The organism is Pseudomonas sp. KU43P, assembly GCF_033095865.1.
Classification (GTDB): Bacteria; Pseudomonadota; Gammaproteobacteria; order Pseudomonadales; family Pseudomonadaceae; genus Aquipseudomonas.
On sequence record NZ_AP019365.1, the window covers coordinates 717,501 to 943,876 of the forward strand.

At 61.0% G+C, this 226,376-nt stretch carries 202 protein-coding genes, 6 tRNA genes, 3 rRNA genes, 8 pseudogenes and 1 riboswitch (2 of these 220 cut by a window edge); of the genes and pseudogenes, 122 read left to right on the plus strand and 97 right to left on the minus strand.

Annotation, left to right across the window (positions count from 1 at the left end; all coding sequences use genetic code 11):
- The 6 genes from KU43P_RS03205 to KU43P_RS03230 form a co-directional block, all read left to right on the plus strand.
- A 16S ribosomal RNA gene (locus tag KU43P_RS03205) occupies positions 1 to 27 on the plus strand; it begins 1,510 nt to the left of the window's first position.
- Between the two features lie 298 nt (positions 28 to 325).
- Positions 326 to 3,217, plus strand: a 23S ribosomal RNA gene (locus tag KU43P_RS03210).
- Positions 3,218 to 3,353: 136 nt separating this feature from the next.
- Positions 3,354 to 3,469, plus strand: a 5S ribosomal RNA gene (rrf, locus tag KU43P_RS03215).
- The 16S, 23S and 5S rRNA genes sit together here, the layout of an rRNA operon.
- Before the next feature lie 137 nt (positions 3,470 to 3,606).
- The gene (locus tag KU43P_RS03220) at positions 3,607 to 4,257 is read left to right on the plus strand and encodes a paraquat-inducible protein A (protein WP_317661049.1); all 651 of its coding nucleotides are present in this window, start codon (positions 3,607 to 3,609) and stop codon (positions 4,255 to 4,257) included.
- The gene (locus KU43P_RS03225; protein WP_317661050.1) at positions 4,244 to 4,867 is read left to right on the plus strand and encodes a paraquat-inducible protein A; all 624 of its coding nucleotides are present in this window, start codon (positions 4,244 to 4,246) and stop codon (positions 4,865 to 4,867) included. Before KU43P_RS03220 ends, KU43P_RS03225 begins: the two co-directional genes overlap by 14 nt.
- Complete coding sequence (locus KU43P_RS03230) at positions 4,860 to 7,160, plus strand: PqiB family protein (RefSeq protein ID WP_317661051.1); 2,301 nt, start codon at positions 4,860 to 4,862, stop codon at positions 7,158 to 7,160. The genes KU43P_RS03225 and KU43P_RS03230 overlap by 8 nt, the downstream gene beginning before the upstream one ends.
- Before the next feature lie 166 nt (positions 7,161 to 7,326).
- Here the strand turns inward: KU43P_RS03230 and rpsT are convergent, their stop codons facing one another.
- Complete coding sequence (gene rpsT / locus KU43P_RS03235) at positions 7,327 to 7,605, minus strand: 30S ribosomal protein S20 (RefSeq protein ID WP_003247625.1); 279 nt, start codon at positions 7,603 to 7,605, stop codon at positions 7,327 to 7,329.
- A gap of 251 nt (positions 7,606 to 7,856) precedes the next feature.
- Here rpsT and murJ point away from each other — a divergent pair, with 251 nt between their 5' ends.
- From murJ to ispH, 6 genes are all read left to right on the plus strand, one after another.
- Positions 7,857 to 9,395: a murein biosynthesis integral membrane protein MurJ gene (gene murJ / locus KU43P_RS03240; protein ID WP_317661052.1), complete on the plus strand. Its 1,539-nt coding sequence runs from the start codon at positions 7,857 to 7,859 to the stop codon at positions 9,393 to 9,395.
- 118 nt (positions 9,396 to 9,513) lie between these two features.
- Complete coding sequence (ribF, locus tag KU43P_RS03245; RefSeq protein WP_317661053.1) at positions 9,514 to 10,464, plus strand: bifunctional riboflavin kinase/FAD synthetase; 951 nt, start codon at positions 9,514 to 9,516, stop codon at positions 10,462 to 10,464.
- Positions 10,461 to 13,292: an isoleucine--tRNA ligase gene (gene ileS / locus KU43P_RS03250; RefSeq protein WP_317661054.1), complete on the plus strand. Its 2,832-nt coding sequence runs from the start codon at positions 10,461 to 10,463 to the stop codon at positions 13,290 to 13,292. Before ribF ends, ileS begins: the two co-directional genes overlap by 4 nt.
- Positions 13,285 to 13,800 (plus strand): signal peptidase II, encoded by a 516-nt coding sequence (lspA, locus tag KU43P_RS03255; protein WP_317661055.1) that lies wholly within the window; start codon positions 13,285 to 13,287, stop codon positions 13,798 to 13,800. The genes ileS and lspA overlap by 8 nt, the downstream gene beginning before the upstream one ends.
- On the plus strand, positions 13,793 to 14,230 hold the full coding sequence (gene fkpB / locus KU43P_RS03260) for an FKBP-type peptidyl-prolyl cis-trans isomerase (RefSeq protein ID WP_317661056.1): 438 nt from the start codon (positions 13,793 to 13,795) through the stop codon (positions 14,228 to 14,230). The genes lspA and fkpB overlap by 8 nt, the downstream gene beginning before the upstream one ends.
- Before the next feature lie 14 nt (positions 14,231 to 14,244).
- A complete protein-coding gene (gene ispH / locus KU43P_RS03265) occupies positions 14,245 to 15,192 on the plus strand; it encodes a 4-hydroxy-3-methylbut-2-enyl diphosphate reductase (RefSeq protein WP_317661057.1) in 948 nt (315 codons plus the stop codon).
- Here ispH and KU43P_RS03270 read toward each other — a convergent pair whose 3' ends face one another.
- Positions 15,193 to 15,669 (minus strand): GspH/FimT family protein, encoded by a 477-nt coding sequence (locus tag KU43P_RS03270; protein WP_317661058.1) that lies wholly within the window; start codon positions 15,667 to 15,669, stop codon positions 15,193 to 15,195. It lies immediately after the preceding gene.
- Positions 15,670 to 15,778: 109 nt separating this feature from the next.
- On the opposite strand from KU43P_RS03270, the gene KU43P_RS03275 reads away from it, so the two are divergent.
- The 5 genes from KU43P_RS03275 to thiO are packed head-to-tail and all read left to right on the plus strand — an operon-like array spanning position 15,779 to position 18,617.
- The gene (locus tag KU43P_RS03275; RefSeq protein WP_317661059.1) at positions 15,779 to 15,961 is read left to right on the plus strand and encodes a prepilin-type N-terminal cleavage/methylation domain-containing protein; all 183 of its coding nucleotides are present in this window, start codon (positions 15,779 to 15,781) and stop codon (positions 15,959 to 15,961) included.
- Entirely contained in the window at positions 15,958 to 16,605 is a 648-nt protein-coding gene (locus tag KU43P_RS03280) for a PilW family protein (RefSeq protein ID WP_317661060.1), read from the plus strand. Before KU43P_RS03275 ends, KU43P_RS03280 begins: the two co-directional genes overlap by 4 nt.
- Entirely contained in the window at positions 16,602 to 17,075 is a 474-nt protein-coding gene (locus KU43P_RS03285) for a hypothetical protein (protein WP_317661061.1), read from the plus strand. Before KU43P_RS03280 ends, KU43P_RS03285 begins: the two co-directional genes overlap by 4 nt.
- A gap of 1 nt (position 17,076) precedes the next feature.
- Entirely contained in the window at positions 17,077 to 17,466 is a 390-nt protein-coding gene (locus tag KU43P_RS03290) for a type IV pilin protein (RefSeq protein WP_317661062.1), read from the plus strand.
- A gap of 53 nt (positions 17,467 to 17,519) precedes the next feature.
- Positions 17,520 to 18,617 carry a glycine oxidase ThiO gene (gene thiO, locus KU43P_RS03295; protein ID WP_317661063.1) on the plus strand — a complete coding sequence of 366 codons (1,098 nt, stop codon included), beginning with the start codon at positions 17,520 to 17,522 and terminating at the stop codon, positions 18,615 to 18,617.
- 496 nt (positions 18,618 to 19,113) lie between these two features.
- Here the strand turns inward: thiO and KU43P_RS03300 are convergent, their stop codons facing one another.
- From KU43P_RS03300 to KU43P_RS03345, 10 genes are all read right to left on the minus strand, one after another.
- Positions 19,114 to 20,523 (minus strand): amidase, encoded by a 1,410-nt coding sequence (locus tag KU43P_RS03300; RefSeq protein ID WP_317661064.1) that lies wholly within the window; start codon positions 20,521 to 20,523, stop codon positions 19,114 to 19,116.
- 1 nt (position 20,524) lies between these two features.
- Positions 20,525 to 21,802: a Zn-dependent hydrolase gene (locus tag KU43P_RS03305; protein WP_317661065.1), complete on the minus strand. Its 1,278-nt coding sequence runs from the start codon at positions 21,800 to 21,802 to the stop codon at positions 20,525 to 20,527.
- Positions 21,803 to 21,956: 154 nt separating this feature from the next.
- Positions 21,957 to 22,652: an ABC transporter ATP-binding protein gene (locus tag KU43P_RS03310; protein ID WP_317661066.1), complete on the minus strand. Its 696-nt coding sequence runs from the start codon at positions 22,650 to 22,652 to the stop codon at positions 21,957 to 21,959.
- Positions 22,652 to 23,404, minus strand: a complete 753-nt coding sequence (locus tag KU43P_RS03315; RefSeq protein ID WP_317661067.1) for an ABC transporter ATP-binding protein — start codon at positions 23,402 to 23,404, stop codon at positions 22,652 to 22,654. Before KU43P_RS03315 ends, KU43P_RS03310 begins: the two co-directional genes overlap by 1 nt.
- Entirely contained in the window at positions 23,404 to 24,423 is a 1,020-nt protein-coding gene (locus KU43P_RS03320) for a branched-chain amino acid ABC transporter permease (protein ID WP_317661068.1), read from the minus strand. The genes KU43P_RS03315 and KU43P_RS03320 overlap by 1 nt, the downstream gene beginning before the upstream one ends.
- Before the next feature lie 2 nt (positions 24,424 to 24,425).
- Entirely contained in the window at positions 24,426 to 25,286 is an 861-nt protein-coding gene (locus KU43P_RS03325) for a branched-chain amino acid ABC transporter permease (protein WP_317661069.1), read from the minus strand.
- Between the two features lie 65 nt (positions 25,287 to 25,351).
- Positions 25,352 to 26,554 (minus strand): ABC transporter substrate-binding protein, encoded by a 1,203-nt coding sequence (locus tag KU43P_RS03330; RefSeq protein WP_317661070.1) that lies wholly within the window; start codon positions 26,552 to 26,554, stop codon positions 25,352 to 25,354.
- Positions 26,555 to 26,644: 90 nt separating this feature from the next.
- Positions 26,645 to 27,409: a FadR/GntR family transcriptional regulator gene (locus KU43P_RS03335; RefSeq protein ID WP_317661071.1), complete on the minus strand. Its 765-nt coding sequence runs from the start codon at positions 27,407 to 27,409 to the stop codon at positions 26,645 to 26,647.
- A 164-nt stretch (positions 27,410 to 27,573) separates the two neighbouring features.
- Positions 27,574 to 27,801 (minus strand): PP0621 family protein, encoded by a 228-nt coding sequence (locus tag KU43P_RS03340; protein WP_317661072.1) that lies wholly within the window; start codon positions 27,799 to 27,801, stop codon positions 27,574 to 27,576.
- A 93-nt stretch (positions 27,802 to 27,894) separates the two neighbouring features.
- Positions 27,895 to 28,914, minus strand: coding sequence for an outer membrane protein assembly factor BamD (locus KU43P_RS03345; RefSeq protein ID WP_317661073.1), 1,020 nt, complete (start codon positions 28,912 to 28,914; stop codon positions 27,895 to 27,897).
- Between the two features lie 147 nt (positions 28,915 to 29,061).
- On the opposite strand from KU43P_RS03345, the gene rluD reads away from it, so the two are divergent.
- The 6 genes from rluD to KU43P_RS03375 all read left to right on the plus strand — a co-directional run bounded on the left by rluD (position 29,062) and on the right by KU43P_RS03375 (position 34,277).
- Positions 29,062 to 30,024, plus strand: a complete 963-nt coding sequence (gene rluD / locus KU43P_RS03350) for a 23S rRNA pseudouridine(1911/1915/1917) synthase RluD (RefSeq protein ID WP_317661074.1) — start codon at positions 29,062 to 29,064, stop codon at positions 30,022 to 30,024.
- Positions 30,021 to 30,761, plus strand: coding sequence for a peptidoglycan editing factor PgeF (gene pgeF / locus KU43P_RS03355; protein ID WP_317661075.1), 741 nt, complete (start codon positions 30,021 to 30,023; stop codon positions 30,759 to 30,761). Before rluD ends, pgeF begins: the two co-directional genes overlap by 4 nt.
- 249 nt (positions 30,762 to 31,010) lie before the next feature.
- Entirely contained in the window at positions 31,011 to 33,575 is a 2,565-nt protein-coding gene (clpB, locus tag KU43P_RS03360; RefSeq protein WP_317661076.1) for an ATP-dependent chaperone ClpB, read from the plus strand.
- 463 nt (positions 33,576 to 34,038) lie between these two features.
- Positions 34,039 to 34,114, plus strand: a tRNA-Asn gene (locus tag KU43P_RS03365).
- A gap of 4 nt (positions 34,115 to 34,118) precedes the next feature.
- Positions 34,119 to 34,195 (plus strand) — tRNA-Pro (locus KU43P_RS03370).
- A gap of 6 nt (positions 34,196 to 34,201) precedes the next feature.
- A tRNA-Lys gene (locus KU43P_RS03375) sits at positions 34,202 to 34,277 on the plus strand.
- A gap of 268 nt (positions 34,278 to 34,545) precedes the next feature.
- Here the strand turns inward: KU43P_RS03375 and KU43P_RS03380 are convergent.
- From KU43P_RS03380 to KU43P_RS03390, 3 genes are all read right to left on the minus strand, one after another.
- Positions 34,546 to 35,841, minus strand: coding sequence for an NAD(P)/FAD-dependent oxidoreductase (locus KU43P_RS03380; RefSeq protein ID WP_317661077.1), 1,296 nt, complete (start codon positions 35,839 to 35,841; stop codon positions 34,546 to 34,548).
- Positions 35,842 to 35,925: 84 nt separating this feature from the next.
- Positions 35,926 to 36,099 carry a DUF3094 domain-containing protein gene (locus KU43P_RS03385; RefSeq protein ID WP_008091951.1) on the minus strand — a complete coding sequence of 58 codons (174 nt, stop codon included), beginning with the start codon at positions 36,097 to 36,099 and terminating at the stop codon, positions 35,926 to 35,928.
- Between the two features lie 132 nt (positions 36,100 to 36,231).
- Positions 36,232 to 36,861 carry a DUF1780 domain-containing protein gene (locus KU43P_RS03390; protein WP_008091953.1) on the minus strand — a complete coding sequence of 210 codons (630 nt, stop codon included), beginning with the start codon at positions 36,859 to 36,861 and terminating at the stop codon, positions 36,232 to 36,234.
- Between the two features lie 87 nt (positions 36,862 to 36,948).
- Between KU43P_RS03390 and KU43P_RS03395 the strand changes: the two genes are divergently transcribed.
- Entirely contained in the window at positions 36,949 to 37,641 is a 693-nt protein-coding gene (locus KU43P_RS03395) for an energy-coupling factor ABC transporter permease (RefSeq protein ID WP_317661078.1), read from the plus strand.
- Between the two features lie 45 nt (positions 37,642 to 37,686).
- Here the strand turns inward: KU43P_RS03395 and yacG are convergent, their stop codons facing one another.
- From yacG to KU43P_RS03415, 4 genes are read right to left on the minus strand one after another with little or no spacing between them, the layout of a single operon-like run.
- Positions 37,687 to 37,887 (minus strand): DNA gyrase inhibitor YacG, encoded by a 201-nt coding sequence (yacG, locus tag KU43P_RS03400; protein ID WP_176513869.1) that lies wholly within the window; start codon positions 37,885 to 37,887, stop codon positions 37,687 to 37,689.
- The gene (gene coaE / locus KU43P_RS03405) at positions 37,884 to 38,507 is read right to left on the minus strand and encodes a dephospho-CoA kinase (RefSeq protein WP_317661079.1); all 624 of its coding nucleotides are present in this window, start codon (positions 38,505 to 38,507) and stop codon (positions 37,884 to 37,886) included. Before coaE ends, yacG begins: the two co-directional genes overlap by 4 nt.
- A complete protein-coding gene (locus KU43P_RS03410) occupies positions 38,507 to 39,373 on the minus strand; it encodes a prepilin peptidase (protein ID WP_317661080.1) in 867 nt (288 codons plus the stop codon). The genes coaE and KU43P_RS03410 overlap by 1 nt, the downstream gene beginning before the upstream one ends.
- Positions 39,374 to 39,375: 2 nt before the next feature.
- Positions 39,376 to 40,584, minus strand: a complete 1,209-nt coding sequence (locus KU43P_RS03415) for a type II secretion system F family protein (protein WP_317661081.1) — start codon at positions 40,582 to 40,584, stop codon at positions 39,376 to 39,378.
- Between the two features lie 218 nt (positions 40,585 to 40,802).
- On the opposite strand from KU43P_RS03415, the gene KU43P_RS03420 reads away from it, so the two are divergent.
- The 10 genes from KU43P_RS03420 (at position 40,803) to KU43P_RS03465 (ending at position 49,464) form a co-directional block, all read left to right on the plus strand.
- Positions 40,803 to 41,213 (plus strand): pilin, encoded by a 411-nt coding sequence (locus KU43P_RS03420; RefSeq protein ID WP_317661082.1) that lies wholly within the window; start codon positions 40,803 to 40,805, stop codon positions 41,211 to 41,213.
- A gap of 70 nt (positions 41,214 to 41,283) precedes the next feature.
- A tRNA-Thr gene (locus KU43P_RS03425) sits at positions 41,284 to 41,359 on the plus strand.
- A 161-nt stretch (positions 41,360 to 41,520) separates the two neighbouring features.
- A complete protein-coding gene (locus KU43P_RS03430; RefSeq protein WP_083567633.1) occupies positions 41,521 to 42,810 on the plus strand; it encodes a tyrosine-type recombinase/integrase in 1,290 nt (429 codons plus the stop codon).
- Positions 42,811 to 43,080: 270 nt separating this feature from the next.
- Positions 43,081 to 43,830, plus strand: a complete 750-nt coding sequence (locus KU43P_RS03435) for a hypothetical protein (RefSeq protein ID WP_317661083.1) — start codon at positions 43,081 to 43,083, stop codon at positions 43,828 to 43,830.
- Between the two features lie 98 nt (positions 43,831 to 43,928).
- Positions 43,929 to 44,189 carry a helix-turn-helix transcriptional regulator gene (locus KU43P_RS03440; RefSeq protein WP_154211779.1) on the plus strand — a complete coding sequence of 87 codons (261 nt, stop codon included), beginning with the start codon at positions 43,929 to 43,931 and terminating at the stop codon, positions 44,187 to 44,189.
- The gene (locus tag KU43P_RS03445) at positions 44,186 to 44,518 is read left to right on the plus strand and encodes a hypothetical protein (RefSeq protein ID WP_154211778.1); all 333 of its coding nucleotides are present in this window, start codon (positions 44,186 to 44,188) and stop codon (positions 44,516 to 44,518) included. The genes KU43P_RS03440 and KU43P_RS03445 overlap by 4 nt, the downstream gene beginning before the upstream one ends.
- Positions 44,519 to 45,058: 540 nt before the next feature.
- The gene (locus KU43P_RS03450) at positions 45,059 to 45,346 is read left to right on the plus strand and encodes a hypothetical protein (protein ID WP_317661084.1); all 288 of its coding nucleotides are present in this window, start codon (positions 45,059 to 45,061) and stop codon (positions 45,344 to 45,346) included.
- Entirely contained in the window at positions 45,343 to 45,630 is a 288-nt protein-coding gene (locus KU43P_RS03455; protein WP_317661085.1) for a DUF3077 domain-containing protein, read from the plus strand. The genes KU43P_RS03450 and KU43P_RS03455 overlap by 4 nt, the downstream gene beginning before the upstream one ends.
- Positions 45,623 to 48,517: a DUF927 domain-containing protein gene (locus tag KU43P_RS03460; RefSeq protein WP_317661086.1), complete on the plus strand. Its 2,895-nt coding sequence runs from the start codon at positions 45,623 to 45,625 to the stop codon at positions 48,515 to 48,517. The genes KU43P_RS03455 and KU43P_RS03460 overlap by 8 nt, the downstream gene beginning before the upstream one ends.
- An 89-nt stretch (positions 48,518 to 48,606) precedes the next feature.
- Complete coding sequence (locus KU43P_RS03465; RefSeq protein WP_317661087.1) at positions 48,607 to 49,464, plus strand: hypothetical protein; 858 nt, start codon at positions 48,607 to 48,609, stop codon at positions 49,462 to 49,464.
- 284 nt (positions 49,465 to 49,748) lie between these two features.
- On the opposite strand, the gene KU43P_RS03470 is transcribed toward KU43P_RS03465, so the two are convergent.
- Positions 49,749 to 50,579, minus strand: a complete 831-nt coding sequence (locus tag KU43P_RS03470) for an alpha/beta fold hydrolase (RefSeq protein ID WP_028625055.1) — start codon at positions 50,577 to 50,579, stop codon at positions 49,749 to 49,751.
- A gap of 237 nt (positions 50,580 to 50,816) precedes the next feature.
- Here KU43P_RS03470 and KU43P_RS03475 point away from each other — a divergent pair, with 237 nt between their 5' ends.
- Positions 50,817 to 51,296 carry a MerR family transcriptional regulator gene (locus KU43P_RS03475; protein WP_317663715.1) on the plus strand — a complete coding sequence of 160 codons (480 nt, stop codon included), beginning with the start codon at positions 50,817 to 50,819 and terminating at the stop codon, positions 51,294 to 51,296.
- Positions 51,297 to 51,311: 15 nt separating this feature from the next.
- Here KU43P_RS03475 and KU43P_RS03480 read toward each other — a convergent pair whose 3' ends face one another.
- Both KU43P_RS03480 and KU43P_RS03485 read right to left on the minus strand, forming a co-directional pair.
- On the minus strand, positions 51,312 to 52,238 hold the full coding sequence (locus KU43P_RS03480) for an acetoacetate decarboxylase (ADC) (protein ID WP_317663717.1): 927 nt from the start codon (positions 52,236 to 52,238) through the stop codon (positions 51,312 to 51,314).
- A 115-nt stretch (positions 52,239 to 52,353) separates the two neighbouring features.
- Complete coding sequence (locus tag KU43P_RS03485) at positions 52,354 to 53,157, minus strand: type 1 glutamine amidotransferase domain-containing protein (RefSeq protein ID WP_317661088.1); 804 nt, start codon at positions 53,155 to 53,157, stop codon at positions 52,354 to 52,356.
- Between the two features lie 195 nt (positions 53,158 to 53,352).
- Here KU43P_RS03485 and KU43P_RS03490 point away from each other — a divergent pair, with 195 nt between their 5' ends.
- The 5 genes and pseudogenes from KU43P_RS03490 to KU43P_RS03510 all read left to right on the plus strand — a co-directional run bounded on the left by KU43P_RS03490 (position 53,353) and on the right by KU43P_RS03510 (position 60,117).
- On the plus strand, positions 53,353 to 54,429 hold the full coding sequence (locus tag KU43P_RS03490; RefSeq protein ID WP_317661089.1) for a saccharopine dehydrogenase family protein: 1,077 nt from the start codon (positions 53,353 to 53,355) through the stop codon (positions 54,427 to 54,429).
- A gap of 73 nt (positions 54,430 to 54,502) precedes the next feature.
- Positions 54,503 to 55,759 carry an NADH:flavin oxidoreductase/NADH oxidase family protein gene (locus KU43P_RS03495; protein ID WP_213601760.1) on the plus strand — a complete coding sequence of 419 codons (1,257 nt, stop codon included), beginning with the start codon at positions 54,503 to 54,505 and terminating at the stop codon, positions 55,757 to 55,759.
- Positions 55,756 to 57,192: a coniferyl aldehyde dehydrogenase gene (locus KU43P_RS03500; protein WP_317661090.1), complete on the plus strand. Its 1,437-nt coding sequence runs from the start codon at positions 55,756 to 55,758 to the stop codon at positions 57,190 to 57,192. Before KU43P_RS03495 ends, KU43P_RS03500 begins: the two co-directional genes overlap by 4 nt.
- Positions 57,193 to 58,428: 1,236 nt before the next feature.
- Positions 58,429 to 58,902 (plus strand): annotated as a pseudogene (locus KU43P_RS03505) (tyrosine-type recombinase/integrase); the annotation flags it as partial.
- 64 nt (positions 58,903 to 58,966) lie between these two features.
- Positions 58,967 to 60,117, plus strand: a protein-coding gene (locus tag KU43P_RS03510; protein ID WP_317661091.1) for an IS3 family transposase whose coding sequence is annotated in 2 segments (ribosomal slippage) — positions 58,967 to 59,201 and positions 59,201 to 60,117 — 1,152 coding nt in all. Because the reading frame shifts where the segments join, the coding sequence is not laid out codon by codon here.
- A gap of 430 nt (positions 60,118 to 60,547) precedes the next feature.
- Here the strand turns inward: KU43P_RS03510 and KU43P_RS03515 are convergent.
- Positions 60,548 to 61,525, minus strand: a complete 978-nt coding sequence (locus tag KU43P_RS03515) for a hypothetical protein (protein WP_317661092.1) — start codon at positions 61,523 to 61,525, stop codon at positions 60,548 to 60,550.
- Positions 61,526 to 61,535: 10 nt separating this feature from the next.
- Entirely contained in the window at positions 61,536 to 62,024 is a 489-nt protein-coding gene (locus KU43P_RS03520; protein ID WP_317661093.1) for an Hcp family type VI secretion system effector, read from the minus strand.
- Positions 62,025 to 62,379: 355 nt separating this feature from the next.
- On the opposite strand from KU43P_RS03520, the pseudogene KU43P_RS03525 reads away from it, so the two are divergent.
- Positions 62,380 to 62,614 (plus strand): annotated as a pseudogene (locus KU43P_RS03525) (IS5/IS1182 family transposase); the annotation flags it as partial.
- Positions 62,615 to 62,808: 194 nt separating this feature from the next.
- Here the strand turns inward: KU43P_RS03525 and KU43P_RS03530 are convergent.
- Positions 62,809 to 63,552, minus strand: a complete 744-nt coding sequence (locus tag KU43P_RS03530) for a hypothetical protein (protein ID WP_317661094.1) — start codon at positions 63,550 to 63,552, stop codon at positions 62,809 to 62,811.
- Positions 63,553 to 63,585: 33 nt separating this feature from the next.
- Between KU43P_RS03530 and KU43P_RS03535 the strand changes: the two genes are divergently transcribed.
- Positions 63,586 to 63,945 carry a transposase gene (locus KU43P_RS03535; RefSeq protein WP_317658071.1) on the plus strand — a complete coding sequence of 120 codons (360 nt, stop codon included), beginning with the start codon at positions 63,586 to 63,588 and terminating at the stop codon, positions 63,943 to 63,945.
- A gap of 8 nt (positions 63,946 to 63,953) precedes the next feature.
- Positions 63,954 to 64,787 carry an IS3 family transposase gene (locus KU43P_RS03540; protein ID WP_317663719.1) on the plus strand — a complete coding sequence of 278 codons (834 nt, stop codon included), beginning with the start codon at positions 63,954 to 63,956 and terminating at the stop codon, positions 64,785 to 64,787.
- Between the two features lie 34 nt (positions 64,788 to 64,821).
- Here the strand turns inward: KU43P_RS03540 and KU43P_RS03545 are convergent, their stop codons facing one another.
- The 3 genes from KU43P_RS03545 to KU43P_RS03555 are packed head-to-tail and all read right to left on the minus strand — an operon-like array spanning position 64,822 to position 67,212.
- On the minus strand, positions 64,822 to 65,424 hold the full coding sequence (locus KU43P_RS03545) for a M48 family metalloprotease (protein ID WP_317661095.1): 603 nt from the start codon (positions 65,422 to 65,424) through the stop codon (positions 64,822 to 64,824).
- The gene (locus KU43P_RS03550) at positions 65,415 to 65,780 is read right to left on the minus strand and encodes a hypothetical protein (protein ID WP_317663929.1); all 366 of its coding nucleotides are present in this window, start codon (positions 65,778 to 65,780) and stop codon (positions 65,415 to 65,417) included. Before KU43P_RS03550 ends, KU43P_RS03545 begins: the two co-directional genes overlap by 10 nt.
- Entirely contained in the window at positions 65,680 to 67,212 is a 1,533-nt protein-coding gene (locus KU43P_RS03555) for a CHASE2 domain-containing protein (RefSeq protein WP_317661096.1), read from the minus strand. Before KU43P_RS03555 ends, KU43P_RS03550 begins: the two co-directional genes overlap by 101 nt.
- A 583-nt stretch (positions 67,213 to 67,795) precedes the next feature.
- Between KU43P_RS03555 and KU43P_RS03560 the strand changes: the two genes are divergently transcribed.
- Entirely contained in the window at positions 67,796 to 68,023 is a 228-nt protein-coding gene (locus KU43P_RS03560) for a hypothetical protein (protein WP_317661097.1), read from the plus strand.
- A 121-nt stretch (positions 68,024 to 68,144) separates the two neighbouring features.
- Here KU43P_RS03560 and KU43P_RS03565 read toward each other — a convergent pair whose 3' ends face one another.
- The 4 genes from KU43P_RS03565 to KU43P_RS03580 all read right to left on the minus strand — a co-directional run bounded on the left by KU43P_RS03565 (position 68,145) and on the right by KU43P_RS03580 (position 75,313).
- Entirely contained in the window at positions 68,145 to 68,738 is a 594-nt protein-coding gene (locus KU43P_RS03565; protein WP_317661098.1) for a hypothetical protein, read from the minus strand.
- Positions 68,739 to 68,885: 147 nt separating this feature from the next.
- On the minus strand, positions 68,886 to 69,839 hold the full coding sequence (locus tag KU43P_RS03570) for a bile acid:sodium symporter (protein WP_317661099.1): 954 nt from the start codon (positions 69,837 to 69,839) through the stop codon (positions 68,886 to 68,888).
- Between the two features lie 110 nt (positions 69,840 to 69,949).
- Positions 69,950 to 71,203 carry a serine hydroxymethyltransferase gene (gene glyA, locus KU43P_RS03575; protein ID WP_028625282.1) on the minus strand — a complete coding sequence of 418 codons (1,254 nt, stop codon included), beginning with the start codon at positions 71,201 to 71,203 and terminating at the stop codon, positions 69,950 to 69,952.
- Between the two features lie 279 nt (positions 71,204 to 71,482).
- Positions 71,483 to 75,313: an EAL domain-containing protein gene (locus KU43P_RS03580; protein WP_317661100.1), complete on the minus strand. Its 3,831-nt coding sequence runs from the start codon at positions 75,311 to 75,313 to the stop codon at positions 71,483 to 71,485.
- Positions 75,314 to 75,573: 260 nt separating this feature from the next.
- Here KU43P_RS03580 and KU43P_RS03585 point away from each other — a divergent pair, with 260 nt between their 5' ends.
- From KU43P_RS03585 to KU43P_RS03605, 5 genes are all read left to right on the plus strand, one after another.
- Positions 75,574 to 75,969: a hypothetical protein gene (locus KU43P_RS03585; protein WP_317661101.1), complete on the plus strand. Its 396-nt coding sequence runs from the start codon at positions 75,574 to 75,576 to the stop codon at positions 75,967 to 75,969.
- Between the two features lie 1,016 nt (positions 75,970 to 76,985).
- Positions 76,986 to 77,969, plus strand: coding sequence for an AAA family ATPase (locus KU43P_RS03590; protein ID WP_176513906.1), 984 nt, complete (start codon positions 76,986 to 76,988; stop codon positions 77,967 to 77,969).
- 23 nt (positions 77,970 to 77,992) lie between these two features.
- Positions 77,993 to 80,407 (plus strand): S8 family peptidase, encoded by a 2,415-nt coding sequence (locus KU43P_RS03595; RefSeq protein WP_176513908.1) that lies wholly within the window; start codon positions 77,993 to 77,995, stop codon positions 80,405 to 80,407.
- Positions 80,408 to 80,636: 229 nt separating this feature from the next.
- On the plus strand, positions 80,637 to 81,596 hold the full coding sequence (locus KU43P_RS03600) for a hypothetical protein (RefSeq protein WP_176513911.1): 960 nt from the start codon (positions 80,637 to 80,639) through the stop codon (positions 81,594 to 81,596).
- Positions 81,597 to 81,678: 82 nt separating this feature from the next.
- Positions 81,679 to 82,191 carry a hypothetical protein gene (locus KU43P_RS03605; RefSeq protein WP_176513912.1) on the plus strand — a complete coding sequence of 171 codons (513 nt, stop codon included), beginning with the start codon at positions 81,679 to 81,681 and terminating at the stop codon, positions 82,189 to 82,191.
- A 131-nt stretch (positions 82,192 to 82,322) separates the two neighbouring features.
- Here KU43P_RS03605 and KU43P_RS03610 read toward each other — a convergent pair whose 3' ends face one another.
- Positions 82,323 to 82,739, minus strand: a complete 417-nt coding sequence (locus KU43P_RS03610; RefSeq protein WP_176513914.1) for a hypothetical protein — start codon at positions 82,737 to 82,739, stop codon at positions 82,323 to 82,325.
- A gap of 90 nt (positions 82,740 to 82,829) precedes the next feature.
- On the opposite strand from KU43P_RS03610, the gene KU43P_RS03615 reads away from it, so the two are divergent.
- On the plus strand, positions 82,830 to 83,105 hold the full coding sequence (locus KU43P_RS03615) for a helix-turn-helix domain-containing protein (RefSeq protein WP_176513916.1): 276 nt from the start codon (positions 82,830 to 82,832) through the stop codon (positions 83,103 to 83,105).
- 588 nt (positions 83,106 to 83,693) lie between these two features.
- On the opposite strand, the gene KU43P_RS03620 is transcribed toward KU43P_RS03615, so the two are convergent.
- From KU43P_RS03620 to KU43P_RS03635, 4 genes are all read right to left on the minus strand, one after another.
- Complete coding sequence (locus KU43P_RS03620) at positions 83,694 to 84,224, minus strand: hypothetical protein (RefSeq protein WP_176513918.1); 531 nt, start codon at positions 84,222 to 84,224, stop codon at positions 83,694 to 83,696.
- 95 nt (positions 84,225 to 84,319) lie between these two features.
- A complete protein-coding gene (locus tag KU43P_RS03625; RefSeq protein ID WP_176513919.1) occupies positions 84,320 to 84,988 on the minus strand; it encodes a DUF3313 domain-containing protein in 669 nt (222 codons plus the stop codon).
- Positions 84,989 to 85,031: 43 nt separating this feature from the next.
- The gene (locus tag KU43P_RS03630) at positions 85,032 to 86,333 is read right to left on the minus strand and encodes an OmpP1/FadL family transporter (RefSeq protein ID WP_176513921.1); all 1,302 of its coding nucleotides are present in this window, start codon (positions 86,331 to 86,333) and stop codon (positions 85,032 to 85,034) included.
- Between the two features lie 83 nt (positions 86,334 to 86,416).
- Positions 86,417 to 88,441, minus strand: a complete 2,025-nt coding sequence (locus KU43P_RS03635; RefSeq protein ID WP_176513922.1) for an alkyl/aryl-sulfatase — start codon at positions 88,439 to 88,441, stop codon at positions 86,417 to 86,419.
- A 317-nt stretch (positions 88,442 to 88,758) separates the two neighbouring features.
- Between KU43P_RS03635 and KU43P_RS03640 the strand changes: the two genes are divergently transcribed.
- Entirely contained in the window at positions 88,759 to 89,163 is a 405-nt protein-coding gene (locus KU43P_RS03640) for a glycine zipper domain-containing protein (protein ID WP_176513923.1), read from the plus strand.
- Positions 89,164 to 89,527: 364 nt separating this feature from the next.
- Here KU43P_RS03640 and KU43P_RS03645 read toward each other — a convergent pair whose 3' ends face one another.
- Genes KU43P_RS03645 through KU43P_RS03655 form a run of 3 tightly spaced genes read right to left on the minus strand, consistent with a single transcriptional unit; the run spans position 89,528 to position 92,518 of the window.
- On the minus strand, positions 89,528 to 90,166 hold the full coding sequence (locus KU43P_RS03645) for an RraA family protein (RefSeq protein ID WP_176513924.1): 639 nt from the start codon (positions 90,164 to 90,166) through the stop codon (positions 89,528 to 89,530).
- Positions 90,167 to 90,192: 26 nt separating this feature from the next.
- On the minus strand, positions 90,193 to 91,167 hold the full coding sequence (locus KU43P_RS03650) for a hydroxyacid dehydrogenase (protein ID WP_176513925.1): 975 nt from the start codon (positions 91,165 to 91,167) through the stop codon (positions 90,193 to 90,195).
- A gap of 10 nt (positions 91,168 to 91,177) precedes the next feature.
- Positions 91,178 to 92,518 carry an MFS transporter gene (locus KU43P_RS03655; protein ID WP_176513926.1) on the minus strand — a complete coding sequence of 447 codons (1,341 nt, stop codon included), beginning with the start codon at positions 92,516 to 92,518 and terminating at the stop codon, positions 91,178 to 91,180.
- Positions 92,519 to 92,622: 104 nt separating this feature from the next.
- Here KU43P_RS03655 and KU43P_RS03660 point away from each other — a divergent pair, with 104 nt between their 5' ends.
- On the plus strand, positions 92,623 to 94,212 hold the full coding sequence (locus KU43P_RS03660) for an IclR family transcriptional regulator C-terminal domain-containing protein (protein ID WP_176513928.1): 1,590 nt from the start codon (positions 92,623 to 92,625) through the stop codon (positions 94,210 to 94,212).
- A gap of 882 nt (positions 94,213 to 95,094) precedes the next feature.
- Here KU43P_RS03660 and KU43P_RS03665 read toward each other — a convergent pair.
- Genes KU43P_RS03665 through KU43P_RS03680 form a run of 4 tightly spaced genes read right to left on the minus strand, consistent with a single transcriptional unit; the run spans position 95,095 to position 100,550 of the window.
- The gene (locus tag KU43P_RS03665; RefSeq protein WP_176512214.1) at positions 95,095 to 95,487 is read right to left on the minus strand and encodes a hypothetical protein; all 393 of its coding nucleotides are present in this window, start codon (positions 95,485 to 95,487) and stop codon (positions 95,095 to 95,097) included.
- Between the two features lie 2 nt (positions 95,488 to 95,489).
- Positions 95,490 to 97,700 (minus strand): hypothetical protein, encoded by a 2,211-nt coding sequence (locus KU43P_RS03670; RefSeq protein ID WP_176512213.1) that lies wholly within the window; start codon positions 97,698 to 97,700, stop codon positions 95,490 to 95,492.
- Positions 97,697 to 99,286, minus strand: a complete 1,590-nt coding sequence (locus KU43P_RS03675; protein WP_176512212.1) for a site-specific integrase — start codon at positions 99,284 to 99,286, stop codon at positions 97,697 to 97,699. Before KU43P_RS03675 ends, KU43P_RS03670 begins: the two co-directional genes overlap by 4 nt.
- Complete coding sequence (locus KU43P_RS03680) at positions 99,261 to 100,550, minus strand: site-specific integrase (protein WP_176512211.1); 1,290 nt, start codon at positions 100,548 to 100,550, stop codon at positions 99,261 to 99,263. Before KU43P_RS03680 ends, KU43P_RS03675 begins: the two co-directional genes overlap by 26 nt.
- A gap of 145 nt (positions 100,551 to 100,695) precedes the next feature.
- Between KU43P_RS03680 and ettA the strand changes: the two genes are divergently transcribed.
- Positions 100,696 to 102,390 (plus strand): energy-dependent translational throttle protein EttA, encoded by a 1,695-nt coding sequence (ettA, locus tag KU43P_RS03685; protein ID WP_176512210.1) that lies wholly within the window; start codon positions 100,696 to 100,698, stop codon positions 102,388 to 102,390.
- 299 nt (positions 102,391 to 102,689) lie between these two features.
- Entirely contained in the window at positions 102,690 to 104,030 is a 1,341-nt protein-coding gene (gene gdhA / locus KU43P_RS03690; RefSeq protein ID WP_317661102.1) for an NADP-specific glutamate dehydrogenase, read from the plus strand.
- 123 nt (positions 104,031 to 104,153) lie between these two features.
- Here the strand turns inward: gdhA and KU43P_RS03695 are convergent, their stop codons facing one another.
- From KU43P_RS03695 to KU43P_RS03710, 4 genes are all read right to left on the minus strand, one after another.
- Entirely contained in the window at positions 104,154 to 104,651 is a 498-nt protein-coding gene (locus tag KU43P_RS03695; RefSeq protein ID WP_317661103.1) for a GreA/GreB family elongation factor, read from the minus strand.
- 68 nt (positions 104,652 to 104,719) lie between these two features.
- Positions 104,720 to 105,076, minus strand: a complete 357-nt coding sequence (locus KU43P_RS03700; protein WP_317661104.1) for a hypothetical protein — start codon at positions 105,074 to 105,076, stop codon at positions 104,720 to 104,722.
- A 219-nt stretch (positions 105,077 to 105,295) separates the two neighbouring features.
- The gene (locus KU43P_RS03705; protein WP_317661105.1) at positions 105,296 to 107,149 is read right to left on the minus strand and encodes a DUF4105 domain-containing protein; all 1,854 of its coding nucleotides are present in this window, start codon (positions 107,147 to 107,149) and stop codon (positions 105,296 to 105,298) included.
- 73 nt (positions 107,150 to 107,222) lie between these two features.
- Positions 107,223 to 107,711, minus strand: coding sequence for a DUF3015 domain-containing protein (locus KU43P_RS03710; RefSeq protein WP_317661106.1), 489 nt, complete (start codon positions 107,709 to 107,711; stop codon positions 107,223 to 107,225).
- Between the two features lie 254 nt (positions 107,712 to 107,965).
- Here KU43P_RS03710 and KU43P_RS03715 point away from each other — a divergent pair, with 254 nt between their 5' ends.
- The 5 genes from KU43P_RS03715 (at position 107,966) to KU43P_RS03735 (ending at position 112,682) form a co-directional block, all read left to right on the plus strand.
- Complete coding sequence (locus KU43P_RS03715; RefSeq protein WP_317661107.1) at positions 107,966 to 110,404, plus strand: Lon protease family protein; 2,439 nt, start codon at positions 107,966 to 107,968, stop codon at positions 110,402 to 110,404.
- Between the two features lie 163 nt (positions 110,405 to 110,567).
- Positions 110,568 to 110,906 carry a hypothetical protein gene (locus tag KU43P_RS03720; RefSeq protein ID WP_317661108.1) on the plus strand — a complete coding sequence of 113 codons (339 nt, stop codon included), beginning with the start codon at positions 110,568 to 110,570 and terminating at the stop codon, positions 110,904 to 110,906.
- A gap of 109 nt (positions 110,907 to 111,015) precedes the next feature.
- Positions 111,016 to 111,504, plus strand: coding sequence for a TIGR00645 family protein (locus tag KU43P_RS03725; protein ID WP_170028202.1), 489 nt, complete (start codon positions 111,016 to 111,018; stop codon positions 111,502 to 111,504).
- 169 nt (positions 111,505 to 111,673) lie between these two features.
- On the plus strand, positions 111,674 to 111,979 hold the full coding sequence (locus KU43P_RS03730; RefSeq protein ID WP_317661109.1) for a DUF6482 family protein: 306 nt from the start codon (positions 111,674 to 111,676) through the stop codon (positions 111,977 to 111,979).
- A gap of 85 nt (positions 111,980 to 112,064) precedes the next feature.
- Positions 112,065 to 112,682 carry an FKBP-type peptidyl-prolyl cis-trans isomerase gene (locus KU43P_RS03735; RefSeq protein ID WP_317661110.1) on the plus strand — a complete coding sequence of 206 codons (618 nt, stop codon included), beginning with the start codon at positions 112,065 to 112,067 and terminating at the stop codon, positions 112,680 to 112,682.
- A gap of 91 nt (positions 112,683 to 112,773) precedes the next feature.
- On the opposite strand, the gene KU43P_RS03740 is transcribed toward KU43P_RS03735, so the two are convergent.
- The 3 genes from KU43P_RS03740 to KU43P_RS03750 all read right to left on the minus strand — a co-directional run bounded on the left by KU43P_RS03740 (position 112,774) and on the right by KU43P_RS03750 (position 114,564).
- The gene (locus tag KU43P_RS03740) at positions 112,774 to 113,019 is read right to left on the minus strand and encodes a hypothetical protein (RefSeq protein ID WP_317661111.1); all 246 of its coding nucleotides are present in this window, start codon (positions 113,017 to 113,019) and stop codon (positions 112,774 to 112,776) included.
- A gap of 82 nt (positions 113,020 to 113,101) precedes the next feature.
- The gene (locus KU43P_RS03745; RefSeq protein ID WP_317661112.1) at positions 113,102 to 113,443 is read right to left on the minus strand and encodes a zinc ribbon domain-containing protein YjdM; all 342 of its coding nucleotides are present in this window, start codon (positions 113,441 to 113,443) and stop codon (positions 113,102 to 113,104) included.
- A gap of 152 nt (positions 113,444 to 113,595) precedes the next feature.
- Entirely contained in the window at positions 113,596 to 114,564 is a 969-nt protein-coding gene (locus KU43P_RS03750; RefSeq protein ID WP_317661113.1) for a polyprenyl synthetase family protein, read from the minus strand.
- Between the two features lie 245 nt (positions 114,565 to 114,809).
- Here KU43P_RS03750 and rplU point away from each other — a divergent pair, with 245 nt between their 5' ends.
- From rplU to KU43P_RS03775, 5 genes are all read left to right on the plus strand, one after another.
- Positions 114,810 to 115,124, plus strand: coding sequence for a 50S ribosomal protein L21 (gene rplU / locus KU43P_RS03755; protein WP_003247466.1), 315 nt, complete (start codon positions 114,810 to 114,812; stop codon positions 115,122 to 115,124).
- A 38-nt stretch (positions 115,125 to 115,162) separates the two neighbouring features.
- Positions 115,163 to 115,420 (plus strand): 50S ribosomal protein L27, encoded by a 258-nt coding sequence (rpmA, locus tag KU43P_RS03760; protein WP_008092023.1) that lies wholly within the window; start codon positions 115,163 to 115,165, stop codon positions 115,418 to 115,420.
- A gap of 190 nt (positions 115,421 to 115,610) precedes the next feature.
- Positions 115,611 to 116,837 carry an Obg family GTPase CgtA gene (gene cgtA / locus KU43P_RS03765; protein ID WP_016392849.1) on the plus strand — a complete coding sequence of 409 codons (1,227 nt, stop codon included), beginning with the start codon at positions 115,611 to 115,613 and terminating at the stop codon, positions 116,835 to 116,837.
- Between the two features lie 87 nt (positions 116,838 to 116,924).
- Positions 116,925 to 118,043 (plus strand): glutamate 5-kinase, encoded by a 1,119-nt coding sequence (gene proB, locus KU43P_RS03770; RefSeq protein ID WP_317661114.1) that lies wholly within the window; start codon positions 116,925 to 116,927, stop codon positions 118,041 to 118,043.
- Positions 118,040 to 118,501, plus strand: coding sequence for a CreA family protein (locus KU43P_RS03775; protein ID WP_317661115.1), 462 nt, complete (start codon positions 118,040 to 118,042; stop codon positions 118,499 to 118,501). Before proB ends, KU43P_RS03775 begins: the two co-directional genes overlap by 4 nt.
- A 309-nt stretch (positions 118,502 to 118,810) precedes the next feature.
- Here KU43P_RS03775 and mksF read toward each other — a convergent pair whose 3' ends face one another.
- From mksF to mksB, 3 genes are read right to left on the minus strand one after another with little or no spacing between them, the layout of a single operon-like run.
- Entirely contained in the window at positions 118,811 to 121,642 is a 2,832-nt protein-coding gene (mksF, locus tag KU43P_RS03780; RefSeq protein ID WP_317661116.1) for an Mks condensin complex protein MksF, read from the minus strand.
- A complete protein-coding gene (gene mksE / locus KU43P_RS03785) occupies positions 121,639 to 122,346 on the minus strand; it encodes an Mks condensin complex protein MksE (RefSeq protein WP_317661117.1) in 708 nt (235 codons plus the stop codon). The genes mksF and mksE overlap by 4 nt, the downstream gene beginning before the upstream one ends.
- Complete coding sequence (mksB, locus tag KU43P_RS03790) at positions 122,336 to 123,613, minus strand: Mks condensin complex protein MksB (RefSeq protein WP_317661118.1); 1,278 nt, start codon at positions 123,611 to 123,613, stop codon at positions 122,336 to 122,338. The genes mksE and mksB overlap by 11 nt, the downstream gene beginning before the upstream one ends.
- A 286-nt stretch (positions 123,614 to 123,899) precedes the next feature.
- Between mksB and KU43P_RS03795 the strand changes: the two genes are divergently transcribed.
- Together KU43P_RS03795 and rimI are read left to right on the plus strand one after the other, a co-directional pair.
- The gene (locus tag KU43P_RS03795) at positions 123,900 to 124,688 is read left to right on the plus strand and encodes an energy transducer TonB (RefSeq protein WP_317663722.1); all 789 of its coding nucleotides are present in this window, start codon (positions 123,900 to 123,902) and stop codon (positions 124,686 to 124,688) included.
- Entirely contained in the window at positions 124,685 to 125,140 is a 456-nt protein-coding gene (rimI, locus tag KU43P_RS03800; protein WP_317661119.1) for a ribosomal protein S18-alanine N-acetyltransferase, read from the plus strand. The genes KU43P_RS03795 and rimI overlap by 4 nt, the downstream gene beginning before the upstream one ends.
- A 102-nt stretch (positions 125,141 to 125,242) precedes the next feature.
- Here rimI and KU43P_RS03805 read toward each other — a convergent pair whose 3' ends face one another.
- Positions 125,243 to 126,397, minus strand: coding sequence for a hypothetical protein (locus KU43P_RS03805; RefSeq protein WP_317661120.1), 1,155 nt, complete (start codon positions 126,395 to 126,397; stop codon positions 125,243 to 125,245).
- A 67-nt stretch (positions 126,398 to 126,464) separates the two neighbouring features.
- On the opposite strand from KU43P_RS03805, the gene KU43P_RS03810 reads away from it, so the two are divergent.
- Positions 126,465 to 127,046 (plus strand): D-Ala-D-Ala carboxypeptidase family metallohydrolase, encoded by a 582-nt coding sequence (locus KU43P_RS03810; protein WP_317661121.1) that lies wholly within the window; start codon positions 126,465 to 126,467, stop codon positions 127,044 to 127,046.
- 133 nt (positions 127,047 to 127,179) lie between these two features.
- On the opposite strand, the gene KU43P_RS03815 is transcribed toward KU43P_RS03810, so the two are convergent.
- Together KU43P_RS03815 and KU43P_RS03820 are read right to left on the minus strand one after the other, a co-directional pair.
- Positions 127,180 to 127,256 (minus strand) — tRNA-Met (locus KU43P_RS03815).
- Positions 127,257 to 127,351: 95 nt separating this feature from the next.
- Positions 127,352 to 128,284 (minus strand): FecR family protein, encoded by a 933-nt coding sequence (locus KU43P_RS03820; protein WP_317661122.1) that lies wholly within the window; start codon positions 128,282 to 128,284, stop codon positions 127,352 to 127,354.
- A gap of 180 nt (positions 128,285 to 128,464) precedes the next feature.
- On the opposite strand from KU43P_RS03820, the gene KU43P_RS03825 reads away from it, so the two are divergent.
- From KU43P_RS03825 to KU43P_RS03845, 5 genes and pseudogenes are all read left to right on the plus strand, one after another.
- Positions 128,465 to 129,676, plus strand: a complete 1,212-nt coding sequence (locus KU43P_RS03825; RefSeq protein ID WP_317661123.1) for an MFS transporter — start codon at positions 128,465 to 128,467, stop codon at positions 129,674 to 129,676.
- 306 nt (positions 129,677 to 129,982) lie between these two features.
- Positions 129,983 to 130,126, plus strand: a complete 144-nt coding sequence (locus tag KU43P_RS03830) for a hypothetical protein (protein WP_176512188.1) — start codon at positions 129,983 to 129,985, stop codon at positions 130,124 to 130,126.
- Positions 130,127 to 130,210: 84 nt separating this feature from the next.
- A complete protein-coding gene (locus KU43P_RS03835) occupies positions 130,211 to 131,371 on the plus strand; it encodes an MFS transporter (RefSeq protein ID WP_317661124.1) in 1,161 nt (386 codons plus the stop codon).
- A gap of 126 nt (positions 131,372 to 131,497) precedes the next feature.
- A complete protein-coding gene (locus KU43P_RS03840) occupies positions 131,498 to 133,900 on the plus strand; it encodes a DUF3772 domain-containing protein (RefSeq protein ID WP_317661125.1) in 2,403 nt (800 codons plus the stop codon).
- Between the two features lie 537 nt (positions 133,901 to 134,437).
- Positions 134,438 to 134,685, plus strand: a pseudogene (locus KU43P_RS03845) (IS110 family transposase); the annotation flags it as partial.
- Positions 134,686 to 135,000: 315 nt separating this feature from the next.
- On the opposite strand, the gene KU43P_RS03850 reads toward KU43P_RS03845, so the two are convergent.
- From KU43P_RS03850 to ehuB, 7 genes are all read right to left on the minus strand, one after another.
- Positions 135,001 to 136,431 (minus strand): aldehyde dehydrogenase family protein, encoded by a 1,431-nt coding sequence (locus KU43P_RS03850; protein WP_317661126.1) that lies wholly within the window; start codon positions 136,429 to 136,431, stop codon positions 135,001 to 135,003.
- A 13-nt stretch (positions 136,432 to 136,444) separates the two neighbouring features.
- Positions 136,445 to 137,944, minus strand: coding sequence for a purine-cytosine permease family protein (locus KU43P_RS03855; protein WP_317661127.1), 1,500 nt, complete (start codon positions 137,942 to 137,944; stop codon positions 136,445 to 136,447).
- A gap of 94 nt (positions 137,945 to 138,038) precedes the next feature.
- Positions 138,039 to 138,428, minus strand: coding sequence for a YybH family protein (locus KU43P_RS03860; protein ID WP_317661128.1), 390 nt, complete (start codon positions 138,426 to 138,428; stop codon positions 138,039 to 138,041).
- Between the two features lie 197 nt (positions 138,429 to 138,625).
- Positions 138,626 to 139,420, minus strand: a complete 795-nt coding sequence (gene ehuA / locus KU43P_RS03865; RefSeq protein ID WP_317663724.1) for an ectoine/hydroxyectoine ABC transporter ATP-binding protein EhuA — start codon at positions 139,418 to 139,420, stop codon at positions 138,626 to 138,628.
- 59 nt (positions 139,421 to 139,479) lie between these two features.
- Positions 139,480 to 140,136 (minus strand): ectoine/hydroxyectoine ABC transporter permease subunit EhuD, encoded by a 657-nt coding sequence (gene ehuD, locus KU43P_RS03870; RefSeq protein WP_317661129.1) that lies wholly within the window; start codon positions 140,134 to 140,136, stop codon positions 139,480 to 139,482.
- Positions 140,133 to 140,792, minus strand: a complete 660-nt coding sequence (gene ehuC, locus KU43P_RS03875) for an ectoine/hydroxyectoine ABC transporter permease subunit EhuC (RefSeq protein WP_317661130.1) — start codon at positions 140,790 to 140,792, stop codon at positions 140,133 to 140,135. Before ehuC ends, ehuD begins: the two co-directional genes overlap by 4 nt.
- Positions 140,793 to 140,854: 62 nt before the next feature.
- Entirely contained in the window at positions 140,855 to 141,709 is an 855-nt protein-coding gene (ehuB, locus tag KU43P_RS03880; protein WP_317661131.1) for an ectoine/hydroxyectoine ABC transporter substrate-binding protein EhuB, read from the minus strand.
- Between the two features lie 239 nt (positions 141,710 to 141,948).
- Here ehuB and KU43P_RS03885 point away from each other — a divergent pair, with 239 nt between their 5' ends.
- The 13 genes from KU43P_RS03885 to KU43P_RS03945 all read left to right on the plus strand — a co-directional run bounded on the left by KU43P_RS03885 (position 141,949) and on the right by KU43P_RS03945 (position 157,629).
- Positions 141,949 to 143,343, plus strand: coding sequence for a PLP-dependent aminotransferase family protein (locus tag KU43P_RS03885; RefSeq protein ID WP_317661132.1), 1,395 nt, complete (start codon positions 141,949 to 141,951; stop codon positions 143,341 to 143,343).
- Positions 143,344 to 143,451: 108 nt separating this feature from the next.
- Complete coding sequence (eutB, locus tag KU43P_RS03890; protein WP_317661133.1) at positions 143,452 to 144,423, plus strand: hydroxyectoine utilization dehydratase EutB; 972 nt, start codon at positions 143,452 to 143,454, stop codon at positions 144,421 to 144,423.
- Between the two features lie 33 nt (positions 144,424 to 144,456).
- Positions 144,457 to 145,449: an ectoine utilization protein EutC gene (gene eutC / locus KU43P_RS03895; protein WP_317661134.1), complete on the plus strand. Its 993-nt coding sequence runs from the start codon at positions 144,457 to 144,459 to the stop codon at positions 145,447 to 145,449.
- Between the two features lie 36 nt (positions 145,450 to 145,485).
- Positions 145,486 to 146,676, plus strand: a complete 1,191-nt coding sequence (doeA, locus tag KU43P_RS03900) for an ectoine hydrolase DoeA (protein WP_317661135.1) — start codon at positions 145,486 to 145,488, stop codon at positions 146,674 to 146,676.
- A gap of 3 nt (positions 146,677 to 146,679) precedes the next feature.
- Positions 146,680 to 147,699 (plus strand): N(2)-acetyl-L-2,4-diaminobutanoate deacetylase DoeB, encoded by a 1,020-nt coding sequence (gene doeB, locus KU43P_RS03905; protein WP_317661136.1) that lies wholly within the window; start codon positions 146,680 to 146,682, stop codon positions 147,697 to 147,699.
- Between the two features lie 36 nt (positions 147,700 to 147,735).
- Positions 147,736 to 149,202 carry an NAD-dependent succinate-semialdehyde dehydrogenase gene (locus KU43P_RS03910; RefSeq protein WP_317661137.1) on the plus strand — a complete coding sequence of 489 codons (1,467 nt, stop codon included), beginning with the start codon at positions 147,736 to 147,738 and terminating at the stop codon, positions 149,200 to 149,202.
- Between the two features lie 12 nt (positions 149,203 to 149,214).
- Positions 149,215 to 150,600, plus strand: coding sequence for an aspartate aminotransferase family protein (locus KU43P_RS03915; protein WP_317661138.1), 1,386 nt, complete (start codon positions 149,215 to 149,217; stop codon positions 150,598 to 150,600).
- 226 nt (positions 150,601 to 150,826) lie between these two features.
- On the plus strand, positions 150,827 to 151,645 hold the full coding sequence (gene ppk2, locus KU43P_RS03920) for a polyphosphate kinase 2 (RefSeq protein WP_317661139.1): 819 nt from the start codon (positions 150,827 to 150,829) through the stop codon (positions 151,643 to 151,645).
- A 35-nt stretch (positions 151,646 to 151,680) separates the two neighbouring features.
- Complete coding sequence (locus KU43P_RS03925) at positions 151,681 to 152,877, plus strand: monovalent cation:proton antiporter-2 (CPA2) family protein (protein WP_317661140.1); 1,197 nt, start codon at positions 151,681 to 151,683, stop codon at positions 152,875 to 152,877.
- A gap of 40 nt (positions 152,878 to 152,917) precedes the next feature.
- Complete coding sequence (locus tag KU43P_RS03930) at positions 152,918 to 154,015, plus strand: AI-2E family transporter (protein ID WP_317661141.1); 1,098 nt, start codon at positions 152,918 to 152,920, stop codon at positions 154,013 to 154,015.
- Positions 154,012 to 155,529, plus strand: a complete 1,518-nt coding sequence (locus tag KU43P_RS03935) for a TolC family protein (protein ID WP_317661142.1) — start codon at positions 154,012 to 154,014, stop codon at positions 155,527 to 155,529. The genes KU43P_RS03930 and KU43P_RS03935 overlap by 4 nt, the downstream gene beginning before the upstream one ends.
- The gene (locus KU43P_RS03940) at positions 155,526 to 156,629 is read left to right on the plus strand and encodes an HlyD family secretion protein (RefSeq protein ID WP_317661143.1); all 1,104 of its coding nucleotides are present in this window, start codon (positions 155,526 to 155,528) and stop codon (positions 156,627 to 156,629) included. The genes KU43P_RS03935 and KU43P_RS03940 overlap by 4 nt, the downstream gene beginning before the upstream one ends.
- Positions 156,619 to 157,629: a DUF2955 domain-containing protein gene (locus KU43P_RS03945; protein ID WP_317661144.1), complete on the plus strand. Its 1,011-nt coding sequence runs from the start codon at positions 156,619 to 156,621 to the stop codon at positions 157,627 to 157,629. The genes KU43P_RS03940 and KU43P_RS03945 overlap by 11 nt, the downstream gene beginning before the upstream one ends.
- A 217-nt stretch (positions 157,630 to 157,846) precedes the next feature.
- On the opposite strand, the gene ychF is transcribed toward KU43P_RS03945, so the two are convergent.
- The 11 genes and pseudogenes from ychF to KU43P_RS04000 form a co-directional block, all read right to left on the minus strand.
- Positions 157,847 to 158,947 (minus strand): redox-regulated ATPase YchF, encoded by a 1,101-nt coding sequence (gene ychF, locus KU43P_RS03950; protein ID WP_008099042.1) that lies wholly within the window; start codon positions 158,945 to 158,947, stop codon positions 157,847 to 157,849.
- A gap of 22 nt (positions 158,948 to 158,969) precedes the next feature.
- Positions 158,970 to 159,554 carry an aminoacyl-tRNA hydrolase gene (gene pth, locus KU43P_RS03955; RefSeq protein WP_008099045.1) on the minus strand — a complete coding sequence of 195 codons (585 nt, stop codon included), beginning with the start codon at positions 159,552 to 159,554 and terminating at the stop codon, positions 158,970 to 158,972.
- Between the two features lie 76 nt (positions 159,555 to 159,630).
- A complete protein-coding gene (locus KU43P_RS03960) occupies positions 159,631 to 160,227 on the minus strand; it encodes a 50S ribosomal protein L25/general stress protein Ctc (RefSeq protein WP_317661145.1) in 597 nt (198 codons plus the stop codon).
- A 118-nt stretch (positions 160,228 to 160,345) separates the two neighbouring features.
- A complete protein-coding gene (locus tag KU43P_RS03965) occupies positions 160,346 to 161,287 on the minus strand; it encodes a ribose-phosphate pyrophosphokinase (protein ID WP_016391678.1) in 942 nt (313 codons plus the stop codon).
- 48 nt (positions 161,288 to 161,335) lie between these two features.
- A tRNA-Gln gene (locus tag KU43P_RS03970) sits at positions 161,336 to 161,410 on the minus strand.
- 19 nt (positions 161,411 to 161,429) lie between these two features.
- Positions 161,430 to 162,290 (minus strand): 4-(cytidine 5'-diphospho)-2-C-methyl-D-erythritol kinase, encoded by an 861-nt coding sequence (gene ispE, locus KU43P_RS03975; RefSeq protein ID WP_317661146.1) that lies wholly within the window; start codon positions 162,288 to 162,290, stop codon positions 161,430 to 161,432.
- A gap of 3 nt (positions 162,291 to 162,293) precedes the next feature.
- Positions 162,294 to 162,911: a lipoprotein insertase outer membrane protein LolB gene (gene lolB, locus KU43P_RS03980; protein ID WP_176512172.1), complete on the minus strand. Its 618-nt coding sequence runs from the start codon at positions 162,909 to 162,911 to the stop codon at positions 162,294 to 162,296.
- Between the two features lie 4 nt (positions 162,912 to 162,915).
- Positions 162,916 to 164,637 (minus strand): tetratricopeptide repeat protein, encoded by a 1,722-nt coding sequence (locus tag KU43P_RS03985; RefSeq protein ID WP_317661147.1) that lies wholly within the window; start codon positions 164,635 to 164,637, stop codon positions 162,916 to 162,918.
- Positions 164,638 to 165,115: 478 nt separating this feature from the next.
- Positions 165,116 to 165,499: a hypothetical protein gene (locus KU43P_RS03990; protein ID WP_317661148.1), complete on the minus strand. Its 384-nt coding sequence runs from the start codon at positions 165,497 to 165,499 to the stop codon at positions 165,116 to 165,118.
- Positions 165,496 to 166,474, minus strand: a pseudogene (locus tag KU43P_RS03995) (hypothetical protein). Before KU43P_RS03995 ends, KU43P_RS03990 begins: the two are co-directional and overlap by 4 nt.
- 9 nt (positions 166,475 to 166,483) lie before the next feature.
- Positions 166,484 to 166,693 (minus strand): annotated as a pseudogene (locus KU43P_RS04000) (type VI secretion system tube protein Hcp); the annotation flags it as partial.
- 422 nt (positions 166,694 to 167,115) lie between these two features.
- Here KU43P_RS04000 and hemA point away from each other — a divergent pair.
- From hemA to murI, 5 genes are read left to right on the plus strand one after another with little or no spacing between them, the layout of a single operon-like run.
- Complete coding sequence (gene hemA, locus KU43P_RS04005) at positions 167,116 to 168,393, plus strand: glutamyl-tRNA reductase (protein WP_317661149.1); 1,278 nt, start codon at positions 167,116 to 167,118, stop codon at positions 168,391 to 168,393.
- Complete coding sequence (gene prfA, locus KU43P_RS04010; RefSeq protein ID WP_317661150.1) at positions 168,390 to 169,472, plus strand: peptide chain release factor 1; 1,083 nt, start codon at positions 168,390 to 168,392, stop codon at positions 169,470 to 169,472. The genes hemA and prfA overlap by 4 nt, the downstream gene beginning before the upstream one ends.
- Complete coding sequence (gene prmC / locus KU43P_RS04015) at positions 169,472 to 170,302, plus strand: peptide chain release factor N(5)-glutamine methyltransferase (RefSeq protein WP_317661151.1); 831 nt, start codon at positions 169,472 to 169,474, stop codon at positions 170,300 to 170,302. The genes prfA and prmC overlap by 1 nt, the downstream gene beginning before the upstream one ends.
- Entirely contained in the window at positions 170,296 to 171,051 is a 756-nt protein-coding gene (locus tag KU43P_RS04020) for a molybdopterin-synthase adenylyltransferase MoeB (RefSeq protein WP_317661152.1), read from the plus strand. The genes prmC and KU43P_RS04020 overlap by 7 nt, the downstream gene beginning before the upstream one ends.
- Positions 171,044 to 171,841, plus strand: coding sequence for a glutamate racemase (murI, locus tag KU43P_RS04025; RefSeq protein ID WP_317661153.1), 798 nt, complete (start codon positions 171,044 to 171,046; stop codon positions 171,839 to 171,841). The genes KU43P_RS04020 and murI overlap by 8 nt, the downstream gene beginning before the upstream one ends.
- A gap of 37 nt (positions 171,842 to 171,878) precedes the next feature.
- Here the strand turns inward: murI and KU43P_RS04030 are convergent, their stop codons facing one another.
- The 5 genes from KU43P_RS04030 to KU43P_RS04050 form a co-directional block, all read right to left on the minus strand.
- Complete coding sequence (locus tag KU43P_RS04030) at positions 171,879 to 172,577, minus strand: SDR family oxidoreductase (protein WP_317661154.1); 699 nt, start codon at positions 172,575 to 172,577, stop codon at positions 171,879 to 171,881.
- Positions 172,574 to 174,016 carry a deoxyribodipyrimidine photo-lyase gene (gene phrB / locus KU43P_RS04035; protein ID WP_317661155.1) on the minus strand — a complete coding sequence of 481 codons (1,443 nt, stop codon included), beginning with the start codon at positions 174,014 to 174,016 and terminating at the stop codon, positions 172,574 to 172,576. The genes KU43P_RS04030 and phrB overlap by 4 nt, the downstream gene beginning before the upstream one ends.
- Positions 174,007 to 174,906, minus strand: coding sequence for a MerR family transcriptional regulator (locus tag KU43P_RS04040; RefSeq protein WP_317661156.1), 900 nt, complete (start codon positions 174,904 to 174,906; stop codon positions 174,007 to 174,009). Before KU43P_RS04040 ends, phrB begins: the two co-directional genes overlap by 10 nt.
- Positions 174,896 to 175,864, minus strand: coding sequence for a YbgA family protein (locus KU43P_RS04045; protein WP_317661157.1), 969 nt, complete (start codon positions 175,862 to 175,864; stop codon positions 174,896 to 174,898). The genes KU43P_RS04040 and KU43P_RS04045 overlap by 11 nt, the downstream gene beginning before the upstream one ends.
- A gap of 108 nt (positions 175,865 to 175,972) precedes the next feature.
- Positions 175,973 to 176,959 (minus strand): NAD(P)/FAD-dependent oxidoreductase, encoded by a 987-nt coding sequence (locus tag KU43P_RS04050; RefSeq protein WP_317661158.1) that lies wholly within the window; start codon positions 176,957 to 176,959, stop codon positions 175,973 to 175,975.
- Between the two features lie 186 nt (positions 176,960 to 177,145).
- Between KU43P_RS04050 and KU43P_RS04055 the strand changes: the two genes are divergently transcribed.
- Positions 177,146 to 178,051, plus strand: coding sequence for a TIGR01777 family oxidoreductase (locus tag KU43P_RS04055; RefSeq protein WP_317661159.1), 906 nt, complete (start codon positions 177,146 to 177,148; stop codon positions 178,049 to 178,051).
- Positions 178,052 to 178,064: 13 nt separating this feature from the next.
- Complete coding sequence (gene hemH, locus KU43P_RS04060) at positions 178,065 to 179,078, plus strand: ferrochelatase (RefSeq protein ID WP_317661160.1); 1,014 nt, start codon at positions 178,065 to 178,067, stop codon at positions 179,076 to 179,078.
- Positions 179,079 to 179,202: 124 nt separating this feature from the next.
- On the opposite strand, the gene KU43P_RS04065 is transcribed toward hemH, so the two are convergent.
- Positions 179,203 to 180,477: a uracil-xanthine permease family protein gene (locus tag KU43P_RS04065; protein WP_317661161.1), complete on the minus strand. Its 1,275-nt coding sequence runs from the start codon at positions 180,475 to 180,477 to the stop codon at positions 179,203 to 179,205.
- A gap of 2 nt (positions 180,478 to 180,479) precedes the next feature.
- Positions 180,480 to 181,118, minus strand: coding sequence for a uracil phosphoribosyltransferase (upp, locus tag KU43P_RS04070; RefSeq protein ID WP_317661162.1), 639 nt, complete (start codon positions 181,116 to 181,118; stop codon positions 180,480 to 180,482).
- Positions 181,119 to 181,279: 161 nt separating this feature from the next.
- Here upp and KU43P_RS04075 point away from each other — a divergent pair, with 161 nt between their 5' ends.
- From KU43P_RS04075 to KU43P_RS04090, 4 genes are all read left to right on the plus strand, one after another.
- The gene (locus KU43P_RS04075) at positions 181,280 to 181,837 is read left to right on the plus strand and encodes a hypoxanthine-guanine phosphoribosyltransferase (protein WP_217886500.1); all 558 of its coding nucleotides are present in this window, start codon (positions 181,280 to 181,282) and stop codon (positions 181,835 to 181,837) included.
- A 2-nt stretch (positions 181,838 to 181,839) separates the two neighbouring features.
- Positions 181,840 to 182,313 carry a WbuC family cupin fold metalloprotein gene (locus tag KU43P_RS04080; RefSeq protein ID WP_317661163.1) on the plus strand — a complete coding sequence of 158 codons (474 nt, stop codon included), beginning with the start codon at positions 181,840 to 181,842 and terminating at the stop codon, positions 182,311 to 182,313.
- A 52-nt stretch (positions 182,314 to 182,365) separates the two neighbouring features.
- Positions 182,366 to 182,836, plus strand: a complete 471-nt coding sequence (locus KU43P_RS04085) for a hypothetical protein (protein ID WP_317661164.1) — start codon at positions 182,366 to 182,368, stop codon at positions 182,834 to 182,836.
- 69 nt (positions 182,837 to 182,905) lie between these two features.
- A complete protein-coding gene (locus KU43P_RS04090; RefSeq protein WP_317661165.1) occupies positions 182,906 to 183,196 on the plus strand; it encodes a PA4642 family protein in 291 nt (96 codons plus the stop codon).
- A gap of 161 nt (positions 183,197 to 183,357) precedes the next feature.
- On the opposite strand, the gene mqo is transcribed toward KU43P_RS04090, so the two are convergent.
- Positions 183,358 to 184,863: a malate dehydrogenase (quinone) gene (gene mqo / locus KU43P_RS04095; protein ID WP_317661166.1), complete on the minus strand. Its 1,506-nt coding sequence runs from the start codon at positions 184,861 to 184,863 to the stop codon at positions 183,358 to 183,360.
- A 600-nt stretch (positions 184,864 to 185,463) separates the two neighbouring features.
- A pseudogene (locus KU43P_RS04100) lies at positions 185,464 to 185,687 on the minus strand (hypothetical protein).
- A 144-nt stretch (positions 185,688 to 185,831) separates the two neighbouring features.
- Between KU43P_RS04100 and KU43P_RS04105 the strand changes: the two are divergent.
- Entirely contained in the window at positions 185,832 to 186,416 is a 585-nt protein-coding gene (locus KU43P_RS04105; RefSeq protein WP_317661167.1) for a YajG family lipoprotein, read from the plus strand.
- Positions 186,417 to 186,516: 100 nt separating this feature from the next.
- On the opposite strand, the gene KU43P_RS04110 is transcribed toward KU43P_RS04105, so the two are convergent.
- A complete protein-coding gene (locus tag KU43P_RS04110; protein WP_317661168.1) occupies positions 186,517 to 186,723 on the minus strand; it encodes a hypothetical protein in 207 nt (68 codons plus the stop codon).
- Positions 186,724 to 186,883: 160 nt separating this feature from the next.
- Here KU43P_RS04110 and KU43P_RS04115 point away from each other — a divergent pair, with 160 nt between their 5' ends.
- On the plus strand, positions 186,884 to 187,144 hold the full coding sequence (locus KU43P_RS04115; protein WP_317661169.1) for a hypothetical protein: 261 nt from the start codon (positions 186,884 to 186,886) through the stop codon (positions 187,142 to 187,144).
- 73 nt (positions 187,145 to 187,217) lie between these two features.
- Here KU43P_RS04115 and KU43P_RS04120 read toward each other — a convergent pair whose 3' ends face one another.
- Positions 187,218 to 188,384: a 1-acyl-sn-glycerol-3-phosphate acyltransferase gene (locus KU43P_RS04120; protein ID WP_317661170.1), complete on the minus strand. Its 1,167-nt coding sequence runs from the start codon at positions 188,382 to 188,384 to the stop codon at positions 187,218 to 187,220.
- A gap of 125 nt (positions 188,385 to 188,509) precedes the next feature.
- Here KU43P_RS04120 and KU43P_RS04125 point away from each other — a divergent pair, with 125 nt between their 5' ends.
- The 4 genes from KU43P_RS04125 to KU43P_RS04140 all read left to right on the plus strand — a co-directional run bounded on the left by KU43P_RS04125 (position 188,510) and on the right by KU43P_RS04140 (position 190,527).
- A complete protein-coding gene (locus KU43P_RS04125) occupies positions 188,510 to 188,695 on the plus strand; it encodes a CPXCG motif-containing cysteine-rich protein (RefSeq protein ID WP_317661171.1) in 186 nt (61 codons plus the stop codon).
- A complete protein-coding gene (locus tag KU43P_RS04130; RefSeq protein ID WP_317661172.1) occupies positions 188,695 to 188,955 on the plus strand; it encodes a putative signal transducing protein in 261 nt (86 codons plus the stop codon). Before KU43P_RS04125 ends, KU43P_RS04130 begins: the two co-directional genes overlap by 1 nt.
- Before the next feature lie 15 nt (positions 188,956 to 188,970).
- Positions 188,971 to 189,591, plus strand: coding sequence for an SOS response-associated peptidase (locus tag KU43P_RS04135; RefSeq protein WP_317661173.1), 621 nt, complete (start codon positions 188,971 to 188,973; stop codon positions 189,589 to 189,591).
- Positions 189,592 to 189,711: 120 nt separating this feature from the next.
- On the plus strand, positions 189,712 to 190,527 hold the full coding sequence (locus tag KU43P_RS04140; RefSeq protein WP_317661174.1) for a M48 family metallopeptidase: 816 nt from the start codon (positions 189,712 to 189,714) through the stop codon (positions 190,525 to 190,527).
- Positions 190,528 to 190,652: 125 nt separating this feature from the next.
- Here KU43P_RS04140 and KU43P_RS04145 read toward each other — a convergent pair whose 3' ends face one another.
- The 3 genes from KU43P_RS04145 to KU43P_RS04155 form a co-directional block, all read right to left on the minus strand.
- The gene (locus tag KU43P_RS04145; protein ID WP_176516900.1) at positions 190,653 to 191,234 is read right to left on the minus strand and encodes a TMEM165/GDT1 family protein; all 582 of its coding nucleotides are present in this window, start codon (positions 191,232 to 191,234) and stop codon (positions 190,653 to 190,655) included.
- Between the two features lie 91 nt (positions 191,235 to 191,325).
- Positions 191,326 to 191,445: riboswitch (yybP-ykoY riboswitch) on the minus strand.
- A gap of 39 nt (positions 191,446 to 191,484) precedes the next feature.
- Positions 191,485 to 192,483: a class I SAM-dependent methyltransferase gene (locus tag KU43P_RS04150; protein WP_317661175.1), complete on the minus strand. Its 999-nt coding sequence runs from the start codon at positions 192,481 to 192,483 to the stop codon at positions 191,485 to 191,487.
- 53 nt (positions 192,484 to 192,536) lie between these two features.
- The gene (locus KU43P_RS04155) at positions 192,537 to 193,502 is read right to left on the minus strand and encodes a 2-hydroxyacid dehydrogenase (protein ID WP_317661176.1); all 966 of its coding nucleotides are present in this window, start codon (positions 193,500 to 193,502) and stop codon (positions 192,537 to 192,539) included.
- A 158-nt stretch (positions 193,503 to 193,660) separates the two neighbouring features.
- Between KU43P_RS04155 and KU43P_RS04160 the strand changes: the two genes are divergently transcribed.
- From KU43P_RS04160 to KU43P_RS04195, 8 genes are all read left to right on the plus strand, one after another.
- The gene (locus tag KU43P_RS04160; RefSeq protein ID WP_317661177.1) at positions 193,661 to 195,343 is read left to right on the plus strand and encodes a fatty acid--CoA ligase; all 1,683 of its coding nucleotides are present in this window, start codon (positions 193,661 to 193,663) and stop codon (positions 195,341 to 195,343) included.
- Between the two features lie 331 nt (positions 195,344 to 195,674).
- Complete coding sequence (locus tag KU43P_RS04165; RefSeq protein ID WP_317661178.1) at positions 195,675 to 197,594, plus strand: DUF1302 domain-containing protein; 1,920 nt, start codon at positions 195,675 to 195,677, stop codon at positions 197,592 to 197,594.
- Between the two features lie 25 nt (positions 197,595 to 197,619).
- Positions 197,620 to 198,984, plus strand: a complete 1,365-nt coding sequence (locus KU43P_RS04170) for a DUF1329 domain-containing protein (RefSeq protein ID WP_317661179.1) — start codon at positions 197,620 to 197,622, stop codon at positions 198,982 to 198,984.
- Positions 198,985 to 199,236: 252 nt separating this feature from the next.
- The gene (locus tag KU43P_RS04175) at positions 199,237 to 201,954 is read left to right on the plus strand and encodes a LuxR C-terminal-related transcriptional regulator (RefSeq protein WP_317661180.1); all 2,718 of its coding nucleotides are present in this window, start codon (positions 199,237 to 199,239) and stop codon (positions 201,952 to 201,954) included.
- A 161-nt stretch (positions 201,955 to 202,115) separates the two neighbouring features.
- Entirely contained in the window at positions 202,116 to 203,723 is a 1,608-nt protein-coding gene (locus KU43P_RS04180) for a tetratricopeptide repeat-containing response regulator (protein ID WP_317661181.1), read from the plus strand.
- On the plus strand, positions 203,720 to 204,412 hold the full coding sequence (locus tag KU43P_RS04185; protein ID WP_317661182.1) for a sensor histidine kinase: 693 nt from the start codon (positions 203,720 to 203,722) through the stop codon (positions 204,410 to 204,412). The genes KU43P_RS04180 and KU43P_RS04185 overlap by 4 nt, the downstream gene beginning before the upstream one ends.
- A gap of 86 nt (positions 204,413 to 204,498) precedes the next feature.
- Positions 204,499 to 205,143, plus strand: coding sequence for an MBL fold metallo-hydrolase (locus KU43P_RS04190; RefSeq protein WP_317661183.1), 645 nt, complete (start codon positions 204,499 to 204,501; stop codon positions 205,141 to 205,143).
- 110 nt (positions 205,144 to 205,253) lie between these two features.
- Positions 205,254 to 205,976, plus strand: coding sequence for an OmpA family protein (locus KU43P_RS04195; RefSeq protein ID WP_317661184.1), 723 nt, complete (start codon positions 205,254 to 205,256; stop codon positions 205,974 to 205,976).
- A gap of 72 nt (positions 205,977 to 206,048) precedes the next feature.
- Here the strand turns inward: KU43P_RS04195 and pta are convergent, their stop codons facing one another.
- Entirely contained in the window at positions 206,049 to 208,136 is a 2,088-nt protein-coding gene (pta, locus tag KU43P_RS04200) for a phosphate acetyltransferase (RefSeq protein WP_317661185.1), read from the minus strand.
- A gap of 29 nt (positions 208,137 to 208,165) precedes the next feature.
- Positions 208,166 to 208,453, minus strand: coding sequence for a DUF3565 domain-containing protein (locus KU43P_RS04205; protein ID WP_317661186.1), 288 nt, complete (start codon positions 208,451 to 208,453; stop codon positions 208,166 to 208,168).
- 13 nt (positions 208,454 to 208,466) lie between these two features.
- Here KU43P_RS04205 and KU43P_RS04210 point away from each other — a divergent pair, with 13 nt between their 5' ends.
- From KU43P_RS04210 to KU43P_RS04220, 3 genes are all read left to right on the plus strand, one after another.
- A complete protein-coding gene (locus KU43P_RS04210) occupies positions 208,467 to 208,952 on the plus strand; it encodes a peptidylprolyl isomerase (protein WP_317661187.1) in 486 nt (161 codons plus the stop codon).
- Between the two features lie 144 nt (positions 208,953 to 209,096).
- On the plus strand, positions 209,097 to 209,579 hold the full coding sequence (locus KU43P_RS04215; protein WP_317661188.1) for a glutathione peroxidase: 483 nt from the start codon (positions 209,097 to 209,099) through the stop codon (positions 209,577 to 209,579).
- Between the two features lie 129 nt (positions 209,580 to 209,708).
- Entirely contained in the window at positions 209,709 to 210,812 is a 1,104-nt protein-coding gene (locus tag KU43P_RS04220; RefSeq protein WP_317661189.1) for an NADH:flavin oxidoreductase, read from the plus strand.
- Here KU43P_RS04220 and KU43P_RS04225 read toward each other — a convergent pair.
- Entirely contained in the window at positions 210,781 to 211,995 is a 1,215-nt protein-coding gene (locus tag KU43P_RS04225) for a glycosyltransferase family 4 protein (protein WP_317661190.1), read from the minus strand. The two genes, KU43P_RS04220 and KU43P_RS04225, sit on opposite strands and share 32 nt — an antisense overlap.
- 178 nt (positions 211,996 to 212,173) lie before the next feature.
- On the opposite strand from KU43P_RS04225, the gene KU43P_RS04230 reads away from it, so the two are divergent.
- On the plus strand, positions 212,174 to 213,490 hold the full coding sequence (locus KU43P_RS04230) for a methyl-accepting chemotaxis protein (RefSeq protein ID WP_317661191.1): 1,317 nt from the start codon (positions 212,174 to 212,176) through the stop codon (positions 213,488 to 213,490).
- Positions 213,491 to 213,532: 42 nt separating this feature from the next.
- Here the strand turns inward: KU43P_RS04230 and KU43P_RS04235 are convergent, their stop codons facing one another.
- Positions 213,533 to 213,919: a hypothetical protein gene (locus KU43P_RS04235; RefSeq protein ID WP_317661192.1), complete on the minus strand. Its 387-nt coding sequence runs from the start codon at positions 213,917 to 213,919 to the stop codon at positions 213,533 to 213,535.
- Between the two features lie 307 nt (positions 213,920 to 214,226).
- Between KU43P_RS04235 and KU43P_RS04240 the strand changes: the two are divergent.
- Positions 214,227 to 215,573 (plus strand): annotated as a pseudogene (locus tag KU43P_RS04240) (DUF6861 domain-containing protein).
- 15 nt (positions 215,574 to 215,588) lie between these two features.
- The gene (locus tag KU43P_RS04245; protein WP_317661193.1) at positions 215,589 to 216,206 is read left to right on the plus strand and encodes a GAD-like domain-containing protein; all 618 of its coding nucleotides are present in this window, start codon (positions 215,589 to 215,591) and stop codon (positions 216,204 to 216,206) included.
- A gap of 44 nt (positions 216,207 to 216,250) precedes the next feature.
- Here the strand turns inward: KU43P_RS04245 and cysZ are convergent, their stop codons facing one another.
- Positions 216,251 to 216,979: a sulfate transporter CysZ gene (gene cysZ, locus KU43P_RS04250; RefSeq protein WP_317661194.1), complete on the minus strand. Its 729-nt coding sequence runs from the start codon at positions 216,977 to 216,979 to the stop codon at positions 216,251 to 216,253.
- A gap of 331 nt (positions 216,980 to 217,310) precedes the next feature.
- Here cysZ and trxB point away from each other — a divergent pair, with 331 nt between their 5' ends.
- On the plus strand, positions 217,311 to 218,273 hold the full coding sequence (trxB, locus tag KU43P_RS04255) for a thioredoxin-disulfide reductase (RefSeq protein ID WP_008097075.1): 963 nt from the start codon (positions 217,311 to 217,313) through the stop codon (positions 218,271 to 218,273).
- A gap of 158 nt (positions 218,274 to 218,431) precedes the next feature.
- On the opposite strand, the gene nadC is transcribed toward trxB, so the two are convergent.
- On the minus strand, positions 218,432 to 219,280 hold the full coding sequence (gene nadC, locus KU43P_RS04260) for a carboxylating nicotinate-nucleotide diphosphorylase (protein WP_317661195.1): 849 nt from the start codon (positions 219,278 to 219,280) through the stop codon (positions 218,432 to 218,434).
- 240 nt (positions 219,281 to 219,520) lie between these two features.
- Between nadC and KU43P_RS04265 the strand changes: the two genes are divergently transcribed.
- From KU43P_RS04265 to KU43P_RS26965, 5 genes and pseudogenes are all read left to right on the plus strand, one after another.
- Complete coding sequence (locus tag KU43P_RS04265; RefSeq protein ID WP_317661196.1) at positions 219,521 to 221,677, plus strand: DUF1631 domain-containing protein; 2,157 nt, start codon at positions 219,521 to 219,523, stop codon at positions 221,675 to 221,677.
- 99 nt (positions 221,678 to 221,776) lie between these two features.
- On the plus strand, positions 221,777 to 222,349 hold the full coding sequence (ampD, locus tag KU43P_RS04270; protein ID WP_317661197.1) for a 1,6-anhydro-N-acetylmuramyl-L-alanine amidase AmpD: 573 nt from the start codon (positions 221,777 to 221,779) through the stop codon (positions 222,347 to 222,349).
- Positions 222,346 to 223,176 carry a regulatory signaling modulator protein AmpE gene (gene ampE, locus KU43P_RS04275; protein ID WP_317661198.1) on the plus strand — a complete coding sequence of 277 codons (831 nt, stop codon included), beginning with the start codon at positions 222,346 to 222,348 and terminating at the stop codon, positions 223,174 to 223,176. The genes ampD and ampE overlap by 4 nt, the downstream gene beginning before the upstream one ends.
- A gap of 1,066 nt (positions 223,177 to 224,242) precedes the next feature.
- Positions 224,243 to 224,446, plus strand: a pseudogene (locus KU43P_RS26960) (HAMP domain-containing protein); the annotation flags it as partial.
- 153 nt (positions 224,447 to 224,599) lie between these two features.
- Positions 224,600 to 225,304, plus strand: coding sequence for a methyl-accepting chemotaxis protein (locus KU43P_RS26965; RefSeq protein WP_411567246.1), 705 nt, complete (start codon positions 224,600 to 224,602; stop codon positions 225,302 to 225,304).
- A gap of 114 nt (positions 225,305 to 225,418) precedes the next feature.
- On the opposite strand, the gene KU43P_RS04285 is transcribed toward KU43P_RS26965, so the two are convergent.
- Positions 225,419 to 226,195: a TatD family hydrolase gene (locus tag KU43P_RS04285; protein ID WP_317661200.1), complete on the minus strand. Its 777-nt coding sequence runs from the start codon at positions 226,193 to 226,195 to the stop codon at positions 225,419 to 225,421.
- A gap of 2 nt (positions 226,196 to 226,197) precedes the next feature.
- Positions 226,198 to 226,376: the 3' end of a catabolite repressor/activator gene (gene cra, locus KU43P_RS04290; protein WP_317661201.1), read on the minus strand. 817 nt of this gene lie beyond the right edge of the window; 179 of the gene's 996 nt are visible here — the last part of the coding sequence; its start codon lies off the right edge, out of view — the gene reads right to left on this strand; the stop codon is at positions 226,198 to 226,200.

Below are 226,376 nucleotides of genomic sequence, written 5' to 3' on the forward strand. Positions count from 1 at the left end.
GGAACCTGCGGCTGGATCACCTCCTTAATCGACGACATCAGCCTGCTGATGAGCTCCCACACGAATTGCTTGATTCATTGTCGAAGGCGATAACGCTGTTCCTGATCAGAACTCAGAAATGAGCATTCTGCTTGAATGCTGATTTCTGGCTTTTGTCAGATCGTTCTTTAAAAATTCGGATATGTGATAGATATAGACTGACACGCACTTTCACTGGTGTGTGATCAGGCTAAGGTAAAATTTGTGAGTTCTGCGCGAAAGCGCAACATGCGAATTTTCGGCGAATGTCGTCTTCACAGTATAACCAGATTGCTTGGGGTTATATGGTCAAGTGAAGAAGCGCATACGGTGGATGCCTTGGCAGTCAGAGGCGATGAAAGACGTGGTAGCCTGCGATAAGCTTTGGGGAGTCGGCAAACAGACTGTGATCCAGAGATCTCTGAATGGGGGAACCCAGCCAGCATAAGCTGGTTATCTTGTACTGAATACATAGGTGCAAGAGGCGAACCAGGGGAACTGAAACATCTAAGTACCCTGAGGAAAAGAAATCAACCGAGATTCCCTTAGTAGTGGCGAGCGAACGGGGACCAGCCCTTAAGTTGGTTTGAGATTAGTGGAACACTCTGGAAAGTGTGGCCATAGTGGGTGATAGCCCCGTACACGAAAATCTCTTATCAATGAAATCGAGTAGGACGGAGCACGAGAAACTTTGTCTGAATATGGGGGGACCATCCTCCAAGGCTAAATACTACTGACTGACCGATAGTGAACCAGTACCGTGAGGGAAAGGCGAAAAGAACCCCGGAGAGGGGAGTGAAATAGAACCTGAAACCGTATGCGTACAAGCAGTGGGAGCCTACTTTGTTAGGTGACTGCGTACCTTTTGTATAATGGGTCAGCGACTTATATTCAGTGGCGAGCTTAACCGAATAGGGGAGGCGTAGCGAAAGCGAGTCTTAATAGGGCGTTTAGTCGCTGGGTATAGACCCGAAACCGGGCGATCTATCCATGGGCAGGTTGAAGGTTAGGTAACACTGACTGGAGGACCGAACCGACTACCGTTGAAAAGTTAGCGGATGACCTGTGGATCGGAGTGAAAGGCTAATCAAGCTCGGAGATAGCTGGTTCTCCTCGAAAGCTATTTAGGTAGCGCCTCATGTATCACTGTAGGGGGTAGAGCACTGTTTCGGCTAGGGGGTCATCCCGACTTACCAAACCGATGCAAACTCCGAATACCTACAAGTGCCGAGCATGGGAGACACACGGCGGGTGCTAACGTCCGTCGTGAAAAGGGAAACAACCCAGACCGTCAGCTAAGGTCCCAAAGTCATGGTTAAGTGGGAAACGATGTGGGAAGGCTTAGACAGCTAGGAGGTTGGCTTAGAAGCAGCCACCCTTTAAAGAAAGCGTAATAGCTCACTAGTCGAGTCGGCCTGCGCGGAAGATGTAACGGGGCTCAAACCATGCACCGAAGCTACGGGTGTCATCTTTGATGACGCGGTAGAGGAGCGTTCTGTAAGCCTGTGAAGGTGAGTTGAGAAGCTTGCTGGAGGTATCAGAAGTGCGAATGCTGACATGAGTAACGACAATGCGAGTGAAAAACTCGCACGCCGAAAGACCAAGGTTTCCTGCGCAACGTTAATCGACGCAGGGTTAGTCGGTCCCTAAGGCGAGGCTGAAAAGCGTAGTCGATGGAAAACAGGTTAATATTCCTGTACTTCCAGTTATTGCGATGGAGGGACGGAGAAGGCTAGGCCAGCTTGGCGTTGGTTGTCCAAGTTTAAGGTGGTAGGCTGAAATCTTAGGCAAATCCGGGATTTCAAGGCCGAGAGCTGATGACGAGTTGCCATTAGGCGACGAAGTGGTTGATGCCATGCTTCCAAGAAAAGCTCCTAAGCTTCAGATAACTGGGAACCGTACCCCAAACCGACACAGGTGGTTAGGTAGAGAATACCAAGGCGCTTGAGAGAACTCGGGTGAAGGAACTAGGCAAAATGGCACCGTAACTTCGGGAGAAGGTGCGCCGGTGAGGGTGAAGCACTTGCTGCGTAAGCCCACGCCGGTCGAAGATACCAGGCCGCTGCGACTGTTTATTAAAAACACAGCACTCTGCAAACACGAAAGTGGACGTATAGGGTGTGACGCCTGCCCGGTGCCGGAAGGTTAATTGATGGGGTTAGCGCAAGCGAAGCTCTTGATCGAAGCCCCGGTAAACGGCGGCCGTAACTATAACGGTCCTAAGGTAGCGAAATTCCTTGTCGGGTAAGTTCCGACCTGCACGAATGGCGTAACGATGGCGGCGCTGTCTCCACCCGAGACTCAGTGAAATTGAAATCGCTGTGAAGATGCAGTGTATCCGCGGCTAGACGGAAAGACCCCGTGAACCTTTACTATAGCTTTGCACTGGACTTTGAATTTGCTTGTGTAGGATAGGTGGGAGGCTTTGAAGTGGGGACGCCAGTTCTCATGGAGCCATCCTTGAAATACCACCCTGGCAACTTTGAGGTTCTAACTCAGGTCCGTTATCCGGATCGAGGACAGTGTATGGTGGGTAGTTTGACTGGGGCGGTCTCCTCCCAAAGAGTAACGGAGGAGTACGAAGGTGCGCTCAGACCGGTCGGAAATCGGTCGTAGAGTATAAAGGCAAAAGCGCGCTTGACTGCGAGACAAACACGTCGAGCAGGTACGAAAGTAGGTCTTAGTGATCCGGTGGTTCTGTATGGAAGGGCCATCGCTCAACGGATAAAAGGTACTCCGGGGATAACAGGCTGATACCGCCCAAGAGTTCATATCGACGGCGGTGTTTGGCACCTCGATGTCGGCTCATCACATCCTGGGGCTGAAGCCGGTCCCAAGGGTATGGCTGTTCGCCATTTAAAGTGGTACGCGAGCTGGGTTTAGAACGTCGTGAGACAGTTCGGTCCCTATCTGCCGTGGACGTTTGAGATTTGAGAGGGGCTGCTCCTAGTACGAGAGGACCGGAGTGGACGAACCTCTGGTGTTCCGGTTGTCACGCCAGTGGCATTGCCGGGTAGCTATGTTCGGAAGAGATAACCGCTGAAAGCATCTAAGCGGGAAACTTGCCTCAAGATGAGATCTCACTGGGATCTTGAATCCCCTAAAGGGCCGTCGAAGACTACGACGTTGATAGGTTGGGTGTGTAAGCGCTGTGAGGCGTTGAGCTAACCAATACTAATTGCCCGTGAGGCTTGACCATATAACACCCAAGCAATTTGCTGACGCAGATTGCGGTGGTGAAGACGAAACGAACCGAAAGTTCGCAAGCAACATCACAAATATCGCATATCCGAATTCGCTGGGCTGTCCATCTGGACATTCTGGCAACAGAATTTCTTGACGACCATAGAGCATTGGAACCACCTGATCCCATCCCGAACTCAGCAGTGAAACGATGCATCGCCGATGGTAGTGTGGGGTTTCCCCATGTGAGAGTAGGTCATCGTCAAGATTAATTTCGCAAAACCCCTATCTGCGCGAGCAGGTAGGGGTTTTGTCTTTCTACCTTGGAAAGTCGGGCCTTCGTCGTCTCCCACATTTCGAGCTGGGCCACTAGAATAGTCCGACGTACCTATTCAGAATCCCAAGATGCCTGAAACCGAAGCCCTAGAGCAGTTGCCGCTGGATGAACTGGTCGCCTGTCATGAGTGCGACCTGCTGATGCGCAAGCCAGTCCTGCAGCATGACGAAAAAGCCCAATGCCCCCGTTGTGGCTACGAGCTGTACGCCCATCGCCACAATGTGGTCAACCGTAGCCTGGCTCTGGTGCTGACAGCACTGCTGCTTTTCGTGCCAGCCAATTTTCTGCCGATCATGCAATTGCACCTGCTTGGCCAGACTTCAGACGACACGGTCTGGAGTGGTGTGGTGGGGTTGTACAATTCCGAGATGCGCGGCGTCGCCATCGTGGTATTCCTGTGCAGCATGGCCATTCCCTTGCTCAAACTGCTCTGCCAGCTAGCGGTGCTGCTGAGCATTCGCCTGAACATCGGGCGCAGCTACGGCCTGCTCTGTTATCGCATCTATCACCATCTACGTGACTGGGGCATGCTCGAGGTCTATTTCATGGGCGTGCTGGTCGCGATCGTCAAATTGGTGGATCTGGCCGAGCTGAACGTGGGGCTGGGTCTTTTCTGTTTCATCAGCCTGCTGCTGGTTCAGGTCTGGCTCGAAGTGGTGATGTCGCCACACCAGATCTGGAGTGCGTTGTCGGGGGAGGATCTGCATGCGGGCGATTGATGCGGGCATTCGGGTGTGCAACGAGTGCCATGAACTGAACCGGCAAGACAACGAACAAGGCACGCAGACCTGCACGCGCTGTGGCGCCATCGTGCATGCGCGGCGGCCCAACAGCATCGTGCGCACATGGGCACTGCTCATCGCTGCGTCGATTCTGTACATTCCGGCCAACGTGTTGCCGATCATGACCGTCAGCTCCTTGGGGCAGGGGAGCCCGGACACCATCATGTCCGGCGTCATTACCCTGCTCAAGCACGGTATGGTGCCGATTGCCGCGGTGGTGTTCATCGCCAGTATCCTGGTGCCGACCTTCAAGTTGATCGGCATTGGCCTGTTGCTGTACTCCGTGCAGCGTCGCCAACCGTTATCGGCGCGGCAACGGATATTGATGTACCGCTTCATCGAGTTCATAGGGCGCTGGTCCATGCTGGACATCTTCGTCATTGCCATTCTGGTGGCGGTGGTGAATTTCGGCCGCATTGCCAGTGTCGAAGCCAACCTGGGCGCTGTCGCCTTCGCAACTGTGGTGATTCTCACGATGCTTGCTGCTTTAACTTTCGATCCCCGACTGATTTGGGATAACACGGAGTCGGATGACGACCATGAGTGACTTGCCTACGGCCAAAACCCGCCCCGCCTCCAATTGGTCGGCAATCTGGATTCTGCCGCTGATCGCGCTGATGATCGGCGGTTGGCTGGCCTGGCAGGCGTATCGCGATGCAGGCGTGGAAATCGAGGTGCGTTTCGAAAGCGGCGAAGGCATCGTCGCGAACAAGACCGAAGTGATCTACAAAGGCATGCCGGTCGGCAAGGTCAAGAGTCTGGTGCTCGACGCCAAAGGCGAAAAGCAGGGTGTGATAGCCACCATCGAGATGAACAAGGCCGCAGAACCGCACCTGACCAAGGGCACGCGTTTCTGGCTGGTGAAGCCCAGTGTGAGCCTGGCCGGTATTTCCGGCCTGGAGACGCTGATGTCTGGTAACTACATTGCCGTCAGCCCCGGTGAGGGTGAGCGGACCAAGCGTTTCACCGCGCTGAAAGTGGCACCGCCATTGTCGGATAGTGAGCCGGGCCTGCACCTGACGCTCAAGGCCGATCGCCTGGGGTCGCTCAACCGCGACAGCCCGGTTTTCTATAAGCAGATCCAGGTCGGCCGGGTGAAGAGCTACCGCCTCTCCGATGACCAGAGCACGGTCGAGGTCAAGGTATTCATCGAGCCGGCCTACGCCAGCCTGGTGCGCAAGCACACGCGTTTCTGGAACGCCAGCGGCATCAGCATCGACGCCGACCTGTCGGGGGTGAAGGTGCGCAGCGAATCGTTGTCCAGCATTGTCGCCGGGGGTATCGCCTTTGCCACACCGGAATACCGCAAGGACAGCCCGCCCACCGACCCCAATCTTCCGTTCCGCCTGTATGAAGACTTCGATGCGGCTCAGGCAGGCATTCGGGTCAAGGTCAAGCTGAACGACTACGAAGGCCTGCAGGCTGGCCGTACGCCGGTGATGTACAAGGGCATCCAGGTCGGTTCGCTGAAAGCGCTGAAAATGGAAGATAACCTGGCCAGTGCGATGGCCGAGCTGACTCTGGATCCACTCACCGAAGACTACCTGGTCGACGGTACGCAGTTTTGGGTGGTCAAGCCGTCCATCTCGCTGGCGGGTATCACTGGCCTGGAAGCCTTGGTAAAGGGCAACTACATCGCCATCCGCCCAGGTGAGAAGGGGGCTACGCCGCAGCGCGAGTTCGAAGCGAGGCCCAAGGCACCGCCGCTCGACCTCAAGGCGCCAGGCCTGCACATGGTGCTATTCGCAGATACCCTCGGCTCGCTGGAAGTCGGCAGCCCGGTGATGTACCGCCAAGTGAAGGTCGGTAGCGTGCAGAGCTACCAGTTCGCCCGCAACAGCAATCGCATCCTGATCGGCGTACATATCGAGAAAGAGTACGAGAACCTGGTCAACGGCTCGTCGCGCTTCTGGAATGTCAGTGGCATTACCCTCACGGGCGGCCTGTCGGGCATCAAGATCAAGAGCGAATCGCTGCAGACCCTGATGGCCGGTGGTATTGCCTTCGACACGCCAACCCCGAACGTTGCGCTCAAGCGCCGCATTCCGCGTTTCCGCCTGCTGGAAAGCCAGGAAGCGGTGAACCGCACGGGCACCCTGGTCACCATTCGTGTCGACCGTGCGGACGGTCTCAAGGCGGGCACGCCAATCCGCTTCCGCGGCCTGGATGTGGGCAGTGTCGAGAGTGTCGACCTGACCAAGGACCTGCAAGCAGTGCTGCTGCGTGCGCGCATCACCGAGGCAGCTGACCGTATTGCGCGGGTGGGGACGCAGTTCTGGGTGGTCAAGCCGGCGCTCGGCCTGGTGCGTACCGAGAACCTCGACACCTTGATTGGCGGGCAGTACCTGGAGGTGCAGCCGTCGGCCAAGGATAAAGGCCCGCAGCGTGACTTCATTGCGTTGGCCGAAGCTCCCGAGGTGGTAGGCCAGGAGGTTGGTTTACCGCTCACCCTGAGCGCGCCTCGACGTGGCTCGATCAAGCCTGGGGTGCCAGTGACCTATCGTGAGGTCGCGGTGGGCAAGGTTACCGGTTTCGAGCTGGGCCAGAGTGCTGACCGGGTGTTGATCCATATCCTGATCGAGCCGCGCTATGCCGCTCTGGTGCGCAGTGGCAGCCGATTCTGGAACAGCAGCGGGTTTGGCTTCGATTGGGGGCTGCTCAAAGGGGCTACGGTGCGGACCGAGTCGCTGGAGACGCTCATAGACGGCGGCATTGCCTTCGCCACGCCTGATGGTGAACAGATGGGCAATCCGGCCCGGCCGCAGCAGACTTTCGCCCTGTTCGACCAGGCGGAAGATGAATGGCTGCAGTGGGCACCGAAGATTCAGATCGCCAAGTAGTACGGGAGAGGGCTGCGATGCGGCCCAATCGCCGGCAAGCCGGCTCCCACAGGTATCGCACCGGCCTCTGTGGGGGCCGGTGCGATGAGGCCAGTACTGGCAAGATCATCAAATCGCAGGCAATAAAAAACCGACCCTAGGGTCGGTTTTTCGACAAGAACGTCGCTTAGGCAGCTGCAGCTTCTTTCAGCGCCTTGATGTGGCCATTCAGACGGCCTTTGTGGCGAGCAGCTTTGTTCTTGTGGATGATGCCCTTGTCGGCCATACGGTCGATTACAGGCACAGCCAGAACGTAAGCGGCTTGCGCTTTTTCGGCGTCTTTTGCGTCGATGGCTTTAACTACATTCTTGATGTAGGTGCGGACCATGGAACGCAGGCTGGCGTTGTGGCTGCGACGCTTCTCAGCCTGTTTTGCACGTTTCTTGGCGGAAGGTGTGTTGGCCACCGTCGAGCTCCTCGAAAGACTTTAGGTAAATAGCAAACAAAATAGGCCGCGAATCATGCCGATCAGTCGAACGGATGTCAAGGCCACCTGCAGGGTTCCGCCGAGCGGTGCACCAACGGAAGGGAAAGAATTCCTTTCTGCTGCACGACCTGTAAACTCGGGAATTTTTGGCTCCCCTGCGAAGGCGCGGGAGTATCGCACATTCGGACGCTGTCTGGCAGCGTCCTCTGTCATTGGCGTGAATCTTTTCGATGAATCTGCTCAAATCCCTGGCTGCAGTCAGCTCCATCACCATGATTTCCAGGGTGTTGGGCTTCGTGCGCGATACGATTCTGGCCCGTGTATTCGGCGCCGGCATTGCCACCGACGCCTTTTTCATCGCCTTCAAGCTGCCCAACCTGTTGCGGCGGATCTTCGCAGAAGGGGCCTTCTCTCAGGCCTTCGTGCCCATTCTGGCCGAATACAAGACCCAGCAGGGCGAGGAGGCTACGCGCACCTTCATTGCCTATGTCAGCGGCCTGCTGACGCTGGTCCTGGCCCTGGTCACGGCCGTCGGCATCCTTGCCGCACCCTGGGTGGTGTGGGCTACCGCCCCCGGCTTTGTCGACAGCACCGAAAAATACGAGCTGACCACCGCCCTGTTGCGGGTGACCTTTCCTTATATATTGCTGATCTCGCTGTCGTCCCTGGCTGGCGCGATCCTCAATACCTGGAACCGCTTCTCGGTACCGGCCTTCACGCCGACGCTGCTGAACGTGGCGATGATCGCCTTCGCCGTGCTGCTCACACCGTATTTCGATCCGCCGATCATGGCCTTGGCCTGGGGCGTGCTGGCCGGCGGCCTGGCCCAGCTGCTGTACCAACTGCCGGCATTGAAAAAGATCGGCATGCTCGTGCTGCCACGCCTGAACCTGCGCGACACTGGCGTGTGGCGGGTACTCAAGCAGATGCTGCCGGCGATTCTCGGGGTCTCGGTCAGCCAGATCTCGCTGATCATCAACACCATCTTCGCCTCCTTCCTGGTGGCCGGATCGGTATCGTGGATGTATTACGCCGACCGCCTGATGGAACTGCCTTCGGGCGTTCTCGGTGTGGCGCTGGGCACCATTCTGCTGCCAACCCTGGCCAAGACCTACGCCAACAAGGACCGTGAAGAATATTCGCGGATCATGGACTGGGGCCTGCGCCTGTGCTTCCTGCTGGTACTGCCTTGCACCCTGGCCCTGGCGATCCTGGCCGAGCCGCTGACCGTGGCGCTGTTCCAGTACGGCAAGTTCAGCGCGTACGACGCGGCCATGACCCAGCGCGCGCTGATTGCCTATTCGGTGGGCCTGCTGGCGATCATTCTGGTCAAGGTACTGGCACCGGGCTTCTATGCGCAGCAGAATATCCGCACGCCGGTGAAGATCGCGATCTTCACCCTGGTCTGCACCCAGCTGTTCAACCTGGCGCTGATCGGCCCGCTCAAGCACGCAGGCCTCGCCCTGGCGATCAGCCTCGGTGCCTGCCTGAACGCCAGCCTGCTGTTCTGGAAGCTGCGCAGCCAGCAGTTGTTTCAGCCGCAACCGGGCTGGATGCTGTTCCTGCTCAAGCTGATATTGGCCGTGTCGCTGATGGCAGCTGTTCTGCTGCTGGGCATGCACTACCTGCCAGCCTGGGAGCAAGGCAACATGCTGGCCCGCTTCATGCGCCTTGGGGCGTTGATCGCGGCGGGTGTGGTGACCTATTTCGGTTGCCTCTACCTGTGCGGCTTCAGGCCCCGGCATTTCGCCCGCAAGGCCTTGCACTGAGGCACGAGGCGGGTCAGGCGTCGGTTTTTCGTATTCCACGCCGCCCCCGGGCGCTGCTGCCTGTCACCAGCGCCCGGGTGTGGTTATAATCGGCCACTTTATGAGCAAGAAGCGCGTTATGCAGCTGGTTCGAGGTCTTCACAACCTGCGCCCCGAGCATCGGGGCTGTGTCGCCACCATTGGCAACTTCGACGGGGTTCACCGTGGCCACCAGGCTATCCTGGCGCGCCTGCGCGAGCGCGGTCAGGCCTTGGGCCTGCCGACCTGCGTGGTGATCTTCGAGCCACAGCCACGCGAGTATTTTGCGCCCGATACCGCCCCGGCTCGCCTGGCGCGCCTGCGCGACAAGGTCGAGCTGCTGGCCGCCGAAGGCATTGATCGGGTGCTGTGCCTGGCCTTCAACCAGCGCCTGAGCAAACTCAGCGCCGATGAGTTCGTCAAGGCGATCCTGGTCGACGGCCTGGGCGTACGCCACCTTGAAGTGGGCGACGACTTCCGCTTCGGTTGCGACCGCGCTGGCGATTTCGCCTTCCTGGTCGAGGCCGGCAAGCAATACGGTTTCACCGTCGAGGCCGCCAACACGGTGATCCAGGATGGCCTGCGGGTCAGCAGCACCGAGGTGCGCAAGGCACTGTCCGAGGGCAACTTCGAGCTGGCCGAGCACCTGCTGGGCCGCCCTTATCGCATTACCGGGCGCGTGTTGCACGGCCAGAAGCTGGCTCGCCAGCTCGGCACGCCCACCGCCAACATCCAGCTCAAGCGCCGCCGCGTGCCGTTGTCCGGGGTATACCTGGCCAGCATCGAGATCGACGGCAAGGCCTGGGCGGGTGTCGGCAACATCGGGGTACGCCCCACCGTGGCCGGTGACGGCCGCCCGCACCTCGAAATTCATCTACTGGATTATGCCGGCGATCTGTATGGCCGGCGCCTGACGGTGGAATTCCACCACAAGCTGCGTGAAGAGCAGCGATTCGCCTCCCTGGAGGCGCTGAAGTCGGCGATCGATGCGGATATCGCCGCCGCACGTGCACATTGGCACGCTCAACCGCTAACGAAGAGCCTGAAATGACCGACTACAAAGCCACGCTTAACCTTCCGGACACCGCCTTCCCCATGAAGGCCGGCCTGCCTCAGCGCGAACCGCAGATCCTGCAGCGCTGGGACAGCATTGGCCTGTACCAGAAGCTGCGCGAAATTGGCAAGGATCGTCCCAAGTTCGTCCTGCACGACGGCCCGCCCTATGCCAACGGCAAGATTCACATCGGTCATGCGCTGAACAAGATTCTCAAGGACATGATCGTCCGCTCCAAGACCCTGTCGGGCTTCGACGCGCCCTACGTACCGGGCTGGGACTGCCACGGCCTGCCGATCGAGCACAAAGTCGAAGTCACCCATGGCAAGCACCTGAGCGCCGACCGCACCCGCGAGCTGTGCCGCGAGTACGCTGCAGAGCAGATCGAAGGGCAGAAGACCGAATTCATCCGCTTGGGTGTGCTGGGTGACTGGGACAACCCCTACAAGACCATGAACTTCGCCAACGAGGCCGGTGAAATCCGCGCCCTGGCCGAAATGGTCAAGCAAGGTTTCGTGTTCAAGGGCCTCAAGCCCGTGAACTGGTGCTTCGATTGCGGTTCGGCTTTGGCCGAGGCCGAAGTCGAATACGCCGACAAGAAATCCCAGACCATCGACGTAGCCTTCCCGGTCGCCGACGCCGACAAGCTGGCCGCTGCCTTCGGCCTGCCGGCGCTGGCCAAGCCTGCCGCCATCGTGATCTGGACCACCACCCCGTGGACCATCCCTGCCAACCAGGCCCTGAACATCCACCCGGAGTTCAAGTACGCCCTGGTCGATACCGGCGAGCGTCTGCTGGTGCTGGCCGAAGAGCTGGTGGAGTCGTGCCTCAAGCGCTACAACCTGGAAGGCACGGTCATCGCTACCGCCCAAGGTTCGGCCCTGGAGCTGGTCAACTTCCGCCACCCGTTCTATGACCGCTTGTCGCCGATCTACCTCGCCGACTACGTCGAGCTGGGAGCCGGTACTGGCGTTGTCCACTCCGCACCTGCCTACGGTGAAGACGACTTCGTCACCTGCAAGCGCTACGGCATGGTCAACGACGACATCCTTACCCCGGTGCAAAGCAACGGCGTGTACGTGGAGTCGCTGGAGTTCTTCGGCGGCCAGTTCATCTGGAAGGCCAACCCGGCCATCGTCGAGAAGCTGAGCGAAGTCGGTGCGCTGATGCACACCGAAACCATCAGCCACAGCTACATGCACTGCTGGCGCCACAAGACCCCGCTGATCTACCGCGCCACCGCGCAGTGGTTCGTCGGCATGGACAAGCAGCCCAACAGCGGCGACAACCTGCGCGAGCGCGCCCTCAAGGCCATCGAAGACACCCAGTTCGTGCCCGCTTGGGGCCAAGCGCGCCTGCATTCGATGATCGCCAACCGCCCTGACTGGTGCATCTCGCGTCAGCGCAACTGGGGTGTGCCGATCCCGTTCTTCCTGCACAAGCAGACCGGCGAGCTGCACCCGCGCACTGTCGAGCTGATGGAAGCGGTGGCCAAGCGCGTCGAACAGGAAGGCATCGAGGCCTGGTTCAAGCTGGACGCCTGCGAACTGCTCGGTGACGAAGCCGCCCAGTACGACAAGATCACCGACACCCTGGACGTGTGGTTCGACTCCGGCACCACCCACTGGCACGTGCTGCGTGGCTCGCACGACATCGGCCATGCCACCGGCCCGGTCGCCGACCTGTACCTGGAAGGTTCCGACCAGCACCGCGGCTGGTTCCACTCGTCCTTGCTGACCGGCTGCGCCATCGATGGCCACGCGCCATACCGCGAGCTGCTGACCCATGGCTTCACCGTGGACGAGAGCGGCCGCAAGATGTCCAAGTCGCTGGGCAACACCATCGAACCGGAGAAGGTCAACAACACCCTGGGTGCCGACATCCTGCGCCTGTGGGTTTCGGCCACCGACTACTCCGGTGAAATGGCTGTTTCCGAGCAGATCCTGCAGCGCAGCGCCGACGCCTACCGCCGTATCCGCAACACTGCGCGCTTCCTGCTCTCCAACCTGTCCGGCTTCGACCCGGCCCGCGACCTGCTGGCCCCGGAAGACATGCTGGCCCTGGACCGCTGGGCGGTGGACCGTACCCTGCTGCTGCAGCGCGAGCTGGAAGAGCACTACGGCGAATACCGTTTCTGGAACGTCTACTCGAAGATCCACAACTTCTGCGTGCAGGAGCTGGGCGGCTTCTACCTCGACATCATCAAGGACCGCCAGTACACCACCGGCGCCAACAGTGTCGCCCGCCGTTCCTGCCAGACCGCGCTGTACCACATCAGCGAGGCGCTGGTGCGCTGGATCGCGCCGATCCTGGCCTTCACCGCCGACGAGATCTGGCAGTACCTGCCGGGCGAGCGCAACGAGTCGGTGATGCTCAACGGCTGGTACCAGGGCCTGAGCGAGCTGCCGGAAGGCACCGAGCTGGACCGCGCCTACTGGGACCGCGTGATGGCCGTCAAGGCTGCGGTGAACAAGGAGCTGGAAAACCAGCGTACCGCCAAGGTCATCGGCGGCAACCTGCAGGCCGAAGTCACCCTGTTCGCCGAAGAAGGCCTGAGCGCCGACCTGGGCAAGCTGGGCGACGAGCTGCGCTTCGTGCTGATCACCTCCGCTGCCAGCGTGGTGCCGTTCGTCCAGGCCCCGGCCGATGCCGTGGCCACCGAAGTCGAAGGCCTCAAGCTGAAAGTGGTCAAGTCCGGCCACGCCAAGTGCGGCCGTTGCTGGCACTTCCGCGCCGACGTCGGCAGCCACCCGGAGCATCCGGAAATCTGCAGCCGTTGCGTCGACAACCTGAGCGGTTCGGGCGAGGTGCGCCACTATGCCTAATCCTGCAGCGGGGCGCTTCGGGCGCCTCGCCTGGCTCTGGCTCAGCCTGCTGGTCCTGGTCCTTGACCAGGCCACCAAGCTGTATTTCAACAACGCCCTGAGCATGTACCAGCAGATCGTGGTCATCCCTGACTACTTCAGCTGGACCCTGGCCTACAACACCGGCGCGGCGTTCAGCTTCCTGGCCGACAGCTCCGGCTGGCAGCGCTGGCTGTTCGCCCTGATCGCGGTGGTGGTCAGTGGCGTGCTAGTGGTCTGGCTCAAGCGCCTGGGGCGCGGCGAGACCTGGCTGGCAGTGGCGCTGGCGCTGGTGCTGGGCGGTGCACTGGGCAACCTGTACGACCGCATCGTGCTGGGCCATGTGGTCGATTTCATCCTGGTGCACTGGAAGAATATTCATCACTTCCCGGCCTTCAACCTGGCCGACAGCGCCATCACCGTTGGTGCGGTGATGCTGGCGCTGGATATGTTCAAGAGCAAGAAGTCCGAGGAACCGGCCCATGACTGACACCCGTATCGGCCAGAACACCGAAGTCACCCTGCACTTCGCGCTGCACCTGGAAAACGGCGATACCGTCGACAGCACGTTCGACAAGGCCCCGGCCACCTTCAAGGTCGGTGACGGCAACCTGCTGCCCGGTTTCGAGACCGCGCTGTTCGGCTTCAAGGCCGGTGACAAGCGCACCGTGGTGGTGGCTCCGGAGAATGCCTTCGGCCAGCCAAACCCGCAGAACGTGCAAGTCATGCCGCGGTCCAACTTCGAAGGCATGGAGTTGTCCGAAGGGCTGCTGATCATCTTCAACGATGCCGCCAACACCGAGCTGCCGGGTGTGGTCAAAGCGTTCGATGACGATCAGGTGACCATCGACTTCAATCACCCACTGGCTGGCAAGACCCTGACCTTCGAGGTAGAGATCCTCGAGGTGAAGGCCCTGTAAGCCTGGAGCCGAGCATGCAAATCAAACTCGCCAACCCACGCGGCTTCTGCGCAGGGGTCGACCGGGCGATCGAGATCGTCAACCGGGCGCTGGAAGTCTTCGGCCCACCGATCTATGTGCGCCACGAAGTGGTGCACAACAAGTTCGTGGTGGAAGACCTGCGTAACCGTGGCGCCATCTTCGTCGAAGAGCTGGACCAGGTGCCGGACGATGTCATCGTCATCTTCAGCGCTCACGGTGTGTCCCAAGCCGTGCGCCAGGAGGCCGCCGGCCGTGGCCTGAAGGTGTTCGACGCGACCTGCCCGTTGGTCACCAAGGTGCACATCGAAGTGGCCAAGTACAGCCGGGATGGTCGCGAAACCATCCTGATCGGCCATGAAGGGCACCCGGAAGTCGAAGGCACCATGGGCCAGTACGACGCCAGCAACGGCGGCGCCATCTACCTCGTCGAAGACGAAGACGATGTCGCCAAGCTGCAGGTGAACGACCCGGACCACCTGGCCTTCGTTACCCAGACCACGTTGTCGATGGACGACACCAGCCGTGTCATCGACGCTCTGCGTTCGCGCTTCCCGAACATTGGTGGCCCGCGCAAGGACGACATCTGCTACGCCACCCAGAACCGCCAAGATGCGGTCAAGCAACTGGCTGACGAGTGCGATGTGGTGCTGGTGGTGGGCAGCCCGAACAGTTCCAACTCCAACCGACTGCGCGAGCTGGCCGAGCGCATGGGTACTCCGGCGTATCTGATCGATGGTGCCGAAGACATGCAGCGCAGCTGGTTCGACCAGGCAGCACGGATCGGCATCACTGCCGGTGCTTCGGCCCCCGAAGTGCTGGTACGTGGTGTGATCGATCAGCTGAAGGCCTGGGGCGCCACGGGCGCCGAAGAGCTGGATGGGCGCCCGGAGAACATCACGTTCTCCATGCCCAAAGAGCTGCGGGTTCGCTCGCTGATCTGATCATTGGCCTGCGCACAGCGGATTTTTTCGTTCCCCCGTGCGCAGGCTTATCCTGCCGGTTTTCGCCAGTACGACGTGATAGTGGCTGTCACAGATTTCCAGCGTCCCACTCTGGAAGGTGTTGGCGTAGGTGAGCGGAATGCCCAGCGCACTGAACCTCACCTGCTCACCGATATTGCTCGCGATTTTCATGGGGCGTGCAAGGCGGTGTTCGCGCAATAACTGGTGATTGCTTTCAAGCATGACTCGCCAGCCTTTCCCCCAATCATTTTCCAAAGGCTGCACCAGCACGGGCTGGCTCTGCAGCATGGCATGGCTCCGTGCGCTGCGCAGTGCATGAGCCAGATCCCGTGCCGCTGCCGATCTGTGCAGGTTATCGCTTAACTTGGCGTAGGCCGGCATGCCGAGTTGCGTCAGCAAAGCAGCCAACCCCAGGGTAAACATCATTTGAATCAGTGTTACGCCCTGTTGCTTCACCGTGCAGTCCTCCCTGGAAGTGCTTCGCTGTAGCTTCAAGGTCACTGGACATGAGGTCCAGTCGAGCAAGTTCTAGGCAATTGCAGGAAAAGTCGCGGGAGGAGCAGGGATGCACGAAAAGCAGCAGGGCATGACGCTTCTGGAAGTGCTGTTGGCAGTATTGGTGGTGGCTGTGGGTATTTTTTCTGCAGCAGCCTTGCAGCTGAAGGCATTGCAGGCCGTCGACAGTGCACGACGCGATGGGCAGGCGGCAATGGCGGAGCACAGTGAGCAAGAGAGGCATCGCCAATGAGGCGTCGTCAGAGCGGTTTCGGGTTGCTCGAAGCCACGCTGGCGCTGGCCATCGGGCTGATGGTGCTGGCGGCGACCAGTCAACTGTTCGCCTCCGCTCACCAGAGCTGGCGTCTGCAAGGTGCTGCATTGCGCTTGCAGGACGATGCTCGCCTGGCGCTGTTGCGCATGGCCCAGGATATCCGCCTGGCGGGGATGTTCGGTTGCCTGCGTCTGAAGCCAGGCGACTTTGAAAGCCCGGCTGCCCGGCAAGTTTTTACCCGCCCGCTGGATATCGGCCCATCCAGCCTGAGCCTGGTCGCCGCCGAACTGCCCGGGCATACCGGCCCTGCGGACTGGACTCTGCTGACAGACTGCACCTGCAAGGCCCAGGTAAAAAACGGCCGTTATCCAGCCACAGACGAACTCATGGCAATCCCCATCAGCCGCATTCGCTACGAGTTGTCAGGCACCACGCTCATGTTTACGAGGCGTAATCAGAGGCAGTCTCTGGTCGATCATGTTCGTGAATTGCAAGTGGCGCTTGTACAAAGCCCGCAAGGGCAGAGGGTGGACCTGCAACTGACGATGTACGAACCAACGTTTGAGATCGAGCAGCGCCATGCGCTGAGCGTAGCGCTGCGCAACCCGGTACCAGGGCCATGAACGGTCAGCGTGGCATGGTCTTGCTGCTGGCACTGGTGCTGAGCGTGTTCCTGAGCTTGTTGGCTGCTTCAGCCTTGCGCGATGCACTGGTTGATACACGAATGACCGGCGCCATGCGTGATGGCCTGTTTGCATTCGAGCAAGCTGAAGTCGCGCTGCTGGCCGGGGCAGAGGTATTGCAACGGGCGCCACCTGGACCTTGCCAGAGTTGTCTGCCGCCGCCGAGACCGCACGCGCTGCAAGGCCCATGGCAAAGCACCCAGGGCGGCTACTACCAGCTACAGAACCTGGGCGTCACCGACAAGGCCGCGCACATGCCAGAAGGTGAGCAGGTCACGCTTTACCGCGTCACGGCAGTCAGCAAGCAACTGGCTGCCCGGCAGGTGCTGGAGGCGGTATACGCGATGCCAACCGCTCAAGCCCGAGCCCCCCAGCGCATCCTCTGGCGCCAGAGACTGAGAGAAGACTGACATGCAGCAAGGCCTGAGCCTGATCGAGTTGTTGATTGTCATGGCCGTCATCGGCATTCTGGCAGCCATTGCCTACCCCAGTTACAGCGACCAGCTTCGGCGAGCCGCGCGCAGCGAAGTGGTCGGCCTGCTGCATGACGCTGCCCTGCGCCTGGAACAGCATCGTGTGCGCACCGGCCAGTACGCCGAAGGCGACCCTGCATTGCCCGTCGCCAACCGCCATTACAGCCTGCAGGCCATTCGCGACAGCGACACCTTCACGCTGCTCGCCCGGCGCCTGCCGGGTGGCCTGATGGCCGATGACCGCTGTGGCGATTTCCGGCTCGACCAGGCGCTCGTACGCAGCAATCCGGGCGGTGTCGAGGCCGCAGAGCGCTGCTGGGGAAGCTGAAGGTTGAATGATGCCCGTGCATCGCGGTTTTACTTCAGGTGTTGGATCGACAGATGAGCAAGCAAGTAGTGGTGGTGGGCGGCGGGGTGATCGGCCTGCTGACGGCATACAACCTGGCGGCGAAGGTCGGGCAGGTGGTGGTGTGTGACCAGGGCGAGGTCGGCCGTGAGTCGTCCTGGGCCGGTGGCGGTATCGTTTCGCCCCTGTATCCCTGGCGCTACAGCCCGGCAGTGACTGCCTTGGCGCATTGGTCGCAGGACTTTTATCCACAGCTGGGCGAGCGCCTGTTCGCCAGCACCGGCCTGGACCCTGAGGTGCACACCACTGGCCTTTACTGGCTCGACCTGGACGACGAGGCCCAAGCATTGGCCTGGGCCGAGCGCGAGGGGCGACCACTGAGTGCCGTGGACATCTCGGCGGCCTACGATGCCGTGCCGGTACTAGGCCCGGGCTTCAAGCGGGCGATCTTCATGGCGGGCGTTGCCAACGTGCGCAACCCACGGCTGGTGAAGTCGCTCAAGGCAGCGCTGCTGGCGCTGCCCAACGTGACCTTGCGCGAACACTGCCAGATCACCGGCTTTGTGCACGAACAAGGGCGCGTCGTCGGCGTGCAGACGGCAGAGGGCGTGTTGCGGGCCGATGATGTGGTGCTCAGCGCAGGCGCCTGGAGTGGTGACTTGTTGCGCACGCTTGGCCTCGATCTGCCGGTGGAGCCGGTGAAGGGGCAGATGATTCTGTTCAAGTGCGCCGCGGACTTCTTGCCGAGCATGGTACTGGCCAAGGGGCGTTATGCGATCCCGCGCCGGGATGGGCATATTCTGGTGGGCAGCACCTTGGAGCATGCCGGGTATGACAAGACCCCGACCGAGGAGGCATTGGCCAGCCTGAAGGCTTCGGCAATCGAATTGCTGCCCGAGCTTCAGGGGGCTGAAGTAGTGGGGCACTGGGCTGGATTGCGGCCTGGCTCGCCCGAAGGTGTTCCGTATATCGGGCGAGTGCCGGGGCATGAGGGGTTGTGGCTGAACTGCGGGCACTACCGTAATGGGTTGGTACTGGCGCCGGCTTCGTGCCAGTTGTTTGCTGACCTGTTGACCGGGGCCGAGCCGATTATCGACCCGGCGCCGTATGCGCCGGAAGGGCGTCTGGGTTGAGATCGCCGGGCCCGCTTTGCGGGCCTTTCGCCGGCAAGCCAGCTCCCACAGGTACAGCGCAGGCCATGAGGGCGGTGCTATCGCTGTAGGAGCCGGCAAGCCAGCTCCCACAGGTACATCGCAGGCCATGAGGGCGGTGCTATCGCTGTAGGAGCCGGCAAGCCAGCTCCCACAGGTACAGCGCAGGCCATGAGGGCGGTGCTATCGCTGTAGGAGCCGGCAAGCCAGCTCCCACAGGTACAGCGCAGGCCATGAGGGCGGTGCTATCGCTGTGGGAGCCGGCAAGCCAGCTCCCACAGGTACAACGCAGGCCATGAGGGCGGTGCTATCGCTGTAGGAGCCGGCAAGCCAGCTCCCACAGGTACAGCGCAGGCCATGAGGGCGGTGCTATCGCTGTGGGAGCCGGCAAGCCAGCTTCCACAGGTACAGCGCAGGCCATGAGGGCGGTGCTATCGCTGTAGGAGCCGGCTTGCCGGCGATGAGGCCAACCAACCCCTCAGCCAGTAACCGGCGCCTGCAGATGCCGGCTCGGATAATGCTGCTCATACACCTTGCACACCCGCAGCACCTGCTCATCGGCAAACCGCCCAGCCACCACCTGCAAGCCCACCGGCAAGCCTTCGCGGGTGAACCCGCACGGCACCGAAGCCGCTGGCTGCTGGGTCAGGTTGAACGGGTAGCTGAACGGCGTCCACTCCATCCATTGCGCCATCCCCGACCCCGGCGGCACGTTGTGCCCAGCCTCGAACGCCACCAACGGCAGCATCGGTGAGACCAGCACATCGTAATGCTGGTGAAAGGCGTTCATCTTCGCAATCAGTTCGGCCCGCGCTTCCAGCGCCAGGGTGTATTCGCTCAGGCTGATGCGCGCCCCTTGTTCGGCAATCCAGCGCAGCCCGGGGTCGAGTAGTGCCCGTTGTTGCTCGCTGAAGCTGCTGGCCAGCCGCGCCGCGCCGGCGAACCACAGGGTATTGAATACCTCCAGCGGGTCGTTGAAGCCGGGGTCCACTTCTTCCACCTGTGCACCAAGCCGCGCCAGGCGCTGCACCGCTTGCGCCACCAACGCCTGGATTTGCGGGTCGACCTGCACGTAGCCGAAGTCGGCGCTGTAGGCGATGCGCAGGCCGCTGAGGTCTTGCTCCTGGCCCAGCCAAGGCCCCTGCCTGGGCGCCCCGGCCAAGCCATCACGGGCATCGGGGCGGGCTACGCAATCGAGCATCAGTACCGAGTCCTCGACGGTGCGGGTCATCGGCCCCAGGTGCGAAAGCACGGTCATGGCGCTGGCCGGCCATTGCGGCACGTAGCCGAAGGTGGGCTTGATGCCGAAGGTGCCGGTAAAGGCACAGGGGATGCGAATGGAGCCGCCGGCATCACTGCCCTGGTGCAGCACGCCGAGGTTCAGCGCGGCAGCAGCGGCAGCGCCGCCGGACGACCCGCCAGCGGTCAGGCGCGTGTCCCAGGGGTTGCGGGTAATGCCGTACAGCGGGTTGTCGGTCACCCCTTTCCAGCCGAACTCGGGCGTGGTGGTCTTGCCCACCAGTACCGCGCCCGCTTCACGCATGAACGCGCTGAATGGTGCATCCACGTCCCACGGGCCGGCGGCCGACGTGGTGCGTGAACCCTTGCGCGTGGGCATGCCACAGGTCAGGGTCAGGTCCTTGATCGAGGCCGGTATCCCATCCAGCCGGCCACAGGGCTCGCCGCGCTGCCAGCGCTGCTCGCTGGCGCGGGCGGCGGCGCGGGCGCCTTCGGCGTCCACATGGCAGTAGGCGTTGACCGCCGGGTTGTGCTGGTCGATACGCGCCAGTACATCGTCGACCACCTCCACCGGTGACAGTTGCCGGCGCTGATAGAGATCGAGCAGTTCGACGGCGGTGAATTCTCCAATGGCAGTCTTGCTGGGCATCTCAATGGGCTCCCTGGTTGGCGGCCTGGAACATGGCGCGCAACAGCACATCACAGCCGTCGGCGAGGTCCTGTGGCGCGGCGTTTTCGATTTCGTTGTGGCTGATGCCGCCTTCGCACGGTACGAAGATCATCCCGGCCGGGCCCAGCTCGGCGAGGAAGATCGCGTCGTGGCCGGCACCGCTGACGATGTCCATATGGCTCAGGCCCAGTTCGCGTGCTCCCTGACGCACGGCATCGACGCACTGCTCGGCGAAGTACAGCGGCGGGAAGTCGGCGGTGGGAGTCAGCTCGACGTGCAGGCCGTGCCTGGCGGCGCTGCTTTCGATGGCTGCGCGCACCTCGTCGACCATGGTTTGCAGATGACCGGGGTCGAGGTGGCGCAGGTCGATCGTCATGTTCACCTGGCCGGGGATGACGTTGCGCGAGCCCGGGTGCAGGTTCAGGCAGCCAACCGTGCCACAGGCATGCGGCTGGTGGGCATGGGCCACGCGGTTGATCGCTGCCACCACTTCGGCGGCGCCGACCAGTGCGTCCTTGCGCAGGTGCATCGGTGTTGGGCCGGCGTGCGCTTCGACACCGGTGAGCACCAGGTCGAACCACTTCTGCCCAAGGCAACCCTGGACCACGCCGATGGTGGTGCACTGGTCTTCCAGTACTGGGCCCTGTTCGATATGCGCCTCGAAGTAGGCGCCGACCGGGTGACCGGTAGGCACGCGCGGGCCGGCGTAGCCGATACGTGAGAGTTCGGCACCGACCGACAGGCCCTGGTCATCGACCTTGTCGAGGGTTTCCTGCAGGCCGAACTTACCGGCGAACACGCCCGAACCCATCATACATGGCGGGAAGCGCGAGCCCTCTTCGTTGGTCCATACCACCACTTCCAGCGGCGCTTCGGTGGTCAGTTGCAGGTCGTTGAGGGTGCGCATCACCTCCAGCCCGGCCATCACGCCGTAGCAACCATCGAACTTGCCACCAGTGGGCTGGGTGTCGATATGGCTGCCGGTCATCACCGGTGGCAAAGCCGGGTTACGTCCCGGGCGGCGGGCGAAGATGTTGCCGATGGCGTCGACGCTGACCGTGCAGCCGGCCTCGGTGCACCAGCGCACGAACAGGTCCCGGGCCTGGCGGTCGAGGTCGGTCAACGCCAGGCGGCACACACCGCCCTTGGCGGTGGCGCCGAGTTCGGCCAGGTCCATCAGCGACTGCCACAGGCGTTCACGGTTGACCAGTGCGCCCTGGCCGAGCAGGTGTTGCGAGGGATCGATGCGGGTATTCATGTGGCGTCTCTCCAATGGCGAGGATCTGTGTTGTCAGGGCTGGCCCTATCGCCGGCAAGCCGGCTCTCACAGGTACAGCGCAGGCCTTGAGGGCGATGCTGCCCTCTGTGGGAGCCGGCTTGCCGGCGATAGGGCCGGTGCCGGCACCACAAGGTCAGGCACTCAGGGCCAGGTAGCGGTTCTTGATGCTCGGGTCTTCGCGGAACTGGGCGGCGCTGCCCTGGTAGGCGACGCGGCCCTGTTCGAGCACGTAGTGCCGGTCGGCGAGGGCGTCGCAGACCATCAGGTTCTGCTCCACCAGCAGAATCGACAGGCCTTCGTCCTTGATCCGCCGCAGGATCTTCACCAGCTCGTCGACAATCACCGGCGCCAGGCCTTCGGTCGGCTCGTCGAGGATCAGCAGCTTGGGGTCGTTGAGCAGGGCGCGGGCGATGGCCAGCATCTGCTGCTCGCCACCGGAGAGGGCGAAGCCACCGTTGCGCCGGCGCTCTTTCAGGCGCGGGAACATGGTGTACACATCCTCCAGCTGCCAACGGCTGTCTTTGCGCACGGCAATCTTCAGGTTCTCCTCGACACTGAGCTGGCGGAAGATGCCGCGGTGTTCGGGCACCAGGGCGATGCCTTGGCGGGCAATATCGAAGATTTCGCGACCGACCAGTTGCTGGCCGTCGAAGGTGATCTGCCCCTGGCGCGGCCGCACGATGCCGAGAATGCTGCGCAGCGTGGTGGTCTTGCCTGCGCCGTTGCGCCCCAGCAGGGTCACCAGTTCGCCCGCGCCGACCTGCAGCGAGACGCCCTCGAGCACGTGGCTCTTGTCGTAGTAGGAATGGATCGATTCGACGTTGAGCATCAGGCGGCCTCTCCAAGGTAAGCAGTGCGCACGCGTTCGTCGTTACGCACCTGTTCCGGGGTACCCTCGACCAGGATTTGGCCGTGGCTCATGACGGTGATGCGCTGGCTGATCGACATGACGATGCTCATGTTGTGTTCGATCAGCAGCACGGTGTGGTCGCGGCCCAGGTCGCTGATCAGCTCGGTCATCACCGGGATGTCGTCGATGCCCATGCCCGAGGTGGGCTCGTCGAGCATCAGCAAGGTGGGCTTGGCGCAGATCGACATGCCCACTTCCAGCACCCGTTGCTGGCCGTGGGACAACTCGCCGGCCAGGGTGTCGGCGCGGGTGGTCAGCTTCAGGCGCTCCAGTACCTGGTCGGCGGTGTTCCAGTGGCTGCGCTTGTGCTCCACGCTGCGCCAGAAGTTCAGCGCGCCCAGGCCGTCGCGGCCCTGGGCGGCCAGGCGCAGGTTCTCGCGCACCGAGAGGTTCTGGAACAGGCTGGTGAGCTGGAACGAACGAGCCATGCCCAGCGCCACCCGGCCGTGGGACGGCTTGCGGATGATGTCCTGGCCGTTGAGCAGGATCTTGCCGGCGGTGGCCTGGCGTTCACCGGTCAAGCAGTGGAACAGGCTGGTCTTGCCGGCACCGTTGGGGCCGATGACCGTGTGGATGGTGCCGGCGCGCACCTTCAGGTCGACGCCGGCAACGGCCTTGAACGGCCCATAGGCCAGCTCGAGGTTGCGGGTTTCCAGGAGGTAGTCGCTCATCACAGGGTCTCCTTGGTCTTGGCGGGCGCCTTGGCCTCAGCCCGGCGCGACGGATACAGGCGTTTGCCCAGTTCGGCCAGGCCGCCCCACAGGCCGCCCCGCATGAACACCACCACCAGGATCAGGATCAGCCCCAGCAGCATCAGCCAGCGCGGCCACAGCTCCGACAGCACATCGCCCAGCACCACGATGGCGCCGGCCCCGAGCAAGGAGCCGAACAGCGAGCCGGTGCCGCCGACGATGGTCATGATCAGGATGTTCTCGCTCATCATCAGGTCGATGTTCGACAGCGGCGCGAAGTGCAGCAGCATCGCGTAGAGCGCACCGGCGATGCCGGTGATGGCGCCGGACAGCATGAACACCAGGATCTTGAAGTGACGGGTGTCGTAGCCGATGGCGGCGGCGCGGGTTTCGTTCTCGCGGATCGCCAGCAGAGTACTGCCGAACGGCGAGCGGATTACCCGCAGGGCACCGGCGAAGATCAGCAGGAACAGCACTGCGACGAACACGTAGAAGTGCCGAGGGTCGGCCAGGTCGACCAGTACATGGCCGGCAATCTCGATGTTCGGCCGTGGCACGTCGAGCAGGCCGTTGTCACCGCCGGTCCAGCCACTCAGGGTGTAGGCCAGGAAGTAGGCCATCTGGCTGAAAGCCAGGGTCAGCATGACGAAGTAGATACCTTTGCGGCGGATGGCCAGGGCACCGACCAGCAGCGCCAGAAAGGCGCCGAACACCGCCGCGCCGAGCAGCGCACTGAACATCCCCCATTTCAGATGGATCATCAGCAGCGCAGCGCCATAAGCACCCACACCGAAAAAGATGCCCTGGCCGAACGACAGCAGGCCGGTGTAGCCGAGCAGCAGGTTGCAGGCCAGCGCCGCCAAGGCAAAGATCAGGATTTCGGTGGCCAGGGTGGCCGACGGCAGTATCAGCGGCAACGCCACCAGGCTGGCGACCACCAGCAACAGCAGGGCCGGGGCGCGGCCTTTGGCGACGGGCAATGGATTTTTCTCGCTCATTGTCATGCTCTCCCGAACAGGCCGTAGGGACGTACCAGGATCACCGCCGCCATGGCGCCGTAGATCATCAGGCTGGCGCCTTGCGGCCAGAGGCTGGTCATCATGCTTTGCACCACGCCCACCAGCAGGCCGCCGACCAGGGCGCCGCCGAACGAGCCCATGCCGCCGATTACCACCACCACGAAGGCGATGCCGAGAATTTCCGGGCCGACGAACGGCTGGGCGCCACGCAGCGGGGCGAACAGCACCCCGGCGACACCGGCCAGGCCCACGCCCAGGGCGAAGGTGAGGGAAAACAGGCGGAAGATGTTGGTGCCCAGCAGCGACACGGTTTCGGTGCTTTCACTGCCGGCACGCACCAGGGCGCCGAAACGGGTGCGCTCCAGCAGCAGCCACAGGCCCAGGCCGATCAAGGCAGCGAAACCGATCAGGAACAGGCGGTAGTAGGGGTAGATGAAGTCGCCGATGATCAGCACCCCGCGCAGCTCGGGCGGCACGGCAATGTTCTTGCCGACCGGGCCCCAGATCAGCACCGAGGCTTCCTGGATGATCAGCGCTATTCCCAGCGTGACGAGGATCTGGAAGGTGTGCGGCAGGTGGTAGATCCGCTTGATCAACAGGCGCTCCACTCCCCAGGCCAGTGCCGCCACGGCCAGTGGCGCGATCAGCAGCGCCAGCCAGAAGTTGCCAGTGATCGCCACGGCGGTGTAGCAGAGGTAGGCGCCGAGCAAGAAGAACGCGCCATGGGCAAAGTTGACGAAGTTCAGCAGGCCGAAAATGATCGTCAGGCCCACGGCGATGAGGAAGTAGATCATCCCCAGGCCCAGGCCGTTTAGCAGTTGGAACAGGTACAAATCGAGCATGAGTGTGCCCTCGACAGCACGCAATGTGGCTGCCTGTACGAATGTTTTTGACTAACGCCGCGGCTTCAGGCCAGGGCGCAACCGGTGTGGTCGACCTCGACGAACGAGCGGCCGGCGCTGATGACTTCGGCCAGGTCGTCCTCGTCGCGCATCTGCCCCTGGGGCTTGCCGCGCAGCAGGTAGTAATCCTTCATGACCTGATGGTCGCCGGGGCGGATCAGCTCGTCGCCGGTCGGGCCCTGGAAGCGCATGCCTTGCAAGGCAGCAGATACGGCGGCGCCGTCGAAGGTGCCGGCCTTGCTGATGGCATCGAGCATCACCTTGGTGCCGATGTAGTCGGCCGCCAGCGGGTAGTTGGGGTTGATGCCGTAGGCCTTGCGCGTGGCCGCGACCAATTGCTTGTTGAGCGGGGTATCGACCTGGTGCCAGTACTGCGCGCCCAAGTACACGCCTTCGAGCACGTCGCTGCCCAGTTCCTGGAACTGGTCGAGCCCGGCCGACCACACCAGCAGCACTTTCATGCGGTCCTTGATGCCGAAGTTCACCGCCTGACGCAGGGCGTTGGACGATTGGCTGCCGAAGTTGAGCAGTACCAGCACGTCGGGCTTGGCGGCGATGGCGTTGGTCAGGTAGCCGGAGAATTCCTGCTCCTGCAGGGAGTGGTAGCTGTTGCCGATGTGTTCCACGCCGAACTCGGCGAACACCTTGCGGGCGTTGTCCAGCAGTGCATCGCCGAACACGTACTGCGGGGTGATTGTGTACCAGCGCTTGGCCTGGGGCAGTTGGCGAATCATCGGCACCAGCGTTTCGCGAATGGCGCCGTAGGTGGGCACCGACCAACGGAAGGTCGAGGCGTTGCAGTCCTTGCCGGTGATTTCGTCGGCGCCGACCGGGGTCATGAATACGCCGCCGGCCTTGTGGATTTCCTTCGACACCGCCAGTGCCGAGGACGACAGGGTGCAACCCTGGAAGAAGCGCGCGCCATCCTGGCCGATGGCTTCCTGTACCTTGCGCACCGCCTTGCCGGCATTGCCTTCGGTGTCGATGACTTTGTACTTGAGCGGGCGGCCGAGCAGCTCTGGGTGCTCGGCGATGGCCAGGCGCGACCCCATGTCGGCGTACTTGCCATAGCTGGCGAAGGCACCGGACATGGACTTGAGCCCGTAGAAGGTCAGCGGTTCGTTGGCGAATGCCCGGTGCGCTCCGAAGGGGAGGCTACCTAAGGCACCCAGGGCAAGGCCTGCCTTGAGCAGGGTACGTCTTTGCATGGGTAACTCCTTGGTTGTGGTTATTAGGCAGGAGTGGCAATGACAAAGCGGGTACGGCCGGGCCTGTGTGCAGGCCTCTGTACAGGCGGATCAGTGGTTGTGTTCGAACTCCAGCAGGAAGTGGCGGGCGACCTCGCCTTCGAGCGCGGTCATGTGGTGCTCGGCGTCGCACATGTGTTCGTGCATCAGCCGGCGTACAGCGGGCTCATCGCTGGCGCGCAGGGCGAGCATCAATTGCTTGTGGTAGTCGATGTTGGCCGCGGCGAACTGCTGGCGCTTGGGCAGGTAGGCTTTTTTCAGTACCACCAGGTCGCGTAGCAGGTCGTTGAGGAACACCGCCATGAAGCGCAGCAGCGGGTTGGGGCAGCGATGCGCCAACAGGGTGTGGAACTCCAGCTCTGCCAGGCGCTGTTCGCGCTGGCCTTGTTCGCTGTCTTCCGGGGTGCTGCAGAAATCGATATTGGCCTGCAGGGCGGCGTAGTCCGCGTCGCTGAGCTGGCCCATCACCGACACCGCCAGCTCGACTTCGATGACCTTGCGCAGCTGATACACCTGCTCGCCGTCGAGGTGCTGGAAGTGCAGGTAATTACGCAGTGCGCGGCTGGCGGGTTCGGTGCCGACCTCGTTCAGGTAGGCGCCGCCACTTGGGCCGGTGCGAGTGCTGACCAGGCCCTCGACTTCCAGGGCCTTGAGCGCCTCGCGGGCGGTGCCCTTGGAGCATTCGAAGTGCTCCATCAGCTCGCGCTCGGTGGGCAGACGGTCGCCGGGGTGCAAGGAATCGGTCACGATCGAGCGCTTGACCGATTCGACGATCACGTCGGACAGCTTCTGGCGCTTGCGTTTGGGTTTGAGCATTTCGCTATTTTTCATATTTATGCGGATAAATAGGATTTAGCGAATTTTGCCGGGGTGGGTCAATGCTGGCAGTGGGGAGAGGTCGTAAATGGAACGATTAGGTCGCAAACGTGTTAGTAGCGGCCTTGTAGAGAAAGGCCGCTCTTACAGCTACTGCGCAGGGGTTACTGGCGCCCTGGCCCTTGTTCCAGGTGCGCCGGGCTGCAATACCACTCGTTACCACGGTGCAGCGCCCGGTCATTGGGCAGGTGCACGCCGCAATGGGCGCAGCGCACCATCTTCAGCGGGGCATCGAGTTTGGGCTCGGAGGGCGATTGCTGGCTGGTCTTGAATTTGCGCCACAGCCAGAACGCGGCGGCGATCAGGGCGATCCAGAAAAGTAGGCGAACCATGGTGTCCAGCTTGTCGAGTGATGAAGGCGACAGTCTAGGATGCCGCCAATAAAAAAGGGAGGCCCTAGGCCTCCCTTTCTAGCAGCGCATGGCTCAGTCGAACAGGCCGAAGGTCATGTAGCTGAACCACGAACGGTCCTTCTCGGCTTCTTTCGGGCCTTCCGGCAGGATCGGGTCGCCATTCTCGTCCTTCGGCAGCAGCTCTTGCGGCATCTCCGAACGGGCGTCCTGGAACTGCTTGACCACGTCCTGGTTGGCGCGGGTCTCACCCGGTGGCAGCGGCGCGTCGGTCTCGATCAGGCCCAGGGTGGCCTTGGACAGCCAGCTGCGGCCATCGGACTCGGTCTGCTTCGGCTCGAACTGGCCATCGACCAGGCTCGGGTGGTCTGGGTAGTTGAGCTTGAGTGTTTCCAGGCTGGTGGCGGCCAGCTCGTCCAGGTGCATCTTCTGGTAGGCCTCGACCATCACCGCCAGGCCGTCGCCGACCGATGGGGTTTCCTGGAAGTTCTCCACCACGTAACGGCCACGGTTGGCGGCGGCGACGTAAGCCTGACGGCTCAGGTAGTAGTCGGCCACGTGGATTTCGTAGGCGGCCAGCAGGTTGCGCAGGTAGATCATGCGCTGCTTGGCGTCCGGCGCGTAGCGGCTGTTGGGGAAGCGGCTGGTGAGCTGGGCGAATTCGTTGTACGAGTCGCGTGCGGCACCTGGGTCACGCTTGGTCATGTCCAGCGGCAGGAAGCGCGCCAGCAGGCCACGGTCCTGGTCGAACGAAGTCAGGCCCTTGAGGTAGTAGGCGTAGTCGACGTTCGGGTGCTGCGGGTGCAGGCGGATGAAGCGCTCGGCAGCCGACTTGGCGGCCTCTGGCTCGGAGTTCTTGTAGTTGGCGTAGATCAGCTCGAGCTGTGCCTGGTCGGCGTAACGGCCGAACGGGTAGCGCGACTCCAGGGCCTTGAGCTTGTTCACGGCACTGTTGTAGCTGGAATTGTCCAGGTCAGCCTGGGCCTGCTGGTACAGCTCGGCCTCGCTGAGGTTCTCGTCGATGACTTCCTTATTGGAGGAACAGGCCGCGGTGAGCCCGAGGATGGCGATCAGCAGCAGGTGTTTCACTTGCATGGCGGCTTGCGTCCCTTTGACGGCCGCTGTCTTGGGCGGTGCCGTCCTGTTATGATGAGCGCCCCGGCCAACCCCGGGACAAAAGAAGCCGTATTTAACCACAAGCGTGCAGCTGAAACCAAAGGCTGTACGCCCGTCGAATCGAGCATGTCCGAGATCATTCAACTTAGCGCAGAGGTACCGTCCGAACTGGGCGGTCAACGCCTCGACCAGGTCGCCGCCCAATTGTTCGCCGAGTACTCGCGTTCGCGGCTTACTTCGTGGATCAAAGAGGGCCGCCTGACGGTCGACGGCGCGGTCGTGCGCCCTCGAGATACCGTCCATGGTGGCTCGCTGCTTGTCCTGGAGGCCGAGCAAGAGGCCCAGGGCGAGTGGGTGGCCGAAGACATCGAGCTGAACATCGTCTATGAAGACGACCAGATCCTGGTGATCAACAAGCCGGCCGGCCTGGTCGTGCACCCGGCTGCCGGGCATGCCAGTGGCACCCTGCTGAATGCTTTGCTGCACCATGTGCCGGATATCATCAACGTGCCGCGTGCCGGCATTGTCCACCGCCTGGACAAAGACACCACCGGTCTGATGGTCGTCGCCAAGACCCTGCAAGCGCAGACCAAGCTGGTCGAGCAGCTGCAAAGCCGTACGGTCAGCCGGATCTACGAGTGCATCGTGGTGGGTGTGGTGATCGCCGGGGGCAAGATCGACGCCCCAATCGGCCGGCACGGTGGCGTGCGCCAGCGCATGGCGGTAACCGAAGGCGGCAAGCCTGCGGTCAGTCACTACCGGGTGCTCAAGCGCTTCCGTTCGCACACCCATGTGCGGGTGAAGCTGGAAACCGGTCGTACCCACCAGATTCGTGTGCACATGGCGCATGTGGGTTACCCGCTGGTCGGCGACCAGACTTACGGTGTGCGTTTCCGCATTCCGCCAGCGGCCAGCGTGGCCATGGTCGAGGCGGTCAAGAACTTCCCGCGCCAGGCGTTGCACGCCCGCTTCCTGGCACTGGACCACCCGACCACCGGTGAACGGATGGAATGGGCTTCGCCGCTGCCGGACGACTTCACCTGGCTGTTGTCGCTGCTGAACCAGGACCGCGAGGCCTTTATCGGATGAGTGGCCTGACGCAGTCGCTGCTGTTCCCCGACTGGCCGGCCCCGGCCTCGGTACGCGCCTGTGTCACCACGCGTCAGGGCGGCATCAGTCTGCCGCCATACGAAACCTTCAATCTTGGCGACCACGTGGGCGACGACCCCGCGGCGGTTGCCGAGAACCGCCGCCGCCTGAGCGATGAGTTCGCCATCCAGCCGGCCTGGCTCAAGCAGGTGCATGGGCAGGTGGTGGCGGATGCCGACCCGGCCGTTGTGGCCGAGGCCGATGCCAGCTGGACCGACCAGCCGGGTATTGCCTGCACCGTGATGACTGCCGATTGCCTGCCTGCGCTGTTCTGCGACCGAGCGGGTACCCGCGTGGCTGCCGCTCATGCCGGCTGGCGTGGGTTGGCCGGTGGCGTGCTGGAAGCCACCCTTGACCGCCTGGCCGTGCCGCCTGAAGAGGTGCTGGTGTGGCTGGGCCCGGCTATTGGCCCGCAGGCGTTCGAAGTGGGGCTGGAAGTGCGCGACGCCTTCACGGCGGTGCATCCTGAGGCGGCCCGGGCGTTCGTCGAGGGTGAGCGGCCGGGCAAGTTGATTGCCGACATCTATGAGCTGGCGCGTATTCGCCTGGCGGCGCGTGGGGTGGCTGCCGTTTATGGGGGGGGTTACTGCACGGTCAGTGATGAGCGGTTCTTCTCCTATCGCCGTACCCCACAGGGTGGGCGTTTTGCCTCGCTCGTCTGGCTGGAGCCTCGTTAGTCAGTAGTGGCCTCATCGCCGGCAAGCCGGCTCCCACAGGCACCCCATAGCTTCTGAAAGCTGCGCATTACCTGTGGGAGCCGGCTTGCCGGCGATTGGGCCCCCGCTAATCCATCAAGCTGACCCCAGTCAACCCCGCTACGCTTGAATCTTCCAGAATCAGCCTTATCTATAAGGTCATCTCAGGCAGGTTTCTTCATTAAAGGCGCTGTCCATCGCTCCGACCTGCCCCTACAGGAAGGTATCCCCATGCGAATAGACCGTTTGACCAGCAAGCTGCAACTTGCAATATCCGATGCCCAATCCCTGGCCGTTGGCATGGATCACCCTGCCATCGAACCTGTGCACCTGCTGCAGGCGCTGATCGAGCAGCAGGGCGGCTCCATCAAGCCCCTGTTGATGCAAGTCGGTTTCGACATCAACAGCCTGCGCCAGGCATTGGTCAAGGAACTCGACCAACTACCGAAAATCCAGAACCCCACCGGTGACGTGAACATGTCGCAGGACCTGGCGCGCCTGCTCAACCAGGCCGACCGCCTGGCCCAGCAGAAGGGCGACCAGTTCATCTCCAGCGAGCTGGTGGTGCTCGCTGCCATGGATGAAAACAGCAAGCTCGGCAAACTGCTGCTGAGCCAGGGCGTCAGCAAGAAGGCCCTGGAAAACGCCATCAACAACCTGCGCGGCGGTGCGGCGGTGAATGACGCCAATGCCGAAGAGTCGCGCCAGGCGCTGGACAAGTACACCGTCGACCTGACCAAGCGTGCCGAAGAAGGCAAGCTCGACCCGGTGATCGGCCGTGACGATGAAATCCGTCGCACCGTGCAGGTGCTGCAGCGCCGTACCAAGAACAACCCGGTGCTGATCGGTGAGCCCGGCGTGGGCAAGACTGCCATCGCCGAGGGCCTGGCCCAGCGCATCATCAACGGCGAAGTGCCCGACGGCCTCAAAGGCAAGCGCCTGCTGGCGCTGGACATGGGCGCGCTGATTGCCGGTGCCAAGTACCGCGGCGAGTTCGAAGAGCGCCTCAAAGGCCTGCTCAACGAGCTGTCCAAGCAGGAAGGCCAGATCATCCTGTTCATCGACGAGCTGCACACCATGGTCGGCGCCGGTAAAGGCGAAGGCGCCATGGACGCTGGCAACATGCTCAAGCCTGCGCTGGCTCGTGGCGAGCTGCACTGTGTCGGTGCCACCACGCTCAACGAGTACCGTCAGTTCATCGAGAAGGACGCGGCGCTGGAGCGGCGCTTCCAGAAGGTGCTGGTGGAGGAGCCGAGCGAGGAAGACACCATCGCCATCCTGCGCGGCCTTAAAGAACGCTATGAAGTGCACCACAAGGTGGCGATCACCGACGGTGCGATCATTGCGGCGGCCAAGCTGAGCCACCGCTATATCACTGACCGTCAGTTGCCGGACAAGGCGATCGACCTGATTGACGAAGCGGCCAGCCGCATCCGCATGGAGATCGACTCCAAGCCGGAAGTGCTCGACCGCCTCGACCGTCGCCTCATTCAGCTGAAGGTGGAATCCCAGGCGCTGAAAAAGGAAGAAGACGAAGCGGCGAAAAAACGCCTCGAGAAGCTGACCGAAGAAATCGAGCGGCTTGAGCGCGAGTATTCCGACCTGGAAGAAATCTGGGCCTCGGAAAAAGCCGAAGTGCAGGGCTCGGCGCAGATCCAGCAAAAGATCGAGCAGGCCCGCCAGGAACTGGACGCCGCCCGTCGCAAAGGCGACCTGAACCGCATGGCCGAGCTGCAGTACGGAGTGATTCCGGACCTGGAGCGCAGCCTGCAGATGGTCGACCAGCACGGCAAAACGGAAAACCAGCTGCTGCGCAACAAGGTGACCGAGGAAGAAATCGCCGAAGTGGTCAGCAAGTGGACCGGCATCCCGGTGGCCAAGATGCTCGAAGGCGAGCGCGAGAAGCTGTTGAAGATGGAAGACCTGTTGCACCAGCGCGTGATCGGCCAGAACGAAGCAGTGACTGCCGTGGCCAATGCCGTACGCCGTTCGCGTGCCGGCCTGTCCGACCCGAACCGGCCGAGTGGTTCGTTCCTGTTCCTCGGCCCGACCGGTGTGGGCAAGACCGAGCTGTGCAAGGCGCTGGCCGAGTTCCTGTTCGACACCGAAGAGGCCATGGTGCGCATCGACATGTCCGAGTTCATGGAGAAGCACTCCGTGGCTCGCCTGATCGGCGCCCCACCAGGCTATGTAGGTTATGAAGAGGGCGGTTACCTGACCGAAGCGGTACGGCGCAAGCCTTACTCGGTGGTGCTGCTGGACGAGGTGGAGAAGGCCCACCCGGATGTGTTCAACGTGCTGCTGCAGGTGCTGGAAGACGGCCGCCTGACCGACAGCCACGGGCGCACCGTGGACTTCCGCAACACGGTGATCGTGATGACCTCCAACCTGGGTTCGGCGCAGATCCAGGAACTGGCCGGTGACCGCGAGGCGCAGCGTGCGGCAGTAATGGATGCCGTGGGTGCGCACTTCCGTCCGGAGTTCATCAACCGGATCGACGAAGTGGTGGTGTTCGAGCCACTGGGCCGCGAGCAGATCGCCGGTATCACCGAGATTCAGCTGGGCCGCTTGCGCAGTCGCCTGCTGGAACGCGAGCTGTCGCTGAGCCTGAGCCCGCAAGCGTTGGACAAGCTGATTGCCGTGGGTTACGACCCGGTGTACGGCGCACGGCCGCTGAAGCGGGCGATCCAGCGCTGGATCGAGAACCCGCTGGCGCAACTGATCCTGGCCGGCAAGTTCCTGCCGGGTTCGGCGATCACGGCCAAGGTGGAAGGCGACGATATCGTATTTGCCTGATTGCTCTGCTTGAAAAAACTGGCCCCGCATCTGCGGGGCTTTTTTTGCCTGAATGAGTGGTGTCCCCATCGCTGGCAAGCCAGCGCCTACAGGTACGGCGGTGTTTTCGAAGCCCAGCTGCGGTCAGTGTGGGAGCCGGCTTGCCGGCGATAGGGCCCGCCCAAACCCCGCAAAACCAGGCCCTCCCAACCTTTTTTGATAACTTGCTGAAAATTTTGAAATTTTTGCTTGCATCTAAAATCGAGTGCCCCTAATATACGCCGCGTTGTCAGCCACTAAGCGAATCACCAGCAACAACGGTGACCGCAAAACAACTTACAAATCAGTAAGTTGAATGAAAAAAAGGGGTTGACAAGCAAAACGAAGAATGTAGAATAGCCGGCCTCAGCAGCGACAACGCGAAAGCGAAGAAGCTGAAGGGTTCGAAGCTAACACAGCCTTCGAAGTTGTACCGAAGTTCAGTTCCGCGATAGCTCAGTCGGTAGAGCAAATGACTGTTAATCATTGGGTCCCTGGTTCGAGTCCAGGTCGCGGAGCCAATCTCGGGGTGTAGCGCAGTCCGGTAGCGCGCCTGCTTTGGGAGCAGGATGTCAGGAGTTCGAATCCCCTCACCCCGACCATTTTCCGGGTCGTTAGCTCAGTTGGTAGAGCAGTTGGCTTTTAACCAATTGGTCGTAGGTTCGAATCCTACACGACCCACCATGTAAAGAGGGCATCTCGAAAGAGATGCCCTTTTTCTTTTGCCTGAAATTTATCCCGCGCATAAAAAATGCACCTTTCGGTGCAGATCTTCTGTAGTCATTCAGCCATGGCACGGGCTGCTGTTGGTAGGCGGGCTGCTGGCCCTATCGCCGGCAAGCCGGCTCCCACAGGTGTTTCACAAGCCTTGAATGCTGTGCGTACCCTATGGGAGCCGGCTTGCCGGCGATGAGGCCAGTGCAAACAACCTGACCTCCAGCCACTTCCAAAATCAGTGCAGCTTCAACCGCGGCTCAGTGCCCCGCCCAATCTTGCTCCCCAGCATCATCAATGCCGTGCGGAAGAACCCATACAGCGCCATCTGGTGCATCCGGTACAGCGACACATAGAACATCCGCGCCAACCAGCCCTCCAGCTTCACGCTGCCCATCAGGTTACCCATCAAGTTGCCCACCGCCGAGAAGCGCGACAGCGAGACCAGCGAGCCGTAGTCCTTGTACTCGTAAGTCGGCAGCACGTTGTTCTCCAGCCGCGCCTTCAAGCTCTGCGCCAGCATCGAAGCCTGCTGGTGTGCCGCCTGGGCCCGTGGCGGCACATTGCGGTCGCTGCCCGGTTGCGGGCACGCGGCGCAGTCACCGAAGGCGAAGATGTTGTCGTCGCGGGTGGTCTGCAGGGTAGGGCGCACCACCAGCTGGTTGATGCGGTTGGTTTCCAGCCCGTCGATGTCCTTGAGGAAGCCCGGCGCACGGATACCCGCCGCCCACACCTTCAGGCTGGCCTGGATCACTTCACCGTCTTTGGTTTTCAGCCCGTCCTCGGTCACTTCGCTGACCGCGGCATTGGTCATTACCTTCACCCCGAGTTTTTCCAGGGTCTTGTGCACCGGCACGCTGATGCGCTCGGGCAGGGCAGGCAGCACCCGTGGGCCGGCCTCGATCAGGGTGATGTGCATGTCCTTGGGCTGGATGCGGTCCAGGCCATAGGCTGCCAGCTCGTGGGCCGCGTGGTGCAGCTCGGCCGCCAGTTCGACACCGGTGGCACCCGCGCCGACGATCGCCACGCTGATCTGCTCACTGGCCACGTCACCGGCGTGGGCACGCAGGTAGTGGTTGAGCAGTTGCTGGTGGAAGCGTTCGGCCTGCTTGCGGGTGTCCAGGAACAGGCAGTGCTGCGCTGCGCCCAGGGTGCCGAAATCGTTGGTGTTGCTGCCCACGGCGATCACCAGGGTGTCATAAGCCAGGGTGCGCGCAGGCAGCAGCTCGCGGCCCTCTTCATCGAGGGTGGCGGCCAGTTGGATCTGCTTGCCTTCACGATCAAGGCCGCTCATGCGCCCCAGCTGGAAGCTGAAGTGGTTCCACTTGGCCTGGGCCACGTAGTTCAGTTCGTCTTCCGAGGAGTTCAGCGAGCCAGCGGCCACTTCGTGTAGCAGCGGCTTCCAGATGTGCGTGAGGTTGGCGTCGACCAGGGTGATCTCGGCCTGCTTGCGCTTGCCCAGGCTTTTACCCAGGCGGGTCGCCAGTTCCAGGCCGCCGGCGCCGCCGCCGACAATCACGATGCGATGAGTCATGGGAATATCTCATAAGGTTTACGGAATTCGTGGCCATGCCGGCCGGCCGCAAACTGCACGAGGGGAGGGCGAGCGCGAAGCAGCTCATAGCACCAGTCCACTCAGCAGGCGGCTGATGAGGCCCAACCCGATGGTCACCGCCAGCACCAGCACAAGGAGCAACCAAGGCCGGAAAGGCCTGCGCTCGACTTGGTGCTGGGGGGCTCGCAGATACTCATCGACACGACGCTGATCTTCTGGATTCAGGCGGCTGGTCATGGTGGGCCTCGTCAGGTAGACGTTTGAGACTGCATGTACGCTACAGCGTTCATGCAAGCGCTTGAAACAAATGATAATGCTTTCTATCCCTGGCGCCGAGTGTACGCCATCGCAAAGACTCTCGGCACTGGATCAAAGACTGATGCCCACGTCGAACACGATGCTGCGCCCCAGGTTGCCACGCAGAAAATCCGGCGCGTCGGGATGGGCGAACAGCACCCGGGCGAAGGTCGGACCCACCAGTGACAGCGACCGCCAGCCCTGGCGCAGGTATTCGGTGGGCGGCGGGAAGTGGGTATTGAGGTCGAGCACTTCACGCTTGAGGCTGGCGAAGGCGATGATGTCTAGCTCGTTCAGGTCCAGCCCGCGCTCGCGGTAGTTGTGCGCCTTCTTGCGCAAGGTCGGGGCCAGGCGTGCCAGCAGCTCGCTTGCAGCAATGCGCCGGGGCCGCGCTTCGCGGCGCACCAGCTGGGCCAGGGAAAAGGCGCTGCGCCGGCGCTGAAGCTCTTCGCGCCATTCGTCATTGAGCCGGCGCCCTTCATCCAGTACGAAAAACACCTCGAACGCCGCGTCACGAAACAGCACGTCCGGTGGCTCCTGCCCGGCCGGGGTGAAATCCTCGCTGCGATAGGGGATGTTCAGCCCCTGCAGCAAGCGCTGGCATACCCAACGTTCCCGCTCCCACTTGCGTGCATTGGAGAGGAAGGCATTGGCTTGTTCGGCCTGGATGGTGAGCAGGCGCAGGTAGTCTGAGTCATCCATGCCACAAGCTTAGTCGCTAATTCATGACGATAAGATGCTGTTTTCAATGGGTGTAGACTCAGGCTTATCCACAGGGCAGCAAGGGGTATGCCTCAGGTGATCAGCGCACAGGTATTGTCCGATACCAGCCTCGGCCTCGGCTGGTTGGGTTACGTGCCTTTATTGGTGTGGGCGGCCAGCCGTACCCGCTGGGTGGAGCTGTTCGCCGACCGGCGCCGGCAACATCTGCTGTTCGGCACGGTGTTCTGCCTGTTTGCCTTGTGGTTGGTGCGGCGCGACTTCGATACGGGGGTGTCGTACCACTTCATCGGCATGACCGCGGTGACCCTGCTGCTGGACTGGCCGTTGGCGATTCTGGGGGGCTTCTTCGCCCAGCTCGGGTTGCTGGCGCTCGGGCGCCAGGACCTGGCCGCGCTGGGTGTGAATGGGCTGTTGCTGGTGGGCCTGCCGGTGCTGATCACCGAAGTGTGCGCCATCCTGGTCGAGCGGGCGCAGCCGCGTAACCTGTTCGTCTACATCTTTTGTTCGGGGTTTTTCCCTGCCGCGCTCACGGTGCTGGTCTGCCTGTCGGCGGCGCTGGGTTTGCTGTGGCTGGACGGGCGCTTCGCCATGCCGGAATGGCTGAGCGACTTCGTCGGCTACCTGTGGTTGATGATGTTCCCGGAGGCGTTCATCAACGGCATGGTGATCAGTGCCCTGGTGGTGTTCTGCCCGGAATGGCTGGAGACGTTCAACCGTACCCGGTATCTGCAGGCGCCGTGGAAGGAGGATGAGCGGTAATTCTGTGCCGGCGAGGGCCTGCAAAGCAGGCCCTGTGCACTCAGCTCAGTGCCGCGGCTCCAGATCCCCTGAATAAAGCTCATCCTCAGACTCTTCAGCCCCCGGAATCTTATGCTCCTCGGCCGCCCAAGCCCCCAGATCGATCAACTTGCAACGATCAGAACAGAACGGCCGGAACGCGCTCTTCTCGTTCCATTCCACAGGTGCGCCACAGGTCGGGCAATCGACGGTCAATGGCTTGCTCATGGCTGGCCTCCTCGTAAAGTCAGGTAAAAGTGGTGCAAACGGTCGATCTGCTGGTGCAGCGCAGTCAGGTCGCTGTCGTTCACCACCACATCATCGGCATGGCGCAGACGTTCCTCTCGCGCCAGTTGGGCGCTGAGAATCGCCTGCACCTGCTCGGCGCTGGTATTGTCACGCTGCAAGGTACGCGCCACCTGCAGCGCCTGCGGCGCATCGATCACCAGCACGCGCTGGGTCTTCAGGTGCTGGCCAGACTCGATCAGCAGCGGCGACACATACACCGCATAAGGCGACTCGGCCTTGGCCAGATAACTGAAAATCTCCTGCCCGATCAGCGGGTGCAGCAGCTGCTCCAGCCATTTGCGCTGGGCGGGGTCGGCGAAAATAAGCTGGCGCAAGGCCGCGCGATCGAGCTGGCCGTCTTCCAGCAGCACGCCCGGGCCGAAGCGCTCGACGATGCTGGCCAGGGCCGGGCGGCCACGCTCGACGACCCAGCGCGCCGCCTGGTCGGCATCGACCAGGTGCACGCCAAGCTCGACGAAGCGTTCGGCGGCAGCGCTCTTGCCGCTGCCGATGCCGCCGGTAAGGCCGAGAATCCAGGGTGTAAAGGCCGCAGTGGTCATCAGAGTCCAAGCAGTTGCAGGTAGGAGGCGTATATTTCATCACCCCAGAGCACGGCAATCCACCCCGCAATGGCCAGATAAGGCCCAAAGGGTATCGCCACGTTCACCGGGTGGTGGCGCAGACGCAGCAGGCTTAGGCCGATTACCGCACCCAGCAGCGACGATAACAGCAAGGTCAGCGGCAATACATGCCACCCAGCCCAGGCTCCGATCAACGCCAGCAGCTTGAAGTCGCCATAACCCATGCCCTCCTTGCCGGTCACCAGCTTGAACAGCCAGTACACCGTCCACAGGCTGAGGTACCCGGCCACCGCGCCCCACAAGGCATTGGTCAGCGGCACGAAGACGGCAAAGGCATTCACGATCAGGCCCAGCCACAGCGTCGGCAGCACCAGCACGTCCGGCAACAGGCTGTGGTCGGCATCGATCAGGCTCAGGGCCAGCAAGCACCAGGTCAAAGGCAATGCCAGCAGGGCTTCGAGCGTGGGGCCGAAATGCCAGGCCACCACCAGTGACAGCACCGCGCAGGCAGCCTCCACCAGCGGATAGCGTGGGCTGATGGCGCTTTTACAGGCCGAGCAGCGCCCCCGCAGCAGCAGATAGCTCAACAGGGGAATGTTCTCCCACGCACGGATACGGTGCCCACAATGGGGGCAGTGGGATGCCGGCAGGCACAGGTCGAAGCGCTCGTGCGCATGGTGCTCGAGCCCCAGCACCTCCTGGGCCTCGTGTTGCCATTGGCGCTCCAGCATGATCGGCAGGCGATACACCACCACATTGACGAAGCTGCCCACCAACAGGCCGAGCAAGGTCGCCAGGGTGATGAAGTAGGCCGGCTGCTCAGCCAGGAAAGTCCATAAAGTCATGTTCAGATCAAACTACCCAACTGGAAGATCGGCAGGTACATCGCCACCACCAGGCCGCCCACCAGCACGCCCAGGACCGCCACGATGGCCGGCTCCAGCAGGCTGGTCAACTGGTCCAGCGCCTGGCTGACCTGTTCCTCGTAATGGCTGGCGGCTTTATCCAGCATCTGGTCCAGGGTACCGCTGGATTCGCCGATGTCCGTGAGTTGTATCAACAGGGGCGGAAACAGGGGCTCGCTGGCCATCGCCTGGTGCAGCCCCTGCCCATTGGCCATGCCTTGGCGCAGGCGCAGTATCGCCTGCTGCTGCAGATCGCCACCGCAGGCCCCGGCCACCGTGCCCAGCGCATCCAGCAACGGCACCCCAGCGGCATACGCCGTACCCAGGCTGCGGGCAAAGCGCGCCAGTGCGGCATGGCCGAGCAACCGGCCAAATACCGGTATACGCAGCGCCTGCCGAGATATCCACAGCCGTGTGGGCGCATGCTTGCGATACAGCTCACGCCCACCGAAACAAAGCACGACAGCAGTTATCAACAGCAGCGGCGCCACGCGTCCCAGCCCCGTGGACAAGTCGATGACCCATTGAGTGAACGCCGGCAGTGCGGCATCGAAGCCAGCGAACAGGCTCTCGAAGCGCGGGATCACTTCCAGCAACAAGATCGCCGATACACCCAGGCCCGTCAGCAAAAGCAGGAGTGGGTAGAGCATGGCTTTGCGCAATTTCTTGCGCAGGGCCTGCCGCTGCTCCAGCATCCCGGCCAGTTGTTCCAGCTGCCGGTCGAGCGTGCCAGACTGCTCACCCACGCGCACCAGGTTGCAGAACAACCCATCGAACCAGTCTGGGTGACGCTGCAGCGCATCCGCCAGCCCCAACCCGGCGCCTACATCTTGTTGCAAACGTTGCAGCAACGTCGCCTGCCCTGCATCGCAACCGCTGCGGCTCATCACCTCGAACGCTTGCAGCAGCGGCACGCCAGCCCTGAGCAGCGTCGCCAATTGCCGGCTGAAGCCCGCCGGGTCTCGTTTCTCCCGCGCCGCCGGCCAGCGCCAGGCCAACCCACTTGCCTGGCGTACTTTCGCCACCTGAATACCCTGGCGCTGCAGCCCGGCGCGCACATACGCCGGGCTGCGTCCGGTCACCTGGCCACTGACAGCTGCGCCACTGGCATCGGTGCCATGCCAGGCGTATCGCTGAGTCGAATGTTTCATGCAAAGGTCCTTTTCTGCCCCGTGCGACAAGCCTGGAAACAGCTTGCCGCGTCCCTGGAAGGGCGCGTTTGCTTGATGCTCACTAGAGTAGTTCAGCGAAGGTGACGCCCAGACGGGCAGGGGTGACAAAAGGTGTCTGTTCAGGCCTACTGCGCCGCTGCGGATCCGAGGTCGAGCCTGACCTCACCGAGTATGCGAATCAAAAAGGAAAAGTGTTCATGAAAGGGCAACGCGGTATCACCCTGATCGAACTGATGATCGTCGTGGCGATCATCGGCATTCTGGCGACCATCGCCATCCCGATGTACACCAACCACCAGGCCCGCGCCAAAGCGGCTGCCGGCCTGCTGGAAATCTCCGCGCTGAAAACCGCCATGGACCTGCGCCTGAACGAAGGCAAGGACGTGCCCGACGTCACCGCCCTCGGCGGCCAGGCCGCCACTTCCCATTGCGCCATTACCGCGCAAGGTAGCGCCGCCAATGGCAGCGCCAAAATCGACTGCACCCTGGCTGACGCTCCCGCCATCGTGCTCGGCAAGACCCTCACCCTGACCCGCTCGGCCACGGGCTGGAGCTGCACTACCAACATTGAAGAAGACCTGGCGCCGAGTGGCTGCAAGGGCGCTTGAGGGCAGGTGAATTAGCGAGGGGAAACAGGGGTTTGCGTAACGGCTGCGGCAGTGGTACGTTGCGCTACACGCCGGTGTAGCTCAGTCGGTAGAGCAGCGCACTCGTAACGCGAAGGTCGCAGGTTCGATTCCTGTCTCCGGCACCAGAGACCAGTTTCCAGAAGTCTATGACTGTCTACGAAACACCCCGCAAAGCCCGCCTAGTGCGGGCTTTGTTGTTTCTGTCTGTCTCGTTTTGTCTCTGGGCATCTACGCGATTTAGGGATATGGTTGGGGATATCTCGGTTCGACAAGGAAACGTATCCCTATGGCGCGCACAGTGGTGCCTCTCACCGATCCTAAATGTGATGCGGCCAAGCCTCGGGAGAAGGATTACAAGCTGTTCGATGGCAAAGGCCTCTACCTGCTGGTGAAGCCGTCAGGGGTCAAGACTTGGCGTATGAAGTACACCAAACCTGATGGCCGTGATGGTTTAGCTACGTTTGGCAACTATCCGGCGCTCGGCTTGAAAGCGGCCCGGGAGCGACGCGCTCAAGCGCTTGAGCTTCTTGCTGCTGGGAAAGACCCCATCGAGCAGGCGCGCTTGGACAAACAGGAAGCGGCTAACGCCCGGGCGAACACATTCCGTTTGCTTGCTCAGGAATGGCACGCGGCCTGCGCTCGTAAGTGGACACCTGGTCATGCCTCCACCGTGTGGCGACGCATTGAATCCCACCTGTTGCCCACTCTCGGTGATCGTCCGGTCGCGGAGCTCAAAACACGGGATCTGCTAGTTCCGCTGAAAGCGGCGGAAAAGCGGGATACCTTGGATACGGCTGCACGCCTACGCCAGTACATGACGGGCATCCTCCGCATGGCGGTTCAGCATGGCCATCTGGATTTCAACCCTGCGATCGATCTGCAAGGCGCCACGGCCACCCGCAAAACAGCACACCGGCCTGCTTTGCCATTCGAACGCTTACCTGAGCTTCTTCAGCGGATAGATGCCGACAGCGGGCGCGGCCTGACGAAGCTGGCGGTGCAACTGACCATGTTGGTGTTCATCCGCTCTAGCGAGCTCCGCTTCGCTCGCTGGGGAGAGATAGACATGGGGAGGTTGATGTGGGAAATCCCTGGCGAAAGGGTGGCTATTGAGGGTGTGAAGAACTCCCATCGAGGCTCCAAGATGAGCACGCCACACTTGGTGCCGCTCAGTCGACAGGCTGTAGAGGTGCTGGAGAAAGTTCGTAACCTCACTGGTCGTTTCGATCTGGTGTTTGCGGGTGACCACAATCACTGGAAGCCCATGAGCGAGAACACTGTGAACAAAGCGCTGCGGCGAATGGGGTATGACACCAAAGCAGAGGTATGCGGCCATGGTTTTCGGACAATGGCCTGTTCTGCACTGGTTGAGTCTGGGCTTTGGAGTAAAGACGCGGTCGAGCGGCAAATGAGCCACCAAGAGAGAAACACGGTGCGTGCCGCCTACATACACAAGGCTGAGCACTTACAAGAGCGGAGACTTATGGTGCAGTGGTGGGCCGACTATTTGGATGCTAATCGCAGGGATGCAATTACTCCCTATGATTTTGCCCATGGGAGGTCCCTCCATCCATGAAGCAGACTGAGATGATGGTGGGGGGCATGACGATGCTGGTCCCATCAAAAGCCGGTGTACCAGGTGTAACCCGTGTAACGGATCAGGCCAAGCCGCTGAAATCATTGGGGATTAGGCACGTAACACCGACCAAAATACTTTCGTACACTCGGTGTAACCTGGCCATCCTGTGTAACGCGAAAAGCCCATCGCCCGCCTGCCGGCTTATGTGCATGCTCTCTCAGGCAAATCGCGGGCTCGGCGCAAACTGCCGGGGCGTGGGGGAATGCGATGCAGCCTGACTCGTTGTCCATTGATGGCCTGGCCATCCACCCGACCCGGACTGAATCCAGCGCGATAAGGGAGCATCTGAAGAAGCTCCCAGTTTTCAGCGATTACGCTTCAGAGGTAGATGCCGTACTGAACATCATGGATCACTGTCGCCAGTGGCTCCCGGAGGAAGTCGGCGCAGAGCTGAGCAACGCTGCCTTGCAATACAATGATGCTATCTATCAGGTGATTTCTCACTATGGGGCTAGGCAGCTTGTAGCTCAGTTCCGCAGCTACACCGGTCTAGAAACAGCGGCAGACGTACAAGTTATTGCTGCTTTCGCACTGGCAAATGCTGTCCATGCCTTATGCGGCCTGGCCGAGCACCTGATTGCTCAAGGTCAAGAAATACCTGCCCTTGAGTACTACCAGATGCACCTTTGCTGCATTGAGGACTACGTGCCTGGTGCTAGTGTTTGGCTAGATCCTGAAGCAAGCGCAGCATGCTGCGAGATAGGTGACTTGGCCAGCGCAGCGTCGAGACATGCAGACAGAAAAATCGACGGTGTGTTGAGTGGTATTGCTCGTCGTACGGAGCTCGCCAGCCGTGATCGGGCTATAGAGGGAAAGGCCCTGGAGCTCGTCCGTGCAGGTACAGCTAGGCACAATCTGAACAGCAAGCTGCGTGCCTGGCAGGAGCGCGAAACAGGGGCGTCGCTATCGAAGGTTCAGATGGGTGAAGTCCTCAAACGCATTCCCTGGCTCATGTAAACCAATCCAGTTCACCACCAAAAAAGTAAAGTGAACGTTCGCGACTAAGTAGCTTGTCCATAGTCTGGGCCCTGTAAAACCAATACAGGGATACAGCTATGACACTCCAACCCGCATTGCTGAGCGGCTCGGCAATCGACCAGTCGTCCAGGCTCATTCGCATGAAAGAAGTTGTAGAGCTCGTGGGGCTTGCACGCCCAACGATCTACAAGCTGATGAGTCAACCTGAAAGCACCTTCCCTCAGCCTGTGAAACTCACTGACAGCACCGCCCGCGGCGCTCCCGTGGCTTGGGTTCTTTCTGAAGTTCAGGCCTGGACGCGCGCTCGCATCGCTGCGCGTGACAAGGTGGCCGCATGACGCCAATTTTCCTCCCTCACGCAGCGCTCGATGCAATCGACGAACTGGGCCAAAAGGCTCCAACACATGGGCGGTTGGCGCGCTTGCAAAAACTGCGGGACGAAGCGCTGGCCAAAGGGGCGCACGTTCTGCTGCTGATTTGGCCGACTCTCGATTGGGGGCTACTGGCTATCGAGACGCCTGGCGACGTGACGATTCGAGATGCGGCGCAGTTGGTTCCCAACGTGCTCGCCAATCCCGATGCACTAGGGCAGATGTACGAGAAGGCGCGGCATGGCCGCAATCTCACCTGGCTCAAGCTTGAGCGCCGCCCGGGCGCTGCTCACTAACGAGAACGCCCCCGGCTGCAACCGAGGGCGTCTGAGGATATTCACTTTGCCCGCCTACTCTATGCCATGGCCCAGAGCCATGCAACCCGCCCGCACCTATCAGCTTGCGCCTCGTCGGTTCACACGTTACTCTTCGCAGGTCGCTGCAAATTCAGCGGCCGGGTTTGGCGACCCGACGAAATCAAGGCGCACAAGCGCCCCTATCACGAATGCTGGCGCTTTTTTTGTGCCTGCATTCCTGTGTTATGGCGGCTGTGCGTGGGAGACCTTCGGGTCTGCCGGGTTCCTTGATTCCCGGTTCGCCAACCTGCGCACAGCTGCCACCCTAAATCGTTTGGCGACGATTAGTGGCAGCTCCTCAAATCAAGGAGCTCCGCCCATGCACGCCCTCAATCCGTCTGCCCTCCAGAACCACATTGCTGCCCTGAAGGCCCGTGCCATTGCGGCACTGCACGCCGATTCGTCCCTCTCCGTCCGCTTGGCGCGTTACAACGCTGCTATGGCCCGTGCTCGCGCCCTGGAAGCAAACGGGGGTGCCCAATGACCAATCTAACACAGCACTTTTCTCAGCCAGAAGACCTGCTATGCATCACAGCAAATGCGCCGGTAGGCGTCCCGATTGATGCGCTCACCTGCGCCATTGAGCGAGCCCAAGCAGTGCTGTGCTTGGTAGAGGATCAGTTTGAAAGTGAGCACGGGCAACGCCTGGCTAATAGTGTGATCCTCGGCGCCCTGTGGGATGTGCGCGGAACGCTGGAGCAGATTCGTACCCTGGTCGTGCATGCCGATTACTCGACCTCCCATGTCGCGGAAGGGGGCCGGAAATGAACGGGCACTTTCAGGTCAATACCGTAGGTGGGGTCACCTTCTCTAAGCACAACTCGTTGAATCAACCGCTCTTCAAGGTGTGCCCGGGTGTTTCCGGTGAGGAAGCATTGGAGCAGGCATCGGTGCTCATGAACTGCGTAAACAAACTGACCCAGCTGGCTGGCGTGAGCGAAGACAACGATGCACTGGTGTGGGCGGCACATTATCTGGGCGAGCAGGCAAAGGCGCTTGTCGATGATGTAACCACTGGGATTCAGATTGCCGAGGGAGCCCAGCATGAGTAGGACCACCCCCAACTCCCGGCATCCGACCTTTGCCCAGGTCAAAGCGGCCTCCCTGGCGGCGATTGATCGCGTGTTAGCCCACTGGCTTCCCAATGGCAAGCGTGTAGACGGCGGCAAGGAGTACACCGCCCCCAACCCAACCCGAGCTGACAAGCATTCAGGATCGCTCAAGGTGAACCTGGCCAAAGCTACCTGGTGCGACTTCGCCACCGGTGACAAAGGCGGCGATTTGATCGACCTGGTGCGCTACCTTGATCGCGGCACCGATGTGGAAGCTTGCAACAAGCTGGCGGCTTTCCTCGGTGTCGAGGCAACGAATAGCACCAATGTCACCCCACCCACTGGCCAGGCCAAAAAGCCAGAGTGGGTGCCCGTGTTGCCCATTCCTGAGCAGGCAATGCAGAAGGTGCTGCAAGCGCACCGGCAGCACGGTAAACCTTCCAAGGTTTGGATTTACCGTGATGCCAACGGTCAGCCACTTATGGTGCTTTACCGCTTTGACCTCGGGCCGGATGAGAGCGGCACGGCGCGCAAAGTCTTCGCGCCTCTCACCTGGTGTAAACACTCTGCTAACGGTTCGCTGGCCTGGCGTTGGCAGGGCTTATCGGAGCCACGCCCGCTCCTGCGCCTTGATGACCTGGCTAAACGTCCTTCGGCACCAGTCGTATTGTGCGAGGGTGAAAAGGCCGCCGATGCCGCTGCCGAGCTGTTGCCCGAGCATGTTGCCACCTGCTGGCCTAACGGGACGAACTCTTGGCAGAAGGCTGATTTCGCGGCGCTAGTCGGGCGTGAAGTATTGCTGTGGCCAGATAACGACGCTCCAGGCTTGAAGTGCATGGATGCCTTGGCCGATCACCTTCGGAAGCTTGGAGCTGCCTCGGTTCAGACGGTAGCTTTGACTGTATTCACGCAACTCCCTGGTATGGACGGTGAGCGCCCCATTTTCGCGCCAGGCGGTGAGTGGCGCGAAGGTGACGATGCGGCGGATGCCCAATCCAAAGGCTGGACAGCCCAACACTTGTCGGAGCTGCAACGCACTGGGGAGCTGTCTGCCCTCGCACCTGCCGCCACGCTCAACCCCACCAAGCAGAGCAAAGCCACTGACCAGGCCAAGCCCCAATCCGAGAAGAAAACCGCCCCGGCCCCGAGCGGCTTTCGTGTCACAAAGGATGGGGTGTTCTATGCCGGTGAGGATGGCGAAGCACGACCGGTTTGTTCACGGCTAGAGATCTTGGCGCGCACCCGTGACGAAAAGGGCCACGGCTGGGGCCTGCTGGTAGAGTTCGATGATCCCGACGGGGCCAGCAAGCGCCTTAATATTCCGGCCAGGGCAATGGCGGGCGACTTTGGCAAGGAAGTGCTTGCGCCACTGGTTGATATGGGGCTGCGCCTGGCACCCGTGCGCACTGCTCGCAATTCGCGCAACGACCTACAGAGCTACCTGCAAGGTTATGACGGTTCCGAGCGCGCCCGCTTGGTCACTCGCTTGGGCTGGCATGGGGACGCCTATCTGGTGCCGGATCGGCAGATAGGGGCCAGTACTGAATATCTCCATTTCTACGAGGCCGGCGCCCAGCTCCCGCCCGTCACTCAATCGGGCACGCTGGAGCAGTGGCAACAGCAAATCGGTGCATTGTGTGTGGGCAATAACCGCCTGGCATTCGTTGTGTGCGTCGCTTTTGCTGGGGCAGTGCTGCATTTGCTTGGGCATGAATCGGGCGGTTTCCATCTGTACGGCGACAGCTCGGGCGGAAAGACCACCCACTTGCAAGTCGCGGCCTCAGTTTGGGGTGGGCCGCGCCTGGTGCGCTCCTGGCGCTCTACTGATAACGCCCTGGAAAGTATCGCGGCAGCGCACTCGGACGGATTGCTGGTGCTCGATGAGATCGGGATGTGTGACCCGAGAATCATCGGGGAAACGGTCTATATGTTGGGCAACGGTACCGGCAAAGCCCGGGCTAACGACCGTGGGCTGAGCGGTCGCCAGATACAAGAATGGCGATTGCTGTTCCTTTCCACGGGAGAGAAGACCCTTGCGCAGCACATGGCCGAAGCAAACAAGGATTTGAAAGCGGGTATGGAAGTGCGGCTATTAGCCGTGCCGGCTGACGCCGGAAAAGGACTGGGGTTGTTCGAGGCGCTGCATGGTTTTGAAGATGCCGCTGCGCTTTCGGATGCGCTGAAAGCCCGTGTGGCCAAATCCTATGGATCACCTGCCCTGGCATTCCTGTCGGCCCTGTGCGACCCGACCAAGTTGCGCGCCTATACAGCCATGGTCCGCAGCACAATGGAGCGTTTCACTGCTGAAGCGCTCCCTGCCAGTGCTAGCGGCCAGGCCCAGCGAGCCGCAAGCCGCTTCGGTTTGGCAGCGGCTGCGGGAGAGCTGGCCACCGCCCTGGGCGTTACGGGATGGCCGGACGGTTTGGCACTCGACTCCGCCCGCGTATGCCTGAATGCCTGGCTTGCTGAGCGGGGTGGGGCTGGAAACATGGAAGGTGATGCGATTCTCGCACGCCTGCGCCAGGTGATTGAGCGTTTTGGAGAGAGCCGCTTTACACGCTGGGAATCGACGGCTGCCAAAGTAGATGAACACGGCCCCCGCACTATTGACCGGCTCGGCTTTCGGAAGTCGATGGAGCACGGCATGGGTGATACGTCGCACACGACGACAACCTATTACGTACTTCCCGAAGCTTGGCGCTCTGAAATCTTCCGAGGCATGAACCTCAATGCAGTGAACAAAGAGCTGCTGAGGCGCCGAGTATTAGAGCCTGGCAAAGATGGCAAAGCCTCCACCTCAGTGCGCCTGCCCGGCCTCGGACTACAGCGCTGCTATGTCGTCGTGACGATCCCTGAACCGGCTGAGAACGAAGCACAGGCCGCTTGAACCACTATCTCTAAACCCACGAGGTAGTGTCGGCAACATATGGCCTTGCCAGCCTCGCACAAACCACTTCCAATCATTAGGTGTTGATCATGAAAGAACTGAAAAAGCAGCGTGACGAATTGATTGCAGAGCGGGATTCTCTCGAAGATAGCATTCCGGGCCTGAGAGCTGCGTGGGAGGCAACACCGAGTAACTGGGACCGTCATGGGAATTGTATTGGCAGCCCTGAAAGTACGGCGGCTATGAATAAGCTTTCCAGCGCAGAGGGTCGCTTGCGCAGTATTCCTGGTGCTATTGAGCGAATTGAACGCGAGATCAGCTATCAGGAAAGTTTGGCGAATGCGAAGCAGGCCAAGACAAAGGCTCGTCAAGTCATGTCAGATTCAGTTAACGCGGTAACTTCACTGGAGAGCACTCGCACGCTTATTCTTGAGCGCCTACAAGCGATCCAAAAAGAATCAAATCTAGCCATCGAGAGGGCGCAGCAAGCTGAGATTGAGGCTGCGAACCTCTACGCACGCAACGTAGCAACCGGTAATAGTGAGGGTGAAAAGACTGCAAGCACCGCGATGGAGAGAGCTAGCACCTTGCTCATTGAGGCTGATGAACATGCTAGGCGCCAAGAACTGATTGTCGCTGCATTGCAGGCGGAAATTGAGGCGCTCGATGCTCAGATCTCCAAGGCTAAGCAGGAGTCTAGCCAAGCTCAGGACAGCGCCCTATGCGCAGCCGCTTTGGCCCTCGGCGATGAATGGAATCGCTTGGCCAAGCAACTTGTCGCTGTGGGCTCTCGAATTCTCGCAGCAGACCATCATCGAGGTAGCGGGGGCATGATGTTGTCAGACCTGTCGATCCCGCTCTTCGGCCCCTCAGCCAGAGGGCTCGACCGCGACTACGTGCTAGAGGGAGCTAAAGGCATCACCCTAATAGACCTGATCGAAGCGTAACTCTGAAACAGCCCGCAGATGCGGGCTGTTTGTTATTGCTATGGTTACGTTGATCCCGTCATAAGGCAGCTTGGCCAAGCTCGCGGATGTCCAATAGGGTTCGAGAACAGCTAGCCACGACGGACCGCTATCGACCCAAAGGAGACGCTCGCCAACCACCGCTTTCGGCTAAAAAAGCAGTTATCCATATTGCACAGTTTTGACGGCATCTCGCTGAATTTAAAAGCGCCAATTTGGTGGCGTTGAAAAATATAGGGCGGGGTTACCCACCGCCCTATAATTGATTAGCTCCTTACGAATGCGAGCAGATCGGCGTTAATCGTATCGGCATTGGTTGTAGGCATTCCGTGCGGGAAGCCCGGGTAGATTTTCAGCGTACTGTTTTGCAGAAGTTTGGCTGACAGAACACCGGCATTCTCATAAGGAACGATCTGGTCATCATCACCATGCATCACCAAGACAGGAATCTTGATGCTCTTCAAATCTTCGGTGAAGTCGGTCTGAGAAAACGCCACGATCCCGTCATAGTGTGCCTTTGCACAGCCCATCATGCCTTGTCGCCACCAGTTCCAGACGATGCCCTCGGACGGTTTTGAACCCGGGCGGTTATAGCCGTAAAAAGGCCCTGCTGGAACGTCGTGATAGAACTGTGCGCGATTCGCCTGTAGTTGAGCCTGCAAGTCGTCGAAAACTGATTTAGGCAGGCCGCCAGGATTGCTCGGGGTCTGAACCATCAGCGGCGGCACAGCGCTGATGATGGCTGCTTTCGACACGCGGTCTTCGCCGTGGCGTGCGATGTAATGGATGACTTCACCTCCGCCGGTGGAATGACCGACATGGACAGCGCCTTGCACGCCGAGATGATTAACCACTGCCGCGACGTCATCGGCATAGTGATCCATGTCGTGTCCATCCCAGACCTGGCTGGATCGCCCATGACCACGCCGGTCGTGTGCTACAACCCGGAAACCGTTAGCCAGGAAAAAGAGCATTTGCGCGTCCCAATCGTCCGCGCTAAGCGGCCATCCGTGGTGGAAAAAGACTACCTGGGCATCGCGTGGCCCCCAGTCTTTGTAAAATATTTCAACACCGTCTTGCGTAGTGACATACCCCATGTTCGTATCTCCAGAATGAAGTGAGGGCCTATACCGAATCGCGTTCGGAGCATGGCCTTGAATGAACAAAGTGCAGCCCATCCGATAGGCGGTTCAGAGGGCGCGATTGTGGATTGTTGCGCCTGCTCCATGACTTCCATAACGGCTGAGCAACACGTTGCATTTGTGCTGCTTGGCCGCCCGATGACTTTAGGTTTAAAGTCAACTTCAAGGTCAATAGATTTTTCAGGGTGGGTTATGAGAATAGGCGAACTGTCGAAAATCAGCGGGTTGGCGCCGTCACGCATCCGGTTCTATGAGGCAAGCGGCCTGATCAGGTCCGTCGAACGCAAAGCAAATGGCTACAGGGACTATGCGCCTGATACCGAATGGGTTCTGAAGATCATCACCGGAGCGCAGGCGGCTGGTTTTTCATTGGAAGAAATCCGGCAATTGATGCCGATGAATGCCAGCGGCTGGCAGCACGATGAGTTGCTCAGTGGGCTCAAGCAAAAGGTTGAGGAAATCGGTGTTCTACAGGAACGGCTAGCCCAGAACAAAGCGCAACTTCTGCTCGTCATCAAGGGCATCGAGGGTAAGCCCGAAGGCATGGCGTGTGCGGACAATGCGCAAATGCTGATAAATCGTTTGCGTGAAGAAGGGGGTGGCCAAGCTTCCGGCAAGCGTGCGGTAACGTCTTCCACGAGAAAAAACGCCCGCCAGGCTTCCCGGGCCTGACAGGCGTAACAGGTTTCAGCGCTCGCCAACCAGAGTGGCAAGCGGTTTAGGCGCGTAGAGCGCACTCTGGAACTCAGGCACGTATTCGTACTTCATCATTTTCCCGAGTTTCAGGGCACGGAGGTAATTCGACAGGCTGCCGTCACCCAGGGTAAGGGTGGCCGAATCCGCATCGCGGCTGGAGCCGTGGCTGAGCTGGCGGGAAATAGCGTACCCATAGGCCAGTCGGCCCTGATGATCGAGGTTGGTGAAGCTGCTGGTGACGATATCGACATCATGCGAGAGGCCATTGAGCTTCTTCGCTTTGAAGGACACATCGACCTTGCCGGTCTGGCTGTCGGTGATGTCATAGACTACCGATTGCTCACCTTCTTTGCGGTCAATCCTGGTCAGCCATTTCGGCAGGTTATAGCCGACGACACCACGAACCCGCGCAAGCTCTGTATTGACCGGCAGCTTGAGCACATAGCCCCAGAAATCGCCAGACATCGACTGGCCAATCAGCGTGAACGGCCCCAGATTCGATTTGCCGGGCTTGTTGGTGATAATCGACACGGCCACTTCGTTGTAGGCGTCGTTATCGCAATGTTCATAGGTGTACGCGGTGAATGCTATCAAACCCCGGCCCGGCCAGATTTGTAGGGGTTGCACGGTGGCCATTACTTCCGGAGGCATCAGGGCCCGCAGTGCGTCCAGATCGGCTGTATAGACCGCCGTAACGCGACTGTTCTGGTAGTAAAAGTTCGGGGAGTATGACTCGAAGCCAATGTCGACCTTGTGCTTTTCCAATCCTTTGAACCAGCTCAAATCAACATCCGGCAGTTCTGCTGCAATCACTGACAAGGGCGGGTTCGAGCGATAACGGTCGTACAGGCCGCCCTTGACGACCGGCACTGTGTGGCCTGCGATATCGATTGTGTTGGTTTCAGTCGGGCTGAGCATTTCAGACGTCCCCGCCAACACAGAGTTGGCAATTGAGCTGAACAGCAATCCTGTTAATACGGCGCTTGCGAGTTTCAATCGGTCTTTCTCCGCGAGGTGGGAACTACTTTAGGGTTCAGCGAGTTACGTTTTCGCCAGAGAGCAACGCCATCACGGCTTCAGCTACGGCTTTGGGCGATTGAGGGTTTTGGCCGGTGACAAGCCTTCCATCCGTGATGGCAAATGACGTGAATGGCAGCCAGCCCTTGCGGTATCGCGCACCCTGGCTCACCAACTTATCCTCAAGGAAGAAGGGAACCTGGCTTTTCATGCCGGAGAACAGCTCTTCGCGATCAGAGAAGCCGGTGATGTTCTTGCCCTTGATGATCAACTGGCCTTGTTCATCCTTCAGATCCAACAGACCCGCTACGCCATGGCAGACGGCCGAGACGATGCCACCTTGGTTGTAGATGGTTTCGGCGACACGCCGCAGGTCGGGATTATTGGGGAAGTCCCACATCACTCCATGGCCCCCGGTGAAGTAGATGACGCCGAACTGGGACGGATCGATATCGGCGATCGGCAGCGTGCTTTGCAGGCGAGCGCGAAAGGCAGGGGACTGCAAATGCTCTCGGGCGGCCTTGTCCATGTACAGCCAACCTAGGCTGCGCTCATCCAGTGGCACCGCTCCGCCTTTGGGACTGGCAAAAACTGTGCTGTAGCCAGCCGCCTCCACTACATCGGTGAAATGCGTTAGCTCAGTCAGCCACAACCCCGTGGTATCGGTTCGCGATGGATAGCTGGCGTGATTGGTCAGAATCACCAAAATTTGGCGATTCTTGGCAGTCATTGTGGAAGGGGCGGTATCAGCATTTGCAAATGTCATCAAAGCGCTACCTATCAATACCAACGCATAAGAAACAAAGGTCTTGAGCATCATCCGGGTTCCATCAATCAAGCAGGTCAGCGCATGCTCACCTTAAACCTCGCTTTAAGGTCAATCCCCATCACTGCAAATAATTTCCACCGGCAGTTGCTCACTTCCGCTTGACCCTCAACCTGACTTTAACGCTAGCGTCTGACACTGATTGGGCAAGGCAATAACGCACGTCATCAATACCGTCAGGAGCAATGCATGGGTCAGCAAGACAACCTGGATATGTTCAAATGGATGATCTATGGCGCCAATGGCTATACCGGCGAGTTGATCGCTCGTGATGCTGTAAAGCGTGGACTTAAACCTGTGCTGGCGGGACGCAACCGTGACAAGGTCGAAGCCCTGGGTCGGGAGCTGGGCGTTGAAACCCGAGTGTTCGGACTGGACGATGAAGTGCGGTTGCTGGCTCAGATCAAAGGCCATGGCTTGGTTCTGAATTGCGCAGGGCCGTTTTCAGCGACCGCCACCCCTATGATGGAAGCCTGCTTGCGCGCCAATGCGCACTACCTGGACATCACCGGCGAAATTGCCGTATTTGAGCACGCCCAGTCCTTGAGTGAACGGGCGAGCGCGGCGGGTGTGGTCATTTGCCCCGGCGTCGGCTTTGATGTGGTGCCGACTGACTGTGTCGCCGCTGCATTGAAAAACGCACTGCCGGATGCAACGCATCTGGCGCTGGGGTTTGATTCGCGCTCGAGCTTTTCACCCGGTACTGCCAAAACTTCGATTGAAGGCATGGCGCAGGGCGGCAAGGTTCGTCGTGACGGCAAAATCGTCTCAGTACCGCTGGCGTATCGGGTACGGCGTATCGACTTTGGAGCCGGAGAGAAATTGGCCATGACCATTCCTTGGGGCGACGTTTCCACAGCTTGGCATACCACTGGTATTGCCAATATCGAAGTGTTTATTCCAGGCTCTGCGGGGATGATTCGCGGCGCCAGATTCGCCAATTTCATTCGTCCACTGTTGGGTTTGTCCTTCGTGCAGAGCCTGCTGAAGGCGCGCATCGGCAAGACAGTAGTCGGCCCGGATCAGGAAAAGCGTGCCGATCAAGGCACCTATGTATGGGGTGAGGCTAGAAACGCTCGCGGCGAATGCAAAGTCGCACGCGTGCACACCGCAAACGTCTACAGTCTGACGGTCGACGCAGCCTTGGCTGTGGTCGACTACCTGCTACAGATGCGCCCAGCTGGCGGCGCCTACACACCCGCTCGGTTGTTGGGCGCCCATATGGTGACGCGCTTGCCAGGGTCTGGCGCGTTGAACATCGACTGACCTTGAAAAAGGTATTGACCTTAAAGTTTACTTCAAGCTTAAGGTGGCCTCATCTCCAGTTGAGGACTGCTCGATGAATGTGTTCAACACCCTGATGCTTCCCAACGGTTCGACCATCAAGAACCGAATCGCCAAAGCCGCCATGGAAGAGAACATGGCGGATGCTGACCAGGCACCCTCCGAAGAACTCATGCGTCTCTATCAAGCATGGGCCGACGGTGGTGCAGGCCTGATTATCACCGGCAACGTGATGGTCGACGGCCGCGCCATGACCGGGCCGGGTGGCGTGGTGTTGCAGGACGATCAGCAACTGGACAAGTTCAAGCGCTGGGCGCGTATTGGGCGATCTAGCGGTGCGCAGTTCTGGTTGCAGATCAATCACCCAGGTCGGCAGATGCAGTCCAATCTTGGGCAAAAAACCTGGGCACCGTCAGCCGTGCCGCTGGAACTGGGTAAAATGTCCAAGCGTTTTGCCACGCCTCACGCGATGACCGCTGGCGTGATCGAAGAAGTCATTCAGCGCTTTGCGAACACCGCACGTCTGGGCGAACAAGCCGGATTCACCGGCGTGGAAATCCACGCTGCCCATGGCTATTTGTTGAGCCAGTTCCTTTCGCCGTTGACCAACCAAAGGACGGACGAGTGGGGTGGCTCTCTAGAAAACCGGGCACGCCTGTTGCTCGAAATCGTCAAGGCCGTCAGGGCTGTTGTTTCTGCGGATTTTGCAGTGGCGGTCAAACTCAACTCCGCCGATTTCCAGCGCGGAGGATTCACCGCCGATGATGCGAAAAAGGTAGTTGAGTTGCTCAACGACCTGGGCGTGGACATGGTGGAGTTGTCGGGAGGCAGCTACGAAGTACCCGCCATGCAGGGTGACGCGCGCGATGGTCGCACCCTCGCTCGCGAAGCTTATTTCCTTGAGTTCGCCCGTGATCTCCAAACCGTCGCCCAAATGCCGGTGATGGTCACCGGCGGTATACGTCGCCGGCCGGTGGCCGAAAGCGTCGTGCAGAGTGGTGTGGACATGGTGGGCATCGGAACGGCGTTAGCCATCGATCCGCACTTGCCTCGTGATTGGTTGCAGGGCAAAGAGAATGCCCCTCAATTGCCGCCGATCACCTGGAAAAACAAAGCCATCGCATCCTTGGCGAACATGGCAGTAGTGAAGTTTCAATTGCGCAAACTCAGCCGGGCTAAAAAGCCCGATCCGAGCGTTTCACCGTTGCGCGCGCTGATCCTGCAACAGCTCTTCATGGCCTTTCGCACTCGCCAGTACCGGAAATGGATTGAAACGTCTGCGCATTACAACGGCCTGGGAGACGCAAGATGACCGTCGCTGTAGAAGACTCCCCAGTTATCGACATCGCCAATACGCTCGATCAACAAAGAAGGGCATTTCTTAACGACGGGCCACCCAGCCTCAAACGACGCAGGGCCAACCTGATCAAATTGCGCGCGGTGGTGCTCGCTCACAGGCGTGAAGTAGAGGATGCGATCAGTACTGATTTCGGCAATCGCTCCAGGCATGAAACCGACATCATGGAACTGCTTGGCGTGGTTCAGTCCATTGACTACTTGTTACGACACCTGCGCCGTTTCATAAAGCCCGAACGTCGTCATGTCGCGGCGTTTCATCGCGCCGGCCGCGCCTATGTGGAGTACCAGCCTAAAGGTGTGATTGGAGTCATGGCGCCTTGGAACTACCCGTTCTCCCTAACCTTCATCCCATTGGCAACTGCGCTCGCGGCTGGCAACCGGGTGATGATCAAACCCTCCGAGCTTACGCCACGCACCAGCGAATTGATTCAGCGCATGCTGGCGAGTTGCTTTTCTCCCGATGAGGTAGCAGTGGTACTCGGCGGCCCTGAGACAGGCGCCTATTTCAGCAGCCTTCCGTTCGATCACCTGCTGTTCACCGGCAGCACTCAGGTAGGTCGAATGGTAATGCGCGCCGCCAGTGACAATCTGGTACCGCTGACCCTTGAACTGGGCGGCAAGAGCCCCGTGGTCTTGGCGCCAGGCCATACAGGGCATAGCGCATTGGAAAGCATCGTCTTCGGCAAATTATCCAATGCTGGTCAGACCTGCGTTGCACCGGACTACGCCCTGGTTCATGAAGACGACCTGGGCGAGTTCATCACCCAATACCGCGACGCTGTTGCCCGTACTTATCCGCAAGGCCCAGCCAGTCCCGATTACACCTCGATCATCAGCGACAGGCATTACATGCGGTTGCATACGCTCATCGAAGACGCACGCGCAAAGGGAGCAGACGTGATCGAGGTAGGAGTGACCCCAGAGCGTGCGACAGAGCGACCGCGGACATTGGCTCCGGTGTTGATCGTGGGAGCCGAAGACGATGCATTGGTCATGCAGGAAGAAATCTTCGGCCCACTGCTACCGGTTCGCACCTACCGCTCTCTCGACGAAGTAATCGACTACATCAACGCCAGGCCGCGTCCACTAGCGCTTTACTATTTCGGCAATATGGATGCCGACAGCGAGGCTGTGCTCAAGCGCACCACATCCGGGAATGTCGGCATCAACAACACTCTGCTGCACGTTGCTGTGGATGATCTACCATTCGGCGGCGTAGGGCCGAGCGGTATGGGGGCCTACCACGGTATCGAGGGGTTTCGCTCCATGAGCCATGCCAAGGGAGTATTCGTCCAGGGTCGCTGGAGCCTACCTAGCCTGCTCAGAGCACCTTTCGGCAAACTGGCTAAATTCACCATAGCAATCACGCTTCGGGCGCGGCCATAACTCCGAGTCGAGCGGTAGAGGAAGTACACCAGCGCCAAGCTGTTTCAGTCCGTTGGCAGGCAAGCTCCGCGACGAGGCATCTGGGGCATCGTGGGCAACAACACGCCAGTGTGCTTCATTCGTGATCAGATAAAGCGCACTTTTGGCTGATTTTTGCCTGTCACGAAGGGCCGCTTCTGGCCGATTGCTGCCCTGCACGAAGGGCCGCTATGGGTTGATAGCGGTCTACCATGGTTACACCGGATCTGTTGTTACACTGCTAGGGCAAAGCGAAGACTTGAACGTGTAACGCTATTTTTGCCTTTAAGAACAATGGTTTGCGCTTCTTCGTTACACCCATTACACCTGTTACACCACTTTGGATTCGTAGTCATCTAGCGACCCCATGCCCCCTATCTGGTCGTGCCTTCAGCGGCTGAGGCATTCCCCACCTCCCGGATCCTAGGAGCCGCCGGGGACCCTGAGAGATGTGGCCAGATACGGGGCAGGAAACCCGCGGCTCTTTGTTAGCGGACGGTTCACCAGCTTAGTGAACTAGTAAACTGAGTGAACCGGTTCGGTGCAGGCTGCCCTGATGTCCTGCTTGTAAGCATTATCACGGGGAGTGTCTACACTTCGTCGCTAGGTCCTGATGGCCATCATTAAGCCATTAGGCCATAGCGGCCAACGTCACGACACAGGGAGTAAGAGCTTGCCTTCTTTCATCATCAACAAAAACCAGCAGCAGAACGGGGATTATGAGGTCCACAACACCACGACCGGGTGTAGCTTCATGCCTCAGGTCGCCAACCAGATTGCGTTGGGTATCCACACCGACTGCGCAAGCGCTGTTCGTCAGGCTAAGCAGAACTGGCCCAATGCAAGGATCAATGGGTGCTACTACTGCTGCCGTCCGTGCCACACAAGCTAAATCCTCATGAGATAGCCGAAGGCAGCGCTGATGCGCTGCCTTCGGTACGAGAGCGGTGGTTTTAGTTTTAGGGGTACGTTTAGGGATACGTTTCGAAATTCTCTCGCCATATTTCCCAAGTTCATTGGCTAATAGTGCTGCTGTTTGGTTCCTGTCTCCGCACCAGTTCAGGTAACAGTGAAGGCTTCCCAAATCTCTGTAACCCCCGTAAAACCCGCCTTCTGGCGGGTTTTTTCGTTATGGCGTTACGTCGGATTCCGACAGCTGCCAGCCGATTTAGGGGTAACGTTTGGGATAAAGTCGATTCGATAAAGGGGTTTACCCTTATGGCTCGTACTACTGCTCCCCTGACCGACACCGCCTGCCGCTCGGCCAAGCCTACTGACCGCCCATACAAGCTTTTTGACGGTGACGGTCTTTACTTCCTCGTTTACCCCAATGGCCGCAAAGGCTGGCGCTTCCGGTATGTGAAACCGGATGGGCGCGAGGGGCTGACCTCGTTTGGCAACTATCCCGTCATCGGTCTCGCAGATGCTCGGCAGAAGCGTCTGGAGACTAAGCGGATGCTGGCTGAAGGCATTGATCCGATTGCGTCCAAGCAGCAGGCCAAGGCCGAGGCGGTTGTCAGAGGGCACACGTTCGAGCGCGTTGCCTTGGACTGGCATAAGGAAATGTCCGTGAAGTGGGCGCCTGGCCATTCGCGGACTGTGCTCAGTCGTTTGAAGCCTCACGTATTCCCGCTGCTCGGCGCACGCGCCATTGTTGATCTGGATACCTTCGACCTCATGCAGCCGCTTGAGGTGAATCGCCCCTGGTTTCGTAGACACCTCCAAGCCTCATAATGATGCCCAAATAGGAGGTGCCATGAGTCGTCAGCGTTACCCCGAAGAATTCAAGATCGAAGCGGTCAAGCAAGTGACCGAGAAAGGCAAGCCTGTCGCCGATGTTGCCCAGCGTCTGGGGATGTCCGTTCACAGCCTTTACGCCTGGATCAAGCTCTACAGCAAACCCCAAGAGCAGCGTCGGCAAGACGATGAGCAGCAAGCCGAACTGCGCAAGCTTCGCGCAGAACTCAAGCGCGTGACTGAAGAGCGAGACATCTTAAAAAAGGCCGCCGCGTACTTTGCCAAGGAGTGCAACTGAAGTACGCCTTCATCAAGAAGCACTCGACGGATCACCCGGTGCGGCGCCTTTGCCAAACCCTCAAGGTGCATCCCAGCGGCTACTACGCCTGGCTGACCGAGCCTCAATCTGCTCGAGCTAAAGAAGATCATAGTCTGCTTGGTTTGATCAAACATGCTTGGCTCGAAAGCGGAGGTGTGTACGGCTATCGCAAAATTCACGATGACCTGCGTGAGCTGGGAGAAACCTGCGGGCGAAATCGGGTGGGGCGCTTGATGCAGGCAGAGGGGCTGCGTTCGCAAACTGGCTATCGGCGGCGTCCAGGGTTTTACGGTGGAAAGCCAACAGTGGCCTCGCCCAACCACCTCGCGCGGCAGTTCAAGGTCAGTGAGCCGAATAAGGTCTGGGTGACCGATATCACCTACATCCGTACCTATGAAGGTTGGCTGTACCTGGCGGTTGTGCTGGATCTCCTCTCACGCCAAGTCATTGGTTGGTCAATGAAGCCCAGGATGTGCAGCGACCTGGCCATCGACGCCATGCTGATGGCCGTGTGGCGACGCAAGCCACAGCAGCAAGTGATGATTCACTCAGACCAAGGCAGCCAGTTCAGTAGCTCAGATTGGCAAAGTTTCCTGAAGGCCAACAACGTGATTAGCAGCATGAGTCGCCGAGGAAACTGCCATGACAACGCCGTGGCCGAGAGCTTTTTCCAGCTTTTGAAGCGGGAGCGAATCCGACGAAAGATCTACGCAACGCGTGACGAAGCCCGAAGTGACATTTTCGATTACATCGAGATGTTTTATAACCCTAAACGCCGACACAGCAGTGCTATGCAGCTGTCGCCAGTAGAGTATGAGAAACGCTATTTTCTGAGCTTGGAGAGTGTCTAGGAAACCAGGGGCGATTCATGCCTGAAGTTGAGTGCTGGTCAAAGAATTTTTCAGTGTTCAGTAAAATATAGGCATGCCCTAAATAATAGAAGTGCAAGGAAGAGTGCTAGGCATACAATTACGAGTCTGCCAAGTAATTTCTTTGTATGGTTGGGTAGTTGGTCTATTTCACTAATGTCCACAAGCCCTTTGCGTGCATAGGGTTTAGGGCAGGCAATTATTAGGGATATTGTCCCGAATCGAAAAACCTTTCCGATAAAACCAAGGTTGTCGTATATTTTTTTGTTGTCATTGATCAGTTTGCAATGGGTTAGCTGTGCTTCCAGTTTTTCAGTCAGGCGATGAGTTAAATAAAACGTCATCGACATGGATATGAAGATCGCGGTGATGAGTATGATGAATGCTGCACCCAGAACTTCATGAGCTGTGGTCACTTTATCACCCGCTCGTAAAGTAGATCGCCCATGAATTCTCCCCCATTGCTTCCGATCTCCCCGCCTAGCATCCCTCCAAAGGCGCCGCCCGCTACACCACAAACGATGGCGCCAGGTCCACCCGATGCGATTCCCAAAACCACGCCGCAGGCTGCTACGCCAAGTATGTTGCCAGCATAGGCACCGACAATGCCTCCTCCTACGCTGCCTGTCAGTGAGCTAACCTCTACAACTTTGGTTCTTCTGCACTCTTCTTCCCTCCCTTCTGTGCATGCTTTATTGATTGATAAACTTGTGCTCGCTACCTCCAGCGCAATGCCGAGGTATGTGCCATTTTTTATCAGGTTGGCTGCCTTGCTTACCCCCGCAACCTTATCTGCATATCCTGCAATCTCCCCTGTGTGCAGGTAGCTCTTCGTAGAAATCGCCAGTGTCCTTTTGATCGACCCTCTATTGCGCAGACCTGCCCCGAATGCCGCTATTCTGTCCAATTGTTCATCCAGCCTCATGAACAGCGCAGCGCGCCTTGCATAAAACTGGTCACGTGCCTTCAGCGTGCCTGAGCCAAGGTATTCCTTATGCAGCTTTTCAATTTCCAGCAGTGTGTCCTGAATAGCCTTCAGGTGCCTGCTCCAGCCATCACTGACCACGCCTGCGCCTATGGAGGCATGAGCAAGCAAGCTCTTGAGCAGTTCGAAATTCTCCAGGAAGAATTCGTCAGCGCCCTGCCCGCTGCGCATCAAGCCCATGTGCGTGATGGCGGCCTTGGACATCAGGAAGGCCTCGTGGCTGGTGCAGGAGGGGGTGGACCAATCCCCCATGATGACCAATTCGCCGTTTTTGACCACGGTGTTGTAGATATGCGAGTTCAACACATCGAACTTGCTGGCAGCATGCCCGGTCAGGGCGAGGCCGGCCTTGAGCGTGTGATAGTTCTGCATCCTAGGATTGATAAACGCGCGGGCTTCAGACATGGCGATTACCTCACGCGTACTTCTTGTTGCCGATCCGGTCCCAGCCGCCGGTGATATTGCCGCCGCCGGAGCCGTCGATGCGCTTCTGCTGGGTATAGGTGGTCTTGATCCTGCCGTAATCGAGTTGGACCACTTCGATCGGCACACCGTTGGCGGCGCTTTGGGTGTAGTCGGCAATGATCACTTCTTCGAGGGCGATCTCGTAATACTTGAGCTTGTCACCACTCGCGCGGCAGAGCGCGAGTCTGACTTGCTTGAGGTGCTGGCCTGCGCAACTGGCTTCCATCAGTTTGCAACTGGCACTGTCGAGGAACTTGGTGAAAGTGAAGTTGCTTACGGCGGTACGACCTGAAGTCGCACCACCGGCTGAACTTGCAGTGGCAGAAGTACTTTGGCTGACACCGAAGTCATAGCCTGTGACTTCGATCCATTTGGTGTATTTCTCATCCAGGGCTTCGCCGGGGATTTCGTCGATTTTTATATAAGCGTCAAATGCCATGCTTACCGCTCCTTGGCAATCATTGGGTCTGAAGGTTTTATGTGCTGGCGGGTGACTTGGCCCGGTCAGTGAGGGGCAAGGCTAGGCATCGAATTGAGAGAGGGCAATAGCTGGGACTGTATTTCGGAAAAGGACTACAAGTTAGCGGGTTTAAGCCCAGTGGATGTGTCGAAATAAGTCGTTGATATCCAATTTATGTAGGAGAAGTTTAGATTCTTTGTTTAATCATTAAACGGTTTTCGACAGGGAGCCCAGCGTTGCCTGATGCATGCAACGCTCGATAGATCAAACCGACCCTGGTTGGAGCCAGCTCCCACAAAGTCTGTGCCGGACGAGGGAGTACATCCTGCAAAGCAAGGAATGCATCGGCGCGGATGCTGACTCGGGTCTGGTGCATCACGTTCACGGCACCGTCGCGAACGTGGCCGATGTAACGGAAGTTGCACGGCTGCATGGCGCAGAGAGCGTCGCCTGTGCCGGCGCAGGCTACACCGGCGTTGAGAAAAGGCCAGAGCATGAAGGGCGGCCAGCGATCTGGCAGATTGATGCGACGCAGCACCTACAAGCACTTGAGCAAACACAGTGTGCTCACAACTGACCACGCTGTGTGTGTTGTCAAATCTATGGATGGTGCGCCGGTAGTGTGTAAGAACCAGGGCAAAGCCCTGGTTCTGAGCCGAGATTAAGGGCTGAAAATTGGTCTGGCAGCGTCAAAACGCTGCTTATTGCTGTTGGTGAACTTTTACTGGCGTTGATTCTAACTACCTGCGGGGTGATTTAATATTCACCAACTCGCAGCACCCCCCTGTTGTGCCAACTTCTCGAATTTGGAACAGGCGTTGTAGGTGGCCACATCATCGACCACGTTGGACACACAGCGGCCATAAGCTACCAACTCGTACACCTGCAAACCGTGACGCTTGGTCAAGTAATACTCCACAGGTAAAAGCTGTGCCATATAGCCCACCTCCAGGTGCGAATCTTCGATGGCCTTCATCACCTGCTTCCGATCACCGTTACGATCGACTTCCTTGAAAAGCATGTTGAATGTCCAGGCCGTACGCCCGGTGCTGAGCAAGCTGGTGCGCATATAGGATTTTGCACGTTCCGCGTCGCCGGCTATTGCGTAGGCCATCGCCAGTTTGTTGGTAACGGCGACGTTGCCTTGCAGTGTCGTGGGCACGGGCTGCGCTTCAATTTTTGCCAGGGTGGCCTTGAGTTGTTCTCGATTGCTCGAAACCAAATCATTCAAGCGGAACATGTAGCCAGTCGACGTGAATACGGGAAGCGGCCCGCCTTGGCGGCGTCGACGCTGCTCGGGTGGGAGGCTGACGGCAAGTTTCGCGATCGGCTCCAGCCGCCCTTCGGACGATTGATAGATGCTCTCGTTCGTACCGCTCAGCACCTTGCCGCAGCCCTTCAGGCTGAATTGATAGTTGCCGTTCTTTCCGGTAACGCATTGGGGCGTTTGCGGGGCTTGTGCCAGTTGTACACCTTTGCCGTACTGCCCAAGGCGGCGTACAGCCATTTTCAGCCCATCGAGCGAGTATGAACTGGCCTAATGATTTTGGACACCTTCTTAGGGCGCTATGATGGCGCCCAATTGGAGGCAAAATCAGTGCGAAAGTCATACTCGAAAGAACAGAAAGTCCGGGCTGCCGAGATGGTGCTGGACGGTGGCCAGTCAGTCCCCGAAGTCTGCGAAATGCTTGAGATTGGGCCTACAGCCCTGCGGCGTTGGGTCGAACAGGTGCGCAAGGAGCGGGAGGGCCAGGTGCCAGCTGGAGCCAAGGCCATTACCCCGGATCAACATCGAATCCAAGAGCTTGAGGCACTGGTTCGGCAGAAAGATCGAGATATCGAAATCCTAAAAAAGGCCAGTGCTCTCCTGCTTCGGGACTCCAAAGATCGTTCTCGCTGATCAACGAACTGAGTGAGCAATATGGTGTTGTCGAATGCTGTCGCGTGCTTGGGGTCAAGCGCAGCAGTTTCTATGCGTGGCGCCAGCGCCAAGCCCGAAAAAATCCTGAACGGGATCAGTTACGCTCGGCTGTGGAAGGCCACTTCAAAGCCTCTCGCGATTCGGCCGGGTCGCGGACGCTAACCCAGGAGTTACGACGCGACGGCCATAAGATTGGGCGTTACAAAGTACGTGCGCTGATGCGTGAAGCTAACCTTAAGTGCAGGCAGCGTAGGCCGCACCGGTACCGCTCATCAGGCGTGGAAGCATTGATTGCTGAGAATCAGCTGAAGCGAAATTTCAAAGTTTCGACGATCAACGAGGTTTGGTGTGGAGACGTGACGTACATCCAGGTTGGCAAGCGCTGGCTGTACTTGGCCGCTGTGATCGACCTTTATGCGCGCCGTGTAGTCGGCTGGGCATTTTCGATGATTGCGGACGCCAGGCTGGCCTGTAACGCACTGCACATGGCGGCCGAGTCCCGTGGCAAACCGACAGGCGTGATGTTTCATTCCGACCAGGGATGTCAGTACACCAGCCACAAATTCAGGGCTGCACTTGAAGAGTACAGCCTGAACCAGAGCATGAGTCATCGCGGACAGTGCTGGGACAACGCCGCCATGGAGCGTTTCTTCGGGGCCCTGAAATCAGAGTGGATCCCTGCTAAGGGCTATGAAACCGAAGAGCAAGCTCGGGCGGACATCCAGGCTTACTTGGTGCGCTACAACCTGAAGCGCCTCCACAGCTACAACGGTTACGAAACCCCGGTAGCCATGGAGAAAAAGCTGAAGGCAGCGGCATAAAACCTAAACCGGTGTCCAAAATTAGTTGACCAGTTCAGTATCCGGCCTTCAACAACAACTGTGCCGAGAAACGGTCAGCGGCTATTTCCTGCTCTTTGCTCCAGCGCTTGTAGATGAGGCCTTTGGTCATATCATCCACCGTCTCGCCGAACAGCAGCGTGTAGCCGCCAGCCCCGGTGGCCCAACCCGCCAGCTTGACCATGTCCAAGGCGGCCTGCTGCTGGCTTCCCTTGGTGGTATCGCCCTGGTAAACGTGCCCGAGTTCGTGTGCGATGACTGCAGCCACTTCGTCTTCGGAGCTTGCCTGGGCGATGAGGCCGGCCGACAACACAATGGTTGTCGTCGAAAGAGAGTAGGCCTCGTAGCCGCTGAAAGAGTCCACAACCACTACACAATCACAGGGCTTGCCCCAGGCATCTTCCAGTCGTTGGCGGACGCGTTGCACGAACGCGATCAAGTTCGCGTCCAGGATGGGTGTGCGGTCCATTTGCCGCAATTGTCGGATGTCGTTGATGTTGACCTTCCGATCGGCACCTTCCAGTGGTTTTAACGCGCTGTACTTCGGGTCAACAGCACAACCGGTGAGCACTACAAGTGCGAACGCGAGCAAATAGCCGCCCAGCTTGGTTATTTGCATCCGTCACCCGCTCCTTTGACGCTTGCCGATTTCGCATCGCCGGCCAGGGTCACGGGTATGGTGCTGCAGGAGTCGACCACAAGCTTTTCATTGACCAATTCCACGTCCGCACGCGAAACCCTCCACGCCCCCGTGCCTTGGCGAAACTCCAGGCGATTGCCATCCACGGTCTTGGCCGGTATTGGGTAAGACAAATTCCCCAACTCCGATATCAACCGATATTCACCTCCCTTGGCCGACTCGGCCTCAACCAGTTCAGGGTTGAGAATTCTCTGGATCCGCAGTGTATCGGCCGAGACCGGAACGATGCTCAGGCTGGCAAGAAGCAGGAGATAGATCGGGTTGCGCTTTTTCACGTGGCGCATCCTTGTTGTAATTCGACTCGGTCGCTGCGATTGCTTCCCTCAGCAGCGGGAGGAAGGCTGCCAGCGCCATCCATCCTTCAGGTGCGGCATGGAGCTCGTAGCACAGATAGAAAGTTAACGAGACCAGCAGTGCGGTGATCAGAGATAACCACAGTGCACTCATTGCATTTGATAGAAACGAACTGCTCTTGGCGCCAACACACTTGTGATGCTGGAACTTGTAATCAAGAGTGCCGGAGCGCCACATCCAGAACAGAATCGCCACCAACAAACAGAAGAAGATCAGCAACTGAGTGCTGCTTTGCCGGACGTAGCTCTGGCCCATTTCACATAAGTTCGCCAATGCATTGGCATGCAGGTATACGCCAGCCACCTGCCCATAAAGCGGGGAGGCGACATAGTCGTTCAGGCTAGGCATTACGTTCCCCACCAGCACCACGAACGGTTCACCGGGCTTGAGATGCGGCGGCCTGAGGCTGACCGGGTGCTCTCCATACAACTGTGACAAGCGCACCTGATGGACGGGCATACATTCGGCAGGCGGGTTTTGCACCGTTGTTCCGAGGCCAATGAAACGAAAGAAAATTGCGACGGCATCCTGCTTGATGCTGATTGGCCCAGCCCGGCAGTCGTCCCTGGCCGTGATACTCCACTGAATGGACATATCAGGCTGGTCGCTCGCGTCGACCCAGCGGCAATCATCACCGCGCGCTTTGCACAGGTCTTGGTAGAGTGCATTGGCTGCCGTGGCTACAGGTTTGGCCTCTGCAGTTGATCCCAGAGGCGCCTGAAGTGGGTAAAGGTCACCACTGCCTTCCCAAGCTGAGACGACCAACGAGGCAGGTTGCAACTGTTCCTGGGACAGTGGAGAGATTGGAACAAACTTTCCCCCGCCGGCCAGATGAATTCTCGCCGCAGAAGTATCCGCGTCCAGTCGTTTCAAAATTCGACCGAGCTGCCCCAGATCTCCGCTGGTCGCACGTGGGCGCTCGAAGAAGATGTCGTAGAAAATGGCTGCAGGGGCAGCCTCGCCGCCTTTAGGCAGAGCAAGATCACGCAAGATTCGCCCATGATCTGCGTATGTCAAAGGCCAGTCGTTGGCCTCCATCCAGCCGTTTCCACCATTGTTCAACCCTGCGATGCTTGGGTAATCAATGGCGACGACTGTTACGGGGGCAGGCGCGACGGGGTAAGCAAACGCCCGGAATCGACCGAGTTGATCCGACAAAGCCTTGTCGGCAGCAGAGGACAGGCCGAAAGGGTCACTTAACATGGCCCACGAGGCAAGACCTAGATACAGCCCTATACGAACCAGGGGAAATCGACGCAACTGCTCAATTTTCTGATCCGCCACGTTGAAGTAGCGCTTTGCACACGTGCGCAAAGATGACCGCCAAGACATCAACGTACAAAAAACGCTCACTCCATCGCTCCATGATGTCATTTGGCCACTTGCGGCAAAGAATATCCAAATGTTTCGCACCTTGTAAATTCAAATAGGTAATCACGGCTCGATGGATCAGATTCGTGGGGCGAATCCGATATATCGCCCTTTTCATTCATGGAATAAGAGACGTTTCCTACAGCTTTAAACCTTGCCCTGCCTGAGTCGCGGGGATAAATTTCCTAAGTCGCGGCAAATTCCGCGACCGGGCGTAGGAACCCGTTGGTAAACTTGGCGCACGCATTAGGCGCCCCTGCACCACAGCTGGCGCTTTTTTTGTGCCTGCCGTGTTGTGTCATGGCGGCTGTGTGTGGGCAGGCTTCGGCCTGGCCGGGTTTCCAAGTTTCCCGGTATTCCTACCCCATGCACAGCTGCCACCCAATCCCGTAGGAAGGATCGTGGCAGCTCCAACTAAAACTTGGAGTCTCATGCATGCCCATCTCAAATCTATCCAGGATCCTCGCATTCGTTCTCCGCCGCCGCACCCCTCCGGCGCCTCCTAAACCCCACCGTTTCTACCCCATCTGCACCCCGTCGCACCCAAGCCCAAGGCAGGTGCCCCATGACTGACCTCGAACGCCTATCCACAATCCAGAGCTATGCCTGGACACTCGAACTGCTCGGCGAAGCCTTGGTGCAGCACGACGAGATGCTCGAGTGCGAACACAACCCGCATCTGAGTTTTCGCAACACCGCTGGCATTCACCAGGCGATCCGGATCATCAGCCGGTTGGCCAGTGAGCAGTGCGGGAAAATAAGTTTGTTGGAGGAGGCGTCGAGCGAGGGCTGAACAGGCCGGCTTTCAGGCGGCCGAACTGCAATTTGAGGAGCCTGCGGCAGCGCAATTGTGTCCAGTGAAGCGCTGCTTCAAAAAGGGAGCAAGGCGTTGCCACAGGGCAGGTGTTGCAGGATTACCCGCGGGCCCAGTCCACACCGCGCTCTTGGATGTTCAGGCGCAAGCTGGTGGCTGGTCTGGAGCGGTGGGTGATGAGATAGGCCCCTTCACCCTCGGCAATCAGTTCCGTGGCCAGAGTTTTAGCGCTTGCCGAGCATTCGAGGCAGATCACGGAAAAATCGATCTCCATGTCGGCAAGTGTCACGGGTTGATTGTTGTGGCTATAGCGAATCTGCCATGGGGTTGGGTCTACGTCTTCGATAGGGCTGACCGTGGCAACGCCATATTTGCTTTTGAATACGCCTTGGCCAGCGTGAGCCCCGCCCCTGATGTAGAGGCGGTAGCCTTCGTCGGTGTGGCGGAAGTAGAACAGGGTGGGCATTACATCGCCCGTCAGGTGGAAGTCGACATGGGCTGCTTCGCGGGCATCGTTCCAGGCCTCGTCCGGGGTAGTCAGTACGCCCAGTGCCTGGGTGACGTCTATGGTCTCCAGGCTAGGGTCGGGATGGCGAACGTTGATGGCGCCTTCGGTGGCTTCGCCGAGGATGGTCAGGGGGTAGCCGTTGACCAGCAGGGTGGCGGTGAAGGACAGGGATTGATTGTCAGGCATGGGTGTCTCCGGTTGCAGCTTTGAAGGAACAGCAGGCTATGCCGGCTTGAATGGGAGACGCATTTGGACCTTCTTCCGATGAGCCTGTGTACGAAAAAGCCCGGTACCGAGGCCGGGCTTTCTTCTTAGCGGGTAAGTAGCCCATAGTCATCTGACCCAGGCGGGAACTACCCGCACGTACACCAGCTCACTGACCAACTCCACCAGCGTTTGGGTAATCACTGCCGCTGCAGCCAGGCCGCGCAGGTCTTCCGGCAGGGCCAAGGCCAGTGGCAACACCACCAGCGAGTTGCGGGTGGAAGCGCTGAAGGTGACTGACCGCGCTTCGGCCACAGGCAAGCGGAACAACCGTGCGCTGATGAAGCCAATCACCGGTGCCATCAGCATGAAGCCCACATACACCGGAATCACCGGCAGCAACCGGTCGAAATCACGCCATACCACGGCGATCTGCGAGCCGATCACTACCACCAGCACCAGGGCCATCGCGGGTACCGGCATCCACGCCCAGGCGTCGTTCCACACGGCCACCGCTCGCGATCGGCGAGCGCCGGCGCTGGTGAGCACGGCGAGGACCATCGGCAATACGATCAGCAACACGAAGGCTTCCACGAACGGTGCGACGGCGATGGTCACCTCGCTGCTGCCGCCGAGCATCAATGTCAGGTACACCGGCAGCAGTACCAACTGCACCAACAGCAGCACGGGCGTTGCAGCAAGCGTGAGGCGTGAGTCGCCGTTGCCGATGTGGGTGAACACCACCACGTAGTCGATGCACGGCGTCAGCAGCACCAGCAGGGCGCCGATGAGGATCGCCGGGTGCGCGACCAGGCCGCGGGTAATGGCCCATACCATCAGCGGCACGAGGATAAAGTTGGCAAGCAGCAGGGCGGCCATGAAACGGCGGTTGCCCAGGCCCTGGCGCAGGTCGAGGAATGGGATCTGCAGAAACATCGCATACATCAGCAGTGCGATGGAAGGGGTGGCCAGGGCGTCGAGGTGCTGTGCTGCGCCGGGGGCCAGCAGGCCGAAGGCGATGGCGACGATCACTGCGGCGAAGTAGATCGGAATCTGCCGGGTTTCGAGTTGCGCTCTGGTCAAGGCGGGGCCTGTGCGTGGCGGGCTGAAGCGGCACAGGGTAATACGTCGAGACACATTGAACAAAAAAGCCCGGCACGAGGCCGGGCTTTTTCACATCAGGCGATTGCCGATCAGTTGCCGTAAACCGGCAGCTTCTTGCAGATGGCCTTGACCTTTTCACGCACGGCGTCGATCACCGCTTCGTTGTTCAGGTCGGCGAGGATGTCGCAGATCCAGCCCGCCAGTTCCTTGCACTCGGCTTCCTTGAAACCACGGGTGGTGACGGCTGGAGTGCCGAAACGCAGGCCCGAGGTGACGAACGGCGAACGTGGGTCGTTCGGTACCGAGTTCTTGTTGACGGTGATGAAAGCTTTGCCCAGAGCGGCGTCAGCGTCCTTACCGGAGATTTCCTGCTTGATCAGCGACAGCAGGAACAGGTGGTTCTGAGTACCACCGGAAACCACATCGAAGCCGCGTTCGATGAACACGCTGGCCATGGCCTGGGCGTTCTTCACCACTTGCTGCTGGTAAGCCTTGAACTCAGGCTGCAGGGCCTCTTTGAAGCAGATGGCCTTGGCGGCGATCACGTGCTCCAGCGGGCCACCCTGGGCGCCTGGGAAGACGGCGGAGTTCAGCTTCTTCTCGATGTCGGCGTTGGCACGGGCCAGGATCAGGCCGCCACGCGGGCCGCGCAGGGTCTTGTGGGTGGTGGTGGTGACCACGTCGGCGAACGGCACCGGGTTCGGGTACACGCCAGCGGCAACCAGGCCGGCTACGTGGGCCATGTCGACGAACAGGTAGGCACCCACTTTGTCGGCGATGGCGCGGAAGCGCGGGAAGTCCAGAACCTGCGAGTAGGCCGAGAAGCCAGCAACGATCATCTTCGGCTTGTGCTCGACAGCCAGGCGCTCGACTTCGTCGTAGTCGATCAGGCCGTTGGCGTCGATGCCGTACTGGATGGCGTTGTACAGCTTGCCCGAGGAGCTGACGGAAGCGCCGTGGGTCAGGTGGCCACCGTGGGCCAGGCTCATGCCCAGGATGGTGTCACCGGCCGACAGCAGGGCCAGGTAGACGGCAGCGTTGGCCTGGGAGCCGGCGTGCGGCTGGACGTTGGCGTAGTCGGCGCCGAACAGCTCTTTGGCACGGTCGATGGCCAGTTGCTCGACCACGTCGACGTACTCGCAACCACCGTAGTAACGCTTGCCTGGGTAGCCTTCAGCGTACTTGTTGGTCAGCACCGAACCCTGGGCTTCCATGACGGCGGGGCTGGTGTAGTTTTCCGAAGCGATCAGCTCGATATGCTCTTCCTGGCGCAGAGCTTCTTGCTGCATGGCTTCGAAGAGCTCGGCGTCGTACTTGGCAATGGTCAAATCACGGCTGAACATAACGGTCCTCAAGGATCGGGCGGGATTGGGGGGGCATTCTAACCGATTGATTCGCGCCTGGCATATGAAGTGGCATCAAGTCGCGGACCAATGGGCTTCATGTTGAATCCCGCGCCGTGTCTGGGCTGGCGTGGGGCGGGAGTTGACTTTGAGGTCCGGTTTTGGGGGCTTTGCCCCCATCGCCGGCAAGCCAGCTCCCACAGGGTAGGAGGGGGCTTTGAGGGCTGCGCTGTACTTGTGGAAGCCGGCTTGCCGGCGATGAGGCCGATACAGGCCCCATCAATGGAACATGAATAGCGTCTCGTTGGAAAACTGCGCCTCGAACTGATTCGCCGGCATCGGCCGCCCGAACAGGTAGCCCTGCACCTCGTCACAGCCATGCTCGCGCAGGAATTCCAGCTGCTCGTGGGTCTCCACCCCCTCGGCGATCACCGCCAGGTTGAGGCTGTGGGCCATGGCGATGATCGCCCGGGCAATCTGCGCATCCTGTTCGCCTTCGGGCAGGCCGTCGACGAACGTGCGGTCGATCTTCAGCACATCGATGGGGAACTGCTTGAGGTAGTTGAGCGACGAGTAACCGGTACCGAAGTCGTCGACCGCGATGCTCAGGCCCAGCACCTTCAGGCTGTCGAGTATCTGCATCGCCTCGTTCACATCGCGCATCAGGATACTTTCGGTCAGCTCCAGCTCCAGGCAGGCCGGCGGCAGGCCGGTTTCTTCGAGGATGGTGGCGATGCGGTTGCCGAGCTGGCCGTCGGAGAACTGCCGCGCCGAGATGTTCACCGACACCTTCGGTACGCGCACCTTTTCCTTGTGCCAGGCCTTGAGCTGACGGCTGGCTTCGCGCAGCACCCAGTCGCCGACGTCCACCACCAGCCCTAGCTCCTCGATCACCGGGATGAAGTCGCCTGGCGGCACCAGGCCGCGGGTCGGGTGGCGCCAGCGCAGCAGGGCTTCGGCACCGGTCAGGCGCTTGCCGTCACCGCTGAACTGCGGCTGGTAGTAAAGGATGAACTCGTTCTGCTCGAGGGCGTGGCGCAGGTCGCTTTCCAGCTCCAGGCGCTCCAGGGCGCTGGCGTTCATCTCGGCCTGGTAGAACTGGAAGTTGTTCTTGCCGCGCTCCTTGGCGTGGTACATGGCGGTGTCGGCGTTCTTCATCAGCTGGCTCAGCTCGTTGCCATCCTGCGGGCTGAGGGCGATGCCGATACTGGCGGTGACGAAGAACTCGCGGTTCTCCAGCACGAACGGCCGCACCAGGCTGCCAAGGATGTTCTCTGCCACATGGATGGCGCGGTTCAGCGCCATCTCACGGGTGGCACGCGGCTGCAGCAGCAGGGTGAACTCGTCGCCACCCATGCGCGCCACGGTGTCGTCGTCGTCGACGCAGGCCAGCAGGCGCAGGGCCATGTCCTTGAGCATGCGGTCGCCAGCGGCGTGGCCGAGGGAATCGTTGATCGGCTTGAAGCGGTCGAGGTCGAGGAACATCAGCACCACCCACGACTTTTGCCGTTCGGCCTGCTGCAGCGCGGTATGCAGGCGGTCCTGGAACAGTGTGCGGTTGGGCAGGTGGGTGAGGGCGTCGTAGTAGGCCAGCCGGTGGATGCGCTGTTCGCTGGCCTTGCGCTCGCTGATGTCGGTGAAGAAGCACACGTAGCTGGCCAGGTCGCCTTCGTCATCCAGCACTGCGGTAATGCCCACCCAGGCCGGGTAGCGGTCGCCGTCGCGGCGCTTGAGCCACACTTCGCCTTCCCAGCTACCGCGCTGGTGCAGTTGCTTGATCACGTAGCGTAGGTGGCCTTCCTGCTGCTCGTCGACCGTGAGCATGCCGGGCAGTTGGTCGAGCACGTCGCTCACCGCATAGCCGCTGACCCGGCTGAATGCCTCGTTGGCCTGCACGATGTAGCCGGCCGGGTCGGTGATGAGGATCGCCGAGGTCGAGTGCTCGAACACGGTCGCGGCCATGCGCAGGTCTTTTTCCGCACGGCGCTGTTGGCTGATGTCGCGGCCTACGCCGAGCACGCCTTCGAAGCGTTCGTGGTCATCCCAGATCAGCACCAGGCGCAGCTCGATGGGGATCTTGCGGCCATCGGCGCGCAGGCAATCGAACAGGAACAGTTGAGTGGGCAGACGCTGGCGCAGTTGCGCCAGTTGCTCGCTGTCGTCCATGGCCCGGCTGACCCGTTCCATCAGGCTGTAGATGCCGGTGAGCTGGGCGGGGTTGGCAATGATCGACTGCCAGCCGTTGTCGAAGATCCACTCGGCCGGGTAGCCCAGCACCGCTTGCACCGAGGGGCTGACGTAGTTGAGCTGCAACTGGCTGTCGGTGGAGAAGATCACGTCGCTGATGCTCTCGGCGAGCATGCGGTAGCGCTGTTCGCTGTCGCGCAGCGACTGGCTGGCCTCGATCTGTACGGTGACGTCCTTGCCCACACCGATGATGCGGGTGACCAGGCCGTCGCTGTTGCGGGTCAGCACTTGTTCGCGAATGTCGTAGCAGCGCCAACTGCCGTCGCGGTGGCGGAAGCGCAGCTGGGTATGCAGCGACTGGCTGTGGCCGGTGTCGCGCTGCTGCTGGCGCATGGCCTGGTAGCTGGCGGCGTCCTCGGGGTGCAGCAGCAGCTCCCAGAAGCGCTCGCCCATCTGCGCCAGCTCGTTGCGGTCGTAACCCAAGGTCTGGCCGAGGTGGCGGTTGCTGAAGATCATCCGCTGGTTGAGCACGTCCTGCACATACAGTTGGTCGGGGACGGTACGCACCACGTCCGACCAGAAACTTTCGCGCTCCAGCAGCGACAGCTCCACCTGCTTGCGGCTGGTGATGTCGCTGATGCTCAGGATCACCGCCTGGTAGTCGCGGCGCTGCTGCGGCAGGCGTGCCATCAGCCATAGGTGCAGCTCGCCGCCCAGCGGTGCCGGCAGGCGCACCTCCAGTTCGAGCGAGGGGCGTTGTTCGATCAACGCATCGATCAGCTGGATGCCGACGCTCTCGCGGCCATCGCCGCTGCCGTCGATCAGCCGTTGCCAGGCGCCTTCGTTGCAGTCGACGTTGAGCAACTGGCGCGCCACCTGGTTGATTTCGGTGATCTTCAGTTCCTGCAGCAGCGTGCGGCGCAGGTTGCTGTCCAGGGCCAGGCTCTGCTTGAGCGCGGCGAGGTTGCGCAGGTGGTAGCGGTCGAGCTGGCCGGGCAGGCTGGAAAGGTCGAGCACGCACAAGGCCACGCCGGTGCCCTCGAAGATTTCCTGGTAGCGGCGGCGGTCTTCCTGCAGCGCGCGCTGGCGGCGGCGCATGTTGATCAGTGCCAGCACCGGCAGCAACGCGCAGAACAATGCCAGCAGGCATTTGCCGAGCAACGCCGGCAGCAGCTTCTGGCGGGCAAGGCCGGCATCGAACAGGCCGCGCAGCTGCCAGGTGCTGTTGTCGATGAAGGCCAGCATCACGCTTTGCAGCGGCTCTTCGCTGGTCGGCGTCGGCCCATGGCGCTCCAGTACCTCGCCGCTGCGGCTGTTTTCCAGCAACCACAGGGGGTGGTTGGGGCCGTCCAGGTGCACGGTCAGGGCCTGGTAGTAGTCGCTGGACAGGCGCAGCAGCCAGTAGCCGCGGTCCTGTTCGCTGGCTTGGCGCAGCAGCAGGTAGAGGGTGCGGTTGTCCGGTGAATTGGAAAAGAAGAACGCGTGGCCCTGGTTCAGCGTCAGCAGCTCGTCAATCAGTTGGCGGTCAGGGCTGCCGGCCAGGCTGTCGCCGCTCAGTTGCCCGCTGTGGTCGATCCAGGCCAGGTCGCGCAGGCTGGGCAGGCGCTCGCGCAGGGTGACCAGCAGGCTGGGCAGGGCGGCCGGCGTCGGAGCCTTGACGTAGGGCTGTACCACATTCAGCGCTTGCTGGGCCTTGAGCGCCATGTTCAGGCTCAGGTGGTCGGCAAGCTCGGCGCTGGCCTCCAGGTTCTGCTGGCGCTGGTCGGCCTGGGTATGGCTGAACTGGGCGAACAGCTGCCACAGCAGCAAACCCAGCAAAACCAGTGCAAGCAGGGCCAACGCACCCTTTATGGACCCGCGCAGGGACGCGACCGGAGCCGAGGTTGCAGGGCACAGCGACGACGGATGATTGAGATTGGTCAAGCGTTGGTCCTGCGATTGGGCTGGCGATGGCAGGTTTTGTTATGCACGGTGTGTGCCGGTGCCTTCAGGCGCCGGGGCCGTGGTGGCGCACTATAAGGCCGCACACCCGAAACGGGCTAGCATGCCTGGCATTATGGCAAAGTGCCAGCCCGCTTATCTGTTGCCGGATGTCGCGGCGCAGGCGGTGGGTTCGGCAAGACCCTGCTTCCTGTGCGAGAATGCCGGCCGCTTCAATGACAACGCTTCGGAGATGTTCGGTTTTGGTTACTCACTTTTCCACCAATGGCCTCGATTCCGCCTGTGGGCGCAGCAGTCAGACCCTTGTCAGCACTGCCGTGACCGAGGATGTATCGTGCAAGTCGTGCCAGCGCTCGCTGGTCAAACCTGAGGCGGCGTCTGCCGCGAAAAACAAGACGCCGTCGCTGGCCGAACTGCGCAAGACCGCCAAGGCGGCTGCAGAGCCGGCTGAGGTCGTGGCTGCGGCGAAACCGGCAGCCAAGGTTGCCAGTGCACCTGCCGTCAAGCCGGCCAAGGCTGCTGAACAGCCAGCCCGCAGTGGCGGCTTCAGCGTGAAGGCCGCCTACGCCGCGCGCCTGGCTGAGCAGGGCGACCGTTGCCGGTTGCCGCGGGGCAAGGCCAAGCAGCGTCACGTCTGAATCATGTGAGGCCTGTTCTGGCCTCATCGCCGGCAAGCCGGCTCCCACGGCTTCGCGACAGGCGTTCTGTGGGAGCCGGCTTGCCGGCGAATGGGCCGCAAAGCGGCCCCAATCCGCCCCACCATCCGACCACCCTGTGAAACGCCGCGCGTTGGCGTAGAATGGTCGCCTTTGTTCAATCACACCCCGTAAACACATCGCCCTGGCCGCTTGCCGGGGCGATCGTCGATGTCTTTATCTATCTATTTAGAGGGCTTGGTTTTGGCTCAATACCCCAATCTGCGCTATTAGTTTTTGGTTGCGTTTTGTGATTGAGAATTTTCCCCCCTAGAATTCTGGGCTCCAGCCTGTCGGCAACGGCAAGAAATGTAAAAACGTTGCTTTGTATAATTTTTTAGTAAACTTTTGGCGCTTTTCGGGCCAGATGTAGCCTCGAAACTTAACTTTTTCATCTGGCACCAAGCCCGCTTCGCCGGTCATCGCATGTGTAGCGCAACTCCAATCTCTTCAATTACAGGTCTTAAGCACCCTGCAGGCTGAACAAACAGCTGAGAAGTTTGATAACGGTATAAGATTGCAGAATTTTTAGGTGTTGTGGTGCACGCATGGATCATGCTTAGTGTTCGACGTTCTAGTTTTAGCGAGAAAGTTATCTAGTTGCAGATGCTTGCAGGTTCTCCCGGCCAGCATGCTGGGTGTGCGGGTATCTGACTATCCTTGGAGTGGCGTTTTTACAGAGGGCGGCTCATCGTCCTCGCAAGCAAAGCCGCTCGTCGACTGTCATTGAAAATCCGAGCTGAGGCTTTGGAAATACTGGACAAATAGCCACCCTAGGCGATACTCTTGCAGTAGGCTTAGTGTAAGAGTTTTTAGAGTTTGCACTATAGTGATTATTGGAAAGGAGTCCGTTCATGTTAGCTCTCATTGATTCAGCCTGTTAGTTGTACTGCTTAGGGCAAGAATTGGTTTCATGAGTTGACGACTCTGAGAAACAACCTAATTGCAGGACCTATCAAATGGCTAACGGAAAAATACTACGGCAGCTCTTCAAGGCCGGAACACTCGGGGATCAGGCGGCCTTCCGTCGTGCTTCGGAAGCTATTATCGAAGAAGAGCGGCAAAAACAGCACCACCTTCTGGCCAATGATCTGGAACAGATTCTTTACGGCGGCGACATGCATGTTCAGTCTGCACGTAAACCGCAATTTACCGCTGACATTCCTGTAGATAAGGAGCGTGGACTTCCGCTTCTCGATATTAGGCCGCCCAAGCGATCGCTCGAAGAGATCATCCTACCTGAAAGCAGTGCCGTCATGATCGAGGAGATGCTTGAGGAGCATCGCCGCTCTGAGGTCCTTCGCAGCTACGGTATGAAGCCCTCAGGCAAGGTCATTTTCTTCGGTCCACCAGGTTGCGGTAAGACTCTTGCGGCCGAAGTGATCGCCTTCGAGCTGGACCGGCCATTGGCTATCGTGCGGCTCGACGCACTGGTGTCGTCGTTCCTCGGAGAAACTGCCGCCAACCTGCGAAAGGTGTTTGAGTTCATTTCGAAGCATCAGTTGGTTGTTTTGTTTGACGAGTTTGATGCGATTGGCAAAGAGCGTGGTGATAGTTCTGATCACGGTGAGCTCCGCCGTGTGGTCAATGCTGTATTGCAGATGATGGATGCTTACGATGGCCAGAGCCTCATTTTGGCAGCGACCAACCACGAAAGTATTCTTGACTCAGCAATTTGGCGCCGGTTTGATGACGCCATTGAATTTCCACTTCCTGATAGAAAACAGCTTACCGCATTGTTGCAGCTAAAGTTGCGGGGTATTCGCCGACAATTTGAGCTAGATGACGGCGAGTTGCTGGCAGAGCTTGAAGGGAAAAGTGGTGCCGATGTCGAACGAGTTGTTCGGCGTGCCATTAAGCGTATGATATTGCGAAACCAAGAGTTCCTCACCATCAAAGAGCTTCGTAGTGCATTGGTGCGAGAGGGGCTTCGAAAACACTGATCCGCTGCAGTCAAGGATGATGAATGGCAACGTACAAGCACCTGAGCTTTGAGCGCGAAAATCTCGACAATGCCCGCCGGACAAAAAATCCGCCAAAGTTCGCCAAACGAGGTGACTTGCGCGGGCATGGTCAAAAGCTGAACGGCTACTTCGCCACTGCCGCAGGCATTGCGCGCCAGCAAATTAAGTCCGCAGAAAACTCCCCTTTCGTGCTTAAGTTGCAGTATGACGGCGCGATGACCTTCGAAAATCTCCAAAAGCATGGCTTGGAGTTCATCAGTCAGGAAGGCAAGCAGGTGTGCGTCGTGTTCGCCACCGAGCAGGGCTTAGCGGTTTTCCAAGACCACCTGAACAAGCTCGGCGTCCTGGGTCAAACCGTAAGCTATAAGCAGATTCTCGAAGCCATCGAGGGTATTGATGCCTGGTCTGCAGAGGATAGGAAGAGCTGGGCGCTGCGCAATCTTGGCCTCCCAGATGGCGAGAACTTTAAGCTGGATGTTGAGCTATGGCCTCACTACGTCATGAATCATCCAGCGCGGATTCGCCTCGTCACGGGTTTTGAGAAATGGTTGGAAGAGTCTGGTATCCAGACTGTGCACAAGCTGAATTACGACAGCTTGGTCATGTATCGCGTTGAAACTACTCAGGCGCAGGCTGACCTGCTTTTGAATCACAGCGATGTGCGTCTGGTCGATCGGATACCGCAGACCGGCATCACTTATGCCCAGCTGAACCGAGATATATCTGAGCTTCCAGGCAACATTCCGCAACCTGCCCTCGAAGCAGCACGAGTATGCATTCTCGACAGTGGGATCAACACCAACCATCCACTTCTTAGATCCGCAATTGCCGAGAGTGAATCATTCGTTGAAGGCCAAGACGAATTCGATGAAGTGGGGCACGGTACCGCTGTAGCCGGCATCGCTCTGTATGGTGACGTTGAAGCTTGTGACCGCAGTAACTACTGGCGGCCGGAGTTTTGGCTCTATAACGGCAAGGTCATGCGGAAATGCCCAGATACCGAGAATCCTATTTACGACGAGCACACCGTTGAGGCCACTCTGACGGAGGCTGTTGAGCACTTCGTAGGTTTAGGGTGCAGAATTTTCAACCTTTCATTGGGGAACAGTAATGCTCCCTATGACGGCAGCCACGTTCGCGGGTTGGCTTACATCCTGGATGTGCTTGCGCGTAAGCACAACGTCCTGTTCGTAGTCTCGACCGGTAATTTCATGGGGTCATCTGACCCTGCTGTACCTATCAATAGCTGGCGCGAAGAGTACCCCGAGTACCTGTTGCACGAGACCAGCGTCATCATTGATCCAGCACCGGCAATGAACGTGCTAACGGTCGGGAGTATTGCTCGACACGATGCTACCGTGGACAGTCAGCGTTATCCTGAAATTCATCAGCTATCTCCTTCCTGTGAGAATCAGCCATCGCCATTCACGCGTCATGGCCCGTCGGTTAAAGGCGCGTTGAAGCCGGAGCTGGTGGCTCATGGAGGAAACCTGGCGTGCCCGGTGCATTTCAGGAATAGCCAGTGGAAGACGGAAATGCGCGGCCTGGGTGTTCTGACCTTGAACTACCAGTTTCAGGGCAATACGCTGTTCAAAGAAATCTGCGGTACGAGCTTCTCTGCCCCCTACATCACCTACCTTTCCGGCCGTTTACTCAATGAATATCCGGACGCCTCGGCTAACTTGCTTCGAGCGATGCTGGTGAATCATGCCTCGCTGCCGAGCGAGATTGAGACCACTTTCTCTGACGAAATGAGGAAGGGATACAAGGTCAACAAAGCCACCTATAACCGTGAGATTTCTCGCGACGTTGCCGGCTATGGGCAGGTGAACGAAAGCGATTTGTTCCGATCCTCGGATCACTGCGTCGTGCTAATGTGCGAGGAGACGATTGAAAAAGACGCCTGTCAGTTCTTCGAGTTGCCACTGCCAGCGTCTTATCTGCGCAAAGCGAGAGGGCTGAGGGAATTGAGCGTGACTCTCGCTTATTCGCCAGCTGTGAGAACCACGCGGTTGGATTATCTTGCCACGCAGATTAGCTACAGGTTGGTCAAAGGTAAGTCGCTTGATGAAGTGCAGGCTCACTTCAACAAGGAAAACCAGGACGAAGCAGAGACACGAAATGACGATGCAGCGACCAATCGGGATATCTCTGCGCAGCTGAGAAGCAGAGGCACTGTGCAGTCCTCAAAATGGACCTTTAAGCAGCGCAATCCGGACGAGAAGTGGTTCGTGGTGGTAATTCGCCAGGATCGGGAGTGGAATCATCCGGATGTGCTGGTTGAAGAGCCCTACGCGCTTGTAGTGACGGTGTCAGACCGCGATAACGAGCAGGCACAATTATACACCGAGATTCAAGCCACCCTGGCTCTGCAGTTGCAGACAAGAGAGGAGGCACGTCAGCGGGCCGCGATATAGTTTGCAAAGCGAGAGCGTCTAGCCAGAGCTCTGTTGTTTACGCTTAGTTGACGGGGCCACCACACCAACTGAAGTACGCATTATGGTGGCTCCTCCTAGTTGCTATTTTGAGAGTAAAGGTTGCCCAATGCCGGTAGGGCACCCGCTTGTTCTCACCAGCTCTATCACATTTAATGGGCTACTACTATGATTGTTGGCTATATGTCGCGAATAGCATGAGGGAGTTTCAATGGCGGGGTTGTGGGAACCAGTCAACGGTGTGTTTACAGCCTCTGCATCGTGGGGAACGAAATCGGATTTTTGGGATAAATTCGAATGGTTCCCGTTCATTATGACAGCTACGGCAGCCCTCATTACAGCGTTGATCGGTGCGTGGCTTGGTGCTTGGGCAGCTCAGCGAATTGCGGGTAGGAGCAAACTTCGCGACGAATTACAGAAAGAGCTGCGGAGCACCAATACTGGTATTATGCTGGCGCATACGATTGCTAATCTTGCTTACGCACTCAAGAAGCAGCATATCAAGGCAATGAAAGAATCGTACGATGAAGACTGCAAAGCCTTCGAGCTTTACAAGCAAAAAGTGGCTATGGGCAACGGACCAACTGCTTTTCAGATGGCGCCTAATCTTAATCGGCTGGATGAGATCACGCCACCCATCTCAGCCCTTCAAGATATCGTAATGGGAAAAATATCCACTACAGGACGAGCTATCGCGTCGGTTACAGCATTAGCTGATGCTGTGAAAAATTTGAATGACGCCCTAAAGGGGCGGAACGAGCTTATCTTAATAATCAAAGAGGATAGGCTGCCAGCGGGAGCAGAAATACATCACTTTTACTTTGGCATTCCTTATGCGAAAGGTAAGGCTAATCTAGAGTATGGATGCTATGTTCAGGCGCTATCATTGTATACAAATGATGCAATTTTTTTCAGCATGAAGCTTTGTGACGACCTTCGAAAACACGGCATTCACGTAGCCAAGAAATACAAGAAAGAGTTTCGGGAAGAGTCTCTAGGTGTTAGTAGCTTCGCCTGGGAAAAGGCGGAGCAGGAAGGTTTGTTGCCGAAGGACGAGGACTACGAAAGCTGGTTGTCAGGATTCCAGTCCGCGCCGGAGAAGAAAACATTTAATAAATCGCAGCGGCTTAAGGATTTTTTTTCAACTATTCATCGCCAGCGTGGAAGATGAGAAGCTCCGAACACTTGAGAATTTAGGTGGGCGCTTCCTGACTTCTTGTAGATCATGAGGAATTTGATGGGGTGCGAATAATATGAATGAAGAGGAGCAGGTGCGCGATGTTTATGCTTACTATGGATTGGCCATGTACTGGTCTCAATGTGTAGAGCAGTCCATGTTTATTCATCTCATGTTTTTGGAGTTTTTTCCTAAAAAGCTGAAGGGGTTTAGTAACGCGGCTGAGTGGGCTTCGGATTTCGACAGGTATGAGGAAGTCGAACTCGGTAAAACTATGGGGAGACTGCTTCAAAAGCTCAAAAACGAAGGGCAGCCCACTGAAGAAGTTTCGACTCTACTTGGGTCGGTGTTGCAAAGGCGGAACTGGCTTGCACATAGTTATTTTTCTAGTAGAGCTATCGAATTCATGCATGAGTCGGGTCGCTCCGACATGATAGAGGAATTGCAAGAGGCGACTGAGCTTTTTCGTGAGGCTGCAGCTAAACTTGATTCGATCACAATGCCAATAGCCCGACGATATGGCTATACTGAGGAAATGGAGGCTAAAGCCAAGAGCGAAATGTTCGCAGAGTTTCGCGCTAGATCATAATCCTTGGGTGTTCCAAGTTGGCCGCATAAGTAGTGATTTTGGTGGATCATAACGCCTTTGCGATTTAGTACATGCTCACAGGTTAAGCTAGGGCGTAGCTTTGCAATTCGCGGTTATAGATGACGGTCACGTCATTCTGCGCGATATATTATCCGCTGATCGGGAAGTGACGTCTGCATCCTGACCGGTTCCTCGTAGTGCAGGTCGTTGGCAAGCTTGATCATGAACATTGGTCGTTCATCTTGCTCACTCAATTCGATTGCCTGAACAGGCACCATGGACCACATTCCGGAGCCATCCTGGCTGGGCAAAACGCTCATGATGCGCGTCACGGTTGCGCTGGCCGGAAGCCCTTCCAGCAGCTGACGAAAATGCTCCACGCACGAAACTAGCATCATGCGCTGAAAATCGAAGCTCTCATCTAACTGGGTTATGCACACATACAGCCAAGGTACGGCCAGCTCCTGCTCGACGATCGCCCATTGCCTGCTGCCGTCAGCGAATCGCAGGTTACCGCGTAGCTCAGCGCCTGGATGGGTCACGAACATACGGGCTACCTCGAACCAAAAATGAACACTATAGATTGTAGTCCTTTAGTGTTCAATGACGCTTCATCGTTCCTTTTGCAGGAGTCGCAAATGGAACTGAATGATGCTGTAGGTCAGGCATTACGCAATGCTCGCCTCCGCAAGGGCTTTACCCAAGAGGACTTCGGCAGCATCAGCAGTCGAACCTACATTAGCTCCCTGGAGCGAGGTATGAAAGCTGTAACGGTCAACAAGCTGACCTCAATTGCAGAAATGATCGGCGTGCACCCACTTAGCATCTTGGCCGAAAGTTTTTTGCTGCAATCTGGAGGCAATTTGGACGAACTATTGGCTCGCGTTAGGGGGGAAATTCTTGACAAGGGCTGAAGCTTCGCCAGCTTAGCGGTACCTGAGTCATGACGAACTACAACCTGAGCCTGGACCTATCCCAGCGGTCACGGCACCGCCATGGCCGGTAGGAGGGATGTCGGACAGGCGGTGTGATTTGAGTCTTAACCGAATGGCCCAGATATCTTTCAATCGGAGCGGAGCTTTCTACCCGACCAATTTTTCCTTTGTCCCAAGCTGATGGCGGCTGGTCGTAATGGCATTCATGGCTTGTCCTCCAGGTGCGGGAGGACAAGGATGCTCAGCCCGATCCAGAGGCGCTAACCGACCCTATGCGGATACCCACTCAAGTAGCACTGTTTCAGACAGAATAAGCTCCGAATAGCACATGACTTGTCGATTAAGCGGGGACCTGTGGGAGCGGGTTTGACCCGCGAACACCGATGGAGCCGGTGCCATTACCGCGTTGAATTCTTCGAGGGTAAACCCACTCCCCACAGGGGTCGCTCAAGCCTGGCGACAGGCAGCTTCGGGTCGAAAGCAGCCATCTACGACTGGCAGCTATCGACCCATAGCGGACGTTCGAGCATCCCCCTGAGAATTCTCCCTGAACCAGTGACTGACTCCTCAGCTGCCCTCCGTAGATTCAGCCGTTTTTGGCGGCAGTGGGCCGATGAACATCATTTTCAGTCGATCACGACCAATCACTCGTGCCAATTCTGCGATGACGCAGTACATGAAGATCAGGGTAATCAACAGGATCTGAATCGCCCAGAAGCGTGGCCAGTTCATCGACGACCATAACAATGTATTGGCATCGACGAACCCGGGCGCCTCTTTCCAGTAATCGTACAGTCGCTCTAGATAGTGAACGATCAGGGCTACCAAGGCATACATTGCGGTTTTCCAGGCGACGTTCCAGATCAGGGGCTTGTCGGGAAATCGATTGATGAACGGCAGCATGTCAGCAACGAGTACCGACTTGCCGAGGACCATGGACGCGATCAGCACGGAAGCTGAAACAGGCAACTCGACCCCTGAGCCCTTGATCATCAGTGCACGAATCAGCGCCACGATGTGCAGGATCACAAAGAAGAACAAGGTTGGGGGAAGTACCTTCATGAATTCATGTTTGAGCTTTAGCAACACGGTACTCATTGTCGCACCTCCAGTAAGTGAAGCGTCTCACTTGAAGACTACTCAAAGCCTCTAGGTCCTCCTGCCGCAGCCGGCACGCCAGGAGGACATACGAGCTATTTTTTCAGCGCCTGGAATGCATTGACCATGTCTCTCGCCCAACCATCGAGCACCACGCGAGCATCCTTGGCCTGCATTACTTGCGAGGAGTTTTCAAGATCGGTACCGGCGCCTTTGCGTACCACCTCGGCGACGACTTCATTGGAGCGACCATCGATGAACGCAGCCTCGGTGGCAACACTGGTGTCTTGGTCGCGGATACCGGTGGCCGTGCTGATACCAGCAGCGACCAGCGCGATCGGAATCACTTCATAAGGACGCAGCCCCTTGGTTTTGGCACTTACCCCTGTAATTGCCGGACGTACCACCAGCACGCCTGGTCCTGGGCTGGTGGCCAACGGCAAGGCTTTGGAGAACTGGGTTTTCAACGCCTGGTCGTAGTACTGGGTAATCCCGGTCAACGTTTGCTGCGGGATCTTTTCAGTTGGCTGTGGCTTTGGGTAGTACTGGCTGGGCTCGACATACACACTGCTGAACTGGCTGACATCAACTCCAGGCTTGATCCAGCGCATGACCGCCGCGCCCGATGGCGATTTATCCTCCTTGAGTTTGCTGTAGTCTTTCAGAAAGCCCGAGTACTGGTCCGGCTCCACGTACTTGCTGGCACAGCCATGCAGCAGCAGCGATGCGAGGCACACTGTTGCAACCAACGATTTGCTCTTCATACAGCCTCTCCTTTGCGGTAAATGGTCTTCAGCGTTCAATGCGTCAGAAGCGCCATGTCACTCCGCCGCCAATGATGTGCAGGGCGGCATTGTCATAACTGCCCGACAGGGAGTTGCCGGAGCGCGCTTTGGTCTGCTCTACGTCCATGTCGCCGAGCCAGACCAAGGTGTAGGCCACATGCAAATCCAAGCCTTCCTCGACCTGGTAGTTCACCCCGGTCGCGAAGCGCCAGGCTTCCCCCATCGGGTTGTCGACAGTACGATCCTTGTCATCGACAGCCGAACTGTCGTAGCCCACGCCGAAGCTCCAGCGCAGTTGTTTGCTCATCTGGTACTGAGCACCGACCGAGGCATGCCAGGTGTCCTTGTATTTGCGGTCGACCGTGCGGCTGACGTCTGCGGCGTTGGCGTCCACTTCCACGCCGATATCGCCGAAGTCGCTCCAATCCTGCCAACCCAGACTGCCCAGCAGGGTCCACTGCTCATCGAGTTGGTGGGCCACGCTGAAAGTCACCGTCTGCGGAACATTCATGTCCAGTTCCAGGGTATCCACGGCCAGGCGGTTCAGTGCAGCGTTGATGATCGGGTTGTTGATGTCGCTGACGTGCGGGCTGTCCTCGAACTCCAACTTCACCTTGCTGGTATAGGCGAAGCCCAGGCGCGTGCGCGGATCAAGCTGGTACATCAGGCCCAAGTTCACGCCCATGCCGAAGTCGGTGTCCTTGTACTCAAGCTGGCCGTCTGGGCGGTCAACCAGCCCCAACAGGCTGTTATCGATGGCCATCTCGGTACGGAAATAACCAAGCATCATGCGCGGGCCGATGCCTAGAGTGAGATCGTCGGTAAACCTGTAGGCAAATGTTGGTTGGAATGACACTCCGATCACTGCTGACTCCTGGGTAAAATAGCGCCCAGTCCAGTCATCGTCATAATCCAGGGCCAGGCCGAAGTTCCCGTACATGCCGAAACCGATGGCCGAGCGCTCGTCGATTTGATGGCTGATGAAAAGGCTGGCCCCCGGCAAATACTGCAAGGCGTTGCCGCCCTCGTTGCCATCAAACTGGTTGTTACTGCCACGGGAGAAGCCAATGTCTCCGAAGATCACCTGTGCATTGGCGCTGATCTGCGTGCCAGGTAGCAGCGCGATGCCGGCGGGGTTACTCATCAGCACACTGGGATCTGTCGCTAGCGCCGCCGAGCCGGCGTTGGCCAAGCCGTTGCTTTCCTGTCCGGCCTCATATATGAAGATGCCGCCGGCCAGCACATTGTTGCTGTGGAGCGACAAACAAAGCAGTGTTGCGGGCACCAACCTTTTTGCAAGGTTGACTGGAGATGTCGTGCTCATAGTCCCTTACTCCACACTTTAAAAAGAGCAGGACACCGAATAATCGGTGTCCTGCTTGACGCCCAACTGCGTCAAGGGAGCAATCAAGGTGTGACTATCGGGAACCAGAAGTCGAAGTTGTCCATGTAGCTCATCAACTCCTCAAGCTTGCCCTCGTTGCCGTTGACCTTCACGTCGCCTTTGCTGACCGCGTCTTTCAGCGTGGTCTGCTTGAGCATGATGTTGTTCAAGGTGTCGCGGGTCAGAGTAATGGTCGCGTCGGCGTCTTTGGCTTGCATGCCTTCGGTGTGATTGAGTACACCGTTGACCATCTCCAGCGTGTACTTCTGCTTCAGGTCGGTGAAGTCCAGGTTCAGGGTGATGTGCTTGTCGCCCACCTCAGGCCCTTTCAGGCGCATGGCCAGGAAGTCGAAGAACAGGTCTAGGTCCATTGCCTTGACGGTGTCGGGGCTGGCGGTGTCCGGGGTTGGCAATTTCTGCACGCCGTTACGCAGCTCCTGGGCACCGGTCAGGTAGAAGTTGCGCCACGGGCCGCTCTCGGCCTGGTAACCCAATTGCTCCAGCGTGTCAGCTTGCAGGTTCTTCGCTGCCTGGTTGCTTGGGTCGGCGAACACCACGTGGTTGACCACCTCGGCCACCCAGCGATAGTCACCCTTGTCGTAGTACTCCTTGGCCTTTTTCAGCACTGCGTCGGCACCGCCCATCATGTCGACGTAGCGCTTGGCTTGCTCATCCGGCGGCAGCTCCCACAAGGTGGCAGGGTTGCCGATGAACCAGCCCAAGTGCAATACATAGGTGGCTTTGACGTTGTGGTTCAGCGAGCCGTAGTAACCACGGTTGGAGAAGCGGTTGGCGATCGACGGAGGCAGCTTCACCTGCTCGGCGATCTCGGTCATGGTGTAGCCCTTGTTCGCCAGACGCAAGGTCTCGTCGTTGATGTAGCGGTACATGTCGCGCTGGGACGACAGCTGATCTTTTACTTCCTTGTTGCCCCAGACCGGCCAGTGGTGCATGGCGTACATCACCTGTACGTCATCCCCCCACAGCTTCAAGGTTTCGTTGAGGTACTTGGACCACGGCAGCGGTTCGCGAATCTTCGCGCCGCGCAGCGAGTAAGTGTTGTGCAGTGTATGGGTAGAGTCTTCGGCGGTGTTGAGAGCCTTTTTCTCCTTGATGTAAAAGAGCATCTCCGCCGGCGCCTCGCTGCCTGGCGCGTAGAGGAACTCGTATGTCAGACCGTCGATCACGTGCTTCTCACCGGTTTTCTCGATGATGTCGGTCGGCGGGATCAGGGTCACGGTACCGGCGGAGGTGGTGGTCCCCAAGCCTGCACCCAGCTGACCGGTTTCATTTGGCGGCAGCAGGTTGCCGTACATGTAGCTGGCACGACGGCTCATCGCGGTACCGGCCATGACGTTCTCGGCCACGGCATGTTCGAGGAAGCCTTTGGGAGCGTAGATCTTGACCTTGCCGGCTTTGACGTCGTCCTCATTGATCACGCCGCGCACCCCGCCATAATGGTCGACGTGGCTGTGGGTGTAGATCACCGCGACCACCGGCTTCTTCGGCCGATGCTTGTAGTACAACTCCAGGGCCGCCTTGGCGGTTTCCGAGGAGATCAGCGGGTCCATGATGGTGATGCCTTCCTTGCCCTCGACGATGGTCATGTTTGACAGGTCGTAGTTTCGCACCTGGTAAAGACCGTCGGTTACCTCGAACAGGCCGGAAATGTTGATCAGCTGCGACTGCCGCCACAGGCTCGGGTTGGTGGAGGCCGGTGCTGTTGTACCTTCCTTAATGAAACCATACTTAGCCGGGTCCCAGATCATGTTGCCGGAGGGGCCCTTGATCGGCTCCGCAGGCAAAGGAGCGATAAAGCCCTTGTGGGCCAGCTCGAAGGAAGTCTTGTCGTTAAATGGCAGTTCCTTTAGAAGCGCGTCGTTAGCCGCCTTCGTTGCATCTGTGGCTGGTTTGGCCTTTTCTTCCGCCCACGCCTGCGAAGCAATGGCAATGGCGCTCGCCAGGAAGAAAGTCGAACTGAGTTTCCAGAGTCTGCCCGCCGACACAGAGCGGCCGTAGGTGCCGAACGGTTTCGCGAATAATGTCATTACAAGCTCCTTTTGAGTGGACACGCTGTACCGGTTCGGCAACTGCCAGCGAAAGATTCTTGCTGCTTAGATAGGCTAGCTAGGAATTTGGATTAGTCCAAACCGCGATTAACTGCGCCCCCATGAGCGGGCGAGCCCGCTCCCACAGCTGCTTTGAAATTCAACAGAACGCATAACCAGGCAGAAAATTGCTGGACAGACGGAGACCTTTTCGTCAATTGATTGATCGAGATTAAGGCACCACCGACTACACATTGACCCGATCATATCGGCGCCACAGACTTTACTTCTCTCATGAATTTTCGGAGGTCTGTCCGATGCGTAGATCATTGTGTGTCGTTGCGTTGAGTCTTTTTGTATCTCTTTATGTATTCGCCGATGAAACAACTAATACGGCTATTGGGGGAGGGCTTGGCGGCGCCCTCGGAAGTGTTGCAGGCCAGGCCGTAGGTGGCAGCACAGGTGCCGCAATCGGCGCAGGTATCGGTGGTGCAGCCGGCGGTGCAATGACGGCCAAACACGGCAACAAGACAGAGTCAGCTATTGGAGGAGGGCTTGGGGCTGTGGGCGGTCAAGTAATTGGCAACAGCGTTGGTGGTTCTACCGGTGGCTTGATCGGCGCAGGACTGGGAGGTGCGGCGGGAGGTGCAGTTGGCAACAGTTTGGCCAACGATGATGGACATCGCCACAAACACAATCATAAAAATAAGCATGGGCACTAGCTGTCCCGTAAGGCTGCTATGGGTCGAGACCGGTCATCAACGACTGACAGCTATCGACCCTAAGCGGCCTCTTGCGTTGGCCAGCATTCGGCCTAATGCGCGGCATTGATCAGTGCTTGGATTTCAGTGACCTGCGTGTATACACTCACGACGGACAAAACCGGGGGCGATTCACTGCCCTCAGGTGAGCGTGATTTACGACCTGTTGATGTGGTAACCAATACGATCGTGTCGGGATCGACCGGGCAACTTCTCGTTATCGAAAGCTGATTCACTCAGCAGATAACGGGGGTGTAGATAGCGGCCACTCGGTGCGGAAATGCCGAGGCGTGGGAGGCCGCTATCTACGAAGGGTTATGTGCGTTTAGCGTACGCTTGCCCGTACTTTTTCGCGGAAGCTGTTTTCGTAGCCGTCCTGGAGCTTCACCCTCTCGGCCAAGTTTGGCAGGAGGCTGCGAGCAACTACGATGATGCCATCCCGGTCACCGATAATGGCATCACCTGGATAGCAAACGACATTACCGCAGGCGACTGGAACGCCGACCTGGCCTGGGCCCCATTTTGAGGGGCCTGCTGGGTTTACTGCACGGGCGTAGATAGGCAGCCCCATGCTGTCGAGTTCTTCAATGTCACGTACCGCGCCATCGATGACGACCGCTGCAACCTGCTTGGCTAGGCAGATCTCACCGAGCAAATCACCGAACACTGAGCGGTTCACTTCGCTGTTGCCGTTGATGACCAGTACATCCCCTGGCTGTGCCTCGTCCAACGCACGATGGATAGCGAGATTGTCACCCTCGCGAGTGTTCAGCGGCAAGATGGTGCCGAAGAACGTAGATTTACCGGCGGTGTGGCGAATAGCCGAAGCCATCATGCCCATGCGGTGGAGTACGTCGCCGATGAGTGCCACCGGGTAATGCGAGATTTCCTCGATCAACGTCAAGTCAGCTCGCTCCCAGGTGGCATTAACGGTGATCGACTCATCGGACACATTGATGAACATTGAATACCTCCAGTTCGGAAAAAGGCTTAGCTGAACGATTTCGGCACAGGCTGGTTGACTGGGTGAGCAGGTGCTTCGCCCTTGAGTACGGCGGCTATGGCCTCCAGTGCGCTCATGCCTACGCGCATCAACGATTCATCGGTCTGGCCGGCGACGTGGGCAGTGACGATCAGGTTGGGCGTGTTCGCGATGTCCGGCGTGGTATGGTCGAACGGCTTGATCATGTCGATGTTCTCGGCAGCGAGTACATCAGCCCCCGCGCCAGCCAGCTTTCCGCTCTTGAGGGCGTCGACCAGTGCTTGCTCGTCGACAACACCACCACGACTGGTGTTAATCAGCATTGCGCCGTCTTTCATCCTGGCGAACTCAGGTGCTCCGATCAGGTTGCGAGTGGTTTCCAGCAGAGGGACATGCAGGCTCACGACATCAGCCGTAGACAGGAGGGTGTCGAAGTCTACCCAGCGGCTGTCTGAGCTCGGGTCGATGGCGGGGTCGGTAAATATCACTTTCATGCCGAAGGCTTCAGCAACAGGTGCAACGCTGGAGCCTATGTTGCCGAACCCCACCAGGCCCAAAGTGCGTCCTTCGAGTTCGATACCGGTCAGCGAAAGGCGGTCTTCTGCCCAGACCCGATTGCGGGTTTGTTCGGATGCCAGCGGCAGCTTGCGGCACAGCGACAAGAGCAACGCGAAGACATGCTCAATCACGCTGCGCTGGTTTGCACCTGGAGTGTTCGTGACCCAAACCCCGTGGTCGGCGGCTGCTTTGTAATCGACGTTGTCATAGCCGGCGCCATGGCGAGCAACAATCCGCAGCTTGGGCGAGGCAGCGATCATTTCAGCGCTGATGTGGCCGCCACGCAAAAACACGGCAGCCACCTGATTACGGATTTCTTCATACCCAACGGCATTAGGGCCGTAGCCGAGACGCACTTCCCCGACATCCGAAAGTCGGCTGAGGATTGTTTCGTGAATGGGGCTGGTGACGTAAATGAGAGGCATGCGGTAGTACTCAGGCGAATTGATGTTTTTTGTCGTCGGCAGCTGCTTGGCTGCGGACAGTCCACAGCACGATCAGGCCCAGAACTCCGGCACCGCTCAGGATGAAAGCGGGAGCCGTCTGGTTGCCGGTGGCGCCGATCAGCCAGGTCGCCATGAAAGGCCCAATGCCGCCGCCGATAACGGCACCGACGCTGTGGCCAAAGGCGACCCCGGTGTGGCGAACGTGGGTAGGGAAGAACTCAGGCATGACCGAGTAGGTGCCGGCCAGGCAAAGCGCGTAAGGAATCATTCCCAAGGCCAGACCGGCCATGGCCATGCTTACCTGGCCTTGCTGCATCAGCAGGAACGATGGAACGGAAAGAACGGCGTAGCCGAGATAAGCTAGGCGGAGCACGGCTTTACTGCCAATGATCGACCCGAGGTGACCTGCTAACGGAATCATCAGGGCTGCAAAGCTGACAGCCACCAGAACGATAGTGGAAGCCTGTCCCTTCGAGTAGCCGAGGATTGAGCTGAAGTACGCAGCGATGAAAACGGTGCCGATGTAGGTGCCGATGTTCTGCACTAGGGAGATCATCATGACCTTAGTGAGCGGGCGCATGTAGTCGCGCACGAGCTCAGCGAAAGGTGCGCTGTGTTCTTTGTTCTCCTCGGCTTTTTTCGATTCGAATTCCGGGCTGTCTTCGATGCCCAGGCGCATCCACAGGCCGATGATGCCCAGCGGCAGTGCCAACAGGAACGGAATACGCCAACCCCAATCAGCCATCTGTGGGTCGGTCAGCCATGCAGCTGCAAGGCCGGCGATGGCTGCGGCAAGACCTTTACCAAACTGAGCAATCGACGGCAGGAAAGAGATGTATAGCGAGCGACGATTGGCTGGAGCCCACTCACGGATGTAGCTAGCCGCACCGCCAATTTCCCCGCCGGCAGAGAAGCCCTGCAGCATGCGAAGTGCAACGAGGAGGATGGGGGCCCAGACGCCGATTTGCGCATAGCCAGGCAGCAGGCCGATGAGTGTCGCAGCAGCCCCCATCAGGGTGATGCTCGCGATCAGGCTAGCGCGGCGTCCTACCTTGTCCCCCAGCCAACCGAACGCTACAGCGCCAATCGGGCGGACGAGGAATGCAGAGCCGAAAACCAGGAAGGTATTGAGCAGGCCTGTTGTCGGGTCGTCTGATGGGAAGAAGACCAAGGCAAGGGTGGCAGCAAGGTATCCGTAGATGCTGAAGTCGTAATACTCAACGAACGTCCCGAATACCGCAGCAGCGGTAGCCTTCTTGGCTTTGGTCTTGCGTTCGATTCCAGGCTCAGGCATAGCGACGGACTCCGTCAACGTATTGTTGTTATTCATAGGTCACTCCACTTTGTGGATCACGTCCATTCTTTAAAAAATGGGACAGTGTCCTGTTTTGTTTTTTTAAGAATCCTCGCGCCCAGCGTTATTGTCAACAGGCGGTGATTGCCCTGCGGCTCGAAACCGGCACAAAATGGAGCCTTCTTGATGCTCAGCAAGCTGATCAAATGCCTATCGCGCCCTCTCAAATTCTGGCTTCCAAAGCCCCTGCAGCCACATCCAGCCACGGTCGATTGATTGAGGTAATGGATGCTTTGGTCAGACGAGCGGATGGAGACGCGTGGGGCGTAAGAGAGCTAGCCCACGATCTTGGAGAGAGCAGAAGTACCGTCAACCGCATCTTGGTGGCCTTGGTTGACCGAAATTTTGCGGTTGAAGAGGGGGTTGGAAAGTATCGAGTGGGCCCGCGCTTCAGGGTACTGATGCACGCCTTGAATAATCGCAGTGCTTTGGTGAATACAGCTCGGCATCTCCTCGATGGCTTGGCGGAGAGTGCAAAGCAAGCAGCCTTACTGTCGGTCTATGCGCCGCATTTGAACGGCTACTACGTTCTTCACTGTGGTGAAGCCCCGGCCACCTTGTTCTTCAGACCGAAGAGCGGAAATCCCTTCCCCTTGGAGTTCGGAGATATCGGTAGAGGGTTCAGTGAGTTCCTTCGAAAGCATCCGTCGCCGGATGACATCCCACCTCGCCAAACACCGATCGAACCACCCCAAAGCATCTCGGAGTCCGAGTTTCCCTCAGCGGTCTCCATGGTGGTGAGGAGGTTGGCACCGGGGCTGGTGATTTCGGTATCGCTTCACGATCTTGGGGGCCTTGATGCCAAGGTACGACATGCCGCCCGGGCCAAACTTGATGAGGTTGCTGATCGGTTATCACAGGCAGTAGGCGTGTCGGATAGCTTCGGTCGTGAGGTAGTCAGCGATGGAGACAGTGCTATTGTTGCCCGGCTTGAGGGGCTGCTGCAGTTGGTGTGCGCGGAGCCCAATGGGTACAAATGCAGATTGGGCATGGCCGCCCAGTTGCAATGCAATGCGGCAACTGCCAAGAAAATTATTGAATCTGCCACCCTTGAACGTTTGATCCATATCGACGGGCAGGTGATTTACCCGGCTGCCCGGCTACACCAGTGGGCTGCACTACTCAGCAATGAAACCTACTCTCCGGTGAAGCTCTGCAAGTCCATAGTCGATTCTCTGGTGAAGGAAACGGGAGAAACAATCGCGTATCTCTCGTTTGACGGAACTACCTCCAAAGCCCAGTTCCTTGATGTTACTCAAGGCTGGAGGCCTATCCAGTACAAACTGGAAACTGGGGTTGATGTCCCGCTGTATGCCGGTGGCGCCGGTAAGGCTGTGCTGGCCCACTTGCCAGCAGATTTTGCTGAGGGCTTGAAACTGGAGAAACTCACCGATGCGACAATCACTTCGCACTCCAAGCTTCGGGCTGACCTTCAGTCGATCAGAGAGCGAGGATGGTCGGTGGGTGATGGTGAACGGGTTCTAGGCGCCTTTGGTATCGGCGTTCCGATTTTCATCGATGGGCAGATTGCTGGCTCAATCTCTGCGACGATACCGCAGTACCGCAAGGAAGACTGTGACGTACCTTCCCTGATAGAGAACATGAAGCAGGCCTCAAGGCGCATAGGTCACCTGCTTTCTCTGGGAGGAATGGGGCGCGTTGGCCCCTGAAGCTCAAAGGGGATGCCCGTAACGGCAACCAAGCGATCATCTATTGCTCTTCAGATGGGGGCTTTAGGCCGATTGCTGCATGTCTCTAACGGCGGCTGTGGGTCGAAAGCGGTCCGTCGCGACTGGCTACTCTCGACCCGAAGCTGCCTTTGCCTGCGGGCAGTTAACGGCCAACAGCTGTCATCCGCCGCGGGCAGCGAAGGCCGTGTAAACCACTTTTTTTACCTGTAAACCTATGTGGTTTACAGGTAAAAAAAGTGGTTTACAAGCTGCATCCCGCAGGCACTATTTCAGCTGGGGTTGGCTTGCTCACGGACCTTTCTGCGCTTCGCATACTCACAGCTTCCCGAGCATTTTACGGGGTATTTTACAGAGAACCTCAGTTGTGCCAACGCAGCAGCAGCCGAGGCGCGCACGCCATGCTCAGCCCCTTCAATAGCGCCAGGTTGATCCAGTGGAACACCAAAGCATGAGGCGTGTCTGTGAAGCCTAGAAAATACGCCCGTTTAAAATTTTTTTTAGAGGGACTTTATTTCGCATTACAGGCCGATCATACGGCTTAATTCGCATGCTTCAGAGCTACGATTCCTCCGTTCGCGATGGCGCAGAGCGCTCTTAAATCACGTAGGTAATTCGTCAATAGTTCAGTAAAACCAATTCTCATGGGCGCTGTGCAAATCAGAGGCTGTCCGGCGGGCTGTTGTCGCGAGGCGAAATTACGCACCTTTGATTGAGAGCGGTTGCACGCTCGGACCCCAGGTCCTTCACCATTCAAAGGGTTAGCGCGAAAGTCTCTTGATCTCGCCCAGCCTCTATGGATCCTGGTTGATCTGACGCTTAGCCGCGGGGCTGAGTTGCAATTTCTAGAGCTCGGCTTCCTCATTACTTTTTGAATTGAATCAGTGGCCGATCTAAGATTGATTGAGATAAACCATGCATATCAGCGTTTGCCTGCCATGTGAGGAAGCGGGTAAGAAGCTGCTGATTGATAGCCTTTAGCTGCTGATTAGCTTCAGTCAGCTTTTCAATACGCTCGTTTGCAAGATGAATGTCTTTAATCCACCCAGGCTTCTCAGTCGGAGCCTTGAGTGCAGCCTTACGATACTTCATTGCCATATTCACCGCTGGCAATTTCATTAAGGACTGACGCGCGCGACTGATATTGAGCTTCTTTTTGCAAACATCTACTAGAAGGGGCCATGTTAACTTTGGCTCTGCCCAGTCTTCAATCAGCTTAATTATGCGAACTTCGTCATTTTTTGTTAAGTGTCCCATTGCTATACCTCAATATTGTCCAGCATGGCTGACAGATCTTTTAACGATGGCAATGCCGTTTGTGTCGGCTCTGTTATTGATTTTGCGTCAATCAATCCTGCCATGGCGGCAGCATTTTTTGTCAGGTTCCAACCGTTATCGCTATTCCACACAATGTCGCCGTTTTTGAGCTCAGGGTTTTCTAAAACTTTGATCAATGCATCGCACTTGAGCAGGTCCAATGCTGTTTTTTTGCACCATTCAGATGCGCCAAAGACCTCTCTGGCTTCAGCAGCAACCGCATGCGCATAACGCTGTTTCAGATATAATCTCTCCTCTTTCAGGTTGGCTAGCCTTACATCATCACCTTTGATGCATCCCAAGTTTCCACAAGTTAGACATGCGCCCATTTTAGGGCAAGGCTCACTCTCAAACGAGTGAATGCACAGGCCTAGGTGAGTTCTATGTATAATGCGATCCTGATCGCTTTCGCTAAGATCAACTAGCTCGCTGAGCTTAATTGGCTGATTGGTCACAATTTTTTCAAAACACTTCGCTGTGTTGCTCTGCTTGGTCTTTGGGTGAACCGCCGCCACAGCCTGGGTGCGTTCTTTGATGCTTTCATGATTATAAACTGAACCCTGGTTAGTGCGTCCTGAAAATGCATCAATTAGCAGTTGTGAAAGTCCCGCCCGATGCATCTCCGTATTCAGCTCATGACGAAAAGCATGAGTGTTCACCTTGAGCTCTCCGTATCCGTGCCGCTGGAAGATGCTTTGCGAATGTGAAGCGCCTCCTAGCTGGGCCACCATCCGAACATGGCTGGCGGAGATTTCAACTCCAAAGTCCCGCTGCATTGCGACGGGGCTCTTTGTTTCATTGGGCAGAGAGCCTGTTCGCACGGTAAACAGCGCATCACGATACTTCACGCGCTTTTTACCGTCCTCAGCAGGTGTGGTAAAGGGAAAGTGCTTAGGTAGATATTTTTCACGAATGAGAATATTCAGTTTTCGTAACGTGATAACGGCTTTATCTGTAAATTCAAAGCGGTTCAGTTTACCGTTTTCATAGACACGCTGCCCTTTACTGATGTCCCAGCCTTCTCTTATTTCATCCAATACTGTCTGGGCGTCAGGGCTTAAAGCTCTGCGATTTGACAGGGAATTGAGCCATTGATCTTTGAAAAGTGTTCTCGCAGCGTATCGGCCTGTATAAATAATTTTCAGCGCTGCACAAGCTTCCTCATAAGATAATGGCTCATCTGGCCCCTTGATCGGTAAATCACTATGCGGCGGAAAATCATGAGGATGGTCCTCAAGCCATGCCGCATATGCTCGGGCTTCATCAGTGATTGGTATCAAGAGTTTTAATACACGTTCGATTGAGGATTCCATGCCTGTCACAACAGGCTTGGTAGTCGCTCCGAAACCTTTCTCCGCATACCAGCGGAGGAACATGCGTTGCCCGCCCTCAGCGTCAGTTTTGAAGACTACGCAGTCATGCTCAACATCGGCTAGCTCACCAATACGACCTGGTTGGCTAAGCAAAAGAGCGCAGGCAGAGACGGTTATGATGTCTAATGGGCTGGTTATGTCATTATTAAAAATTTCGCCTAAGGCTTGAATAGACTCACGGCTCGGTAGTTTTCGCTCGCTATTGGCCTGCTGCTCCTTTAACGTGCCTGAATCTTTGTACCGGAGCGGCGATACCCATCGAAAGGGCTTTGCGAGTAGCCCTTTGTTTCCCATGAATAAGACAATCTTCTCAAGATATTTGCTGATGCTGTACGCGCTATTGCCACGTGGGTAATCGATTGTCAGATGCTCACACGCTCTATTGCATACCGCCGCTGAAGTTTTTGTTACGTCACTAGTGCCTGTTAGTTCCAGGAGTGCGGCTTCAAGGATTCTGGTGCCATACAGCATATCTTTCGCTGATTTTTTTCCTTGAAATACTCTGTAGTGAACGATAATTGCTTTGGCGAAATCCATGAATGAGGATTGCATGAAAACTTTTGAGTTTGAATTTGTATTTCTGGGTGATTTATACGCAGTAAATGCGCAGCTGGGAATTCCTGAGTCATGCCATGAATCCATATCCCATTGAATGCCCGCGTGAACTCTTTGATAGGCAACTCCCTTGGGCAAAACTATCTGAGCCCAGATGATAAAGGCATCCAGTTGTGCCTTAGCATCGGCATGGTTGAGCGGTTTAAAATCGACGATAGTGCTCATTCGTAAGGTCCTACACTTATTCCTCGCGCGCGCTGCGCATTGCAATCAAGAATCACTTTGCGACAGGCAAGGATGGCACGGTCCCATAACACTCCGGTAATTTTGTCGTGATTGATGGTTTGCGCTCGGCGGCTTTCAAGTCGCGCAAGCGCGGCACTGTGATCCGCGTCAAGCAGCGGCTGGAATTTAATGCAGCCGTAACACGTAAACGGTGCATCCAGATAGCAGGAACTATCGGCGCCGCAGACGGCAAGATCCTCAATTTGGCGGTCTAGGCGTTGCCCATTTTTGGCGGACGCGCGATCCGGTACAATGGAGCCCTTAAAAGCTCCTACAACAAGTGCGAGATGATCACTCATCTTATCGTCTATCAGCTTCATTAACTCAGCTGATACCGCTCGATATTTTCGAACGGTCCGAGTGTTGGAATGCATGAGTGCGCTAGCGATTGACCATTCATCCAGCCCAGCATTCGAAAGATCGGTACCGAGTGTGTGCTTGAAGCGATGACCTCTGGAAATTTTCAAGGGCTGATGTGTACGCGTCGAGATGGGAAACCCCAGCATCCCTTCCATTTGCACTAACCACTCTCTAGCAACTCCGGCGGCGACATGGAATTTTGCCAGGGGAGAAAGCTCAAGATCTCTTAAATCAGGTAGGTCAACTATTACAGCGCCTAACCTATTACTTTTCTCTTCATAGGATAATTTTCGGCGAAAAAGAGGTACGTGCTTAATGGCCTTGTTCCACTCCGCCCTTCCGGGATACTCTTGCTCAAGGCTGGTTTGTATGATCGCCTTGTATGCTTGCACAGTATTATAAAGATCTTCGTCCAAATTGAAGATTTCGAATTTTTCTCGCCATCCAGCTTCATCGCCTTTTTGCTTGGCCCAGAATATTCGTATTTGGTAGCCTTGATCAGTCTTCATGAAATCATCAAAAACTACCATGCGAATCTGTGTCCCCCGCTGCCCGTAGATCATTAGCAAGCGCAGATAGAGGTAGCGCTCTGGATCCAGATTTCCATGACAGAACTGCTCATGCGCCCAATGATGCAGAGAGTCTTGTTCTACCTGCGTGAATGGGCCCTGTTCAGGATCTAAGCTCATGATGACATCATTTTTTATTCGCTTCTTTCTGGGGGTTGATTTATAAGCTTTTAGAAGAGCATGTGACGGACGCTGTTCTAGGGATTCACATTTTTGCCAAAACTCCATAAAACCGACAAGACTGGAGAACTCCCCCATGTTGAAGCGTTCGCGTAGATCTATCAGCTGATCATCGTTGAGGGGGTCTAGCCCGGCTAGAGCAGCGCGCGATAGGACAGACGTTACTACACCCATGGTTCCCTGGGAAACTTCTGCCATACGGTAGGCCAAGGCGGCGTGCAACCAACCTTGCCAATTATTAGGAACGCAAAAAATTGCGGACTGCCAATTGATTGCTGAGCGGCATGATCTATCCGGCCACCACATTGGCTGGGACGGAGTGAAAAAATCGCCGCATCTGGCAAGGCGTGGAGTGTCGAGCCAAGTGCTTAAACTGCTCTGGGTGGGTACTTTAAGTGCTGAAGTCGACGGATTCACTTTGTAAGCCTTCCTCGCGGTTTTTTGTATTAACGCTATCTCTGATAGTCTTGAATCTATCCGAGCGCTTTCTCATTGCTTTATTCGCTTCTTCTCTCCAGAATTTCGCTCCGTAAAGGCTGGGCATATGAGAACCATGGCTCCATCCGAAAGCATAAGTTAGTACTTTTTGCACCTTGGTTGTTCGGTCCTCGGGCGTAAGGATATCCAACTCATCCCGCATGCTTTCTAGAAGAGTGTAGACCGCATCATGACGCAACACATGGGGATGAACATGTGCCAGTTCCGGCACGGCTTTCCCAACCCGAGGTAGAATGCCATCAAGCGCTTTAACACTTAGTGGCTTGCCCTCATTCCGTCTATGAGAGACAAGCAGAAAAGGGTGTTTTTTCGCCTCAGACGTTTGCTCATTGGAAGTTCGATAAGTATCGATATATCGCTTAAGAGCCCAAGCAAGGTCGTCGCCCATCTCCAGAATACGCTCGTGTGTTTTGAATTGGGGGGCTAACGTGCGCGGATCAATTTCCTCATTTATGAGGTTGATTACTGAAAGCTCTCTGCTATGCCACCGGATATCTCCAACTTTGATCAAGAGCATTTCGGAACGGCGCAGGCCCATATCAATGCCTAGTAACAAAATTATATAATTTCGAAGTTTTATTGCTTTGTTAGCAAATGGGTTGGTTGCGCTTTCTGGATGCATAATTTCTAATAGGCGATCTCGCTCTGCAGTCGACAGGCCTTTGATGTCATTGTTGGAGGTCTTTTTCCAGGAAGGCTTGGCTGCTTTTATCTTCCTGTTAAGACGACTTACAATATCGTCTATTGCCGCTCCCCGTGTCGCTTCCTCACCAAGCTTGTCATAAAGAAATATTGTGTAGTCACGCACAGCTTCAAGTCTCTGCTGTGCGTGTGTGCTGCCAACTGTTGAGTAAGCCGTTGGTAACATGCGGATTCCAGCAAATTTTTTAGCGAGCGTCGACTTGTTAAGTGCAGCATCAGCGACAAAGCGGGAAATCTCGTCATCTGTAAGGTAGCGAGACGTTGGTCTCTCTTCCAAGCGGGCGATCAAATCGATCGACTCAAACTTTAAAAAATCTTCAAATAGCCCGATGTGTTCCAAATATTTTTGTTGCGTGTTTAATGCCCGTCTTGATTGCTCAAGGGTCACATATAGGTTCGGGTAGTAAGCAGGAATGTGCTCTTGCACCAATACCTTTCTTCTAGCACCATTGATCCTTATTTCTATGATCTGGTGACCCACGATTCTTCTCCAAAACATAACTTTTTTTGAGTATAGTAACGAATCGGTGCTGGCTCAAACCTAGACATGACTTTCACCAATTTTCAGTCGCAGGCTTGGAATCTCTCCGAAGCCGCGTAATCATTGACTCAAAGGTAATCCAAAGATGGCAAAAGGTGACAAACACGGCCAAACAGGTTCATACGTCTACACCATGCATCGGCTGAGCAAGGTCGTGCCGCCGAAGCGGGAAATTCTCAAGAACATCTCCCTGTCGTTCTTCCCTGGCGCCAAGATTGGCGTACTCGGCCTGAACGGCGCGGGTAAGTCGACCCTGCTGCGGATCATGGCGGGCGTCGACAAGGAATTCGACGGCGAAGCCCGTCCGATGCCCGACATCAACGTTGGCTACCTGCCGCAGGAGCCGCAACTGGACCCGAACAAGTCCGTGCGTGAAGTGGTCGAAGAAGCGGTCAGCGTGATCAAGGACGCCCAGGCGCGCCTGGACGAGGTCTACGCGGCCTACGCCGAACCTGATGCCGACTTCGACAAGCTGGCCGCTGAGCAGGCCAAGCTCGAAGCCATCCTGCAGGCCGCCGACGGCCACAACCTTGAGCGCCAGCTGGACGTCGCTGCCGACGCCCTGCGCCTGCCGGCCTGGGATGCGCGCATCGAGCACCTGTCCGGTGGCGAGAAGCGCCGTGTGGCGCTGTGCCGCCTGCTGCTGTCGGCCCCCGACATGCTGCTGCTCGACGAACCGACCAACCACCTGGACGCCGACTCGGTGGCCTGGCTGGAGCGCTTCCTGCACGACTTCCCGGGCACCGTGGTAGCCATTACCCACGACCGTTACTTCCTCGACAACGTCGCCGGCTGGATCCTCGAGCTGGACCGCGGCGCCGGTATCCCGTACGAAGGCAACTACTCGGGCTGGCTGGAAGCCAAGTCGGACCGTCTGGCGCAGGAATCCAAGCAGCAGAGCGCCCACGAGAAGGCCATGAAAGAGGAACTGGAGTGGGTGCGCAAAGGCGCCAAGGCCCGCCAGTCCAAATCCAAGGCACGTCTGCAACGCTTCGAAGAAATGCAATCGCAGGAATTCCAGAAGCGCAGCGAAACCAACGAGATCTACATTCCGGCCGGCCCACGCCTGGGCGACAAGGTCATCGAGTTCAAGAACGTCAGCAAGGGCTACGGCGATCGCGTGCTGATCGACAACCTGTCGTTCGCCATGCCTAAAGGCGCCATCGTCGGCGTGATCGGCGGTAACGGTGCCGGTAAGTCGACCCTGTTCCGCATGCTGATGGGCAAGGAACAACCGGACTCGGGCAGCATCGAAATCGGCGAAACCGTGCAGCTGGCCTGCGTCGACCAGAGCCGCGAGGACCTGGACGGTGCCAAGACCGTGTTCCAGCAGATTTCCGACGGCTCCGACATGATCCGCATCGGCAACTACGAGATCCCGTCGCGCACCTACGTGGGCCGCTTCAACTTCAAGGGCGGTGACCAGCAGAAGTTCGTCAAGGACCTCTCCGGTGGTGAGCGTGGCCGCCTGCACCTGGCCCTGACCCTGAAGGAGGGCGGCAACGTCCTGCTGCTCGACGAACCGTCCAACGACCTCGACGTCGAAACCCTGCGTTCGCTGGAAGAAGCCCTGCTGGACTTCCCGGGCGCCGCGATCGTGATCTCCCACGACCGTTGGTTCCTGGACCGTGTGGCCACCCACATTCTGGCCTACGAGGACGACTCGAACGTGGTGTTCTTCGAGGGCAACTACACCGAGTACGAAGCTGATCGCAAGAAGCGCCTGGGCGATGCTGCTGCCCAGCCGCACCGTGTACGGCACAAGAAGCTGGCCCAGTAAGCCGGTTTCTGCTGCACAAAAATGGGGCCCTCTTGGGCCCCATTTTTGTGCTCGGCTTTAAAGTAGCGCTGGCTTTATCGCGGATGAATCCGCTCCTGCAAAGGCTAGAATCTGCGCTGCTCCCGTAGGCGCGGACTCATCCGCGATGAACTCGCCGCACAGCCAACTTTGTATACACTTATATAAAACGCACCAAATAATTTCAAAAAAACGACATTTCGCCCTATTCCGGTGCGATTGCTTCTTGGTACATTGCGGAAAAACCAATAAGTCCAATCCCTCTTGGTGAGATGTCTACCATGATCGAATCCGTCGACCACTTCCTCGCGCGCCTGAAACAACGTGATCCTGCCCAGCCCGAATTCCACCAGGCCGTCGAAGAGGTGCTGCGCAGCCTCTGGCCGTTCCTCGAAGCCAACCCTCACTACCTGCAAGCCGGCATCCTCGAGCGCATGGTCGAGCCTGAACGCGCCGTCCTGTTCCGCGTCTCGTGGGTCGATGACCAGGGCAAGGTCCAGGTCAACCGTGGCTACCGCATCCAGATGAGCAGCGCCATCGGCCCGTACAAGGGCGGCCTGCGCTTCCACCCGTCGGTGAACCTGGGCGTGCTGAAGTTTCTGGCCTTCGAGCAGGTGTTCAAGAACTCCCTCACTTCGCTGCCGATGGGCGGCGGCAAAGGCGGCTCGGACTTCGACCCCAAGGGCAAGAGCGACGCCGAAGTCATGCGCTTCTGCCAGGCCTTCATGAGCGAGCTGTACCGCCACATCGGCGCCGACCTCGACGTACCGGCCGGTGACATCGGCGTGGGTGCCCGCGAAATCGGCTTCATGTTCGGCCAGTACAAGCGCCTGGCTAACCAGTTCACCTCGGTGCTGACCGGCAAGGGCATGACCTACGGCGGCAGCCTGATCCGCCCTGAAGCCACCGGCTACGGCTGCGTGTACTTCGCCGAAGAAATGCTCAAGCGCCAAGAGCTGCGCATCGACGGCCGCCGTGTGGCCGTGTCCGGCTCCGGCAACGTGGCCCAGTACGCTGCCCGCAAGGTCATGGACCTTGGCGGCAAGGTCATCTCGCTGTCGGACTCCGAAGGTACTCTGTACGCCGAAGCGGGCCTGACCGACGAGCAGTGGGATGCGCTGATGGAGCTGAAGAACGTCAAGCGTGGCCGTATCAGCGAACTGGCCGAGCGCTTCGGCCTGGAGTTCCGCAAGGGCCAGACGCCGTGGAGCCTGCCGTGCGACATCGCCTTGCCGTGCGCCACCCAGAACGAGCTGGACAGCGAAGACGCACGCACCCTGCTGCGCAACGGCTGCATCTGCGTGGCCGAAGGCGCCAACATGCCGACCACCCTCGAGGCTGTGGATATCTTCATCGACGCGGGCATCCTGTATGCCCCGGGCAAGGCCTCCAACGCCGGCGGCGTCGCCGTGTCGGGCCTGGAGATGTCGCAGAACGCCATGCGCCTGCTGTGGACCGCGGGTGAGGTGGACAGCAAGCTGCACAACATCATGCAGTCGATTCACCATGCCTGCGTGCATTACGGTGAAGAGGCCGATGGCAAGATCAACTACGTGAAGGGCGCCAACATCGCGGGCTTCGTGAAAGTGGCGGATGCCATGCTGGCCCAGGGCGTGGTCTGATGTAGCAGTTGGGGCCGCTTTGCAGCCCAATCGCCGGCAAGCCGGCTCCCACAGGTACAGCAGCGCCGCTGGCATTGTGGGAGCCGGCTTGCCGGCGATTGGGGCGCGCAGCGGCCCCGCCTTTCAGGCTTCAATGCCAATCTCGATGATCTCGATCGATTGATCCCCCGCAGGCCGCCGCCACACCACTTCATCCCCAGGCCCGGCGCCCAACAACGCGCTCCCAAGCGGCGAACCCCAATTGATCAGCCCCCGGCCAGCATCGGCCTCATCCTCCCCAACCAGTTGCACCACATGCTCCTGGTCCTGCTCATCGACAAACCTCACCCGGCTACCAATCTGCACCTTGTCTGTCGAGGTGGCGGCAGGAACCACCTGCGCGCTCTGCGCCCGAGCGCTGAAGTAGCGCAGATCGCGCTCGGTATCCGCCAGGCGCTGCTTGTCCGCACGATCACCCTGGGCCTGCAATTCACTGCGTAGTGCATTGAGCTCGGCCACACGCTCCTGCAGCTGGCGCAGGCCACTGGCGGTGACGTAGTTGGGCTGGTCGCTGACCCGCCGCTCCACCGGTTGATCGGCCTGGGCGGCGGCTTGGTCCTCGTTGACGAATGCTCGGCTCATGGGTGGGCCTCCTTGTGCTGGAGACCATGGTGACAGGTCGCGGGTTTCAAGGAATGTCCGTTTACGACCTACTCGTGGCGGTAGGCACGCGCCGCGTCGCGGTCTTTCTCCTGCTGCCATTCACGGTCACGCTCGTTCCAGTAGCGATCACGGTACTGGCGCTCATCTTCGCTGTTCTTCATGGCGTTGCACTGGCGAAAACCGTCGTCCCAGCCGGTTTCGTACTGGCGGTTGTGCAGGTAGCGCGGAACATCCTTGCGAAAGTCGCCGGCCATGGCCCCGGCCGCTTGGCGACCGCTGCTGCAGCCGTCCTGGAAGCCGTCGGCGTAGGAGGGGGGATAGCCTTGGCTGAGCATCTGCTCGTGGGTGGTTTCGCAACCGGAGAGCAACAAGGCAACGCATAAGCCGAACCAGTACCGCGACATGACGTTCCAGAACCTCTGAGTGATGCAGGAAAGTCTAGGTGGCCAGTTGTCGTGGAGCTGTCAAAACAGTGTCAAAGCGTCGCTTGGTTCACAGTGTTTTCAGTCCTGGCCCTATCGCCGGCAAGCCGGCTCCCACAGGTACAGCACAGTATTTGAAACCTGTGTTGTACCTGTGGGAGCCGGCTTGCCGGCGATAGGGCCAGTACAGTCAACCTCAACTCAGTAGTGATACCACTTCAACTCCAGCATCACCTCATTCTGCGCCGTCGCCAAATGGCTGAACTCCCGCGAAGCACTCAGTCTCAGCCCCAGGTTCTGGCTGATCTCCCACTGCTGGTTCAAGCTCACACTGCGCCGTACCTCACCATTGGTGAAGTAATCCCCCTTGGCCTCCAGCGTCATGTTGCCCAGCCCATTGCGCCACAGCAGACCACCGTTGAATCCCGCTGCCGGGGCGATGAATTGCGAAAAGTCGTTGTGATGCTCGATTCGCACGGTGCCCAGCGCAAACCCCAGCAAGCCATCGGCCAACTGCCAGGTACCGCCGGCGCCACCGTTCACATGGCTCACCAGCACCTCGTCGTCATGCTTGCCCGGCACCCGCTCCAGGCCGCCGGCCACTTGCCACGACCACGGCTTGAGCAGCTCGTTGCGCGGTGTCAGCGAACGGATGGTAGCCAGGTCCAGCCGTTGTACCTGCCAGTCATTGCCTTCGTACTGGCGCAACTTGAGCTGGAGGATCTCGATCTGCGCGCCCAGGGGGAAACCATAGGCGTTGTCATTGAGGTCGTGATAGGCCATGCGCAGGCCGTATTCGGCGTAGGCGCGGTCTTCACGGGTTCCGACCCCCAGCTGCCAGGTGCGCGAGTCATGCCCGTCCTCGGGCAGGCCGGGGCGTTCGATATCCAGCGGCGGCGGCGGGTTGCGGTTGATGGCCCGCAGCAATTCGAAGCTGCGCGCAGCCTGGCCAGGGTCGCGCTCCTGGCCATTGGCGCGGTAGCGCTCCAGGCGGTACGCGGCATCCTGCACCAGCGCCTGGCGCTCGCGGGGCAGGGCGGTGAAGGCAGGGCTTTGCAGTTGCGCGGTATCGGCGCTCACGGCCAGCACCTGGCGTTTTTCGTCGGCGTCCAGCGGCTCGGCACGGGCCAGCAGCTCGCGTTCGCGCGAAGGGCGGTAGGTTTCGCTGGCGACCAGGCCCGATTGTTTGACGGCCTTGACCGTGTCGGTGGGGATGGCAGTGATCGGGAACTGCGCGGTCAGGTCCAGGCTCGGGCGGGCCACCTGCAGCAGTTCCAGCAGGCGGTACGAGCAGTTTTCGTCGAAGAAGAAATAGTCGAACTGGATCTGCTTGAGTTCCCACACATGCTCGACCATGCGCCCGGTTTCTTCCGGCGTGAGGTCGAGCTGGTATTCCCACAGGTCGCGGTTTTCCAGGCTGCGGTATTCGGAGAGTTTTTCCTGGTAGGGCATCAGCGCAAACAGGCCGGGGTAGCCGCCCATCAGGCCTTTCCAGGCATACAGGATGCTGTTGTCGCTGCCTTCGATGTAGGCACCGAAGTTGATCGCATAGCTCAGCAGCGTGGTGTCGTCGCTGCGGGTGTTGGCCTGGTCGATGCGCAGCAGGGTATGGCCGAACATCGAGGAGGGGCTGTTCAGGTAGGCCGCCGGGAAGATCAGCGCCGCGCTGTGCGGGTCGATCGACTGGTACCAGGTCTTGAATTCCTGGCAGTCCGGTTGCGGCAGGTCTTGCAGGTTCAGTTGCTCACGCAGCCAGCGGGTACGCGCGGGGAACACGCACTGGGCGTGTTTGTCACCCAGGCTGGCTGGGGCATAGAGCGCCTGCACCGTGGCCTGCAGCTCTTGATCGGGGTGGTGCGCGCCATCGTCGGCGAGGAAGAACGCGTCATCGTCCACATAGCTGCGCCAACCGCCGAGCTTGGCGGTTTCGTAATGGCCCAGGGCGATCCAGTAGGGGGTGTTGGCCAGTTGTTGCACACGGGTGGCGTCCAGCACCGGTGCAGCCTCAAGCGGGGCGCATACGCACAGCGCCAGGTAAGCGAAGCGTTTGAGCATATCGGGCAACTACTTCTAGACGATGCCGAAAAAGGCGAAACCCGCCCCGGGTTGGGGCGGGGAGTAGCTGCGCTTAGGCCTCGGTAGCGTACTTGGCCAGGCGTGGGTCGCTCTTGAGAACGGCCAGGGTGTTGCTGTGCACAGTTTCGGCAGTCACGTCGGCGCTGCTGAAGATCTGGTTGAAGTGCTGGTGGGTGACCGAGGCGAAGTAGCCGCGATCTTCCGGTGCCACGCCGAGGACCACGGCATAGGTGGTCAGGGCTTCGCCCTGGCCCATGGCCATGTCTTCGGACAGCTCGTTCATCATGCCGTTCATGGCGAACCAGGACTTGCCGCCATAGGTCAGCGAGGCCTTGGTAGAGCAGCCGTTGGTGCCGGAGGTCATGCCGAAGGTGGCGTTGCCGGAGGTGCCGTTGGTGGTGGAGGCCAGGAAGTGGGCCGGTGTGCCGCGCTGGCCTTCGAACAGCATGTTGCCCCAGCCGCAGTTCGGGCCACCTGGCGCTTCGGCCATGGCGTTGAGGGAGACCACGGTGAACAGAGTACCCAGAAGAATCCGTTTCATAGCATTTGTTCTCTATTTGTCTTAACCAAGGGTCAGGGTTTCTGGCAACTCGGTTGCCAAGTCGGGAAAGCGTTTCACCCACCCGCGCAGCTTGGAGTTTAGGCACGATCTAAAGGTTGCGTCATTCATTGCGAAAAATTTGCTTGTGAACTACCGCAGTGCGCCTGCGACATAAAGTCCCGTGGAGCCTTGCAACGCGCGCGCGGGCAGCGCCAGAATGCTGCGTATCTGCCCCGCCGAAGTAAGGAAACCCAATGCCCGATCCTGTCGCTGCGCGCCTGCGTCTCGCGCCTGAAGCCCTGACCCGGCGTTTCTCCCCCGAGCAGTTTGCCTTTACCCATACCGACGATCTGGAGCCGTTTCGCGGAGTCCTGGGCCAGGAACGTGCTGTCGAGGCCCTGCAGTTCGGCGTGGCCATGCCACGCCCTGGCTACAACGTGTACGTGATGGGCGAGCCCGGCACCGGCCGCTTCTCGTTCGTCAAGCGCTACCTCAAGGCCGAGGGCAAGCGCCAGCAGACCCCGGCCGATTGGGTCTACGTCAACCACTATGACGACACCCGTGAACCGCGTGCCCTGGAGCTGCCTTCGGGCAGTGCCGCGGAGTTCATCAGCGACATGGGCGGGCTGATCGACAACCTGTTGGCCACCTTCCCGGCGGTGTTCGAACACCCGTCCTACCAGCAGAAGAAAGGCGCCATCGACCGCGCCTTCAACCAGCGATATGACCGCGCCCTGGATGTGATCGAGCGTGCTTCGCTGGAAAAAGACGTGGCCCTGTACCGCGACGCCAGCAACGTTGCCTTCACCCCGATGGCCGACGGCAAGGCGCTGGACGAGGCCGAATTCGCCCAGTTGCCGGAAGAGGTGCGCGAGCAGTTCCACGAAGACATTTCCCTGCTCGAAGAGCGCCTCAACGAGGAGCTGGCCAGCCTGCCGCAGTGGAAGCGTGAGTCGAACAACCAGCTGCGCCAGCTCAACGAAGAGACCATCACCCTGGCCCTGCAGCCGTTGCTGGCGCCTCTGTCGGAAAAGTACGCCGAGAACGCGGCGGTATGTGCCTACCTGCAGTCCGTGCAGTTGAACCTGCTGCGCACGGTGGTCGAGCAGTTGGTGGATGACGCCAAGACCGACGCTGCGGCGCGCAAGCTGCTCGAAGAGCAGTACGCCCCGAGCCTGGTGGTGGGCCACCACGCCGACGGCGGCGCGCCGGTGGTGTTCGAGCCGCACCCCACCTACGACAACCTGTTCGGCCGCATCGAATACAGCACCGACCAGGGCGCGCTTTACACCTCCTACCGCCAGCTGCGCCCGGGTGCGCTGCACCGTGCCAATGGCGGCTTTCTGATACTCGAAGCGGAGAAGATGCTCGGCGAGCCGTTCGTATGGGATGCGCTCAAGCGCGCCCTGCAGTCGCGCAAGCTGAAGATGGAGTCGCCCCTGGGCGAGCTGGGCCGGGTCGCCACCGTCAGCCTGACCCCGCAGATGATCCCGCTCAACGTCAAGCTGGTGATCATCGGCTCGCGCCAGTTGTACTACGCGCTGCAGGACCACGACTCGGACTTCCAGGAGATGTTCCGGGTGCTGGTGGACTTCGACGAAGACATGCCCATGGTCGACGAGAACCTGGAGCAGTTCGCGCAATTGCTGCGCACTCGCACCAACGAGGAGGGCATGGCGCCGCTGACCAGCGATGCAGTGGCGCGCCTGGCCACCTACAGCGCGCGCCTGGCGGAAAACCAGTCGCGGCTGTCGGCCCGTATCGGCGACCTGTTCCAGCTGGTCAGCGAGGCCGATTTCATTCGCCAACTGGCCAGTGACGAGATGACCGACGCCGGCCATATCGAGCGTGCGCTGAAGGCCAAGGCCACGCGTACCGGGCGTGTGTCGCAGCGGGTGCTCGACGACATGCTCGCCGGCATCATTCTGATCGACAGCGAAGGCGCGGCGATCGGCAAGTGCAACGGCCTCACCGTGCTGGAGGTGGGCGACTCGGCGTTCGGCATGCCGGCGCGTATTTCCGCCACCGTCTACCCAGGCGGCAGCGGCATCGTCGACATCGAGCGTGAGGTCAACCTGGGCCAGCCGATCCACTCCAAGGGGGTGATGATCCTCACCGGCTACCTGGGCAGCCGCTATGCCCAGGAGTTCCCCCTGGCGATTTCCGCGAGCATCGCGCTAGAACAGTCCTACGGTTACGTGGACGGTGACAGCGCCTCGCTGGGTGAGGCTTGCACGCTGATCTCGGCGCTGTCGCGCACTCCGCTCAAGCAGTGCTTCGCCATCACCGGCTCCATCAACCAGTTCGGTGAAGTGCAGGCGGTGGGTGGGGTCAACGAGAAGATCGAGGGCTTCTTCCGCCTCTGCGAAGCCCGTGGCCTGACCGGCGAGCAGGGGGTGATCATCCCGCGTGCCAACGTTGCGACCTTGATGCTCGATGAGCGTGTGCTGCAGGCGGTGGAGAATGGGCAGTTCCATGTGTACGCGGTCAGCCAGGCCGACGAGGCACTGAGCCTGCTGGTGGGCGAGGACGCCGGCGAGCTGGACGACAAGGGCCAGTTCACCGAAGGCAGCGTTAACGCCCGGGTGGTCGAGCGCCTGCGCGAGATCGCCGAGATGATCGGCGAGGAGGAGATCGAGAAGGCGGAAAAGGAGCGCCTGGAAGAGGTGATTGCCCAGGCCAAGCCGGCCTGAGTCAATAAATCGGCGCTGGCGGCCATGTGCTACCGTTCAGCGCCGGTTTTCCATCTTTCTGTGCCGTTCTTCTATGCTGGAACTTAAGGACGGCATCAGCGTTCAGGATGGAAACAGCCTGGGGGTTTCAGGCTGAACAGGGCTCATTGGAGGGGACGCGGCCATGCGCAACCTCAGCCTTACTCGCCAGTGCCTGGGCCTGGTGACCCGTATCGAATGCAGCATCCGTCCGCTGGCCGGGGACAACGGCATGTGGACCTTGCTGTTTGCCGCCGGCATGTCCGGTGAACAACCCTCGGCAATCAAGGCGCAGGGGCCTTTCCATGGGCCGCTGGTGGCCGAATCGGTGCTCAACGCCATCGTCGACAGCCTGACTCTGCACGGGTACCAGGTGACCGAGGGGCCGCAGATCTGGACATTGCACCTGCAGGCGCAGTTGCGCCGCATCAATGGCGAGCGCTGTCGCAACTTGGGGGATTACCAGTTCCATCCTGAAACCTGACGGCGTCGCTTCGACAGATGCGGCAACAGGCCGCAGGCTTTTGCTGTCACAGGTGGCTGGCTATACTCGCGCTCGCTTTTCCAGTCACCTGACGAGTCCCAAACCCTCCATGGAACGTATTCTCGAAAACGCGATGTATGCCTCGCGCTGGCTGCTCGCCCCTATCTACTTCGGTTTGTCCCTCGGCCTGCTGGCCCTGGCGCTGAAATTCTTCCAGGAAGTCATCCACGTCCTGCCCAACGTCTTCGCCCTGAGCGAAGCCGACCTGATCCTGGTGATCCTGTCGCTGATCGACATGTCGCTGGTGGGCGGCCTGCTGGTGATGGTGATGATCTCCGGCTACGAAAACTTCGTGTCGCAGCTCGACATCGACGAGAGCAAAGAAAAGCTCAACTGGCTGGGCAAGATGGACTCCTCGTCGCTGAAGATGAAGGTGGCCGCCTCGATCGTCGCGATTTCGTCCATTCACCTGCTGCGGGTGTTCATGGATGCGCAGAACATCTCCACCGATTACCTGATGTGGTACGTGATCATCCACATGACCTTCGTGGTGTCGGCGTTCTGCATGGGCTACCTGGACAAGCTCACCAAGCACTGAGCCCTTTACGGCCCCCACAGGAACAACACCTGACCCTGTGGGAGCCGGCTTGCCGGCGATGAGGCCAGCGCAGTCCAACTGACGAGCGGCGTCAGTTATGCCTTGTACTATCTCCCACCTTGTACAAAAAATGAGCACTCATGCCTGGTTCCACCAGCGAGGTGCTCCCATGAACCTGCATCAGCTCAATACCGAGGCCAGGGCCGGCCATGTCGATGAAGTGAACCTGATCGCCATCGAAGGCGGCGACTACTTGATCGAGGCCCGAGTCAACGGCCGCGCCCACCCCTTGGATGACACACGTGGCAAGCGCTTGCGGGTGCGTTCGGTGGAAGATGCGCGCAAGGTGCTGCAAACCATCCCAATGGTCTCCATGAACCTGGTGCACTGGTCGGTGCAGGATGAAATGTGCGGCATGGGCAGCCACCCGGAAGAAGACCTCAAGGTGCCGATTTCCCCGCGTTCGGCCTGGTAGCTGCTCGCAGCGTCCCAGTGTGCTAGGCTGCTCGCCCTTTTCATCAAGGGCGCGGCTGCACTGCGCCCTGCAGTGGAGCACGACCATGTCCGAACTCAACCTGTCCACCGACGAAACTCGCGTCAGCTACGGCATCGGCCGTCAGTTGGGCGGCCAACTGCGCGACAACCCGCCACCGGGCGTGAGCCTGGAAGCCATCTTGGCTGGCCTGACCGACGCCTTCAACGGCGCCGACAGCCGCGTCAGCGAAGCCGACCTGTCGGCCAGCTTCAAAGTCATCCGTGAAGTGATGCAAGCCGAAGCCGCTGCCAAGGCAGAAGCTGCCGCTGCCGCCGGCAAGGAATTCCTGGTCGAGAACGCCAAGCGTGATGGCATCACCACCCTGGCTTCGGGCCTGCAGTTCGAAGTGCTGACCGCAGGTGAAGGCGCTAAGCCGACCCGCGAAAGCAACGTTCGCACTCACTACCACGGCACCCTGATCGACGGCACTGTGTTCGACAGCTCGTACGATCGTGGTCAGCCGGCCGAATTCCCGGTGGGTGGCGTGATCGCTGGCTGGACCGAAGCCCTGCAGCTGATGAACGCTGGCAGCAAATGGCGCCTGTACGTGCCGAGCGAGCTGGCCTACGGCGCCCAAGGCGTCGGCAGCATCCCGCCGCACAGCGTGCTGGTGTTCGACGTCGAGCTGCTCGACGTTCTGTAAGACCGCAATCACCGGCAAGCCGGCTCCCACAAGGTATCGTGCACGCTGTGCGGTCACTGTGGGAGCCGGCTTGCCGGCGATGTGTCCTACCTCAATTCCAGTCTGTTCCCCCAGGGCGCAACGCCCGTGCATAGCAGAACAGAAACAGGTTCCTTACCAGCTCCTTGAGCACCATCGGCTCGCTCGAACTCAACCCTTCAAAGTCCAGGTCGCCCTGGTCGCGCAGTTCATCCAACGCTTCTTCTTCGAGCACGGCGCACACTTCACCGGTTTCCCGGTGCAGGATGCGCAGGTAGGGGTGGGGGCGGTCCAGCCAGGCGTCTATCAGATAAGTCATGGCTATTCTCCTTGGATAGCAGTCCCAATGAGAATAATTCTTATTATCAGAATAGCAAGTGCCAATTGGCGAATTTGTGCAATCAGACCTTTCGGACGAATTCCGACTTCAGCTTCATGGCGCCGATGCCGTCGATCTTGCAGTCGATGTCGTGGTCGCCGTCGCACAGGCGGATGTTCTTGACCTTGGTGCCGACCTTGACCACCAGGGACGAACCCTTGACCTTGAGGTCCTTGATCACGGTGACGGTATCACCGTCCTGCAGCACGTTGCCGACCGAGTCCTTTTTCACCACATCGTCGCTGGCGGCCTCGGCTTCGCCGCTGGCCGACCACTCGTGGGCGCATTCGGGGCAGATCAGCTGAGTGCCATCCTCATAGGTGTATTCGGAATTGCATTTCGGGCAGGCTGGCAGAGTGCTCACTTCGGTTCCTTAAACAGACAGGCGGTAAAGGCCCATATTGTATAAGGTTTTGTCAGGGAAATGTTTTGTCTGCACAAAAGCATCGCGGATAAATCCGCTCCTACAACAACGCTGTAGGAGCGGATTTATCCGCGATCGAGAGCGACGCTATTTCAATGCGTACGCGCTACGGCAAACTCGCTCAGCTCGACCAACGCATCCCGGTACTCGCTCGCCGGCAGCACTTCCAGGCACTCGATGGCCTTGGCCACGTAGTCGCGAGCCAGCTGCGCGGTGTAGTCCAGCGCGCCCGAGGCTTCCACTGCCACACGAATCTGCTCCAGGTCTTCCAGGCCACCCTTCTGGATCGCCTGGCGCACCAGCGCCGCCTGTTCAGGGGTGCCTTCGCGCATGGTGTAGATCAGCGGCAGGGTCGGCTTGCCTTCGGCCAGGTCGTCGCCGACGTTCTTGCCGAGGGTCTGCGAGTCGCCCTTGTAGTCGAGCAGGTCGTCGACCAGCTGGAAGGCCACACCCAGGTGATCACCGAAGGTGCGCAGGGCCTCGCGTTGCTCTTCGCTAGCCTCGGCCAGCGCGGCGGCGCTGTGGGTCGAGGCCTCGAACAGCATCGCGGTCTTGCCGCGGATGACTTCCATGTAGACTTCTTCGGTGGTGCTGGCATCGCGCACGCGCGACAGCTGCAGCACTTCACCCTCGGCGATCACGCGGGTGGCCTTGGACAGGATCTGCATGACCGGCATCGAGCCCAGCTCGACCATCATTTCGAACGAGCGAGAATAAAGGAAGTCGCCCACCAGCACGCTCGGCGCGTTGCCCCACAGCGCGTTGGCGGTGGAACGGCCACGGCGCATGCCGGACATGTCGACCACGTCGTCGTGCAGCAGGGTGGCGGTGTGCAGGAACTCGATGGTCGCGGCCAGCAGGCGCAGGTCGTCGCCCTCGCGGCCCAGGGCCTTGCCGCAGAGCAGCACCAGCAGGGGGCGCAGGCGCTTGCCGCCGGCGGACGTGATATAGTCGCCGATCTTCGATACCAGCGGCACGCGCGAGGTCAGCTGCTTCTTGATGATCTCGTCGACGGCGCTGAAATCGTCAGCTACCGCGCGGTAGAAGGTTTGGGGTTGCATCGGCTGCTCCAGTGAGGTTGCGCGGCATGCTAGGTCGCGGGTACCGGTGTGTCAAGGCGCGCTGCCCGTGGGCCGGGGCCGGCACTTGCAAGCAAAAGCCGGGTTGCGTACAATCGCGCACCCTAACTTCCTGGGCAGCACCTGCCTTACGCAATTGCACAGGGCCGTTCCAGCCCCATGCAGCCATGCCAGCCAATACTCATCATATAAAGCGCTGGGTGAGCAGGATTATCGGAGAAATACCCATGTCTTACGCAGTAATCGTTACCGGCGGCAAGCAGTACAAAGTCGCTGAAGGTGAATTCCTCAAGATCGAGAAGCTGGAAGTCGCCACTGGCGAATCCGTGACTTTCGATCGCGTTCTGCTGGTTGCCAACGGTGAAGAAGTCACCATCGGCGCTCCAGTCGTCGCCGGCGCTAAAGTTGTTGCCGAAGTCGTTTCGCAAGGCCGTCACGATAAAGTACGCATCATCAAGTTCCGTCGCCGTAAGCACCACATGAAGCGTATGGGCCACCGCCAGTGGTTCACCGAGATCAAAATCACCGGCATCCAGGCTTAATCCCCTAGATCCCCTGAATTTATTTGGAGAATTGAACCATGGCTCACAAGAAGGCTGGTGGTAGTACCCGTAACGGTCGCGACTCAGAATCGAAACGCCTTGGCGTGAAGATGTATGGCAGCCAGGTCGTCAAGGCCGGCAACATCATCGTCCGTCAGCGCGGCACCCAGTTCCACGCCGGCTACGGCGTTGGCATGGGCAAGGATCACACCCTGTTCGCCAAGATCGAAGGCGTGATCAAGTTCGAGAAGAAAGGCGAGTTCAACCGCCGTTACGTGAGCATCGTCGCCGCTTAATCGCGACGTCGCTCCAGAAGCCCCGTCATGCGACGGGGCTTTTTCGTTTGTGGTGAGCCTCTTGCAAAGCTGTTTGTATGGGCTGCCGGCGTGGGTTTCTACGGTCGTACGGGGCCGCCGCGCTCATTTTTGCAAGAGCCTCAGGTTTTTTAAGTCTTCAACTCGTCGATCGACGAGAGGCGGTTTTTGAATGAAGTTTGTTGACGAAGTATCCATTCGGGTCAAGGCCGGTGACGGCGGTAACGGTTGCATGAGCTTCCGTCGCGAGAAGTTCATCGAGAACGGTGGCCCCAACGGTGGTGACGGTGGTGATGGCGGCTCGGTATACATGGTTGCCGACGAAAACCTCAATACCCTGGTCGACTATCGCTACACCCGTCACCACGAAGCCCAGCGCGGCTCCAACGGCGGCAGCACCGACTGCACCGGCAAGAAGGGTGAAGACCTGTTCCTGCGTGTGCCGGTCGGCACCACCGTGATCGACGCCTCGACCCAGGAAGTGATCGGTGACCTGGTCACTCCAGGCCAGAAGCTGATGGTCGCCCAGGGCGGCTGGCACGGCCTGGGCAACACCCGCTTCAAGTCCAGCACCAACCGTGCGCCGCGCCAGACCACCCCTGGCAAGCCGGGCGATCAGCGCGACCTGAAGATGGAGCTGAAGGTACTGGCCGACGTCGGCCTGCTCGGTTTGCCGAATGCCGGCAAGAGCACCTTCATCCGCTCGGTGTCGGCTGCCAAGCCGAAAGTCGCCGACTACCCATTCACCACCCTGGTGCCGAACCTGGGCGTGGTCAGCGTCGACCGCTGGAAGAGCTTCGTCATCGCCGACATCCCCGGCCTGATCGAAGGCGCCTCCGACGGTGCCGGCCTGGGTATCCGCTTCCTCAAGCACCTGGCGCGTACCCGCGTGCTGCTGCACTTGGTCGACCTGGCGCCGCTGGATGGCAGCAGCCCGGCCGATGCCGCCGAAGTGATCATCAACGAGCTGACCCGCTTCAGCCCGTCGCTGACCGACCGTGAGCGCTGGCTGGTGCTGAACAAGGCCGACATGCTGATGGACGACGAGCGCGACGAGCGCGTCAAGGAAGTGGTCGAGCGCCTGCAGTGGGAAGGCCCGGTCTACGTGATCTCGGCCATCGCCAAGCAGGGCACCGAGCAGCTCAGCCACGACCTGATGCGCTACATCGAAGACCGCGCCGACCGCCTGGCCAACGACCCGGCCTACGCCGAAGAGCTGGCCGAGCTCGACCAGCGCATCGAAGACGAAGCCCGTGCCCAGCTGCAGGCCCTGGACGACGCGCGTACCCTGCGCCGTACCGGCGTCAAGAGCGTGCACGACATCGGCGACGACGATGCCTGGGACGATGATTTCGAGGACGACGAAGACGGCCCGGAAATCATTTACGTGCGCGACTGATCGGTTGCAGTACACTAAACGCCGCTCTTTGGAGCGGCGTTTTTGTATCTACGGTATCTACAGATTCGACATAGGTTGGAAGACAAGATGCGAAGCAAGGTGACTGGCGCCAAGCGCTGGGTCGTGAAGATCGGTAGTGCGCTGCTCACGGCGGATGGCAAGGGCCTCGACCGCGGTGCCATGGCCGTGTGGGTCGAGCAGATGGTCGCGCTGCGTGAGGCGGGCGTGGAGTTGGTACTGGTCTCCTCCGGGGCCGTGGCCGCCGGCATGAGCCAGCTTGGCTGGACCTCGCGACCGAGTGCGATGAACGAGCTGCAGGCCGCTGCCTCGCTCGGCCAGATGCGCCTGGTGCAGGCCTGGGAGTCGAGCTTCGGCGAGCACGGCAAGCACACTGCACAGATCTTGCTGACCCACGACGACCTGTCCGACCGCAAGCGTTACCTGAACGCCCGCAGCACCCTGCGTACCCTGGTCGACCTGGGCGTGGTGCCGGTGATCAACGAGAACGACACCGTGGTCACCGACGAGATCCGTTTCGGCGACAACGACACCCTGGCGGCGCTGGTGGCCAACCTGGTCGAAGCCGACCTGCTGGTGATCCTCACCGACCGCGATGGCATGTTCGACGCCGACCCGCGCAACAACCCCGAAGCGCAACTGATCTACGAAGCCCGTGCCGATGACCCGTCGCTCGATGCGGTAGCTGGCGGTACCGGTGGCGCACTGGGCCGTGGTGGCATGCAGACCAAGCTGCGCGCCGCGCGCCTGGCAGCCCGCTCCGGTGCCCACACCATCATCATCGGTGGCCGTATCGAGCGCGTGCTCGACCGCCTCAAGGCCGGTGAACGCCTGGGCACGCTGCTGTCGCCAGAGCGCGGCATGCTGGCGGCGCGCAAGCAGTGGCTGGCAGGCCACCTGCAGACCCGCGGCACACTGGTGCTCGACGCCGGTGCCGTGCAGGCGCTGCGGGAAGCCAACAAGAGCCTCTTGCCGGTCGGCGTGAAGACCGTGCAGGGCAGCTTCCGCCGAGGCGAGATGGTGGTCTGCGTCGGCCCGGATGGTCTGGAAGTGGCCCGTGGCCTGGCCAACTACAGCGCGCTGGAAGCGCAGAAGATCATTGGCCAGCCGTCCGATGCCATCGAGTCGCTGCTGGGTTACAGCGCAGAACCCGAGCTGGTGCACCGCGACAACCTGGTGCTGGTATGAGCCTGCTGAAGCGGGCCCTGGCCGTGCTGGCGCTGGCGGTGCCGATGGTTGCCGGGGCCGAGGAAATCGGGCAGGTGTCTACCGTGTTCAAGTTCCTCGGGCCGAACGATCGCATCATGGTCGAGGCGTTCGATGACCCTAAGGTCGAAGGTGTGACCTGCTACCTGTCGCGGGCCAAGACCGGCGGTGTGAAAGGTGGCCTGGGGCTGGCAGAGGACCGGGCGGAAGCGTCGATTGCCTGCCGTCAGGTCGGGCCGATCAGCTTCAAGGGGGAATTGAAGGACGGTGAGGAGGTGTTCAAGGAACGCACCTCGCTGGTGTTCAAGACCATGCAGGTGGTGCGCTTTCTGGACAAGAAGCGCAACACGCTGGTGTACCTGGTGTATAGCGACCGCATGATCGAGGGTAGCCCGCAGAATGCGGTGACAGCGATACCGATTTTGCCTTGGGCGCACTGATGACCTAGGGGAGGCCTTTGGCCTCCAATCGCTGGCAAGCCAGCTCCCACAAAGATCTCCACCGTCTTCGAGGGCTATGGACATCTACCTGGGGGAGGCCTTTGGCCTCCAATCGCTGGCAAGCCAGCTCCTACAGGGATCTCCACCGTCTTCGAGGGCTATGGGGATCTTTCTGGGGGAGGCCTTTGGCCTCCAATCGCTGGCAAGCCAGCTCCCACAGGGATCTTTAAAGCCCTCAAGAGCGGTGGAAATCCCTGTGGGAGCCGGCTTGCCGGCGATTGGGCCGCAAAGCGGCCCCAATACCCCGAATCAGGCCAATTCCTCGGCCTGATCCTCCCGCACGATCGCCTTCACCTCATCCAGCCGGCTGATGTATTTCCAGTCCGCCTCGTCGATGTAGATGCCATTCGGCCCACTGCCGCCTTCCAGGTCGATCGCTACCCGCGCCGACACTTGCGGCTTCACGCTCGCCAGGATCGGTACAAAGCCCAGCTGCAAGCTGGTTTCCAGCAGCGCCGCCTGGTTGCGTTCGTCGATGTCGGCCGCTTCGTCGAGGTAGTACGGCAGGCGAATGCGCCCGGCCAGGTCACGGTCCATCAGGTGCAGCAACAGGTACATGTTGGTCAGCGCCTTGATGGTCATGGTGGTGCCGTTGGACGCCGCGCCGTCGATGTCGGCGTGGATCACCGGCTGGCTGTTGATCTTGGTGATCTCGAAGGCCAGTTCGAACAGGTCCTTGAGGCCCAGCTGGTTGTGGTTGGCCGCCACCAGCCGTGCCAGGTACTCCTTGGCCTCTTCGTTCTTGTGATCCTGCTCGGCACTTTGCGTCAGGTCGAACACCGACAGGGTCTCGCCTTCCTCGTACTGGCCGGCGCTGTGGATGATCTGGTCGATGTGCTTGAGCGCTTCCTTGTTCGGTGCCAGCACCACGCGGAAGCTCTCCAGGTTGGACACCTGGCGCTTGTTGATCTCGCGGTTGAACAGGGCCAGCTGGTGTTCGAGGCTGTCGTAGTCGCTGCGGATGTTGCGCAGGGTCCGGGCGATGTCGGTGACGGCCGCGCGGCGCGCCTTGGCCAGGGTCAAGGCTTCGTCGGTGCGGTGCGCATAAGCGTTGACCAGCAGCTGCAGGCGGCGCTCCATGTCGTCTTCGCTGTCGAACTTGGCCACGCCCTTCAGGCGCACCTGGGCGTACAGCGCCTCGATCTGGTTGTCGACGCGTTGCAGGCCTTGCCAGCTGTCCTGGTAATCGTTGAGCAGCGGCAGCAGGTTGTCCATGGAGTCGTCGACCGCTTCCATGAACGGCGTGCCGTACGGCAGGTCGGCCGGCAACAGTTGGCGACGGCGTAGAGCGTCTTCCAGGGTGCGTTGCTTGGCTTCGAGGTCGGCGATCTGGCGGCCGACCAGTTGCAGCTTGGCCGACAGTTGCTGGACGCGCTCGGTGAACGCGTCGCTGGAGCGTTTGAGCTCGTCCTGGGCAGCTTCGAGCTGCGCCAGCTGTTCCAGCTTTTCCGGCTCTTCGGCGGCCAGGGTTTCGCTGCGGCGGTAATCTTCCAGCGCCTTCTGGGCATCCAGTACCTGCTGGTACAGGGCTTCTGTCTGCGCCTTGGAGGCGGTGCGGTCGGCGGCCACCGATTGCTGGGTCTTGAGCTGCTTGAGCTCGCGGTCCAGGCGGTCCTTCTGGTCACGCAGGGCGGCGCGGTCGGCCAGGGCCTGAAGGGCGGGCGGGTCGATGTGCGAGATATCGATGGAGATGCCTGGGGCTTCGAAGCGCTCGCCCTTGAAGCCTTCGAGCACCGCTTCCAGGGATTTCACCCACAGGTCGCTGTCGTCCAGTTCGATGCCACGGTCGCCCAGCGGCAAGCTGAACAGCGCACCGTTGAACAGGCGCATGAGGCGGTCGACGTCCTGCTGCGAGAACTCTTCGCGCAGGCGGGCATAGCTGTTGTTGTCGGCGTGGTCGAGCTGCTGCTTGACCTGCTTCAGGCGTTTTTCCAGGTCGCGCACGCGCTCGTCGAGGTCTTCGGCAGAGAACTGGCGCGACTGGGCCAGGGCGCCGGCCAGTTCATCGTGGGCGTCTTTGGCAGCCAGCAGCTGCTGCTCCAGCACCTTGACGTCATCGACCAGGGCGAAGCGGTGCTTGAGCACCGACAGCTCGCCGAGCCAGCGCTGGATACCGGTGATTTCACGCTCCAGGCGCATCAGCTCCTGGGTGCCGCCACGCTGGTCGTTCTGCAGGCGGTCCTGCTCACCGCGGTAGTGCTCGGCCTGGATGACCAGCTCTTCCTTGCGCGCCATGGCGTATTCCTGCCAGGTGCCCAGCAGGTTGTCGAGCAGTGGCGAAAGGCGGTGCAGCTTGCCGCGCAGGATGTCGCGCTGGGCCACACCACCGGCCAAAGCCTCGACCAGAGGGCCCGCGGCGACCAGGGCGTTGTAGTCCTGCTCCATGCGGCGTACGTCGCGGAAGGCTTCTTCGCAGGCGGCGATGTAGTCGACGCTGCCCGAGCGCAGGCTGTGCTCGAAGGCATCGAGGAACAGCTGCTTGAGCTTGGCCGCAGTGATTTCGCGCATGTGCAGCAGGTTGATGAACAGTGCGCGGAAGGTTTTCAGGCTCTGTTCGCTGGTCGAGCGCAGCGGGATCATGGTCAGGTCCAGCGGCACCGAAGTGTGGCCGCCGACCAGCAGCCGGCGCAGTTCGTCCGGCTTGAGCTCATAGGCTTTCAGGCCCAGGCGCTCGAGGTTGGTGAACAGCTCCTTCTGACGCAGGCAGGTGTCGTTCTTCTGGTAGTGGGCCAGGTCCAGCTCGCCCTTGTAGGCGAAGAACTGGTGGCCGAAACCGCCGCCCGGGCCGCGGCCGACCACGCCGATCACGTGCGGGCCGTGGGGCAGGTTCAGTTCGCAGAGGATGTACGAGGTGTCGCTGGCGAAGTAGAAGCGGCGCGACTGCTCCAGGCTGTACTTGCCGAAACTCATGTCCGACATGCGTGCCAGGATCGGGAACTGCAGGGCGTTGATCGATGCCGATTTACCCAGGTTGTTGGCGCCGTAGACCGACAGCGGCTGTTCCAGGGGGAACAGGCCGAGGCTGTAGCCGGCGGTGTTGAGCAGTGCGAAGCGGCGGATGCCGTAGCGTTCCTGGCTCATGCGTCAATCTCCTGTTGCTCTTCGCGGATGGCCCGGGCCAGGGCCTCTTCTTCGCTTTCCTCGGCCTCGAACGGGGTCAGGTCGAGCGGGTCGTCGGTGCGCGCCAGTTCTTCCGGGCTCTCTTCTTCGACCAGTACCGGAGTCGGCAGCGGCAGGTCGCTGTGCAGGCTGGCAGCCAGGTCGCGGTCCTGCTGCACCGACAGGCACACGTCGAGGAAGCGGTGCATTGGCGGCAGGAAGCGGTAGATACCGCCTTCTTCATGGGCAAAGCCGAGCTGGGTCATGCGGCGCATGATCTTTTCTTCCAGCTCGTCGACGGTCTGTACTTCGGCCTGCAGGAACAGGTCGCGGTACTTGTCCAGCAGCGAGGGCAGTTCGTCGCGGCCGATGCTGCCGCCGTCGAGCACGGCCATCGGGTCGCGGCCCTGGTCGGCCAGGTGCTCGACCAGGATGAAGGTGAACAGCGACAGGCGCTGGGCGGTCTTGTTGACCTGCGCGGCGGCCTGCTCGGGAACGAAGTAGTAGAAACCGCGGGTATCGCACACCAGCTCGAAGCCCAGGGCCTTGAACAGCGTGCGGTACTGGTCCTGGAAGTTCGACAGCTGGGCGTACATTTCCGGGTCGCGGCGGCTGACGTGGAAGCCTTTGAACAGCTCGCGGAAGATCGGCGCGAGCTGGGACAGTTCGGAGAGATCAAGATGCATGGGCTGGGCTCGCGTGGGTTTCAGGTTGCGCGTCGCGGCTGGAAGACAGGGCGAACGAGCGCAGGCTGACCAGGTGTTCCTGGGTGGTGTAGTCACGCCGTTCCAGGCGTTCGCGCTTGAAGCGCTTCTCCCGCGACAGGCGCGAGAACCAGTACAGCAGTTCGTCGGTGGCGCCTTCGGGCTCCTGCTCTAGCAGCCAGACCATCAGGTCGGGCAGCGGCAGGGCGTCTTCGCAGCGCTCGAGCATTTCCTTGACCGTGCGCGGTGCGCGCGGCAGCGGGCCACTCTGAGTCTTGTGGGCCTTGGGGAACTTGGCCGGTTTCGGCTCGAAGCGGGCCAGGGCGTAGACATACGCCTCAACCTGGCTGGCGCTGCCGAGGAACGTGCTCTGCGGGCGGGTGAACAGCGGCATGGCGGCCTGCGGCACGGCGTCGATGCCCTTGCGCCGGATAACCGACAGGGCCAGCGCGGCGCCACGGGTGACGGCATTGTGCCGGCGCGCTTCTTCGCGCAGCGGCAGCAGCAGTTCGCGGGCGTGGCGCAGGGTCAGCTGGGCGCTGGTCTGCATCTCCAGGATCCGCGCGTGGGTGCGCAGGAGCATGTCGTCGTCGACCAGGTGGCCCAGGCGCGCCTGTTCACCCAGCAGTTTCAGCAGCACGGTCTCGACCTTGCGCACGCCTTGTTCGAAGGCGCCGTCGGCGTTGACCAACTGGATCATCGGCTCGACATACTCGTCCCAGGTTGCCAGCACTTCGGCATAACGCTGGCGCAGGGGGATCTGGCGGTTGCTGGTCTTGGCCCGTTCGGCCACCGCGACCAGCGCCTGCTCGTCGTTGTCGAGCTTCTTGAGCACGTCGCGCACGCGCATGTCGAGCAGGCGCAGCTGGCGCGCCAGGTCGTCGCTGTCGCGGTTGTCGAAGGCATCCTGGATGTGCCCGGCCAGCCGCTCCAGGTGGCGCAGGTAGGCCTCGATCTCCAGGCACAGGCCCAGGCGGTGCTCGCGGCGCAGGTAGGCAAGGAAGTCGTGGATCTGGGCGTTGAGCTCGAAACGGTTCGGGCTCTTGGCCACCGGTACCAGGATATCCAGGCGGATCCACACGTCGAGCAGCTGGGTGATGTCCTGCGGCGTGCTTTCCACTTGCTGGCGGCCCAGTTGCTGGCGCAGCTCGACCAGGCTCAGGGTGCCTTGGTCAAAGCGCTCGCACAGCGGCTCGATCAGGGCCCAGTGTTCGGCTAGGGCGCGCAGGACGCGCTTGGGTTCGATCATTGGCGTCTACTCGTTGCCAAGTAAAAAGGGGGCGATTGTACTGCATCCGGGGGGGAGGATTTCACCCCTTGGTCTGTAATGAGCGTTCTCCCTGATTCTTATGGGGTTTTCTCTGGCCTCATCGCCGGCAAGCCGGCTCCCACAGGTACGCCACCGAGCTCTGTGGGAGCCGGCTTGCCGGCGATGAGGCCAGTACTGCGCGCAATTTTCTGCCGGCCAGTTGCGGCACTCGCGAGCCAACAGCGTTAGAATGCCCGACTGTTTCTTCCCCCCGGATACCCGTGCCTTGCTGACCGAGCCCCGCCGCCGCGCCTACCTTTCCGCCATGCAAGTGGTGCATTGGCTGCCGCGCGCCGAACTGCCGTTCGCCGCACCGTCGCGCCCCGAGCTGCTGTTGCCGCAGGTTCCGGTCGAGGAAGTCGAGCGCGAGATCAGGCCCTCTGCACCGGCTGCCAGCGAGGCGCCGGCCGCACCCCAGGCCCGTTCCGGCGAGCGCCCGAAAATCGAGATTCCGCGCCCGGGCAGCACACCCAAGCCGGTTGCCAAGCCGGTCGAAGCCGAGCAAGAGGCCCCCGCGCCACGCCCGGCCCCGGTACCGCCACCGCGCTTCTCGCTGCAACTGCTGCGCGCCGGCAGCTGCCTGTTGCTGGTGGAGCTGGCCACCGGCCAGCCGTTCCAGAGCCGCGACCCGTCCTATCTGCTGCTCAAGGACATGCTGCGCGCCGCCGGCCTGCCAGACGCGCCGCAGATCATCGGCGAACCGGTGCGCTGGCCGCTGCTGGTGCGCGGCAACATGGACCAGGGCCCGGACGCTGCGCGTGATTTCGTCCAGGGATTCATCCAGGCGCGTCTGGAAGAAGCACCTTGTACCTGCCTGTGGCTGATCGGCCTGCCGGCCCTGCGCTTCGCCGCCGGTATCGATGACGCGGCCTATTACCAAGCACTGAAGCTCGACGGCCTGGGCGATGCCTGGGCCTTGCCGGGCCTTGAACTGTTGATGGACGAGCCGCAACGCAAGGCGGACGTCTGGAAAGCGATGCGCCAGCTGATGGCGCGCTGGAAGAGCGTTGAATGAGTGACTCGATCAGTTTCCGCCCGATGACCGAGGCGGATCTGGATGCCGTGCTTAAGATCGAATATGCCGCGTTCAGCCATCCCTGGACCCGTGGCATCTTCCAGGATGCGCTCAAGTCCTACGAAGTGTGGTTGATGTTCGATGGCCAGCAGCAGGTGGGGCATGGGGTGATCAACGTGATCATCGACGAGGCGCACCTGCTCAATATCACCGTCAAGCCTGAAAACCAGGGGAGGGGGCTGGGTTTGCGCTTGCTTGAACACCTGATGACGCGGGCCTACCAGCTCAATGGGCGGGAATGTTTCCTGGAAGTGCGGGCCAGCAATCAGTCGGCTTATCGGTTGTACGAGCGATATGGGTTCAACGAGATCGGGCGGCGTCGGGATTACTACCCGATGGCAGGCGGGCGCGAGGATGCGCTGGTGATGGCCTGTACCTTGCTCGAAGATTGATCTTCGTTACCTGTACCGGCCCTATCGCCGGCAAGCCGGCTCCCACAAGGATCCTGCAGGGCCGGGATCAGCGTGGGAGCCGGCTTGCCGGCGATAGATCAATCAAAGGTTTTGCACCCCCTCGACCGGCCTGCGCAATTCCATCAGGCTTCTTTTCACAACCCCGCTATTGCACTTGGCCGCCGCCTGTTCCGGCGTGAACTGGCGCACTGTGCGGAAGAACAGCTCACAGGTCTGCTTCTTCTGCGTCACCTGCCACTTGTTCGAGCACGCCTTCAGCGTCGACTTCGCATCGGCCTGCTGATTACGCCCCATCCCCGCCTGCCAGCAGGCCGCCGTCAGGTCCTGGCCCATCATCTTCAGCCCCGCCGCATCGGCCTCGTCCTGATTGCCGCCGTGGCTGTCCTTGTCTGCTGCATACCAGATCGCGCTGGGGTGGTTGGAGCCCAGCACCGGTACCTCGCTGCCCGGCTGCGGGCTGATGTTGACCAGGCCCAGCACACCTACCTGAGGCCCGTACTGCTGCTGAATCCAGCTGCGCACGGGAGCGCCGAAGGCAACCATCGGCAGGGGCTTGCTGGCGTGCGGCAGGGCCATTTCGCTGACCATGCGCAGCTGATAGTCCTTGAAGTAGCTGTACGTGTCTTTCAGTGCGTCACCCGCACTGGCCGGGGCGGCGATCGGGGCGATGTCGATGATGGTCTGGTAAGCCGCCGTTTGGCTGGCCTCCACACCGTTGAAGGTCAGCAGCTCGGCCCAGCGGTCGGTGGTGTTGGAGCGCAGGTAATCCTGGGCCTGGGTCAGTGAGTAGTCCGGCGGGAAGTGCAGCAGCTCGATGCTGCGACGATTCTGCAGGGCCATGCCCAGCGGCAGGAACAGGTACCAGTCATAGGACCATTTGCCGTCCTTGTTGAGTTGCCTGGCGCCTTCGTAAGCGAGTTCCCCGCTGTCGAGCAACTTGCGCAGTGGCTCGGCATACGTGGCGGGCACTTCGCTGATGGTTGCCTGCAGGCGGTCACCGTGGCGGCTTACCTGCACGTGCGCGTTGGCGTGGCCGTCGCGGCGTACGCTTTGGGTCAGGTAGTGCTCGACGGTCTGCTCCAGCGTCCAGTCGCGAAAGCAGATGACGTGGCAGTTGTTGGGATAGGCGAACAGACGGGTGACGCGTTGGTTGTCGCCCAGGTCGATCTGGGCATCTGCCATGGCCGCGCCGGTGAAGGCGAGGGCGGCCAGGCTCGGTAAAGCCATCTTGTGCATGCTTAACTCCTTGTCAGCAGCCGCCAGGGTTGGCGGCTGTGCTCATGGTGGAGCAGGGGGAGCGGGAATGAGAAGTGCAAAAGGTTGGCTGTTGGCAGTGGCGTTGCTCGCAGGGACGGCCCAGGCCGATGAGCGTGATCTGTGGATGTTCGCGCAATGGGCCGGCGACCATCAGACCCGGCCTTTTCGCGAAATGCTGGTGAATGCCCGCCTGTATGGCGTGGTGCCGATTCATCAGCTGCTGCGCTCGGCGTCCGACTGGAAGCTGTGTAGTGCTTCACCCTTCGCCGTACCACCAGCCGCCAACTGGCCGGCAGTACGCTCGACCCTGGCGCTGCTCAAGACCCTCGACACCCAAGGCATCCTGCGCGAGTTCGAAGTGGTTTCCGCCTATCGTGAGCCGAACCTGAACCGTTGCGCCGGCGGTGCCGTAGGCAGCGCCCATACTCGGGCCTTCGCGGTAGACATCCTGTTGCCGGGCTGGGCCGACCCCAATCCGCTGTGCCGCTTCTGGCAGCAATACGGGCAGGCCTGGAACATGGGCCTGGGTCGCTACCCGACCGGGCGCATCCATATCGATACGGCTGGTTATCGTACCTGGGGCGGCGATGGCAGTGCCGGGTCGTCGTTCTGCGTCAAACCTAAGTGAGCGAGGCCGGCGCTGGCGGCCTGTAGCGACAGGTAGAAGTGCTCGTAGTCGCTGCGTTCGTTGTGCCGCGTGTGCTGAGCTTTTCTTCAGGCAAAAGAAAAGGGCTTACCTTGCGGTAAGCCCTTTTCAAGTTTGGTGGCTACACAGGGACTTGAACCCCGGACCCCAGCATTATGAATGCTATGCTCTAACCAACTGAGCTATGTAGCCGATGGCGCGCATTATTCCCTTGTGATGACCCTGTGTCAACACTCATTTCAAAAAAAATTTGCACGCTTTCAAAAACTTAGCGGCCGAGCCCGGTTCTAGCGCACGATCAGCCACAAGCCGAGTACGTCGTAGAGCCGCAGTTGATGCTCGGCAGCCAGGGCGTCGAGGGTTTCGCGGGGGCGGTCGAGGTTGTAATCACCGCTCACGCGGCGGTAAGCAGGCTGCTCGTCCATGAACCACACACGCCGCCCCTGGTAGCCGGCCAAGCGCTCGATGACCTGGCCCAGGGGCATGTCTCTGGCGCGCAGATGGCCCGAGCGCCAGCTGTCCGCAGTTTTTACATCGGCCTTTTGCACCGGCTCGATCCGCGCATCGTTGAAGGCCACGCGTTCGCCAGCGGCGATCATGCGTTGGTCAGCGCCCTGAACGATCATTGCTTTGCCGTTGAGCACCACCAGTTCGTCATGCTCGGCGTGGCGCGCCACCATCAGGCTTGTACCAAACACCTGAATGCGCGCGTCGTCCACCTGCACCTCCATGGCGCGGCCGTCGAGCTTCACCTCCACAAGCACCTGGCCCTGAACCAACTGCAGGACGCGGGTACGCCCGCGCAAATCCACATTCATTGCGCTGGCGCTGTCCAGGTGCAGGGTCGAGCCATCGGCCAGGCGCAGGCTGTGGCGTTCACCGGGATCGGTGTGCAACTCGCTGCCCAGCCGCTGGATCAATGGCCAGTACAGATAGGCGAGTGCGCCGAGCAACAGCAGGAACAGCAAACCCATGGCGAGGCCCAGGCGGCTGCGCTTTACCCGGATCAATCGCGGTCGTGGTCGGGCAGGGGGCGCGTGCAGTTGCTGCCAGCAGGCTTCGAGCTCGGCATAGGCGTGGGCATTGTGTGGGGCCTGGCACCACTGGGCGAACGCCTGGCGTTCGCGTTCATCGCAGCCGGGTTGGCGCAGGCGTGAAAACCATTCCAGAGCTTCCTGCTGGGGATCGGCCTGAATCTGCGTGGCGGGCATCGGGCTCATGGGTCGGTGTGCTCGCGTAAGGGCGGTTTCGCCCAACGATTACGGGGGAATGTGGTGATGGGATGCTAAATATATTGAGAACCATTTGCAAGTACGTGGCGCTGGAGAGAAAAAAGGTAGCTATGTATCTATTTGTTTCCCGATAATCGGATCCCAAACCTGCGGACGGAACTCAAGCCCATGGCCATCAGCAGCACCTCCTCCGCCAGCACCGGTTCGGCGAGCCAAGCCAACCCGCTGGTGATGCGCATCATCGCCTTCTGTGCCCTGGCGCACCTGATCAACGACCTTATCCAGTCGGTGCTGCCGGCAATCTACCCGATGCTCAAGGCCAACTATGACCTGAGCTTCGCTCAGATCGGCCTGATTACCCTGACCTTTCAGATCACCGCTTCCCTGTTGCAGCCCTGGGTCGGCTTCTTCACCGACCGTAGGCCGACACCGAATCTGCTGCCGCTTGGCACCTTGTGCACGCTGGTGGGCATCGTCATGCTGGCCTTCGTCGGCAGTTTCCCGATGATCTTGCTGGCTTCGGCGCTGGTGGGTATCGGTTCGTCGACGTTCCACCCGGAGACTTCGCGGATCGCGCGGCTGGCCTCGGGTGGGCGCTTCGGCCTGGCGCAATCGACCTTCCAGGTCGGTGGCAACGCCGGCTCCGCCTTCGGCCCCCTGCTTGCGGCGGCCATCGTCATCCCCTTCGGCCAGACCCACGTGGCCTGGTTCGGCGTGGCCGGGCTGTTCTTCTTCGCCGTCACCCTGATGTTGCGCCGCTGGTACAAGGAACACCTCAACCAGGCCAAGGCGCGTAAAGCCGTTCAGGCCACCCATGGCCTTTCCCGCCAGCGGGTGATCGCGGCCTTGATCGTGCTGGGCCTGCTGGTGTTCTCCAAATACTTCTACATGGCCAGCTTCACCAGCTACTTCACCTTCTACTTGATCGAAAAGTTCGACCTGTCGGTGGCCAGTTCGCAGTTGCACCTGTTCCTGTTCCTCGGCGCGGTGGCCGCCGGTACGTTCTTTGGCGGGCCCATCGGTGACCGCATCGGGCGTAAGGCGGTGATCTGGTTCTCGATCCTGGGCGTGGCGCCATTCACCCTGGCGCTGCCCTATGCCGACCTGTTCTGGACCACCGTGCTCAGTGTGGTGATCGGCTTCATCCTGGCGTCGGCGTTTTCGGCGATCGTGGTGTATGCGCAGGAGCTGGTGCCGGGCAGTGTGGGCATGATCGCCGGGATTTTCTTCGGGCTGATGTTTGGCTTCGGGGGTATTGGCGCGGCGTTGCTGGGTTACCTGGCGGACTTGCGCGGTATCGAATACGTGTATGGGTTGTGCTCGTTCCTGCCGTTGTTCGGGTTGTTGGCGGTGTTTCTGCCTAAAACCGGGAAGCGGTGAGATTTTAGGGGCTGCTATGCAGCCCAATCGCCGGCAAGCCGGCTCCCACAGTAATTCAGCAGCGCTGCCGACTTTTCTGTTAGAGGCAGGAATTTGGTAGCGCTGCCGACTTTTCTGTTAGAAGCAGGAATTCAGCAGTGCTGGCGACTTTTCTGTTAGAGGCAGGAATTCAGCAGCCCTGCAGATTCTCTGTGGGAGCCGGCTTGCCGGCGATTGGGTCGCGCAGCGGCCCCGGCGATTGACGACTCAACCTGCCTTGGCCTAGAGTGCCGCCTCTTTTTTCCCACCTGCGTAGTAACCCAAGCAATGCGCCGTACCCAGAGCCTCCCCCATGCCCGCCAGCCTGCCCTCCAGGCGATGCGTCGCGCGTGGCCGAGCGACACGGTGCTCAAGCGTCGGCGCAGCGTGCTGTTTGCCTTCACCTTTTCGCCACACCTTGCCCTGAACTGACCGCGCCTCTGCGTCGTCCGCCGTCCCGGCGTGCGCGTGGGCGCCTGTATCTGTGCGTCTTTTCGGTTTTGCTTGGAGTGGTACATGAACATGCGTTTGCTGGCGGGCCTTCTGTTCGCCGTCTCGGTCGTCGGCTTCAGTCTGGGGGCCAGCCTGCCGTTGGTGTCGTTGCGTCTGCACGAAGCCGGAGCCGGCACCCTGGAAATCGGCATCATCTCGGCCATCCCCGCCGCGGGCATGATGCTCTCGGCGTTCATGGTAGATGCCTGCTGTCGCCTACTGACCCGGCGCACCATCTACCTGCTGTGCTTCAGCTTGTGCACCGTCAGCATCGCCCTGCTGGAGTCGGCATTCGATTCGCTCTGGCTGCTGGCCGTGCTGCGCCTGGGGCTGGGCATCGGCATGGGTATCGCCATCATCCTCGGCGAGTCGTGGGTCAACGAACTGTGCCCGGACCACAATCGCGGCAAGATCATGGCCCTGTATGCGACCAGCTTCACCGGCTTTCAAGTACTCGGCCCGGCATTGCTGGCGCTGCTGGGTGCCGACAGCCCGTGGATTACCGGCGTGGTGACGCTCTGCTACGGCCTGGCCCTGCTGTGCATACTGTTCACGGTGCCCAACGACCATGTCGAACATGGAGATGAAGGCGAGAAAAGCTTCGGCCTGGCGGGCTTCTTCCGGGTGGCGCCGGCGCTGTGCGTGGCGGTGCTGTTCTTCTCGTTCTTCGATGCGGTGGTGCTCTCGCTGCTGCCGGTCTATGCCACCAGCCATGGCTTTGCCGTGGGTGTGGCGGCGCTGATGGTAACGGTGGTGTTCGCCGGTGACATGGTCTTCCAGCTGCCGTTGGGCTGGCTGGCCGACCGGGTCGAGCGCACCGGGTTGCACCTGGTGTGCGGGCTGGCGGCAATGGCGATCGGTATCGCCTTGCCCTGGTTGCTGCACATGACCTGGCTGCTGTGGCCCCTGCTGGTGGTGCTCGGTGCGGTGGCGGGGGCTATCTACACCTTGGCGCTGGTGTTGATCGGGCAGCGCTTCAAAGGCCAGGACCTGGTCACGGCCAATGCCAGCGTCGGCCTGCTGTGGGGCGTTGGCAGCCTGATCGGGCCGTTGATCAGTGGTGCGGCGATGGATGTGGCGCCGCATGGTTTGCCGATGGCGCTGGCGATCATGGCAGGGCTGTTCGTGTGCTTTGCCCGTCAGTCGTACCGCCGGGTGGGCAAGCTGCGGGCAGTGGCTGACTGAAGCCAGCGCTGGCCCGATCGGAGGGCTACATCTTTTCGCAGGATTGTTGCGAGAAACGGCACTCTTCGGATCGTCACAAGCCGCGTAGAATCCACCGCCTGATCGAAATGTAAAGAGGAACATTCGATGAGGCGCCACTGCCTTGCCCGATTTTACCTGGCTGTAATGGCCCTGATGCTGGCGATGGCCAGCCCGGCCTGGTCGGCTCCGGCCGCACCGGTGTCCAGCCTGGCCGCTGCCGAGCTGCCCGTACTGGATGAAAACGCCAGCTACGAGCAGTTGAACGACCGGCTCGACCAGATCCGCCAGGGTGTGACCAGCAATGCCAACGACGACCTGTTGTCGCAATTGCGCTTGGCCGCCGTGCAGGTGCAGCGCCAGGCAGACGCCTTGAGCGCCCTGCGCACGGCCGATGCGGAAAAACTGGACGACAAGCTCAAGGTCATCGGCCCGGTGCAGCCGGACGAAGCCCAGAGCCTGACCCAGCAGCGCAAACAACTTGAAGCCGAAAAGAAGGCAGTACTTGCCGAGCAGGAGCAGGCTGCCAAGCTGACCCAGTCGGCCCGCGACCTGTCGACGCAGATCGTCAACCTGCGCCGCAGCCAGTTCAACTCGCAGGTCACCAGCCGCGCCACCAGCCCGCTGACCCCGGCCTTCTGGCAATCGCTGATTCGCCCTACCGATGAAGACGTGATACGCCTGCGCGACCTGCGCGGCGAGGCGGCCGATGCCTTGGCCAGTGCCTTCAGTGCCGAGCATAGGTGGTTCTTCATCGCCAGCCTGGTAGCGGCGATCCTGGTCTGGACCTTGGTGCGCCGGGTGCTCGAACGGTTGTTGGCCGATGCGATGATCCGCTGGTTGCCCGAAGGGCGCCTGCGCCGCAGCGCACTGGCCTTGAGCGTGAGCCTGGCCACCCTGGGTACCATCGCCGGCTCCGTGTCGATGCTGCGCTGGGGCCTGGAAAATAGTTCGGAGCTTGGGTCCGACATCGCCAGCCTGACCAACCACTTCCTCACCTTGGTGGTGTTCAGTGCCTTCATCTCCGGCCTGGGCCGCGCCATGCTGATGCTGCAGCGCCCGTCCTGGCGCCTGCCGCCGATCGCTGACGAAGTGGCCAGCGCCCTGGGCTGGTTCCCCAAGCTGCTGGCCCTGGCGCTGATGGTGATGTTGACCATGGAGCGCATCAACAGCGTGATCGGCACCAGCCTGGCACTGACCGTGGCAACCAACGGCCTGACCGCACTGGTAGTGGCGGTGATCTTCTCGGCGGCGTTGGTGCGCTACCGTCGCACCTTGCGCAAGCATGAACTGGATCGCCCCACCGGCCTGGCTGGGTTGATCCCGTTCGTGATCGTGGTATGGGTGGCGCTGATCGTGCTGGCGCTGTTGACCGGCTACCTGACCCTGGCCTACTTCCTGACGGCCAAGCTGTTGTGGGTCAGCGTGGTAGCCACCTGTGCCTACCTGTTGACCACGTTCCTCAGCGACCTGTGCGAAACCTTGCTCTCGCCCCGTCAGCCCGGAGGCCTGGCACTGGCTGCAACACTGGGCCTGGCGCCCCGCCACCAGGCGCAGGCCAGCACCATACTGACCGGCATCGGCCGTACCGTGCTGCTGTTCCTCGCCGTGTTGCTGGCGCTCATGCCTTCGGGCACCAGCCCCAGCGAGCTGCTGGTAAGCCTGGGCGACTGGGATGGCACGGGGGGCAAGCTGCTCGGCAACTTGAATATCGTGCCCCAGGACATTCTGCTGGCCGTGGCGATCTTCTTTGGCGGGCTGTTCGCCATACGCGTGCTCAAGCGCTGGCTGAGCGAGCGTTTGCTGCCGGAAACCGACATGGACGCGGGCATGCGAGCCTCGCTGGTGACCCTTGTGGGTTACCTGGGCTTCCTGTTCCTGGCCATGCTGGTGATGTCGACCCTGCGTATCAACCTGACCAGCCTGACCTGGGTGGTCAGTGCGCTGTCGGTCGGTATCGGTTTCGGCTTGCAGCAGATCGTGCAGAACTTCATTTCCGGCCTGATCCTGCTCACCGAGCGCCCGGTCAAGGTGGGCGACTGGGTCAGCCTGGCCGGCGTAGAGGGTGACATTCGCCGTATCAACGTGCGTGCCACCGAAATCCAGATGTCCGACCGCTCCACGGTGATCGTGCCCAACTCGCAGTTCATCTCGCAGAACGTGCGCAACGTGACCATGGGCAATGCTCTGGGTGTGGTCGGCATTACCCTGACCTTGCCGCTGGAGACCGATGCCAACCGTGTACGCGAGGTGTTGCTCAAGGCTTACCACGAGCATGAGGCGGTGCTGGATGCGCCGTCGCCGTCGGTGACCTTCAAGGACCTGACCAGCGCTGGCATGGTGATCGGCGTCAGTGGTTACGTGGCCGGGCCGCGGCAGGTGTCGGGGGCGCGCAGCGACCTGCTGTTCACCATCCTCGGCCAGTTGCGCGACGAGGGCATCTCCCTGTCTTCGCCGCAGAGCATGGTGCTGGTGCAGGAAGGCTCGCGCCCGGCTGACGAGCCGGCGTAACGCCCATCGCCGGCAAGCCGGCTCCCACAATGACCGCAGTACTGTCTATTTCTGTGGGAGCCGGCTTGCCGGCGATAGGGCCGCAAAGCGGCCCCCCTGCGCTCCTCAGCCCAGGCAGCGAGTCACATGCTTCACCGACAGGTACCCCGACAACCCCAAGGCCCGAGCTCTCCCACAATGACCGCAGCACTGTCTATTTCTGTGGGAGATCACCCAGCCCTTCCGGGCTGCGCTGTCGCGCAGCAAACATGAGACGCATGACTTCAGACTTGCAGTGGCGCTGACATTTTGAAAAAGAAAAGGCGGCTGGCCCCATAGGGCCAGCCGCCTTTTGCTTTGTTAGGGTTCGAGCGCGCGGGACAGAGATCCTAGCCAGCACTGGTGTGTGTCGAGCACACCCGTGTGGGAGAGTGATCCGCACGGTATCGGCGTGAAGTCCCTGTAGGCATCAGCTGATTCAGCTGTGACCACGTATGAGAGAGTGAACCCTTTCGCCACCGTGTGCCCCGCGCGCCCTTTATCCTGCGAGGATTCATTATGGCGCGCAAGCCTTCCAAGCAACGCTTCACCATCGTTCACCCCGATTGTGCGGCGATCGATGTCGGCGGCCGAGAACACTTTGTCGCAGTCGACCCTCGGCACGACGACTCTGTCCGGTCATTCACGTCTTTTACTGATGACCTGGCGTTTATTGGATTCCGATTTACGAAATCCTCAGCGAACGTGGCTTTGACGTCTACCTCGTAAATGCTCACCAAGAAACAGGCTTATGTGGAGCAAGGTCTTGATGAGTTTGAAGCCCGTAGCCAAGACCGACAGCTTCGGGCTTTGCTTCGCAAAGCCCGAAAACTGGGTTTTCAGCTTGTGGCTGCTTGAGGTGCTTATAAATCAGTGGGTTGCATTTTGTTTGATGAGAGCCGGCTTGCCGGCGATAGGGCCGCAAAGCGGCCCCCCTGCGCTCCTCAGCCGAGGTAGCGGGTCACATGCTTCACCAACAGGTACCCGACAACCCCAATGCCCGAGCTCTCCGCAGCACTGTCGATTTTCTGTGGGAGCCGGCTTGCCGGCGATAGGGCCGCAAAGCGGCCCCCCTGCGCACCTCAGCCCAGGCAGCGAGTCACATGTTTCACCGACAGGTACCCCGACAACCCCCAAGGCCCGAGCTCTCGCCCGATCCCGCTGCCCTTTGTGCCGCCCCACGAGGTCTCGACGAACACCGCCTGCACCGAGTTGATCCACACATGCCCGACCTCCAGCGCATCGGCCACGCGCTCGGCACGTTCCAGATCGGCTGAGCAGACAGTGGCAACCAGGCCGAAGCGGCTGTCGTTGGCTTCGGCAATGGCCTGCGCTTCTGTCGAGAAACGACGCGCGCACAACACCGGGCCGAAGATCTCTTCGCTCCACAGGCGGCTATCCACAGGCACATCGACATACAGTGTCGGGCTGACGAACCAGCCCTCGCGGTCCAGCGCCTTGCCGCCGGCCAGGCACTGCAGGCCTTCTTCGCGAGCGGTGGCGAAATAGCCGGCCACCTTCAGCCATTGCGCCTGGCTGGTCAGCGGCCCCATGTCCACGTCTTCGCTTAGCGGGTTGCCCACGCGTAGCTTTTCCAGCGCCTGTTGCAAGCGTGGCAGCAGCGCGTCGGCAATTCCATCTTGCACCAGCAGGCGCGAGGTGGCCGAGCACATCTGCCCGGCATTCCAGGTGATGCCGGCGACGATCCACTCCACCGCTTGGTCGACGTCGCAATCGTCGAACACCACGATCGCCGACTTGCCACCCAACTCCAGGGTCACCGGCCGGCACTGCGCCGAAGCGCTGCGCATCACTTGGCTGCCGACGTTGTTGCTGCCGGTGAACGACAGCTTGTCCAGGCCGTTGTGGCTGCTCAGGGCGGCGCCGGTCTCGGCCTTGCCGTTGACGATGTTCAGCACGCCGGCCGGCAGGCCCAAGGTGTCGGCGATCTGGCCGTAGGCCTGCTCGATCAGCGGGGTGACTTCCGAGGGCTTGAGCACCACGGTGCAGCCTGCGGCCAGGGCCGGGGCGAGTTTCCAGGCGCTGGTCACCAGCGGGAAGTTCCACGGCACGATCAGGCCGACCACGCCCACCGGCTCCAGGCGGGTACGGGCGGTGAAACCGGGGGCGGCCAGGGGCACTTCACGGTTCTTTTCAGGTAGCTGCTCGGCCAGCTCGGCGTAGTAGGCGAAGGTGGCGATGGCGTCGTCCAGGTCGATTTCGGCCTCGTGACGCGGCTTGCCATTGTTGCGCATCTGTAGGGCGATCAGTGCTTCGCGGCGTTGGCCGAGCTGCTCGGCAAAGCCTCGCAGGAACGCTGCGCGGGTGCTGGCGGTGAGGGCTTTCCAGGTCGGCAGGGCATCGCGGGCAGCCGCCACGGCCTGGTCGACCTGGGCAACGCTCGCGGCCATCAGTTCGGCAAAAGGCAGGCCCAGGGCCGGGTCGTTGACGCTGATGCAGTCAGTGCCTTGGCCTTCGACCCAGCGGCCAGCGATGTAGTGGGAAGTGGTCATGGTCAGTTTCCAGTCAGGCCATTTCGGCAGAGGTCACGGGCGTGTGCTGGGTGCTTTTGCAGCGCACCCAACGCGGGCCGTTGGGGCCATACACGCCAGCAGGTTCGGGGAACAGGTTGAGCAGCAGCAGGTAAAGCGCGCCGGCCAGGCCCAGGGTGACCGGCAGGCTCAGGTCGATACCGCCGGCCAGGTCGCCGAGCGGGCCGACGAATTGCCCCGGCAGGTTGACGAAGCACAGGCCGACCACCGCGCTGGGGATCCACGCGCCCATGCCGCGCCAGTTCCAGCCGTGCAGGAACCAGTAGTGGCCACCGCGCTGGCCACGGGTGAACACCTGCAGGTCGTCGGCGTGGTAGAAGCCGCGGCGGGTGATGAGGCCGAGAATCATGATCACCATCCACGGGCTGGTGCAGGTGATGATCAGCACGGCGAAGGTCGACACGCTCTGCACCAGGTTGAAAGTGAAGCGGCCGATGAAGATGAAACCGATGGCCAGCACGCCGATCAGCAGGGTGGCGCCGGCGCGGCTGAGCAGGCGCGGGAACACACTGGACATGTCCAGCCCGGTGCCGTACAGCGCGGTGGTGCCGGTGGACATGCCGCCGATCACCGCAATCAGGCACACCGGCAGGAAGAACCAGCTCGGCGCCACGGCCAGCAGGCCACCGACGTAGTTGTTGGCCGCGATGTAGTCCGGTGCCTGGCTGGCCACCAGGGTGGCGGTGCACAGGCCGAACAGGAACGGGATCAGCGTGGCGGCCTGGGCGGCGATCACCGCCAGCATGATGCGGGCCTTGGGTGTCTGGCGCGGGATGTAGCGCGACCAGTCGCCGAGGAAGGCGCCGAACGACACCGGGTTGCTCATGGCCAGGATCGCCGCGCCGACGAAGGCTGCCCAGAAGCCGGCCTGGCCGAGGTTGACGCTACCGGCGTAACCGGCGTCGAATGGCCCGGCGAAGGCGAAGATGCCCAACAGGAACAGCAGGCTCGAAGCCCATACGGCGATCTTGTTGACCCACAGCATGAAGCGGAAGCCGAAGATGCACACCACCAGCACCAGCACGGCGAACAGGCCGTAGGCCAGGCCCAGGGTCAGGTCGGTTTCCGGCAACCCGGCCAGGCGCTTGGCTCCGCCGACCAAGGCATCGCCGGAGCTCCACACCGACAGCGAGAAGAACGCCACGGCGGTTAGCAGCGACAGGAACGAGCCGACGATACGCCCGTGCACGCCGAAGTGGGCGCCGGACGACACGGCGTTGTTGGTGCCGTTGAGCGCACCGAACAGGCCCATGGGCGCCAGGATCAGCGCGCCAACGCCGACCCCGAGCAGAATCGCCCAGACCCCGGCCTGGAACGACAGCCCGAACAGTACCGGGAAGCTCCCCAGCACGGCGGTGGCAAAGGTGTTGGCGCCGCCGAAGATCAGGCGGAACAGGTCAAGCGGGGAGGCGTCGCGTTGATCGTCGGGGATCTGTTCGACGCCGTTGGTCTCGATACCGGTCGAGTGGCTCATGGTGATGCTCCAGCGCGTTAGTTGTAGGCCGGTGCGGTGCACGGGCCCTATTGTGGGTGCGTTGGCAGGGCGGCAAGGCCGCGTAAAAGGATGATCAGGTTGCGCTGACGACCGACAGGTGCTCGTGGCACGCCAGCAAGCGCTCGCCTTGGTGGCGGAAGACGATGGTCTCGCGTTCGTTGAGCAGGTGTTCCTCGCCGGCGATGCGGATGTGCGTGGCCACATCGTGCATGAAAATCGCCACGTCGCCTTGCAGGCTCACCTGCACGTTGCTCGATTTGCAGCCGAGTACGGCGAAACCCTCGGCCTGCCATTGGGCCCAGAGTTCTTCATAGGCGCGGCGTGACAGCAGCGGTTGCGGCAAGGTGTGGAAGAGGAAGGTGGCGTCTTCGCTGAAACAGGCGAAGTAGCGGGCGGTGTCGTTGCTGGCAAAGGCGGCGACGAGGTCGGCAGCGGCCTGCCGTACCTGGAGTGTCTGGTCCACGGGAGTGGCCTCACGGTTATTGTGATTGTGTTGAGGCGATTCTGGTGGGACGTGCGGGGGGGAAAAATCGCTGGGGGGAAATAATTAGTTCAGGAATTTGTAAACCAATGTGCTGGCTGTCACCTTCAACCGTTCAAGCAAGCGATCAAGTAACGGCAAAACTCGATCGCTCACTGGCTTGGAACGGAGATCTTCGTTCAGTTGGCCTCACGCACTGCGCTCAAGAAGGCCCGGGTACGCTCCTGTTGCGGGTTTTCATAAATCTGCGCTGGCGTCCCCTGTTCATGAATCTGGCCTTTATAGAAGAAGCACACTCGGTCAGCGAACTCCCGGGCAAAGCCCATCTGGTGCGTCACCATCAGCATGGTCAGGTTGTGCTCGCTGCCCAAGCGACGAATCACGTTCAGCACCTCGCCACACAGTTCCGGGTCCAGCGCCGAGGTCACTTCGTCGAACAGCATCACCTTTGGCCGCATCGCCAGCGCCCGGGCTATGGCCACACGCTGTTGCTGGCCGCCTGACAACTGCGACGGGTAGTGATCGAACTTGTTGCCCAGGCCGACCATTTCCAGCAGTTCGGCAGCACGCTCGCGCGCCTCGGCCGGCTTGACGCCCAGCACCTGGACCGGCGCCTCGATCACGTTCTGCAAGGCACTCATGTGCGGGAACAGGTTGAAGCTCTGGAACACCATGCCGATCTTCGCCCGCACCTTGCGCACATGGCGCTCGCTGGCGGCCACCAGTGCGCCGTTGCGCCCGGGCATGTGGGTGAGCGATTCGCCATCGACTTCGATCATGCCTTGGTCGATCCCTTCCAGGGTCATCAGCACCCGCAGCAAGGTCGACTTGCCCGAGCCGCTGGGGCCGATGATCGCCACCTTCTCGCCGGGTGCGACGTTGAGATTCAGGCCGTCGAGCACGGTGAAACTGCCGTAGCGTTTGGTCACGTCCTTGAAGCTGACGATCGGTTGGGCGATGGCCGGGGAGGGCATGCTGGTGTCCCGCGCAAGCGGAGTGGTGGCAGTGGCGAGGTGGGTCACAGGCGCAATCATCAGCGGAGCTCCAGGCGCACTTCAAGGCGCCGAACGAGGTAGGCCAGAGCGACGCTCAGGGCCAGGAAGAACAGACCGACCAGGGTGATAGGCTCCAGGTAGCGGAAGCTTTCGGAACCGACGTTCTTGGCCTGCTGCATGATTTCCACCACGGTGATGGCCGACAGCACCGGAGTGTCCTTGAGCATGGCGATCAGGTAATTGCCCAGCGGTGGCAGGATCGGCCGGATCGCCTGGGGCAGGATGATCGCCCGGTAGGCCGTCCAGGGGGCGAAGTTCAGGGCGATCACCGCTTCCCACTGGCTGCGCGCCACCGAATCGAGGCCTGCGCGGTAGACCTCGGCCAGGTAGCAGGCGTAGTGCAGGCCAATGCCGATGATGCCGGCCTGCATGGCGGTCATGTTGACCCCGTAGTTGGGCAGCACGTAGTAGAGGAAGTACACCTGGATCAGCAGTGGCGTGCTGCGGATGAACTCGATCAGCAACGCCACCGGCCACGACAGCCAGGCCTGGCGACTGCGCCGGGCAATGGCCAGGAACAGCCCAAGGACCACTGCAATCAGGAAGCCGACCACGGTGATGCCCAGCGTTTTCAGCGACGCCTGCAGCAGATCCGGCAGAATCTGCACGACATAGTTCCAGTCCCAGACATTCATGACAGGCTCCCCCGCAGGCGGCCACGGCTCAAGCGCCGTTCGACCCTGCGCATGAGGAAGTTGATGACCTGCGCCAGCACGAAGTACAGCAGCAGCGTGAGGCTGAAGATTTCCAGGGTCTGAAAGGTCGCCTGGTCCAGTTGGCGAGCGCGGAAGCTCAGGTCCGACAGGGTGATCAACGACACAAGCGAGGTGTTCTTGAGCAGCTCGATCAGCAAGTTGGTGCCTGGGGCGATGGCCGCCAGCAATGCCTGGGGCAGAATGACCCGGCGAAAGCGTGTGGAGGCGGGCATGTTCAGTGCGGTGCAGGCTTCATATTGCCCTTTGGCCACCGAGCTGATCGCGCCGCGCATCACTTCAGCGCCGTAGGCACCGATATGCAGCCCGAGGCCGACGATCGCCACCGTGTAGGCACTGAGCTCCAGGTTGAACGGCGGCAACGGCAGGACGAAGAACAGCCAGAACAACTGCACCAGCAACGAGGTGCCACGGAACAGTTCGATGTAGGCCACGCACAGCCAGCTCAACGCTCGCCATGACGAGCGCCGGCCGAGCGCGGCGAGGATCGCGGCGACGATAGCCAGCAGCGAGCCGAAGAAGGTGATCTGGACAGTGATCCAGGCGCCTTGCAGTAACAACGGTATCAATTCACCCATGGTTCGACCTGAATAATCGGATTACACAGGGAATGGCACGGCAAGCGCCATGCCACCTCGATTCACTGCTGGGCACAGAGCTCGGCGGCGGTCTTGTCGGTCACGTTGGAGCGGTCGAAGCCAAATGGCGCGACGGTCTTGAGGTGCTCCTCGCTGCCCAGCCACTGCTTCATCTGGGCGTTGACCGCGTCGCGCAGGGCCTTGTCCTCGGGCCGGAAAGCCAGTGCGCCATAGCCGGTGTGGGCGGGGTCATCGGTGAAGTCGGCGATTGCCTCGACCTTGTCGCCCCCTTTTCTGGCCAGCCCTTTCATGGTCAGCTGGGTGCCCACCGCAGCGTCGGCGCGGCCGGCGCGCACGGCTTGCAGTTGGGCTGTGGTGTCCGGTACCTGGAGGATCTGTGCGTCCTTGATGCCTGAGTCGCGGGCATAGGCCAGGTTGACCGTGCCCGCCATGATCGCCAGCTTCACCTCGGGGTTCTTGGCGATGTCGGCATAGCTGTGCAGGTTCTTCGGGTTGCCCTGGGCCACCAGCAGGGTGTCGGGCAAGGCGTATTGCGGGTCAGTGAAGATCACCTGCTTGCAACGGGCGGGGGTGATGTACATGCCCGCGGCAATCACGTCGAAGCGCCCGGCGCGCAGGCCCGGGATCAGCGAGCCCCACTCGGTGAGCACGCCATCGACCTGCTTGATGCCCATCTTCTCGAAGATGACCTTGGCGATTTCCGGTGACTCGCCGGTGACCCGGCCATCGGTCTCGGTGTAGGCGAACGGAGTTTCGTTGGCGTAACCGATGCGGATGCGGCTGTTTTCCTTGATCTCGTCCAGGCTGGCGGCCTGGGCGCTGGCGAGCACGCCGAGGGTGGTACAGGCCACCAGCACGGATTGCAGCAGGCGTGGAACGTTGAAGGGCTGGCTCATCAATGAATCTCCTGTTTGTTATAAAAACCGTCACCGACGGCTCTGTGTTAGGAGGCAGTGGAGCAAAACAGCGAAAGCAGGGTGGGTCGTTTGTTCGTGCTGTCGGGCAGCGTGGGTTCGACCTTGGACCGAGCATACAAAAGCTGCAACCGCGATGGCATTGCACTAGGACAATTGCCTCGGTGGTCTGCAGGGGTGATGCTGTCACCCCGGCCCCCGCAAGCGAAACGAACATCATGATGCACAGTTGGAAGGCAGCCCTCGACGCCGCCCGCATCGGCGAGTCCAAGTACAAGATCCTGGTCCAGGCGGTTACCAGCGAGATCGAGCGTGGCGTGCTGGTGCACGACCAGCGCCTGCCGCCGCAGCGCCAGGTGGCCGATGCCTTGGGTATCAGCGTGCAGACCGTGACCAATGCCTACAAGGAACTGGAGCGTCAGGGCCTGGTGCGCTGCGAGATTGGCCGCGGCAGTTTCGTCAGCCGGCGCATGAGTGACCGTGTGTCGGATGACATCATCGACCTCCCTGAACGCACCCTGGTCGATTTTTCCATCACCCGCATCCTGCATACCCAAGTGCACGAGCGCATCTGGCGTGACACCTGCGCTGAGCTGGCCGTGGAGGAGGAGCAGCCATGGATCCACGCCTACCGGCCGATCGCCGGTTTCCAGAGCCACCGCGAGGCGGCGGTGCGCTGGCTCGATGGCCTGGGAATGCAGGTCGAGCATGACGATGTGCTGGTGACCAACGGTGCGGCCCATGGCATTTTCCTGGCCTTGGCATCGCTGGCCGGGCCGGACGATGTGGTGCTCTGCGAAGGCTTGACCGACCATGGCGTGATCGGCAACTCGCAAGTGCTCGGCTTCACGCTCAAGGGCCTGGAGATGGACCGCGAGGGGATCGATCCGGAGCATTTCGAGGATATCTGCAGCAACGAGCGGGTGACGGCGCTGGTGTGCACCCCCAACCTCAACAACCCGACCGTCAGCCTGATGCCTGACAGCCGGCGCCGGGAGATCGCAGAGATCGCCCGGCGCTTTGGCGTGCACATCATCGAAGACGATGTGTACGGGCCGTTGCTCGGTGGCCAGCATGCACGGCCACTGAGCACGTATGCACCGGAGCTGTCGTTCTATTGCACCAGCATGACCAAGTCGGTGCTCACCGGCTTGCGCGTGGGTTACCTGGCCATGCCCAAGCGCCTGGCGTTGCGCACCGAGAGCATCCTGCGGGTGAACAGCTGGATGGCCACGCCATTGGTGGCGGAGATCGCCTCGCGCTGGATCAACGACGGGCGTGCGGCGCAGTTGGTGGAGTTGCAGCGTACGTTGCTGGGCGAGCGCCAGGCCCTGTTGCGCGAGTACCTGGGTGACTATCTGCGCGGTCAGCATCCCCATGCATTGGGCGCGTGGCTGAACATTCCCGAGCGCTGGGAGGTGGACAGCCTGGTGCGGGCCTTGCGCCGCAGGCAGATTGCGGTCACGCCGCCGGAGCCGTTCCTCGTGCGCGGCACACCGCGACCGCGCGCGGTGCGCTTGTGCGTGGGTGCCGAGTGTTCCGAGGCCAAACTGCGCCAGGCCCTGGGCGATATGCGCGAGCTGTTCGAGCAGTACCCACAGATCCATGAGCTTTGAATGATCGGGCAAGACAAAATCTAAGGCAAATTGCCCTAGTACATTCATCGTGACAATTTTCGCCTCATACACTCCGCCCAACATCAGGTCACTTGTTGGGTCACGATCATGTCAGCGCTCTCGCTTCACGATCTCTATCTTGCCCGCCAGCGTATCCATGGCCTCGTGCGCCGCACGCCGCTGGAGCTGTCACCCAGCCTGTCGCGTTGCCTGGGTACGCCGATCTACCTGAAGCTCGAAGCGCTGCAGACCACTGGCAGCTTCAAGCTGCGCGGTGCCAGCAATGCCATCGCCGCGCTCAACCCCGAGCAACGCTCACGCGGCGTGGTCACCGCCTCGACCGGCAATCATGGCCGGGCGGTCGCCCATGCGGCGGCGCAACTGGGGGTGAAGGCGACCGTGTTTCTATCTGGGCTGGTACCGGACAACAAGGTCCGGGCCATCCGTGAACTGGGCGCCGAAGTGTGCATCGTCGGCCAGTCCCAGGACCAGGCCCAGCAAGCCGCACTGCAGTACAGCGCCGATCACGGCGCAGCGTTGATCCCACCGTTCGACCACCCTCAGGTCATCGCCGGCCAAGGCACCTTGGGCCTGGAAATCATCGAGCAGTTGCCCGAAGTCGAACAGGTACTGATCCCGCTCTCCGGTGGCGGCCTGTTCGCCGGCGTGGCGCTGGCACTGAAAAGCATCAACCCGGCGATCACCACCCACGGCATCAGCATGCAGCGTGGTGCCGCGATGCACGCCAGCCTGCAGGCCGGCAGCCCGGTCGAGGTCGAGGAGTTGCCGACCCTGGCCGACTCGCTCGGCGGCGGCATCGGCCTGGACAACCAGTACACCCTGGCCATGACCCGGCGCCTGCTCGACGAGGTCCACCTGCTGTCGGAGGCCTCGATCGCCAATGGCATGCGCCACGCCTACCAGCATGAACGGCTGGTGCTCGAGGGCGCTGGCGCGGTGGGCATCGCTGCACTGCTCGACGGCCTGGTAAACGCCAGAGGCCCGGTCGTGGTGGTGGTCAGCGGGCGCAATGTCGACAGCGCGCAGCACCTGCGTGTGCTCAACGGCGGCGACGCCTGAGTACTCACCTTTTCCTCACTGGAGGTATTTCGAATGCCGGCCATCACCTTGCTCAGCGAAGCCGACCTGCGTAGCTGCATCACCCTGGACTGCGCCGCGGTCGATGTCATCGAACAGGCCTTTGCCCTGCTCGCCACGGCCCAGGTGGCGATGCCACCGATCCTGCGTCTGGACGTGCCTGAGCACAACGGCGAAGTGGATGTGAAGACCGCTTACCTGCCAGGGCTGGAGCGCTTCGCGATCAAGGTCAGCCCGGGCTTCTTCGACAACCCCAAGCTTGGCCTGCCCAGCCTCAACGGCATGATGATGCTGCTGTCGGCACGCACCGGCCTGCTCGATGCCTTGCTCCTCGACAACGGTTACCTCACGGCCGTGCGCACCGCTGCGGCCGGCGCAGTGGCCGCACGCTGGCTGTCGCGCCAGGACAGCCGCCGGGTGGCGCTGATCGGCAGCGGTGAGCAGGCGCGTCTGCAACTGCAGGCACTGCGCCTCGTGCGGCCGATCGAGCAGGTCAAGGTCTGGGGCCGTGATGCGGACAAGACCGCAGCGCTGTGCGACGAACTCGGGCGCGATGGGCGCCTGCAGCTGCAGGCTTGCGACAGTGTCGACCAAGCCATGCAGGCAGTCGACATCGCCATCACCTGCACTCCAAGCCGCACGCCGCTGATCCAGCCACATCATCTGCAGCCCGGCCTGCATATCACCGCCATGGGCTCGGACGCCGAGCACAAGAATGAAATCGCGCCCACCGCCCTGGCCCGGCTCGACCGCTACGTCGCCGACCGCCTGAGCCAGACCCGGGTACTGGGCGAATTGCACCACGCCTTGCGTGCCGGCGCGGTTGGCGAGCGCGCCGGTCACTGCGAACTGGGCCAGATCATCGCCGGCCTGCAACCGGGCCGGGTGAGCAGCGATGAGGTCACGCTGTGCGACCTGACCGGCACCGGTGCCCAGGACACCGCCATCGCCAACCTGGCCTTCGAACGCGCAGTCGCCGCCAACAAGGGCCTGGCGTTTCTCAGCTGAAGACATTTGCAACCCACTCACAAGAAGGGCATCCGTATGTCACAAACAGTGGTCAACCTGCCGTTCAGCCGGCAGGAATACGCCCAGCGCCTGGCCAAGACCCGCGCCGCCATGCAGGCGCAAGGCCTTGAGTTGTTGCTGGTTACCGACCCATCGAACATGGCCTGGCTGACGGGCTATGACGGCTGGTCGTTCTACGTGCACCAGTGCGTGCTGCTGGCGCTCGATGGCGAGCCGATCTGGTTTGGCCGCGGCCAGGACGCCAATGGCGCCAAGCGCACGGTGTTCATGCAGCACGAGAACATTGTCGGCTACCCGGATATCTATGTGCAGTCGCGCGAGCGCCATCCGATGGACTACCTGTGCCAGGCCGTGATTCTGGCCAAGGGCTGGGGCGGCCTGAGCATCGGCGTGGAGATGGACAACTACTATTTCAGCGCCGCGGCCTACCAGGCACTGTGCAAGCACCTGCCGCAGGCGCGGTTCAGCGATGCCGCCGGCCTGGTCAACTGGCAGCGGGCGGTCAAGTCGCCGCAGGAAATCGCCTACATGCGCATCGCCGCGCGCATCGTCGAGCAGATGCACGGGTGCATTCTCGAACGCATCGAGCCGGGCATGCGCAAGAACGAGCTGGTGGCCGAGATCTACCGCAGCGGCATTCTCGGCGTCGATGGCCATGGCGGCGACTATCCGGCCATCGTTCCTCTGTTGCCGACCGGCGCCGACGCCAGTGCGCCGCACCTGACCTGGGACGATTCGCCATTCAGTCGCGGGGCGGGCACCTTCTTCGAGATCGCCGGCTGCTACAAGCGCTACCACTGCCCGCTGTCGCGCACGGTGTACCTGGGCAAGCCGCCGCAGCATTTTCTCGAAGGCGAGAAGGCCGTGGTCGAAGGTATCGCCGCCGGCCTCGATGCTGCGCGGCCAGGCAATACCACCGGAGACATCGCCCGGGCGTTCTTCCGCGTGCTGGAAAAGTTCGGCATCCACAAGGACAGCCGCTGCGGTTACCCGATCGGTATCAGTTACCCGCCAGACTGGGGCGAGCGCACCATGAGCCTGCGCCCGAGCGACACCAGCGTGCTGCAACCGGGCATGACCTTCCACTTCATGCCGGGGTTGTGGATGGACGACTGGGGGCTGGAGATCACCGAAAGCATCCTCATCACCGAGACCGGGGTCGAGACCCTGTGCAACGTGCCTCGCCAGCTGTTCGTGAAGGACTGAGCCATGAATGCAATCGCCCAGGCCGCCGCCATGGTGGCCAACCCGATCAGCTGTACCCTGGATTTCGAGCGCGATGGCGTGCAGCACGGTTTTCTCAAGCTGCCGTACTCGCGTGACGACTCCGCCTGGGGCGCTGTGATGATCCCGCTGACGGTGGTCAAGCACGGCAATGGCCCGACGGCCCTGCTCACCGGTGGCAATCACGGTGACGAATACGAAGGCCCGGTGGCGCTGAGCAAACTGGCCCAGCAGCTGCAGGCCGAGCAGGTCAGCGGGCGGGTGATCATCGTGCCCTTCATGAATACGCCTGCGGTGCATGCCGGGACCCGCACCTCACCAATCGACAAAGGCAACCTCAACCGCAGCTTCCCGGGCCGGCCCGATGGCAGCGTGACGGAAAAGATCGCCGATTATTTCCGCCGCACCCTGCTGCCACTGGCCGATGTCGTCCTGGATATCCACTCCGGTGGGCGCACCCTCGACTTCCTGCCCTTCGCCGCCTGTCACGTGCTGCCCGACAAGGCCCAGCAAGCCCGGTGCGAGGCGGGCATGCGGGCGTTCGCCGCGCCCTATGGCATGCGCATGCTGGAACTGGACGCCCAGGCGATGTACGACACGGCCGCCGAGGAGCAGGGCAAGGTGTTCGTGACCACCGAACTGGGGGGGGGCGGCACCTGCACCGCCAAAAGCGTCGGCCTGGCCGAACGCGGCATACGCAACCTGCTGATTCATGCCGGCATCCTCGAAGGGGAGATGGAGCAGGGCGAGACCATTCTGCTGGACATGCCGGATGGCGATTGCTTCGTCGCCAGCGAGCATGACGGCCTGCTGGAGATGTGTCGCGATCTGGGCGACACGGTCAGCCAGGGCGAGGTGATCGCCCGGGTGCATGACATCCGCCGCACCGGTGCCGCCCCCTTCGAGTACCGCGCCAGGCGCAGCGGGCTGCTCGCCGCGCGGCACTTCCCAGGGCTTGTGCAGTGTGGCGACACCCTGGCGGTGATCGCTGAAGTCTTGGTCTAGGCCCATCGCCACGACAACGAGGTATGGAGAACAGTCATGTCGCACCACTACCCATTCAACAACCTGTGCCACATCGATGGCCAGTGGCTGCACAGCAACAGCGGCAACAGCATCGCCGTGCATGACCCGGCCAGCCGTCAGGTCATCGACCATGTGCCGATGCTCGACCACGAACAGATCGTCGCCGCAGTGGATGCCGCCGAGCGTGCATTCCCGGCCTGGCGGCAGCAGAGCCTGGACAGCCGAGCGGCGCTGCTGCGGCGCTGGGCCGAGTTGATGCTCGGACACCAGGAGGCGCTGGCGCGTATCCTCAGCACCGAGCAGGGCAAGCCGTTGCCGGAAGCCCGTGGTGAAATCGCCTATGCGGCGAGCTTCATCCCCTGGTTCGCCGAACAGGCCCGGCGCCTGAACGGTGAGACCATCCCCAGCCATATTCCAGGTGCCCAGTTGAGCACCCTGAAGGAGCCCGTTGGGGTCTGCGCGCTGCTCACACCGTGGAACTTCCCCAGCGCCATGATCACCCGCAAGGCCGCTGCGGCACTGGCCGCCGGCTGCACGGTGGTGGTCAAGCCGGCCCATGAAACGCCGTTTTCGGCCCTGGCGCTGGCGCAATTGGCACAGGACGCCGGTTTCCCGCCGGGGGTATTCAACGTGGTGATCGGCGAGCCGCAGATGGCCATGCAAACCCTGGTACGCGACAGCCGCGTGCGAGCCGTCAGCTTCACCGGCTCGACCCGCGTCGGCAAGCTGGTGCTGCAGGCCGCCGCCGAGGATGTGAAGAAGGTGGCATTGGAGCTGGGCGGCAATGCGCCGTTCATCGTCTGCGCCGATGCGGATCTCGACCTGGCCGTGCAGGTGGCCGTGGCGGCCAAGTTCCAGACCTCCGGCCAGGACTGCTGCGCGGCCAACCGGATCATGGTGCAGCGGCCTTTGTACGACGCCTTCCTGACGCGCTTTGGCGAAGCGGTACGGGCGCTGAAGGTCGGCCCGGCCATGCTCGCGGGCGAGCAGACCGCTGCCGAGATCGGCCCGCTGATGCATCAGGCGGCCTTCGATGCCACCCAGGCGCGGGTCGAGGACGCCCTGCAGCGTGGCGCCCGGCGCCTGGCAGGTGGCGAGGGGCATGCCTTGGGGGGCTGGTTCTTCCAGCCGACGGTGCTGGCCGATGTCACCCCAGCCATGCGCATCTATCAGGAAGAAAACTTCGCGCCGATCGCCGGGGTCATGCCGTTCGACACCCTGGAACAGGCCATCGCCCTGGCCAACGACACCGAATATGGCCTGGCCGCGTACATCGTCGGCAACCGCCTCGACGTGGTGCACCCGCTGGTACGCCGGCTCGACCATGCGATGGTGGCGATCAATGGCGTCAAGTTCACCGGCCACCCCATCCCGTTCGGCGGCATGAAGGCGTCGGGCCTTGGCCGCGAGGGCGGTAGCGAGGGCTTCGAGCCCTTCGTGGAAACCAAATACGTTTGCCTGCACCACCACGGTCAGTTTTAAGGAGCGTTAGCCATGAGCCAAGATTTCAGCCAGCTGTTCGAACAGGACCGCGCCCACTTCATGCACCCCTCGACCCACGCCCACGATCACGCCAGCGGCGCGCTCAAAGGGCGGATCATCACCGGTGCCGAGGGCATCCGCCTGCGTGACCACGAAGGCCGTGAGCTGATCGATGCTTTCGCCGGTCTGTACTGCGTGAACATCGGTTACGGCCGTACCGAAGTCGCCGATGCCATTCACCGTCAGGCCAAGGAGCTGGCCTACTACCACACGTATGTCGGCCACTCTACCGAGGCGATCATCGAACTCTCCAGCCGCATCATCGAGTGGGCGCCGGCAGGGATGAAGAAGGTCTATTACGGCCTGTCGGGCTCCGATGCCAACGAGACCCAGGTCAAGCTGGTGCGTTACTACAACAACATTCTCGGCCGCCCGGCGAAGAAGAAAATCATCTCCCGTGACCGTGGCTACCACGGCTCGGGCATCATGACCGGCAGCCTGACCGGACTGCCCAGCTTCCATCAGCATTTCGACCTGCCGGTCGAAGGCGTCAAGCACACCGTCTGCCCGCACTGGTATCGCAAGGCGCCGGCCGGCATGGACGAACAAGCCTTCGTGCAGTATTGCGCCGACGAACTCGAGCAACTGATTCTCGCAGAAGGCCCCGACACCGTGGCCGCGTTCATCGGCGAGCCACTGATGGGTACCGGTGGCATCATCGTGCCGCCCAAGGGCTACTGGAAAGCGATCCAGGCTGTGCTCGAGCGTTATGACGTGCTGTTGATCGCCGACGAAGTGGTCTGCGCCTTCGGCCGACTGGGATCGAAGATGGGCAGCCAGCGCTACGACATCCGCCCGGACCTGATCACCACGGCCAAGGGGCTGACCAGCGCCTATGCGCCCCTTTCTGCAGTCATCGTCGGTGAAAAGGTATGGAACGTGATCGACGAAGGCTCGCGCAAGGCAGGCCCCATGGGCCACGGCTGGACCTACTCGGGGCACCCGATCTGCGCGGCGGCGGCGCTGGCCAACCTGGATATTCTTGAGCGCGAGAACTTGACCGAGAACGCCGAAGTGGTGGGCGGCTACCTTAACAGGCGTATGCGCGAAACCTTCGAAGGCCACCCGCTGGTAGGCGAAGTACGGGGTGACGGCATGCTGTGTGCGGTCGAGTTCATGGCTGACCGCGAGACGCGCACGGCGTTCGACCCGGCGCTCAAGGTCGGGCCGCAGGTATCGGCGGCGTGCCTGGAACGTGGCATGGTCGCCCGGGCCATGCCGCATGGTGACATTCTTGGTTTTGCCCCTCCGCTGGTGCTCACCCAGGAGGATGCCGAGCAGATCGTTGCCATTACCAAGGACGCGGTCGATGCCGTGGCCGGCAAGGTGCTCGGCTGACCTTCGCGCCAGGGGCCGCGTCCTGCTGCCCCTGGCTGCTGGCGAAGCGGCAAGCCGCTTGGGGCGCAAATGCCTCAAAAATCATTTTTGATTTGAATCAATCGTTTTTCCGGACTTATATCCCGCGCTCTCCCGGTTGAGACACGTCGAGCTGCGCTCGCAAGCGAGACGGCTACTCTTTGTGGATCGACCATAATGACTCTTCAGTCGAAGTCAGGAGCATGTGATGTCCAAGATGCACCGGAAAAAAGACCTTGATGCCGCCAAGGAAAAGCTCTCTGGCAAGGCCTATGAGAAAGAGCTGAAAAACCTCCATGTCGAGCTGGTCAAGCTGCAGGAGTGGGTGGTGGCCAAGGGCCTCAAGGTGTGCATCCTCTTCGAAGGCCGCGACGGCGCCGGCAAGGGCGGCACCATCAAGGCCATCACCGAGCGGGTCAGCCCGCGGGTTTTCCGCACAGTGGCGCTGCCGGCGCCGACCGAGCGTGAAAAGACCCAGATGTACGCCCAGCGCTACCTCAACCACCTGCCGGCCGCCGGCGAGGTGGTGATCTTCGACCGCAGTTGGTACAACCGCGCCGGCGTCGAGCGGGTGATGGGGTTCTGCACCGAAGACCAGGCCGACAAGTTCCTCGCGGTGGTGCCGTTGCTCGAGAAGCTGATGGTGGAATCGGGGATCATCCTCATCAAGTACTGGCTCGAAGTCAGTGCCGAGGAGCAGACCCGCCGCCTTCAGGACCGTATCAACGACGGCCGCAAGCTGTGGAAGTTGTCGCCCATGGACCTCAAGTCGTACACCCGCTGGGACGATTACACCCGCGCCCGCGACGCGATGTTCGCCGCCTCGGATTCCTCCTGGGCGCCCTGGTACATGGCCCATTCCGACGACAAGCGGCGCGCCCGCCTCAACATCATCAGCCACCTGCTCACCCAGGTTCCCTACAAGGACATCACCCGCGAAGCGGTAGTGAAACTGCCCAAACGCGGGAAGATCGGCAAGTACAAGCCTTTGGCCTATCCCTTCAAAGTCATCGAAGATCGGCTGTGATGGGCATTCTACGCAAAGCCTAGAGGAGGTGATCCATGCCGCACGATGGAAGCCTCTTACAGGCGACAGTAGTTTTTCTGTTGGCCGTGGTATTGCTGGTACCTCTGGCGCAACGCTTGAAGATGGGCGCGGTGCCAGGCTACCTGCTGGCCGGTATCCTCATCGGCCCCTCGGTACTTGGCCTGTTGGGCAACCCGGACAACGTGGCACGCATTTCGGAAATGGGCGTGGTCATGCTGTTGTTCGTGATCGGCCTGGAGCTTTCGCCACGGCGGCTGTGGACCATGCGCCGGGCGCTTTTTGGTATCGGTTCGTTGCAGGTGGGGCTTACCGCTCTGGTGCTAGGGCTGCTGGCGTACTGGCTGTTCGGCCAGTCGAAGCCTGCGGCGATCGTGCTGGGCGTAGGCCTGGCGCTGTCCTCCACCGCCTTTGGCCTGCAAGTGCTGGCCGAGCGCAAGGACCTGGGCAAGCCGCACGGCCGGCTGGCGGTGGCCATCTTGCTGTTCCAGGACATTGCCGCGATTCCGCTGATTGCCGTGGTGCCGTTGCTTGGCGGCGATGTCAGCGTTGCCGACGAAGGTAACTGGCCGATGCTGGCGGTAGTGGCCGGCATCGGTGTGGTGATCATCTTCGGCCGTTACCTGTTGACCCCGTTGTTCAAGTGGACCGTTGGTTCCGGCCTGCCCGAGCTGTCCACCGCCACGGCACTGTTGGTGGTACTGGGCACCGCCTGGGTGATGGAGCACGTCGGGGTGTCCATGGCCCTGGGTGCCTTTCTCGCCGGCGTGCTGATGGCCGAGTCGCCTTTTCGCCATGAACTGGAAACCCAGATCGAACCGCTCAAGGGCTTGTTGCTGGGGTTGTTCTTCGTCGGTGTGGGCATGAGCGCCGACCTCGGCTTGCTGTTCTCCATGCCATGGGCAGTGCTGGGCCTGACCCTGCTGCTGGTCAGCATCAAGATGCCGTTGCTGTACGCCCTGGGGCGTTTTGCCGGCGGGCTGAAGCGGCATGAGGCGCTGTGCCTGGGCGTGGTGCTGGCATCTGGCGGCGAATTTGCCTTCGTGGTGTTCAAGCTGGCGCTCGAACATCAAGTGCTGACGCAGCAGGTGCACGACCTGCTGGTACTCGCCATCACCCTGTCGATGGCCGTGGTACCGCTGGTAATGCTGGCCCTGGCGCGTCAATTGCGGGACGGCACTGGCCCCGAGGGTGTGCCCGAGGCAGGCAAGTGAATGGCGCCACACGGCGTCTTGAATGTTTGGAGACCTAACAATGCAACAAGGACTAAAGCTGGACAGCGCTCTGTCTCGGGGTTTGCTCGACGTGCTGATCAAGGCCGGGTTGATTGCCGCACTGGTGATCTTCTCCTTCGAGGTGTTCCAGCCTTTTCTCGAGCTGATGCTGTGGGCGGTGATCCTCGCGGTCACGCTGTACCCATTGCAGCAGCGCATCAAGCGCGGTTCGGGGCTCAAGGACGGCTATGCAGCGACCCTGGTGGTGGTACTGGTGCTGGTGGTGCTGCTGGTGCCGATCTACCTGGTGGTGGTATCCATCGGCGAGTCGGTGGACAGCCTGGTGAACGTGCTCAAGAGCGGTGCCTGGAGTGTGCCGACTCCGCCCGATTCGGTGGCCAGCTGGCCGTTGATCGGGCCCAAGCTGCATGCCCTGTGGCTATCGGCCTCGCAGAGCTTGGCACCGTTGCTGAACAACATGATGCCCTACCTCAAGGGCGCGAGCTTGACCGTGCTGGGTGCTGCAGCCAGCGCGGGCGCGGCGTTCCTGCTGTTCATCGGGGCGATCATCATTTCCGGGGTCATCATGGCGTTCGGTGCGCGTGGCGAGATCGCCTCGCAACGCATCGCCATACGTGTTTCCGGCGAGGAGCGGGGTAAGCCGCTCGCCAGGCTGTGCACGGCAACCATCCGTGCGGTGGCCCAAGGGGTGATCGGCATCGCCTTCATCCAGATGCTGCTGATTGGTGTCGGCTTCGTGGTCAAGGGCGTGCCTGGGGCAGGGATGCTGGCTATCGCCGTGCTCATGCTGGGGATTGCCCAGGCGCCGGCGACCTTGGTCACGCTGCCAGTGATCCTGTATACCTTCCATGCCGAGGGTTTCACTGCCGCGACCATCATCTTCGCGGTCTACACCTTCGTCGCCGGGCTCGCCGACAACGTGCTCAAGCCGCTGCTGCTGGGGCGCGGGGTGGATGTGCCGATGCCGGTGGTGCTGATCGGCGCCTTGGGCGGCATGGTGGTCAAAGGCATCATCGGCCTGTTCATCGGCCCGGTGATTCTCGGTGTAACCTATGTGCTGTTCTGGCAGTGGGTCGCCCTGCAGGTGCCGGAACCCCCTGTTGAGCCGGACGCGTGAGGCACAGCATCAAATGGCCTTGCGTGTGTCATGCCGTCAGCTTGTTCGCCGTGCTGGCAGGCTGCACCCAGGTCGGCCCCGACTTCCAGCCACCACAGGAGCCGTGGCTGACGAGCTGGAGCACGCCACTGCTGGAACAGGCTGGGCAGCCAGCTGCGGCGCCGGACCTGCAGCAGTGGTGGGCGGTGTTCGCCGACCCCACCCTGGATGCGCTGATCGCTGAAGCCGACGCCCACAACACCAACCTGCGGGTAGCCGGCTTGCGCATTGCCGAGGCGCGCGCGCAGCTGGCCATCGTGCAGACCGGGCGTTATCCACAGCTTCAGCAGTTGCGTGCGCAGAGCCTGTACCTCAAGCAGGATCAGTCGGGCACACCCACTGCCCGCGATTCGGTGTTCTGGCAGTCCAGCGTGGGCTTCGACATCGGCTGGGAAATCGACTTCTGGGGGCGCTTCAGCCGCGCCATCGAAAGCGCCGACGCAGCCTACTTTGCCTCCCAGGCCAACTACGCCGACGCCATGGTGCTGCTGCGCGCCCAGGTGGCCGACACCTACTTCGCCGTGCGCACTACCGAGGCGCGGCTGGCGATTGCTCTGGAAAACGCCAAGCGCCAGGCGCGCAGCCTGGAGATTACCGAGCGGCTGTTTCGCCACGGTGAGAACGATGAGCTCGACTGGCAGCAGGCGCGCACCCAGTACCTGGCGACCCAGGCCACCATCCCCGAGTTCGAGAACCAGCTCAATGCGCTGCATAACGTGCTGTGTTCGCTGCTAGGTCGCCCGCCTGGGCCGCTGCCCGAGTTGCAGGCGCGCCATGGCCAGTTGCCGTTGCCCGACCGCGCCGTGCTGCAGGACGTGCCCGCCAACCTGCTGTTGCGCCGGCCGGATGTGCGTGCGGCCGAGCAGGCCGTGGCAGCGCAGTCGGCCTTGGTCGGCGTTGCCGAAGCGGACCTTTATCCACAGATCAGCTTGCTCGGCAGCATTGGTTGGAGCTTCGCCTCGGCCAACCACTTGCCCAATAGCTTCGACGTGGCCGCAGGGCCGAGCCTGATCTGGAACCCGTTCGACTATGGCCGGCGCAAGAATGCCGTGCGCGTAGAGGATGCGCGCCTGCAGCAACTGATCGAGCTGTACCACCAGGGCGTGCGCGAAGCGGCGCGCGAGGCTGACGATGCCGCCAGCGGCCTGGTGCGTTCGCTGCAAAGTGCCAACATCCGCCATGATGCTTCGCAGGCGGCCCAGCGTTCGTTGAACCTGGCCAGCTCGCAATACCGCGAGGGTTTCGCCGATTTCCAGCGCGTGCTCGACGCCCAACAACTGTTGTTACAGCAACAGGACGGCTACTTGGTCAGCCGTGGTAATGCGGTGAGTAGCTTGGTGAGCTTGTACAAGGCACTGGGCGGTGGCTGGAATACCCGCCACGAGCCCATCGACCATGAAACGCGTCGGCAGATGCAGCAACGTACCGACTGGGGCGATCTGCTCGATGCCCCTGCACAGGGTGGAAACCAATGAGCGATATCAAGGAAACGCCCCCTGCACAGGCCCCAGCCCCAGACCGCGGCATGCGCTGGGTACTTTTGGCGATCGTCGTGAGCCTGGTCTGGTACCTGCTCGCCGACCGCTTCACGCCCTACACCCAGCAGGCTCGCCTGCAGGCCTACGTGGTGCCGGTGGCGGCGGAGGTCGCGGGCCAGGTCAAGCGCGTGGCGGTGGGCAACAACCAGCAAGTGCGGCGCGGCGATGTGCTGTTCGAACTGGATCAGGACCAGTACCGCATCGCGATGCAACGTGCCGAGGCCGACCTCGATACCGTGAAGCGGCAGGTGGGGGCCAGTACCGCCGGCATCGATTCGGCCCAGGCGTCTCTGGTAGCGGCACAGGCCAACGAGCGCAAGGCCCGTCAAGATGCAGAAAGGCTCAAGCGTCTGATCGAGGAAGACCCAGGCACGGTATCGGTACGCCGCCTGGAAGGGGCGCAGGCGACCCGCGACCAGGCCATCAGCAAGGTGGCGGCGGCCCGCGCCGAGGTAGTACGGGCGCGTGAGCAGCAAGGGGGTGACGAGGCCAACAACGCACAATTGCGCAGCGCTGCGGCCAATGTCGAAAAAGCGCGGCTGGACCTCGCCCGAACGGTGGTGCGCGCCGAGGCCAACGGGCTGATCACCGACCTGCGCACGGACGTTGGCCACTACGTCGGCGCCGGCACGCCGATGATGACGCTGATCGCCATCCATGACGTGTGGATCAGTGCCGACATGACCGAGAACAACCTTGGCCGGTTGCGTCCTGGCGTGCCGGTGCTGGTGGTGCTCGATTCCCTGCCGGGGGAAGTGCTGAAAGGGCGAATCCGCAGCATCGGCTATGGCGTGAGCGTCGGCCAGAGCGCGCCGCCAGGCAGCTTGCCGACGGTGCAGAACAGCCGCGAATGGCTGCGCTCGGCGCAGCGCTTCCCGGTGATCGTCGAGCTTGATCGTGACCAGTTGCAGGACCGCTCTGGCCTACGCGTGGGCGGGCAGGCTGAAGTCATGGCACTGCCCGGCGAGGGCAACCCGCTGAATCTGCTGGGCCGGTTGTTCATGTGGCTGATGAGCTGGCTGGCCTATGCCTATTGAGCTACGCCAGCTGCGCGCCCTGCGCCTGGCCTGGGGTGTGGCGCTGTGCCTGGCGGCGAGCTTTGGCCTGGGGCTGCCGGTGCCGATCCTGGCGCCGGTGTTCGCGGTATTGCTGCTGGCCATGCGCAGCCAGCCACTGCCCTTGCGCGCGGCGCCGTTGCTGGCCGTGCTGGTGCTGCTCAGTTGCGGCAGCGGCCTGCTGCTGATTCCCTTGTTGCGCCATGCCCCGCTGAGCGGGGTATTGCTGGTCGGTATTGGCGTGTTCCTGGTGCTGCGCTACGCGCTCAAGGGGGGCAATGGCCTGGTGGCGAACCTGCTGGTGATTGGCCTGACCATGATCGCCGCAGCCGGTACCAGCGATTTCACCCTGGCACTGTCCGTGGTCGAAGCCTTGGCCAAGGGCATGTTGCTGGCCACCCTCGGCACATCGCTGGCCCATGTGCTGTTTCCCGAGCCCGCCGATGCACCTGCGCAACCTTCACCGCCGCTGCTTGCCAATGAGGATGTTAGCTGGGTCGCCCTGCGCGCCACGCTGATCGTCATGCCGGCATTTCTGCTGGCGCTGATCGCACCGGACCAATTCATGCCGCTGATCATGAAGTCGGTGAGCCTGGGTCAGCAGGCCGAGGAAACCCGCGCCCGCCACGCCAGCCGCGAGCTGATTGGCTCGACCTTGCTGGCCGGGGTGCTGGCAATACTGATCTGGGGAGCGTTGAGCCTGTTCGTGCACCTGTGGATGTTTTTCCTGTGGGTGCTGCTGTTCACGCTCTGGCAGGCAAGGCGGCTCTATCGCGTGGTGGCGACCCGGCATAGCCCGGGTTACTGGGTGAGCTGCCTGACGACGGTGTTGATCCTGCTTGGGCAGTCGGTGCAGGACAGTGCCGGTGGGCAGGATGTGTACCGTGCCTTTGCCGTGCGCATGGCGTTGTTTCTTGCGGTGTCGGTGTATGCCAGTGTCATGCTGAGCTGGATCGATCGGCGTAGGGTTCGGGCTGTTTAGGTGGCTTTACCGGCCCTATCGCCGGCAAGCTGGCGCCCACAGGGATGGTGTGATCTTGAGCAAGGCGCTCTTCCTGTGGGAGCCGGCTTGCCGCCGATAGGGCCAGACCAGGCTGCCTAAGGCCTTCCTCCTGAAACTCGGCTTAGTGTAAGGAGGCCGGAAACGGCGACGCCCCCTTCGCCGGTAAGCCGGCGAAGGGGGCGTCGCGGGTGTAGCGTTATACGTTGAAGCGGAAGTGCATCACATCGCCGTCCTTGACGATGTAGTCCTTGCCTTCCAGGCGCCACTTGCCGGCTTCCTTGGCACCGCCTTCACCCTTGAACTGGATGAAGTCGTCATAGGCCACCACTTCGGCGCGGATGAAGCCTTTTTCGAAGTCGGTGTGGATCACGCCAGCGGCTTGTGGCGCGGTGGCGCCGACGCGGACGGTCCAGGCGCGTACTTCCTGCACGCCGGCAGTGAAGTAGGTCTGCAGGTTGAGCAGCTCGTAACCGGCGCGGATCACGCGGTTCAGGCCAGGTTCTTCCAGGCCCAGGGCCTCGAGGAACATGTCCTTTTCTTCGCCGTCGTCGAGCTCGGCGATTTCAGCTTCGATCTTGTTGCACACCGGCACCACGACCGCGCCTTCTTCCTCGGCGATGGCCTTGACCACGTCCAGGTGCGGGTTGTTGTCGAAGCCGTCTTCGGCGACGTTGGCGATGTACATCACCGGCTTGCTGGTCAGCAGGTGGAAGCCACGGATGACGGCCTTCTCGTCGTCAGCCATGTTCTTCATCAGGCTGCGCGCCGGCTTGCCTTCGGTGAAGTGAGGGATCAGTTTTTCCAGGATGGCCTTCTGCGCCAGGGCTTCCTTGTCGCCGCCCTTGGCATTGCGGGTAACCTTCTGCAGTTGCTTCTCGCAGCTGTCGAGGTCGGCGAAGATCAGCTCCAGGTCGATGATCTCAATGTCGCGCTTGGGGTCGACGCTGTTGGAAACGTGAATCACGTTCTCGTCTTCGAAGCAGCGCACCACGTGGGCGATGGCGTCGGTCTCGCGGATGTTGGCGAGGAATTTGTTGCCCAGGCCTTCACCCTTTGAGGCACCGGCTACCAGGCCGGCGATGTCGACGAACTCCATGGTGGTCGGCAGGATGCGGTTGGGCTTGACGATTTCCGCCAGCGCCGCCAGGCGCGCGTCGGGCATCGGCACGATGCCGCTGTTCGGCTCGATGGTGCAGAAGGGGAAGTTCTCCGCCGCGATGCCAGACTTGGTCAGGGCGTTGAACAGGGTGGACTTGCCGACGTTGGGCAGGCCGACGATGCCGCAATTGAAACCCATGGGTATTCCCCTCTCTAGGAAATCAGGCCTTCTGGCTGTGCAGCTCGCGCATCGCCTTGGCGAAATCGCCGGCGAGCACGTCCGGCAGCACGCCGAGGGCAAAATCGATGCTGGCGTCGAGCTTCTCCTGCTCGGCGCGCGGCGCGCGGCCCAGGACGAAGTTGGAGACCAGTTTGGCGTCGCCCGGGTGGCCAATGCCAAGCCGCAGGCGGTGGAAGTCGTTCTGGTTGCCGAGCTGCGCGATGATGTCGCGCAGGCCGTTGTGCCCACCATGGCCACCGCCGCGCTTGAGCTTGGCGACGCCTGGCGGCAGGTCGAGTTCGTCATGCGCCACCAGAATGGCCTCCGGTTTGATCCGGAAGAAATTGGCCAAAGCCGCCACGGACTGACCGCTACGGTTCATGTAGGTGGTGGGGATGAGCAGACGAACGTCGTTGCCCTGATGGCTGAATTTAGCCGTCAGGCCGAAATACTTGCGGTCAGCGGTCAAGGAGACGCGCTGGGCGCTGGCAATGCGTTCAACGAAAAGAGCCCCTGCGTTATGCCGGGTCTGTTCGTATTCGGGGCCGGGGTTACCCAGGCCGACGATCAACTGGATGGCGGTCACGTAGGGGCTCTTCCTTGGAGTTGGTGGGTTACGGTGCGCGGCACTGTAACCCGATCAACACCGGCGCGCGAGTGGATTACTCAGCGGCGCCTGCTTCAGCTTCTGGAGCAACGCGTGGTGCGTGAACGTTGGCAACAGCTTTGTCATCACCGTGGGCCAGAGCGACGAACTCTACGCCTTTCGGAGCTTTCAGGTCCGACAGGTGGATGATGGTGCCAATTTCAGCATTGGCCAGGTCGACTTCGATGAACTCTGGCAGGTCTTTGGCTTCGCAGGAAACTTCGATCTGCGATTCAACGTGCGAGATCTCGCCGCCTTTCTTGACCGGTGCTTCTTCGTTGATGAAGTGCACTGGAACAACAGCGGTCAGCTTCTGGCCAGCAACGACGCGAACGAAGTCGGCGTGCATGATGAAGCCTTTGGCTGGGTGGCGCTGCATGGCCTTGACCACGACGTTCTGCTTGGCGCCATCGACGTTCAGCTCGATAACGTGGCTGAAGGCAGCTTCGTTTTCGAACAGCTTGGCGATTTCCTTGGCCACGATGGTCAGGGATTGAGCTTCTTTATCGCCACCGTAGACAACGGCAGGGATGTTGGCGGAGTGACGCAGGCGGCGGCTCGCACCTTTCCCCAGGTCAGTACGCGCTTGGGCGTTCAGAGTGAAATCAGTCATTTTGTTTCTCCAAAATAGCCTCCCGAGGGCGTTTGCGACCAGCGCCAACGGGGATGGCAAAAAAGCCCCGCCCCAACGAATGCTGGGGCGGGGCGCTTCACATCAACACGTGTTCCGCTTAGCGGAACATCGCGCTGATCGATTCTTCGTTGCTGATGCGGCGTACCGCTTCAGCGACAACCGGTGCGATATCCAGCTGGCGGATACGGTCACAGGCTTGAGCAGCGGCGGACAGCGGAACGGTGTTGGTCACCACCAGCTCGTCCAGTACCGACTTCTCGATGTTCTCGATCGCGCGGCCCGACAGGACAGGGTGCGTGCAGTAGGCGTAAACCTTGGCAGCGCCGTGTTCTTTCAGGGCCTTGGCCGCGTGGCACAGGGTGCCGGCGGTATCGACCATATCGTCTACCAGGATGCAAGTGCGCCCTTCGACATCACCGATGATGTGCATCACTTCGGAGTGATTGGCCTTTTCGCGGCGTTTGTCGATGATACCCAGGTCGACACCCAGGGACTTGGCGACGGCACGTGCGCGCACGACACCACCGATGTCCGGGGAGACGATCATCAGGTTCTCGAAACGCTGGTCTTCGATGTCGTCGACCAGTACGGGCGAGCCGTAGATGTTGTCGACGGGGATATCGAAGAAGCCCTGGATCTGGTCAGCGTGCAGGTCGACGGTGAGAACACGGTCGATACCCACGACAGTGAGCATGTCAGCGACGACTTTGGCGCTGATGGCTACACGTGCCGAACGCGGACGGCGGTCCTGGCGGGCGTATCCGAAGTAAGGAATCACAGCAGTGATTCGCGACGCAGAGGAGCGGCGGAAGGCATCAGCCATCACGACCAGTTCCATCAGATTGTCGTTGGTAGGGGCACAGGTTGGCTGGATGATGAACACGTCCTTACCGCGAACGTTTTCATTGATCTCAGCACTGATTTCGCCGTCGGAGAACTTACCGACAGAAACATCACCCAGTGGAATATGCAGCTGACGTACGACACGCCGAGCCAGATCGGGGTTAGCGTTCCCCGTAAAGACCATCATCTTGGACACGCGCAGTACCTGAAGGCTGAGGGTATACCTGGATGAGTATAAGGAAAATGGCAGGGGCGGCTGGATTCGAACCAACGCATGGCAGGATCAAAACCTGCTGCCTTACCGCTTGGCGACGCCCCTGTATCTGTTGCTGCGAGCGCTAGGCACTCGACTTCTTGATCAGACTTTGCAGCTCACGATGCAACATCGAAATATTGCTTCCTTTCGCCACAAACCCTGTTTGGGTCGCTGAAAGAAGGGCCAGAACTTTATCAGCTTCGGCTTTGCTTGGGAAGGCCCCAAACACACAACTTCCAGTTCCGGTAAGCCGAGCATTTGTGAATTTACCCAGCGAATTCAACGCATTGCGAACTTCTGGGTAACTCTGCTCTACCACCGGTTGGCAGTCATTTCGACTGTTTCCCTCGGGAACGGGGCGCATCTTAAGGGGGAGGGAATCACGTGTCAACTGCGGATGTGAAAAAATTTCTACTGTGCTGACAGACACTTGCGGCACCAGCACGACATACCAGGGCTCTTCTGGGTCGACGGGGGTCAGTTGCTCGCCCACGCCCTGGGCGAACGCAGCGTGGCCGCGCACGAACACCGGCACGTCGGCGCCTAGGGTCAGGCCCAGGGCCGCCAGGCGATCTTCATCCCAGTCCAGGCCCCACAGATGCGCCAGAGCCAGCAGGGTGGTGGCGGCATCCGAGCTGCCACCACCGATGCCGCCGCCCATGGGCAGCACCTTGGTCAGCCAGATGTCGGCGCCCAGCGTTGTTGCGGACTGTTCCTGCAATTTGCGCGCGGCACGCACGATCAGGTTGCTGTCGTGGGGGACAGCCTCGATTTCGGTGTGCAGGCGGATCACGCCGTCGTCACGCCGAGCGAAGCTCAGCTCGTCGCCGTGGTCGAGGAACTGGAACACGGTTTCCAGCTCGTGGTAGCCGTCGGGGCGGCGGCCGATGATGTGCAGCCACAGGTTGAGCTTGGCCGGGGCGGGCAGGGTGAGCTTGTGCATCGATCAGTGCCCCAGCTGGCGTGGTTGCCAGTCCTTGACTACCAAGGTCACGTCCAGGTCCTTGCCGTGCAGCTTCAGGCGCTCGGGCAACCAGTAGCCGTTCTGCTCGGTGTAGCTCAGGTACTGCACCTGCCAGCCATCCTGCTCGAGGCTGGCCAGGCGGCTGTCACCGTCCAGGGTGAGCTTGCTCTTGCTGTCGGGGGCGGGTAGGCCGCGCACCCACCAGACCAGGTGCGAAACCGGCAACTGCCAGCCGAGTTGTTCTTCCAGCAGGGCCTCGGGGCTGGTGGCTTCAAAGCGGCCCTGGTTGGCCACTTCCAGCACTACGCCGCCAGGGCGGCCGGTCAGGCGTGCGGCGCCCCGGCCCAGCGGGCCGGCCAGGCGGATGTCGTAGTAATCCTGGCGCTGCAGCCAGAACAGCGTGCCACTGCCGGAGTCGCGCGGGGCGCGAATGCCGACCTTGCCGTTGATCTGCCAGCCATCGAGGCTGCTCAGCTGCTCTTTATGGGCGCGCCACTGCTGTGGGTCGCCGTGCCCCTGCAGGGCTTCGCGGCTCCCGAAGCCGGCACAGCCGGCCAGCAGGGCGATCAGGGTGAAGGTGATGCAATGGCGCAAAAACATGGCGTTAAAGGGTCTCGGATCCGGTCAGGCGCAAAACGGTCTTGCGCAGGATAGGGCTGTCAGGCTGGGCCTCGAAGGCCTTGGCCCAGACTTGGCGGGCTTCGCGGTGCTTGCCGTTGGCCCACAAAACTTCACCCAGGTGGGCGGCCACTTCATGGTCGGGGAAGCGCTCCAGGGCTTGGCGCAGGTAGCGTTCGGCCTCGTCGAGGTTGCCCAGGCGATAGGCAACCCAGCCGAGGCTGTCGAGCACGGCCGGGTCGTCCGGGGTGAGCTGGTGGGCCTTGTCGATCAGCGCCTTGGCTTCGGCATAGCGGGTGGTACGGTCGGCCAGGGTGTAGCCCAGGGCGTTCAAGGCCATGGCGTTTTCCGGCTCGCGGGCGATGATCGCGCGCAGGTCCTTTTCCATCTGCGGCAGGTCGTCGCGCTTTTCGGCCAGCATGGCACGGGTATAAAGCAGGTTGAGGTCGTCCGGGTAGTGTTGCAGGGCTTGCTGCAGCACCTGGTTGGCCTGGGCGTCCTTGTTGTTGTTGCTGTAGCTTTCCGACTCGATCAGGTAGAGCTGGACGGCGATGTCCGGCTGCGCTTCACGGGCTGCGGCAAGCTGGCGCGAGGCTTCGCTGCCGCGGCCATTGGCGATGAGAATGTCGGCCTGGCGCAGTTGCGCTGGCAGGTAATCGGGGCCCGGGCCGACCAGGGCATATTCGCGCAAGGCGCCGGCCGGATCGTGGCGTTCCTCGGCGATGCGGCCCAGGTTGAGGTGCGCGGCATCGACGTTGCTGTCGCGCTCGATCAACTCGCGCAGATAGATTTCGGCTTCGTCCCAGTCCTTGTTCTCCAGGCACACCAGTGCCAGGGAGTAGCGCAGCTCATCGTCATCGGGATACTCCTGGAGCAGGCTGATGAACTCGGCCTTGGCGTCTGCCATTCGGTCCTGCTCGACCAGCGTGCGCGCGTAGGTCAGGCGCAGGCGCTTGTCGTCGGGGTTGTCGCGGATCGCCCCGCGCAGCAGCGGCAGGGCCTCCGAGCCGCGGTCAAGAGCCTGGAGCAGGCGGGCGCGCAGCAGAATCGGGGCAATTTCACCGTCTTGTGCCGGGTGAGCTTCAAGCAGTTCGAGGGCTTCTTGCGCCTTGCCGTCCTGATTCAGCAACAACGCTTTGCCGAATACCAGCTGGCTGTTGTTGGGGTACTTGGTCAGCAGGCGGTCGAAACTCTGCATCAGGCCGTCGCGGGTGCTCTGGTCAGTTTCGGCAGCCGACAGGGCGAGGAAATCGAAGTGGGTGTCGCCTTGGCCTTGCAGCACCTTCTCCATATACGTCATGGAGTCGTCGTAGCGACCGGCGCGTGCCAGCTGGATGGCGGCGGCGCGCTGGGCGTCGAGGTTCTGCGGATCGTTGCGTGCCCAGACCAGCGCGTTGTCGAGGGCCGGCTCGTCAGCGCCGAGATACTCGGCAATACGGTAGGCGCGTTCGGAAACGCCAGGGTCCTGGGTCTTGGCGGCCTGGTCGGTGTAGTTGGCCAGGGCGATGTCGAAACGGTTGCGTTGCCCGGCCAGTTCCGCGACCAGCAGGCTGTACAGCGTGTCTTGCGTGAACGACCCATACACCACGGGCTTTTGCGCCTCGCCTTGGCCGGCCTCGGCGACGGGAGGCTCGGCACTTTTCGGGGCCAGGCTCTGGCAGCCCTGAAGCAGGGCGAAGGCAAGCAGCAATGCGTAAGGTCTGTTCATATAAGGAGGCTTAGAAGACTTACCGGCGGTCGGAGCATGATGACACAAGCGCGGGGGCAAACCCACCTGCGAAGGTCGTGGTCTACAGCAATCAGGTGCAAGGGTCGGACAGCAGGAGTGGACGATAGGTTCGGAGTCAGTCTCGGGGGCTTATGTCTGGGCTTGGGTGTTGGTTTTCAAAGGCCTTGATGATGGTGGGCGAAATAAAGGCATGCTCTAAATAATAAAAGGGCGAAAAAGAGCGCTAAGCACGCAACGGCCAGTCTGTTAAGAGACTGCTTTGTGTGGCTGGATACTGGGTTTACTTCCCTAATGTCCACGAGGCCTTTACGTGCGTAGGCTTTAAGAAGGTCAGTATTAGAGGTATTGTTCCAAATCGAAAAACTTATCCCGATAAAACCAAGCTCGGCGTATATTTTTTATTGTCGCTGATGAGTTTGCAGTTGATTAGAAGCGACTCGACATTTCTGTAAGATTATCAGGTGTGGCTTGGATCAAGTATATGTAGCCAGATACGGAAGGCGATCAGTGATCCAATGAGTATCGGATGCATGGCCCCCAGTAGGATCAGCGTTTTTTTAATTCGATTGGGGAAGTTCGCGACCTCGTTAAGGTCAAGCAAGCCTTTCCTTGCGTAGGCTTTTGGAAATGTAAGTGCTAGCGAGATCGACAGCATACGCATAACTTTTCCAAACAGGCCGGCTTGTGAAAGCGTTTTTCTGTTGCCTGTGACAAAGGTGCAATTCGCCAGTAATGACTCAACCCTTTCAAGGTGCTTAACTGCTACATAGAGTGATGCGCATATTGTTGCTGCCATGGCAGCCAAGATGATAAAAGCAACAGCGCCGGTTGTAGTGCTCATCTATGCCCCACCTTTTCATACAGTATGTCGCCTAACGCCTCACCCCCTGCACTACCAAGTTCGGCGCCACCTGCTGCCCCTAAAGCTCCGCCTATGACGGCACAGGCAAGGGCGCCTGTGCCACCTGTAGGTACTCCAAGAGCAAGGCAAAATGCTGGTGGTAAGAGCCCCGCCATAAGTGGCTCCAATCCATCCGCCCGTTACGCTGCCTGTCAAGGATGTACCTTTTACGTACTTTGCCCTTCTACACTCATCTTCGCGACCTAGGGTGCAAGCCTCATGGATGTCTAGCCCTGTACCCGCAACCTCCAATGCGATACCTAGGTATGTGCCTTTTTTTATCAGCTTGGCAGCTCGTCCCACTCCCGCAACTTTATCCGCATACCCTGCAATCTCCTGCGAATGCAGGTAACGCTTCGTGGAGATGGCCAGCGCCCTTTTGATCGACCCTCTATTGCGCACACCTGCCCCGAATCCCGCCACTCTGCTCAATTGTTCATCCAGCCTCATGAACAGCGCTGCACGCCTTGCATAAAACTGGTCACGCGCCTTGAGCGTGCCGGACCCGAGATACTCCTTATGCAGCTTTTCAATCTCCAGCAACGTGTCCTGAATGGCCTTCAGATGCCTGCTCCAGCCATCACTGACCACGCCCGCACCCATTGAGGCATGGGCAAGCAGGGTTTTGAGCAGCTCGAAATTCTCCAGAAAAAATTCGTCAGCCCCCTGCCCGCTGCGCATCAAGCCCATGTGCGTGACGGCGGCCTTGGGCATCAGGAAGGCCTCGTGGCTGGTGCAAGAGGGCGTGGACCAATCCCCCATGATGACCAGTTCGCCGCTTTTGACTACAGTGTTGTAAATATGCGAGTTCAACACATCGAACTTGCTGGCCGCATGCCCGGTCAGGGCAAGGCCGGCCTTGAGCGTGTGATAGTTCTGCATCCTGGAATTGATGAGCGCGCGGGCTTCAGACATGGCAATACCTCACGCGTGTTTCTTGTTACCGATCCGGTCCCAACCGCCGGCGATGTTGCCGCCGCCGGAGCCATCGATACGTTTCTGCTGGGTATAGGTAGTCTTGATTCGGCCGTAATCGAGTTGGACCACCTCAATGGGGACGCCATCGGCAGCGCTTTGGGTGTAGTCGGCAATGATCACTTCTTTGAGGACGATCTCGTAATACTTGAGCTTGTCTATCTGCTGGCGGGAGACTTGGCCCGGTCAGTGAGGGGCAAGGCTAGGCATCGAATTGAGAGAGGGCAATAGCTGGGACTGTATTTCAGAAATGGGCTACAAGCTTGAGGAATAAATCGCTTTGAATGTATCGAAAGTTGTCATTGCATTCCTTATTTCGTAGGAAATATTCCCTTCTCCGACACGGGCTTTGTGGGAGCCGGCTTGCCGGCGATCACCGGCGAAGCCGGTGCCATGACCGCGGTGTCTGCATCGCCGGCAAGCCGGCTCCGACAGGGTGCTCGGCGGGCTTGCCGGCTTTGGTCTCAGCGTGAAAGCAGGTCGGGCGAGCAGGTGCTATCAGCTCAATAGCGAACGGTGGTTGTTCTAAAACCTGCGAAAGAGGACAATTATCGGCTTCCCGTCACAACCAGCGACCTTGCATGGCCTTTCTTGCACTTGGTATCAACCATAAGACTGCCTCGGTAGACGTACGCGAGCGCGTGGCGTTTACCCCAGAGCAGCTGGTCGACGCCCTGCAGCAGCTCTGCCGACTGACCGCCAGCCGCGAGGCGGCGATCCTGTCCACCTGCAACCGTAGCGAGCTCTATATAGAGCAGGATCACCTGTCTGCCGACGCTGTCCTGCAATGGCTGTCCGAGTACCACCGGCTTAGCCTGGATGAGCTGCGCGCCAGTGCCTACGTCCACGAGGAGCACGATGCCGTCAGGCATATGATGCGCGTAGCCTCGGGCCTGGACTCGCTGGTGCTCGGCGAGCCACAGATCCTCGGTCAGATGAAGTCGGCCTACGCCGTGGCGCGTGAGGCCGGCACCATCGGCCCGCTGCTCGGGCGCCTGTTCCAGGCCACCTTCAGCGCTGCCAAGCAGGTGCGTACCGACACTGCTATCGGCGAGAACCCGGTGTCGGTCGCTTTCGCTGCGGTCAGCCTGGCCAAGCAGATCTTCAGCGACCTGGGCCGCAGCCAGGCGCTGCTGATCGGCGCCGGTGAGACCATTACCCTGGTCGCTCGCCACCTGCATGAGCAGGGCGTGCGCCGTATCGTCGTGGCCAACCGTACCCTCGAGCGGGCAAGTATCCTCGCCGAGCAGTTCGGTGCCCACGCCGTGCTGCTGGCGGATATCCCTCAGGAACTGGCCCACAGCGACATCGTCATCAGCTCCACCGCCAGCCAGTTGCCGATCCTTGGCAAGGGCGCGGTGGAGAGCGCGCTGAAACAGCGCCGGCACAAGCCGATCTTCATGGTCGATATCGCCGTGCCGCGCGATATCGAGCCAGAGGTGGGCGAGCTCGACGACGTCTACCTGTACACCGTCGATGACCTGCACGAAGTGGTCGCAGAAAACCTCAAGAGCCGCCAGGGCGCGGCCCAGGCGGCCGAAGAGCTGGTGTCGGTGGGTGCTGAGGACTTCATGCTGCGCCTGCGCGAGCTGGCAGCGGTGGACGTGCTGCGCGCCTACCGCCAGCAGAGCGAACGCCTTCGCGACGAAGAGCTGCAAAAGGCCCAGCGCCTGCTGGCCAACGGTGGCAACCCCGAAGACGTGCTGGCCCAGTTGGCCCGTGGGCTGACCAACAAACTCCTGCACGCGCCCAGCGTGCAACTGAAAAAGCTCTCGGCCGAGGGCCGCCTCGATGCGCTGGCCATGGCCCAGGAACTCTTTGCCCTCAACGAGGGCTCGACGGACAAATCCCCGCAATGAAAGCGTCGCTGCTGAACAAACTGGACACGCTCCAGGACCGCTTCGAGGAACTCACCGCGCTGCTTGGTGACGCCGAAGTCATATCCGACCAGACCCGCTTCCGCGCCTATTCCCGCGAATACGCCGAAGTGGAGCCGGTGATGGCCGCCTATCAAGGCTGGCGCAAGGTGCAGGACGACCTTGAGGGGGCCCAGGCGCTGCTCAAGGATGCCGACCCCGACCTGCGCGAAATGGCTGTGGAAGAAGTGCGCGAAGCCAAGGAGCAATTGGTCGGCCTGGAGTCGCAGCTGCAGCGCATGCTGCTGCCCAAAGACCCCAATGACGGTCGCAATGTGTTCCTGGAAATTCGCGCCGGCACCGGTGGCGACGAGGCAGCGATCTTCTCCGGCGACCTGTTCCGCATGTATTCGCGCTACGCCGAGCGGCGTGGCTGGCGCCTGGAGATTCTCTCGGAGAACGAAGGCGAGCACGGCGGTTATAAAGAGATCATTGCCCGCGTCGAAGGCGACAGTGTGTACGGCAAGCTCAAATTCGAATCCGGAGCTCACCGTGTGCAGCGAGTCCCGGAGACCGAGTCCCAGGGCCGTATCCATACCTCGGCGTGCACCGTGGCGGTGCTGCCTGAGCCTGACGAGCAGGTGGCGATCGAGATCAACCCGGCCGACCTGCGCGTGGACACCTACCGCGCCTCCGGCGCCGGCGGGCAGCACGTCAACAAGACCGACTCGGCGATCCGCATCACCCACCTGCCCACCGGCATCGTGGTGGAGTGCCAGGAAGAACGCTCGCAGCACAAGAACCGTGCGCGTGCCATGTCCTGGCTGTCGGCCAAGCTCAACGACATGCAGACCAGCGCCGCGCAGAACGCCATCGCCAGCGAGCGCAAGCTGCTGGTGGGCTCCGGCGACCGCTCCGAGCGCATTCGTACCTACAACTATCCACAGGGCCGGGTCACCGATCACCGTATCAACCTGACCTTGTACTCCCTCGACGACATACTCGCCGGTGGCGTGGACGCCGTAATCGAACCCTTGCTGGCCGAATACCAGGCCGACCAACTGGCCGCCCTGGGGGACTGATGACCATCATCGCCAGCTTGCTGCGCAACGCGCAGTTGCCAGACTCGCCGACCGAGCGCCTGGATGCCGAACTGCTGCTGGCCGCCGCCATCGGCAAGACGCGCAGCTACCTGCACACCTGGCCTGAACGTATCGTCAGCAGCGAAGATGCCGAAACGTTCGCCAGCTACCTGGCGCGACGCCGTGGCGGCGAGCCGGTTGCCTACATCCTGGGGCAGCAGGGTTTCTGGAAGCTTGACCTGGAGGTCGCGCCCCACACGCTGATTCCTCGACCCGACACCGAGTTGCTGGTCGAGACGGCGCTCGAACTGCAGCCGGCAACGCCCGCGCGGGTGCTCGATCTGGGCACAGGCACCGGCGCCATTGCACTGGCCCTGGCCAGCGAGCGCCCGGCCTGGCAGGTAACTGCGGTAGACCGGGTGGAGGAAGCAGTGGCCCTGGCCGAGCGCAATCGGCACCGCCTGGGCCTGGGCAACGCTCAAGTGTTGGCCAGCCACTGGTTCGGCAGCCTGGCTGGGCAGCGCTATGACATGATTCTGAGCAACCCGCCCTACATTGCCGCCGCAGACCCGCACCTTGTCGCGGGTGATGTGCGCTTCGAGCCGAGTAGTGCGCTGGTGGCCGGAGTGGATGGCCTGGACGACCTGCGCTTGATCGTCAGCCAGGCGCCACAATACCTGTTGCCAGGTGGCTGGTTGCTGCTCGAACATGGTTACGACCAAGCGCCGGCCGTGCGTGAGCTGCTGGCCGGGCAGGGTTTCATCGAGGTTGCCAGCCGCATGGACCTTGGCGGCCATGAACGTATTTCCTTGGGGCGTTTGCTATGTTGAGCGATCAGGAACTGTTGCGTTACAGCCGGCAGATTCTGCTGGCACAGGTGGACATCGACGGCCAGCTGCGGCTCAAGCGCAGCAAGGCACTGATCGTCGGCCTGGGCGGCCTCGGCTCGCCGGTGGCGCTGTACCTGGCAGCGGCAGGGGTGGGCGAGCTGCACCTGGCCGACTTCGACACCGTCGACCTGACCAACCTGCAGCGCCAGGTCATGCATGACAGCGACAGTGTCGGCATGACCAAGGTCGATTCGGCGTTGCAGCGCCTGCAGGCGATCAACCCCGAGATCAACCTGGTGGCTCATCGCCAGGCACTGGACGAAGACACCCTGGCCGCTGCCGTGTCGGCGGTGGACCTGGTGCTGGACTGCTCCGACAACTTCTCCACTCGCGAGGCGGTCAACGCGGCCTGCTTCGCCAAGGGCAAGCCGCTGGTCAGCGGCGCCGCGATCCGCCTCGAAGGGCAGCTTTCGGTGTTCGACCCACGGCGTGACTACAGCCCCTGCTACCACTGCCTGTATGGCCACGGTAGTGAAGCCGAGCTGACCTGCAGCGAGGCTGGCGTGATCGGCCCGCTGGTCGGCCTGGTCGGCAGCCTGCAGGCGCTGGAGGCGATGAAGTTGCTGGCGGGTTTCGGCGAGCCTTTGGTGGGCCGCCTGCTGCTGATCGATGCCCTCGGCACCCGCCTGCGTGAGCTGCGGGTCAAGCGTGATCCGGCCTGTGCCGTTTGCGGCCAGCGTGATGCTTGAGCGTTCGGCGCCGGTCGGCGTGATGGACTCGGGGGTTGGCGGTTTGTCGGTCCTCGCCGAGATCCAGCGGCTGCTGCCCAACGAATCGCTGCTCTACGTGGCTGACTGTGGCCATGTGCCGTATGGTGAGAAGTCTCCCGACTATATCCGACAGCGTTGCCGACGCATTGCCGAGTTCTTCCAGGCGCAAGGCGCCAAGGCTCTGGTTCTGGCGTGCAATACGGCAACGGTGGCGGCAGCGGCGGATTTGCGTGAGCTGTACCCCGACTGGCCGTTGGTGGGTATGGAGCCCGCCGTCAAGCCCGCTGCCGCTGCTACCCGTTCCGGCGTGGTGGGCGTGCTGGCTACGACGGGTACGTTGCAAAGTGCCAAGTTCGCCGCCTTGCTCGACCGTTTCGCCAACGATGTGCAGGTGATCACCCAGCCTTGCCCTGGTTTGGTCGAGTTGATCGAGACTGGGGACTTGAGTAGCGAGCCGTTGCGTCAGCTGCTCCAAGGTTATGTACAACCGCTGTTGGCTGCCGGTTGTGACACCCTGATCCTCGGTTGCACCCACTACCCCTTCCTGCGCCCACTGCTGGCGACGATGGTGCCCGCGGATGTGGCGATCATCGACACTGGCGCCGCTGTGGCGCGGCAGCTGCAACGCTTGCTGGCCGCGCGCGACCTGCTGGCCCAAGGGCCCGCGCGCGCGGCAGCGTTCTGGAGCAGTGCCGCCCCCGAGTCACTGAGCAGCATTCTGCCGGCGTTGTGGCATGAGGCGAGCCCTGTCTCGCCGTTTCAGCAGTAACACCAGGCGCCAGGCAGTGAACCTGCCGCGTGGGTTGTCAGCGCGACAACGGCCATAGAACGCTCAGGTCCAATACCTCCAGCACCAGTTCCGGCTCACGCAGTGGTAAGCGCTGCAGAAGCTCCTCTGCCGCACTCTGCGGCGTCCAGGCTTCTGGGGCGGCCTGTGCCGCAGTCACGGGGGTCTTGAGTGATTGCGGGGCTACCACGGTCAGGGCAATACCCCATCCTTCCAACGCTTCGCGCTCTTCGCGCAGCCACTGGGGCATGTTGTTCCAGCCCGCGGTGACTTGCGTCGGTGCATGGAGCTGCAAGGCCGAATAGCGGTTGAAGATGGCCATCACCTGCGGTGACTTACCCTTTGCCAGCAACGGCAAGACCTTCGCCAGGCAGTTTTCGCCAGCCAATTGGTTGCTGCTGACGATGCTTTCGAACAGTTCGTCGTCCGGCATATCGTCAGCCAGGTAATCACTGGTGCCCGCATTGATGATCAGGCTGTCCAGGGATCCCCAGGCATCACAAAGCTGCTGGCAAGCACTGCTTGCCTGCTCCTCATCATGCAGTTGCCAGGGCAGGCGCAACAGCTTGCGGCCATGACGTGATGCCAATGCATCCAATGCAGTGTCATCCTTTGCGCTTGCGGCTACTTGATGGCCTTGGTCGAGCAACCGTTCAACCAAGGCCAGACCTAGTCCATTGGTCGCCCCCGTAACCCAGAAACTTCGTGAGTTAATCAAGATACTGCCCTCTGCTCCTGTCGACGCGGGAGGTTTTTGAAAGCCTCCAGTGCGCGCTGACGACTACTTCCAAGATCGACGATTGGACTGTGATAGCTATTAATAGACAAAAGATCGGCCGACTTCACTGGCTGATGAATAGTTTTATTATCGAGTACCCTCAATTCTGGTAACCAATGGCGGATAAAACGCCCCTGTGGGTCGAAGCGCTGCGACTGTGAAACCGGGTTGAACAACCGGAAATAGGGCACGGCGTCGGTGCCGGTGGAGGCGCTCCACTGCCAGCCGCCATTGTTGGCAGCCAGATCGCCGTCTATCAGGTGGCGCATGAAATGGCGCTCGCCCTGGCGCCAGTCGATCAGCAGGTTCTTGCTGAGGAACATGGCCACGACCATGCGCAGGCGGTTGTGCATCCACCCGGTGTGCAGCAACTGGCGCATGGCCGCATCGATGATCGGGAAACCGGTGCGCCCTTCTTTCCAGGCCTGCAGATCCTCGGGCGCATCGCGCCAAGGCAGGGCCTCGGTATGCGCGCGGAACGCACGGTGCCGTGATACCTGTGGATAACCCTGCAGGATGTGCTTGTAGAACTCGCGCCACAGCAACTCGTTTATCCAGGTCTGGATGCCGCTGCTGCCGCTGTCGAACTCGCCCTGGTTGCTGGCCAGCGCGGCGTGCAGGCATTGTCGGGGCGAAATCACGCCAGCGGCGAGGTAAGCCGAGAGCTGGCTGGTGCCTGGCTCGGCGGGTAGATCGCGCAGATGCTGGTAATTCTCCACGGTGTCGTCGAGAAAACGTGCAAGTCGCGCTTGGGCTTCTTCTTCCCCGGCGGGCCAGTGCTCGCTGAGGGCGCGCGGCGGCTTGTCGAAACCTTCGATATGTTGCGGGATCGGGTCGCTGCTGATGTTCAGTGGCGCTTGCGGTTTCACCTGTGGGGCCAGTGCGGGCAGGCTTCGGTGCAGGTGCTCCAGGCAGGCTTTCTTGAACTGGCTGAACACTTGGAAGTAGTCGCCGGCGCGGGTCAGGATGGTGCCGGGGCGAAACAGCAACTGGTCCAGGTAGCTATGGGCCTGGATGCCGGATGCTTCCAAGCGGTCCCGAGTGGCCTGGTCGCGCAGGTTCTCGTCGATGCCGTATTCATCGTTCCAGTGCACAGCTTCGATGGCGTGCTGACGGCAGACCTCGAGTACGCAGGAAGCGGCTTGGTCCCAGGTATCGATCTTGCGGATCAGCAGTGGGATATTGAGCGTGTCCAGCGAATGGCGCAGATCGCGTAGGTTGCGCAGCCAGAAGTCGATCTTGCACGCCGCGTCGTCATGGGCCTGCCACTGGCCCGGGCTGGCCAGCCACAAGGCCACTACCGGGCCGCGCTCGGCGGCGGCGCTCAGAGCGGTGTTGTCGTCGATGCGCAGGTCAGTGCGCAGCCAGATCAATTGCATGGAGAGGTCGTCTCGGCAGGCTGGGGTTGAGGATGTTGCAGCACACGCAATGCTGCTTGTGGAGTATCGAACAGATACAAATCGGGAAGTTCGAGCGCTTGCAACTGAGCCTGATGAATGGCAACCGTGGCCCCTCCGATCAGCTTCACCCCGTTTATCCCTTGGAGGGTGTGCTGCAACGCTTTGGCGTCGATACGCGGGCCCAGGTGCAGCAGCAGCGCCCGGGGCCGTAAGGCATTGGCGGCGCGCTGCAGCAGCGCGCCACTGACGGGTTGTTCAAGGATTTCAACAGGTATGCCGTTGCTGCTCAGCAGCCAGGCACACAGCCACAGGCTCGGGTCGAAGGGGTGCTCGGCATCTTCGGCGAGCAGCACCGCAGGCCCTTGCAGCAGCAGGTTGTCGTGGTAGACCCGTGCGCCCAGTTTGCTGCGCAACCAGGTGTGGAAAAACACTTGCTCAAGCTGTGCATTGAAATACGTTCGCCAACGCAGTGCCAAACGGTCCAGCAACGGCAATAGAAGCTGCTCGCACAGGGTAATGGCGGGGTAGAGCGCCATGGCTTGGTTGAGTTGCTGGTCCAGGGTGCGCAGGGAAAGGCTGGCGATGGCCTCGATGAGCTGCGACTGACGATCCTGCCAATCGCCCTGGGGCGCCATGGTGGTCGGCTTGTCCAGCAAGTCGCGCACCTGGCCCACCGAGGCGCCACGCTGCAGCCAGGCGAGAATCGCTTCAACCCGCTCGACCTGATCGCTTGGGTAGAGACGATGGCCCTTGGCGGTACGTTGCGGTTTGAGCAAACCATAGCGCCGCTCCCAGGCGCGCAGGGTCACCGGATTCACGCCCGTGCGCCGCGCCAGTTCGCCGATGGGCAGCAGTTCATCAGACCGCATTGCGCAGCCCCAGCGTGTCGGGATGTGGTTGCAGGTAGGCCTGTTGTTCCAGGTAGGGGTCTGGGTGTATGCGCAGATAGTGCTTGAGCAAGGTCAGTGGCACCACCAAGGGCACAATCCCTTGTTGGTACTGGTTGATGGTGTGCTGCAGCTCGGCCTTGTCCTGTTGCGTCAGGGCATCTTTGAAATAGCCACTCAAGTGCTGCAACACGTTGCCATGGGTGCCTCGGCTGGCGCATCGGCGCAGGGCCTGCATCAGCTGGCTGAAATAGCGTGCCCCGAGTAATTTCGGGTCGTCGTCCCGGCTCATGCTGCCGAGCAGGCGCCCCAGTTGGCGATAGGCCTGCGGGTTGTTGGCCATCAGCATGTACTTGTAGCGTGAGTGGAAACGCACCAGCGCCCCGCGGCTAATGCCTTCCTTCAGCAAACGCTGCCAGTCGGCGTAGGCGTAGACGCGGCTGATGAAGTTTTCCCGCAGTACCGGGTCATGCAGGCGGCCTTCTTCCTCCACCGGTAGGTCGGGGCGCAGGGCGCAGAATGCAGCCGCGTAGGCACCAGTGCCGCCTTGCGCTGCGGGGTGGCCGTTGTCCTGGTAGACCTTCACCCGCTCCAGGCCGCAGGAGGGCGATTTTTGCATGAAGATATAGCCGCAGATGTCATCCAGTTCGCCGGCCATCTGCTCGCCGTACTGCTGCAGTGGGGCTGTCACATCCAGGTCGGGGTTGCGCGTGCCAACCACTGCAGGATGCTCAGGGTTGCCGATCAGCCGTATTGGGTCGCGAGGGATGCCCAGGCCAATGGCTACCTCAGGGCATACCGGCCGCCATTCGAAGTGCGCTTCCAATTGCTCGCGGCACAGGTCGGAGGCCTTGTGCCCGCCGTTGTAGCGCACGCTGTGCCCAGTCAGGCAGGCGCTGATGGCGATGCGAGGCTTGGGGTTGTCGGCGACGTCGGGCATGGCTATCTCCGAAATAAACTTGTACAAGAACGAAGGCGTGTACAAGTTTATTCCAACATAGCTGCAAACTTATGCAAGCAATATTTTCTGTATAGCTTTGCGTGCCGATTATTCGAGGTGCTCCAGCAGCCGGCGTGCAGCCTCCTGGCCGCTGAGCCAGGCGCCTTCGACGCGGCCCGACAGACACCAGTCGCCACACGCGTAGAGCCCTTGGTCGGCATCGGCCAGGGCGCCCCATTCATGGTTAACGGCAGGCCGGGCGTATAGCCAGCGATGGGCCAGGGCGAAGCTCGGTGCCGGCACCACACAGCCGACCAGTTCGGCAAACTCGCCCCATAGCTGCTCGATCACTTCTTCCTTGGACAGGTCGATGTGCTGCTTGCTCCAGTTCGAGGTGGCATGCAGAACCCAGGTGTCGAGGTGCTCGTCGCGGCCGGGTTTGCTGCGGTTGCGGGCCAGCCAGTCGAGCGGGTTGTCCTGCACGAAGCAGCCTTGCATCGGCGTGTCCAATGGGGTCTGGAAGGCCAGGGCGACGGCCCAGGTCGGCTCCATCACCACACCGGCGGCCACTGCCGCGAGCTTGGGCGTGGAGGCCAGCAGTGCCGTGGCCTGGGGCGCTGGCACTGCGATCACAACGCGGCTGTATGGGCCATGGCTGCAGCCCTCGGTGTCTTGCAGGTGCCAGTACTGTTTGCCGCGAAACACTTCGGCGATGCGACAGCCAAAGTTCACCGTCACGTCCTTGAGCAGGCCGCGGGTGATGGCGCTCATGCGCGGTACGCCGACCCAGCGAGTCTGTTCATCGGGAGAGGGGGTGAGCTCACCGTCGCGGTAGTTGTACAGCTGAGGCTTCCACTGTTCGGCCCAGCCAGACTCCACCCAGTGCTGCACCTGTTCGACGAAGCGCCGGTCGCGGGCGGTGAAGTACTGTGCGCCAAGGTCGAGGGCACCGGCTTCGCTGCGCTTGCTGGCCATGCGCCCGCCACTGCCGTGGCCTTTGTCGAACAAATGAACGGCTTGCCCGGCCTTTTGCAGGGCTTGGGCTGCGGAAAGGCCGGCGATACCGGCACCGATGATGGCAATAGGTACTGTCATGATGGCCTCTTCGAACCTTGCTGTACGCAGACTACGCTGTCAGGCAAACCTGTACAATGCACAATGTTTGTATAAGGTTATTCCGCTTATAGGGCAGCTTGGCCTATGTTTATCCGAGAGCGTTTGGTTAAAAAAGTGCCTTGTTGTTAAAAATAGACCATCGCCGCACTCTGCGAGGACACAGCCATGCATATATTGCTGACAGGCGGTACCGGCTTGATTGGCCAGCACCTGTGCCAGTTCTGGCTCGGCCAGGGCCATCGGATCAGTGTGTGGAGTCGGCGCCCTGAACAGGTGCCACGCTTGTGTGGCAGGGGCGTGCGGGGCATTGCGCAATTGCAGGAGCTGGCAGCGGACGACCCGGTCGATGCCGTTATCAACCTGGCGGGTGCACCCATTGCAGACAGGCCCTGGACGGCGGCTCGTCGCCAGTTGCTATGGGCCAGTCGCATTACCCTCACCGAACAGTTGCTGGCCTGGCTGGAAAGCCGTGAGCAGCGACCGCACGTGCTGGTTTCCGGTTCCGCCGTGGGTTGGTACGGCGATGGTGGCGAGCGTGAGCTGACCGAGGCATCGCAGCCCGTGCGGGAAGATTTTGCCAGCCAGTTGTGCATCGCCTGGGAGGAAACTGCCCAGCGCGCGCAAGGCTTTGGTATTCGCGTGGTGCTGGTGCGTACCGGGTTGGTCCTGGCCAGCGATGGCGGCTTTTTGTCGCGCCTGCGCCTGCCGTTCAAGCTGGGGCTGGGTGGGCCCTTGGGCGATGGGCGGCAGTGGATGCCCTGGGTTCATATAGACGACCAGGTCGCCCTGATTGATTTTCTCTTGCACCACAAGGATGCCAGCGGTCCTTATAATGCCTGCGCGCCAGAGCCGGTGCGCAACCGCGAGTTCGCCAAGCGCCTGGGCCGCGCCCTGCATCGCCCGGTGTTCATGCCCATGCCTGGGCTGCTGCTCAAGGCGGGGCTTGGCGAGCTGTCGACGCTGTTGCTCGGCGGCCAGCGGGCGCGCCCGGTACGCTTGTTGGCAGCAGGCTTCACCTTCCGCTTCAACGATCTGCAATCGGCCCTGGACAGCCTGTCCAGCCGCCTCTGACATAGGACGCTGCATGACCGATCACGCCCTGCTGCTGGTCAACCTGGGTTCCCCGGCCTCCACCTCGGTGGCCGATGTGCGCCGTTACCTCAACCAGTTCCTGATGGACCCTTACGTGATCGACCTGCCCTGGCCGGTTCGGCGTCTGCTGGTGTCGCTGATCCTGGTCAAGCGCCCGGAGCAGTCCGCGCATGCCTATGCCTCGATCTGGTGGGACGAAGGGTCGCCGTTGGTGGTACTGACCCGTCGTCTGCAGGCGGCGATGGTCGAACATTGGCCCCATGGCCCGGTGGAAGTCGCCATGCGCTATGGCGAACCGGCGTTGCCGGAGGTGCTCGCGCGCCTCGCTGCCCAAGGTGTACGCAAGGTCACCCTGGCACCGCTTTATCCACAGTTCGCCGACAGCACGGTGACCACGGTGGTGGCGCAGGCAAAGCAGGTGATTGCCGAACGCCAACTGCCGCTGCAGATGCGTGTGCTGCAACCGTTCTACGATCACCCCGAATACATCGAGGCGTTGGCCGCTAGTGCCAGGCCGTATCTGCAGCAGGACTACGATCACCTGCTGCTGAGCTTCCATGGCTTGCCGGAGCGGCACCTGAAGAAGCTCGACCCAACCGGCAAGCATGATTTCCAGGCTGCGGACTGCTGCAAGGACGCCAGCGCCGAGATGCGCGCGGTGTGCTACCGCGGCCAATGCCTGGCGACTGCCAAGGCCTTTGCGACGAAGATGGGCATACCGGATGGCAAGTGGTCGGTGTCGTTCCAGTCACGCCTGGGGCGGGCCAAGTGGATCGAGCCCTATACCGAAACGCGCCTGGACGAACTGGGCAAGGCTGGGGTGAAGAAGCTGCTGGTGATGTGCCCGGCGTTCGTGGCGGACTGCATCGAGACGCTCGAGGAGATTGGCGACCGGGGGAAGGAGCAGTTCATCGAGGCAGGGGGCGAGGAGCTGGTGCTGGTGCCGTGCCTGAATGATCATCCGCAGTGGGTGAGGGTGCTGGCGGGGATGTGCGAAAAGGTCTGATCTTGAGGCGGCCCTATCGCCGGCAAGCCGGCTCCCACATTTCAAGGACTGTGCAGAACCTGTGGGAGCCGGCTTGCCGGCGATAGGGCCCGCGCGGGCTCTGCAAGACTGAAGCCCAGTTACCTCAAGGCAACTGATCATCCAGCTTCTTGTGCTTCCAGCTGTCATTGCCCGGTAGGATCAGGTTCAGCGCAATGGCCACGATGGCGCACAGGGCAATGCCCTTGAGGCCCCAATCGTCCGGGCCGTCGCCGCTGCCGATCAGCACACCGCCAATGCCGAACACCAGGGTCACCGAAACGATCACCAGGTTGCGGGCTTCGGCCAGGTCTACCTTGTGGCGGATCATGGTGTTCATGCCTACCGCTGCGATCGAACCGAACAGCAGGCACAGAATGCCGCCCATGACCGGTACTGGAATGCTCTGCAGCAGCGCACCGAACTTGCCGATGAACGCCAGGGTGATGGCGAAGATCGCCGCCCAGGTCATGATCTTCGGGTTGTAGTTCTTGGTCAGCATCACCGCGCCGGTCACTTCGGCATAGGTGGTGTTGGGCGGGCCACCGAACAGGCCGGCGGCAGTGGTGGCCAGGCCGTCACCCAGCAGGGTGCGATGCAGGCCGGGCTTTTTCAGGTAGTCACGGCCGGTCACGCTGCCGACTGCAATCACCCCGCCGATATGCTCGATCGCCGGTGCCAGGGCAACCGGGACGATGAACAGGATGGCCTGCCAGTTGAACGCCGGCGCAGTGAAGTTGGGCAGCTCCAGCCAAGGCGCATCGGCGATCTTGGCGGTATCCACCACGCCGAAGGCGAACGACAGGGCAAAACCGACCAGCACGCCCGAGATGATCGGCACCAGGCGGAAGATGCCTTTGCCGAAGACAGCAACGATCAGGGTAGTGAGCAGCGCCGGCATGGAAATCAGCATGGCCGTCTTGTACGGCATCAGCACCGCGCCGTCACCGTCTTTGCCCATCGCCATGTTGGCAGCGATCGGTGCCATGGCCAGGCCGATGGAGATGATCACCGGGCCGATGACCACGGGTGGCAGCATGCGGTCGATGAAACCGGTGCCCTTGATCTTCACCATCAGCCCCATGAAGGTGTACACGAAGCCTGCAGCCATCACGCCGCCCATGGTCTCGGCCAGGCCGAACTGGCCCTTGGCGAGAATGATCGGGGTGATGAACGCAAAGCTCGAGGCCAGGAACACCGGCACCTGACGGCCGGTGACCAGCTGGAACAGCAGGGTGCCGATGCCGGCAGTGAACAGTGCCACGTTCGGATCGAGGCCGGTGATCAGCGGCATCAGCACCAGCGCGCCAAATGCCACGAAGAGCATCTGCGCGCCCGAAACGACCTGGCGCCAGAGCGGGTCGTTGAAGCCGTCCTGCATGGTCAGGCGTCCTTCTGCTTGGTGCCGAAGATCTTGTCACCGGCATCACCCAGGCCTGGCACGATATAGCCGTGCTCGTTCAGGCGCTCGTCGATCGACGCGGTGTAGATGCGCACGTCCGGGTGGGCTTTTTCCACCACCTCGATGCCTTCAGGCGCCGCAACCAGGACCATCGCGCGGATTTCCTTGCAGCCTGCCTTCTTCAGCAGCTCGATGGTGGCGACCATCGAACCACCGGTGGCCAGCATCGGGTCGATGATCAGGGCCAGGCGCTGGTTGATGTCCGGCGCGAGCTTTTCCAGGTAGGTGTGGGCTTCGAGGGTTTCCTCGTTGCGGGCAACGCCGACGGCACTGACCTTGGCGCCAGGGATCAGGCTGAGCACGCCGTCGAGCATGCCGATGCCTGCCCGCAGAATCGGTACCACGGTAATCTTCTTGCCGGCGATTTTTTCCACCTGAACCTTGCCACACCAGCCGTCGATCTCGTAGCTTTCGAGGGGCAGGTCCTGGGTGGCTTCATAGGTCAGAAGGGCGCCGACTTCCTGGGCGAGTTCGCGAAAATTCTTGGTGCTGATGTCGGCACGGCGCATCAGGCCGAGCTTGTGGCGGATCAGCGGATGGCGGATCTCACGAGTGGGCATAGGGGGGCTCCGAAAGGCGGGCAAAAAAACCGCGCTAGATTAATCTATTCAGCCTTTGCTGTCGTGCAGTCCTTTTGCACGTTAGTCCATAAATGCTTGATCTGTGACGAGCGGATGCGTACCTTTGCCCGCTTTTCCAAAATGCACCCCCGGAGAGCGCCATGTCCGCTGATCTCGAGCACATCCGTCAAGTCATGCGCGAGGCAGACTGCCTGTACAACGAAGCCGAAGTGGAAGCGGCCATTGCCAAAGTGGGCGAACAGATCTGCAAGGATCTGCACGACAAGAACCCGGTGGTGTTCTGCGTCATGAACGGCGGCCTGATCTTCGCTGGCAAACTGCTGACCCACCTGCAGTTCCCGCTGGAGGCCTCGTACCTGCACGCCACCCGCTACCGCAACCAGACCAGCGGTGGTGAGTTGTTCTGGAAGGCCAAGCCTGAAGTGTCGTTCATCGACCGCGATGTGCTGATCGTCGATGACATTCTCGACGAAGGCCACACCCTCAGTGCCATCATCGAATTCTGCAAGCACGCCGGCGCCCGTTCGGTGCATACCGCCGTGCTGATCGACAAGGATCACGACCGCAAGGCCAGCCCTGATCTGAAGGCCAGCTACGTCGGGCTGCCCTGCGTGGACCGCTACATCTTCGGTTATGGCATGGACTATAAAGGTTACTGGCGTAACGCAAACGGCATCTTCGCCGTCAAGGGACTATGACCATGAGCCAGCCCGCGTACATTGATCGATCTCTGTTTGCCGGACTGGCGCAAAAAGCGGCCGAATCGCCGCGTGGGCGTTTTCACCACAGCTTTCATGACGCCCAAGAGCCCTTCCATCGCATGGCCGTCGGGTTGCAGCCGTCGACCTATGTTGCGCCGCACCGGCACCTCAGTGAGGACAAGGCTGAAACCTTGCTGGCACTGAAGGGGCGGCTGGGGCTGCTGGTATTCGACGATCAGGGTGCAGTCATCGACAAGCGAGTCCTCCAGGCTGGAGGTGACTGTATCGGCGTGGACCTGCCGCCTCGTGTCTACCATTCGGTGGTGGTGCTGGAGCCCGACAGTGTGTTGTTCGACTGCAAGGCAGGGCCCTACATGCCGTTGGCCGAGGATGAGCAGGCTCAATGGGCGCCTCGTGAAGGCGAAGCGGGTATGGCCGAGTACCACGCCTGGATGATCGCGCAGTTCGATTGATTGCGCGCTCGGGTCGCGTGCTAGAGTGCGCCTTCATGCCAAGGAGCCTCACATGCGTGCGATTCTTCCCCTGCTGCTGGCGGTGAGCCTGCCCCTCGCCGCCGCCCCCCTGCACAGCCAGTTTCTCCCGCCCGATGACCAGGCCCTGCGCCAGGAAGCGCCCACCGCCCAGCAGCTGCTGCAGGTGACCGATTATTCGGTGGTAGTCGGTGCCCAGCGCCAGTCCGACCAGCAGCCCATTCCGATTACCGCCTCGCTGCAGATGCGCCTGAAGGGCAAGCCGCTGAGCAAGGGCGCGACCATCGGCCAGGTGTTGCTCACCTTCGATGGCGAAGCGGGCAAGAGCCTGAAGAAGCCGGTATACGACGACAAGACCCGCACCTTGAGCCTCAACTACCCGGTCAGTGATTACCGAGTGATCATGGACCTGCTGCGCAACGAGACCGTGTACGTGCAGTTCCTCACCTATGCCAATGGCCATGTCTGGGCCGACCTGCACACCGGTACCGTACGTACGCGTTGAGGGGCGCCGCCTGTGGGGGGTACACTGCCGGCCTTCGAAAATCCCGTGATGGTCCAGTTGGAGCCGGCAATGCGCAAAGACAAGAAGCAGGTGATTGGTGACGAGATCAGCGATGACTACGTCAAGACGTTCCTCCAGTTCGAGCCGGCCGATGGCCTGACCTCGCCGTCGCTGCACAAGCTGGTCAAGGCCTACCGTGGCCTGCGTGTCGATGACTTCGAGCGTTTCGTCGGCTTCTTCGTCGCGGCCGGTTTTGACCTCGATGGCAAGGACGAGCACGGCAAGACCTTCGTCGAGCAGATCGCTGACCAGCGCAATGCGCCCGAGTACATCGAGATCATCGACAAGGCCCGCGGCTGATCTAGCCTGCACCGGCCTATCGCCGGCAAGCCCCTCCCACAGGTACACCTCGGTTCTTGAGATCTGTGCTGTACCTGTGGGAGCCGGCTTGCCGGCGATGAGGCCGACGAAGTACAGGCACAAAAAAACGCCCCGAGGGGCGTTTTTTCGTTTCAGCCGGTTCAGGCGTAATGCTTGGCCGGGCTGTCCTCCACCAGTTCCAGCGCCACATCGTTTTCGGCGCTGATCTTGCGGTACAGCGCTGCATCGGTGGCCAGGGTCTTCTCGCGAGCCGGGAAGATCTCCTTGAGCTTGGCAGCCCATGCACCCTTGGCCTGCTCGGGGAAGCAGCGTTCGATCAGCTCGAGCATGATCGACACGGTCACCGAAGCTCCCGGCGAAGCGCCGAGCAATGCTGCCAGGCTGCCGTCCTGGGCCGAGACCAGCTCGGTGCCGAACTGCAGGATGCCGCCTTTTTTCGGGTCTTTCTTGATGATCTGCACACGTTGGCCAGCCACTTCCAGGCGCCAGTCTTCTGCCTTGGCCTGCGGGTAGAAGCGACGCAGCGACTCCAGGCGCTGTTCCATCGACTGCATCACTTCGCTGACCAGGTACTTGGTCAGGTCCATGTTGTCGCGGGCCACGGCCAGCATCGGGCCGATGTTGCCCATGCGCACCGACAGCGGGAGGTCCATCAACGAACCGTGCTTGAGGAACTTGGTGGTGAAGCCGGCGTACGGGCCGAACAGCAGCGAGGTCTTGCCGTCCACCACGCGGGTGTCCAGGTGCGGTACCGACATCGGTGGCGCACCGACCGCGGCCTGGCTGTAGACCTTGGCCTGGTGCTGCTTGACGATTTCCGGGTTGTCGCAACGCAGCCACTGGCCGCTGACCGGGAAGCCGCCGAAACCTTTGCTCTCCGGGATACCCGACAGCTGCAGCAGCGGCAGAGCCGCGCCGCCAGCGCCGAGGAACACGAAGCGGGCGTCGACTTCACGGCTGCCGCCGCTGTTGACGTCCTTGATGCTGACGGTCCAGCCTTTGCCGTTACGGCGCAGTCCGACGACCTTCTTGCTGTACTTGACCTGCGCGTCCGGCGAGTCGCCCAGCAGCTTGAGCAGCTTGTTGGTCAAGGCACCAAAGTTGACGTCGGTGCCTTTGGTCACGCGGGTGGCTGCGATGTGCTGATCGGCCGGGCGGCCGGGCATCATCAGCGGCATCCAGTCCTTCATCACGGCCTTGTCTTCGGTGTATTCCATCTCGGCGAAGGCGTGGTGCTGCTTGAGCAGCTCGAAACGCTTCTTGAGGAAGGAGACACCCTTGTCACCTTCGACGTAGCTCAGGTGCGGGACAGGGTTGATGAAGGCACGGGCCGAGCCGAAGTTGCCTTTCCTGCTCAGGTAGGCCCAGAACTGGCGCGAGACCTCGAACTGGGTATTGATGTGCACGGCCTTCTTGATGTCGATGCTGCCATCGGCGGCCTGTGGCGTGTAGTTCAGCTCGCACAGGCCGGCGTGGCCGGTACCTGCGTTGTTCCAGGGGTTGGAGCTTTCCGCGGCCCCGGAGTCCATCGCCTCGACGACCTCAAGCTTCAGGGTCGGGTCAAGCTCCTTGAGCAGTACGGCCAGGGTGGCACTCATGATGCCCGCGCCTACCAGTACCACATCAACCGATTCGTTCTGCGCCATTTAACGCGTCTCCACAATCTACAGCTACCTAATTGACAGCATAGGACCCCAGGGTCACCAGGATCGCCATGTCCGACTCTTCGCAGTTCTTGCAACTTCCGCGGACACCGCCAATCAGTCTTTGGGTTCGAGTATTGAACCCCGCAGCCGCGGGTGCGGCAATTCGACTTATGGTCAAGGTGTCGTGCGTGCGCTATGGAACGGCCTCAATCACCCAGAGAAAATGAGTGTTTCAGCCGCCTGTTCAGGGCTGTTCGGGACACATCTGCCGCTTTTGCACATGCCAGACTGTTCATTGCTCGCCACACTCTCGTGAAGTTGTGAAAAACCGTTTTTTCACGCTCTTTTGGAGTCGTGAACCTCAAAAGGGGACTGCGCGATGGCAACCCACAGGTTCATGCAGTGCGAAGGGCCAGAAAGCAGGCACGACAGCCGATGCAAGACCTGAGTGGAAGGCTCTCTGTGGGCTGGGCGGTGAAGGTGCCGGGGTCAAGCGGCAGGTGCGGGGCCCGATCAGGAGACGTCCTTATAATCGGGGGGAGATTATAGCGATGTCGCGGGCAGAAAGGTCGTTAATCGTGCTTTTTATTGCAGCGTTTGTCAGGCCGGCAGGCTGCGTTGCTGCCACCGGCGGCTTGCATGGGCGCAAAGCCGGGCTTCGGCGGCCCAGCCAGCGCAGATGGATTTCGTCGATCTGCACCTATCCAGTGCCCCCCTGGCGGCTGGTTGCATTGCTTGAATGCCAGGCATCTGCCCTGTTCGTCGAGGCGGGCATAGCAGCTGTCGCGCGGGCGTTTGAAGAACAGCGTGCAAAACGAGGCCATGGCAGCGAGTGCTGTGCATCAGGGCTTGGCGCAAGGATAACGTGGGTGCCATGAAACGATTGTGACAAGCGGGCCGGCCGATGACTGGTCAGCCCCTGGCTAGGTATACTGTGGGCCTTTGCCGCATTTTCTGGAGAAACGCGCATGTTGCAACGTCTGTTGTTCGGTTTGATCGCCGTGGCCAGCCTCAGCCTGGTCGGTTGTGCCCACAGCCCGCAACAACTCAGCCCGCAACCCAAGCTCAATGCCCAGCTCGCACCGGTCGGCCACGGCCAGCCGGTAGTGGTCAAGGTGGTCGATGGCCGGGCTTCGCAGTCGCTGGGCACCCGGGGTGGCATGTACCCTGAAACCAGCACCATCAGCGTGAGTGGCAACGATGTCGTGCCCAAGCTGCAGGCCCAGGCAGAGGCCGCCGTGCGCCTGCTGGGCTTTACCCCAACGCCCAACGCCTACAACGCGCCGCAGCTGACCGTGACCCTGGCCGAGCTGAAGTATCAGTCGCCGAAAGACAACCTGTACGTGACCGAGGCCACCATTGGCGCCACCTTCCGTGCCGACGTCTCCAACGCCAACCGCCGTTACAGCGGCCGTTATGGTGCTTCGCTGGACCAGCGTTTCGGCATGGCGCCGAACCAGGAAACCAACACCAAGCTGGTGGGTGATGTACTGAGCGATGCCTTGACCCGCCTGTTCAAGGACCCGACCATCGGTCAGGTGCTGGGCGAGTAAGCATTCGTTCATTGAATTGAAAAGCCCGCTGCCTGGTTTCAGGCAGCGGGCTTTTTTGTTTGTCTGCACCGGCCACTTCCCGGGCAGCATCGGTGAGGCCTCAAGCCGCTTCGATATGAAAGTCCAGCACGCTGACGCCTGTGAGCATGTCCACTTCCGGCAAGTCCTGATGCACATGCCCCCCCAGGGCGCAGTAGACCAGCCACTGGCGGTCCTGGACATTGATGGCGAAGCCGTCGATCAGCGCCTGCTGCTCATCGCTCTGGGCCACGAGGTAGAGGCGATCCTGGTTTTCGGCGTGCAGCATGGACTAGCTCCGTCATGAGAAGAGGCCGACAGGGTGGCCTGTTCTGATGACGAGCATGTGACAGATGAAATTTAGTGACAGTTGGTCGCCAAGGCCGGGCGCTGCGGGTGGACTTCGGTAGAATGCCGGCCTTCGCTGTCGTTATATCCGAGGTTGCGTGATGTCCTTGCAAGTGCTCTGGGGGTTCCTGGCCGCCCACCCGACCAAGCTGATCAATCTGCTGGCGCTGCTGATGACCTGCCCGGGCGGGTTGCTGCTGCAAAGTGCGCGGCGCCGCGAGGCTGTCAGCCGTGAAAGCCTGGCCGTGGAGGATGGGGTGGTGGATGCGTTCGACCAGCGGGTGCCGCGCTATTACTACATCCTCGGGTTTTCCTGCCTGGCGATGGCCTTGCTGGTGTCTTGGTTCAGTACCTGGATCTGATACATCGGGGCCGCTTGGCGGCCCCATCGCCGGCAAGCCGGCTCCCACAGGGACATGAGCAGCCCCCGACAGGTCAGGCCACCGGCGCCTGTTGCCTGACCTGATACTGGTTGCGCACCGGCGTTGCATACTGCAGCACCAGATACGGCCGCTGCTCCTCAGGGCAAGCGTCCAGGCGGCTCTGCCATTGCTCCTTGGCTTTCGCCAGCTCTTCGGCCGGGAACACCTTCTCGGCGCTTGGCACCTGCAGTGCCTCGTCCTTCTCGCTCCACATCGCATAGGCCAGGTAGTGCACCGGGAACAGCCGGTAACCGCCGAGGATCTGCCGATCGATTTCCTGGGCCAGCTGTTTGGTATCTTCGTAGTACTCGGTAACCGGCGCGGCGAAGTTGATGTGCACGCGGCCTTTGTATCCGGTAATGCCCTTGGCGATGCTGTTGTCGTCTTCGCCCGCTGCCTTCTTGTAGGTGCCGGTCGTGGCGCGGATGTACAGCTCGCGCGCCTTGGCCTGGTCGCAAGGGTCGTATTCGTAGCTGATCGACACCGGAATCAGGTTCAGGCCCTGGATCACCGCGCCGAAGGGCTCGTCCTTGCGGCTCATGTGGAACATCTTGAGGATCGCCGAATCGGTGCGGTCGTCACCGTCTTTGGCGCGCCCTTCCGCCTGGGCGATCCAGATCGAAGCCCCGTCATTGCGGATCGAATGGTTGATGTACGCCGACAGCAGCTGGTAGGCCGCGAGCTTTTCACGGCGCCCGGTGATCGAGCGGTGAACGATGAAGCTCTTGTTCAGGCGCATCATGTCGCTGACGAACGGCTTCTGCAGCAGGTTGTCGCCGATGGCGATGCGCGGCGTGGGCAGGCCCGCGTGGTACACCGCATAGTTGACGAAGGCCGGGTCCATGACGATGTCGCGGTGGTTGGCCAGGAACAGATAGGCCGTCCCCGACTTGAGCTGTTCGACGCCGGAATAGGTGACGCCGTCGGTGGCGCGCTCGATGGTCTGATCGACGTAGTACTCGACCTTGTCCTGCAGTGTGGACACGCAGGTGACACCGGCGAATTCCTTGCGCAGGCGCCGGGCGATCAGCGGCTTGAGCAGCCAGCCAAGGGCGCCAGCGGCGCGCGGGAAGCGGAAGTGGGTGAGGATATCGAGGAATGCCGGGTCGCTGAGCAGGCGTGCCAGAACGGCAGGGACCTCAGCATCGTCGTACGGTCGGATGGCATCGAATTCGCCCATCATGCTCTCTTGTTGGAAACGGCTAGGGTAATAAGGTAGGGATGGGGCCCGAAAAACGGCTCGGACACACGCAGGCCCTGTAAACAGACCGGCAATTATACGCATAAGTCACTGCGGAGGCCGCGATGCTGGAAACTGACTTCTATGATTGCCCCTATTGTGGCGAACGGGTAGAGACTACCGTCGACCTTTCCGCTGGCGATCAGGTCTACACCGAAGATTGTCAGGTTTGTTGCCAGCCTGTGGTGTTCATCCTGCAGGTGCATGATGACGAATGGATGCTGGAAGTCAGACGTGAGGACGATGCTTGATGCAGCGGATCTACGAGCCGGAAAGCCTTCTTGAGGCAGAAATGCTGGTCGGCATGCTGGCCAGCGAAGGCATCGAAGTGCACCTGGTCGGTCGCGACCTGATGGGTGGTGTGGGTGAGCTGCCGCTTCAGGGGTTGCTTGGGTTGGCGGTGCCCAATGAACAGGCCGGTTACGCACGGCAGCTCATCGATGCGTACAATGGCGCCCAGCCGCTTGCCGGCGACGAACCGGAGAGTTATCCCGGTACCTTGATCTGCTAGGTTCTGAATTCGCCCATGTGTGGACGCTACGCCCTGTTTCGCTGGCCCCAGCCGCTCGCCGGGTTGCCAGGTTTCCCTGCCGGCCAGCCGGCGCAGTGGAATATCTCGCCCGGAGCCTCGGTGCTGATCCAGCGTCAGCTCGATGGCCAGATGCAAGTGGCCAAGGCGCGCTGGGGGTTGACGCCGGCCTGGCTGACCGACCTTTCCCGTACCCCCGCCCATGCTCGCGCCGAAACCCTGGCCGAACAGCCGATGTTCCGCGAAGCGTTTCGGCAGCGGCGCTGCCTGATGCCGGCCAACGGCTTCTACGAGTGGCGTGGCACGGTGCGCAAGCGGCCGTACTGGCTGACGCCTGGAGAGGGCTCATCGCTGTATTTCGCTGCGGTGTGGGAAGCCTATCCGGTACAGGATCAGGTGTGGTTGAGTTGTGCGGTGGTGACCCAGGCGGCGATGAATCAGCGGCGGCCATTGATCCTTGATGAAGCGGGGCAGGCGGCCTGGCTCGACCCTGAAACGCCGTTGCCGCGATTGCAGGAATTGTTGGCCAGCCCAGCGGCTACGCTGCGTGAGCGGGCACTGGCGAATTTCGTCAATGATCCCAAGTTGGATGCCCCGGAGTGCCTGACCCCGGCCTGATGCAGTGGCTGTAATGGCCCCGCGAAGGGCCCGGTACCGAAAAAGAAATCTTCCCTGCGGCTATGGCGGGCCCAGGCGACTCGGCCTAGGATACGGCGCATGTAAAAAGGGAGTGTTTTCATGCGTAAGTCTTTTGTCGTCAGCCTGTTGAGTGCTGGCATCCTGCTGGCCGGCTGCCAGGCAGTGAATACCACCAGCGGCGGCGCTGTCGGCGTCGAACGCAAGCAGTACATGTTCAGCATGCTCTCGACCGATGAGGTCAACCAGATGTACGCCCAGTCGTACCAGCAGACCCTCGGCGAGGCGTCGAGCAAGGGCGTGCTGGACAAGTCCAGTGCCGACGCCAAGCGCGTGCAGGCCATCGCCAATCGGCTGATTGCCCAGGCGCCCAAGTTCCGCCCGGATGCCGCGCAGTGGCAGTGGGAGGTCAATGTGATCAAGAGCGACGAGCTCAACGCCAACTGCGGCCCAGGCGGCAAGATCATCGTCTACACCGGCCTGATCGACCAGCTCAAGCTGACCGATGCCGAGATTGCCGCGGTGGTCGGCCACGAAATTGCCCACGCCCTGCGTGAGCACAGCCGTGAGGCGATGTCCAAGGCCTATGGCGTTGAAATGGCCCGTCAAGGTGCCGGTGCACTGTTTGGCCTTGGCCAGAGCAGCATCGCCCTGGCAGACCAGGTCGTGAACTACGCCATGACCCTACCCAACAGCCGCGCCAACGAGAACGAAGCCGACCTGATTGGCCTGGAGCTGTCGGCGCGTGCCGGCTACGACCCGAATGCCGCGATCACCTTGTGGAACAAGATGAGCAAGGCTTCCGAAGGTGCGCCGCCTGAGTTCATGAGCACTCACCCTGCATCGGAAAGCCGGATCGCCTCGCTGCAGGCAGCGATTCCCAAGGTGATGCCGTTGTACGAAGCCGCCAAGAAGTAAGTTCGCCTTGGGGCTGCTTTGCAGCCCATCGCCGGCAAGCCGGCTCCTACAGGGCCGGGGTTGACCCAGTATCCTGTGGGAGCCGGCTTGCCGGCGATGGGCCGCAGAGCGGCCCTAAATTACAGTTACCCCACCCATCCACTGGTCTTCATCGCCGAGTACACGGCCACGACCGCCAGTACGATGAAAGCCGCAGCCGCCAGGCGGCGAATCAGTGTCAGCGGCAGTTTCTCCGCTGCAAAGTTACCCGCCAGCACCACCGGCACGTTGGCAATCAGCATGCCCAGGGTGGTACCGATGATGACCATGATCAGGTGCGGATACTGAGCTGCCAGCATTACCGTGGCGACCTGGGTCTTGTCGCCGATCTCGGCCAGGAAGAACGCGATCAGCGTGGTGAGGAACGGGCCGAAGCGGCGTGCCGGGTTCTCGTCGTCATCCATCTTGTCCGGTACCAGAGTCCACAGCGCCGTCGCAGTGAAGCTTGCGGCAAGGATCCAGTGCAATGTCGTCTCCGTGAAAAACCCACTGACCCAGGCCCCTACCGCGCCAGCGGCGGCATGGTTGGCCAGGGTGGCGGCGATGATGCCGGCGATGATCGGCCAAGGCTTGCGGAAACGGGCAGCGAGGATGAGCGCGAGCAATTGCGTCTTGTCGCCGATTTCGGCCAAGGCGACGATCGCGGTGGGGACCAACAGAGATTCCAGCATCAGGATTCCTACGGGGGCGGGTCGACACGGCTATGACACGTACAGCCTCCCCGCCCCGGGTAAGGTGTGCGTGTCATAGGTCTTGTCAAACCCTGGACCTGTCTGCGCAGATCGTGGGTCGCACGCGCCATGGCCTGTGGGCCAAGTGTGTTGACGCGTGCCGGGCGAGCAGGGCGCTCGCGGGAGACTACTCCCCTAGGACGGTGCGGATTCTGCCTAGTCGAAACCGTTTCGGCAAGCCCTGTTTTTATCCGCGTATTGCTCGGTAGATACGGAATCCATCGGCTTCGGCGCAGGTCTGGCAGTTGCCCAGCGTGCTTTCGATCAGCGGTTGGTAGCGCAGGAAGCTGTTCGCTACCAGGCGTATTTCGCCACCTTTTCGCAGATGTTCGCCTGATTTTTTCAGCAGGTTTTCCGAGGCGTTGTAGTTGGTGTGCACGCCGGTATGGAATGGCGGATTGCTCAGGATAAGGCTCAGGTCGCGAGGCGCGGCATCGATGCCGTCACCACTCACCACATGCCCTTCGAGCTGGTTGGCGGCCAGGGTCAGTCGACTGGCGGCCACGGCGAAGGCGTCCACATCCAGCAAGGTCACCTGGCTCTGTGGATAACGCCGCTTGACCGTTGCTCCAAGCACGCCGGCGCCGCAGCCGAAGTCCAGCACGTGGCCGACCGGCAAGTTGTCCAGGTGCTTGAGCAACAGCGCCGTGCCGCGGTCGAGGCGGCCGTGGCTGAATACCCCAGGCAGGCTGATCACCTGCAGTGGCCCGTCTTCGAGGTCGAGCGTGAAGCGTTCGGCCAGGCTCTCCAGCGGCTTGGCTTCGGGGGCATGTTCCACGGTCACTTGCCACAGCTGGCAGTGGCGTGCGCTGTCGAGTTTGCGTGGCTTGCCGAACGCCTGCAGTTGCTTGGCCGCGCCTTCGATGCCGCCGCGCTTTTCCCCTACCAGGTAGAGCTCACGGCCACCCAGGCGCGAGGCCAGGGCGTTGAGCAGGTAGGCTGCCAGTTCGCGGGACTTGGGCAGGAACAGCACAGCCGCCTCGAAGGCCACCGGTGGTACCTCCACACCATGATGGCTGCGGCCGGCGAAGCGGCTGTCGAGCATGGCCTGGTCGCCGGCGTGCCAGGTCCAGCCGTGGGCCTTGGGCAGTTGGCCGAGCAGGCCGTCGGCGGGGGCGCCGGCGAGCAGCAGCGGGCCCTGGAACAGGTCCGCCTGGCGGAGCAACACTTCACTGCGCGGGTCCATGGACGACGCCTCCTGAAAAAAGTGGCGCAGTGTAGCAGAGCCGGCCGCTGCGCTCAGCTGACCACGCGGCGCGGCTGGCCGGCGAAGAAGGCCTGGGCGTTCTCGCTGAGCTGGCCGACGATGCGCTGGCGCGACTCCACTGCGCCCCAGGCACTGTGTGGGGTAATGATCAGGCGCGGAACATCCGCAGCCAGCAGCGGGTTGCCATGGGTGGGTGGCTCGACGCTCAGCACGTCGGTGGCAGCGCCGCCCAGGTGGCCGTCGCGCAGAGCGTCCGCCAGTGCCTGTTCGTCGATCAGGCCGCCGCGGGCGGTGTTGACCACCAGGGCACCTGGCTTGAGCAAGGCCAGCTCGCGGGCGCCGATCATGTGCCGGGTGTGCTCGTTGAGGGGACAGTGCAGGGTCAGAGCATCCACCTGCGGCAGCAGTTCATCCAGCGCCAGACGATCATCGCGCGCCGGGCGGCCAGGGATCTGCCCGCTCAGCACGCGCATGCCAAAGGCCTCGGCCAGCCGCGCGACGGCGCCGCCCAGCTCACCATGGCCGAGCAGGCCGAGGGTCTTGCCCTCCAGCTCGATGATCGGGAAGTCAAGCAGGCAGAACTGACTGGCCTTGGCCCATTGCCCGTCTGCCACGGCCTGGTTGTAGTCGCACAGGCGGGTGGCCAGGGCCAGCAGCAGGGCGAGGGTGTGCTGGGCCACCGAAGGCGTGCCGTAGCCTTGGCAGTTGCACACGGTGATACCCTGAGCGCGCGCCGCCGCCATGTCGACATTGTTGGTGCCGGTGGCAGCGACCAGAATCAGCTTGAGCTGGGGGTTGGCTGCCAGCGCCTCGGCGTCGAGCATCACCTTGTTGCTGACCACCGCGGCGGCGCCTTGAAGGCGCTCGGCGACCTGATCGGTGCGGGTCGTCGCGAACAGTTGCAGTTCGTCGAACTGATCGTGCAGCGGGGACAGGTCGAGGTCACCGAGGTCCAGGGACTGGTGGTCGAGAAACACGGCGCGACGCGGGCTTGGCATCGGTGAGGCTCCGTAGCAGTGGCGAAGATGGGTCAACCCGCACAATGCCACTCATACCTTCTGCCGCCAAATCATTCCTTCGGCTGATTTGGTCGTCACATTGACCAACTACAGTTGTTCCCTGACTTGTCCGGCTCGCTTTTCAAGAAGGGATACCCATGCTGCAGACCCGCATCATCAAGCCCGCCGAGGGCGCTTATTCGTTCCCCCTGTTGATCAAGCGCCTGCTGATGTCCGGCAGCCGCTACGAAAAGACCCGCGAAATCGTCTATCGCGACCAGATCCGGCTGACTTATCCACAGCTCAACGAACGCATCGCCCGCCTGGCCAACGTGCTCACCGAGGCCGGGGTCAAGGCCGGCGACACTGTGGCGGTGATGGACTGGGACAGCCACCGCTACCTGGAATGCATGTTTGCCATCCCGATGATCGGCGCGGTGGTGCATACCATCAACGTGCGCCTTTCACCCGAGCAGATCCTCTACACCATGAACCACGCCGAAGACCGCGTGGTGCTGGTCAATAGCGACTTCGTCGGCCTTTACCAGGCCATCGCCGGGCAACTGACCACGGTCGACAAGACCCTGCTGCTGACCGATGGCGAGAACAAGTCGGCCGAACTGCCCAACCTGGTGGGCGAGTACGAACAGCTGCTTGCTGCGGCCAGCCCGCAGTACGACTTCCCGGATTTCGACGAAAACTCGGTGGCCACCACGTTCTACACCACGGGCACCACCGGCAATCCGAAGGGGGTGTATTTCACCCATCGCCAGCTGGTGCTGCACACCCTTGCCGAGGCCTCGGTCACGGGCAGCATCGACAGCGTGCGCCTGCTGGGCAGCAACGATGTCTACATGCCGATCACGCCGATGTTCCATGTGCATGCCTGGGGTATCCCCTACGCGGCGACCATGCTCGGCATGAAGCAGGTCTACCCCGGGCGCTACGAGCCGGACATGCTGATCAAGCTGTGGCGCGAAGAGAAGGTCACCTTCTCCCACTGCGTACCCACCATCCTGCAGATGCTGCTCAACTGCCCGAGTTCCCAGGGCGAGCACTTTGGCGGCTGGAAGATCATCATCGGCGGCAGCGCGCTCAACCGCTCGCTGTACCAGGCCGCGCTGGCCCGTGGCATCCAGCTGACGGCGGCCTATGGCATGTCCGAGACCTGCCCGCTGATCTCCGCTGCGCACATCAACGATGAACTGCAGGCGGGCAGCGAGGACGAGCGCGTCACCTATCGGATCAAGGCCGGGGTACCGGTGCCTTTGGTGGAAGCAGCGATCGTCGATGGCGACGGCAATTTCCTCCCGGCCGATGGCGAAACCCAGGGCGAGCTGGTGCTGCGCGCGCCTTGGCTGACCATGGGCTACTTCAAGGAGCCGGAGAAGAGCGAGGAGCTGTGGCAGGGGGGCTGGTTGCACACCGGTGACGTCGCCACGCTGGACGGCATGGGCTACATCGACATCCGCGACCGCATCAAGGATGTGATCAAGACCGGTGGCGAGTGGATTTCCTCGCTCGACCTCGAGGACCTGATCAGCCGCCACCCCGCTGTGCGTGAAGTGGCCGTGGTGGGGGTGGCCGACCCGCAATGGGGCGAGCGTCCGTTCGCCCTGTTGGTACCCCGTGACGGCCAGTCCATCGACGCCAAGGCGCTCAAGGAACACCTCAAGCCGTTTGTCGAGGAAGGGCATATCAACAAATGGGCAATTCCCAGCCAGATCGCCGTTGTTACTGAAATTCCCAAGACCAGTGTCGGCAAGCTCGACAAGAAGCGCATCCGCCAGGACATCGTCCAGTGGCAGGCGAGCAACAGCGCATTCCTGTCGACAGTTTGAACCTCAAGCGGGTCGCCTGCCTCATGACGCGACCCGCAGGCTAGAGGGGCTGGCGCCTTGCCAAACGGAAAAAATACGCCATGCTTCAGCATTGCCAACGCGCTCCCTGAGCAACTTCAGGATGAAATCGCGCCGCAGCACGCAAATCACACTTTAGAGGGATCAAGCACCTGTGCCTGCTGGCTATAGTCGGGGCCAGGGGATTTTCAGGAATGGGGGAGGGCGACACGCGCAACACGTGTCGCCGCGGGTGCAAGCCCGCATACCGGTCGCTCGGGCCGTTCTTGAAAGGACTCACTGCCATAACAAAAAAGTACATGGAGTAGCGTCGATGACATCTGCAAACACGTTCTGGCGCCGGGCCAAGCTGCCCTTGGCCGTCAGCCTTGCTTCCACGCTCGCAAGTCCTGCTTTTGCGGTCAGTTTCAACATCGGTGAAATCGAAGGCCAGTTCGACTCGTCGCTTTCGGTCGGGGCAAGCTGGTCGACGGCCAACCCGAACAAGAACCTGATCGGGGTCAACAATGGCGGCAAGGGCCTGTCGCAAACCTCCGACGACGGCCACCTCAACTTCAAGAAAGGCGAAACCTTCTCGAAGATCTTCAAGGGTATCCATGACCTGGAACTCAAGTACGGTGACACCGGCGTGTTCGTACGGGGCAAGTACTGGTACGACTTCGAGCTGAAGGACGAGCACCGCGAGTTCAAGGACATCAGCGATTCGGGCCGCAAGGAGGGCGCCAAGTCGTCCGGCGCCGAAATGCTCGACGCCTTTGTCTACCACAACTACGCGATCGGCGATCAGCCTGGCTCGGTACGCCTGGGCAAGCAGGTCGTGAGCTGGGGCGAGAGTACCTTCATCGGAGGGGGCATCAACGCGATCAACCCGATCGATGTTTCTGCATTCCGCCGCCCCGGGGCCGAGATCAAGGAAGGCCTGATCCCGGTCAACATGTTCTACGTTTCGCAAAGCCTCACCGACAACCTCTCGGCAGAAGCTTTCTATCAGATCGAATGGGACCAGACGGTCGTCGACAACTGCGGTACGTTCTTCTCCCAGCCTGACGTGATCGCCGACGGCTGCAACAACAACCTGGCAGTGCTCGCCACCCAGAATTCGCTGGCCAGCCGCCTTGGCCCGCTGGCGGCGCCTGTTACCAATACACTTGCCGCCCGAGGTGTGAGCTACGGCTCCCCGGATGAAGGGGTGATCGTGCGCCGTGGTCCGGATCGCGATGCAAGGGACAGTGGCCAGTTCGGTGTCGCGCTGCGTTACATGTACGAGCCACTCAATACCGAGTTTGGTGGCTACTTCATGAACTACCACAGCCGTGCACCCATCTTCAGTGGTCGCGGTGCCGACGCGCAGTTCTACAACGTCAACGGCCTGGCTGGCGCGCTGGTCGCGGCAGGTGTACCGGCTTCAGCGTTGGCAAGCCTGTTGCCGAGCCTGATGCCGTTGCAGGTTGCAGGCAATTCCAGCTACTACGTGGAATACCCGGAAGACATCCGCCTGTACGGCCTGAGCTTCTCGACCACGCTGCCTACCGGTACCGCCTGGAGTGGTGAAATCAGCTATCGGCCAAACGCCCCGGTACAGTTGAATACCACCGATATCCTCTATTCGGGCCTGACACCGCTCAACCCGAACGTCTCCGTCCTGCAAGGTACCCCTGGTGCCGACCAGCCTGGTTATCGTCGCAAGGAAATCACCCAGCTGCAGACCACGTTCACCCACTTCTTCGACCAGGTCATGGGCGCGGAACGGTTGACCATGGTCGGCGAAGTAGGCTGGACCCACGTGGGGGGCCTGGAAAGCACCTCCAAGCTGCGTTACGGGCGTGACCCGGTGTTCGGCCCGGGCCCGCTGCCGGCCGGCCAGTGCGAGGCGCTCAACTCCAGTACCCTGGGCACCACCGACGCCAACAACGTGTCGCGCTACTGCGAAAACGATGGCTACACCACTTCCGATTCCTGGGGCTATCGCATCCGCGCGATCTGGGACTACAACAACGTCTTCGCCGGTGTGAACCTGCGCCCGAGCCTGGCTTGGTCGCATGACGTCGATGGTTATTCGCCGGGCCCGGGTGGCAACTTCGAGGAGGGCCGCAAGGCCATCAGCCTGGGGCTTGATGCCGAGTACCAGCAGACCTACACCGCCAGCCTGTCGTACACCAACTTCTTCGACGGCAAGTACAGCACCGTGGATGATCGCGACTTCGTCGCCCTCAGCTTCGGCGTGAACTTCTAAGCACTCAGATCCAGGACGACACCTCATGAACAAGACCAGAAGTCTGCTGCAAGCCGGTGTGCTGGGCCTGTCCCTGCTGGCGAGCAGCGTCATGGCGGCAGTTTCCGCCGACGAAGCGGCCAAGCTGGGCAGTACCCTGACCCCGATGGGTGCGGAAAAGGCCGGTAACGCCGATGGCTCCATCGGCCCATGGCAGCCGCTGTCGAAGACCGCCGGCAGCGTCGATGCCAAGGGCTTCCTCTCCGACCCTTATGGCAGCGAGAAGCCGCTGTTCACCATCACCGCGCAGAATGCCGAGCAGTACAAGGACAAGCTGTCTCCGGGCCAGATGGCGATGCTCAAGCGCTACCCGGACACCTTCAAGATCCCGGTGTACAAGACCCATCGCGGTGCCACCGTGCCTGACGATGTATTCGCCGCGATCAAGAAGAATGCCACCGCGACCACGCTGGTCGAGGGCGGCAACGGCCTGAACAACTTCCAGACCGCCGTGCCGTTTCCGATCCCCAAGAGCGGCCTGGAGGTGATCTGGAACCACATTACCCGCTACCGTGGCGGCAGCGTCAGCCGCCTAGTGACCCAGGCAACGCCACAGCAGAACGGTTCCTACAGCCTGGTGTACTTCTCTGATCAGTTCGTGTTCCGCGACAAGATGAGGGATTATGACCCGAACAACCCGGGCAATATCCTCTTCTACTTCAAGCAGGAAGTGACCGCGCCGGCTCGTTTGGCCGGTACCGTGTTGCTGGTGCACGAGACCCTCGACCAGGTCAAGGAACCGCGCAAGGCATGGATCTACAACGCTGGCCAGCGCCGGGTGCGCCAGGCGCCGCAAGTGTCGTATGACGGGCCAGGTACCGCTGCAGATGGCCTGCGTACCTCGGACAACCTGGACATGTACAACGGCGCGCCTGATCGCTACGACTGGAAGCTCGAAGGCAAGAAGGAGATGTACATCGCCTCCAACGCCTACAAGCTCGATGACCCGAAGCTCAAGTACTCTGACATCCTCAAGGCTGGACATATCAACCAGGACTTCACCCGCTACGAGCTGCGCCGTGTATGGCATGTGGTCGCGACGCTCAAGCCGGGCCAGCGCCACATCTACGCCAAGCGTGACTTCTACATCGACGAGGACACCTGGCAGGCTGCGGTGATCGACCAGTATGACGGCCGTGGCCAACTGTGGCGGGTGTCCGAGGCTCACTCCCAGGACTACTACAACGTGCAGGTACCGTGGTACACGCTGGAGGCCATCTACGACCTGCAGTCTGGTCGTTACCTGGCACTGGGCATGAAGAACGAAGAGAAGCGTGCCTACGACTTCGGCTTCAGTGCCAGCAAGGCCGACTTCCAGCCTGCTGCGCTGCGCCAGTCGGGCATTCGCTGATGATCTAGCGCCATCTCCGTGTGACCTCCCAGAACGCCCCGGCTTGCCGGGGCGTTTCTATTCCGTTTCGGCAATCATTCTGCTGAATACCCTGCCAAACCCCTGCGCCAGCCCGCTGCGTGGCGGCCGTGTTGCTTTTTGTCGCAGTCTTTATCGGGGTAATGGTTCCCATCATCTTCAAATGCGCCACGTTACCCGCTAGTCTCGCAACAATCCGTACTGCCGTAGTCTTCCAACCAGAACGAGCCGGCCATGACAGATCTGTCCCGTATGCATGGATTCGCCAGCCAGGCCGTGGGCCTGCTGGACGGGCGTTTCTTCCGGCCACCCTTGCCGGACGGCCACGTGGCGCGTGCGCGGCTTTGCCAGCGTCTGCACGCAGGCCTTGCCGGGCGTCTGTTGTTGGTCAATGCCCCTGCGGGTTTCGGCAAAAGCTCCCTGGCCATCGAGTTCTGCGAATCGCTGCCTGAGCACTGGCGTAGCCTCTGGCTCGGCCTGAGCCAGCGTGATGCCGACCCGGGGCGATTCCTCGAACGTCTGCTCGAAGGCCTGCAGCAGTACTGCCCGGCCCTGGGCGGCCAGGCCATGGGCCTGCTGAAGATGCGCCAACGCCATCAGCCGTTCGCTTTCGAAGAGTGGATCGACAGCCTGCTCGATGAGCTGGCGCTTTACCTGCAAGCCGATACACCCCTGCTGCTGGTGCTCGACGACTACCACCTGGCCCAGGGGGCGGTACTCGACCGCTGCCTGCAGTTCTTCCTCAATCATCTGCCAAACGGCCTGGTGTTGCTCATTACCAGCCGCCAGCGCCCGGACTGGCACCTGGCTCGCTTGCGCCTGTCGCGGCAACTGACCGAACTCAGCGAACAGGACTTGCGCCTTACCGCCGATGAGGCGCTGGCGGTCATCGGCACGCAGCCGGGCGGGCTGCGCGGCCAGGCCCTGGACAATCTGATCCAGCGCAGTGACGGCTGGGTGGCCGGGCTGCGCTTCTGGCAGTTGGCGGCCAGCGAGAGCGGTGACGAGCATGCGTTGCCCCAGGCGCTGCACGGTGGAGAAGGGCTGATTCGCGATTACCTGTTGGAAGAGGTCATCGACATCCTGCCGCCGGACGTGCAGGCATTCCTGTTCGATACCGCCTGCCAGGAACGCTTCTGTGCGGCGTTGTGCGATGCTCTGCGCGAGCGCCATGACAGTGCTGCGATCCTGCGCTTCCTGCAGGCCCATCAGGTGTTTCTCGTCCCGCTGGATGAGCATGGTCATTGGTACCGATATCACCATCTGTTTTCCGACCTGCTGCGCAGCCGCCAGGCCAGCGAGCCACCGGCCCGCCTGCACTTGCGCGCCTGCCGCTGGTTTCAGACGCAGGGCCTGTTGGACGAGGCGGTAGAGCAGGCATTGCGCGCCGGCCATCTTGATGTCGCCGCCAACCTGGTACAGAGCCTTTCGGAGGAGCAACTGCTGGCCGAGCAGAATGTCGGCATGCTGTTGCGCTGGAAGATGGACCTGCCCGACAGCCTGCTGATCAGCACCCCGCGGCTGATCGTGCTGTATAGCTGGGCACTGGGCCTGGCCTGCCAGTTGGATGCAGCCGAAGAACTGGCTAGCTACCTCAGCCGCTTTCTGCCAGCGCCTTCGGCCACGGCGCAAAAGTCGATGCTGGCGCAGTGGCTGGCGTTGAGCGGCGTGATCGCCCGTGGCCGAGGTGATCGTCAGCGTACCTTGGCCTATTGCTCCGAAGCGCTGCAGAGCCTGCCCTGCAAACGTTATGGACAACGGCTGGTGTGCTTGTCGACCCTGTCGAACCTGGCCATCGCCGACGCTGACTATTGGCGTGCGCGGGGGTGGAACCGTGAGGCGTTGGAGCTGGCTCAACGGGTGGGCAACCCATTGTTCGAGGCCTTGGCTCACTATGACCGTGCAAGGGTGTTGCATGCCCGAGGTGAGGTGCTGCGGGCGCTGCAGGAAGTGCGCCAGGGCTTGCAACGCCTGCAGGGGCTACCGGCGCAGCGGCTGTATGCCGTGCGGGCGCGCTTGACGTTGTACGAGGGTTACCTGCTGGTATCACGCCTGCAACCTGCCCAAGGGCGTGCGCGGTTGCGTGCCGGGCTTGGCGAGGCACGTGCCTGTCGCGACATCAGTGTGCTGATCGGCCATTGTGTGATCGCCGCGCTCGACGGACGTGAGGGCCACTATGCAGAGGCGTTCGCCGAGCTGGCCGAGGCCGAGCGGCTGATGCACATCTGGGATGTGCCGCCGATTTTTTACCTGGCAATGATCACCCTTGTGAAATGCGAACTGTGGTTGGCCCAGGGGCGTACCGACCTTGCCGAGTCCTGGTTGTTGCGCCTTGGGCAGACCTATGGCGGCGAGCAACCTGCGGCAGCACCCGAGTTCCACCCCCTGCTGCCGTTGCATATCGAGTTGCAGCAAGCCTTGCTCGAGCATGTTCTGGGGCGCAGCGGCGAAGCAGAGCGGCGTTTGCGCGGTTTGGTCGAGCGCGGTCAGGCCAGTGGCGGCATGCTGCTGACCCTCAGCGCGGCGTGCCAGTGGATGGCCCTGCTGCTGGCAGAGGGGCGCGAAACCGAGGCTGCCGAGCATCTGCCCGTGGCCGTTGCTGCAGCCCAGGGCGGGGTCGTGTTGCCGTTTCAGCGGTTGATCGAGTTTCATCCACATTGGTTGCGTGAGCAGCTGCTTTCGCAGCCGACCTCTCAGGTCCAGGCCGAGTTGCTGGCGCACCTGCCGGAGCCGGCGATGCCTGCAAGCTGCCCCCGCGAAGCGCTGAGCGGCCGTGAGCTGGCCGTGCTGGAGCTGATCGCCCAGGGGTGTTCCAACCAGCAGATCAGCGAGCGGTTGTTCATCTCCCTTCATACCGTCAAGACTCACGCCAGCCATATCAACAGCAAGTTGGGCGTGGAGCGCCGAACCCAGGCGGTCGCCCGGGCCAAAGCACTGGGGCTGCTGGTCTGAGTATGGCTGATTGGCACAGGGTTGGATAAATTGGTGGCTACGGGCCACTATTTGGCGTTGCATGCATTTCTCTCATCTTTCCCGACCAGCGGCCGATACAGGATTCGGCGGTATGCATCGCCTCACGCCATCCTCCCATCATCCCAATACAGGTCGTGTTGATGCTGCAGTACGGGCAAAAGAGCTTTCTGATCGTCGACGACTTCACCGACTTCCGCACGTCGACCCGTTCCATGCTTCGCGAGCTGGGTGTGCGCGATGTGGATACTGCCGACAGCGGTGAGCAGGCCCTGCGCATGTGCGGGCAGAAGCGTTACGACTACATTCTCCAGGACTTCCACCTGGGTGACGGCAAGAAGAACGGCCAGCAGGTACTCGAGGACATGATCCTCGACAAGCTGATCAGCCATGAGTGCGTGTTCATCATGGTCACCGCCGAAAGCAGCCAGGCCATCGTGCTCAGCGCCCTCGAGCATGAACCGGATGCCTACCTGACCAAGCCGTTCAACCGCGTCGGTCTGGCCCAGCGTCTCGACAAGCTCACGCAACGCAAGACATTACTCAAGCCGATTCTCCAGGCCCTGGACCGCGGCCGCCCGGCCGAAGTGCTGGCGGCCTGCGCCGAGTTGTGCAAGAAAGACCCGCGCTTCGCACCCTTGTGCCTGCGTTACCGGGCCGATGCCCTGCGTGACCTCAACCGCTTCGATGAGCTGGAGAAGTTCCTCAAGACCATTCTCGCCAGCCGCCCGCAGCCTTGGGTATATGCAGCGCTGGGTAACCTGATGCACAAGCGTGGCCAGCATGCCCAGGCCCAAGGGGTCTACGAACAGGCGCTCAAGGCCTTCCCGATCATGCCGGGCCTGTACGACGGCATGGCCGATGTGCTGGTCGCTCAAGGCGAAACCAAGCGTGCCCAGAACATGCTTGAAGAGGCGGTGCGCCTGTCGCCCCTGGCGGTTCGGCGGCAGGCCACGCTGGGCAAGCTGGCGCTGGACAACGAGGATTTCGAGAGTGCTTCGAAGGCGTTTCGCCATGCGGTCAACCAGGGCCAGAGCTCCCGCTACAAGGATGCTGAAAGCAACCTTGGCCTGGTCCAGGCGTTGATGAGCAAGAACGCGGGGTTTGGGCTGGATGCGCGTACTCGCGTCGAGATCAATACCGTGCTCAGCGAAGTGGCCAAGGACAACGTCGAGGATCAGGGCCTGCAAGTGCGTGCGCGCTTGATGAAAGCAGCCAGCCTGCAGCAGGCTGGCGATGCCGAAACTGCCGCCAAGCTCACCGAGCAGGCCATTGCGCGGCTGGACAAGATGGACCAGTTCTTCTCGGTTGAGGCTGCCTTGACCGTGGCCAGGCAGTTGCAGTCACTGGGCCAGGAAGCCGCCGGCGGCACCATCCTCAAAGGTTGTGTGGAAACCTACGGCGACGACCCCAAAGTGATGCAGAGCGTGGCCAAGCTCACCGACGACCCGAACGTGCTCGGCGCTGTCACCGAAGCGGTCGACCTCAACCGCCAAGGGGTACGCAGCTATCAGGCCGGTCAGCTCAATGAAGCCTTGCAGATGTTTCGCAAGGCCTTGTCGCTGCAACCGAAGAACATCAGCATCGCGCTCAATACCGCCCAGGCGCTGCTGCGCATCGGCGGCGAAACCACGCCGCCGGCGATCCTGCAAGAATGCCGCAGCTGCCTGACCAGCGTGGCCGGCATCCCCGCCAGCGATAGCCGTTACGACCGCTACCGCAAACTGCATATCAAGGTTTTCGGCGCATGAGCCAGGACAATCAGGGGCTGGATTTTTCCACGGTGATTGCCTCCACCGTGCACGACCTGAAGAATTCGCTGTCTGCGCTGATCCAGTCCCACGACCAGTGGCTGGCACGCCTGCCCGAAGACCTGCGCGGCGGTACCGAACAAGGGGTGATCGAACACGAGTTCCGCCACCTCAATGGCATGCTTGTACAGTTGCTTGGGCTCTACAAACTGGGCGTCAACCAGTTGCCGATCTGCCCGGATTACCACGAACTGGACGACTTCATCGAAGCCCAGTTGGCGGCCCATCAGCAAGTGCTGGAGCACAACGACATTCTGGCGACCTGGCGCATCGACAGCGATAACCCGCTGGGCTTCTTCGACCGAGAGCTGGTGGCCTCGGTGATCGCCAATGTGGTCACCAACGCCACGCGCTACGCCGGGCATGCACTGCTGATCAGCATCGGCGAAGAAAACGATCAACTGCTCATCAGCGTCAACGATGACGGCCCCGGCTACCCGGCTCGGATGCTCGAGCGGCAGCAGGATTACGTGCAAGGCATCGATGCCCAGCGCGGCAGCACCGGGCTCGGTCTGTACTTCGCGGCGCGAATCGCGGCGCTGCATGAGCGCGACGGAGTGCGTGGGCGGATCGAGATTTCCAACGGCGGGGCGCTTGGGGGCGGGTTGTTCAAATTGTACTTGCCGTGATCGCGGTTGGGCGTCGGGTGTATGATTCGAGGCATAGGGCGCCCGATTCCATGGGCCCTAAAAACTCACGACATGCACCGGTAGCCATGACTCTCCCCAATGCCTCCCTCATCCGCGAAACCTTCCCCGTAGGCCCCCTGCAGTGCAACTGCACGCTGATCGGCGACCCGCTCACCAAGAAGGCCATCGTCGTCGACCCGGGCGGCGACCCGGAGAAGATTCTCGCCCGCCTCCAGGCCCACGGCCTGACCCTGGTGAGCATCATTCACACCCACGCGCACTTCGACCATTTCCTTGCATCGGGCAAGCTCAAGGCGCTCACTGGCGCCACCTTGCACCTGCACAAGGACGATCAGGCTCTGTGGGACAACCTGGAGATGCAATGCCAGATGTTCGGCGTACCCTACACCCCGGTGCCACCGCCAGACCGCTGGCTCGGTGACGACGAGGAGCTGGCCTGCGGCTGCGGCGTTGCATTGCACACGCCGGGGCACACCCCAGGCTCGATGAGTTTCTGGTTCGCCGACGCCAAGCTGTTGATTGCCGGCGATACCCTGTTCCGCCGGGGCATTGGCCGCACCGATTTGTGGGGTGGTGACCAGCGGGCTATCGTTCGCTCGATCAAGGAGCGGCTGTATCGCCTGGATGAAGAGGCCGTCGTCGTCACGGGCCACGGCCCCGATACCAGGCTCGGCGACGAGATGCGCGAGAACCCGTTCGTGCGGGCGTGAATCCGCATGAATGGGTTTTCATGGAATTATTTCGCCTTCACGCAATCCAAGGCTGGCATCGATCCATCTTGCGATCTGCCGCACAACTGAATTTTTGTAGGAGCTTGTCCATGTTCACCATGCGTCGTCTGATTATCGTCGCAACTGCCGCAGCCCTGATGACTGGCTGCGCGGGTCAGAATCCTTATGACAACCAAGGTCAGGCTCAAGGCGGCTCCACAGGCATGAGCAAGACTGCCAAATACGGCGGCCTGGGCGCGCTGGCCGGCGCCATCGCCGGTGCCGCCATCGACCATAACAACCGTGGCAAGGGTGCGCTGATTGGCGCCGCCGCGGTGGGTGCCGCTGCTGCAGGCTACGGTTATTACGCCGACAAGCAGGAGGCCGAGCTGCGCGCACAAATGGCCAACACCGGCGTCGAAGTGCAGCGCCAGGGTGACCAGATCAAGCTGATCATGCCGGGCAACATCACCTTCGCCACCGATTCGGCCAACATCGCTCCAAGCTTCTACTCGCCGTTGAACAACCTGGCGAACTCGTTCAAGCAGTTCAACCAGAACACCATCGAAGTGGTTGGCTTCACCGACAGCACCGGCAGCCGCCAGCACAACATGGACCTGTCCCAGCGTCGTGCCCAGGCAGTCAGCAGCTACCTGACCTCGCAGGGCGTCGATGCTTCGCGCGTTTCGGTTCGTGGCATGGGCCCGGATCAGCCGATCGCCAGCAACGCCGATGCCAATGGCCGGGCGCAGAACCGCCGGGTCGAGGTCAACCTGAAGCCGATTCCTGGCGCGCAGTATGACCAGCAAGGGCAGGTTCAGCAGTACCCGTAAGTGAGCTGGGGTCGCTTGGCGACCCTATTGCCGGCAGGCCGGCTCCCACACGGACTTTTTGGGAGCCGGCTGTCAGCGTACTTCGCTGGCCTGAATCGCCGTCAGGGCGATGGTATGCACGATATCGTCCACCTGCGCCCCTCGCGGCAGGTCGTTCACCGGCTTGCGCAAGCCCTGCAGCATCGGCCCCAGGCTGACCCCATCGGTACTGCGCTGCACCGCTTTGTGGGTGGTGTTGCCAGTGTTCAGGTCGGGGAACACGAACACCGTCGCGCGCCCGGCCACCGGGCTTTGTGGTGCCAACTGGCGGGCAATTTCCGGGTTGGCGGCAGCGTCGTACTGCAGCGGCCCATCGATCAGCAAGCCATGGTCCGTGGTTTGCGCCAGGCGCGTGGCTTCGCGCACTTTCTCCACTTCCTCGTCACTTGCCGAATCGCTCGAGTAGCTGATCATCGCCACCCGTGGCGCGATGCCGAAGGCTTGTGCCGATTCGGCGCTCTGCCGGGCGATTTCCGCCAGTTCGCCGGCGCTGGGGTGCGGGTTCATCACACAATCGCCGTACACCAGCACCTGCTCGGGGAACAGCATGAAGTACACCGACGACACCAGGCTGGCGCCCGGCGCGGTCTTGATCAATTGCAGGGCAGGGCGGATGGTGTTGGCGGTGGAGTGGACCAGGCCAGACACCAACCCGTCGACTTCATCCAGCGCCAGCATCATGGTGCCGATCACCACCGGGTCTTCAAGCTGTTGCTCGGCCATGGGTGCGTTGAGGTTCTTGCTCTTGCGAAGTTCGACCATCGGCTCGACATAGCGCCCGCGAATCAGCTCCGGGTCGAGCACTTCCAGGTCGGCGGGCAGGGTTATGCCCTGAGCCCGGGCCACGGCCTCGACCTCCTCGGGTTTTGCCAGCAGCACGCAGCGAGCGATGCCACGTGCCTGGCAGATCGCGGCAGCCTGCACCAGCAAAGGTTCGGCACCTTCGGGCAGGACGATGCGCTTGTTGGCCTGCTGCGCGCGCTGGATCAGCTGATAGCGGAACACCGCCGGCGACAGGCGTAGCTCGCGCGGTGTGCCACAGCGCTGGTGCAGCCAGGCGGCATCGAGGTGGCTGGCGACGAAGTCGGTGATGAATTCGGCGCGTTCGCGGTCATCCACCGGGATCTCACGGTTCAGTGAGTTGAGCTGGTTGGCTGTGTCATAGGAGCCGGTGCTGACCGACAGGATCGGCAACCCGGCCTGCAAGGCGCCTCGACACAGGCCAAGAATGCGCGCATCGGGCTTGCTGTCGCTGGTCAGCAGCAGGCCGGCCAACGGCACGCCATTGATCGCTGCCAGGCTCACGGCAAGGATGATGTCGTCGCGATCGCCTGGGGTCACCACCAGGGTGCCCGGCGTGAGCAGCGGCACGGTATTGGCCACGGTGCGTGCACAGATGATGATCTTGTTCATGCGCCGTTGTTCGTAGTCACCGGCATTGAGCACCTGGGCACCGAGCAGATCGGCCACATCACGGGTGCGCGGCGCGTTCAGCTCGGGCTGGTAGGGGATGCAGCCGAGCAGGCGGAAGTCGTTGCCGCGCAGCAGCGGCGAATGTTCGCGCAGACGGGTGGCGAAGTCGGCCATGCTTTCGTCGGTGCGTACCTTGTTGAGGATCACCCCGAGCACCTTCGGATCGCGCGGGCCGCCGAACAGCTGGGCCTGCAGCTCAACGCGCCCGGACAGCTCGCTGAGCACTTCGTTTTCCGGTGCCGATACCAGGATCACCTCGGCATCCAGGCTCTTGGCCAGGTGCAGGTTGACCCGTGCCGCATAGCTGGCGTGGCGGGTGGGCACCATGCCTTCGACCACCACCACGTCATTGCCGATGCAGGCCTGCTGGTAGAGGCGGATGATTGCCTCCAGCAGTTCGTCGAGCTGGCCATCGCCGAGCATGCGTTCGACCTGGGCCAGGCTCAGGGGCATCGGCGGTTTAATGCCGTGGGTACGGGCGACCAGCTCGGTGGAGCGTTCCGGGCCGGTGTCGCCAGGGTGCGGCTGGGCGATAGGCTTGAAGAAGCCGACCTTGAGCCCGGCGCGCTCCAGGGTGCGCACCAGGCCCAGGCTGATGGAAGTCAGGCCGACACCAAAGTCGGTCGGCGCGATGAAAAATGTCTGCATGTGCTTCTCGAAATAAGCGTCGCAAGGAGTCAACGGCCAAGGGTAGCGCTATCGGCCCCTTGTGCACACCAGCCACAGGCGAAAGCCTGGCCGATGCGTTGCGCGCGTTGCGCCGGGTCGAGCACCCACGGGCGTGCCTGCCAAGGCGGCTGGTGACGCAGATGCTGGGTGTGGCCGCAGGACAGCTCGACCACCCAGTGGCCGTCTTCGTCCTGATGGAAACCCGTGATCCGACTGATGGGTCGCCCCTCGTCCGAGGTGCGTTCGCAATCAGGCGATGCCTTGGTTACACTTGTGCGTTCTACATACTTATGCAAAAGGTCTTACCCCATGCTGATCGCCGCCAACAAGGCTGTCTCCATCGACTATACCCTGACCAACGACGCCGGGGAGGTGATTGACAGCTCCTCCGGCGGTGCACCGCTGGTATACCTGCACGGTGCCGCCAACATCATCCCAGGCCTGGAAAAAGCCCTGGAAGGCAAGCAGGCCGGTGACGAACTGGAAGTTGCCATCGAGCCGGAAGAGGCTTACGGCGAGTACCTGGCCGAGCTGGTCAGCACCCTGAACCGCAGCCTGTTCGAAGGCGTGGACGAGCTGGAAGTGGGCATGCAGTTCCACGCCTCGGCGCCGGACGGCCAGATGCAGATCGTCACCATCCGCGACATCGACGGCGACGACGTCACCGTTGACGGCAACCACCCACTGGCTGGCCAGCGCCTGAACTTCAAGGTCAAGGTCGTCGACGTGCGTGATGCCAGCGAAGAAGAAATCGCTCACCGCCACATCCATGGCGAAGGTGGCCATCACCACTGATTTTCTGCGCTAAGCTCAGAAAGTCGCCAGGCGCTCGGACAAGCCGGCTCGTCTCCCCGAGGGAGGTGCGCGGCTTGGATGAGCGCCTTTTTAGTGGGCGCGATTCGCCCTTGCGGCAACCGGGAACCTGAGAGGGGATTCAACATGAGTGCATTCCACGACCTGACATTGAAGGCGCTGAACGGCGAGGATCTGCCCCTGGCACCGTACAAGGGCCAAGTGGTGCTGGTGGTCAATGTCGCCTCCAAGTGTGGCCTGACGCCGCAGTACGCATCGCTGGAAAAGCTCTATCAGCAGTTCAAGGGCAAAGGTTTCAGTGTGCTTGGCCTGCCCTGCAACCAGTTCGCGGGCCAGGAACCGGGCAGCGAAAAAGAGATTCAGGATTTCTGCAGCCTCAACTATGGGGTGAACTTCCCGCTGGGCGCCAAGCTCGAGGTCAACGGGCCGCAGCGCCATTCGCTGTACCGATTGCTGGCGGGCGAGGGCGCTGAATTTCCAGGTGACATCAGCTGGAACTTCGAGAAGTTCCTGGTGGGCAAGGACGGGCGGGTGCTGGCGCGGTTTGCCCCGCGTACTGCGCCGGATGATCCTGTGGTGGTGCAGGCCATCGAGAAGGCCTTGGGCTGAATACCCGTGGGCGCTTTGCGCCCATTCGTCCCCGGCGATATACCAGAATCACTCAAATCAATAATGCTGGGCTCAGCTTCCCGCTGCCCCTAACCTCAGGCGCATTTCCTCCCCCAGACGGAAACGCCCATGTCCACCAATCCCCTGTTCCAACCTTTCACCCTCGGCGCACTCGAGCTGCCGACCCGCGTCGTCATGGCGCCGATGACCCGTACCTTCTGCCCGGGTGGTGTGCCCCACGCGGGCGTGGTCGAGTACTACCGTCGCCGCGCCGCTGCCGGCGTGGGCCTGATCATTACCGAAGGCACCACCGTTGAGCACAAGGCCGCCAACGGCTATCCGAACGTCCCGCGCTTCCACGGCGAGGACGCCCTGGCAGGCTGGAAGCAGGTGGTCGATGCGGTACATGCCGAAGGCGGGCGTATCGTCCCGCAGCTCTGGCATGTGGGTGCAGTGCGTCGCCTGGGCACCGAGCCCGACGCCAGCGTGCCGGGCTATGGGCCGAGCGAGAAGGTCAAGGATGGCCAGGTAGTGGTCCAGGGCATGAGCCACGACGATATCCGTGAAGTGATTGCAGCTTTCGCCCAGGCAGCCCGTGATGCCCAGGCCATTGGCATGGACGGCGTGGAGATTCACGGCGCCCATGGCTACCTGATCGACCAGTTCTTCTGGGCGGCGAGCAACCGCCGTGACGATGAGTACGGCGCCGACCAGGCGAGCCGTTCGCGCTTTGCCATCGAGCTGATCCAGGCGGTGCGAGCCGCAGTAGGGCCGGATTTCCCGATCATCTTCCGTTTCTCGCAATGGAAGCAGCAGGACTACAGCGCACGCCTGGTGGAAACGCCAGAGGCCTTGGCCGCGTTCCTCAAGCCGCTGGCAGACGCGGGTGTGGATATCTTCCACTGCTCCACCCGCCGTTTCTGGGAGCCTGAATTCGAAGGCTCGGCACTCAACCTGGCCGGCTGGACCCGCCAACTGACCGGCAAACCAACCATCACCGTGGGCAGTGTGGGCCTCGATGGCGAGTTCCTGCAGTTCATGGTCGACACCGACAAGGTGGCCAAGCCGGCCAGCCTGGAAGGCCTGTTGCGCCGCCTGGAGGATCAGGAGTTCGACCTGGTGGCGGTGGGCCGTGCGCTGCTGGTGGACGCCGAATGGGCGCAGAAAGTGCGCCAGGGCCGCGAAGACGATGTGCTGCCCTTCAGCCGCGAGGCGCTGTCGACCCTGGCTTGATGGCCATGGCAGTGTCTGCCACCCGGTCGCTTGCCGGCTGGGTACGGCAGGCACTGCTCAGGTGCATTTCAAACTGCTCGACGATGGCCGGCCAGCCCTGACGGCTGGCGTGCTGGCGAGCGTTGAGGCGAACCCTGCGCAAGGTTTCGTTTTCTTCCAGCAGCCAGCAGGCCGCATCTATGAACGCCACCTGGTCGCCGGGCATGGCCAGGGCGCCGCTGTGGCCATGGCGGATGTGCTGAGCCGCCGCGGCCTCGTCATAGGCCACCACTGCCAAGCCTGAGGCCATCGCTTCGAGCACCACGTTGCCGAAGGTTTCGGTCAGGCTCGGGAACAGGAACAGGTCGCCGCTGGCATAGTGTTCGGCCAGTGTCTCACCCCGCTGGACACCACAGAAAACCGCCTCTGGCAGTTGTTGTTGCAGCGCGGCCTTTTGCGGGCCATCGCCCACAACGATCAACCTCAAGCGTTGCTGTGGATAAGTTTTCTGCAGCGCTGCCAGGCAGGGGCGCAACAGCGCCAGGTTCTTTTCCGCGGCCAGACGCCCGACATGCAGCACGGCAATATCATCCGTCCCGAGCCCCCAGGCTTCACGCAACGCCTGGCTGCGCCTGGCCGGGTTGAACAGGCCGGCATCGACACCACGCGCCATCAGGGCCAGGCGCTCGAAGCCGCGTCGCTCCAGTTCCAGGCGTTGGCTGGCACTGGGCACCAGCGTGGCAGCGGTGCGCCGGTGGAACCAGCGCAGGTAGTGGGTAAGCAGGCGTGCCAGCAGGCCAAGGCCATACTGGCCGGAATACTGCGGGAAATTGGTGTGGAAGCCGCTGACTACCGCCACCCCCAGTCGCCGCGCCGCGCGCAGAGCGCTGAGCCCCAGCGGGCCTTCGGTGGCGATATACAGCACGTCTGGGCGTTGCGTGCGCCAGCGCCGCAGCAAGCTGTGCATCGACACTTCGCCCCACTGCAAGCCGGGGTAACCGGGCAGTGCCCAGCCGCGACACAGCAGCAGGTACGGGTCGTTATCCACAGGTGCTTCACCTGCTTGGCGCGGACGCACGATTTCTACGTGATGGCCCCGCTGGCGCAACCCATCGCTCAGGCGGCCGAGGGTATTGGCCACCCCGTTGATTTCGGGTGGGAAGGTCTCGCTGACTAGGGTAATGCGTAGGGCAGGTGTATTCATGACAAAAAGTTTCCGCCCAATGCGTTGCGCGCATGTGACGGCCTTGTGACGCGCAGATGACGCCTGATGTCTGGCCGTTTCAGCCGGGTGAATATTTGCTTGCGGGGTGCTCAAGAACTGCCGGTCGGCGGCCGATTAAGATGCATTCGATCAGCTGATGCGCTCCGGGAGAGCGGTAATGTTCAACAGCAAGCTCAAGAAAGAAATCCAGCAACTGCGCGAGGACCTGTGGTCTGTCGAACAGGTCAAGTGCAGCCTGGACAGCGAAATGCTGGTGCTGCAACTCGACCCCCACGGGCGCATCGAGGAGGTCAACGGCAATTTCGAGAAAGAGATGCTGTACCGTGCCGAGCAACTGATCGGGCGTAACATCGAAGAGATCGTGCCCGGGCACGTGAAGAAGCTCGACTTCTATCAGCGCATGAAAAGCGCCATCAGCCGTGGTGAACACCTCAACGGCGCTTTTCGCCTGCTGCGTGGCAATGGCGAGGAAGCCTGGCTGCGCTCGATTTTGCAGCCGGTGAAGACCAGCGACGGGCGGATCAAGCACTTTTCCATGCATTCCAGTGACCTGACTCGCACCATCGAGACCTCACGCGAGCACGAGAGCCTGATCAAGGCGTTGATGCGCTCTACCGCCGTGATCGAATTCAACCTCGAGGGGCAGGTGTTGACCGCCAACGACCGATTCCTGCAAACGGTGGGCTACAGCCTCGAGCAGGTGCGCGGCAAACATCACCGTATGTTCTGCGAGCCGGAGGAGGCCAACTCGACGGCTTACCAGGCGTTCTGGGACAAGCTGCGCCGTGGCGAATACGTGGCCGACCGGTTCAAGCGCGTCGACGCACATGGACGCACGATATGGCTTGAGGCGTCCTACAACCCGATCTTCGACGCCCACGACGTACTGTACAAAGTGGTCAAGTTCGCCACCGTCATCACCGAACAGGTCCACCAGGAACAGGCCGTGGCCCAGGCCGCGGACATTGCCTATAACACCTCCCTGGAAACCGACAGCAGTGCGCGCAAGGCCACTGATGTGGTGACTCAGACCGTAGAAGTGATGCGTGGCCTGGAGGGCTCCATGCAGGATGCTGCCGAAGGCATCCAGGCCCTGGACAAACAGTCGAAGGTGATCGGCGCAATCATCAAGACCATCAGCGACATCGCCGGCCAGACTAACCTGCTGGCGCTCAATGCTGCCATCGAGGCCGCCCGCGCCGGTGAACAGGGCCGTGGTTTTGCCGTGGTTGCCGACGAAGTGCGCCAGCTGGCGTCACGTACCAGCAGTGCTACTGAAGAAATCGCCAAGGTGGTGCAGCAGAACGAGCAGTTGGCCCAGGCCGCGGTCGACATCATCGACACCAGCAAGCGCCAGGCCGAACAGGGGCTGGCGCTGGCGGCGGATACCGGTGGGGTGATCGTCGAGATTCAGGAAGGGGCGAAGAAGGTGGTGGAAGCGGTGGGGCAGTTTTCCAGCCAGCTGAGTCACTGAGTCTGAGTTGGGGCCGCGAGGCGGCCCGCTTGTATAGGCAGATCAGTCGTCTAGTTCAATCTGCTTGATATGTTTGTACACGACCATGAGGGCTTCATCGATGATCTGCATTTCAATGTTGATGTGCAGGTCTTCACTGGTTACGCCCCTAGCTCCGAAAAGGCCACCATGGGCCCTGACGGACGGAGGTTCACTGTCCACCACGGCCTCGGTCAACAGCTCCACCAGCGATTTGGAGTAGTTGACCACACCGTCATCGCTCCAGGTGGTGAAGAAAATCTGATCGAAGGGTTCCTGTACGTTTCTGTCTTCAAGAATCTCGCGTAGGCGCCACTTCACCCGGTGCTCGGCGATCACGGTACCTTGAAGATGATCAGGGATACCTGCCAGTTCAATGAAGTCCTTGGTCTTTACGTCGTAGAATTCCATCTTCCGTCTCCTGGTACGGGCCACAGGATTGCGGCCTGGCCCGCATTTGAGACTCAACTTAGCGGCGCTTGGCGGTACAGGGTTGTCACGCGCGCTCCCACTCGGTACAGGCGCTGGCGCATGCGAAGGATACCGATGGGGTGATTGTCGAAATTCAGGAAAGACTGAAGAGGTAGCTGCTGGCCTATTGGAGGCAAGTAGCCCTTATTTGAAGAAATTTGGGAATTTTCCTACAAGGTTCGCGGAAATTTCTTTGCTTGATATGTGATGTGATTTCCCCCTGCACGCGATGTCAGGGAGACACCTCATGTATCTGGATTACCTCGTGCCCTCTTGGCTCGAGATCGAATCACGCGTCACCGATCAGATGGGCTATCAGGGAGGCGCCCATTTTCGCACTTCGCTCAATGAGGAAGTCGCTTCGCTGGGCCTCAACCTGCGCCGCGTGGGCAGCGTGCGCAAAGCCTTCTACCACGCCCAATGGCAAGCCGAGCATCTGCTGCGGCAACGCTTTGCCGAGCTCGACATCAACAGCATCGTCAATGAGCTGATCAACGTTGTGCAGCAGATGGCGATGATCGTCGCCGGCAGCGCCATCACCGGAGGCTTGCTGGGGGCGGGCATCGGCGCCTTCGGCGGCGGGGCTGGCGCCATCCCGCTTGGCGCGGCGGGCGCGGCGATGGGGCTCAAGGTCAGCGGCTGGATCCTCGGGGTGCTGGGGCTGTCGTCCATTGCCGAGTTCTTCATCGAGGGTTTGCCACGGATTGGCGAGTATTACCTCGATGGCATTCGCATCGCCTGGGAAGGGACGCGTGGCAACGAAGGGTTGAGCCCGTTCAGCCAGGACGATCCGGACGCGATTTCCCGCGCGGCACACCACATCGCTTAGGGCCATGTGGAAGTCGTGGTGCTGCTGTTGGGAGCGATCGTTTCGTACCTCACCCGCGGGCGCGGCGATGCCCGGGTGCTGGCGCAGGAGATGGCGGCCAGCAGCAAGGGGGCACGGCTGGGGCAGTGGATGCTCAAGCATGAGGAGGAGTTGAAGAAACGGCCGGACTTGTAGGTGCCGGAGCGGCGTAAGGGAGCGATAGATGATGCGCAGCCTGTGCAGCCAACTCGGCATTCGGAAAAGGGCAAGGAGCCTTCAAAGGGCAAGCCCGGTAGCATGCCGTTGCATACGGTGCCGTGTTTCAAGGCGGACAAATTGCCAACCTTCAAGCATGCCGAATTTGAGCGTCAGTTAAAGGGACAGCAGGATGGCTTGAACCGCTTAACCATCAAAGAATTTCTTGAAAATATCGACAGCCCTGTAAAACGTAATCCAGCCATCGCACGTCGGGAGCGGAAGAGGTTTCAAATGAAACTACAAAAGAGGCTCCAGAAAGAACTTATGGGAAACATGGGGCCAGAGGAAGCAAAGAGACTATCTGCCGAGCAGGCAAAGGAAACGATGGCGTCACTTGCCGCACTGCACAACCCTGACCTGATCGCTGGGGGGCGGGATGCAATTTCGGATTTTGGAGACAGGCAAGTAAACTCAACAATTGGGCCCCAGTGGAAAGCGAAGATTCAAGGCCTGAAGAGAGCTGCACAACGTGCTTCGCAACCCGGGGATACGTCTGCGCTCCTGAATGTAAGATTGCACAAATGCTAATTTGGAAGATTTTATATGGATGAGATATTTTCGATTTTCATTAAAGAGGTGGGGGTGCCTGTTTATAGGCAAGAGGTACCACCCTCAAGTCTCGACTATTACAGAGACAAGCTACCAGAGCAACTCTTGAAGTACTGGGTGGAGCATGGGTGGTGCGGGTATGGTGACGGCATATTCTGGACCGTGAACCCCAGAGAGTATGAAGGCGTCGTGGAGGCTTGGATTGAAGGAAGCGCTCTAGAGGCGCGAGATAAGTATCATTTGATTGCGCGTAGCGCTTTTGGCGATCTTTATCTATGGGGAGAAAACAGCGGCTTCTCTGTTACGATTGATAGCCTTGTTTCTCGTTACTCGGGGGAGGATGTAGACTTCAGTCTTGGAGGGATGGACAGAGAAGTGGAGAACTTTTTCTTGTCTGTTGATAAAGAGTCCAACGATTTTGGTGATCTTTTCGAGCCTGCCAAAAAGAAGCTCGGGCAACTGAAGTTTGATGAAATGTATGGGTTTGTTCCAGCCTTGGCGTTGGGCGGTCCGGTGGCCCTGGCTAATGTCGAAAAAGTTAAGGCAGTAGAGCATTTGATTTTGCTCTCTCAAATTTCCCCCCTTGAACCCTACAGCTTTTCCGACTTCTAGACCTGTGTGCCGTAAAACGGGGCTGTATGACAGCCCCTCATCTATCAGTTCCGCTCCCGCACCCAGAACAACGTAGCCCCCGCCACCGCAGCCGGCATCATCAGCACGTTCACGCCCGGGATCATCAGCGCCAGGTAGGTGATGCCGCCAAAGCCCAGCGACTGCCAGCGCTTCTGGCGCAGCCAGGCGAGCATGTCCTGCCAGCTCATCTTGTTGTTGTCCGCCGGGTAGTCGATGTACTGGATGGCCATCATCCACACGCCAAAGATCAGCCACAGCGGCGCGGCGATCACGTTGACCACCGGGATGAACGACAAGATGAACAGGCCGATGGCGCGTGGCAGGAAGTAGCCGAGCTTGCGCATCTCGCGACCGAAGGTGCGGGGCACCATGGCAACCAGCTCGCCCCAGCTGAAGGCGGGGAAGTTGTCTTCGCCGCGCACCACCACTTCGACCTTTTCTGCCAGAAAGCCGTTGAACGGTGCGGCGATGATGTTGGCCACCAGGGTGAAGGTGAAGAACACCATCAGCACCAGCAAGGCGACGAACAGCGGCCAGAGGATATAGCTGAGGAAGCTCAGCCAGCTCGGCAGGGTCGGCATCAGGGCATCGAGCCACAGGCTGAACTGGTGCCCGGCGAAGTACACCATACCGCCGAACAGCAGCAGGTTGATTGCCAGGGGCAGCAGCACGAACAATCGCAGGTTGGGGCTCAGCACCAGTTTCAGGCCTTCGCGCAGGTATTGGGGGCCAGAGAGGACAGGGGCTTGCATCGAGACGCTCCGCAGAGAAGGGAAAACGCGCTGACCTTACCGAGTTTGTGCCGCCGACGAAAGGCAGGTGACCATGAAGAAACCACCTGTAACAAATGCCATAGAGCGGTTTCAACCCGATGAAATCCTCATATAGAGGATGCCTATGAGGTGGATTGTCGAAGGATATTTCCTTAATCTCTGCCACCTCGCTACAGTGCGCTCAATTTCCGCTTTCTGGACCTGCGCGTTGTAGCCTTCCCCAAGTGCTGCGTGGGTCCTTTTTAATTTCTTGCTGGCGCAGCCGGTATTCCGATGCCGGCCCCTGCGGCCCGCTCGACAGGAGTTCGACATGTCTGAAGTACGTCATTCGCGCGTCATCATCCTCGGTTCCGGCCCTGCCGGTTACAGCGCCGCGGTCTACGCCGCCCGCGCCAACCTCAAGCCGCTGCTGATCACCGGCATGCAGGCTGGCGGCCAGCTGACCACCACCACCGAAGTCGACAACTGGCCGGGCGACCCCCACGGCCTGACCGGCCCGGCCCTGATGCAGCGGATGCAGGAACACGCCGAACGCTTCGAGACCGAGATCGTCTTCGACCACATCAACGCCGTCGACCTGGCCAACAAGCCGTACACCCTGCAAGGTGACAGCGGCAAATACACCTGCGATGCGCTGATCATCGCCACCGGCGCCAGCGCACGTTACCTGGGCCTGCCGTCGGAAGAGGCGTTCATGGGCAAGGGTGTTTCCGCCTGCGCTACCTGTGACGGCTTCTTCTACCGCAACAAGCCGGTCGCCGTTGTCGGTGGCGGCAACACTGCCGTCGAAGAGGCGCTGTACCTGGCCAACATCGCCAGCAAGGTGACCCTGGTGCACCGTCGCGAAACCTTCCGCGCCGAGAAGATCCTGGTCGACAAGCTCAATGCCCGTGTCGCCGAAGGCAAGATCGAGCTCAAGCTCAACGCCACTCTGGACGAAGTGCTGGGTGACAACATGGGCGTGACCGGTGCGCGCTTGAAGAACAACGACGGCAGCAGCGACGAAATCAAGGTCGACGGCGTGTTCATCGCCATTGGCCACACCCCGAACACCTCGCTGTTCGAAGGCCAGCTGACCCTGAAGGACGGCTACCTGGTGGTCAACGGCGGACGTGAAGGCAACGCCACCGCCACCAACGTCGAAGGCGTGTTCGCCGCAGGTGACGTGGCTGACCACGTCTACCGTCAAGCCATCACCTCGGCAGGTGCCGGCTGCATGGCCGCGCTGGATGTAGAGCGCTACCTGGACGGCCTGGCCAACGCCTCGTTCTGACCTGATGGCGCCGGGGCCGCTTTGCAGCCCATCGCCGGCAAGCCGGCTCCCACAATAAAAGCCGCGTAAGCTCTTGTGGGAGCCGGCTTGCCGGCGACAGGGCCTTCGGCAACCTAAAAAAAACCGGCCAATCGGCCGGTTTTCTGCCTGCGATCAGCTCACAAGCTCAACCGCATCGACAGGTCCACAGCCTTCACATCCTTGGTCATGGCACCAATCGAGATGTAATCCACACCGGTCTCGGCAATCACCCGCAAGGTGCTCTCGTTCACCCCGCCACTGGCTTCGAGCTTGGCCTTGCCCGCCGTGATGCGCACCGCTTCACGCATTTCATCCAGGGTCAGCTCGTCGAGCATGATGATATTGGCCCCGGCAGCCAGCGCCTGGCGCAGCTCGTCCAGGCTTTCCACTTCGATTTCCACCGGCTTGCCTGGCGCGATGCGGTGCGCGGCTGTGACGGCCTCGGCCACGCCACCGCACGCGGCAATGTGGTTTTCCTTGATCAGGAAAGCATCGTAAAGACCGATGCGGTGATTGTGACAACCGCCGCAAGTGACCGCGTACTTCTGCGCCAGGCGCAGGCCGGGCAGGGTCTTGCGGGTGTCGAGCAAGCGCACCTGGGTGCCGTCGACCAGGTCGGCCAGCAAGCGTGCACGGGTGGCCACGCCAGACAGCATCTGCAGGAAGTTCAGTGCGCTGCGCTCGCCGCTGAGCAGCGAACGGGCCGGGCCTTCGAGGTGGAACAGCGCCTGGTTGGCGGTGGGGCGGTCACCGTCGGCCACCTGCCAGTGCACCGCTACGCGCGGGTCGAGCTGGCGGAACACGGCATCGACCCACGCGGTGCCGGCAATCACGCAGTCTTCACGGGTGATGATGGTGGCCTTGGCCAGGCGCTCGGCTGGGATCAGCTGCGCGGTGATGTCGCCACTGCCAATGTCCTCCAGCAGCGCGCGGCGCACGTTGGCTTCGATCTCGGCGGTCAGGTCGGCAAGGCGTAGGTTCGGCATGGTCGGCTCCACAAGCTAGGTGCCGGCGATTATAGGGCAGGGGGCCGGCGTGTACAGCGGCCTTGCGACTGACCTTTGGTCAGGCCGTGCGAGCATTTGCGCAAAATGCAGGTCTTTAACCGGCAAGCGAACTGGAGCTGGCAGCTGTCAGCATTTTTACCGATAATGGCGCCCAGTATTTGGCGTCATAGCTTTGACGATGCTTCGCCCCATCGCACATTACCCAGCAAGGAGTCCGGGATGCAGAAAGAAGGCAAGGTGGTGCCCTTGGCGGCCGCCATCGATCGAGGGGCACGCTGCACGCCCCTGCCTTGCCTCCCGGTGCTGCTTCTGCAGGTGCGTGACAAGGCTGCCCTGCAACTGCGCCAGGGCCTGCAGGCCTTGTTCGATAACGCCGACGATACCCTGTTCGAGATGGCCGACAAGGCACTCGACCGCTATGACCAGAATCTCTATTTCGAAGCCATGCGCGACTTGCGCCTGAAGCGCAAGAGTATCGAGCGGGGCTTTCTCGACAGCTTCTACGACACCTTCGCCCGCATCGGCCAGGTCGATCCGCTTGGCGAGACCGGCGCGCTGGGCAGCGCGCAACGGGAGCGTGAAGTTGCGGTCGAGGGGATGGTCGCACGCGTGCTGTCGCGTGATGGCCTTGCCCTCGAGCAACTGAGCCTGAGGTTGCACAGCCTGCTCGAACGGCCGCTGGGCGATCGGCAGAATCCGCTGGGGCCTGCCGCACTGTGCGGGTACTTTCTCGATGCCGGGCGCAACCTGGGCGTCGGCCTGCGGGTCAAGCTGGTCCTGCTGAAGCTGTTCGAGCGTTACGTGCTGCGTGATATCGATGTGCTCTATGGCGAGGCCAACCAATTGCTGGCCGCCGCCGGCGTGCTCCCCGAACTCGACCCGGCACCGCGCCGGCGAGCCGAAGATCGGCGCCATGGCGCGCGGCGCATCGCGGCCAGCCTGTCTGCCGATGAGGCCATTGGCACAGACAATGCCGGGCAGGCATTCATTGCCTCCATGCAGGTGCTGCTGGCGCCGTCGCGTGGGCGTATCGCGCCGCGCCTGCAAGCCAATGGCACAGCCCAGCCAATCAATACTGCCGACCTTCTGCGCCTGCTCTCGCACCTGCAGCGTTACGTGCCTGCAACGGCTGAAGAAGAGGACTTCGACCTTGGCCAGCAACTCGAGCAGTTGCTGCTCAGGGTCAGCGTGCGCAGCGGCACCCGTCGGCGAATCGACATCGCCGATGAAGACATGATCAACCTGGTTGGCCTGTTGTTCGACTATATCCACGACGATGACAACTTGCCCCCCAGCCTGCGCACGCTGCTCGCGCGCCTGCACATTCCGCTGCTCAAGGTGGCACTGATCGACAAAGGGCTGTTCAGCCGCGCCAGCCACCCGGCACGGCGTCTGCTCAACGAGATCGCTGCCGTGGCCATCGGCTGGGACACCGGCAGCGAAGGCCTGCGCGACAGCCTGCACGTGCGGGTAGAGCGTATCGTGCAACGCCTGCTCAACGATGTTTCCGAAGACCCTGCGTTGTTCGCCGAGCTGCTCGAGGACTTCCTGGCCTTCAGCAACGACGAGCGCCGGCGTAACGAACTGCTCGAACAACGCACCCGCGATGCCGAACAGGGGCGTGCCCGTGCCTTGCAGGCCCGCCAGCAGGTGCAGGAAGTGCTGAACCAGCGCCTGCACGGGCGTGTGCTGCCGCAGGTGGTCGTGCAGATGCTGGTGCAGTCCTGGAGCCAGGTGCTGCTGTTGGCCTTGCTGAAGCAGGGCGAGGCGTCCCGGGCCTGGCGCAATGCCTTGGCAACCATGGATACGCTACTGGCCAGCATCGCCCCGCACCCTGAACCGCAAACCCTGCTGCTGCAGGTGCCGGGCCTGCTCAAGGCGCTACGTGACGGACTGACAGGTGTGGCGCTGGATTCCACCACCACTCGTGATTTTTTCCTGCAACTGGAGCAACTGCACCTGCGGGCTTGCGTGGGCTCGCAATGGGCCGAGGGCAGTGCTGACCCGGCGCTGGACGAGGTGCGGGTGGCCGAGAAAATCGTTCTGGCCATTGCCGAAGAACCTGCGTGTGCGCCGCTGCGTACGCTCGACGGGCATGCCGCACAATTGCGCGCCGTGCGGCGGCTACGTATCGGCGCGTGGGTCGAAGTGCTTGACGATGGCGAGCCGCTGCGCTGCAAGCTGGTGGCGCGCATCGACAGCAATGAGCGCCTGGTGTTTGCTAACCGTACCGGCATGAAAGTCCGCGAATGGAATGCGACCGGCCTCGCCCAGGCCTTGCACCGGGGCGAAGTGCGCATGCTGGATGATGGGCTGCTGTTCGAACGGGCGCTGGAGGCAGTGCTCGACAGCTTGCGTCAGCAGCAGGTGCATTGAAGGCTGGCGCACCGCTGTCATTACAATGATTCACATGCAAAGCGCCGCCCGCGCAGGGCATACTGCCGTTCTGTAACGGCGCTTTTCAGGATCTGCCCCATGTTATTGGACCGTGCCACCGGCTGGTTCCACGGAACCGGAATCACCCACTGCCCCTCGCCGAATTTCAATGCCCGCCCCGAGGGCGAAGCGATTTCCCTGCTGGTGATCCACAACATCAGCCTGCCGCCCGCCTGCTTCGGCAGCGGCAAGGTCCAGGCCTTCTTCCAGAACCGCCTCGACCCTGATGAACATCCCTACTTCGCCAGCATCAGCCACCTGACCGTGTCGGCTCACCTGTTCGTCGAGCGCGACGGCGCTGTCACCCAGTTCGTATCCTTGCTCGAACGCGCCTGGCATGCCGGGGTCTCACGCTTCGACGGGCGCGAAGGCTGCAACGACTTTTCCATCGGTATCGAAATGGAAGGCACCGATGACCTGCCTTACACCGATGCCCAGTATGCCGTGCTGGCGCAATTGACCCGGCACATCCAGGCGGCCTGGCCGGTCATCGACCAGGGCCGCATTCAGGGCCACAGCGATATTGCCCCGCAGCGCAAGACCGACCCCGGTCCGGCATTCGATTGGCCGCGCTACCGGGCCGCCGTGAAGGACAACGAGGACAAGGCATGAGTTTTCTGGTGTTGGTGCTGGTGCTGTGGGTCGAGAAGTTCTCGGCACTGCGCCATCAGGTGCAACGGGATGGTTTCTTCCTGGGCGAGCTGGTACGTCTGGAGCGCAGTGGCAAGGTGCACCCATGGTGGACCCTGGCCATTCTGGTGCTGGCGCCGGTGGCGCTACTGGTACTGCTGCTGCACGTGCTGGACCCGGTTGCCTATGGTTTGCTGGCCTTGCCAGTGCACCTGCTGGTGCTGACCTACAGCCTGGGCCGTGGCGACTTCAGGGCGTCCCTGGGGCCGTTCCGCGATGCCTGGCGGCGGGGTGATGATCAGGCCGCGCTGCATGTGGCCGAGCGCGACCTGGGGCTTGCGGCCGATGAGCCGCACAGCTTGCTGGTGCGGGTGCAGGGCAACCTGTTGTGGCAGGCGTACCAGGGCTTTTTCGCGGTGATCTTCTGGTACTTCGTGCTAGGCCCTGGTGCGGCGCTGGCCTATCGCCTGCTGGCGCTGACGGCCGAACACAGCGGCCAGCCGGCGCTCAAGGCCCGTGCCGAGCAGTTGCGCCACGTGCTGGACTGGCTGCCGGTACGGGTGCTGGCCTTGAGCTTCGCCCTGGTGGGCAACTTCCTCGCGGTGACCCGGGTCATGCTGCACGAGGTGCTCAACTGGCATATCAGTGCGGCACATCTGGTGGCCAGGGTCGGACGGATTGCCGATGACATTCCCGAGCAGGAAGACAGCCAGCGCGGCCTGGGGCGGCTGGACAGCTTGTGGGAACTGCTGCTGCGCTGTGCCGTGTTGTGGTATGCGGGGTTCGCCCTGTGGACAGTACTGGTCTGAGCGTCTCGCACAGCGCCGGTTAACCTTAAGTTACAAACCTCCGATTCGATCTGCGCTATACAGGGTGGCCTAGTGCTACCCCTTGCAGAACAACAAGAATCCTTGGAGGTGCCCTGTGAAGCGTTCGCTCTACCCGGCCATTGCACTGATGAACCGGCTGAGCTTCGGCCAGAAGTTCAGCCTTGTCAGCGTCCTGTTTTTCCTGCCCATGCTGGCCACCAGCGCCTACCTGGTTCACGACGCGTATCGGCAATTTCATTTCACGCGCGCCGAGTTGCACGCCATAGGCCCGTTGAGCGGCAGCCTGGCCCTGCGCGGCGACCTGGAAACCCTCGGCAACCTGTTGCAGATCAATGCCATGCTTGGCCAGTCTGGCCAGGCCGGTGACCTGGAGTCGCGCATCGCGGCCTTGCAGGATAAGGTCCAGGCTCAGTTGCAGGCGCTCGCCGGTGAGCAAGCGGTACCCCAGGCCAAGCTCGAAGAGTTGGCAAATGTGTTTGCCAGCGCACGGGGTGAGAGCTCGTTGCAGAGCAAGGCCGCGCTGTTCGACAAGCTGCTGGCACAAGCCCAGATGCTGAGCAGGCAGATTGCCAGCCAATCGGGGTTGAGCCAGGACCGCCAGGCCTCGCTGCGGCAGTTGAGCGAACTGATTGGCGTCGCCACGGCGCAAGTCACCCAAGGTCTGGGTGAAGGCCGCGCGCTGGGCGCTGTCGCCCTGGGCCGAGGTTTCATCGACTCCTCCGGCAGTGCCCGCTTCGAAGATCTCTTGCAACGCCTGGAGCGGCTGGCTGCCGACTATGCGCTGCGGCTGGATGACGCCTTGGCGGGCGATGCGGCTGCCAAGGCAAGCCTGGCGCAAGCAGCGCAGGTCAGCAAGGCAATCGTGAAGCAAGCGGCTGCCCTGTTCGAGGACCATGTGGTGATGGCCGAAACCCTGGATGCACCCTGGGCGGTCTTCTACCAGCAGGTGAGCGATCTGATGGCCCGGACCTACCAGCTGAACGACGCTGTGATGGGGCATATGCAGGTGCAGTTGCAACAGCGCCTTGGCGAGCAGCGCGGGTGGATGATTGCGCTGGTCGCCGTGCTGGCGGGCGTCTTTGCGTTGATCGTGTACCTCTACGGTGGTTTCTACGTGTCGATCCGAGCGACCCTGCGCAACTTGGGCTGTGCCATGGAAAAGGTGGCAGCCGGTGACATGACGGTCAGTTTCCAGGCCCATAGCCGTGATGAACTGGGTGATCTGGGCCGTGACTTCACTGAAACCGTGCAGCGTATCCGCGGCCTGATTGACCAGGTCGGGCGCACCGTGGTGGCCGTCGAAGAGCAGGCCGGGCAGGTTCTGGCGGTCTCGACGCGGAGCAACCAGGCAGTCAGCGGTCAGCGCGAACAGATCGAGCAGGTGGCCACGGCCATGAACCAGATGAGCGCTACCGTTCAGGAAGTGGCGCGCAGCGCGGCATTGGCTGCCGACGGTGCGCAGCAGGTGAACCATGAGAGCGCCAATGGCCGTAGCCTGGTGCAAAGCCAGCAAGGCAGCATTGGCCGACTCGCCAGTGAAATCGACCAGACAGTGTTGGCGATCAACCAACTGGCAACTGACAGCCAGACGATCGGCCAGGTGCTTGAAGTGATCCGCAGCATTGCCGAGCAGACCAACCTGCTGGCCCTCAACGCTGCCATCGAGGCGGCGCGGGCCGGTGAGCAGGGCCGAGGGTTCGCCGTGGTTGCCGACGAGGTACGTACCTTGGCACGGCGTACCCAGGATTCCACGGCGCAGATCGCGCAGATGATCCAGCGCTTGCAGGACGGGGTTGGGGCGGCGGTGCGGGCCATGGGCAGCAGCCACCAGATGGCGGCGGTGACGGTGGATGAAGCGCGCCAGGTGCAACAGGCGTTGGGTAATATCCTGGGTGCGGTGGGGGGCATCGTCGAGCAGAACCAGCAGATTGCGGCAGCGGTCGAGCAACAGACGGCGGTGGCCCATGACATCGACCGCAATATCGTGGCGATCAATCGGGCGGCCCACGACACTACCCAGGGGGCCTGTCAAACCGAGGATGCCAGCCGGGCACTGTCTCAACAGGTGCTGGAATTGAAGCGGGTGATCGGCGCATTCACGGTCTAGGCCAGGTCAGTGCTGGCCCTATCGCCGGCAAGCCGGCTCCCACAGCTACAGCACAAACTCCGAAAACGCTGCAGCCCCCCTGTGGCAGCCGGCTTGCCGGCGATAGGGCCGGTACTACCAGCCAAACACTTCGCAGGCATTCTTGCTGCTGGCCTCAGCCAAGGCCTGCCGCTCGATGCCCATCAACTCGGCCAGCGCCCCGGCAATCTCCGGCAAATGCTCCGGGCTGTTGCGCTGCCCGGCAAACATCACGGGCGCCATGTCCGGCGAGTCTGTTTCCAGCACAATGCTTTCGAGCGGCAACCGAGCGATGGTCTTGCGCAACCGCAAGGCCTGCGGCCAGGTCGCCGCGCCGCCCAGCCCAAGCCGAAACCCCAGCTTGATGTACTCGCGCGCCTCTTCGTAACTGCCGGCGAATGCATGGATAACCCCCGCCCGCGCTGGTTTGTAGCGCTTGAGCGTGGCGATCACCCGGGCATGGCTGCGGCGCACGTGTAGCAGCGCCGGTAACGCGAAGTCGCAGGCCATCTGCAATTGCGCTTCGAACAAGGTCTGCTGGCGGTCCTTGTCCAGGTCTTCAAGGAAGTAGTCCAGGCCGAACTCACCCACGGCGCACAACCTGTGGTCGCCATGCAGGCGCTCCAGCCATTCGCGCAACTGCACCAGGTGCTCGGGGCGATGCTGCTCCAGGTACACCGGATGCAACCCCAGCGCCGCATGCACGCAGGGTTCGGCGCAGGCCAGATCCCAGACCCGCTGGAAATTGGCCTGATACACCCCCAGCACCACCATCTGCTCCACCCCCCGCGCCGCCGCGTTGGCCAGCAGGCGCGGGCGGTCGGCGTCGAAATCGGGGAAGTCCAGGTGGGTGTGGGTGTCGATCAGGCGCATGTTCAGCCCGCTGCGATGCGTTGCTTGAAGGTGCGGCCAATGGCGTGCACGCCGGGCTCGTAGCGTTTGTCCTCGATCGCGGCCAATGCCAGTTCCAGTGCTGTGGCGGCGATCAGGCCATGTTGCTGGGCCATGGCATTGACCGGCAGCGGCAGGAAGTCGAGCAGCTGATTGTCACCGA

Bases quoted from the DNA above. Each gene is read 5' to 3' on its own strand.
- KU43P_RS03220 (WP_317661049.1), top strand. From the start codon at position 3,607: ATGCCTGAAACCGAAGCCCTAGAGCAGTTGCCGCTGGATGAACTGGTC.
- KU43P_RS03225 (WP_317661050.1), top strand. From the start codon at position 4,244: ATGCGGGCGATTGATGCGGGCATTCGGGTGTGCAACGAGTGCCATGAA.
- KU43P_RS03230 (WP_317661051.1), top strand. From the start codon at position 4,860: ATGAGTGACTTGCCTACGGCCAAAACCCGCCCCGCCTCCAATTGGTCG.
- murJ (WP_317661052.1), top strand. From the start codon at position 7,857: ATGAATCTGCTCAAATCCCTGGCTGCAGTCAGCTCCATCACCATGATT.
- ribF (WP_317661053.1), top strand. From the start codon at position 9,514: ATGCAGCTGGTTCGAGGTCTTCACAACCTGCGCCCCGAGCATCGGGGC.
- ileS (WP_317661054.1), top strand. From the start codon at position 10,461: ATGACCGACTACAAAGCCACGCTTAACCTTCCGGACACCGCCTTCCCC.
- lspA (WP_317661055.1), top strand. From the start codon at position 13,285: ATGCCTAATCCTGCAGCGGGGCGCTTCGGGCGCCTCGCCTGGCTCTGG.
- fkpB (WP_317661056.1), top strand. From the start codon at position 13,793: ATGACTGACACCCGTATCGGCCAGAACACCGAAGTCACCCTGCACTTC.
- ispH (WP_317661057.1), top strand. From the start codon at position 14,245: ATGCAAATCAAACTCGCCAACCCACGCGGCTTCTGCGCAGGGGTCGAC.
- KU43P_RS03275 (WP_317661059.1), top strand. From the start codon at position 15,779: ATGCACGAAAAGCAGCAGGGCATGACGCTTCTGGAAGTGCTGTTGGCA.
- KU43P_RS03280 (WP_317661060.1), top strand. From the start codon at position 15,958: ATGAGGCGTCGTCAGAGCGGTTTCGGGTTGCTCGAAGCCACGCTGGCG.
- KU43P_RS03285 (WP_317661061.1), top strand. From the start codon at position 16,602: ATGAACGGTCAGCGTGGCATGGTCTTGCTGCTGGCACTGGTGCTGAGC.
- KU43P_RS03290 (WP_317661062.1), top strand. From the start codon at position 17,077: ATGCAGCAAGGCCTGAGCCTGATCGAGTTGTTGATTGTCATGGCCGTC.
- thiO (WP_317661063.1), top strand. From the start codon at position 17,520: ATGAGCAAGCAAGTAGTGGTGGTGGGCGGCGGGGTGATCGGCCTGCTG.
- KU43P_RS03300 (WP_317661064.1), bottom strand. From the start codon at position 20,523: ATGCCCAGCAAGACTGCCATTGGAGAATTCACCGCCGTCGAACTGCTC.
- KU43P_RS03305 (WP_317661065.1), bottom strand. From the start codon at position 21,802: ATGAATACCCGCATCGATCCCTCGCAACACCTGCTCGGCCAGGGCGCA.
- KU43P_RS03310 (WP_317661066.1), bottom strand. From the start codon at position 22,652: ATGCTCAACGTCGAATCGATCCATTCCTACTACGACAAGAGCCACGTG.
- KU43P_RS03315 (WP_317661067.1), bottom strand. From the start codon at position 23,404: ATGAGCGACTACCTCCTGGAAACCCGCAACCTCGAGCTGGCCTATGGG.
- KU43P_RS03320 (WP_317661068.1), bottom strand. From the start codon at position 24,423: ATGAGCGAGAAAAATCCATTGCCCGTCGCCAAAGGCCGCGCCCCGGCC.
- KU43P_RS03325 (WP_317661069.1), bottom strand. From the start codon at position 25,286: ATGCTCGATTTGTACCTGTTCCAACTGCTAAACGGCCTGGGCCTGGGG.
- KU43P_RS03330 (WP_317661070.1), bottom strand. From the start codon at position 26,554: ATGCAAAGACGTACCCTGCTCAAGGCAGGCCTTGCCCTGGGTGCCTTA.
- KU43P_RS03335 (WP_317661071.1), bottom strand. From the start codon at position 27,409: ATGCTCAAACCCAAACGCAAGCGCCAGAAGCTGTCCGACGTGATCGTC.
- KU43P_RS03340 (WP_317661072.1), bottom strand. From the start codon at position 27,801: ATGGTTCGCCTACTTTTCTGGATCGCCCTGATCGCCGCCGCGTTCTGG.
- KU43P_RS03345 (WP_317661073.1), bottom strand. From the start codon at position 28,914: ATGCAAGTGAAACACCTGCTGCTGATCGCCATCCTCGGGCTCACCGCG.
- rluD (WP_317661074.1), top strand. From the start codon at position 29,062: ATGTCCGAGATCATTCAACTTAGCGCAGAGGTACCGTCCGAACTGGGC.
- pgeF (WP_317661075.1), top strand. From the start codon at position 30,021: ATGAGTGGCCTGACGCAGTCGCTGCTGTTCCCCGACTGGCCGGCCCCG.
- clpB (WP_317661076.1), top strand. From the start codon at position 31,011: ATGCGAATAGACCGTTTGACCAGCAAGCTGCAACTTGCAATATCCGAT.
- KU43P_RS03380 (WP_317661077.1), bottom strand. From the start codon at position 35,841: ATGACTCATCGCATCGTGATTGTCGGCGGCGGCGCCGGCGGCCTGGAA.
- KU43P_RS03385 (WP_008091951.1), bottom strand. From the start codon at position 36,099: ATGACCAGCCGCCTGAATCCAGAAGATCAGCGTCGTGTCGATGAGTAT.
- KU43P_RS03390 (WP_008091953.1), bottom strand. From the start codon at position 36,861: ATGGATGACTCAGACTACCTGCGCCTGCTCACCATCCAGGCCGAACAA.
- KU43P_RS03395 (WP_317661078.1), top strand. From the start codon at position 36,949: ATGCCTCAGGTGATCAGCGCACAGGTATTGTCCGATACCAGCCTCGGC.
- yacG (WP_176513869.1), bottom strand. From the start codon at position 37,887: ATGAGCAAGCCATTGACCGTCGATTGCCCGACCTGTGGCGCACCTGTG.
- coaE (WP_317661079.1), bottom strand. From the start codon at position 38,507: ATGACCACTGCGGCCTTTACACCCTGGATTCTCGGCCTTACCGGCGGC.
- KU43P_RS03410 (WP_317661080.1), bottom strand. From the start codon at position 39,373: ATGACTTTATGGACTTTCCTGGCTGAGCAGCCGGCCTACTTCATCACC.
- KU43P_RS03415 (WP_317661081.1), bottom strand. From the start codon at position 40,584: ATGAAACATTCGACTCAGCGATACGCCTGGCATGGCACCGATGCCAGT.
- KU43P_RS03420 (WP_317661082.1), top strand. From the start codon at position 40,803: ATGAAAGGGCAACGCGGTATCACCCTGATCGAACTGATGATCGTCGTG.
- KU43P_RS03430 (WP_083567633.1), top strand. From the start codon at position 41,521: ATGGCGCGCACAGTGGTGCCTCTCACCGATCCTAAATGTGATGCGGCC.
- KU43P_RS03435 (WP_317661083.1), top strand. From the start codon at position 43,081: ATGCAGCCTGACTCGTTGTCCATTGATGGCCTGGCCATCCACCCGACC.
- KU43P_RS03440 (WP_154211779.1), top strand. From the start codon at position 43,929: ATGACACTCCAACCCGCATTGCTGAGCGGCTCGGCAATCGACCAGTCG.
- KU43P_RS03445 (WP_154211778.1), top strand. From the start codon at position 44,186: ATGACGCCAATTTTCCTCCCTCACGCAGCGCTCGATGCAATCGACGAA.
- KU43P_RS03450 (WP_317661084.1), top strand. From the start codon at position 45,059: ATGACCAATCTAACACAGCACTTTTCTCAGCCAGAAGACCTGCTATGC.
- KU43P_RS03455 (WP_317661085.1), top strand. From the start codon at position 45,343: ATGAACGGGCACTTTCAGGTCAATACCGTAGGTGGGGTCACCTTCTCT.
- KU43P_RS03460 (WP_317661086.1), top strand. From the start codon at position 45,623: ATGAGTAGGACCACCCCCAACTCCCGGCATCCGACCTTTGCCCAGGTC.
- KU43P_RS03465 (WP_317661087.1), top strand. From the start codon at position 48,607: ATGAAAGAACTGAAAAAGCAGCGTGACGAATTGATTGCAGAGCGGGAT.
- KU43P_RS03470 (WP_028625055.1), bottom strand. From the start codon at position 50,579: ATGGGGTATGTCACTACGCAAGACGGTGTTGAAATATTTTACAAAGAC.
- KU43P_RS03475 (WP_317663715.1), top strand. From the start codon at position 50,817: ATGAGAATAGGCGAACTGTCGAAAATCAGCGGGTTGGCGCCGTCACGC.
- KU43P_RS03480 (WP_317663717.1), bottom strand. From the start codon at position 52,238: ATGCTCAGCCCGACTGAAACCAACACAATCGATATCGCAGGCCACACA.
- KU43P_RS03485 (WP_317661088.1), bottom strand. From the start codon at position 53,157: ATGATGCTCAAGACCTTTGTTTCTTATGCGTTGGTATTGATAGGTAGC.
- KU43P_RS03490 (WP_317661089.1), top strand. From the start codon at position 53,353: ATGGGTCAGCAAGACAACCTGGATATGTTCAAATGGATGATCTATGGC.
- KU43P_RS03495 (WP_213601760.1), top strand. From the start codon at position 54,503: ATGAATGTGTTCAACACCCTGATGCTTCCCAACGGTTCGACCATCAAG.
- KU43P_RS03500 (WP_317661090.1), top strand. From the start codon at position 55,756: ATGACCGTCGCTGTAGAAGACTCCCCAGTTATCGACATCGCCAATACG.
- KU43P_RS03515 (WP_317661092.1), bottom strand. From the start codon at position 61,525: ATGTCTGAAGCCCGCGCGTTTATCAATCCTAGGATGCAGAACTATCAC.
- KU43P_RS03520 (WP_317661093.1), bottom strand. From the start codon at position 62,024: ATGGCATTTGACGCTTATATAAAAATCGACGAAATCCCCGGCGAAGCC.
- KU43P_RS03530 (WP_317661094.1), bottom strand. From the start codon at position 63,552: ATGGCTGTACGCCGCCTTGGGCAGTACGGCAAAGGTGTACAACTGGCA.
- KU43P_RS03535 (WP_317658071.1), top strand. From the start codon at position 63,586: ATGATTTTGGACACCTTCTTAGGGCGCTATGATGGCGCCCAATTGGAG.
- KU43P_RS03545 (WP_317661095.1), bottom strand. From the start codon at position 65,424: ATGCAAATAACCAAGCTGGGCGGCTATTTGCTCGCGTTCGCACTTGTA.
- KU43P_RS03560 (WP_317661097.1), top strand. From the start codon at position 67,796: ATGACTGACCTCGAACGCCTATCCACAATCCAGAGCTATGCCTGGACA.
- KU43P_RS03565 (WP_317661098.1), bottom strand. From the start codon at position 68,738: ATGCCTGACAATCAATCCCTGTCCTTCACCGCCACCCTGCTGGTCAAC.
- glyA (WP_028625282.1), bottom strand. From the start codon at position 71,203: ATGTTCAGCCGTGATTTGACCATTGCCAAGTACGACGCCGAGCTCTTC.
- KU43P_RS03590 (WP_176513906.1), top strand. From the start codon at position 76,986: ATGGCTAACGGAAAAATACTACGGCAGCTCTTCAAGGCCGGAACACTC.
- KU43P_RS03595 (WP_176513908.1), top strand. From the start codon at position 77,993: ATGGCAACGTACAAGCACCTGAGCTTTGAGCGCGAAAATCTCGACAAT.
- KU43P_RS03600 (WP_176513911.1), top strand. From the start codon at position 80,637: ATGGCGGGGTTGTGGGAACCAGTCAACGGTGTGTTTACAGCCTCTGCA.
- KU43P_RS03605 (WP_176513912.1), top strand. From the start codon at position 81,679: ATGAATGAAGAGGAGCAGGTGCGCGATGTTTATGCTTACTATGGATTG.
- KU43P_RS03610 (WP_176513914.1), bottom strand. From the start codon at position 82,739: ATGTTCGTGACCCATCCAGGCGCTGAGCTACGCGGTAACCTGCGATTC.
- KU43P_RS03615 (WP_176513916.1), top strand. From the start codon at position 82,830: ATGGAACTGAATGATGCTGTAGGTCAGGCATTACGCAATGCTCGCCTC.
- KU43P_RS03620 (WP_176513918.1), bottom strand. From the start codon at position 84,224: ATGAGTACCGTGTTGCTAAAGCTCAAACATGAATTCATGAAGGTACTT.
- KU43P_RS03625 (WP_176513919.1), bottom strand. From the start codon at position 84,988: ATGAAGAGCAAATCGTTGGTTGCAACAGTGTGCCTCGCATCGCTGCTG.
- KU43P_RS03630 (WP_176513921.1), bottom strand. From the start codon at position 86,333: ATGAGCACGACATCTCCAGTCAACCTTGCAAAAAGGTTGGTGCCCGCA.
- KU43P_RS03635 (WP_176513922.1), bottom strand. From the start codon at position 88,441: ATGACATTATTCGCGAAACCGTTCGGCACCTACGGCCGCTCTGTGTCG.
- KU43P_RS03640 (WP_176513923.1), top strand. From the start codon at position 88,759: ATGCGTAGATCATTGTGTGTCGTTGCGTTGAGTCTTTTTGTATCTCTT.
- KU43P_RS03645 (WP_176513924.1), bottom strand. From the start codon at position 90,166: ATGTTCATCAATGTGTCCGATGAGTCGATCACCGTTAATGCCACCTGG.
- KU43P_RS03650 (WP_176513925.1), bottom strand. From the start codon at position 91,167: ATGCCTCTCATTTACGTCACCAGCCCCATTCACGAAACAATCCTCAGC.
- KU43P_RS03655 (WP_176513926.1), bottom strand. From the start codon at position 92,518: ATGAATAACAACAATACGTTGACGGAGTCCGTCGCTATGCCTGAGCCT.
- KU43P_RS03665 (WP_176512214.1), bottom strand. From the start codon at position 95,487: ATGGGACACTTAACAAAAAATGACGAAGTTCGCATAATTAAGCTGATT.
- KU43P_RS03670 (WP_176512213.1), bottom strand. From the start codon at position 97,700: ATGAGCACTATCGTCGATTTTAAACCGCTCAACCATGCCGATGCTAAG.
- ettA (WP_176512210.1), top strand. From the start codon at position 100,696: ATGGCAAAAGGTGACAAACACGGCCAAACAGGTTCATACGTCTACACC.
- gdhA (WP_317661102.1), top strand. From the start codon at position 102,690: ATGATCGAATCCGTCGACCACTTCCTCGCGCGCCTGAAACAACGTGAT.
- KU43P_RS03695 (WP_317661103.1), bottom strand. From the start codon at position 104,651: ATGAGCCGAGCATTCGTCAACGAGGACCAAGCCGCCGCCCAGGCCGAT.
- KU43P_RS03700 (WP_317661104.1), bottom strand. From the start codon at position 105,076: ATGTCGCGGTACTGGTTCGGCTTATGCGTTGCCTTGTTGCTCTCCGGT.
- KU43P_RS03705 (WP_317661105.1), bottom strand. From the start codon at position 107,149: ATGCTCAAACGCTTCGCTTACCTGGCGCTGTGCGTATGCGCCCCGCTT.
- KU43P_RS03710 (WP_317661106.1), bottom strand. From the start codon at position 107,711: ATGAAACGGATTCTTCTGGGTACTCTGTTCACCGTGGTCTCCCTCAAC.
- KU43P_RS03715 (WP_317661107.1), top strand. From the start codon at position 107,966: ATGCCCGATCCTGTCGCTGCGCGCCTGCGTCTCGCGCCTGAAGCCCTG.
- KU43P_RS03720 (WP_317661108.1), top strand. From the start codon at position 110,568: ATGCGCAACCTCAGCCTTACTCGCCAGTGCCTGGGCCTGGTGACCCGT.
- KU43P_RS03725 (WP_170028202.1), top strand. From the start codon at position 111,016: ATGGAACGTATTCTCGAAAACGCGATGTATGCCTCGCGCTGGCTGCTC.
- KU43P_RS03730 (WP_317661109.1), top strand. From the start codon at position 111,674: ATGAACCTGCATCAGCTCAATACCGAGGCCAGGGCCGGCCATGTCGAT.
- KU43P_RS03735 (WP_317661110.1), top strand. From the start codon at position 112,065: ATGTCCGAACTCAACCTGTCCACCGACGAAACTCGCGTCAGCTACGGC.
- KU43P_RS03740 (WP_317661111.1), bottom strand. From the start codon at position 113,019: ATGACTTATCTGATAGACGCCTGGCTGGACCGCCCCCACCCCTACCTG.
- KU43P_RS03750 (WP_317661113.1), bottom strand. From the start codon at position 114,564: ATGCAACCCCAAACCTTCTACCGCGCGGTAGCTGACGATTTCAGCGCC.
- rplU (WP_003247466.1), top strand. From the start codon at position 114,810: ATGTCTTACGCAGTAATCGTTACCGGCGGCAAGCAGTACAAAGTCGCT.
- rpmA (WP_008092023.1), top strand. From the start codon at position 115,163: ATGGCTCACAAGAAGGCTGGTGGTAGTACCCGTAACGGTCGCGACTCA.
- cgtA (WP_016392849.1), top strand. From the start codon at position 115,611: ATGAAGTTTGTTGACGAAGTATCCATTCGGGTCAAGGCCGGTGACGGC.
- proB (WP_317661114.1), top strand. From the start codon at position 116,925: ATGCGAAGCAAGGTGACTGGCGCCAAGCGCTGGGTCGTGAAGATCGGT.
- KU43P_RS03775 (WP_317661115.1), top strand. From the start codon at position 118,040: ATGAGCCTGCTGAAGCGGGCCCTGGCCGTGCTGGCGCTGGCGGTGCCG.
- mksF (WP_317661116.1), bottom strand. From the start codon at position 121,642: ATGAGCCAGGAACGCTACGGCATCCGCCGCTTCGCACTGCTCAACACC.
- mksE (WP_317661117.1), bottom strand. From the start codon at position 122,346: ATGCATCTTGATCTCTCCGAACTGTCCCAGCTCGCGCCGATCTTCCGC.
- mksB (WP_317661118.1), bottom strand. From the start codon at position 123,613: ATGATCGAACCCAAGCGCGTCCTGCGCGCCCTAGCCGAACACTGGGCC.
- rimI (WP_317661119.1), top strand. From the start codon at position 124,685: ATGAGTGACTCGATCAGTTTCCGCCCGATGACCGAGGCGGATCTGGAT.
- KU43P_RS03805 (WP_317661120.1), bottom strand. From the start codon at position 126,397: ATGCACAAGATGGCTTTACCGAGCCTGGCCGCCCTCGCCTTCACCGGC.
- KU43P_RS03810 (WP_317661121.1), top strand. From the start codon at position 126,465: ATGAGAAGTGCAAAAGGTTGGCTGTTGGCAGTGGCGTTGCTCGCAGGG.
- KU43P_RS03820 (WP_317661122.1), bottom strand. From the start codon at position 128,284: ATGAGCCCGATGCCCGCCACGCAGATTCAGGCCGATCCCCAGCAGGAA.
- KU43P_RS03825 (WP_317661123.1), top strand. From the start codon at position 128,465: ATGGCCATCAGCAGCACCTCCTCCGCCAGCACCGGTTCGGCGAGCCAA.
- KU43P_RS03830 (WP_176512188.1), top strand. From the start codon at position 129,983: ATGCGCCGTACCCAGAGCCTCCCCCATGCCCGCCAGCCTGCCCTCCAG.
- KU43P_RS03835 (WP_317661124.1), top strand. From the start codon at position 130,211: ATGAACATGCGTTTGCTGGCGGGCCTTCTGTTCGCCGTCTCGGTCGTC.
- KU43P_RS03840 (WP_317661125.1), top strand. From the start codon at position 131,498: ATGAGGCGCCACTGCCTTGCCCGATTTTACCTGGCTGTAATGGCCCTG.
- KU43P_RS03850 (WP_317661126.1), bottom strand. From the start codon at position 136,431: ATGACCACTTCCCACTACATCGCTGGCCGCTGGGTCGAAGGCCAAGGC.
- KU43P_RS03855 (WP_317661127.1), bottom strand. From the start codon at position 137,944: ATGAGCCACTCGACCGGTATCGAGACCAACGGCGTCGAACAGATCCCC.
- ehuA (WP_317663724.1), bottom strand. From the start codon at position 139,420: ATGCCCTCCCCGGCCATCGCCCAACCGATCGTCAGCTTCAAGGACGTG.
- ehuD (WP_317661129.1), bottom strand. From the start codon at position 140,136: ATGAATGTCTGGGACTGGAACTATGTCGTGCAGATTCTGCCGGATCTG.
- ehuC (WP_317661130.1), bottom strand. From the start codon at position 140,792: ATGGGTGAATTGATACCGTTGTTACTGCAAGGCGCCTGGATCACTGTC.
- ehuB (WP_317661131.1), bottom strand. From the start codon at position 141,709: ATGAGCCAGCCCTTCAACGTTCCACGCCTGCTGCAATCCGTGCTGGTG.
- KU43P_RS03885 (WP_317661132.1), top strand. From the start codon at position 141,949: ATGCACAGTTGGAAGGCAGCCCTCGACGCCGCCCGCATCGGCGAGTCC.
- eutB (WP_317661133.1), top strand. From the start codon at position 143,452: ATGTCAGCGCTCTCGCTTCACGATCTCTATCTTGCCCGCCAGCGTATC.
- eutC (WP_317661134.1), top strand. From the start codon at position 144,457: ATGCCGGCCATCACCTTGCTCAGCGAAGCCGACCTGCGTAGCTGCATC.
- doeA (WP_317661135.1), top strand. From the start codon at position 145,486: ATGTCACAAACAGTGGTCAACCTGCCGTTCAGCCGGCAGGAATACGCC.
- doeB (WP_317661136.1), top strand. From the start codon at position 146,680: ATGAATGCAATCGCCCAGGCCGCCGCCATGGTGGCCAACCCGATCAGC.
- KU43P_RS03910 (WP_317661137.1), top strand. From the start codon at position 147,736: ATGTCGCACCACTACCCATTCAACAACCTGTGCCACATCGATGGCCAG.
- KU43P_RS03915 (WP_317661138.1), top strand. From the start codon at position 149,215: ATGAGCCAAGATTTCAGCCAGCTGTTCGAACAGGACCGCGCCCACTTC.
- ppk2 (WP_317661139.1), top strand. From the start codon at position 150,827: ATGTCCAAGATGCACCGGAAAAAAGACCTTGATGCCGCCAAGGAAAAG.
- KU43P_RS03925 (WP_317661140.1), top strand. From the start codon at position 151,681: ATGCCGCACGATGGAAGCCTCTTACAGGCGACAGTAGTTTTTCTGTTG.
- KU43P_RS03930 (WP_317661141.1), top strand. From the start codon at position 152,918: ATGCAACAAGGACTAAAGCTGGACAGCGCTCTGTCTCGGGGTTTGCTC.
- KU43P_RS03940 (WP_317661143.1), top strand. From the start codon at position 155,526: ATGAGCGATATCAAGGAAACGCCCCCTGCACAGGCCCCAGCCCCAGAC.
- KU43P_RS03945 (WP_317661144.1), top strand. From the start codon at position 156,619: ATGCCTATTGAGCTACGCCAGCTGCGCGCCCTGCGCCTGGCCTGGGGT.
- ychF (WP_008099042.1), bottom strand. From the start codon at position 158,947: ATGGGTTTCAATTGCGGCATCGTCGGCCTGCCCAACGTCGGCAAGTCC.
- KU43P_RS03960 (WP_317661145.1), bottom strand. From the start codon at position 160,227: ATGACTGATTTCACTCTGAACGCCCAAGCGCGTACTGACCTGGGGAAA.
- ispE (WP_317661146.1), bottom strand. From the start codon at position 162,290: ATGCACAAGCTCACCCTGCCCGCCCCGGCCAAGCTCAACCTGTGGCTG.
- lolB (WP_176512172.1), bottom strand. From the start codon at position 162,911: ATGTTTTTGCGCCATTGCATCACCTTCACCCTGATCGCCCTGCTGGCC.
- KU43P_RS03985 (WP_317661147.1), bottom strand. From the start codon at position 164,637: ATGAACAGACCTTACGCATTGCTGCTTGCCTTCGCCCTGCTTCAGGGC.
- KU43P_RS03990 (WP_317661148.1), bottom strand. From the start codon at position 165,499: ATGAGCACTACAACCGGCGCTGTTGCTTTTATCATCTTGGCTGCCATG.
- hemA (WP_317661149.1), top strand. From the start codon at position 167,116: ATGGCCTTTCTTGCACTTGGTATCAACCATAAGACTGCCTCGGTAGAC.
- prfA (WP_317661150.1), top strand. From the start codon at position 168,390: ATGAAAGCGTCGCTGCTGAACAAACTGGACACGCTCCAGGACCGCTTC.
- prmC (WP_317661151.1), top strand. From the start codon at position 169,472: ATGACCATCATCGCCAGCTTGCTGCGCAACGCGCAGTTGCCAGACTCG.
- KU43P_RS04020 (WP_317661152.1), top strand. From the start codon at position 170,296: ATGTTGAGCGATCAGGAACTGTTGCGTTACAGCCGGCAGATTCTGCTG.
- murI (WP_317661153.1), top strand. From the start codon at position 171,044: ATGCTTGAGCGTTCGGCGCCGGTCGGCGTGATGGACTCGGGGGTTGGC.
- phrB (WP_317661155.1), bottom strand. From the start codon at position 174,016: ATGCAATTGATCTGGCTGCGCACTGACCTGCGCATCGACGACAACACC.
- KU43P_RS04040 (WP_317661156.1), bottom strand. From the start codon at position 174,906: ATGCGGTCTGATGAACTGCTGCCCATCGGCGAACTGGCGCGGCGCACG.
- KU43P_RS04045 (WP_317661157.1), bottom strand. From the start codon at position 175,864: ATGCCCGACGTCGCCGACAACCCCAAGCCTCGCATCGCCATCAGCGCC.
- KU43P_RS04050 (WP_317661158.1), bottom strand. From the start codon at position 176,959: ATGACAGTACCTATTGCCATCATCGGTGCCGGTATCGCCGGCCTTTCC.
- KU43P_RS04055 (WP_317661159.1), top strand. From the start codon at position 177,146: ATGCATATATTGCTGACAGGCGGTACCGGCTTGATTGGCCAGCACCTG.
- hemH (WP_317661160.1), top strand. From the start codon at position 178,065: ATGACCGATCACGCCCTGCTGCTGGTCAACCTGGGTTCCCCGGCCTCC.
- KU43P_RS04065 (WP_317661161.1), bottom strand. From the start codon at position 180,477: ATGCAGGACGGCTTCAACGACCCGCTCTGGCGCCAGGTCGTTTCGGGC.
- upp (WP_317661162.1), bottom strand. From the start codon at position 181,118: ATGCCCACTCGTGAGATCCGCCATCCGCTGATCCGCCACAAGCTCGGC.
- KU43P_RS04075 (WP_217886500.1), top strand. From the start codon at position 181,280: ATGTCCGCTGATCTCGAGCACATCCGTCAAGTCATGCGCGAGGCAGAC.
- KU43P_RS04080 (WP_317661163.1), top strand. From the start codon at position 181,840: ATGAGCCAGCCCGCGTACATTGATCGATCTCTGTTTGCCGGACTGGCG.
- KU43P_RS04085 (WP_317661164.1), top strand. From the start codon at position 182,366: ATGCGTGCGATTCTTCCCCTGCTGCTGGCGGTGAGCCTGCCCCTCGCC.
- KU43P_RS04090 (WP_317661165.1), top strand. From the start codon at position 182,906: ATGCGCAAAGACAAGAAGCAGGTGATTGGTGACGAGATCAGCGATGAC.
- mqo (WP_317661166.1), bottom strand. From the start codon at position 184,863: ATGGCGCAGAACGAATCGGTTGATGTGGTACTGGTAGGCGCGGGCATC.
- KU43P_RS04105 (WP_317661167.1), top strand. From the start codon at position 185,832: ATGTTGCAACGTCTGTTGTTCGGTTTGATCGCCGTGGCCAGCCTCAGC.
- KU43P_RS04110 (WP_317661168.1), bottom strand. From the start codon at position 186,723: ATGCTGCACGCCGAAAACCAGGATCGCCTCTACCTCGTGGCCCAGAGC.
- KU43P_RS04115 (WP_317661169.1), top strand. From the start codon at position 186,884: ATGTCCTTGCAAGTGCTCTGGGGGTTCCTGGCCGCCCACCCGACCAAG.
- KU43P_RS04120 (WP_317661170.1), bottom strand. From the start codon at position 188,384: ATGGGCGAATTCGATGCCATCCGACCGTACGACGATGCTGAGGTCCCT.
- KU43P_RS04125 (WP_317661171.1), top strand. From the start codon at position 188,510: ATGCTGGAAACTGACTTCTATGATTGCCCCTATTGTGGCGAACGGGTA.
- KU43P_RS04130 (WP_317661172.1), top strand. From the start codon at position 188,695: ATGCAGCGGATCTACGAGCCGGAAAGCCTTCTTGAGGCAGAAATGCTG.
- KU43P_RS04135 (WP_317661173.1), top strand. From the start codon at position 188,971: ATGTGTGGACGCTACGCCCTGTTTCGCTGGCCCCAGCCGCTCGCCGGG.
- KU43P_RS04140 (WP_317661174.1), top strand. From the start codon at position 189,712: ATGCGTAAGTCTTTTGTCGTCAGCCTGTTGAGTGCTGGCATCCTGCTG.
- KU43P_RS04150 (WP_317661175.1), bottom strand. From the start codon at position 192,483: ATGGACCCGCGCAGTGAAGTGTTGCTCCGCCAGGCGGACCTGTTCCAG.
- KU43P_RS04155 (WP_317661176.1), bottom strand. From the start codon at position 193,502: ATGCCAAGCCCGCGTCGCGCCGTGTTTCTCGACCACCAGTCCCTGGAC.
- KU43P_RS04160 (WP_317661177.1), top strand. From the start codon at position 193,661: ATGCTGCAGACCCGCATCATCAAGCCCGCCGAGGGCGCTTATTCGTTC.
- KU43P_RS04165 (WP_317661178.1), top strand. From the start codon at position 195,675: ATGACATCTGCAAACACGTTCTGGCGCCGGGCCAAGCTGCCCTTGGCC.
- KU43P_RS04170 (WP_317661179.1), top strand. From the start codon at position 197,620: ATGAACAAGACCAGAAGTCTGCTGCAAGCCGGTGTGCTGGGCCTGTCC.
- KU43P_RS04175 (WP_317661180.1), top strand. From the start codon at position 199,237: ATGACAGATCTGTCCCGTATGCATGGATTCGCCAGCCAGGCCGTGGGC.
- KU43P_RS04180 (WP_317661181.1), top strand. From the start codon at position 202,116: ATGCTGCAGTACGGGCAAAAGAGCTTTCTGATCGTCGACGACTTCACC.
- KU43P_RS04185 (WP_317661182.1), top strand. From the start codon at position 203,720: ATGAGCCAGGACAATCAGGGGCTGGATTTTTCCACGGTGATTGCCTCC.
- KU43P_RS04190 (WP_317661183.1), top strand. From the start codon at position 204,499: ATGACTCTCCCCAATGCCTCCCTCATCCGCGAAACCTTCCCCGTAGGC.
- KU43P_RS04195 (WP_317661184.1), top strand. From the start codon at position 205,254: ATGTTCACCATGCGTCGTCTGATTATCGTCGCAACTGCCGCAGCCCTG.
- pta (WP_317661185.1), bottom strand. From the start codon at position 208,136: ATGCAGACATTTTTCATCGCGCCGACCGACTTTGGTGTCGGCCTGACT.
- KU43P_RS04210 (WP_317661187.1), top strand. From the start codon at position 208,467: ATGCTGATCGCCGCCAACAAGGCTGTCTCCATCGACTATACCCTGACC.
- KU43P_RS04215 (WP_317661188.1), top strand. From the start codon at position 209,097: ATGAGTGCATTCCACGACCTGACATTGAAGGCGCTGAACGGCGAGGAT.
- KU43P_RS04220 (WP_317661189.1), top strand. From the start codon at position 209,709: ATGTCCACCAATCCCCTGTTCCAACCTTTCACCCTCGGCGCACTCGAG.
- KU43P_RS04225 (WP_317661190.1), bottom strand. From the start codon at position 211,995: ATGAATACACCTGCCCTACGCATTACCCTAGTCAGCGAGACCTTCCCA.
- KU43P_RS04230 (WP_317661191.1), top strand. From the start codon at position 212,174: ATGTTCAACAGCAAGCTCAAGAAAGAAATCCAGCAACTGCGCGAGGAC.
- KU43P_RS04235 (WP_317661192.1), bottom strand. From the start codon at position 213,919: ATGGAATTCTACGACGTAAAGACCAAGGACTTCATTGAACTGGCAGGT.
- KU43P_RS04245 (WP_317661193.1), top strand. From the start codon at position 215,589: ATGGATGAGATATTTTCGATTTTCATTAAAGAGGTGGGGGTGCCTGTT.
- cysZ (WP_317661194.1), bottom strand. From the start codon at position 216,979: ATGCAAGCCCCTGTCCTCTCTGGCCCCCAATACCTGCGCGAAGGCCTG.
- trxB (WP_008097075.1), top strand. From the start codon at position 217,311: ATGTCTGAAGTACGTCATTCGCGCGTCATCATCCTCGGTTCCGGCCCT.
- nadC (WP_317661195.1), bottom strand. From the start codon at position 219,280: ATGCCGAACCTACGCCTTGCCGACCTGACCGCCGAGATCGAAGCCAAC.
- KU43P_RS04265 (WP_317661196.1), top strand. From the start codon at position 219,521: ATGCAGAAAGAAGGCAAGGTGGTGCCCTTGGCGGCCGCCATCGATCGA.
- ampD (WP_317661197.1), top strand. From the start codon at position 221,777: ATGTTATTGGACCGTGCCACCGGCTGGTTCCACGGAACCGGAATCACC.
- ampE (WP_317661198.1), top strand. From the start codon at position 222,346: ATGAGTTTTCTGGTGTTGGTGCTGGTGCTGTGGGTCGAGAAGTTCTCG.
- KU43P_RS26965 (WP_411567246.1), top strand. From the start codon at position 224,600: ATGAGCGCTACCGTTCAGGAAGTGGCGCGCAGCGCGGCATTGGCTGCC.
- KU43P_RS04285 (WP_317661200.1), bottom strand. From the start codon at position 226,195: ATGCGCCTGATCGACACCCACACCCACCTGGACTTCCCCGATTTCGAC.